Origin of the sequence: Ciceribacter azotifigens, from assembly GCF_048159625.1 — a bacterium.
Taxonomy (GTDB): Bacteria; Pseudomonadota; Alphaproteobacteria; order Rhizobiales; family Rhizobiaceae; genus Allorhizobium; species Allorhizobium azotifigens.
The window spans coordinates 113,515-333,601 of the sequence record NZ_JBLQTA010000003.1 but is presented as its reverse complement, the minus strand read 5'-3'; the positions used below and the strand labels follow the sequence as shown (position 1 = coordinate 333,601).

Genomic DNA, 220,087 nt, shown 5'->3' with positions numbered 1-220,087 from the left:
ACGAGTCAGGCACCTGCGATCGAACTGATCGGGATCGACAAGAAGTTCGGCGCGGTTCATGCCAACAAGAACATCAACCTGACCGTTGCCAAGGGTTCGATCCACGGCATCATCGGTGAAAACGGTGCGGGTAAATCGACGTTGATGTCGATTCTCTACGGCTTCTATCAGGCCGACAGCGGCACGATTCACGTCGATGGAAGGCCGGTGGCCATCCGCGACAGCCAGTCCGCGATCGCGGCCGGAATCGGCATGGTGCATCAGCACTTCATGCTGGTCGAAAATTTCACCGTCCTCGAGAACGTGATGCTGGGCGCGGAAGGCGGTGCGCTTCTCAGAAAGGGAACGGAAGCGGCGCGCAACGCGCTGAAGAGGCTCGAGGAAGATTATGAACTCGAGGTGGAGCCGGATGCCGTCATCGAGGAGTTGCCGGTGGGCCTCCAGCAGCGTGTCGAAATCCTGAAGGCCATGTACCGGGGCGCGGAAATTTTGATCCTCGACGAGCCGACCGGCGTGCTGACGCCTTCCGAAGCCGACCACCTTTTCAAGATTCTCGGCGTCCTGCGCGATCAGGGCAAGACGGTTGTGCTCATCACGCATAAGCTGCGCGAGATCATGGCGATCACCGACACGGTTTCGGTCATGCGGCGCGGAGAAATGGTTGCTACCCGCAAGACGTCGGAAACGACGGTCGAAGAGCTTGCCGAACTGATGGTCGGTCGACGTGTGCTCCTTCATGTCGAAAAGGGAGCCGCCAAGCCTGGCGAGGTCTTCCTCTCGGTACGGAACCTGACCGTCAAAGATAACCGTGGTGTCACCATGGTCGACGATGTCTCGTTCGATGTTCGCTCCGGTGAGATTCTCGGGATCGCGGGCGTGGCGGGAAATGGGCAAAGCGAACTGCTGGAGGCGATAACCGGGATCCGCAAGCCTGCCTCCGGGGAGATCCTGGTTCACGGAGAGCCCGTCACCGGTTTCGATCCGGCGAGACTGCGCGGCCTCGGTCTCGCCCATATTCCCGAAGACCGCCACCACATGGGGCTCGTGCTCCCGTTTGAGGAAAGCCTGAACGCCATCCTCGGCTATCATCGCGACAAGCGCTATGGCAAAGGCCTGTTCCTCGATCCTGATGCCGTGCGCAAGGCGGCTCTCGACGAGATTGAGAGATACGATATTCGGCCGCCGAATCCACGGCTGAAGACGGCCAACTTTTCCGGTGGTAACCAGCAGAAAATCGTTGTCGCCCGCGAGATCGAGCGCGATCCCAAATTGCTGATCGTCGGACAGCCGACGCGTGGTGTCGACATCGGTGCCATTGAATTCATTCATCGTCGCATCGTCGAGACGCGAGATGCCGGCAAGGCGGTGCTTCTGGTCTCGGTCGAACTCGATGAAATCCGTTCGCTCTCCGACCGTATCCTGGTGATGTTTGCCGGCAAGATCGTCGGCGAAAAGACGCCGGACACCGGCGAACAGACGCTCGGCCTGATGATGGCCGGTATTGCCGCTTGAGGTCGAAATGAGCACTGCTTCCGTACCCCTTCCGAACTGGATCAACTACGCGCTGCTGCCGCTGGTTAACCTCATTCTCGCCTTTCTCGTCTCCGGACTCGTCGTCTGGATCATCGGGGAAAATCCCTACGATGCGCTTGTTCTCATGCTGCAAGGCGCACTCGGACGGGGCGAAGGCATCGGCTTCACCTTGTTCTATGCCACCAACTTCATTTTCACGGGCCTGTCGGTCGCGGTCGCCTATCATGCCGGTCTCTTCAACATCGGTTCGGAAGGCCAGGCGTATGTCGGCGGACTGGGTGCGGCTCTGGTGGCGCTTTCCCTCGACCACTATGTGCCGTGGTTTGTGACTATGCCTTTCGCCATCTGTGCCGCAGCCCTGTTCGGGGCGGCCGGAGCGGCGATTCCCGCCTGGCTGCAGGCCAAGCGAAACAGCCACATCGTCATCACCACGATCATGTTCAACTACATCATTTCATCGCTGATGAACTATGTGCTGGTGCACGTGCTGATCGTTCCTGGAAAGATGGCGCCGGAAACCCGGACCTTCCTTGAGGGCGGCAAGCTGCCCAAGCTCGACTGGTTGATGTCGATGTTCGGTCTGGACCTCGGCCCCGCGCCGCTCAACGTTTCCTTCCTTGTCGCGCTGGTCATGTGTGCATTGGTCTGGGTTCTCATCTGGCGAACCAAGCTCGGCTACGAGATGCGCACACTCGGCATCAGCCGTTCGGTTGCCGCCTATGCCGGCATTCCGTATGTGAAGATCGTCATCATCACCATGCTGATCTCCGGCGGCCTTGCCGGCATGATGGCGCTTAACCCGGTCATGGGCGCCTCGGCTCGGCTGCAAGTGGAGTTTGTCGGCGGCGCCGGCTTTGTCGGCATCGCCGTATCGCTGATGGGCCGCAATCATCCCGTCGGCATCGTGCTCGCCGCCATTCTGTTCGGCGTACTCTATCAGGGCGGCGCCGATCTGTCCTTCGAGATGCCGACGATCACTCGCGACATGATTATGGTAATCCAAGGCTTGGTCATTCTTTTCGCCGGCGCGTTGGAATACATGTTCCGGCCGGCGATCGTGCGCATCTACCAGAAAATGACGAGAGACTGAGGACCGCCCGCCATGGACTATTTCGACATTCTCGTCAGCATCCTAGGCTCCACGGTTCGTCTGTCGATACCGCTGATCTTTACCGCACTTGCGGGCCTCTTCTCCGAGCGTGCCGGTGTGTTCGACATCGGGCTCGAGGGCAAGATGCTCGCTGCGGCCTTTGCCTCCGCCACGACGGCCTATCTGACCGGGTCGCCGTGGGCGGGGTTAGCGTCGGGCATCGGGGTCTCCCTGGCATTATCGCTGGTGCATGGTTTCGCGTCGATCACCAATCGCGGCAACCAGATCGTCTCGGGCGTGGCGATCAATTTCGCGGCTGCCGGTCTGACGGCCGTTCTCGGCCATGCCTGGTTCCGCCAGGGGGGCCGCACGCCCGGTCTGCCCGCCGACGCCCGCTTCGGGCCCATCCAGCTGCCGGGAGCCGAGTTGCTGCATGATGTCCCCGTCATTGGGCCGATTTACGTGCAAATCATCTCCGGCAACAACCTGCTCACCTATCTCGCCTTCCTGGCGGTCCCGGTCTCCTGGTGGGTACTCTATCGCACGCGCTTCGGTCTACGGCTGCGCGCCGTCGGCGAGAATCCCGGCGCCGTGGACACGGCCGGTATCTCGGTGACGTGGCTGCGTTATCGTTCCGTGCTCGTCGCCGGCTTCCTCTGTGGCTTTTCCGGCACCTATCTGGCGATCGCGCAATCGGCGGCCTTCATCAACAACATGTCGGCGGGCAAGGGCTATATCGCCCTTGCCGCGCTGATCTTCGCAAAGTGGCGGCCGGTGCCGGTCATGCTGGCCTGCCTGCTCTTCGGTTTCCTCGATGCCCTTGCCAACTTCATGCAGGGAAAATCCGTCCCCGGGATCGGCGAGGTGCCGGTTCAGATCTTCCAGGCGCTGCCCTATATCCTGACCTGCGTCCTGCTTGCCGGTCTTATCGGCTCGGCGAACCCGCCGAAGGCCGGCGGCGTGCCCTATGTAAAGGAGCGTTGAGATGTCCAGGGAGCTTTTTGAGGCCGCACGCGGTGCGATGAAGTACGCCCACGCGCCCTATTCGAAGTTTCCGGTCGGTGCGGCGATCCGCGCCGACGACGGAAAGGTCTACACCGGCGCCAATATCGAGAATCTCTCCTTTCCGCAGGGCTGGTGTGCCGAACCGACGGCGATCGGTTGCATGATCATGGGCGGTGGCAGGAAGATCGTCGAGATGGCGGTCATCGCGGAAAAATTGGCGCTCTGCCCTCCATGCGGCGGTTGCCGCCAGAAGATCGCCGAGTTTGCCGGACCCGAAACGCGCATTTATCTCTGTGACGACGGCGGCGTGCAGACGACCCTCACCATGGACGAGCTCCTGCCTTTCTCCTTCAAGACGGAGAGCCTCGGATGAGGGACGTCATCGATCTCCTTGTCGAAAAACTGAACGGTCTGGTGCCGCAGTACGGCATCGTTCTCGGATCTGGACTCGGTTCGCTGGTCGGCGAAGTGACCGATCCGGTGCGCGTTTCGTATCATGACCTGCCGGGTTTTCCCCTCAGCGGCGTCTCCGGCCATGCAGGCGAACTGGTGGCGGGGTGGCTGGATCGCGTTCCCGTAATTATGCTCGCCGGACGTGTTCATTACTACGAGAAGGGTGACGCGGGCGCGATGCGCTTGCCGATCCAGGTGCTGAAGGGGTTGGGCGTGCGGTCCCTCATCCTGACCAACGCCGCCGGATCGCTGCGCGAAGACTTGCCGCCAGGCTCGGTGATGCAGATCACGGATCACATCAATTTCTCCGGCCGCAATCCATTGATCGGCGAGGAGAACGACGAACGGTTCGTCGGAATGACGTCCGCCTATGATGTGGAACTCGCCACGGCGATGCGCAAAGCGGCGGCCGCGGTCGACGTCCCGCTCGCGAGTGGCGTCTACATGTGGTTTTCAGGCCCGAGCTTCGAAACGCCGGCGGAAATCCGCATGGCGCGGATACTCGGCGCCGATGCCGTCGGTATGTCCACTGTGCCCGAAGTGATCCTTGCTCGCTTTTTCGGCTTGCGTGTCGCTGCAGCGTCGGTGATCACCAACTACGGCGCCGGCATGACGGGTGTCGAACTCAGCCATGAAGAAACCAAGGACATGGCTCCCATCGGTGGCAAACGACTGGCGGCGGTTCTCAAGGCGATGATCAGCGGCGAAGGAGCAGATCTTGGAAATCCATGAACTGAGAGCAAATGCGGCCGTCGCGTTGTCCTTGCTGGACCTGACGAACCTCAAGGATGATTCCACGCCGCAGGCGATCGTGGAGCTCTGCGCAAAGGCGCAGACGATATACGGCCATACCGCTGCGATTTGCATTTGGCCGCGCTTCGTCGCGCAGGCGCGAGCGATTCTCGGTGTGGACAGCCCCGTCAGGATCGCGACCGTCGTCAATTTCCCGTCGGGCGCACTTTCGATTGCCGAGGTGGTGGCCGAAACGCTGGGCGCCATCGACGACGGCGCGGACGAGATTGACCTCGTCATCCCCTATAAGAAACTGATCGCCGGCAACGAGTCGGCGGTGACGGAAATGGTCGAGGCGGTCCGTACCGCCTGCGGCGAGCGGGCGCTTCTCAAGGTGATCCTGGAGACGGGAGAGTTGAAGGACGCGGGCCTCATCCGCCGTGCATCGGAGCTTGCGATTGCCGCAGGCGCCGATTTTATCAAGACGTCGACGGGTAAGGTTGCTGTGAACGCAACGCTAGAGGCCGCCGACATCATGTTGCTTGTCATCCGTGACAGTCGCCGGAAGGTCGGATTCAAGCCGGCCGGCGGGATTTCCAGCGTTGCCGACGCAGCGCTCTATTTGCGGCATGCGCGAACCATCATGGGGGACGACTGGGTCATGCCGTCGACTTTCCGCTTCGGCGCTTCGGGGCTCTTGGACGACATCCTCTCCATCCTCGGCGAGGGCAAGTCCCTTGCCGAAAAAGCGGGGTACTGAGCGATGCTCCCTCAGGAGATTATCCGGCGCAAACGCGACGGCGCGGTGCTGACGAGCGGGGAGATATCGGAATTCATCGCCGCTCTCAGCAATGACACCTTGTCCGAGGGACAGATCGCGGCCTTTGCCATGGCAGTCTTTTTCCGCGGCATGACGGCGGAAGAGGTCGTTGCCCTGACGATTGCGATGCGTGACTCGGGCGAGGTCCTCGCGTGGCCCGGGGTTGGGCGACCGATCGCAGACAAGCACTCAACCGGCGGTGTCGGTGACAATGTATCGCTAATGCTCGCGCCGATCGCAGCCGCCTGCGGACTTGCCGTTCCGATGATTTCGGGACGCGGGCTCGGCCATACGGGCGGCACGCTCGACAAACTGCAGTCGATTCCTGGCTACGAGGTCATGCCGGACGCGGCGACGTTCCACCGTACGGTGGAAGAGGTCGGCTGCGCCATCATCGGTCAGACAGGCGATCTCGCTCCTGCGGACCGGCGGCTTTACGCCATTCGCGACGTCACCGCGACGGTCGAGTCCGTGCCGCTGATTACAGCGTCCATCTTGTCGAAGAAGCTCGCTGCGGGGCTGCAGACGCTGGTGCTCGACGTCAAGGTCGGCAACGGCGCCTTCATGACGAGTCTCGCCGAGGCCGAGGAACTTGCGGGTTCTCTCGTGCGCGTCGCAAATGGCGCCGGCCTTAAAACATCTGCCCTGCTGACAGACATGAACGAGCCGCTCGCCGACTGTGCCGGCAATGCAATCGAGGTTCGTAACTGTGTCGATTTTCTGCTCGGACGGAAGGCAGGTACAAGACTGGAGACGGTGACGCTCGCGCTGGCCGCGGAGATGCTGGTCAACGCGGGTCTTGCGCCCGATACTGCGGTGGCAGAGACGAGTTGCCGAAGTGCGCTTTATTCCGGAAAGGCGGCCGAGATCTTCGGCAGAATGGTGCGCGCGCTGGGTGGCCCCGCCGATTTCATCGAGCGGTCGGATGTCCACCTGCCCGCAGCCGCCATCGAGATCCCCGTTCTGGCTGCCCGGGAAGGGTGGGTATCAGCCTGCGATACCCGTGCGCTCGGCCTAGCGGTCGTCGCGCTCGGTGGCGGCCGCACAAAGCCCTCCGATTCAATTGATCCTCGCGTCGGTGTCAGCGGATTGCTGCCGATCGGCACGCGGGTGTCGAAGGGAGACATGATCGCGACCGTCCACGCCGCTGAGCACGACAGCGGAGAACGCGCTGCCCAGACGGTGCAGGCAGCTTACGCGATAGCGCAGGACGACCCGCCCACCCGGCCCGTCATCCTGAAAAGAATGGCCTAGGCTTTCGGCGTTTCGACCGGCGACTCAACGAACCATGGTCAGTGATTGACGTTCCGCCTTGTAGCTGCTCAGGCGACTGAGAAAGCTCATGCCGATCAACGTGTCGGAGAGTGCCCGGTCCCGCAGCACGAGAGCTTCTACATCTTCGATCTTGATCGAGCCGACCTCGACGCGTTTCAGCCTGACGACCGCGGCCTCGCTGCGGCCATTGGCCGTGTTCACCGAATACCGGAAATCCAGGGCCGCAGCACCGTATCCGAGGCGGCGTGCGGTGCTCTCGTTGATCGCAACGGCCGATGCACCGGTATCGACCATTCCCTCGACTGGTTTCCCGTTGAGTCTGAACTGGCCGCGATAGTGACCTGCGGCATCGGCCTTGAGGACCGATGTACCTGAGGGAAGGGTAGCGTTCGCGACGGGGTCTGCTTTCCCCGCCGCGGGTTCGTCGCCGAGTGTGTTCTGCCAACTTTCGAAGGATGACGACATCTGAAGGGTAACGACACCCGAGAGAAACACGAAGATCAGACCGCGCATCAGCATGCTTGTCACCGCTTTCGTGGTTCCACGACGGAACCGGAACGGCCACAAGTGTTCGTGAAATGGGCTGAAGAACCGACTAACACATCGACGAAAAACGGCCGGCCGAGGAGCCCAGCCAACCGTTTCTTGGTTCGATGGTTAAGTTTTGTCTAATGCTACTTCGTTCCGTACATCCGGTCGCCGGCATCGCCCAACCCTGGCACGATGTAACCCCTTTCGTTGAGATGGCTGTCGATCGCCGCAGTGAAGACAGGCACGTCCGGATGCGCCTCGCGAAAGTTCTTGATTCCTTCGGGTGCTGCGAGCAGGCAGAGGAACCGGATGTTGTGGGCGCCGCGCTCCTTCAGCTTGTCGATCGCGGCGATGGAGGAGTTTCCGGTGGCCAGCATGGGGTCGACGACGATGATCAATCGCTCGGCAATGTCCTCCGGCGCCTTGAAATAGTATTCGACCGGCTGCAGCGTTTCGTGGTCGCGGTAGACGCCGATATGCGAGACACGCGCGGACGGCACGAGTTCGAGCATGCCCTCGAGCAGGCCGTTTCCGGCGCGCAGGATGGAGGCGAACACGAGCTTCTTGCCCTCGAGGATCGGCGATTCCATTTCGGCGAGCGGGGTCTCGATCGTTTCCATCTTCAGTTCGAGGTCGCGCGTGACCTCGTAGCAGAGCAGTGTCGAGATTTCGCGCAGCAGCCGACGGAAACTCCCCGTAGACGTTTCCTTGCGGCGCATGATGGTCAGCTTGTGCTGCACGAGCGGGTGATCGATGACTTTGACGCCGTCCATGGTTGTGCCTTCTCTTATTGTCTTGCGCATCAGCCTGTTTTCCACGTTCCAGGCGCCCGCTGCAAGGGGAGGGCAGCGTTTTGGAAGATCATCCCCAGTTGCGGTCGGGCGATCACGCGGCAACGTGCCGTGGATGCGGCGTGGAGGTCTTCACGTACTACCCACCGACCCGGCTGGGTGGCCTAAAGCTGTGCCAGGAGAACCTTGCGCGTCTCCTCGTCGACGAAGGCAGCCTCGATCGCAGTGCGCGTCATGGCCCCGATCTCGCCATCCGTGAACCCCATTACCGTAGACGCGATCTCGTATTCCCGCGCAAGCGAGGTGTGGAAGAACGGCGGATCATCGGAATTGAGGGTCACACGAACCCCGGCCTCGACGAACTTCCGCAACGGATGGCTCTCGTAGTCAGGGAAGATCTTCAACGCAACGTTCGAACCGGGACAGACCTCCAGGACCGTGCCCAGGTCGGCGAGCCTCTTCACCAGATCTGGTTCCTCGATGGCCCGGACTCCGTGGCCGATGCGAGTCGGTCGGACGAGGTCGAGGGCGTCCGCAACACTGAAGGCCCCGCAGAGTTCGCCGGCATGAATGGTGATTCCGAGCCCCGCCTCTCGCACAATGTCGAAGGCAGGAGCATAATCGGCCACCCTGCCCATTCGTTCCTCGCCGGCCATGTTGAAGCCCGTGACGAGCGGATGATCGAGCTTCGCAGCGAATTTCGCGCGGTTGAGAACATTCTCAGGGCCGAGGTGGCGCTCACCGATGATGATCATCCGACATTCGATACCGGTCTTTTCCTTGGCCGCCCTGATGCCGGCGGCGAGACCCTCGATGTAGTCGAGCGCGGGCAGTCCGACCGCCTCGCCGTGATCCGGGGATATGAAGAGTTCGCTGTAGATCGTGTTGGCGGCCGCGAGTTCCAAAAGATAGGCTTCAGCAAGGCGGGCATAGTCTTCGGCTGTCCGGAAAACGGAGGCAACGGCGTCGTAGCACGCGATGAAGCTGGTGAAATCGTTCCAGACGTAGACGCCGTCACGAATGAAGCCGTCCGTGTCTATGCCATATTTCTCCGCCTGGGCGAGGGCGAGCGAGGGCGGAGCCGCGCCTTCGATATGGCAGTGCAGCTCGGCCTTTTTTACCTGTCGTGTCAAAGAAAACTCCGTCCGTGCCCTCCGGCAGGGATTCCAAGATGAGCGGCGATCGTCTCGCCGATATCCGCGTAAGTGCTGCGCACGCCCACCAAACGGGACTTGATGCCGGGGCCAAAAGCCATGATAGGGACGCGCTCGCGAGTGTGGTCGGTGCCCCGCCAGGTGGGGTCACAGCCATGGTCCGCGGTGAGCACCACCATATCGCCGGGGTGCAGCTTCCGGTGAACTTCCGGCAGCCGTCGGTCGAATGCCTCAAGGGCCGCCGCATATCCGGGCACGTCCCGTCGGTGACCGTACAGCATGTCGAAGTCGACAAAATTGGTGAAGACGAGATCGCCATCGTCGGCGCGATCCATGACGTCGAGCGTTGCGTCCATCAGGGCCATATTGCCGTTTGCCTTCGTGACCTCGCTGACGCCCTGATGGGCGAAGATGTCGCCGATCTTGCCGACGGCATGCACCCTCCCTTCCGCCTCCACAATCCTGTCGAGCAGCGTCGGTTTCGGCGGCAGAACCGAGAAGTCCCTGCGGTTTCCGGTTCTCACGAAGGTCGCCGGTGTTTCACCGACAAAGGGTCGCGCGATCACACGGCCGATATTGAGCGGGTCGACGAGCTTGCGGACAATGCGGCAGAGGTTCAACAGCCGCTCGAGGCCGAAGTGGCTCTCGTGGGCGGCGATCTGGAAGACCGAGTCCGTCGAAGTGTAGCAGATCGGCTTGCCGGAGCGGATGTGTTCTTCCCCGAGGCGCGCGATGATCTCTGTTCCGGACGCGTGACAATTTCCGAGGATGCCGGGAAGTTCTGCCTCCCGGCAGATCGCCTCCACCAGTTCCGGCGAAAAGGCATCGCCCTCGGCCGGAAAGTAGCCCCAGTCGAACATCACCGGCGTTCCGGCGATTTCCCAGTGACCGGAGGGCGTATCCTTGCCGCGGGAAACTTCGCTGGCCGCACCATGCAGGCCAAAGACGCGGTCCGGCATAGGCATGCCGGCCGGGGCCCGTCCACTTGCGAGCCTGGCAATCGTGACCAAGCCGAGAGATGACATGTTGGGAACCGAGAGTGGCCCTGAGCGCAGGCCCTTGCGGTCGCCCGCACCTGCCGCGCAGAACTCGGCGATATGCCCCAGAGTGTTCGCACCATCGTCCCCGTAATCACGGGCATCGGGGGCGCCACCTACGCCGAAGGAATCGAGTACGAAAAGAAAAGCCCGTGCCATTGTCCACCCGATGCTGCCGCGACCGACAGCCGACATGCAGCAAATAAAGCCCAGTATTCAAGCGCATGCATAGCGCTTGAAGGGCAACTTGGCAAACTGCCGGTGGCGTTTCGCTCAACAGTCGGAACAGGTGATCTCGGTACCGACGCGCTGGCGATAGTAAAAGTCTTTGCCGAGGGTGATGCTTCTGATCTCGCTGCCGGACATGTTCGGCAGGTACATGAGGAGTTCGTGAGGGATGGTGAGCTCCGCGTGGACGAGAAACGTGTCTGCAGACAGCATGCTGGACGGCACAGTGATCGTATTCCCGACCGAGTAGGGTGCCGTTCCGTTGTTCTCCCACGACCAGGCGACAGTCGCTTTGCTGCTGCTGTCGATCTTGATGCCGGTGATCTTGAGATCGAGGCCGCTGGTGCCGTAGGGCACGAAGATCGCCTGCGCCACGTCATTCATGGAGGCGAGATAGGTCTTGTCGACCGTTGTCTGGCGCGTCACGAGGTCGGCTACGGCACTTGCAGCGTTGGTCACCTTCTTGTTGACGCTGAGACCGATCGTCAGCTCGAAGGAGACGAGATAGACGAAGATGAGGAGCGGCATCAGGAGAGCGAATTCGACCGCACCCATCCCGCTCTCGTCGGCGGAGAAGCGCCCGAACCTGTGCGACAGGCGTGAGAGTACTTTCTGCGCTCGAAGAAAGAGCGCGGATACGCGCCCTGCGCTCGCGTTGCCGGAAGGTTTCACGGGTAGTCCTCGTTCTGAAAGGCGGTCGTCGCGACGATGAGGAAATAACTCGAACCGTCGGCGGGGCGGACGGTTGTTATATAAGGACGGACGAGGTCGGTGAGAACGGTCCAGCGATAATAGGCCCGCAGCATGTTGATCGATTTTGGTCCGCCGGGATTATAGCCGAAGGACGAGGTGTCGATGTCGGCAAAGGACGCTGTCGAGACGCGCGGAATCGTCGTCGGAATGTTGCTGAACTTGGTGAACGTGCGGGTATCGAGATAGAGGGAGGATGGGGTCGCGACTTCGGTTGCGGAGCACGAAATCATGATCGCGATCTCGTCGCAGAACGCCTGGCGGAACTCCACCGCGGTTTTGTCTGTCGTGCGGCCGAGATTATAGGTGATCTTGCCGGTGCGCAGCTCGCGAGCCAGTGTGTTCACGGCGTTGGTGACCAACTGCTCGGCCGTGAACGCGGCGAAGGTCTCCAGAATGGCGAAGATGATCATGAAGTAGGGGATCGCCAGGATCGCGAATTCGATCGCCGCCGCGCCGTCACGCGACCGCCGGAGCCGCCCCCACAGTCCGCTCTTGCGCGGCCGTTTCGCGGAGCCTTCGCTCATATCACTCACGCTTGCATTCATCGCCTTAGACCAGTGTCCCGATGTCAAGCCGGCATCATCGTCGCGAAACCTTGATTTTCGGTTGCGCGAGCCTCCGGAAATTTAATGAATTCCGTCGGGGATGTTGCTGGTCGGCGGTCTACTGGGCGGCAGCAGAAGAGCCGGCGACCTGAGCGTGGATCTCGCAGTTCGGCGTGCAGGAGAGAACCGTGCGCTCGGTTGCCTTGAAGACACGCACGGTATTGCCTTCGTCAATCGAGACGAGGATACGCTCGTCGACGATCGCGTTTCCGTCCGCGTCGAGCAGAACGAGGTTGGTGGTACCGAAGGCGCGGCCGGTCAGAACGATGGTCTTTGCATCGGCGACCGTCGCATCGGCAACCTCGGCGTTACCGACGATGACCTTGCTGACCGCACGGTCGAGTTTCAGGACCCGCGCCTGATTCATATAGACACGCATCATCTCGTCTGCGGAAAGCGCCGGCGTGGCCAGACCAGCCGCCAGCATGCCGACGACAATCGAAAACGAACCGATACGTGGGATCATACCTGCGGGCCTTCTGTGCACGATGGGTGGTTAAGCGCCTTTCTAAGGATGCTCGGCATTGGTGAACGAACGGTTAAACTGGCGCCCGACGAGAGGTCGTCGCCTGTAACCTCCAAAAAGTCTTGGCTGTTCCTGACTCGAAAGTCGGGATTGTCCGCAAACGGGACAGGTGTCCGACCGCGCTGATACCCTGCTGTTCAGGGCGGCACCGCGTTGCCGAGATACTTTTGTCCAGTTTCCGCGGCACTTCCAGTGCACTTTTCGAATGCGACGAAATATAGCAAGTCGTCGTTTACCAAGCTGTCGGGTTCCCGCAATTCAAGCTTTGGTAACGTAGTTTCTTAAGTCGATGGCAATGGGCCGGCGTTAGTTTGCAGTCATCCGAGCAACGGCGAACAGTTGCAGGAAGTGCTGAACAACCCTCTGTGGAGTTAGGAGAGACCATGTCCAAGATTTTCGCTCGTTTTCTGAAAGACGAATCCGGCGCGACCGCCATCGAATACGGTCTGATCGCCGCCCTCATTTCCGTCGCCCTCATCACCGGCGCCACGACCCTCGGCAACTCGCTGAACACGCAATTCAGCGGTCTCGCTGGAAAGCTGGACAACGCGGGCAAGTAAGCTCCGTTCCAGCCGCCTATTCTCTTCAGAGAAGAATAAGCCGTCTCTTCCGGGAGACGGCTTTTTCGTCTCCGGGTGAGCACATCGGACATTCCACTTCGAACTTTTATTAAGCCTTTTTCGTTAGAGTACTCAGCCTCAAGAGGCGGAGTGAAGCGTACCATGATTCAAGCTGTCATTTTTGTGGTGTTTCCGACCAGTCTCGCATTGGCGGCGTTGACAGATCTCTTCGAGATGACGATCCCGAACCGGATCCCGGCGATCCTTCTCGGCGCATTCCTTGTCGTTGTGCCCTTCACCCACCTTGGTTGGTCCGGGTTCGGTCTACATCTTGCCGCCGCAGCCCTTGTCTTCGCCGGGGGATTCGCTCTCTTCGCCCTGAATGTCATGGGCGGCGGTGACGCCAAGCTTCTGACCGCGGCCGCGGCCTGGTTCGGCCTTACGAAGTCGCTCCTCGTCTTCCTGATTTGCGTGGGATATGCCGGTGGCGCCCTCACGTTGCTGATCCTGCTGTTGCGCGCCCGTGCCAATCTGGTGATCGCCATGGGACTTCCGGTTCCGCATTCCATTCTTTCGGCCAAGAAGATTCCCTACGGCATTGCGATTGCCATCGGCGGACTGGCCTCTTATGCGCAGTCGCCGCTCGTGACGCAGGCCTTGGAAAGTCTTCGTTAACCATCCCTGTAAGTCAGCTGTTAACTATAATTACACCAATTCCTGATCATTCTAAGGGGGAAATATTCTGAGTCCCTCAAGGATCGATCATGAAGCCCGCCCGTGTCATCATTCTCTCTGTCGCCGTCGTGGCCGCCGGCGCTGCCGGTATGCTTGCCATGCGCATGTCAGGACCGAAGGCGGTCATCATGCAGCAGACCGAGGCGGTAATGACCAAGGAAGAGACGGTCAATGTCCTCGTGTCCGCGGCCAATCTTCCGGTCGGCTCCCGGCTGGACGAGAAGTCGATGCACTGGATGGCCTGGCCGGCATCGGGTGTCGTTGAAGGCTTCATAACGGAAAACAACCGCCCGCAGGCTCTTACGGAGCTCGCCGGCGTCATCGTGCGCATGCCGCTCTTCGAAGGCGAGCCCATCCGGCGCGAGAAGATCGCCGACTCCTCCGCCCGCGTCATGTCGTCGCTTCTGCCATCCGGCAAGCGAGCCGTTTCTACCGAGATCTCGGTCGCCACCGGCGCCGGCGGCTTCATCCTCCCGAACGATCGCGTCGACGTCATCATGGTCCGCTCGGACAAGAGCAGCAGCGGCAGCGGCAACTACCTGACGGAGACGGTGCTTTCCAACGTGCGCGTGCTCGCAATCGACCAGCAGGTCGAGGAGAAGGACGACGGCTCGAAGTCGGTGATCGGCACCACGGCGACGCTCGAGCTGACCCCCGATCAGGCGAAGGTCATGACGGTCGCCCAACAGATGGCCGATCGCCTGTCGCTGGCGCTGCGCTCCGTCGCCGACGCACAGGAAGAAGATACGTCTGCCGCCGACTATCTGTTGAGCGGCAGTTCCGGAATGCCGGCGATCCAAGTGATCAAGAACGGCAATGTCGTCAAGGACGCCGAGGTAAAGATGCAATGAACGGGGGCGGCAAGGTGACAAATTTCAAGCACAGGATCCGGAACTCGCTCGCCGGCGGCATCGCTTTCTCCATGGCGTTCTCCGGCATGCCCGGTAACATCGCCTCAGGCCTCTTCGACTTGCCGGCAGCTCTCGCCGCGTCGGAGAGCGTCATATCGATCTCCAAGGTCGGCGCCGGTGCTCGTCGCACCGTCAAGCTCGGCCTCAACAAGGCGCTGGTCGTCGACCTGCCGACCGATGCTCACGACATTCTGGTCGCCGATCCGTCCATGGCTGACGCGGTGACCCGCACGTCGCGGCGCATCTATCTGTTCGGCAAGGCCGTTGGACAGACAAACATCTTCATCTTCGGACCGAACGGTGAGGAGATCGTCAGCCTCGACATCGAAATCGAACGGGACATCGCCGGCCTCGAAACCAACCTTCGCAGGTTCATTCCTGAATCCGACATCAAGGTGGAGATCGTATCCGACAACATCGTGCTGACGGGCACCGTACGAACCCCGCAGGACGCGGAGCGCGCAGAGGGGCTTGCGCGCGCATTCCTGAAAGGCGGTGAGGCGACGACGCGCAACCAGACCGCGACAAGCGACAGCGGCGGCGATGGGGCCGTTGCCATCTTTGCGGAAGATCGGCAGGTCTCTCAGATCGTAAACCTGTTGACCATCGAAGGTGAAGACCAGGTGACGCTCAAGGTCACGGTTGCCGAAGTCAGTCGCCAGGTGCTCAAGCAGCTCGGCTTCAACGGAAGCGTTTCCGACGGCAGCAGTGGGATATCCTTCCAGAACCCGGCCAATCTCGGCAACGCAGTCAGTGTCTCCAACGCGATTGGAGGAGTTCTGCCGACCGCGTTCGGTTCAATCGGCAGCTACACGGTCAGCAGCTATCTCAACGCCATGGAACAGGCGGGCGTGATGCGGACGCTTGCCGAGCCGAGCCTGACGGCCATCTCGGGCGAGCGCGCCAAGTTCTACGTCGGCGGGGAATTCCGCCTTGCAGCAGAACAAGAAGTGTCCTCGGATGCCGACACGGGCCAAACCACCGTTTCCCGCACGACCGACACGGTCGACTACGGCATTGAGCTAAACTTCCGTCCGGTTGTCCTGGCGCCCGGCCGCATCAGCCTGCAGATCGAGACGAACGTTTCGGAACCAACATACGAAGCCTCGGTTGTGACCGGAAACACCTCCCGCGGTATTCCCGGCTCGACCTACCTGTCGATCCGCCGTCGCGAGGCCTCGACATCGGTGGAACTGCCATCCGGCGGCTCGATCGTCATTGCCGGCCTCGTTCAGGACAATATCCGCCAGGCGATGTCCGGTCTTCCGGGGCTGTCAAAGGTGCCGATCCTCGGTACCCTCTTCCGCAGCAAGGATTTCCAGCGCAACGAGACGGAACTGGTCATCATCGCGACGCCCTATCTCGTGCGGCCGGTTGCCCGCAACCAGCTCGCTCGCCCCGACGACAACTTCAACCCGGAAAACGACGGCGCGACGTTCTTCCTGAACCGCGTCAACAAGGTTTACGGCCGCAAGGAAGCGGACGTGACCGGCCGGTATCACGGCACCGTCGGCTTTATTTACAAGTGATCGGAGACGCAAATGTCCGACAACAGCGTTTCTCACGCTTCGACAGAAAGACATAAGACCATGCGCGCATCGACGACAGAAAGGATCGCACCTCGTCTCGGTAAGGCAGCACTCGCTGCCGTGATAGCCGGCGCTACGATCGTCCTTTCCGGCTGTGGCGCCAATCGCGACGGTATGACCACCGGCTCGATCCCCGACGACTACCGGACTCGTCATCCGATCACTGTCACCGAGGTGGAACATACGCTCGACCTGCCGATTGCCTCCGGCGACCGCAATCTGAGCATCAACACGCAGGACACGATTGCTGGCTTTGCTCAGGACTATCGAAGCATGTCCAGCGGAACGATCCAGATCATGGTCCCGCAAGGTTCGCCGAACGCGGCGGCCGCGTCGATCATGCGCAAGCAGATACGTGCCGAACTCGTCAGCCAGGGAATCCCGGCGCCACGCATCATCGAGACGACCTATCAGGCGGCGGCCTCGGGCGATGCCGCACCTGTCCGCCTGAGTTTTGTCGCATCGACCGCCGTGACCGATCAGTGCGGCCAGTGGCCGGAGGATCTCGCGGACAATACGGTCATGAACCGCAACTGGCACAATTTCGGCTGCGCCACCCAGAATAATCTTGCTGCGCAAGTCGCCAATCCCATGGATCTGATTGCACCGCGCGGCATGGCTCCGATCGACGCCGCCCGCCGCTCGAAGGTGATTGGCCTCTATCGAGAAGGCAAGGATACGGCGACCAAGTAGGTAGCGTGCAGGATACGGGCAGGGAAGAGTATGAGCGCGATTGAATACGACATCGAGAGAGGCTCTCTTGGGAACCAGGACGGGGAGCCGGCCGTGATCGCAGGTGATCTGGAGCACCTGCGTCCGCTGCCGCGCATCTCGGTTCACGCCTTCTGCATTGCGGATAGCACGCGCGGCGTCATGGAAAAGTGCGCGCAGGATCGCCGTATGGCCAAAGTGAGCCTCAGGATCACCAGCGGCAATATTGCCGCCGCCGCCGCTATGTTCGCGACAACACCGACACCGAACCTGATCATTCTGGAGACGGACTCGCCGTCGTCCACGCTGCTGGCGGAGCTTGCCCCGCTCGCCGAGGTCTGCGATCCGACCACGCGAGTCGTTATCATCGGTCGCTACAACGATATCCCGCTCTATCGGGAACTGATGCGCAACGGCATATCCGAATACATCGTCGGCCCCGTTTCGATGGCCGAGATCATCTCATCGATCGCGGCGATCTTCGTCGATCCCGATGCAGAGCCGCTCGGACGGACGGTTGCCTTCATCGGGGCCAAGGGTGGCGTGGGCTCCTCGACCATCGCGCACAACTGCGCCTTCGGGATTTCGCACCTCTTCGCCACAGAGACGGTTCTGGCCGACCTTGATTTGCCCTACGGCACGGCGAACATCGACTTCGACCAGGATCCCGCGCAAGGCATTGCCGAGGCCGTCTTTGCTCCCGAGCGTCTCGACGAGGTGTTTCTGGACCGTCTGCTTACGACGTGCTCGCAGCATCTTTCGCTGCTTGCCGCACCGTCTCTCCTCGACAGAGCCTACGACTATTCGCGCGACGCCTTCCAGCCGTTGCTGGAACTCCTGCAGCGGAGCGCTCCCGTCACGGTACTCGATCTGCCGCACGTATGGTCGGACTGGACCCGCACGGTCCTTTCCGAGGCCGATGAGGTGGTTATCACCTGCGCGCCGGACCTCGCCAACCTGCGCAACGCCAAGAACATGTTCGACGCTCTGAAAAAGCTGCGTCCCAACGACAAGTCGCCGCATTTCATTCTGAACCAGGTCGGAATGCCGAAGCGGCCGGAGATCGCGCCGAACGATTTCTTCGAACCGCTGGAGATCGACCCGATCGCAATTATTCCTTTCGACGCGCAGCTCTTCGGCAATGCAGCCAACAGCGGACGGATGATCTCCGAGACCGACGCGAGGTCACCAACGGCCGAAACATTCTCACAGATCGCGCACCTGGTGACGGGACGGGCGACGGTCAAGAAGCAGAAGAAGGCGGGACTCGGGAAAGTCCTGGGACTTCTCGGTCGGAAATGAGTTCAATCCTGGGGATGATGTAAAGTGGCTATGTTCGGCAGACGCGGCGATGGTTTCGGAAAGGCCAGCCCAGGCGCGGGAGTACTCGCGGCGCCGGTCGCGCCTGCCGTGGCTCCCGTGAGCACACCATCAGCCAGCGCCGTCATTGCCGAAACTCCGGTCGCCCCTCAGGATGCGACACGCCGCCAGCAGGTAACGCCGCCTCCGATACAGGTGCCTGCCGCCAGCCGAAAGCGGCCGGCGCGCACCCAGGACTATTACGATACGAAGAGCCAGGTCTTCTCCGCCCTGATCGACACCATCGACCTGTCGCAGCTGGCAAAACTCGACGCCGAAAGCGCGCGAGAGGAAATTCGCGATATCGTCAATGACATCATCACGATCAAGAATTTCGCGATGTCGATCTCCGAGCAGGAGGAACTGCTCGAGGATATCTGCAACGACGTCCTCGGTTACGGACCGCTCGAACCGCTGCTCGCGAGAGACGACATCGCCGATATCATGGTGAACGGCGCGGGCCAGACCTTCATCGAAGTCGGCGGCAAGACGATCGAGTCGGACATCCGGTTCCGGGACAATGCGCAGCTTCTGTCGATCTGCCAGCGCATCGTGAGCCAGGTGGGCCGGCGCGTGGACGAGTCGAGCCCGATCTGCGACGCGCGTCTGCCCGATGGATCCCGCGTCAACGTGATCGCACCACCGCTCGCCATCGACGGCCCCGCGCTCACGATCCGCAAGTTCAAGAAGGACAAGCTCAATCTCGATCAGCTGGTCAAGTTCGGCGCGATTACGCCGGAAGGGGCGGAAGTGCTGCAGATCATTGGGCGCGTTCGCTGCAACGTCGTCATTTCCGGAGGTACCGGCTCCGGCAAGACCACGCTTCTCAACTGCCTGACGGGCTATATCGACACCGACGAACGTGTGATCACCTGTGAGGATACCGCCGAATTGCAGCTCCAGCAGCCGCATGTCGTGCGTCTGGAAACCCGTCCGCCGAACATTGAGGGCGAGGGCGAAATTACCATGCGCGACCTCGTCAAGAACTGCCTGCGCATGCGGCCCGAGCGTATCATCGTCGGCGAGGTTCGTGGACCGGAAGTGTTCGACTTGCTTCAGGCGATGAACACCGGTCACGACGGTTCCATGGGCACGATCCACGCGAATACGCCGCGCGAGTGTCTGAGCCGGATGGAGTCGATGATCGCGATGGGCGGCTTCAGCCTGCCGGCGAAGACAGTTCGCGAAATCATTTCCGGCTCCATTGATGTGGTCATACAGGCAGCACGTTTGCGCGATGGCTCGCGCCGCATCACCCACATTACCGAGGTGATCGGTATGGAAGGCGATGTCATAGTCACTCAGGACCTCGTCCGCTACGAAATCGAGGGCGAAGACGCCAACGGCCGGATCATTGGTCGCCACGTATCGACCGGTATCGGCAAGCCCCATTTCTGGGACCGCGCCCGCTACTATAACGAAGAACGCAGGCTGGCTGCCGCTCTCGATCTTATGGAACAGAAGAGCAAGGGAGTCTGACGCGGATGTTCGGACTCGATCCTTCGGTTCTGCTGATCATAGCGTTGGTGGCGGTTGCCGCCGGTGCACTCGCCTACGGCGTGCTCTATTCCCGGATCGAGGTCGAAAAGAAGACGGAAAGCCGCATCAGCCGCGTCAAGTCGGCCGAAACCGATCTGGTCAAGATCAAGGCGGCGCGTGACCGTGTGCAGGAAATCTCCAAGCGTCGCAAGTCGGTTCAGGACTCTCTGAAGGATCTCGAGCGCAAGCAGCAGGAGCAGAACAAAAAGATGGCGACGGCCGACATAAAGTCGCGCCTTGTGCAGGCCGGGTTGTCCGTTTCACTCACGCAGTTCTATCTGCTGAGTGTGGCCCTCGGTCTCGCCGTCCTTACACTCGCCTTCCTGTCTGGCATGCCGCTGCTCGTTACTTTCGGCTCCGCATTTGTCGCCGCCCTTGGCCTGCCGCGCTGGGTGGTCGGTTTCCTCGTTCGCCGCCGCCAGAAAAAATTTCTTGAGGAGTTCCCCAATTCGCTGGACGTGATGGTTCGGTCGATCCGTTCCGGTCTGCCCCTGAACGACGCGTTGAGGCTGATCGCTTCCGACGGGCAGGAACCGGTGAAGAGCGAATTTCGCCGCGTGGTTGAGTCCCAGCAGGTCGGGCTGAGCGTCCCGGAAGCTTGTCAGCGCATGATCATGACCATGCCGCTGCAGGAGATCAATTTCTTCTCCATCGTCATCGCCATCCAGTCGCAGGCCGGCGGCAACCTTTCCGAGGCGCTCGCCAACCTCTCGCGCGTGTTGCGTGACCGCAAGAAGATGAAGGCCAAGGTGAACGCCCTTTCCATGGAAGCGAAGGCCTCCGCCGCGATCATCGGCGCCCTGCCGTTCATCGTCGCACTGCTCGTCTACCTGACTTCACCCCATTACATCATGATTCTCTTCACAGACCCCCGCGGCCACATGATTCTCGGCGTTTCCGCTGTCTGGATGACGATCGGGATCCTGGTAATGCGCAACATGATCAATTTCGACATCTAGGACGCTCGCAATGACGCAGGATCTCGCCGCCCGACTGACCGACCCTGCACTGGTTATCGCCGTTCTGGTTGCCATCGCCGTCTTTGCAACGCTGTACACGATTGCCATTCCGTATCTCGAGCGCGGCGATCTCGAAAAGCGCATGAAGGCGGTGTCGACGGAACGGGAGCAGATTCGCGCCCGCGAGCGCGCCCGAATGAACGCTGACGGCGGGCGCGGGAAGGCGAGCTTGCGCGCCTCGCATAACCATTCCGTCCGCCAGATCGTCGAAAAGTTCAATCTGCGTCAGGCGCTGGTCGATGACGCAACGATCGACAAGCTGAAGGCGGCAGGCTTCCGCTCGCAGAACGCTCTCAACATCTTTCTTGTCGCTCGATTCCTTCTGCCTTTCCTGACTTTGACGCTGACGGCCATCTGGATCTTCGCGCTCGGCAATCTCGCGGAACGGCCGTTTGCCATTCGCATGCTGGTGACGGTGGTCGGCGGCTATATCGGCTTCTATCTTCCCAACATCTATGTCTCCAACCGGATGAGCAAGCGACAGCTGTCGATCAAGCGCGCCTGGCCGGATGCGCTCGATCTCATGCTGATCTGCGTCGAGTCGGGCATCTCGATCGAGGCCGCGATGCGCCGTGTCTCTGATGAGATGGCCACCCAGTCGCCGGAGCTCGCAGAGGAAATGGTCCTGACCACGGCCGAGCTTTCGTTCCTGCAGGATCGTCGGACGGCGTTGGAGAATCTCGGCAACCGCACGCAGCTCGACGGCGTGAAGAGCGTCACCCAGGCCCTGATCCAGGCTGAGCGCTACGGGACGCCGGTCGCGCAAGCGCTGCGCGTCCTTGCGCAGGAAGGCCGCGACGAACGCATGAACGAGGCGGAAAAGAAGGCCGCAGCCCTGCCGCCCAAACTGACCGTGCCGATGATCCTTTTCTTCCTGCCGGTGCTCGTGGCCGTCATTCTCGGGCCGGCTGGCATACAAGTCTCCGATCGCTTCTGACGCGGCATATTGCGACGGGTAATGAAAAACGCTACCTCTTGTCACCCGCGCAACTGGCGACAGAGATGGAGAACCATCGGGGAGCGCGGGCGAAACGGATGCCGCTCGCCTGGGCACGAACATCCAACATCTGGAGTTGCCCCATGTCGTCTCAAATGATTTTCGTCAGTATACTCGGTGCGATCCTGATCGGTGCAATGAGTCCCGGGCCGAGTTTCATTCTGGTGAGCCGTACAGCGATCGCGCAGGGGCGATCGGCCGGTGTTGCAGCGGCACTCGGCATGGGACTCGGAGGCGCCTGCCTCGGAGGACTCGCGCTTCTAGGACTGAGTACTCTCCTTCTGCGCGCCGAAACGGTCTTCGTACTCGTGAAGATCCTCGGTGGCCTTTATCTCGTCTATATCGGCTTCCGTGTCTTCCGGCATGCATCCACCCCGCTTGCTTTCGAAAGCGGTGGACCGGAGCGTGCGAGGTCGCTCGGCAGCAATCTTGTCACGGGGCTTTTCATCCAGCTCAGCAACCCGAAGACGGTCATCGTCTACGGAAGCATATTTGCCGCACTTCTTCCCGCCGAGCCGGAGCGCTGGTTGATGCTCGCACTGGTGCCGATGCTCTTCGGCATCGAGGCCGGCTGGTATCTGGTCGTCGCGCTTGTCTTTTCCGCGAGCGCGCCGCGCCGCGCGTATGCCCGTGCAAAGAGCTGGATTGACAGAACGGCCGGCGCGGTCATGGCTGGCTTGGGCGCGCGCCTTGCAGCAGAGGGAATCGCCTCACGGGTCTGGTGAGTTCCGCGACGATCCTGTGGTTCCTGCGTCAGTTGGTCTGCGTATCTGCGTCCTTGGCCGCAAGCTGCTTCCACGAATTCTGTTGCGCCAGCATTGAGCGCAGATAGGCGACGTTTGCCTCTGCTTGCTGCGGGTCGAGTTCCTGGCGTGCAATGCGCTCGGCGTCGTCGAAGCGCCCCTGCAGGCCTATCACCAGGGCGAGATTCTGGCGCACGCGGCTGTCGGATGTCGGCTGTTGCGAGGCTGACTTCAGATAGGTTTCCGCAGTCCTGAGGTCGCCGGACAGGACGTAGGACATGCCGAGATTGGAAAGCACGGACGGTTCGTTCGGCTTCAGATCGAGGGCCATGCGATAGCGGCTGCGGGCCTCCGCGGAGCGGCCGAGCTGATCGAGCACCGCCCCTTCGGCCGAATAAAGTCGCCAGTCCGGACGATCGGGCGTCTGCGCTCTGGATATGGTGGACAAGGCCTGTTCCATCTGGCCAGACGCCGCCTGCGCCTTGCCATAGGCCGCGAGCACATCGCGGTCGGCAGGATGGGCGATTGCGACCTGCTGCATCACGGCCAGAGCCTGGGCATCGCGGCCGGTCATCATCAGGATGCTTGCGTAGGTCAGGCCCGTCTGCTTGTCCTTGGGGTTACGATCATAGGCCGAGCCGATCCGCTCGGCCGCCGCGGCGAGTTCGCTTGTCGTCATCGCCTCGACCGGTTTCGTGAGCTTGGGGATCGATCCGGTGACGGTTGGGTCCTTCTTGGCGGTGGTGGAGCAACCGGCCGTGATTGTCGCGAGCGCAAGAATGCAGACTTTGACGGTCATCATCGTGCGACGTGACGTGGTTTTCCTGGCCCCCATGATTCACTACCCCCTGATGCGGCACTTCCGGCGTCGGCGGAACCTGCAGGTGGCATCCGACGCAACCTCGTGACTAGCAATAATCTGTTAACCCTAACGGAGCGTTAATGTCGGCGACCGCGACTGATTCCGCAGAAAGAGCATCCATGGCGCCTTACCAATATATCGATCGAAAAAGCCCCTTCAGCACGAAGAGCGGGAAGACCCTTCCGATCTTCGCCGTGACACCCGCCCACATCGAGACCGGCACAATCGACCCGATCGCGCTCGATTGGGCGCGCAAGGCGGGCTTCACCGCGGAGGCGGGGGCGTTGCTTCTCGTTCCGACGGCCGACGGCCACCTCGGGGGCGCACTCTTTGGTCTCGGCACCAATCCCTCGGCGACGCCCTTTCTCGCCGGCAGGCTTGCCCGCCAGCTTCCTGCCGGTGACTGGCATGTCGAGACTGCACCACTCACGGCAAATCGCCTCGCGCTCGGTTACGGTCTGGGCAGCTATAGCTATGATCGGTATCGCAAGGAGAACCAAACTGGGCCGAAGCTGTTGATCCCGCAGGATGCCGACGCGACCGACATCAAACGGCAGCTTGCCGGTATCTTTCTCGCGCGAGACCTCATCAACACGCCGACCAACGACATGGGGCCGGGCGAGCTCGAACGTGTGTTCCGGTCGGTTGCCGAACACTACAAGGCCGAGGTTTCCGTTATCGTCGGCGACGACCTCCTGAAGGCCAATTTCCCGTTGGTTCATGCCGTGGGTCGGGCGAGCGCTGAGGCGCCGCGTCTGCTCGAGATGCGTTGGGGCAAGGACGGACATCGCCGCGTCACTCTCGTCGGCAAGGGAGTATGCTTCGACACCGGAGGTCTGGACATCAAGCCTGCTTCCTCGATGCTGCTGATGAAGAAGGACATGGGCGGCGCAGCCAACGTCCTGGGCCTGGCGCTGATGATCATGGACGCCAAGCTGAAGGTCGACCTACGTGTTATCATTCCTGTCGTCGAGAATTCCATCGGAGGGAATGCGTTCCGCCCCGGTGACATCTATCGCAGCCGCAAGGGATTGACCGTACAGATTGACAACACGGACGCCGAGGGGCGGCTGATTCTGGCCGATGCGCTCGCCTATGCGGACGAAGAGGAAACCGATCTTCTCATCGACATGGCGACCTTGACCGGTGCGGCGCGTGTGGCGCTCGGGCCGGACCTGCCGCCCGTCTTCACGGACGATGAGGAACTTGCCGCCGAACTCGTCGACGCGAGCCTCGAAACCGACGATCCGCTCTGGCGGATGCCGCTCTATATGGGGTACGACAAGAGCCTGAAGGGCCAGATCGCCGACCTCACCAACGCGCCGGCCGGCGGCATGGCAGGAGCAATCACGGCAGCCCTGTTTCTCAAGCGGTTCGTGAGCCGCGCCAGGAGCTGGGCCCATTTCGACATCTTCGGCTGGGCGCCCTCGGAGCGCCCACACTCGCCGGTCGGCGGCGAGGCCCAGGCGATCCGCGCGCTCTACCGCTATCTGCGCTCCAGTGTTCGCTGACGGCGCGGGCGCTTGCCCGCCGTGAGTCTTGCAAACGGCGGGTGATTGCCGGAAAAGAGGTACGTCGTGAAGCCGGATGACGTCGTATGAGTGTGGAACTGACTGCGACTGAGGCATTGTGCCTCTGGCACAGGGTGACAGTGCAACAGGTTCAGCAGGACAATCGCGATCTGACGCTTCGGCAGATGGCGGTTCTCTTGCAGATCTATCTCGTGCCGCCGCCGCACACCGTTCGCGGGCTCGCGGCGACGCTCCGGGTTACCAAGCCGGTGATCACCCGTGCATTGGATACGATGGGGGAAATGGGCCTGGTCGAGCGCGTCCGGGACGACCACGACCGTCGCAACGTGATTATCAAGCGCACCGTTCTCGGTGCGCTCTACCTTGAGCGTTTCGGTGACCTCGTCATCGAAAAGGGGCGAACGTTGGGGATCTGAGAGGGTCTTATGGCACTGGACAGACGATTGAACGCCTATCGTGAAGACCTGGCCGAGAAGTCGCTGGAGGGGCAGGTCGCCGCTCGCCGCTTCGTTGCCGGAGAACCGGCGCGGATCGATTTTCCGGTTGCCGCCCTTCGTCCCAAACCTGACCTTGCATCCGGCATCGACACGGAAGTTCTCCTTGGAGAAGAGGTGATCGTCTTCGATCGCGCGGACGGCTGGGCGTGGGTGAAGGCGGCGAGCGACGGCTACGTCGGCTACCTGCCAGACGCAGCGCTCGCGCCGCCCGATGCCGCGCCGACCCATTATGTGGTCGTCCCCCGTACCTTTCTGTATCCCGGCGCGGATCTGCGCTTTCCCGCCGCTGCCGCCCTTTCGATGGGAAGTCGCGTTGCGGTCGTGGGCGAGGCCGAGACGCGCGGCACTCGCTACTTCCTGCTCTCCGACGGGCGGGCGATCGTTGCGGGGCATTGTCTGCCGATCGGCGCCTATGCGAGTGACGACTACGTGGCGGTCGCGGCGCGCTTTCTCGAAACGCCCTATCTGTGGGGTGGCCGTTCCGGTTTTGGTATCGATTGTTCCGGGCTCGTCCAGCTCTCCCTGATGATGACGGGCCGTTCGGCGCCTCGCGATACCGATATGCAGGCGGCCGGACTTGGCGCGGAGATCGGACGCGGCGATCTGAAGCGCGGCGATCTCGTCTTCTGGAAAGGTCATGTCGGAATCATGGAAGATGGGGAGACGCTGCTTCACGCCAACGGTCATACGATGACCGTCGCGCGTGAGAATTTCGAGGCCGCGGTTAGGCGTATTGGCTGGCTTTATGACTTGCCGACCGGTTATCGCAGGCCCGTCACATGATCATGCGTGGGATGGCGGTCTTACGCTTTCCGGCTCCCGCACCTATATGGTGCCTGGCGGCCAGCTTTCGGATCAACCGGCGGCGGGGAACCAGAAGGGCAAGTCCATGAAGATTGTTTTGGCATTGCTGAGCTTGCTCCTGGGCATGTCCGCCGTCGTGCTTCCGGCTCATTCGGGCGAAACGCGGTTGATCGACCCTTCCGGCTATTTCAAGGATCTGCCCGGCGTCACCGCCCCGGACGCGTCGCGGAAGGAGCCGGAGTACAGATGCACGACGGCTACCCGCCGTTTCCGCAACCGGGACGATGTCGGTTTTTCCGACACCCTGCCTGTGCTCGTCTACCGCTGCACCCGTGACGGCGTCACCTTCGAGAGCCGCAATCCTCCATTGACCGGCTCCTGGTATCCCGGCGTCAATCCGCGCGATATCGAGAAATAGCGTCGGCATTTGGCCTGCGAGCCTTGTGAGGAGAGCAGGGGTGCCTTTCTCCGCTGGCCTTTCTTCTGCCGAGACAACAGTCTAGTCTGTCGGGATGTTCAAGTTCTCGTCGCTTTCGAGGGGCCTCGCCTGGAGCCTCCTTTTCACGATCTTCCTCGTCACCATAAGCCCGATAGGTCTCCGGCCCCACACGCTAACGACGGTCAATCTCGATCGTGGTGCCGCCTTTGCGGCGATTTCCATGCTCTTCGTGCTCGGCTACCCGGATCGCTGGAAGCGGATAGGCCTGCTCCTGGTCGCCGGCGCCGCGCTCTTCGAGGTCATGCAGATCATTTCGCCGACACGACACGCTCACGTCGAGGATGCGCTGGTGAAGTCGTTGGGCGTTCTGGTCGGGGTGGCTGTCGGCTATGCCACATCACATTTCTCAGCCTCGGTGCGACCGTCGCTTGCCCCTCGTTCGGTGCCCATTCGGAAGGACTGACACGAATTTCTAGGCTCGCCCGTGAGCGACGACCTCGATGTGCAGGTGCCGGGTGATCGCGCCGGCGCCCGAAACGAGAAAAGCCCGGACGAACCGGGCTTTTCTCGTGTTTTCAACGCCGTATCTACGGCTTGAAATCGGAATTTGGTGCCCAGAAGAGGACTCGAACCTCCACACCCTTTCGAGTACCAGCACCTGAAGCTGGCGCGTCTACCAATTCCGCCATCTGGGCGACGGTCACGCATGTAAGGGGGTCGCCTCCTGCTGTCAACAGGCATTTTGAAGTTTTCGTGTCGTCAGTCGAGAAAGCTGTGCGGCGCCTTGCAGTGGCTCGGGATATCGCCCGAACAACAGGCGACTTGTGACCGCGGAGAGACGTGGAGCAGATCCTGAGCCGTCTTCGAAAAGCCATGATCGCACCCAAGATCGGACAGGTTGAGAACAGATCGTTCGGATCGACCTGTCATTACGCCCTCCGACCGGGTGGTGTCGCCGACAGGCAGACGACGGGGAGACGCTCATGCACAAGATCCGGAATTTCCTGCTTGGCGGCCTGCTGGCTGCCGCAAGTACGCTGCCGGCGCCGGCCAACGCCACGATGCCTGCAATACTCGGCGGGCGGGAAGCGGCATCCGCCGATGTCGTACAGGCGGCGGTCGTCTGTGATCAATACGGCTGTTACGACACCTGGCTCCATCCGGCTCCGCCACCGCGTTGGCTGCCACCACCACCGCCGCCGCCGATTTACCGGCCGGCCCCGCCCTATTACCGTCCGGTTCTGCCGCCGCCAGGCTATTGGCGTTATCGTCGTCCCCCTCCGCCACCGCCGATCTACCGTGCGCCGCGCTCCTGGGATAATCACGTGAGGTGGTGCCTTGAGCGCTATCGTTCCTACAATCCGCGGACGAACCGCTATGTCGGCTACGACGGCTACTTCCACGTCTGCCGCTCGCCTTACCGGTGAGATGAACCGAACGTCCAAGAAGGTCGGGTCTGCACCCGGCCTTCTTTAGCCTGCGCTGTCCGGGCTCGGGCCGGGCCGGTCGACATGGCCGAGATCGCGGTCCGGTTCGACGACGTCGCGTATCCGCTGCTTCAGCTCTTTCGGGCCTGGAAAGCCACCGTCCCGCTTGCGCTCCCAGACCAGAGTTCCGTCGACCCGGATTTCGAAATTGCCGCCGGTGCCGGGAATAAGGGCCACCTCGGCGAGACTGTCGGGGAATGTCTGCAGCAGCTCCTGCGCCATCCAGCCGGCGCGCAGCAGCCAGTTGCACTGGGTGCAGTAGAGAATGGTGACGCGCGGTTTTGTCGGCATATTCCTCTCCGTTCGCAACGATGATATCGGTCCAGCCACGGGTGTCCACCGGCTCATCGGCTATGATCCAAGGCTCTTGAACCTGCCGCGCCATCATGGTCATCTGTCGCCGGGTGTATGGGAATCGGAACGGATCGCAAGCATGCGCGTGGCTATCGTCGAAAACATGCCTTCAACCCAACACGGGCTGGTCGGTGTTGCGCTCCGGGAGGCGGGGGCCGGGCTTGACGTGATCCGTGCCTTTGCCGGCGAGCCCCTGCCGGCCGACATCCATTACTACGACGCTCTGGTGGTCTTCGGCGGCGAACAGAATGCCCGCGACGATCACGCCCATCCATATCTGCCGGCGCTCGCCGGCGTGATGAGGAGTTTCGGCGAGGCCGGCAAGGCTGTTCTCGGTATCTGCCTTGGCAGCCAGGTGCTGGCGCGTGCCTACGGCGGCGAGAATCTGATCGGTACCGCGCCTGAATTCGGCTGGAGGGATATCATGCTCACCGACGGCGCGAAGAGCGATCCAGTCCTGGGGCATCTGGGCCGGCAATTCGTTTCGTTCCAGTGGCACGACGACACGTTCACTCTCCCGCAGGGCGCTATCCGCCTCGCTGAGAACGACATTGCCAGGAACCAGGGATTCCGCATCGGCAGGGCAAGCTACGGCATGCAATTTCACTTCGAGGCGGATCAGCCGGTCGTCGAGGAATGGGTTCGTCTTTTCCCTGCGCATGTCGAGCGCAAGGCGCCGGGATGGCTCGCCCGCCATCCGGAGCATGCCGCGAGGCACGCAGCGAAAGCGGACGCTTCCGGCCTCGAGATCGCCCGCGCCTGGGTCCGCCAGATCTGAAACTCAGGCGACCTGTCGTCGGGACGACCGCCGCAATCCGCCTTGCGCGACCGGATATCCAAATGACCAAGGTGCCGCCTAGCGGTGCCGCGCCTTGAGCACCTGGCGGGCGTGATCGTCGCGAACGATCGCACCACGGCGGCGATCCTGCGAAGCGCCACCGGACGTAACCTCGTTAGTACGCACGATGGTGAGGCCTGCCGGCAGGTTTTCGATGTTAGAGGCGCTGGAAGATCCGGTCGTGGCAGTGCCATCCTGCCGATAGGTGTAGCTGTCAGCGCGGCGCCAGGTCTCAATACGATCGGCGCAATCGATCGGATCCAGGTCCTTGATCAAGACGTCCGCGCGCGTCATTTCGGTGACTGTTTCGGACAGATGCGGATAGAGGCACTTGAGCACGAAGACGGTTTCATCCGCTGGCATGGCCACGCCCGTAAGGGTCACGGCGAGCTGGCGGCCGGAAATGTCGAGCATGATGCGTTCGGCAAGCCAGCGGCTTGCGGAAAGTACCTCCGACAGCGTCGAACAAAAGTGATCCGCCTCGCCGTTGCGGGCGAAGCGCACCAGCAACGCCTCCTGCATCGGCGTTATGGTACGCATGCCCAGCCGATCGGAAACAGGGGCGTTGAGATGATTTGCAAGCCGCTTGATGCGCTCGCGCAGTGCTTCGCTGTGGTCGGTCCGAGCTTGCCGCGAGACAGTTTCGCCGCCGCCGGACCGCACAGGCCCCATGCTGTGACGAAGGCCGACAAGCGCATCGATGACGGCCGGCGACAGCGACTGCCGGCGCACGATGGCACGGGCATGCGCCGCGCCTTGCGTTCGGGCAATCATGATGAGGAGATCATCGGAAAGGCACGGCGACGAGGCGAGAAAAGGTGCCGCGACCGCGATCGGCTGCGACGCGATGAAAAGAGCGACGGCGGGCGGGACGTTCGGGTTCTGCGAAAGAGCTGCGACCGCCTGACGCCGGGCGTCGTCAGAGGAAGCCTGGAAGAGGGGTGCGAAGAGTTCCGCGAATTGCCTCAACTCACTCTTTCGCGGATGTCGCACGTTCTCGAAGCTGGTGACGGTCGCCATCAGAACAACGTCCTTCTTCCGCAACCTCTGGGGTTTTTCCAGTTCCCGAAAGCGATCGACCACGACAAGACCTTAACCTTACGCAAGACAGATATGAGCCAAACTAGAACAAATTTGTTAGCAAGCTGTTAACTAAGCTGTGCGTGAATTGGGCTGTAGTCGTGGAACTGCACGCCGATTCGCTTGCAGGCACACGTTGTTAGGCGTGCCCCGTTTGGTGGGCAGTGAGTATCGCCCACCGTCGGTTCGCGCTGGAGAAAGGCGCAGATGACCCGGCCGTGATCCAAGAGGGAAGCTTTGCCGGACTGTGCCGGCCCTTCAAGACGGAGGGCAGGGTGAGATCGATTTCTTCATCCTTCTCGGCCTAGAAACGGAGACGAGCATGGCGGAGATCGTGAAATTGGAAGAACGGCTGGCACGCCAGCCGAAACGGCGGCCGGAGCACCACGAGGCAGTAATCCTGCTCTTCACGGGGGTTCGATACGAGTACCGCGACGGTCACCTCGTCCGCACCGGCGATTTGTTCGATGGGCACCACGTGCCTAAGCCGAAGGGCAAGGACCCCTTGCCCCACTGATCGCTTCCGACCCTTAGCGGCGAACCGTCGCTGCTAATAGTCGGAGAACGGCGCACATACCGCGTCCGCGAGAAAGTCTCTCGCACCTTCCTCGAAACTTGCCTGCGGGGCCATGGTTCGCAGGACGGCGTAGCCGAGCGGGTCCTTGAGCTCGACGGTGATCGTTTGCGACAGGGAGTCCGGCAGCGCCTTTCGGATACGACCGAGTTGCACGCTCGAAGCTGCGAGCACATCGACGCTCCCGTCGACAGAGGTCCGGTCGTTTATACTGAAGACCTCGTCGGAACGGCTGTTATAGACGGCGAGCGACCAGAAGCCGGGACCCTTGTCGGCAAGAAACCTGACCGGCTGGGCCGTGACGTCAAAATGGCAGACCGCCGCTTTCACGTAGGGATCGATATTGGCAAGCCTCTCCCCTTCGCTCACGTCCGGCAGGCTGTAGAAAGCGTTCTCCGGACCTTCAGCCTGCACGCGCGTATAAGCATCCTGTCCGGTAAAGCTCGGAAGCGCCAAGATAATAATGATATGCAGTAGCGCCGCTCCAACGATCCCCGTCGCGGTTGCAAAGATAAGCTTCCTAGCCATTCCGGCACCCGATGCGTTCAAGTTCCGGCATGTTGAGGCCGATCAGGCCGGAACTCCCCGCCGCCGGCGTGTCGAGAAGCGTCAGCACCAGCGAAAAGGACCCCGCTTGCGGCAGCGCCAGCCAATTACCGGGTTGGGGGCCGGTGGAGATCACGATGTCGAAACTGCCGTCTTGGTGGCGCAGCACCGTTCGAGCGTTGAAGGAGGAGGGCAGCGATGCGGCTGCCGGCAGCGGCCGGCCCGCTGCGTTCGCAGCGTAAAGAGTCCAGGTGCGCGCGGTCGGTGTGCGACCATGCAGCCGGTAAGCGCAATTCGTGTTGAGCCGTCGTCCTTGCTCGTCCTCTGTTGCGCTAAAGACCAGTCCCTCTGCCGATCCGTAGAGAAGTCGCCCGGCCTTGGCCCGATGCGACCGCGCGTAGGGATCGGCAGACGCAGTCTGTGCCTCGGGAAACGCTTGCCATACGCCGAGCCTTATCGCTCCGAAGCCGGCTGATGCTTGCAGCGCCCACATTGCGGAGAGAATGCCGCCGCCGAAAGCGATGGTGAGCGCGACGGCAATGAGGAAAGGAACCCGGAACACCTTGTCGACCAATTCCATGTTGTCCGGCTGCAAGCGGTATCATTCAAACCATTGAAGTTCAAACGCAACCGAAGTCCGCGGACTGTTTTCTGCCACCTATCCGGGATCGCGGCCGGCTGCCGAAGCGACCCTGCGGGGAGTGGTGACGGGCTTGGCCTCTTTCAACATGCGCCCGATCTCGCGGATGAGCCGGGTCGAATCCGCGGACAGTGATCGCGGCCGCATGAGTGGCGGGAGCCCCGCCGGTTCGCCCTCGCTCGCCGCCGTGGCGACCTTTGGGGCCGCGGCTTCCGGCGCAGGGTTTTCGACGCCGGGAATGGCGCGAAGCTCGATGCCCTGGTGGGCATAGTCCATCAGCTTCTTGAAGGTCATGGCCGGAACCGAACCACCGGTCATGTTATTGGTCGAGGTATAGTCATCGTTGCCGAACCAGACGGCGGCCGTGTAGTTCCCCGTGAAGCCGCAGAACCATGCGTCTCGATAGGCCTGTGTCGTGCCGGTCTTGCCGCCGGTCAGTATGCCGTCGACCGCAGCTCGGCGCCCCGTTCCGACATAGGGAACACGCGTCAGCATCTGGTTCATGTAGGCAGCGGCGGTCTCGGAGAGCACCCGCTGCGGCGGCGGTTCATCCCGCGAGAAATCGTAGAGCACGTCGCCGTCATAGTTCATGATCTGTGCGATGCCGTGACGGCGAGACTGGTAACCACCGGCGGGAAACACGGCGTAAGCTGTGGCCTGGTCGAGCACAGTGACTTCGGAGGTCCCGATCGGAATCGTCACGTCCTTGCGGATGGGTGTCTCGATACCGAACTTCTCCGCTTCGGCCATGATCTTGTCGATCGCATTCGGTCCAAGTTTCTCCTTGGCGAGACGGACCGGAATAGTGTTGATCGACTTGGCGAGGGCAGTCTTGATGTCGATCCTCCCGGCATAGCTGTTCCCGTAATTATGCGGGCTCCAGTTGCCCCAGGAGATCGGGGCGTCGACGATCGGCGAGTCGGGCGTCAGACCCGATTCCATTGCCAGCGAATAGGTGTAGACCTTGAAGGAAGAGCCGGGCTGACGCAGCGCCTTCGTCGCGCGGTTGAACTGGCTTTCGCCGTAGTCGCGGCCACCAACCATCGCGCGAACAGCGCCGCCGTTCTCGATCAGGGCCAGGGCCGCCTGTTTTGCGTTATAGCTTTCGCCGTATTCGCGCAGGCTGGAGGCAACCGCCGCCTCCGCCGCTTTCTGCAGACCCATGTCTATGGTTGTTCGCACCACCAGCGAATGCTGAGGAAAGCGCGCTGCGAGCCGTTGTACCTCGTCGAAGGCCCAATCGAGGAAATAGTCAGGCGCTTCGGCGTCATCGCGGTCGACGACGGTTGCCGGGTTGCGTCGTGCACCGATGACCTGTCCCTCGGTCATGATGCCGCTCTGCACCATGTTCGACAGCACCTCGTTGGCACGCGCTCGTGCCGCCGGAAGGTTGACGTGCGGCGCGTACTTCGCCGGCGCCTTGAAGAGACCAGCGAGCATGGCGGATTCGGCGAGGTTCACCTCGGTGATGTTCTTTCCGAAGTAGAACTGCGCCGCCGCTGCCGCACCGAATGTCCCGCCACCCATGTAGGCGCGGTCGAGATAGAGGGACAGGATTTCTTTCTTGGTGAGATTGGCCTCCAGCCAAAGCGCCAGAAATGCCTCCTTGATCTTGCGTTCGAGCGAGCGCTCGTTGGTCAGGAAGAGGTTCTTCGCGAGTTGCTGGGTAAGCGTCGATCCGCCTTGCACGACGCTTCCGGCACGCGCATTCTCGTTCATGGCGCGGATGAGACCCAGAAAATCGATGCCGAAGTGGTCAAAGAAGCGGCGGTCTTCGGTCGCCAGGACCGCTTTGATCAGGTGATCCGGCAGGGCATCGATCGGCACCGAGTTTTCGTGGATGATGCCGCGGTGGCCGATCTGGTTGCCGTAGCGGTCGAGGAAGGTGACGGCGAAATTGCCGCGGTTGCGCCAGTCTTTCTTGGTTTCTTCGAAGGCCGGCATCGCAAGCGCCAGCAATAACACCATACCCGCGGTGCCGAGGGTCAGGGCCTCTCCAAGCACCTCGAAAACGGCACGCTTCCATCCATGCACGCGGAAACGGCGGAAGAAGATGGTGATCTCCTCCCAGGCCTCGCCGGCGGCGAATCCCGCATTCCACACGGTCGAGTCGATCCAGGAATCGATCCGCAGAAGAATGTGGCTCTTCCTGCGCGATCTCCTTTTCGGCGGTTCGGGCTCCTGCACCTTAGAACTTTCCCCGTTGACGCGTTGAAAGCTTGACGGGGCTGCCGCCGCACGCCACAGGAGGGCGTCGAGGCATCGAGCCGTCGGCATAGACTTGATACATGGTCCATTCGGGCCCAAAGAACAAGAAGAAAGCGGCGTCACTTAGCCGCTCACGCAAGGTGTGATGATGAACGAGATCCCTTACTGGAAACGCAAGACACTCGCTGAAATGTCGGCAGAGGAATGGGAAGGCCTCTGCGACGGCTGCGGGATTTGCTGTCTCAACAAGCTCGAGGACTGGGATACCGGCGAGGTCGCGTTCACGTCGGTGGCCTGCCGGCTGCTCGACGCGCACAGCTGCCGGTGCAAGGACTACGAGAACCGCCAGGCTACGGTGCCCGACTGCATTCGTCTGACGCTGGACGAGGTGGAGACGATTTCGTGGCTGCCGCCGACCTGCGCCTACCGACTGATTTCCGAGGGCGAGGATCTCTATTGGTGGCACTATCTGGTATCCGGCGACCGGGAAACTGTCCACCAGGCCGGCGTTTCCGTGCGCGGCCGCACGGTGAGCGAGGAGATCGTACCGGTCGAGGACTTCGAGGACTACATTGTCGACTGGCCCCTCAGGGTCGGCGAATCGTGAGCCGGCACCGCGCCAATGCGTGACGTACTGTAGGCGGATGCCACACCGCTACGGCGCCTTTCACCACGCTCGACTTTTCGGATATTCGGAAAAATTCGCTTTTGCCTCTTGACCCTCCCATGATGGGAAGGTCCATCTAGGGTGGCAGAGGTGAAAATCATGAACGAACTGCCGACAAGACTGAACCAGATGTCATCGCGCGCCGCTCCCATCGAGGTGCCTATCGAGGGCATGACTTGCGCGTCCTGCGTCAAACGCGTCGAGAAGGCAGCCGCGGCTGTACCCGGTGTCGCCGAAAGCGCCGTGAATTTCGCGACCGAGACTCTGACGGTGAAGCCGCAAGAGGGTTTTGCGGCGGAGAAACTCCTCGCCGCGATCCATGCCGCGGGTTACGAGGCAAAGTCTGAGACGATCGAGCTCGAAATCGAGGACATGACCTGCGCCTCCTGCGTCGGCCGGGTCGAGAAGGCCCTCAAGGCTGTGCCGGCCGTCGAACGCGCCACGGTCAATCTGGCGACGGGGCAAGCTACTGTCTCCGTTCTTGGGGGCAAGGCCCAGGTGCCGGCCTTGCTCGACGCAGTCCGCAAGGCTGGCTATGGCGCCAAGCTGGTGGCCGACACGGACAAGGGAGATGCCGCGCAGGCAGCGCGAGCGCGAGAGATCGGCAAGCTGACCCGCGATTTCGTTATCGCGTTCATTCTGACCCTGCCGCTCCTCGTCATGGAGATGGGTAGTCATCTCTATCCGCCGCTGCATCACACGCTGATGGAGATCTTTCCTGGAAATCTCCTGAACTATATCCAGTTTGCCCTTGCGACGGCCGTGCTGCTCGGACCGGGTCTCCGCTTCTATCTGAAAGGTTTTCCTGCGCTCCTGCGTGGGGGGCCGGACATGAATTCACTCGTCGCCATCGGAACGTCGGCAGCCTACGGCTACTCTCTTGTGACGACGTTTGCACCCGAACTGTTGCCTTACGAGGCGCGAAACATCTACTACGAGGCGGCGACGGTGATCGTCACGCTCATTCTGCTCGGGCGGTTACTCGAAGCGCGAGCCAAGGGGCGTACCGGTGAGGCGATCCGCAAACTTGCCGGCCTTCAGGCGAAGACGGCTCGTGTCGAACGGGACGGCGTCACGGTCGATGTCGCGACGGAGGCAGTCATCGTCGGCGATGTTGTGGTGATCCGCCCCGGTGAGCGTATTCCGGTCGACGGCACCGTGATCGACGGCGGCTCCTATGTCGATGAGTCCATGATTTCCGGCGAACCCGTACCTGTCGAGAAAAGCGCGGGCGCGACCGTCATCGGCGGCACGATCAACACGAGCGGAAGCTTCCGCTTTCGGGCGGAAAAGGTCGGCGCCGATACCATGCTTTCCCAGATCATCCGTATGGTCGGCGAAGCGCAGGGATCGAAATTGCCGATCCAGATGCTGGTCGACCGGGTGACGGGATGGTTCGTGCCGGTGGTCATGGCGATCGCGGCACTTACCTTTGTCACCTGGGTGCTCGTCGGGCCGGAACCCGCCTACACCTACGGCCTCGTCGCGGCCGTGGCGGTGCTGATCATCGCCTGCCCTTGTGCGATGGGGCTTGCCACGCCGACGTCGATCATGGTTGGCACGGGACGTGCGGCGGAGCTGGGTGTGCTGTTCCGCAAGGGCGAGGCTTTGCAGAACCTGCGTGAGGCCGGCGTCGTCGTCATGGACAAGACCGGAACGATCACGAAGGGCCGGCCGGAGCTTACCGATCTCATTGTAGCGGACGGATTTTCCGAGGATGAGGTGCTGATGCTGGCCGCCAGCCTGGAGGCGCGTTCGGAGCATCCGCTCGCCGAGGCGATCGTCAAGGCGGCGGAAGCGCGAAGGATTGCGTTTGCCGCCGTCGAGAAGGTTGAGGCGGTGCCGGGCTTCGGCATCACCGGCACCGTAGCCGGTCGTGCCGTGGCGGCCGGCGCCGACCGACTGATGGAAAAGCTCGGACTTTCGGTTGCGCCCTTCGCCGACGGGGCTCGCGGGCTGGCCGCCGAGGGAAAGACACCTCTTTACGTGGCTATCGGTGGCGTTCTCGCCGGAGCGGTCGCTATTGCCGATCCCTTGAAGGAGACGAGTCCGGCTGCGGTTTCGGCGCTGAAATCGATGGGCCTGAAAGTGGTGATGGTGACTGGCGACAACCGCGGAACGGCGGAAGCGATCGCCCGCGCTGCCGGCATCGACGAGGTGATCGCCGAAGTGCTGCCGGAAGGCAAGGTGGACGTGATCCGGGAATTGAAATCGAAGGGGTCGACCGTCGCCTTCGTCGGCGACGGCATCAACGATGCGCCGGCACTGGCGAGCGCGGATACCGGCCTCGCCATCGGAACCGGTACGGATGTGGCCATCGAAAGCGCCGACGTCGTGCTCGTCGGCGGCGATCTCGGCTCGGTCGTTCATGCAATCGAACTGAGCCGTGCCGTGATGCGGAACATTCAGCAGAACCTGTTCTGGGCCTTCGGCTATAACGTTCTGCTGATCCCGGTGGCGGCCGGTCTGCTCTATCCCGCCTTCGGTCTCCTACTCTCGCCGATGATCGGGGCCGGCGCGATGGGCTTGTCGAGCGTTTTCGTGGTCACCAATGCGCTGCGTTTGACGCGGGCGCAGGTGACCCGGCTTTCCTGACGAGGAGGAAGAGACATGAATATTGGTGAAGCTTCCGAGGCCTCCGGCGTTTCGGCCAAGATGATCCGGTACTACGAGGAAATCGGCCTCGTGCGGCCGGCGAGCCGTACCGCTTCGAATTATCGTCTTTATGGCGAAGAGGAAGTGCATCGCTTGCGGTTCATTCGCCGCGCACGCTCCCTCGGCTTTTCACTCGAGGAGACGGAGCGGTTGCTGAAGCTCTGGGACGACAAGAGTCGTGCGAGCGCGGAGGTGAAGAAGGTGGCGCTTGCCCACATCGTCGACCTCGAGGAGAAGATCGCGGCCATGAAGTCGATGGTGGCCACGCTGACCGAGCTGGCCGATTGCTGCCAGGGCGACCACCGGCCGAACTGCCCGATCCTTGCCGATCTCGCCGGTCCGGACGCGCAACGCAGGGGGCATTAGCACCGCAAGGGCGGAAAGCGCTGCTATGCCGCCTAGGAATTTCCACTTGACCTTCCCCATGGGGGAAGGTGCATCACTGATGGTATCCGTGCCGAGAGGCATAAGGGAAAAAGGACAGCAAAATGAGCGAACTCAATCTCTTCCGTGTAGAAGACATGACCTGCGGCCACTGCGCCAAGTCCGTGAAGGCTGCACTCGCCGACGCGCTGCCCGGAGCGGAGGTCTCCGTCGACCTCGTCTCTCATGAGGTGCGCGTCGGCGGAGATGCCGCGAAAGCCGAAGCGGCTATCCGCGAGGCCGGCTATACGCCGGAACGGATCGGAGCCTGACGGGGCTCGTGGCTTCTGCAATCTCGTCGGAATTTGATCTTCCTCAAGGCTGAGCCGTTGACCTCCGGTTAAGGCATATGCATATCGCTATGTGTTAACAGGAAAGGCTCTCCCCATGGTCACGAAATACTATCCCGACATCACCAAGGATATCTCCGCCCAGACCAAGACCCTGCGGAAGGACATTCCCGACGTCATGGCAGGCTTTTCCGCCATGGCGTCGGCTGCGACCCGAGACGGAGCGCTCGACAAGAAGACCAAGGAGTTCGTGGCACTGGCGATCGCGATTGCCACGCGCTGCGACGGGTGCATCGGCTTTCACACCGACGCATTGGTGAAGCTCGGCGCAACCAAGGCGGAGTTCGAGGAGACGCTCGGCATGGCCGTCTACATGGGCGGAGGTCCGTCGCTGATGTATGCGGCACATGCGATGAGCGCATGGGAGCAGTTCGGCGGCGCGGCGGAGTAACGTATCCGGAGTATGGTCGTCCGCGGCCGGGAACGCGCAGGGTTCTCCAGTGAATCGCGCGCGAGCGGTGGGGCGGCCGACTTCCGTTTGGAACCATCCGGCCGGATCTGCATTTCCTTCCGAGACCGAGAGGAGGAAGTGCCATGACCTATGATCCCAATCTCAATCGTGATCCGCCCGACGTCGGGAATCCGCCGCCACGCGCGTCGCGCAACGGCACCTGGACCTGGGCGGCCATCGGCGCCGTGATCGTCCTTGGACTGGTCGTGTGGTCGCTGATGAGCGGCGGCCCCGGCGTCGACCAATCCACGACATCGTCGACGACCCCGCCTGCGACTGACACCGCGCCGGCTGTTCAGCCGACCACACCCGCGGCTCCGGCAACGCCGCCGGCCAACGACGCGGCTCCGGCGAACCCGCCTGCAGGCAACTCGCAGCCCTAAGTCGGGTCGACAGAAAGAAAGCCGCCCGTCTCGAAAGAGGCGGACGGCACAGTCGTGTCAACCCTTCGGCGGATGGGGATCGCTGCCGTAGGAGTTGCACTCGCGGATACGACCATTTCTCCGTGGATCAGCATTTCCGTTTCTGGTTTGGGGCGATTACCGCGCGCGATGCCGATGGCTGCCGCTGTGTTTCGCCACCTTGGTGGTCGCCGAGGATGAGTGCATCCAGCAACTGTCGGCCAGCAGGATCACCGCTGCCAATCGACGTCGGTGACGGTATAGTGCTGCATCTCCGCAATCTCGCCGACAAAGGGTCGGATGGCGGCGAGGAAGGGCGGGAAATGCGCTCCCTTGCGAAAACCCCGGAGGTGGTCCTCGGTGGATGTCCACAGAATGCGGAGGGTGAGGCTCGACGGGTCCTCAACGCAATGTGAGAGTTCGAAGCCGTGGCATTCCGGTGCGACCTTGAGGCTCTCCTGTGCCTTGCGATAAGCCGCAACGAGCTCTTCGGGCGTATGCTGCTTGAGTTGATAGCGAATATATTCGACGATCATGGTGGTGCGCTCCCGGGTTTCGGCGGCAGTTTTGCAGAATATCGAAACGAGACAAGCACTTACCTCAAGGTAATCAATATCGCGCCGCAGGCGGGCTATGGTGGCGCCAGTCATGCGGCGGGCGGAAAGCGGCAATGGAGGCATGGGTGGACGTCGACAAAATGCATGATTGCCCGGTCCTGGCGACCATTCAGGTCATCGGCGGAAAATGGAAGCCGCGGATCCTGTGGCGGCTGCGCGACGGTGCGGCAACCTTCGGAGAATTGAGGCGCATTGTCGGGATGTCCGAAAAGGTGCTGCAGGAAAACCTGCTGGCGCTGCGTCGCAACGGCGTCATCTCCCGCACGCCGGTAAAGGGCGGGGACATAGTCTATGTCGAGTATCGATATACCGACTACGGCCTGTCGCTCGTGCCGGTGCTGGATGCCATGGGAAGTTGGGGCATGGCGCATGCCGCAAAGGAGAGAGACGGCGAGCCATCGGCCGCCCGCGCACCCCGCCGCCGAGCCTGAGCATCGCTCAGGAGGCCGCGATCATCAATGCGGCCTTCGCCGATCTATTCGTCGTTCATCTTCAGCGCAGCGATGAAGGCTTCCTGCGGGATCTCGACCTTGCCGAACTGGCGCATGCGCTTCTTGCCTTCCTTCTGCTTGTCGAGCAGCTTGCGCTTGCGGGTGGCGTCGCCGCCGTAGCACTTGGCAGTCACGTCCTTGCGCAGCGCGCGGACGGTTTCGCGCGCGATCACCTTGCCGCCGATCGCCGCCTGGATCGGAATCTGGAACATGTGCGGCGGGATGAGTTCCTTCAGCTTCTCGCACATGCCACGGCCGCGGCGGTCGGCGGCGGAACGGTGGACCAGCATCGAAAGCGCATCAACCGGATCGCCATTGACGAGGATCGACATCTTCACGAGGTCGCCCTCGCGGTAGTCGAGGATGTGGTAGTCGAAGGAGGCATATCCCTTGGAGATCGACTTCAGCCGATCGTAGAAGTCGAAGACCACTTCGTTGAGCGGCAGCTCGTAGGTGATCATCGCGCGGTTGCCGACATAGGTGAGTTCGGTCTGAATGCCGCGCCGGTCCTGGCAAAGCTTCAGGATGCCGCCGAGATATTCGTCCGGCGTCATGATTGTTGCCTTGATCCAGGGCTCGCGGATTTCCTCGATCTTGACCACGTCCGGCATGTCGGCGGGGTTGTGCAGTTCCTTCTCGGTACCGTCCGTCAGCTTCATCTGGTAGACGACCGAAGGTGCGGTGGCGACGAGGTCGAGGTTGAACTCGCGCTCGAGACGCTCCTGAATGATTTCGAGATGGAGCAGGCCGAGGAAGCCGCAGCGGAAGCCGAAGCCGAGGGCGGCGGAGCTCTCCATCTCGAAGGAGAAGGAGGCGTCGTTGAGGCGCAGCTTGCCCATGGCGGCGCGCAGGTCTTCGAAATCGGCGGCATCGACGGGGAAGAGGCCACAGAACACGACCGGCTGGGCCGGCTTGAAGCCGGGCAGGGCCGAGGCCGTGGGCCGACGGTCATCGGTGATGGTATCGCCGACACGGGTATCGGCCACTTCCTTGATCGAGGCGGTGATGAAGCCGATCTCGCCAGGGCCGAGTGAGTCCACGTTGACCATCTTCGGTGTTAGCACGCCGACACGCTCGACCGTGTATTTCGCGCCTGTGCCCATCATCCGGATCTGCTGGCCCTTCACCAACACGCCGTCGATGATGCGCACGAGAACCATGACGCCAAGATAGGTGTCATACCAGCTGTCGACCAGCAGCGCCTTCAGCGGAGCGGTCTCGCCACCGGGGCTCTTCGGCGCCGGCAGGCGGTGGACGATGGCTTCCAGGACCTCCGGGATGCCGAGGCCCGTCTTCGCCGAGATCAGCACGGCGTCCGATGCGTCGATCCCGATGACTTCCTCGATCTGTTCCTTGATCCGGTCCGGTTCGGCCGCCGGCAGGTCGATCTTGTTGAGCACCGTCACCAGCTCGTGGTTGTTGTCGATCGCCTGGTAGACGTTGGCGAGCGTCTGCGCTTCCACGCCCTGGGAGGCGTCGACGACGAGCAGCGATCCCTCGCAAGCCGAGAGCGAGCGCGACACTTCGTAGGCGAAGTCGACGTGGCCGGGGGTGTCGATGAGATTCAGCACATAGGTTTCGCCATCATTGGCCTTGTAGTGCAAGCGCACCGTTTGGGCCTTGATGGTGATGCCACGCTCGCGCTCGATATCCATCGAATCGAGGACCTGCTCCGACATCTCGCGCTCGGCGAGGCCGCCACAAGTCTGAATCAGCCGGTCGGCCAGTGTCGATTTGCCGTGGTCAATATGGGCCACGATCGAAAAATTGCGGATGTGGTCAAGGGGCGTGCGGGATGATGTGCTCATGGGCAGCGCATATAGCAGCGACGGATAGGCCAGACTAGCGGGAAGTTCGACCAAACGCCCACAAATGCGCCCTCAGACCGCAAACTGTTCCGGCCAGTCGCGTCGCGTGGCGACCTGGCCCTCGGTGCGTAGCCGCAACACGTCCGCAAGATCGACCTCCGTTATCAGCCACCGGCTTTCATCGACATTGTCGCTCTCGCTCTCGGCGAAGATGCCCGAAGGGGGCATGCCGTAGTCCGGCGGCACGTACAGCGCCGCGCGTCCCCTGTTTTCATCGACAGCGGGTGACCATGGCGCATTTCCCGTCGTCGGCGAGACCAGTACGGCGATCTGGTTTTCCAGTGCGCGTGCCTGTGCGCCGATGCGCACGCGATAGGCGCCGGCCAGAGTATCAGTGCAGCTCGGCGCGAGAATGAGCTCGACACCCAAGTCCGCGAGCTTGCGGCCCAGCATCGGGAACTCGTTGTCGTAGCAGATGAGGATGCCAAGCGTGCCGAGCGGCGTTTCGAAACTGCGGAGCCCATCCTCGCCTGCGGCAATACCCCACTGCTCTCGCTCGAAGCGGGTCATGATGATCTTGTCCTGATGGCCGATCAGGCCATCGGGACCGAAGAGCCAGGCGCGGTTGCGGTAGTTGCCATCTGGGTCGCGCATCGGCGCCGAGCCTGGCTGGAAGACGATGCCATGGGTCCGGGCGAGATCTTCGCAGAGATCGAGCCAGGTCGGGATCATCGGTTGGATGCCGGCAATTGACCCGTGCAGATGAGAGCGAACCTGCGGGTCGAGCTGGCCGGTCAGCGCGAGACCTGAATACTCCGGAAGCAGCAGGAGTTTCGCCCCCTTGTCGACCGCTGCGCGGACGAGATGGGTAAGATGGAGGACGTAATCCTCCCAGGTCTCGATCAGATCGATCTTGTACTGGCAGCTGGCAAGCGTGATCTTGGTCATGAACGGAGGTCCCGTATCCAGAAAGAGAGAGGCTTCGGACTTTCCTCGGCCTCGTCGAGGTCGCGCCAGGAGAAGGTCGTTCGAAGCTCAGGATGATGGCTGTAGCCGCGCTTGGTCCAGAAAGAATCGAGAGGCACGTAGTCGGTGGGCCTGCGCGGATGGTCTGCAGCGCGCTCGACGGCGCAGAAGGTGGCATAGCGCAGGCCGAGCTTTTTCGCCCGGGCCTCGCGACCTTCAAAGAATTTCACGCCAATGCCTCGTCCGCGATAGCCGGCGAGGAGCACGCTTTCGCCGAAATAGAAATACTGCGCCGGATCGCGTCCGGTAGCTAGAAAGGGCGCTTTCACCTCGTCCGTTTCTCCGATCATCGGCGTTCCGGTGGCCGCGCCGACGACCTGCTGACCATCGATTGCCAGCACGAAGACCGAGCCTTCGGATCGTGAATACGTGGCCAGATAATTCCGCTCATAGGCGAGATCGCCGTCGTACAGGTAGGGGAAATCCCGAAACACCGCGATCCGCAGCCGCGCAAGATCGTCGACGAATGCGGCTACCTCGCCGCCGGAAAAGGATTGGATCGTCAGGGTCATGAAGTGTTTTCAGTCCGTTCGAGAGCGGTTATACCGTCCCGGACCCTTTGATCCAAGCCTTGCGTCATCCTGAGGAGTGCTCATGACCGCTGCCGATACGATCCGCGCCTATTATGAAGCCTTCAACGCCGGCGACATGGAAGCCTTCCTGGCGCTGCTGACCGACGACGTCATTCACGACATCAACCAAGGGGAGCGTCAGATCGGCAAGGCGGCTTTCTCCAGCTTCATGGGACACATGAACCGCTGCTACAGGGAAGAGCTCACCGACATGGTGGTCATGACCAGTGAGGATGGCCGGCGAGGTGCCGCCGAATTTGTCGTCCATGGCGAGTACCTGGCGACCGACGAGGGGTTGCCGGAAGCGAACGGCCAGAAATACGTTCTTCCGGCCGGAGCCTTCTTCGAATTGCGGGACGGCAAGGTCGCGCGGATATCCAACTACTACAACCTTCCGGACTGGATCCGTCAGGTAGGGGGCTGACGCGGTCAGCGCAGGAAGGGCAAGGCCATCCGTATGGCTGGCATGCGCAGCCACAGTCCGCCCCACATGAAGGCGGCGATGTAGAAGCTGAAGAGCACGTGGCTGAAGAGCGGGCTTTGGGCGCGCAACTGTGTCGCGATCGCACCTCCGAGGAGACCGGTCATCAACACGGCGCCGAGCAGGCTTGTACGCGGAAACAGGTAGAGCACCACGCAGGTCAGCTCGATGACGCCGATCATCTTCGCGTAACCGGGCGGCCAGCCGAGGGCGGCCAGCGTTTCTTCCGCAACCGGCATGCCGAGAAGCTTGGGTGCGACGGAAGCCCCGAGCATGAACAGGACGAAGACGAGCGACAGGCCTCGCCCCGCCCAAAGGGCAGTCATTTCCTCTTTCATCAGTCGTTCTCCTCTCTCGATTCCAGGTCCGACCTGCCTTGGTGGTGCATCTTTCTCTTGAGAAGAGCCACGCACCGCGTTATCTTTCTAGAAAGATAATACGGAAGTATCTTTATGGCAAGACAAATTGCTTCGAAGCGGGATGTGCAGGATGATCACGTTGGTGCGCGCAGGCGCCAGTGGTCAAAGGAGCTCCCGGACGTGGACACGGTCGGCATGGCCATTCTCGGTCGAGCGCGGTGGATAACGCTGAAGGTTCGTCCACCTATCGAGGCGGTGTTTGCCGAGCACGGGCTCGATACTGGTGAGTTCGACGTGCTCGCGACGCTGTTGCGGTCGGGCCCCCCCTATCGTCTGCGTCCGACAGAGCTTTTCCAGCAACTGATGATCACCTCAGGCGGCTTGACTCCCCGGCTTGCACGTCTTGAGAAGGCCGGCCTTGTCGAACGTCCACCAAGCGAGGGCGACGGGCGCAGCCTCCCTGTGCAATTGACGGCTCTTGGCCACGAACGGGCGGAGGCAGCCTTTCGCGCCGACATGGCGGTCGAGGCAGACCTGTTGAGGTGCCTGGATGAGCGAGAGACGGAAGACCTCGGACGCCTGCTGGCCAAGCTGGCGATTGCGCTCGACACCTGAAGCGCCTTGTTCCCCTCTTGACTCCAATATGTGACGCTGTAATTCTCATATAATGGAACAGAGAGAAGATGAACTCGCTCGGTCAATTGGGGAGCGCGTTAAAGCGCTGCGTAGTGAGCGTGGGTTAACGCTCGACCAGCTCGCCGAAGTCTCCGGCGTCAGCCGGGCGATGATCTCGCGTATCGAGCGCGCGGAGACGAGCCCGACGGCCGTGTTGCTGGCGAGGCTTTGTTCCTCGCTCGGCCTTTCGCTGTCGGTTTTCTTCGATATCGCCGGCGACGCGTCAGAGCCTTTGGCGCGCCGTGCCGACCAGCCGGTGTGGCGCGATCCGGAAAGCGGCTATCTTCGCCGCGCAGTAAGCCCGCCTGGAACGGGCTCGCGCGTCGACGTCGTCGAGGTCGAGTTTCCACCCGCGGCGGAAGTCCGTTTCGGCAGCCCGCCGGCAAGCCGTAACCAATGGCAGCACGTCTGGCTGTTCGAAGGGGAGATGGAATTAACGGTCGGAGAGCGGATCTACCGCCTGACGGCCGGTGACTGCCTCTACATGAATGTCGGTGAGGTGCATGCCTTTCGAAATCCGACCGACAAACCCTCCCGCTATGCCGTGGTCATCGACCTCGGTTCACGTTGACGCAAACCTTTCCCGGAGCTTTCCATGCCCGCCCTCATTCGCCTGCTGAACAAAGAAGAAGCGCTCACGTGCCTGCCCGACCTTTGCGACGTGCTCTGCGACTGCGTCGACGGCGGCGCTTCGATCGGCTTCATGTCGCCCCTGGCGCCTGCCGACGCAGCGGCCTACTGGCAGGGAGTTGCCGCCGCCGTGGGCCGAAACGAAGCGCTGCTTCTCGTTGCCGAGGACGAGACGCGTCGTGTCGTCGGGACGGTACAGATCGGCTTTGCGCTGAAGCCGAACCAGCCTCACCGGGCAGACCTGATGAAGCTCCTCGTGCATCGTGTCGCCCGCGGTCGCGGTTTGTCGCGACAGCTTGTGGTGGCCGCCGAGCGCGAAGCAATGGCACGTGGGCGCTGGCTGCTCGTCCTCGACACAGCGACCGGGGAACCGGCCGAGGCAATCTACGAGCGTTTCGGCTGGGTACGGTCCGGTGTTATCCCGGACTACGCCCTGTTCCCGGATGGCCGCTATTGCGCGACCACGGTCTTCTACAAACGTCTCGCGCCAGCCGCAGACGCCTGATCGGTCGACACTGCTTTCGCCTTAAGGCTGCGCCAGAATCACAGGTTGTGCCAAAAAAGGGCGCACTCCGGGTCGCCTCGCCCCTCCCTTTAGGTTGACTCGTCATGCTAGCGGTTCGCTGGCATTAACATTCTGGAATCGGGGGATCTCTCATGACGCTTTTCGTTTCGGCAATACGCAGGCCTGCGGGTCTTCTTCTGATGACGTGTGCGGCTGTCGCTGCGGCTCTGCCCGCGCTCGCCGCGGATGTCACATTCGTTATGCGTAACGAACATCCGAACGCGGTGGAAGTCGAACTCTACAGCCAGGACCGCGATTACGTCTGGCCGGGGAATAATCAGGTTTTCTATCTCGACGACGGCGAGACGAAGCAGATTCCGCTTTCCTGCAACGAGGGAGAATCGATCTGCTACGGCGCTTGGGTTTCCGGTGACCGCGGCACCTACTGGGGAACCGGACCGGATAACACCGAGACCTGCAGTGACTGCTGCTATGTCTGCACGGGCGGCGAGACCGAGGAAATCAACCTCGTCGAGTGAGGAGGTTGCCGGGGATTTCATGATCGGGTCTGGACCGCTTCGAGGTTCTCTCGAGCGCGGTCCTGTTCCGGTGAGGCTGAAGCGCCTCGACCCCTTCCGTCCCTTGCCAACTCCTCGGCCGCAAGGGTAGCGTGCGTCCCACATCGACGGAGGGGCGGCGGGAATGCGGGTTTTCTATTCGGAGAAGCACAAGCTTCGAGATGCCAAGACGGAGCTGCACGGCGGTCTGCTGGTCAAGCCTTTCGAGGGACCGTTCCGCGCCGAATGGATCTTGGCAGCGGTGAAAGAGGCCGGATTTTCCGACGTTTCCGCACCTGAAGGGCACGGACTCGAAACAGCGCTCAAAGTCCACGATGCCGGTTATGTCGAGTTTCTCAGTACTTGCTGGGAACGGTGGCAGGCTCAGGGTTTCGAGGGTGAGGCAATAGCGACCTCCTTTCCCTGCCGCCGCAGCCAGACCGGTCGGGTGCCGAAGAACATAGACGGTGCTGTCGGCTATTACGCCAATTCGGCCGAGACGGCGATTTCCGGCGGCACTTACGAGGCAGCGATCGCTTCGATGGATGTAGCGATTTCCGGCGCTGACTGGCTTGCAGAAGGCAATCGGTTCGCCTTTTCGCTCTGCCGCCCACCGGGTCATCATGCCGGCATCGATCTTTTCGGCGGCTACTGCTTCATCAACAATGCCGCCATTGCCGCGCAACGGCTGCTTGATCGGGGAGCAGGAAGGGTCGCGGTCCTCGACGTCGACTTTCACCATGGCAACGGTACCCAGGACATAACCTACCGACGTGACGACATCTTCTTCGCATCGCTCCACGGGGAGCCGCAGGATGCTTTCCCGTTCTTCATGGGATATGCCGACGAGGCAGGCGAGGGTCCCGGTGAAGGACTGAACGCGAACTATCCGATGCCCTCCGGCACGGCGTGGGATGTCTGGTCGTCCGCTCTCGCGGATTCCTTAACGCGCATACGCTCTTGCGGTGCCGAGGCGATCGTCCTTTCACTTGGCGTCGATACCTTTGAGGAGGATCCGATCAGTTTCTTCAAACTGAAGAGCGACGACTATCTTCGCATGGGTGAGATGATCGCCGCCGCCGGCCTGCCGGTCTTGGCGGTCATGGAAGGAGGATACGGCGTTCCGCAGATCGGGCACAACGTCGCAAACGTGCTGAAGGGCCTGGACGGCTGAGAACGCCCGGCGGAAACCGCGAAGGCGCAAGGTGTCGTAGCGGGCGTGGAAACCGAACGTATTCCGGATCGGCGCCGGCCGTATATCCCAGCGATTCGTTGAGCGCGCGGGGCTTCTGGTCTTCGATCTGGTCCCGCGTCACCACCGACAGCCTGCGGAATTTTCGTGATGGCGGTATCGACCTTCGTCCCGATCCGGTCGGCTTTCGCGACATAGCCAGCGTCATTCCGCGCAGTGCGCCTGTTTCGTATCGGTACAGGTCGGGCCGGATCGTTATAGTGCCTTTAATGAGCTCCGTCGAAATAGCGGTGTATTCGCGGCGAAGGGCTAAACGCTGCGCGCGCAACTGATATGGTTCGCTCCAGCCACCCCTGAGGTGGTCAGGAGCCCACGTCCAACCCCCACCCCCCAGCCGGTCGTGGGCTCCGCCTTGGCTGAATCTGCCGGCAGACCTCGAAGGAAATCCAGCATCTCGGCACCTGCACCACTTGGGCTCGATATTACGACAAAGGCCCCGGACAGGTCGTCCGGAGCCTTCTCAGACCGACGTGAATTGGCCGGTGCTGACGTGTGCTGCTTTACAACGTACCGGCGCGTTGTTGAAGCATCATATAGGTATCGAAGCCGTACTCGGCGATCTGCGCCCAAAGATAGGCGTCTTGTTTGAAGGCCTGCTGGCTGTCGTAAAGCGTCTTGAAGTTTTCGTTCTTGGCGCTGAGCTCGGCATAGGTTTCCTTGGCTGCCTTGTGGCAGACGTCGAGGATGTCGGAGCTGAAGGCGCGCAACTGGGCGCCCTCGGCAACGAGCTTGCGCAGGGCCGCGGCATTCGATGCGTCGTAACGTGCAAGCATGTTTGCGTTGGCGCTTGCGCAGGCGTCGGCAAGAATGCGCTGATAGTTCTTCGGCAGTTCGTTGAACTTCTCCCGGTTGAAGAAGGCATGGACCGCCGGTCCGCCTTCCCACCATGCCGGATAATAGTAGTATCTGGCAACCTTGTAGAAGCCGAGCTTGAGGTCGTCATAAGGCCCGACGAACTCGGTCGCATCGATCGTACCCTTCTCGAGTGCTGGGTAGACGTCCGATCCGGCGATCTGTTGAGGTGTGACGCCAACCTTGCTCATGACCTCGCCGGCGAGACCGGCGATGCGCATCTTGAGGCCCTTCAGGTCCTCGATGCCTTTGATTTCCTTTCGGTACCAGCCGCCCATCTGCGCGCCCGTATTGCCGGCCGGCAATGCATAGAGGTTATAGCCCGCGAGGAAGGCGTTGAGGAGGTCGTTGCCACCGCCCGCGGTGAACCATGCATTGGTCATACGGGCGTTAAGACCGAAGGGGATCGCTGTGCCGAGGGCGAAAGCCGGATCCTTGCCAATGTAATAGTAACAGCACGTATGTGCCATCTCGACCGTGCCGGCTGCGACGGCGTCGGCCGTCTGCAGCGGTGGCACGATCTCGCCGGCGGCGAAACTCTGAATGGTGAAGTTGCCGTCGGTTGCTTCCGCGACGCTCTTCGCGATGTCTTCCGCGGCACCGAAGATGATGTCGAGGCTCTTGGGGAAAGACGAGGCGAGACGCCAGGTGAGTTTCGGGTTCTGCTGGGCGATTGCGGGTGCGGCAAGTGCTGCTGTTGCAGCAGCGCCCAGTCCGGCGGCGCCGGCCTGCTTGAAGAACTTGCGACGGTTCATGATGGGAAGCCTTATAGTCGTTATAGGGTAAAATCTTCCTCTCTCCCGGCGCGGGATAAATCACCTCATCACGTTGCATGCAAGACCGTTCGCGCAAATTTCAGTCGGTAAGTCGACTCTTCCTTTTCGAAAATTTCGCAAGCACCCTCCGAAGGGCACGAAATTGTCTCGACGATTCCTACTGCCTCGGGGCGAGCGGTCTATTCGCCGGATCATCCAGCGCAGGATTGTAGAACATCGCCAGCACGAGGCTTCGGGCGATGCGTTCCGCGGTCGCCATGAACCATTGCGCCGCTTCTTCGCTCGGCGCGATGTCGTCGAGCGTCGTGCGGAAGAGTACCAGCCACTCGGCGAACAGGCCCTCATGGACTCCTTCGACGCCGAGGTGAGCCTGGACAGGCTTGCCGCCATAGGTGCCCGTTTTGAATGCGACCGACGACCAGAAACTCTTCATCTTCGTCAGGTGGTCAGGCCAGCGTCCGGCAAGCCGTTGTTCGAAAACGGGTCCAAGGTGTTCGTGGGCACGGATGCGACCATAGAAGGTTTCGACCAGAAGGTCGATGAACGCGGCATCCACGCCGAGACGCTCCATCTCGGCCTGGGCGCGTTCGCGTATACCGGCGACATGGGCTGCGCGCGCGGTCAAATCGACAGACATTTGACGACGTCCCCCCCGATTGGTTTCTCTTCAGTTGGGTTGATATCTGCCAATTTTAAGGCACCTTACGAGACGCACACGAGCACATACGTACTCGGTCTTTCTAGAGTGCGAAACTTCCGCTGCAATGCGGCGATGTGCCCGTCGGGCGATGAGTGTCGCCCCTTGACCCGGCCGCTGGAATGAATAAATTAGAACTATTCTAAATGGAGTTATTTATGCTCGGTCGGTTTTTCCCATCTTCTTCGAAACGTTCCTTCGCGAGCCTGAGCGAGCAGGAGATATTGGCGCTGGCGATCTCCTCGGAGGAGGACGACGCGCGGATTTACCTTGCCTACGCCGATCAGTTGCGCGCCCAATACCCGCAGTCTGCCAAGGTGTTCGAAGACATGGCGGAGGTCGAGCATTCCCACCGCAACATGCTGATCGAGATGCATCGTCAGCGGTTCGGCGAGCGCATTCCTCTCATCCGGCGTGAATATGTCAGCGACTTCTACAGCCGCAAACCGGATTGGCTGCGGGCGAACCAGACGCTCGAGCAGATCCGCGACGAGGCGGAGGCGATGGAGCAGTCGGCTTATCGCTTCTACACCGAGGCTGCAAAACGGACGAGCGATGCTGAAACGCGACGGCTCCTCGGCGATTTGGCGCTGGCCGAGCAGGGGCACGAGGAAACTGCCCGGATGCTGGGCGAAAAGCATGTGCCCGCCGACGTCGCGCACGAAGAGGCTCAAACGGCTCGGCGGCAGTTCATCCTGACCTATGTTCAGCCAGGGCTGGCGGGTCTGATGGACGGCTCGGTCTCCACGCTTGCACCGATTTTCGCCGCGGCGTTCGCCACGGGTGATACCTGGCAGACCTTCCTCGTCGGTCTGTCCGCATCCGTCGGCGCCGGCATCTCGATGGGTTTCACCGAAGCCGCGCACGACGACGGCAAGCTCTCCGGACGTGGTTCGCCGGTGAAACGTGGTCTCGCGTCCGGTATCATGACCGCACTCGGCGGCCTCGGTCATGCACTGCCCTATCTCATTCCGCATTTCTGGACGGCGACGATAACGGCGTCGGTGATCGTCTTCATCGAATTGTGGGCGATCGCCTTCATCCAGAATAAATACATGGAGACGCCGTTCTTGCGCGCGGCCATGCAGGTCGTTCTCGGTGGCTCGCTGGTTCTTGCCGCAGGTATTCTGATCGGCAACGGCTAATCTGGCGGTCGGACGGCACGAGACAGGCGCCGTCCGCTTGCATGCGGTCCTATTCGGCTGTCGGGCACGTTGGTGCCAACCTGTCGTGGCGCGGTTTGCGTGGCGGTGCACCATGAAGCCGTCCCACCTGACCATCGGCCTGGGCGTTTCCATGACCGTCGGCTATGAAGCGCTTCGCGACTCGTTCTCGGCTCTCGCTCCTGCGATCGCACGCGATTTCGGGTGGGAGGCGGCTTCCTGATCTCGGCGGTCAGTGCATTGCTGCTGGTGGTGCTTTCCGCCGTCGCCCCGGTTTCGATCGTCCGGAATCGGCTATTTCAGCGCGCCGACCATGAGATCGGTCGTGCCGTTCTCGATCGTCACCCACCGCCCGCTGTCGAAGCTCGCCTGCCGCTTGAGGTAGGTATAGGGCGTTGCAGTCCAGAGTTTGACCTCGTCGTTCAGGTTGTCGAGGACGTAGTCGCCCTGGGCCGCGCGCACCGTCAGGACTGCGTGACCCTCGCCGTCCGGCTTGCGCACGACGGTGATGAGAAGGTCGGAAGGATCAAAGCCAGCTTCGATCAGCTTCTTGCGTTTCAACAGAACGAAATCTTCGCAATCGCCGACGTCGGTGGGATAGGTCCACATTTCTTCGCGACCGTAGATGTCGGAGTCCGTCATCGGGGTGATCGAGGCATTCACCGCAGTATTTATGTCTCGCAGAACGCTCCAGCCCCGGTCGGTTATCCGGGGGGCCGGGGCATTCGCACGGCCGTGGACGTTGCACTCGTCGCGATGAGTACGGCAGAATTCGTAGTGACCGATCGGCTGTGAGGTGACCGTTCCGACAACCATGGCCTTCGGTGCTGCCGGCGCCGAGAGGCTGCTGTTGATGGGCACAAAAAATGCCGTCGCCGCCAATACCGCGGCGAGCGCGCGCGAACCGTTCCTCATGAACCCGTCCCTTTATATCGTTAACGAAGAGTTAATGCTGGACGGGCGTGTTAGTCAATCATTAGCAACTGCTGAAGACGGGCATTTCGCAGCTATGGTTAAAATGCATCACATTCCTTCGGAAACGCCGAGGATCGCAGCGTTCATCCGCTCGATGTCCTGAGGGCGAGAGAGCCGGTGGTCGCCATCGCGGATCAGCGTCAGGACGACATCGTCGGCGGGCAGGAATTCGACGAGCTTCAGCGCGTGGGTGTAAGGCACGTCGGGATCCTTCATCCCCTGCAGGATGTGCACCGGACAACCGGTCTCGATAATGCCAGTGAGTACCCGATTGTTGCGCCCATCCTCGATCAGCGCCCGGGTGAAGATGTTCGGCTCGGGGCTGTACTGCGACGGCTCTTCGAAATAGCCGCGCGCCTCCAGCGACCGTTGCTCGTCTGCGCTGAGATTGGGCTCCACCAGTTCGGTGGTAAAGTCGGGTGCGGGTGCGATGAGCACCATGCCTTCGAGCCTTGCGCCTGCGCCCCGGCGCTTGAGCTCCTGCGCGAGGCGAAGCGCGATCCAGCCGCCCATGGAAGAACCGACGAGGACGACGCTTTCCGGCGCTAACTCATCGAGGACTGCAAGCGCCTCCTCCAGCCAGCGTGAAATGGTGCCGAGCTTGAAGTCGCCTCCCGAGGCGCCATGACCGGAATAGTCGAAGCGGATCGCCTGACGTCCGGTGCGGGCCGCAAGACGGTCGAGTTCCTCCGCCTTGGTTCCGCTCATATCGGAGCGATAGCCGCCGAGCCACATCAGCGCCGGTCCGGCTGCGCGGTCGGAGGCAGGCCGGACCAGCATCGCGATCTCGCGCCTAGCCTCGCCCGAACCCACGACAAGATGCTGCAGTCGGGGCTCGGTCTTGATGTCTGTCATGAGGAACTCCAAATCTCGCTACGCATTCATAAAACTGATTCGTTCTTGCGAGCACACTAGGTGATTTTCTTTCCGAAGCGTGTTATTAGCCTTGCCGCGGTGGCTGCAAGCGCAACGGAAAGACGAGATTTCGCTCCGGCCGGCAGTGCCGCATTCGGAAACCAATGAGGAGAATACGACCATTCGCAGACCTTTCAAAGCCGACGCCCCCGTAAAGGAAGGGCCGCGCTCAAACCGGGAGATCAGGATCCCCAGAGTTCAGCTTATCAATGAAGAAGGTCAGAACCTCGGTATCGTGCCGACGGACGAAGCCCTTCGAATGGCCGAAGAGGCCGGCCTCGATCTCGTCGAGATCTCGCCGAATGCTGAACCTCCGGTATGCAAGATCCTGGACCTCGGCAAGCTGAAATACGCCAACCAGAAGAAGGCGGCCGAAGCGCGCAAGAAGCAGAAGATTGTCGAGGTCAAGGAAATCAAGATGCGGCCGAACATCGACACCCATGACTATGAGGTGAAGATGAAGGCGATGAGCCGCTTCTTCGAAGAAGGCGACAAGGTCAAGGTGACGCTGAAGTTCCGCGGCCGCGAAATGGCTCACCAGGAGCTCGGCATGAAGCTTCTGCAGCAGGTGAAGGAAGATACCCTGGCTATCGCCAAGGTGGAAGCCGAGCCGAAGCTCGAAGGCCGTCAGATGATGATGGTGCTGGCGCCGAAGTGAGGTGAATGCCTGCACTTTGCGACCGAAGCCGCCGCCTGCCGGCGGCTTTTCACGTCTTTCGGCCGATTCCCCTGGCCGAACCCGTTGCGCTTTTGACCGAGTGCGGTTATAAGCGCGCGTCCGAACGGTCCGGCAGGGCATGCCGTGGCCGTTTCTAATGCTTGAAAGGAGCTTCGTCTGTTCCTTTCGATACAAAAACAATGGAGTAGCAAAATGCCCAAGATGAAGACGAAGTCTGCTGCCAAGAAGCGGTTCAAAGTTACCGGCACCGGCAAGGTGCTGGCAGCTGCTGCTGGCAAGCGCCACGGCATGATCAAGCGGTCCAACAAGTTCATTCGCGATGCGCGCGGAACCATGGTTCTCGCCGACGCTGACGGCAAGAAGGTCGTCAAGAACTACCTGCCGAACGGTCTCTGAGACCCGGCTCTACTGGATTACTAAGGAGATCATGACATGGCACGCGTAAAACGCGGCGTTACCGCCCACGCCAAGCACAAAAAGGTTTTGAAGGCAGCCAAGGGCTTCTACGGCCGCCGCAAGAACACCATCCGCGCCGCAAAGGCCGCGGTTGACCGTTCCAAGCAGTACGCTTACCGCGACCGCAAGGTAAACAAGCGCAACTTCCGCGCTCTGTGGATCCAGCGCATCAATGCCGCCGTCCGCGAATTCGGCCTCACCTACGGCCGCTTCATCGACGGTCTCAACAAGGCCGGCATCGAAGTCGACCGCAAGGTCCTTTCCGACCTCGCCATCCGCGAGCCTGAAGCTTTCGGTGCGCTCGTCGCTGCCTCGAAGAAGGCCCTCGAGTACCTCAAGGAAGACGGCTCGGCCAACGAGTTTGAAAGCGCGGTTCGTTAAGACCAGCGCTTCCCAAGCTTTCTAAAAATTCGATTGGGAAACCCGCGCTGGCAGGGCTGGCGCGGGTTTTTTCTTTCTCGGTGTCATGCCGACCGCGAGACGGTGTCGGCAATCAGAGGCAGGAACAAGAGACATGTCCGATCTCGACAGTTTGAAAGCGGCCCTCCTGGCCGATATCGCCGCCGCTGACGGTGAGGCGGAAATCGAGGCGCTGCGTGTCGCAGCTCTCGGCAAGAAGGGTTCGATTTCCGAGCTGCTGAAGACGCTCGGCTCGATGACGCCGGAGGAACGCCAGACCCGGGGCGCGGCAATCAATGCGCTGAAGAATGAGGTGACCGAACAGATCACCGTGCGCAAGACCGAACTTCGCGATGCGGCGATCGCTGCCCGCCTCGCCGCCGAAACGGTGGACGTTTCGTTGCCTGTCCGCTCCTCGCCGGCCGAGCGCGGTCGCATTCATCCGATCAGCCAGATCGTCGACGAGATTACCGCCATCTTTGCCGATATGGGTTTCTCGATCGCGGAAGGCCCGGACATCGAGACCGATTACTACAATTTCACGGCGCTCAACTTCCCTGAAGGTCATCCGGCCCGTGAGATGCATGATACCTTCTTCCTGCAGCCGGACGCCAACGGCGAGCGCAAGGTGCTGCGCACCCACACCTCGCCGGTGCAGGTCCGCACCATGGAGGCGCAGAAGCCGCCGATCCGCATCGTCATTCCCGGCAAGACCTACCGCCAGGACTCGGATGCCACCCATTCGCCGATGTTCCATCAGGTGGAAGGCCTCGTCATCGACAAAACCGCGAACGTCGCCAACATGCGTTGGGTGCTCGAGGAGTTCTGCAAAGCCTTCTTCGAGGTGGACAACGTCGTGATGCGCTTCCGGCCGTCCTTCTTCCCCTTCACCGAGCCCTCATTCGAGGTCGATATTCAATGCGACCGTTCCTCGGGTCCGATCGTCAAGTTCGGCGAGGGCAAGGACTGGATGGAGATTCTCGGCTGCGGCATGGTGCATCCGAACGTTCTGCGTTCCGGCGGGCTCGATCCCGACGAATATCAGGGCTTTGCGTGGGGCATGGGTCTCGACCGCATCGCCATGCTGAAGTATGGCATGCCGGATCTCCGGGACTTCTTCAATGCCGACGTTCGCTGGATGAGCCATTACGGTTTCCGCCCGCTCGACGTGCCGACGCTGTTCGGCGGCCTGAGCGCGTGAGGAGGATAGAACGATGAAATTCACACTCTCCTGGCTGAAGGAACACCTGGAAACCGACGCCACGCTCGACGAGATCTGCGAGCGTCTGACGGCGATCGGCCTCGAGGTCGAGGACGTCGATGACAAGGCGGCCTACAAGCCGTTCGTTATTGCCAAGGTGTTGACGGCCGAAAAACATCCGGAAGCCGATCGGCTGAAGGTGCTGATGGTGGACGCCGGCGACGGTAAGCCGGTGCAGATCGTCTGTGGTGCGCCGAATGCGCGCGCCGGCCTCGTCGGTGCGCTTGCCCGTCCGGGCACCTATGTCCCCGGCATCGACGTGACGCTCGCCGTCGGCAAGATCCGCGGCGTGGAAAGTCACGGCATGATGTGCTCGGAGAAGGAGTTGAACATCTCCGACAACCATGACGGTATCATCGATCTGCCGGAGGATGCACCCGTCGGTACGTCGTTCGCGACTTACGCCGGCCTGGACGATCCGGTCGTGGAGATCAATCTCACGCCGAACCGTCCGGACTGCACCTCGATCTTCGGCATCGCCCGCGATCTCGCCGCCTCCGGTCTCGGCAAGCTGAGACTGCCGACGGCGCCAAATTTTAAGGTCGAAGGTGAGACCCCGGTCGAGGTCAAGATCGTGCTCGACGATGAGCGGCTTTGCCCCGGCTTCGCTTACCGCCTGGTTCGTGGCGTGACGAACGGCCCGAGCCCCAAATGGATGCAGCAGCGGCTTCTCGCCATTGGTCTTCGTCCGATTTCGGCACTGGTCGACGTCACCAACTACATGACCTTCGACCAGGGTCGGCCGATGCACGTCTTCGATGCCGACAAGGTCAAGGGTGACCTCGTGGTTCGCCGTGCCCGCGAGGGCGAGGAAATCCTCGCGCTCGATACCCGCACCTATAAGCTGAACCCGGCCAACATCATCATCGCCGACGACAACGGGCCGGAATCGATCGGCGGCATCATGGGCGGCGAGCATTCCGGCTGTGACGAAAACACGGTCAACGTGCTGATCGAGTCGGCGCTTTGGGACCCGATCAACATCGCCAAGACCGGCCGCAGCAACGGCATCATCACCGATGCCCGCTACCGTTTCGAACGCGGTGTCGATCCGGAATACATGGTCCCCGGCCTCGAACGCACCACCGAACTGGTGCTCGAAATGTGCGGGGGTACGGCGGCCGCTGCTAAGGTCGCCGGCCACAAGGGCCATGTCCGCAAGATCGTCGACTTCCCGTTCTCGGAAGTGAAGCGTCTCACCGGCCTCACCGTCTCCAACCAGGAATCCCGCGCGATCCTGACCGGCCTCGGCTTCGAGGTCGTCGGGGAAGGCGAGCAGGTCAAGGTTTCGGTGCCGTCCTGGCGGCCGGACATCGACGGCAAGGCCGACTTGGTCGAAGAAATCATGCGGATCCACGGTGTCGACAACATCAAGCCGGAGCCGTTGCCAAGCGCCGGCGCCGTCAATGGTCGGATCCTGACGCCGCTGCAAATCCGCACCCGCACGGCCAAGCGCGCCCTTGCCGCCCGTGGTATGCTGGAGGCCGTCACCTGGTCCTTCATCTCGCACGAGCAGGCGAAGCTCTTTGGCGGCGGGAGCCATGAACTGCGGCTTGCAAACCCGATTGCTGCCGATATGTCGGACATGCGGCCATCGCTATTGCCGGGCCTGCTGAGCGCCGCGCAGCGCAACGCAGACCGCGGCTTCGGTGACGTCGCGATCTTCGAGGTTTCGGGCACGTACGAAAACGATACCCCGGAAGGACAGCGCCGCGTCGCCGCCGGCATCCGCCGCGGAACGGCCTCGCTTTCCGGTGCCGGCCGCATGTGGTCGAACGCGGCCAAGGGTGGCGGTAAGCCGGTGGATGTCTATGACGCGAAGGCCGACGCGCTCGCCGTGCTGGAAGCCTGCGGCCTGCCGATGGGGAACGTGCAGATCGAGCCCGGTGCACCCGCGTGGTACCATCCGGGCCGCTCCGGCACGATCAAGATGGGACCGAAGGTGATCCTCGGTTACTTCGGAGAATTCCATCCGAAGACGCTGGAGGCCCTCGATGTCACCGGCGCCCTCGCCGGCTTCGAGATCTGCGTCGACGCGATCCCGGAACCGAAGAAGAAGGCGACCCGCACCAAGCCGGCACTGGAGCTTTCGCCTTTCCAGATGGTAAAGCGCGACTTCGCCTTCGTTGTCGACAAGACGGTGGAAGCCGGAGCAATCGTCAAGGCGGCCGGCAGTGCCGACCGCAGGCTGATCACCGGCGTGAATGTCTTCGACGTGTTCGAGGGCGCATCGCTTGGCGAAGACCGCAAGTCGGTCGCAATCGAGGTGCTGATCCAGCCAGTCGAGAAGACTCTAACCGACGAGGATTTCGACGCACTGACCAAGAAGATCGTCGCCAACGTCGAAAAGTCGACCGGCGGCATACTTCGCGCCTGAGCGGCAATCGAGGTGAGAAGGGGCGACGTTGCCGCCCCTTCTCCGTTCAGGCTCTGCTCGGCTCAGTGCCGCCGGTCTTCGCCCACCCCGGTAGACGGGCGAACATCACGACGTTGCCGGCAAGGGTCAGAAGAAGGCCGGCGACGCCGATCGCGGTCCAGTGATAATCCTCGTAGATACTCGACAGCGTGAGCGCGACGACCGGGAAGAGAACGGTTGCATAAGCGGCCTTCTGCGAGCCGATCCGTGAGACCAGCATCAGATAGGTCGTGAAGCCGATGACCGAACCGACGACCGAGAGATAGAGCAGCGCGCCGAGATAGGTGATATCCGGCGGTGCGACCATCGGCGTGGCGGTAAGAAGGACGAGACCGAGGAGCGTGAGGGCGCCATAACTCATGCCCCAGGCATTGGCCGTCACCGGACTGATGCCCGCCGCGCTATTGCGGCGCGACGCCATGTTGCCGAGCGAAAAGAACATCGTGCCGAGTGCCGAGAGCCCTATGCCCTTCCAACTCTCCGGATTGAAGGCGACGAACATGTCCGGCCCGAAGAGCAGCACGAGACCGGTGGCACCAAGCATTGCCGCGAGAAGCGTGCGTAGACTGATCCGGTCGCCGAAAAAGATCCGCGCATTGACGGCGTTGAAAATGGTCGCAAGCGAAAAGACGACCGATATCAGGCCGGACGGAACATAGGCGGCAGCGTAATAGAAGCAGAGAAAGTTGCAGCAGAACAGGCAGAGCGCCTGGGCGAGGATGAACGGCTGCTGTCGCAGCGGCGGAACTTTCATCCGGCGGGTCAAGATCAAGGTGCCGACGAGGATCAGCGCGGCGGCGCCGAACCGGTAGAAGACGGATACCAGAACCGGAACGGGCCCGATCTGGCGGGCAATGGCGATCCAGGTCGTGCCCCAGATCAGAACGGTCGAGGAAAAGAGCAGATAGTTGGTCATGGTGGTTCCCTGAATGTAGGGGCATACCTAGGGTCATTCCGGTGTCCGCGCTTGCACGATCTTGCGGTGAATTGCGTCAGGGAGCCGGGCGGCCATCACTTCCGGATGGCCGTTCGTCGAATTTGCGGTAAAAGGGTTCGCTACCACAACAGGCTTTCCATGCAGCAGCGTCCGTCCGTTTACAGTTTGCTCTCTTCTTCACCGCGCGCGCAGCGACTGGCGGGGCTGGACCTTGGTACCGGAAAGGCGACGGCGGTCTGGCGCAACAGCTTCGACCGGATGCACTACGAGCGGCCGGACGGCCACACCTTCAGTCTCTACCTCCGTGGCGGCGAAAGCACATGGCGGCTCGATGCCGGGCGTGCCCACGGCTGGCCGGGCGCGCTCTGCCTGATGCCGCAGGGCGCGTCTTCGGACTGGGAAATCAACGACACCTTCGAATTCGTCCATCTCTACGTCACGGACGACGAATTGCGGCGGCAATTTTCCGAGACGCTCGACCGCGATGCGCGGCTGATGACCGTTCCCGAGGCGACGTTCGACGATGCGCCCCGGCTTGCCGAAGGTCTGCAGCGTCTGGCTGTCGCGACGCAGACCGGGGATACCCTGGGGGCGGAGGAGGCGATCACTGTGGCGATCGCCTGCCTGTTTTCTGACCCGCGTTACGGTGGAGCGCGACCGGTTCCCCTGCGCGGCGGCCTTTCTCCTGCGATCCGGCGGCGGCTGATAGACTACATCGAGGCCCGCCTCGAACATGTGATCATCCTCCAGGAACTGGCAGGTGTCGCCGGGTTGAGTGAATTCCACCTACAGCGCATGTTCCGGCTAAGCTGCGGGGTCTCGCCCTACGGTTTCATCCTCAACCGGCGCATCGACCGAGCCAGAAGGATGCTGGCGGACGGCGATCCCATCGCCGAGATCGCGTCCGCCTGCGGCTTCAGCAGCCAGAGCCACATGACGCGGATGTTCAAGGCGGTAACCGGTACAACGCCCTCCGCCTACCGCCGCAGGGTCGCGTAAGCCGGCATCTCATCGTCCGGACATCTTCGAGCTTATCACCGAGGACCGATACGAGGATCTGGTCGCGAAGGGTTACGACGCCTGTCTGAGACTCGGCGAAAGCCTGGAGCAGGACATGATCGCGGTGAAGGCGAGCGGACCGTTCTCCTGCGCGGTCGTCGCCACGCCGGATTATTTCCGCGCCCATCCGATGCCGACGCATCCGCGCGACCTGCTGCGCCACGCCTGTATCCGGCGTCGCTTCTCGAGCGGCGCGATCTACCGCTGGGAGTTCGAGAAGGAGGGGCGATCACTGATCGTTGACGTCGAGGGCTCGGTGATCCTCTCGGACGACCGGCGGATGCTGCAGGCGTGTCTCGGCGGAGCCGGGATCGCCTATCTCTTCGATCAGCGGATTGCCGAGGAATTGACGCAGGGTCGCCTGGTGCGCGTCCTCAAAGACTGGTGTCCGCCTTTCGACGGCTTCTACATCTACTATCCCTCGCGCCGGCAGATGCGGCCGGCGCTGAGGGCTTTCATCGACTTCTTCCGCTATGGCGCCTGATTATGTGAGCGCGATCCGATAGCGCACATGCCCGCATTCTTGTGCATAGGTGTCGTAGAGCTTCCGGGCACGCACATTGTCACGGTCGGTGTGCCAGTAAAGGCGCGACCAGCCCTTGGTCCTGGCGAGCGTGATCAGGTCATCGATCAGCGCCCGTCCGACGCCCTGGCCGCGGAATTTCTCGTCGACATAAAGATCCTCGAGATAGCAGTCGGGCGTCAGCGCCCAGGTGGAATCGTGGAAGTGGTGGATGGCGAAGCCCGCCATCTCGCGATCGACCAGCGCCACCCGCATGGCGACGCGGGACGACGGGTCGAGGATGCGCGCCCAGGTGTGGCCGGTAACCGCCTCGGGAAGATCGACCTTGTAGAATGTGAGGTAACCGACCCAGAGCCTGTGCCAGGCGGCTTCGTCTGTGGGCTGTGCGTCACGGATTTCGGTTGTCATGGATGGCTTATGCCCCCGCTTCGTTGAGCAGTGCCATCTGCGCGGCGGAGAGTTCGAGCTTGCCGGCTGCAATCATGCTGTCGAGCTGGTTGAGGCTGGTGGCACTCGCGATGGGAGCGGTCAGGCCTGGGCGGGCGGCGACCCAGGCTATGGCGACGGTTGCCGGTGTCGTGCCGGTCTCCGCCGCGACCTTGTCAAGCGCGGCAAGGATGCGGCGCCCCTTGTCATTGAGATAATCACCGACGCGATAGCCGCGCGCGGCCCCCTCGGTGTCCTTCGCCTCGCGATACTTGCCGGACAGGAAACCCGCAGCCAGCGCATAATAGCTGATCACGCCGATCTCCTGCTTCATGCAGAGATCGCGAAGCGGTCCCTCGAACTTGTCGCGCGTATAGAGATTATATTCGGGCTGCACGACATCGTAGCGCGGCAGGCCGGCTTCGGCTGCGGCGTCGAAGGAGGCCTGAAGCTGCGCCGCATCATAATTGGAGCAGCCGATTGCCCGGATCTTGCCTTCCTGCTTCAGCCTGCCAAAGGCTTCGAGCGTCTCCTCATGCGGCACTTCGTCGTCCGGCTTGTGGGCCAGATAGAGGTCGATGTAGTCGGTGCCAAGACGCTTGAGCGAAGCCTCGACCGCCTCGGCGATCCACTTGGCGCTGAGGCCCGTCTTTCTGCCGTTGTTGTCGAAACCGACCTTCGTGACGATCACGGCGCGATCACGCGGTACGTGCCCGCGCTTCAGCCATTTGCCGATGATCGTCTCACTCTCGCCGCCGACATGGCCGTCAACCCAGGCCGAGTAGACGTCCGCCGTATCGATGGCGTTGTAGCCGGCGTCGAAAAAGGCATCGAGCAGCGCGAACGACGTCTTCTCGTCCGCAGTCCACCCGAAAACATTGCCACCGAAGACGACGGGGGCGATGGAAAGGCCGGTGCGGCCGAGTGGACGCTTCTGCATGGAAAAACTCCGTGGCTTCGTGGGGGAGGGGCCTCTTGCGCCCCGGTCGGAGGAGGAAGGTTAGCAATGGTGGCTGTGATCGACCATCGAATTTCTTTGATGGGAGGACAACCGTCCGGGCGCCATTGCCTCGTTCGGCGGCAATCGATAGGTTGCCGCAGCATCGTTACAGGAGGGTCCCCAATGCTGCGTTTTGGAATTCTATCGACCGCAAAGATTGCCCGGGAACTGGTGATTCCTGCGATCCAGGACGCCGAGAACTGCGTTGTTTCCGCGATCGCGAGCCGTGACCTCGTGAAGGCGCGGGCCTTGGCCGATCGCTTTTCCGTGCCCCATGCCTTCGGATCCTACGACGAGATGCTCGCCTCCGACCTGATCGATGCGGTCTATATTCCGCTGCCGACGTCGCAGCACGTCGAGTGGGCGATAAAGGCTGCCACTGCCGGGAAGCACGTGCTGTGCGAGAAGCCGATCGCGTTGAAGGCCGAGGAAATCGATCAGGTGATCGCCGCCCGCGACCGCAACAACGTGATTGTATCCGAGGCCTTCATGGTGACCTATGCACCGGTCTGGCGGAAGGTGAGGGCGCTGCTTTCGGAAGGGGCGATCGGCCGGTTGCGCCACGTGCAGGGTGCGTTTACCTACTTCAATCGTGATCCGGCGAACATGCGCAACATGCCCGAGCTCGGCGGCGGCGGGCTTCCGGACATCGGCGTCTATCCGACGATCACCACCCGCTTCGCGACCGGCAAGGAGCCCTTGCGCGTCCAGGCGGTTACCGAGCGCGACCCGGTCTTCGGCACCGATATCTATTCGAGCGTGAAGGCAGAGTTCGACGGCTTCGAACTGAGCTTCTACGTCTCGACGCAGATGGCGAACCGCCAGATTATGGTCTTTCACGGCACCGACGGCTTCATCGAGGTGCGCTCGCCCTTCAATGCTGACCGCTGGGGTCCGGAAGAGGTTGAGTTGACGAACCAGTCGCATAATCTCTCGCAGGTCTTCCGTTTCCAGGACAGTCGTCAGTACCGTTGCGAGGCGGAGGCTTTCGCCCGTGCCGCTGCCGGCGAACCGGAGGAGATCGTGACTCTGGAGAACTCGCGCGCCAACCAGCGCTTCATCGACGCGATCTATCGTGCGAGCGAAAAGGACGGCTGGGAGACGGTGTAAGGCGGCGAGCGGGAGAGTCCCTTCCCGCTATCGGCGGAACACGAAGCGCGAATAGCCGAAGAAGCTGAAGGCCATTGCCGCGAACGAGGCAAGCACCAGTGCGGCAACCGGTTTCAACAGTGGCGAGGCGATCAGCAGGGCCGAGTAGAGAACGTAGTTCAGGACGGCGGTGGTGATGCCGACCGACCCATACCGGAAACCCTCCACTGCCAGCGAATGGCGCGAGGCGCCGAAGGTGAACGTGCGATTGAGAAGCCATGTGGCGGCGAGCGCGATCACGATCGCGAATGCCCGCGCGATAAAGGGACCGAGCGGCGTTGTGTTGAGCAGAAGCATCAACACAGCCGCATCGATCACGAAGCCGGTGGTGCCGACAATGCCGAAGCGCAGGAGCCTCTTCATGCGGCATCCGCCCTGGCAGGAACCGATTTCGCGTCGGCGGAGAGCCGCTTCTCGGTGCTGGCGCCGCGAAGGACGCGGGTCGATGCAAGACCCGGAAGCGTCATGTAGTGGATTCGCAACTGCTCGGCGCGCGAGCGGGCGACGGAATCGAGGATGATGCCGGCGGTGAAGAAGAGAAGCGACATCATCATCAGCGCGAGTGAGAACACCCAGGTCGGCATGCGTTCCACCAGCCCGGTCTGGAAATAGGCGTAAAGGACCGGCGTCATGAAGACGACGCTTGCTGCCATCAGAGCCGCGGAAAACGCGCCGAAGAAGGCAAAGGGGCGCGTCTCCTTCATCAGCATCGCGAACATCCAGAGGATTTTTGCCCCGTCGCGGAAGGTCGAAAGCTTCGAATGGGAACCTTCCGGTCGCCGGCCGTAATCGAGTTCGAGCTCGCAGACCGGAAGCTTCAGGCGTGAGGCATGGACCGACATTTCCGTTTCGATCTCGAAACCGCCGGAAACGGCAGGGAAGCTCTTGACGTAACGTCTGGAGAAGGCGCGGTAGCCGGAGAGGATATCGGTGAAATCCTGCCCGAAGAGGAAACGATAGAGACGGTTGAAAAGCCGGTTTCCGAAGGCGTGGCCGTTGCGGCCGGCATCCTGGTGCACGCCGCGGCGTATGCCGACAACCATGTCCGCTCGTTCGGTGATCAAGGTTCGGACGAGTTCTTCGGCGTCCTCCGGGGCATAGGTGCCGTCGCCGTCCGCCATGACATAGATGTCGGCTTCGATGTCGGAGAACATGCGGCGCACGACATGGCCCTTGCCCTGACGCCGCTCCCGGAAGACGGTTGCACCGGCAAGCATCGCGTGCAACGCGGTGCCGTCCGTGGAGTTGTTATCGTAGACGTAAATGCGCGCATCGGGCAGGGCCTGCCGGAAGCTGCGGACGACGGTCCCGATCGTTGCGGCCTCGTTGTAGCAAGGCAGCAGAACAGCGATGTCGAGATTTTCCGACCCGGATACGTGCATACTCGTTACTCGCAAAACACAACGGGCGCTCCGGTCTGTCCGAAGCCTGGTTTTACTATTTCTTGAGAAGGTTAAGGCTAGGTTTCGCGCACATGTGACACCTGAAATTTCCGCCGCCCGGTTCCGCCGGTGCGACGGCGAGGGGGCAATTCCGACATGGCGGCCATCGACATCGTGAACGACGAGCGCAGACCGCTTTGGACGCGTTACGGCTTCTCCCTTCTGCTCTACGCAGTGGTGACGGTTTCCGCGCTCTCCTTTCTCAATCTGCCAGGCGCGCAAGATTACGTCGGAACGGACAACGACGACGTCATGCGCCTCGTCGTCGTGCGCGATCTCCTTGCGGGGCAAGGATGGTTTGACAATGTGCAGCATCGCCTCGGTCTCGAGGCGGGCACGTCGATGCACTGGTCGCGACTGATCGACCTTCCGATCGGGGGGCTCATCCTGCTTTTCCGGCAGTTCCTGCCGGAAACCGCGGCCGAGGCCACGGCATTGCTGTTCTGGCCGCTGTCGCTCACGATCCCGTTGCTGGCGACGACAGGGCTTGCTGGCCGAAGGATAGGCGGTCCGCAGGTGATGCAGATCGCCTTTGCGATGACGGTCATTCTGGTCGTTACGTCGAACCGGTTTCTGCCGGGGGCGATCGACCACCACAATGTCCAGTTCGTCCTCATCGCCACAATGGCAGCCATGCTGGTCGATGCCGACTACAAGCCGTGGAGTTTCGCAGTCGCGGGCGCGGCGGCCGCCCTGGCAATCGCCATAGGCGCGGAGACGACGCCCATCATCGCCGTCGTCTGTCTGGTTGTTGCCGTCCTGTGGGCTTGGCACGGGAGAGCATTCGCCGCCGCGGCACAGGCGTTCGCGCTGGCGATTGCCATCGGTGTAACGGTCTTCTTCTTCGCCACGGTTCCGCCGAGCCGCTACGGCGAGGTTACCTGCGACAGCCTCTCCGTAGGCTATTACGGGATCACAGCGGCCGGTGGCGCATTGCTGTTCCTTTCGGCCCTGCTGGCGAGTGAAGCTCGCCGCCAGTTCCGTTTCGCCGTGCTCGCGGTCAGCGGTGTGATCGTGGCTGCGACGGCGCTCATTCTGGCGCCGCAGTGTCTGCGCAATCCCCTTGCCGATCTCGATCCGTTGCTGGTCAAGCTCTGGCTCTCCAATGTGATCGAAGCGCAGTCCGTGCTCAGCGAACTGAGGAGCGAGCCAGGCACTTTCGGTGGCTTTTACGCGGTCGGTTTTTTCGCTCTGATCGTCTGCCTTTCGCGTATCGTGATGCGCGACCGCGTCGAACTGCATGCCATCCTTTTCGCACTGGTGGCGGCCGCCTGGGGGATTGCCCTGATCCAGGTGCGTGGCGCCGTCTTCGCCAATCTTCTGGCGATTCTGCCGCTGGCGCTCCTGATTTCCGAACTCCGCCGTCATGCGCATGCCGACCCCGAGAACATGAGCATCGGCTTCTTCTTTCTCGGAAGTGCCCTCATCGCGGTGCCGAGCGTATGGGCCTTTCTCGGTGTGCTCGCCGCCGAGGGTACGGATGGCGTCGCCAATCGGCTTCGGAGCGGAGCGCCGAAGCAAACCGAGATGGCGGCGTCCGCGGATTGTGAAAGCCAAAGGGCGATAGCGCCAATGGTGAACGTGCCGGCGACGACTGTGGTCGCACCCTCGGACAGCGGTTCCGATATCCTGCGGTTCACTGCCCATCGTGTGCTTTCGGCGCCCTACCACCGCAATCAGGGAGGCATGCTGACTGAATTGCATATCGGGCTTGCGACTCCTCCCGAAGCGGTCGCCTTCCTCCGTGGCGCGAAGGTCGGTCTGATCGCCTATTGTCCCGAGAACGCGCAGACGAAGCGCCTGGCGGCGATGAAGCCGGACGGGCTCTATGCGGCGCTCGGTCGTGGCGAGATTCCGCCTTACCTGATGGCCTTGCCGCAGGCGGAAGGCTCAGGATTCCAGCTCTACCGGGTCGAGCTGCCGGCTGAATGACGCCGGTGCGGTTGATAAACGCTGTTGGAGCTTCAAGGATCGTTTCGAGGCTGATCTTTGCCGTCAATTGGGCTAGTAAGCCTGCATGGCCAATTTTTTCAGTGATGATTCGCCCACCAATCTCACGGAATTCACCGTTTCCGAGCTCTCGGGCTCCATTAAGCGGACAATCGAGAGCGCCTTCGATCATGTTCGGGTACGCGGTGAAATCTCCGGCTATCGCGGGCCCCATTCCTCGGGCCATGCGTATTTTTCGCTGAAGGACGACAAGTCCCGCATCGACGCGGTGATCTGGAAGGGCACCTTCTCGAAACTGAAGTACCGCCCGGAAGAGGGCATGGAAGTCATCGCAACCGGTCGCGTCACGACCTTCCCCGGCTCGTCGAAATACCAGATCGTCATCGAGGCACTGGAACCGGCGGGCGCCGGCGCGCTGATGGCGCTGATCGAGGAACGCAAGCGGCGGCTTGCGGCGGAAGGCCTGTTCGATGCCGCCCGCAAGCAGTTGCTTCCCTACATGCCGAAGGTGATCGGCGTCGTGACCTCGCCAACCGGTGCCGTCATCCGCGATATCCTGCACCGAATCTCCGACCGCTTCCCGGTCCATGTGCTGGTGTGGCCCGTGAAGGTGCAGGGCGAAGGCTGCGGCGAGGAGGTCGCAAACGCCATCCACGGCTTCAACGCGATCGAACCCGGCGGGCCGTTGCCTCGTCCCGACGTTCTGATCGTGGCGCGCGGCGGCGGCAGCCTCGAGGATCTCTGGGGCTTCAATGACGAGATCGTCGTGCGCGCTGCAGCCGAAAGTGCGATCCCGCTGATTTCCGCAGTGGGCCACGAGACGGACTGGACGCTGATCGATTATGCCGCGGATGTGCGGGCGCCGACGCCGACAGGTGCCGCCGAAATGGCAGTACCGGTAAAGGCCGACCTGGAGGCGCAGGTCGCAAACCTCGGTGCGCGGCTTGCGGGTGCGAGCAGTCGTCAGATGGAATCCAGGCGCCAGAATCTCAGGGCGCTCGCTCGCGCCCTTCCGTCACTCGACCAGTTACTGGCGCTGCCGCGCCGCCGCTTCGACGAAGCCGCGGGCAGCCTCGGTCGCAGCCTCGAACTCAACACGATGAACAAACGCCGCAGTTTCGAACGCGCGGCCTCCCGCCTCAACGCCGACATTCTGGCACGGCGGATCGCCGAGCGGCGCCAGCGCCTCAATGAACGCGCGTCGCTTGCCGAGAGGATCGTGGAGCGCATGGTCGATCGGCTGAGATCCCGCCTCGGCCGCTGCGATGCCGCACTCACGGCCATCCCCTCGCGTCTGCAGTCGCAGACAGGACGTGCCCGCGACCGACTGACGGGGCTGGTCGCCCGTGCCGATGCCGCCATGACGGCGGAGACCCGGCAGCGCCGGCATGCGATCACGGCGCACGACCGCATGCTGCAGTCGCTTTCCTACAAGAGCGTCCTGATGCGCGGTTACGCCGTCATACGAGATGCCGGCGATCGCCCGATTTCGCGCGCCGCCGGGCTGGTGACGGGAACCGCGATTGCGATCGAATTCGCCGACGGCCGCGTGTCGGCTGTCACCGGAGAACCGGGGGAAGCTACTGCCGCCTCAGCCAGCGAGGCGAGGACCGCACCTCCGTCGACAAGGTCCTCGAAAAAGGGCGAACCTCCGGCCGGGCAGGGTAGCCTTTTCTAATCAGCAAGAGGCATTTTCCGACTGGTCAGGGACGATCAGACGGGCGTGTGGTGAGATCGGACCTCTCTTCACCACAACCACAACCGTGTGAATATATCTTGCCATAAAGATAAATCGGCGTAAGCATGCCACTTCTCGAACAGGAGGGCAGAGCCGATGGTGAAATCCGCCGACATCACGACAGTTGCCGTTACCGCAATCGCTCCGGCGATCTGGGGAAGCACCTACATCGTGACGACGACCATGCTTCCCGATGGCTACCCCCTGACGGTAGCCATGCTGCGGGCGCTGCCGGCGGGGCTCGTCCTACTTGTGCTCGTCCGTCAGTTTCCAAGCGGGCTCTGGTGGTGGCGCATGCTCGTGCTGGGCGCGCTCAACTTCGCGATCTTTTGGGCGATGCTCTTCGTCTCCGCATACCGGCTTCCCGGTGGCGTCGCTGCGACCGTGGGCGCGGTCCAACCGTTGATCGTGATAGGGCTCTCTCGTCTCGTGCTGACGACGCCGGTGCGCCTGACCGCCGTCGTCGCGGGTCTTGCCGGGCTTGTCGGTGTCGGTCTTCTGGTGTTGACACCGAAGGCGGCACTTGACCCGATCGGTATCGTCGCAGGGCTAGGCGGTGCCGTTTCCATGGCGACGGGCACGGTTCTGACGCGTCACTGGCGCCCGCCGGTATCGAGCCTGACGGCGACGGCCTGGCAACTGACGGCGGGCGGGCTGCTTCTGGTGCCCCTTGCCTTTGCGCTGGAGCCGCCCTTGCCCGCACTCTCGTTCACGAACATCGCCGGCATCACCTATCTCGGATTGATCGGCGCCGCGCTCACGTACATTCTCTGGTTTCGGGGCCTCGTCCGGCTGGAGCCCTCGGCGGTCGCCTCTCTGGGCTTTCTGTCGCCGGTGGTCGCCACCCTGCTCGGCTGGGTGATTCTCGACCAGGGTCTGTCGCCGATGCAGTTCCTCGGGTTCCTGGTCGTGCTGGCGAGCGTGTGGCTCGCCCAGCTGGCAGCGGCGTCGCCGGTACCGACAGTCACGTCTGCTCCGGCGCCTTGAGAGGACAGCAGGGCGAGTGATGCCGGTCTGCACCAGCTTTTGCATCGTCGCCATTTAAACGCCCGCCGGACTTCCTATGTCTATCCGTATCGTCAGCAGACACGAGGGCGTTCGCACGGTTGACACGGCCCGTCGCTCAAGGAGTATGAGATCATGAAACGGATGGCGGGAATAGTTCTCACGGGTCTTTTGCTGGCCGCCGGTACGCCTGCGCTTGCAGGTGATGCCGAACTCGCATCGATCCTGTTCGGCAAGGTCTATAACGACGGCGTGACGGCGGTGCAGGTCGGCGCAGGCTACCGCGGGAGGAATGGGGATGTCCCGCTCTTCGTCCGACATCCTTCTGCGGCGCTTGTGCGTGCCGCTCAGGCGCAAGCGGCAGGCGATCCGACCCTCGGCGAAGCACTGTCGCGGCGCGGCATCGCCCTGCACAACGTCATCTGGGTCCAGACCGCGATGAACGGCGGCCGGATCATCTATCACTACTGAAATCTGGGCTATCGAGGCGGCGAAGTGTATGGCTTCCGCCGCCAGTCGAAAGCGTCCGCAGCCTCAGGCCCACTCCCCCCTGCGCATGACCGGCACCCGGCTTCCGTCAGCTTTCACGCCATCGATATCGACCTTGTCCGAACCGATCATCCAGTCGATGTGGATCAGCGAGGAATTGCCGCCCTGTGCGGCGATCTGATCCTGTGTCAGCGTAGCTCCATTTAGGAAGCATTTGGAGTAGCACTGGCCGAGCGCGATGTGGCAGGAGGCGTTCTCGTCGAACAGCGTGTTGTAGAACAGGATACCGGACGCCGAGATCGGCGAGGAATGCGGCACCAGTGCCACTTCGCCGAGTCGGCGGGCACCTTCGTCGGTATCGAGCACCTTCAGCAGGACCTCCTCGCCCTTCGAGGCCTTCGCCTCGACGATGCGGCCGCCCTCGAAACGAACCTGGATGTCATCGATCAGCGTTCCCTGATGCGAGAGCGGCTTCGTGCTCGACACATGGCCTTCCACCTTCAGCGCGTGCGGCGTGGTGAAGACCTCTTCGGTCGGAATGTTCGGGTTGCAGGTGACGCCGTTCTTGGCGACTGAAGCGCCGCCGTGCCACTCGTGTCCGTCGGCAAGGCCGACCGTCAGGTCTGTGCCTGGACCGGTGAAGTGCAGGGCAGCGAAACGCTCGCCGTTCAGCCAGGCGGAACGCTTGTGGAGCTCGGCATTGTGTTCGGCCCATGCGGCCACCGGATCGTCGCGGTCGACGCGCGAAGCGGCGAAGATCGCATCGGCGAGCTTGCGGACTGCCTCATCGACCGGTAGCCCGGGGAATACCAGCATCGCCCAGGACGGGTTCGGATAGGAGCAGATGTTCCAGTTGATATCGAAATTGGAGATGTGTTCCAGCGCCGGCTTGTAGGCGATCGAGTTCGCCTTGTTGGCGCGCGCCACCTTGGCCGGATCCTGGCCGGAGAGCAGCATCGGGTTGTCACCGGCGATCGCCAGCCGTGCGGCACCCCTCGCATAGGCTTTCGCCATGCCGTCATAGAGCCAGCCCGCGGCCCGGTCGAAGCTTGAGTCGGGCGCGTGCCGATAGCGGGCAAGGGTCGCCTCCTCGTCGGAGTAGAAGGTGGAGACGAGGCTCGCACCCGCCATGTAGGCGTGCTTGGTGATGAGACGAACGAGCGGCATGGCGGCAATGGGCGCCGTGATGACCAGTTCCTGGTCCTTCTGCAGATCCAAGCCCACTTTGACGGCTACTTCGGCCAGCTTTTCGAGCTTTGCCGGATCGACTGCGGTGTTGAAATCGGGCGCGATTGTCATGGAAAACCTGCCATTCTGTTGCGATGAGTCACAAAGACTTAGAGGTCTTTGCGGCGAAATTGAAGTCCATGCCATCGCCGGGACGCCTTCTCGCCTGTCTCGCGGCGTTTGGGCTTTCGTCAGGCGGTCACGGAGGCGGCGATCGCCTTGAGTGCGTTCCGGGCCTCCTTCGGATCGAGGCGAACCTGCACGCCACGCTGGCCGCCGTTGATGTAGACATGCGGCTCTGCGAGCGCAGTCTCCTCGATTGCCGTCGGCACCGCCTTCTTCTGGCCGAAGGGGCTGATGCCGCCGACGTGGTATCCTGTAAGCCGTTCGGCATCTGCCGGCTTCATCATCGCCGCCGACTTGCCGCCGAAGGCGGCCGCGAGCTTCTTCATGCTGACCTCACGATCTGACGGGACGACGACGCAGACCGGTCTGCCGTCGACCTCGGCCATGAGCGTCTTCAAGACCCGGCGGGGCGCCTCGCCAATCGCCTCTGCCGCCTGGAGACCAATACGCTCGGCGTCGGGGTCGTAGTCGTAGAGGTGAACGGAAAAGACGATGCCTGCCTTCGTTAGGGCCTGCGTGGCGCGCGTGGTTTTGGACATCGAAAGCCTCAGCGGGCGAAGAAATGGGCATAGAGGTCCGGCTTGAAGCCGACGAGCACACGCCCCCCGGTCTCCAGGACCGGCCGCTTGATCATCGATGGTTGCTCAAGCATCAGCGCGATTGCCCGCTCTCGGTCAATATTGCCCTTTTCTGTGTCCGGCAAATTGCGGAACGTTGTTCCGGCACGGTTCAGTACAGTTTCCCAGCCGGCTGCGTCGCACCATCGCTCGACGCTGCCACGGTCAATCCCGGAGGACTTGTAATCATGAAAGGCGTAGTCGACGCCGTGCTCCGCCAACCACGTGCGGGCCTTCTTCATGGTGTCGCAGTTCTTGATGCCGTAGATCGTAACCTGCATGGGTGGTCCTGCTGCGCCTCCGGGGCGATCGCCGCCCGATTCTGATATTCAAGGCATAGCAAAACGTCACGGCCTTTCAAACAACCGGAGCAACGGCAATCGGCTTTGACAGCGGTTCCGGTTTGCGCCTCAATACTCCGCAGCGCAAGTGAAGAGAGGACTGCCCACCATGGCGAAGATCATGCTGAAGCGGGTCTATGAGCCCGCAGCCGATGCGGACGGAGCGCGAATACTCGTCGACCGGCTCTGGCCCCGCGGGATCGCCAAGGAAAAGGCTGGCATCGATCTCTGGCTGAAGGATATTGCCCCGAGCGATGCCTTGCGTAAGCGGTTTCACGGTAAACCGGACGACTGGGAAGAATTTCGCGCCTCCTACTTCGCCGAGCTGGCGGCACCTGAGGCGAAGGCCGCCGCGGATGTCCTGCGCAATTATCTGGAAGAAGGGCCGGTTACGCTGCTTTATGCCGCGCGCGACGAGGCGCACAACAATGCCGTCGCCCTGAGGGACTGGCTCTTCGAAAACATCTGACGGAAGAAGCCGCTTAGTCGTTGGCGCGAAATGTCCCATCTTTGTCAGGAAGAGGAATTTTTCTCTGTGTAAATGCGGTTAGAATTTCCGTATGTTCAACACATGGAGATGCATGAAATGTCCGCAAATGATGTTGCCCTGATCGTGATCGATGTCCAGGAGTCCTTCCGGCACCGCCCATATTTCCGCGAGAAGGGGCTTGCCGCCTATATTGCCCGCCAGCAGGCGCTGATTGATGGCGCCAGGGCTGCGGGCGTTCCCGTGGTGCAAATCTTTCATGTCGAAGACGAAGGGCCGTTCTCGCAGGCTTCCGGCAACGTTATGACGTTGAAGCCCCTGCGGATCGAACCGGACGCAATCTTTTGCAAGCGTCGGCACAGTGCCCTCGTGGGTAGCGGGCTCGATGTCTGGCTCATCCGGAACGGCATTCGCAAGGTGATGATTTCCGGCATCCGCACCGAGCAGTGCTGCGAAACGACGGCACGTCACGCTTCCGACCTCGGCTACGCCGTCGACTATGTCAGCGAAGCGACGCTCACGTTTCCGATGACGGATGCCGGCGGCCGCGAATGGAGCGCCGAAGAAATCCGTGCCCGCACCGAACTCGTGCTCGCCGGCCGTTTTGCCCGCATCGTCACTGTCCAGGAAGCGCTTGCCGGTCTTTCCGAGAAGATGGCCGCATGACAATCGAAACGCAGCATCGCAGGGATATTCCGGTCTACATGGTCGTGCCACCCCGTGCGCTGCTGCTCGACATAGCCGGTCCGATGGAAGTTTTGCGCAAGGCGAACCTTGCCCAGGAGGAGGTTTCCTTCTCCGTTCGCTACATCGGCCCGGCCCCGACTGTCGGGAGCTCGATCGGTTTGCAGCTTGCAGCGGTCGAGCCTCTTCCGGAGGAACTGCCGGAAGGTTCGCTGGTGGTTGTCTCGGGCGCTGCCGACAAGCCGCTCGGCCAAGCCTTCAGCAGCCGCACCGAAGACGCACGGCTCGAAACGGCAATCGCTGCCTGGCTGAAACGTGCCGTTCGGCCGGGCCGGAGGCTCGTCTCGATTTGTTCAGGTGCGCTGCTCGCCGCCCGCGCCGGCCTCCTGGATGGGTACGAATGCACGACACATCATGAGACGACCGCCGAGTTGATCCGGCTCGCGCCCGCGGCGCGTGTGAGGGAGAACCGTCTCTATGTCGAAGATGGCGAGCGACTGACGAGTGCCGGGATTACCGCCGGCATTGACCTCATGCTGCACATCGTCGCGAAGGAGGCAGGACACGCAACCGCACTTGCTGTTGCCCGCTATCTGGTCGTTTATCTGCGGCGCGGTGGTGCCGACCCTCAGCTCTCGCCTTGGCTCGAGGGCCGCAATCACATTCATCCGGCGATCCACCGCGCGCAGGATGCCGTCGCCGCCGATCCGGCGCGGGATTGGTCGGTCGAGGCTCTCGCCGCGGTGGCAGTGACGAGCCCTCGCAATCTGTCGCGGCTCTTCAACGAACATACGGGGATGAGCGTCAGCGATTATGTCAACCGGATGCGCATCGCTCTGGCGCATGAACTCGTGGTTACTACGCGCCTTGATATGGAAAGCGTCGCAGAGCGGGCCGGCTTTGCCTCGACACGACAGTTCCGCCGCGCCTGGAACCGGTTGCATTCCGCGCCCCCGAGCCACACCAGAAAACTGCCGCCCGAACACGTGCGTGTGTGACGATCGGTCCCGGAGTCGCTATCCGGCCGCGATCGCCGCAATGAAGAGCGACGATGCGGCGGTGGAGGTAAGCGTTCGAACGTGGTTCCAGCGTGTCCAGACATCAAGATAATTCCGCCAGACGGCGTCCAGATTGCCCGAACCGGCCTTCGATAGCTTGGTGTTGAGCGGCACGTTGAAGACCATCGTCACACCGAACATCCCGACGACATAGAGCAAACCGCCGAGGAACATCGAAAGGCTACTGGGTTCGCCCCAGCGGAGGAGGGCAATCAGGGCGAGAATGGCACTCGACGCGGTGGCGCCGAGGAAGAGCGGCATGAATGCCGACCGGAGAATCTCAACGTTGATCGTGTTCATGGCCGTAGCGCCGGCCTCTGCGCCGGTGCGGCCGAGAGCCCGCATGATGAAGGTGGAGAAGGCAAAGTAGAGCCCGGCCAGCAAGCCGCAGCCGATCGCCGAAAACCAGAGCAGGACTGAGATAGCGACATTGACCATGAGCAGTCCGTCTCCCACGCATCAAGCCCAGGTCCTTTTGAGGCTTGATGCTCTCTCACTGAGCCGCTGATGCTGGCACAGACAAGATCGGATTGGAAGCCGAACGTAAAGCTGGCGCGTGTCCCGATCTTGGCCCGGACCCCGCCGGAGGGTGGTCGCTCACGCCTGCCGCCGGATATCACACGCGCCAGACAAGAGAGCCCCCGGTCATCCCGGCACCGGCCGCGCTCAACAGCAGGGTTTCTCCGCGACGATAAGGGCGCTCGTTATGGCTGATGTGGAGCGAAAGCGGGATGGTGGCGGCCGACGAATTGCCGAATTCGGCAATCGTCTCGACGGTCCGGTCCTTTCCGATCGACAGCTTTTCGCAGAGCGCATCCGTCATGCGCGCATTCGCCTGATGGGGGACGAAGCGGGTCACGTCGCTCGTCTGCAGGTCCGCCTCTGCCAGCGCCCTCATAGCCGTCTCCGACATCATCCTGACGCCCGAGGCAAAGACCGACTTGCCGTCGCGGATGCTCATCCGGCACTGGTCGTTCGGGAGATCCGGTCGGAAAGGGAGCGAACTGCCTCCCGCCGGAATGCCGATCAGATCATACTGGCTACCGTCGCTCACCAGATCGAGCGAAAGCAATCCGCAGTCGCTGTCCTCGGAGGGCGCCACTACGACGGCACCGGCCGCGTCGGCAAAGAGCACGGCAGACGCGCGTTCGTCAGGGTTTACTCGGCGGCTCAGGATGTTTGCCGCGACCACCAGCACCGGTCTGCCATGGCGCGCCACGTGGCTGTCGGCCAGTGCCAGCGCCTGCAGGAACCCGGTGCAGGCCCCGGTAAGATCCACCGCGCCGCAGCGGGTAAGCCCGAGACGGTGCGCGAGCAACGGAGCAGACGGCGGCAGCAGGTGGTCGGGCGTCGAGGTGGCAAGCAGCGTCAGCCCGATATCCTGCCGGTCCACATCGGCGTTCGAGAGCGCATCCTGGGCAGCTCGTGCCGCAAGAGCGGTGAGGCTGTCCTCCGGCTCCGCCCAACGGCGGCGCCTGATCCCGGTGCGCCGTTCGATCCAGCCGGCTTCCAGGCCGAGCCGCTGCTCGATCTCGCGGTTTTCAACAACGCGTTCGGGGGCGCTGTGGCCGAACCCGGCCATCCGGCTCGACCACGTCATTGGCTGGGGCTCCGGATCAGGTCGGCGCATTCGTCGATAGCAGAATATGCGCGGTCGAGCTCTTCGGAAGAGGAGCAATACGGCGGCATAAGGTAGATGACGTTGCCGAGCGGACGAATGAGCAGTCCCCTTTCGCGAAACAGCCGACGCAGTCTCGGTCCGACGTCGGAGAGATACCCGGTCGTCAGCGTTGCGAGATCGAGAGCCGTGATCGTTCCGATCTGCCGCACCTCCGAGAAACGCGGGTCGTTGCGGAAATTTGCGAGCTTCTCGCATTGCATGCTGGTCAGCGTGGCTACCCGCGCGCTCACGGCTTCTTGCCGCCAGACGTCGAGGTTGGCCAATGCGGCGGCGCAGGCGATCGGATTGGCGGTGTAGGAGCTGGAGTGAAAGAATGTCCGGCTGCGATCCGTCGAGCGGTGCGCTTCGAAGATTTCCGGTTTGCTGAGCGTCGCGGCGAGGGGCAGTGCACCGCCCGTAAGGCCCTTGGACGTGCAGAGAATATCCGGAGTAATGCCGGCCTGCTCGCAGGCGAACAGGGTGCCGGTGCGGCCCCAGCCGGTCATTACCTCGTCGGCGATCAGGAGCGCGCCGTAGCGGCTGGCGATGGCTGAGATCTCGGCCAAAACAGAAGGATCGTAGAGCTTCATCCCGCCGGCACCGAGGATCAGGGGCTCGACGAGCACCGCTGCCACGTCGCCACCGCGACAGAGTTGCTCCAGCGCGTTGAGCGTCTGTTGCTCCCGATCGGGTGCGGGAAAGGGGAGCCGGCCGACGTCGAACAGCAGGGGCTGGTAGGGGGCGTTGAACACGCCGCGCTCACCGACCGACATCCCTCCGACTGTATCGCCATGGTAGCTATGCTCTATGACGACGATCCTGCTCTTTCTCTCGCCGCGGTGATGGAAATAACCGAGCGCCATCTTGATGGCGACCTCTACCGCGGTAGAGCCGCTGTCGGAATAGAAGACGTGGGTGAGGCCGGGTGGGGCAAGGTCGATCAGGCCGGCCGCGAGCGCTTCCGCCGGTTCATGGCTGTACTCCGCGAAGATGATTTGGTCGAAGTTTTCGGTCGCGTCGCGGATCGCAGCCATGATCGCTGGGTGGCGATGGCCATGGGTAATCACCCACCAGGAGGAAATCCCGTCGAAAAGCCGCTGCCCATCCTCGTCAATCAGGCTCGAATTTTCGGTCCGAACGATGCGTTTGAAGGGCTGCTCCAGACCGTGTTGCGTAAAGGGATGCCAGACAGGCGACGACGATTGGGCGGCATTCATGGCCTGCTCTCCGGCTGGAAGACTGAAAGGTCGAAGTGGTCGCGAAAGGCGCGTTCGAGCGTCAACGGATTCAGATCAGGAAGGAACGGCAAGCGCCCGAGGCGACGAACCTTTCCGAGGCGCGCGATCGAGGCTTCGACACGTTCTTCCGGATCGCCGATAAACGCGACGCCGAGTACCGGGATATGCCGCGAGCGCAGAGCCTCGATCGACAACAGTGTGTGATTGATAGTCCCGAGACGTGTTCTGGCGCACAGGATGACGGGATACCTCCACCGTGCGAAAACCTCGATGAAGAGCCTGTCAGGGGTCAGCGGAACCATCACGCCGCCTGCACCCTCGATCACCAGCGGTCCGTCGACCGCCGGAGGATCGATCGCGTCCGGATCGATGCTCACGGCATCTATCTCTGCTGCGATGTGCGGCGAAACCGGCGTGCGAAGCCGCCGGAACTCGGGCAGAACCCGGCTGTCGGCGAGCCCACTAAGTCGGGCGACGGTCTCGCTGTCGGTTTCATCTTCGAGGCCCGACTGGACGGGCTTCCAGTAGTAGCCGTCGAGTACGCCCGTCAGCGCCGCGGCGAAGACTGTCTTGCCCATGCCGGTGTCGGTTCCGGTGACGACGTAGCGCGCGCTCACGACGATATCTCCGCAAGTGCGACGGCCAGATGATCGAAGAGGGAGCGGACGTCATCCTCGTCCACATTGCAGGTTATCGAGATGCGCAGTCGCGCCGTTCCGGCCGGAACTGTCGGCGGTCGGATGGCCCGCACATCGAAACCATCTCGCCTCAACCGATCTGCGAGTCTGACGGCCCGTCCATTCGAGCCGACGACGACCGGCTGGATCTGGGACCCGCTCGATGTGCCGAGGAGACCCGCACTCAGCTGGTCGGCGAGGTGAATGAGGCGGTGGAGGCGCTGCCGTCGTTCCGGTTCGTCGCGGAGTATCCTCAGGACCTCGCGGAGCGACGCGGCCTGAAGCGGCGAGGGTGCGGTCGAGTAGATGAAAGGTTTGGCATGGTTGACGAGATAGTCGAGCAAAACGGCGTCTGCGGCGACGAATGCGCCCGACATGCCAAGCGCTTTGCCGCAGGTATGGAGGACGAGGACATTCTCCCGCCCTTCGAGGCCTGCGGCGAAGCCACGACCGTCCAGCCCCCAGACACCGCTCGCATGGGCTTCATCGACGAAGAGAAATCCGTCGTGACGATCTGCGACCGCCAGGAGGTCCTGAAGTGGTGCACGGTCGCCATCCATCGAATAGAGGCTCTCGACTACGATCCAGGGCGTACCGATGCCACCGCCCTGTCGCCAGCGCTGGATCGCCTCCTCGCAGGCCTCGGCATCGTTGTGCCGAACGGCCATGGCTTGCGCCCGTCCGGCCTTGATCCCTGCATGCGCGCTCGCGTGAATGAGAGCATCGTGCAGCACGAGATCGCCGCGTTGCGGCAAGGTCGACAGGACAGCAAGATTGGCGGCGTAACCGCTGCCGAAGTAGAGCACGCGTTCGCTGCCGAAGAACGCTGCCGCCTCGGCCTCCAGCGCCTCGTGTTCCTCATGATTGCCGCGCAGCAGCCGTGATCCGCCCGCGCCCAGAGGTACGCCCCGCTCCAGCGCTGCCATCGTTCCGGCGGCCATCCGCGGACACGAGGCGAGGCCGAGATAGTCATTGGACGAGAAGTCGATGCCGGCGTTGGCGCAGAGCCGGCGGCGGCGATCCTTCTGTTCAAGCTGCCTGAGCTTGGTGTCGTAGCGAGTCAGCTGTTCGAGCATCAGCGGCCGTTCTCGGCAGTGAGGCCCAGCCGGCGGAAGAGGTTTTGGTCCTTGTCCTCCCCCGGATTGGCTGTCGTCAGCAGGGTATCCCCGATGAAGATGGAATTCGCGCCGGCGAAAAAGCAGAGGGCCTGCAGCTCGTCGGACATGGCATTGCGCCCGGCCGACAGGCGCACGTGGGAGCGCGGCATCAGCAGGCGGGCAAGGGCGACGATGCGGACGAAGGCGATCGGATCGACCGGCGCCGCATCCGCCATCTTGGTGCCGGGGACGGGGATCAACATGTTGATCGGCACGCTCTCCGGCGGGGACGGCAGGTTTGCGAGCGTGACCAGCATGTCGATGCGGTCGTCCTCGTTTTCACCGAGCCCCATGATGCCGCCGCTGCAGACCTTTATGCCTGCCTCCCGCACGTGGGCAAGCGTTTCCAGTCGCTCTCCAAATCGACGGGTCGTGATGACCTCGGGATAGAAGCGTTCGGAGGTGTCGACATTGTGGTTGTAGTAGTCCAGTCCCGCTTCGGCGAAGGTTTGAGCTTGCCCCGGGGACAGCATCCCGAGCGTCATGCAGGTTTCGAGGCCAAGTGCCTTGACTCCCTTCACCATGGCGACGATCGTCGCCTCGTCTCGTGCCTTGGGGCTACGCCAGGCGGCCCCCATGCAATAGCGAGTCGCTCCCGCATCCTTCGCCTTCTGCGCCTCGACGAGCACTTGCTCGCATGAGAGCAGCTTCGAGGCCTTCAAGCCTGCCTCGTGATGCGATGACTGGCTGCAGTAGCCACAATCTTCCGGACAGCCGCCCGTCTTGATGTTGATCAGCTTGCTGAACTGCAGCCGGTTCGGATCGAAGTTCTCGCGATGAATGCTGTGGGCCTGAAAAAGCAAATCGTTGAACGGCTGCAGGTAAAGCGCGCGAGCATCCTCCAACATCCAGAGCGGCGGGATGTCGTCGGTTGTTGTCTGTTGCCGGTTCAGGTCGTGCATGGCCGCATCTCCGCGTTTTTTGCTAACGTCGAGGCTTGGCAAATAATAGATTATCTATTAAATCGTCCTCATGGTGTTAGGCTGTCTGCAAATATGTAGATGGTCAACGAGAATTATTATAGATTATCTATGAGGACTCATGGCAGAGACGGTCGCAGAGCGCATTGCAAGAGTGTTGGGCGAGCGGATCGTCGCCGGGGAACTGCTCCCGGGGGCGCCTCTTCGTCAGGACAGAATTGCCGAGGAGTTCGAGGCGAGCCATGTGCCGGCGAGAGAGGCATTCCAACTGCTGAGGTCACGTGGGCTGGTGGTCGCCGAGCCTCGCCGGGGGGTGCGGGTCGCGCCCCTGGACCCGGCAGCGATCCAGGAAACGGTCGAGATCAGGGCGGCTCTGGAAAGTCTCGCACTCACCTTCGCCGCTCCTCGCATGAACGCAACCTGCCTTGAGCGGATTGAGAAGGCGCTCATCGCAGCCGATCAGGCACAGACCATGGTCGAGTGGGAACAAGCCAATCGCATATTTCACCGCGAGCTCGTCGTTCCGTGCCGGATGCCCAAGCTCCTTTCCATGCTCGACGATCTTCAGCTTGCCAATTCGCGAATCATATTCTCGGCGACCCGCTCGGCCGGCTGGCAGCCGGGCTCGAGCCTTGCGCACCGCCAGATAGTCAATGCGCTGAAGAAGAAGGAGTTCGACCGTGCGGCGACCATGCTGCGCAATCACATCCGCGGGCTCGAACGCGCGGCGTGAGGTATTGCACGACACCGCTGAGAATCGGTCGGAAGCGTTGGGCGGCTAACGGCCCGCGCCGTCGAGAGCCTTCTTCGCTCTCTCTGCAGCGGCCTCCGCATCAATGATGGCCTGAACGGCCTCCTCACGACCGGCGGCCGCATGGCTTCGGGCCAACTGGGCGAGTTCTGCGGCCATCTGCGCGGTGTACTGCGCGGTCTCTCGATATCTTGCAGCGGTTTCGTGTTCTCCTCTTGCCTCGGCCTCCTGGCCTTGGCGGATCAGCTTCTCCGTTGCGGCGGCTTGCTGATTGGTCCCTACGGCCTGGACCATGGCGAGAAGGGCCTCATGCAGGCCGGCAAGCGTCGCCGTGCGAGCCGTGTTCATGAATGTGGTGTCCCAGTTCAGCGCCGGGATCAGATCACCGCAGTGAAGCTTCGCGAAGGCAGAGAACTTTGTCGCGTATTGCTGCATCGTCTCAAGATCGGGTTCCGAGGCACGCGCCGCCTTTCCCATTTCGGCACCGTAGCTGACGCCGAGCCTGAAACCCTCCTGGAGGCCCTCGCCGTATCCCAGGCGTTCGTCGGCTGACGTGAGCTCTTCGGGCGTGGGAACCACCCGCAGGACGATCGAGGGATCGTTCACGGCGTTCAGGGACAAATCGTGGTAGCCGTCGACCACGCCGCGCAGCCATCCGGGATAGGATCCCTCGCACGCTCCCCTGTGGAACTGCGGACTGTCCCGATCGGCTAAGGCGACAGCCGTCCCAACGATGCTCGCGCAGAGAAGGACAATCGCCCCAAGAGAAGCGGTCCCCATGCCGCGAATGATTGTCGCCGCTCGCTCGCTCTGCCGTGTCATGCCGGCTGCCCTCGCTCGATGTTCAACTACGCGCAAAGTAACTGAACATTACACGCAGACATTGCGAGGTGCGTTGACCTGGGTCAACTTTAGCGATTGATAGAGAGCCGTTTCATGTACACGCTGTGAAGTGGCGGGCTGGGCACTCTTGAAGACCGAGCGTCCGCAGGAACCTGCTTCGCGCCGGTCTCCCGAGATCTGCCGCTATCTCATTCCCACTCGATCGTGCCCGGCGGCTTCGAGGTCACGTCATAGACCACGCGGTTGATGCCGCGGACCTCGTTGATGATGCGTGTTGCCGCACGGCCGAGGAATTCCATGTCGTAGTGGTAAAAGTCGGCTGTCATGCCGTCGACCGAGGTAACGGCACGGAGCGCGCAGACGAACTCGTAGGTGCGGCCATCGCCCATGACGCCGACGGTCTGCACCGGCAGCAGCACGGCGAAGGCCTGCCAGATGGCATCATAGAGCCCGGCCTTGCGGATTTCGTCGAGATAGATCGCATCGGCTTCGCGCAGGATGTCGAGCTTCTCGCGCGTGACGCCGCCGGGACAACGGATGGCGAGGCCCGGACCCGGGAAAGGATGACGGCCGATGAAGGAATCGGGCAGGCCAAGCTCCTTGCCGAGCACGCGGACCTCGTCCTTGAAGAGTTCGCGCAGCGGTTCCACCAGCCGCATCTTCATCCGCTCCGGCAGGCCGCCGACATTGTGGTGCGACTTGATCGTCACCGAGGGGCCGCCGGTGAAGGAGACGCTCTCGATCACATCGGGATAGAGCGTGCCCTGGCCGAGGAAGTCGGCGCCGCCGAGCTTCTTGGCCTCTTCCTCGAAGGTTTCGATGAACAGCCGTCCGATGATCTTGCGCTTGGTCTCCGGGTCGCTGACACCCTCGAGCTCGCCGACGAAACGGTCGACCGCATCGACGTGAATGAGGTGCAGGTTGTAGTGTTCCTTGAACATGGCAACCACGTCAGCCGCCTCGTTCTTGCGCATCAGCCCGTGGTCGACCAGGATGCAGGTGAGTTGGTCGCCGACGGCTTCGTGGATCAGCAGGGCGGCAACCGAGCTGTCGACGCCGCCCGAAAGGGCGCAGATGACGCGCTTGTCGCCGACCTGGTCGCGGATCGCCTGCACGGCCTTGGCGCGATAGGCCGACATCGTCCAGTCGCCCTGGATGCCGGCAACGTTGTGGATGAAGTTGGCGATCAGCTTGGCACCGTCGGGCGTGTGCACGACTTCCGGATGGAACTGCACGGCGTAATACTTGCGCTTCTCGTCCGCGATGAAGGCGAAGGGCGCGTTGGCCGAAGTCGCGACAACCTCAAAGCCGGGGGGCAACGCGGTTACCCGGTCGCCGTGGGACATCCAGACCTGATGGCGGGAGCCGGTGGGCCAGAGGCCGTCGAACAGTGCACAGTCCTTCTCGATGTCGAGGAAGGCGCGGCCGAATTCCCGATGATGTCCACCCTCGACCTTGCCGCCGAGCTGCATGCAGATCGTCTGCTGCCCGTAGCAGATGCCGAAGATCGGAACGCCGCTGTCGAAGATGACCTGCGGTGCGCGGGGGCTTCCCTCTTCGAGCGTCGAGGCCGGGCTCCCGGAGAGGATCACCGCCTTCGGCTTCAGCCGCGCAAAGCCTTCGTCTGCAGATTGGAACGGAACGATCTCGCAATAGACGCCCGCCTCGCGGACGCGCCGGGCGATGAGCTGCGTCACCTGGCTGCCGAAATCGATGATGAGAACGCTGTCGGGATGAGCTGTCTGGGTCATGTCGAGCCTTTAATGAAAACCGCCTGTTCTGGCAATTGCTGATTTGCCGCAGAACCGGAAAATTTCGCGGTGCACCGCGCCGGGCTTCAGAACCAGAAGAGGCCGTCCTCTAGTGCCGCAAACAGCGCATCGACACTGCCGGCGAGCTTCTGGTCGATGACATGGAGGTATTCCGTCCAGTCGCCGACGTGGCGAAGCTCATCCTTCCCGTCTGAGATGCCTCGAAGGCCGATCAGTGGCAGGCCGAACGTGCTGCACACCCGAAAAACCGCAAAGGTCTCCATGTCGACCATGTCGGCCGCGATTGCGTGATAGGCTTCGCCGGAAACGATGTTGGCGCCTGTCGAGAGGCTGGCTGTCGGTATGCCGGGAATGCGCAAAGGTAGATCGACGACGGCGGGAAGATCGAGAAATGGCGTGCGGCCCTTCTCGAAGCCCAGCGGCGAGGCGTCCATGTCGCGATAGGACACCGATCCGACCTGATAAATCCCGGTCTGTTCGAGGGTATTCGAACCGGCGGAGCCGAGCGAGACGACGAGGTCCGGAAGCGTCTTTGCCGCCTCCAGGGCGGAGACGGCTCGGGTAAGAGCAAGTGTCGCTTCGACCGGACCGACGCCAGTCATCAGCGGGGCGAAGCGCGAGCGCAGGAAAGGACCATATTCCGCCTCTGCGGCCATGACGAAAAGGACCGACTTGCCGCCGACGGATTTCAGCTCGAACGTCACCCGGTGATCCCCTCCCGTCCGCGCACGACCATCAGCGTGCTCGTCATGGAGGCGATCAGCTTGGCCGGACCGTCGCCGACGGCATAGCCGCGACCGTCCGCAACAATGATCGTACTGCCGGGCTTGGTGATTTCGCCACGGAACAGGAACCGGTCACCGCGGCCCGGCGACAGCAGGTTGACCTTGAACTCGATCGTGAGGAGTGAGGCATCCGGTGCAACGACGGTATAGGCGGCGTAGCTGCAGGCGCTGTCGAGAGCCGCCGAGATGACGCCGGCATGGAGGATGCCGTGTTGCTGCGTGAGCTTGACGTCGAAGGGCAGTTCGATCTCGACGACGCCCTGCGAGATGCGGGTGAGTTCGGCACCGAGCGTCTCCATTGCGCCCTGGCGCGCGAAGCTTTGCCGTATGCGTTCGTGCACGTCCTCGCTGTCTATGTCACTCATCTGTCGTCATTCCCCTCGAGAGGCGCGAAATTGGCACGCTCTAGGGAGGCAGGCAAGCCGCTCCCGTCGAGAAAATCAGTTAAGCACGAAGAGCGAGAGATTGAGGAGCGAGGCAAAGCCGACCCAGGCCGCATAGGGAATGAAAAGCAGGCCCGAAGGGCGATCGATGTCCCAGGCCTTGGCGATGAAGGCGACGATCAGACAGAGAAGCGGCAGGATGACGACGAGGCCGAGTGCCGGGCTCTGCAGGCCGAAGAACGAGGGGGACCAGAGAAGGTTGAAAATCATCTGGCCGAACCAGATCTGCATTGCCGCGGAAGCCGGCGCCTTCAGCCAGATGCGGGCGCCGGCGATCGCGATCAGTACGTAAAGCGTGGTCCAGACCGGCCCGAACACGTAGGCCGGCGGGTTGAACGGCGGCTTGTCGAGAGACTGGTACCACTCGTCCGGAAGGTTGGCGAGACCGGAGAGCAGACCGAAACACAGTGTGACGACGATGAAGGCGAGGTGGGTCAGAAGCGCGCGCATGGTGAATGAGATGTAGGGCGTAATCGGCGTCTTCCAAGATCAGAGCGTGCCGAGGCGGCCGACATGTTGGTCCCAGGCGACGGCGCTCTGTGTTCTTCCGAAACGCCCGTCATAGGAGGATACGGCGAATCCCTTCACGCCGGGCGCGATGCCCGCCGCATTCGCAATTCGTGTCTGCTTCACCACCGCGCCGCTGGTTCCGTCGAGGGTAACCGCAAGCCCAGCTTTGGGTGAGGTGATGCCGACGAGACCACTGCGACGGTCGACGGCGATTGCACCGACATAGTTCGCAAGCCCGTCTGTCGTCTCCTCAGGCAGGCCGACAAATCGAAGTTCCTCTCCGTGGCCGAAATAGCCCACGAGTGGTGGCAGGCCGTTGCGCGGGCCTTCGTACTGGCAGGCGAACCAGATGCGGCCGCGTTCGGCGAGTGCGAGATGACGGGTCGAAAGCCGCCGAAGGTTTTCCGGCAGCACATGCTTCTCGACGAGCGCTCCGGTTCTCGCGTCGCTGATGACGAGGCTCGGTTCCATATGATCGAGATTGAGCTTGGTTCGTCCGAAATCGGGATGGGTCTCGATGCCGCCATTGGCGATGATCAGCAGCCTTCCGTCGTCGCTCACGGTCATGTCGTGTGTTCCGACACCATGGGCCGGAACTTCGCCTAGACGGGAAAAGCCGCTCGCGGCGTCATAAATGCCGATGACGCCGCGGTTATTGTCGAAATCGTTCTCGCAGGCATAGAGGAGGCGTCCGTCCGGCGAGAAACCGCCATGACCGAAAAAGTGCCGGTTCTCGCCACAGGCGAAGACTGTCGGTTCCGAGCCGGCGCCGGGGTCGACGGCAATGGCAAAGGTTCCGGGTCTGCGCGCAAAGGCGACCACCTTGCCGGTTGCCGTGCAAGAGGTCAGTCCATGCATCCTCCCGGGAAGATCCACCTGCGTAATGATCTCGCCTTCTTCGCTGAGGAGCGCCAGACCGTAGGTGCCACTGGGTGCACGAAAACCGGAGGCAAAGACGGCGGCGGTGCGCCCGAGCGCGAAGGCGGCTTCGAAGGACAAGCTTGCCAGGAAGGCAGCGCCAGCCGCCTTGACGAAGCCGCGTCGGTCGATGAGCACGCTTCTCCTCACGGTCAGTCTCCGTCCGAGAAGGAGAAGCCGGCGCCGAGGCCGAGTGCTCCGCCGAAATCGTCGTTGAGCCGCAGGATCAGGTCCTTGCTGTTCAGCAGCAGGAAGTCGAGCCGGGCGCGTTCTTCCGGCGACGCGACCGCCGTCTCGACATCGGGGCTGACGGCGCCGGCAGTGCGGATCAGTGATTTAAGCACGAAATCAATAGAGGTAACGATCGAGCGGGAGCCTGGATCCAGCAGTTCCTGCATGTCCGACTGGTCTATCAGCGCGCGCATGCCTTCGAAATTGCCGCGGATGGACGCGAAGGTGAGGCCGGAGCGCCAGAAGATCGCCTGCCGTGGCGATGTCTTGGCATCCTCCCCCTTGTAGAACGTCTCGATGCGCTGGTCGCGGACGGCCTCGGCGCCATGGACGAGAATGCCGAGCAGGGCGGTCATCGCCTCGCGATCGTCCCGGAAGTAGGGGTTGTCGGCGCCCGGATGCTTCCAGCCGTCCTGAACGCCGCTCGGCTCGTCCCATTCTGCGGCAAGTTCGCTTCCGAGATGCTCGAGATTCCCCGCGATCGTCGCGCCGTAGCGGCAACGGAAGCCACCCGCCTCCTGCAACAGGGTGTTGGAACCGGTGCCGTAGAGCACGAATTCCGCGGCTCCGAGACCCTGCATGGCAACGCTCTTCTCCCTGAGCGTCTCGGCCCTCGTGGCGCTCTCATCCGGCTTGGCAAGCAACGCCTGCACCTGCTTCAGGCCGGTGCTCTTGCGATCGGGGTAGAACAGAACGCGCTCGAAACGGTTGGCCTCGATCGCCGGCCCGATACGGACGATCTCGATTTTTGACCAGGCCTCGACGGTCTTGACGAAGGCGCCCCGGGCGGCGGCCAACTGCTCCTGCGAAGGCATGGCGCAAAGCGCCTGCATCGCCTCTTCGAAGTCTCCTGCCCTGTTCCGGAAGTCCCGGTATCCCGGACGGATGAAACGGTCGACAGCCTTTTCCAACACGCCGGATATTGCATCCCTCTGCAGTGTCGGCGTGGAGGTCTCCTGCGCGGTCGCCGGAAGACTGATGACAAGGAGGATGGCTATCGAACGGACGAGCGACTTTATCACAGCGACTCCAGAAATCTGATCAGATGTCGGCGCGCTTCCGGCGCCGCCGAGGCGAATGCATTGCGTGCCCGCTCCGCTTCTCCGCCGTGCCAGAGAATGGCCTCGGTGAGGTTGCGCGCGCGGCCGTCATGGAGAAAGAAGGTGTGCCCGTTGACCTCGTCCGTCAACCCGACGCCCCAGAGCGGCGGGGTGCGCCATTCCCGGCCGGAGTCGTCTCCCACCTGCTGGCCGTCGGCAAGTCCTTCACCCATGTCGTGCAATAGGAAATCCGAATAGGGCCAGATCAGTTGGAAGGCTTGGGCCTTGTTGACGGCATCGCGACGCGTCACGTATTTCGGCGTGTGGCAGGCGATGCAGCCGATGCCGTAAAACAAGGCCTTTCCCCTCAGGACGTCCCGGCTGTCGACGTCACGGCGGGTGGGTACGGCGAGATTTTCCGAATAGAAGGTTACCAGGTCGAGCACCGGGTCGGGGGCTTCCGTGTCGCCGAGCCGCATCTGTACGCCGTTCGGCACATCCCGACATTGCGCTTGCGCGCTCGTGCAGTCACCCCAATGGCGGGGAGCGTCCGGCGTCGAAATGCCGAGATCACCGACAAAGGCGCTGGAGCTCTGGTCGCGCACGGAGGCATTCTGTGCCTTCCAGCCGAAGCGCCCGAGCTTCAGCTCCCCTGTTCTGTGGTCGGGGGCGCGAGCCGCCCGACCGGAGATGCCATCACCGTTGGTGTCCTGTGGGTCCGCGCGGGTCAGAATGTCCACATCGGCGATCGCCTCTATGAGACCCATGCCGATCATCGGGCTGGCGGCGCGCGGCGAGAGCGTCGTGTCGCTGCCGAGAGGCCCGTAGCCGAGGTCTGTGACGCTGTATTGCGGCTTGCGCAGCATGATCGTTTCACCACCCGCGAGCGTCACCCGCTCCTCGGTGTAGGCAATCGTCACCCGACCCTCGGCAGCAAGACCGGGGACGGCCATGTCCTGAAGCTGACTGCCATATGTGTCGTCTGCAAAGCTCGCGACCTTCAGTTCCGCGAGCGCCTGTCGTTCTTTGTCGGAGTGGGCAGGGCGAGCGAGCCTCAGGATCATCGATGAACTGCTGCTCTCGTGACTCTCGGGGGGCCTTCCGCGACCATTGTTCAAGTGACAGCTTTGGCAGGAGCGTGCGTTGAACAGCGGGCCGAGGCCGTCGGAGGCCTGGGTGGAGGAGGGGGAGGAAACCCAGAGTTTTTCAAACAGCGCGTTGCCGAGCTTGAAATTCTCTTCTTCCGAAAAGCCGAGATTGGCTGAGGCGTGGGAGAACGCATCGGTGTCGATGGGCTTGCGCGATGTTGTCGCTCCGCCCGGCATGGCCTCGTATTGTTCCGGCCTGGAAAAGTCATTGGTTGGCCGCGTGACATCCTCGACGCGGGCGATGTCTTCCGCGGACAGATCATTGCGCTTCGCCTCTGTAGCACCAACGAGCGGAGCGAACAGAAGAGAGGCGGCCGTGAGAAAGGCCAGCCGGTACCGGGGTGGCAGGGGTGAGATGCAGGGCGCTTGCATATGCGGGTCGGGCTGCCGGAAGGCCCGGCAGCCCGCTCTCTCGTCTTATTGGAACACAGCTTCAGGATTGTCGAGGCTGTCCGAGCCCTCCAGTTCGACGGTGCCGAGATCCTGCGAGGCAATGATGCGCTCGATGGTCTTGGTCTGGTCGATCAGGCCGTCGATCGCGGCCTGGACGGTGGCGTTGCCTTCCACATTACCCTCGCCGATCATCTGATCGTAGGCCTCGACGGTTTCGGCGCGCTTGGCCATCGCGTTCATCGCGTCCAGTGTCTTTGTGAGCTTCGCCTTCATCTCTGCATCGAGGACTGCATCCTTAGCTGCGACTAGCTCCGACAGTGACGGGCCAGTCATCCTCGTGCCGTCGACGCGGGTGTATTCGCCGGTATAGGCGGATGCGACGCCGATGGCGTCGTTCAGATGCGAGTTGTGGGTGTTGTCGGAGAAGCAATCGTGCTCCTCCTCGGGATCATGCAGCAGCACGCCGAGCTTCATGCGCTCCCCTGCGAGTTCGCCATAGGAAAGCGAGCCCATGCCGGTGAGGATCGTGGCGATCCCTGCCTTCGGGTCCTTTTCCACCTCCTTCGTCGCTTCACCCTCCGGCTGCCAGGCCGCGACCATCTCCTTCAGGTCCGAGATGAGCAATGTGGACGCCGCCTTGAGATACGCGGCCCGACGGTCGCAGTTGCCGTTGGTGCAGTTCTCGGGGTCGTAATCGGTGTAGGGTCGGTTGCCGGCGCCGGGACCGGTGCCGTTGAGGTCCTGCCCCCAGAGGAGAAACTCGATCGCGTGATAGCCAGTGGCGACATTGGCTTCGATATCTCCGGCCTCATGCAGCGTCTCCGCGAGGAATTCGGGCGTGATCTTCGACGCATCCACCTCCTTGCCGCCGATCTTGATCTGCGGGCTGGCTATGACGTTTGCCACATAGAGCGCATTCTCGTCGCTCTCGGTGCCGTAGGCCGCGTCGACATAATCGATCAGGCCCTCGTCGAGAGGCCAGGCGTTCACCTTGCCCTCCCAGGCGTCGACGATCGGATTGCCGAAACGATAGACCTCCGACTGCTGGTAGGGGACGCGAGCCTTGATCCAGGCTGCGCGCGCGGCTTTCAACGTCTCGTCGCTGGGACTGGTGATCAAGGCGTCGATTGCAGCGTCGAGGGCTTCGGCCGTCGACAGGGAATCCTCGTACTTCGCCTGCGCGAGGGCAGCGTAATGTTTCAGCACCTGCGCCGCGTCGGGTGCGGCACGGGCGGGTGCGGCGATCATGGCCGCCGACGCGACCACCAATGCCACGGTGGCACTAAAAATGGATTTCCGGGTCATAAAGTTCTCCTGAGGCGGATTGGGCGCCTGTGGGTGAATTGGGCCCGACCGTCTTGGAGCAAAATTAAACTTGTGTCAAATAGTCTAGAATAAATTCTCGACACTTTGTTAGAGCGCCGGGCGCATAGCAACGCGCTGCAGTCACCCGCGGCGGCGCATACGACAGAAGAAGAAGCCGTCCGTGTCTGTGGCGGCAGGGCTGAGGGTCAGCGTGAGGCCGTCACGGCTGCGCGGACGCGCGTTGGAGGAAGCAAAAAGCCGGTCCCAGGCAGAGAAACCCGAGGCGATCTCGAATTCCGGATGGGCTTCGCAGAAGCCTCGGACTTGATCGTCGTTTTCTTCGGGAAGCAGGGAGCATGTGACGTAGAGCAATTCTCCGCCGGGCTTCACGTAAGCCGACGCTTCTGCGAGTGCTTCTTTCTGCTGTTCGACACGCTCCTGGAGATTGCGCGGCGTAAGCCGCCATTTGGTGTCCGGACGCCGCCGCCACGTGCCGGTTCCGGTGCAAGGTGCATCTACGAGAACGCGATCGAAGCGGCCGGCCAGAGTAGCGATCGCGGAGATGGAATCGTGGACCTGGACATTGTGCGTGCCGGCGCGTTTCAGCCGTTCGATGATCGGCGCGAGCCGCTTGCGGTCGGCGTCATAGGCGTGGACCTGACCCTTGTTATGCATCGCCGCGGCCATGGCGAGCGTCTTGCCGCCGCCGCCGGCGCAGAAATCGAGAACCTGCTCGCCTTCGCGAGGATCGACGAGATCGGCGACGATCTGCGACCCCTCGTCCTGAACTTCGAACCAGCCCTTCTGGAAGGAAAGCTCGGCCGTGACGTTGGGGAGCCGCGAGGGACCTTCGCCTGCAGGAATGCGGATGCCGTTGCGGGCGATCTGGGCGACTTGGGCGCCGGCGCGATCGAGCGCTTTCAGCACCTTGTCACGCGAGGCCTTGAGGGTATTGGCGCGCAGATCGAGCGTGGGGCGCTTCGCGAGTGCCTTGGCCTCGTCGAGCCAGTCGTCGCCGAATGCCGTCTCCAGGGACGGTTGTACCCATTCCGGGATGTCCCCCTGCACATGGAGCGGAGCCTCCTCGATCCGGCGTGATGCAAAAGCGGAAAGCTGCCCTGAACCGAGCGCGGCCGGGGCGAAGCTGTCGCCGTCGAGTTCGTGCGCAAGGCTGTCGGGTGTAAAGCCCCATTGACGCAGGAGTACCGCGTAGCCGAGCGCTGCCGCACTGTCGTCGTCCATCAGCCAAGCATGGGAGAGTTTCATGCGCAGTGCGTCATAGACGACGTTGCCGATCGCCGCGCGGTCACCCGAACCGGCGAAGCGATGCGACAGTCCCCAGTCCTTCAGCGCGTCCGCGACCGGTCGACGACGGGTCTCGATATCGGCCAGAATTTCGATCGCGCCGGCAAGGCGGCCGCCCAAACGCATGTCATGTCTCCTGCAACAGAAGACTGGGTGGTAGCGGCGAAAGACGCCGAGAGCAAGCGCCCGTGCCCATTGAGGGCCGGAACGGACGCCGAGGATGCTCTTTCGTCAGCCGATGACCTCGTAGCAGACCTTGGCGTGGCCGGTCTGAACCATGCCGATGTTCTGTGCGGCTGCCTTTGAGAGGTCCAGCACGCGACCCCGGATGAAGGGTCCGCGGTCGTTGATCCGCACCACGACGCTCCGACCGTTTCTCGCGTTGGTCACCTTGAGCTTGGTACCGAACCGGAACGACTTGTGGGCCGCGGTGAGGAGAGAAGGATTCATCCGTTCACCCGAAGCAGTGCGCGAGTGAAGGGCATACCATGAAGCGCCACCGCAGGACGATTTTGCAGAAGCCTGCGCGGGGGCGAAAGCACCGAATACAGCTATAGCTGCAACGGTCGCAATAGAGCGCCGGATATTCTTCAAGTTCGATTTCCCTAGTCGTTCGTTGTAGCTTTAATTTGCGCGGGAACGCTAAGGCGTAGCAAAAAGTGGCAAAAACGTGCCTCAATGAGCTCACGAAGTGTTACATGTTGTAACATTCGTGATTCCGACTTTGGTAAACAAATTCTGAAGAGAACGAAGAAAAAAGAGAAAAAGCGTTCAAAAACAGCGGAAAATTAGAACAAGGTTCCGGAGCGAGGAGGCGTCATCGCGTTCACAAAAAAAATTTTAGAAAAATTTTGCGGAATGCCCCATTTCTTGCCCGAAATGTGGAGATTCCGGGGCGGAACGAGACGGCGGGCCTAGAGGGCGGCCACGGGTGGAAACGCCGGAGAGGCCTTCTAATTGTTATTCCAGCGGGCGCTGGACCAAAGTTCCGCCAGCGATACCCGGTAATCCGGATAGCGGAAACGAAATCCCAGCCCAGTGATTTTTGCATTCGAAACGCGCTTGTTCTCACCGTAGAAAGAACGGGCCATCGGTGTGAGTTCGGCGGTCTCGAAATCCTGCTCCGCCGGCGGTTCGATCGCCATCAGGCGAGCCGCTTCGGTAACTACGTCCTGCGGCGGGCAGGGCTCGTTGTCCGTGACGTTGAACGTGCCGGCCGTGCGCTTTTCGGCGAGGAACAATGCGGCGGAGGCGATGTCTTCGACACGGATACGGTTGAAGACTTGATCCTTCTTGACGAGTCTTCGGGCATTGCCGCGGGTGAGATTGACGAAGGGATTTCTGCCGGGCCCGTAAATGCCCGAAAGTCGCAGGATCGCCAACGGTACGCCGCTTGCGGCAGCGAGCGACCGCCAGGCTTCCTCCGCCTGCAGACGTTCGGCGGAACGCTGCGACACGGGGCGGCATGGCGTCCTTTCGTCGACCCAGGCTCCACCGTGGTCACCGTAGACGCCGACCGTCGACAGGTAGCCGATCCATTCGAGCCGAGGGAGATGCGTGCGCACCTCGTTACCGAGCAGCGGAAGTAGGGGGTCACCGTTCTCACCGGGAGCGATCGACTGGACGAGGTGGGTGACACTCCACATGGCCTCGATGAGTTCTCCGGAAAACGATGTTCCGTCGAACTGGAAGGGTTCGATTCCCGACGCCTCGAGCGTCCCTTTCCTTTCGATGCTGCGTGTGGTGCCGGCAACGCGGTGCCCCTGGCTGGCGGCAAGCGCGCCGATCGCCTTTCCGGAGTAGCCGGCGCCAAAGATCATCATCCGCATCGCATCATCTCCCGAGATCCCATTCGGCCTGCACGTCCGGATCCTGCTCAAGCGGCCGGCGACTGATCCGCAAGGTCTCGAAGGTGTCCTCGTCGGTCAGTCGTGACAACGCCCAGACAGCCATCCCGCGAACCTCCGGCGCATCGTCATCAAGCAGTCGGCGGCACGGCACCGCAAGTTCGGGATGCGCGGAATTGCCGGCGGCGATCAGGAGGTTGCGGATGAAACGGTTCCGCCCGATCCTTTTCACCGGTGATCCGCTGAAAAGGCTTCGGAAGGCTGCGTCGTCCAGTGACAGCAAGTGTGCGATTTCCGGCTCTCTGAGGTCGTCGCGCGCTTTCAGCTTCATCTCACGCGCGGTCTCGGCAAACTTGTTCCACGGGCAGGCGGCCAGACAGTCGTCGCAACCGTAGACGCGGTTGCCGAAAGCCGGCCGCAATGCTCGATCGATCAACCCTTTGTGTTCGATCGTAAGATAGGAGATGCAACGTCGGGCATCGATCCGGTACGGCGCGGGAAAGGCGGCGGTCGGACAGGCGTCGAGGCAGGCGTGGCAGGAGCCGCAGTGGTCGGTTTCTGGTGGGTCAACGTCGAGCTCGGCCGTCGTGAAGAGGCTTCCAAGGAAGAGCCAGGAGCCGTATTCGCGGCTCACCAGATTGGTGTGTTTGCCCTGCCAGCCGAGCCCCGCGGCGGCGGCCAGCGGCTTCTCCATGACCGGCGCCGTGTCGACGAAGACCTTCACGTCCGCACCCGCACGAGCGGCAAAGCGGCCGGCGATCTCCTTGAGGCGGCCTTTCATAAGGTCGTGATAGTCGCGGTTGCGGGCATAGACGGAGATCGCCGCCCTGTCCTTCTTCTCGAGAACGCTGCGCGGGTCTTCGTCAGGACCATAATTCATGCCGAACATGACGATCGAACGAACGTCGCTCCAGAGCACTTTCGGGTCGGCGCGACGTTCGCGCGTCTCCTCCATCCACCCCATGGTGCCGTGATGGCCGGCCTCGATATAGGCGGCGAGGCGCGCCGGGGCTTCCGGAATGCCGTCTGGTCGCGTAACGCGGCAGAGTTCGAAGCCCTGCGCAGTGGCCTCTTCACGGATGAAGGCGGTCAGGCGATGACGCAGGCGCGCGGCCTTGTCGTCCGTCGGTCTCTCCGGGGCTCCGTCCGCGGACATGGCCGCTCCTCGTCAGAAATCCAGATCAGCGTAGTGCGACACCGGCGTCAGCCCGCGCACGCGCTCGGCGAGCAGCGGGCGGAAGGACGGGCGGGACTTGAGCCGCTGATACCACTCCTTCACGACAGGTGCCTCCGACCAGTCGATCTCGCCGAGGTAGTCGAGAACGGAGACTGCCGCGGCCGCGGCAAGATCGGCATAGCTCAATCGGTCCCCCGCCAGCCAGGGGCGCGAGCCCGAGAGCCAGGCCAGGTATTTCATATGCTGCCGGATGTTGTTGCGTGCCGTGCGCAGTACCTTGCTGTCAGGTGCTCCGCCGCCGAGCCCGTTCGGGATCTGCAGCTTGTGAACGCGCTCCCGCACCAGAGGCCGGGTGACGTCTTGCTCCATCTTCTGCAGGAACCATTCGGTGAGACGGCGGATCTCGGCTCTCTGGAACGGGTCCTCGGCCAAAAGCCGCCGGTCGCGCTTCAGCACACCATGGGTTTCGTCCAGGAATTCGGAGATCACCGCCGGCCCGCAAAGCGCGCGCATATTGTCGTCAACATAGACCGGTAGCGTCCCCGCCGGATTGAGCGCCAGGAATTCTCTGCGTTTTTCCCAGGTCTGCTCTTCCACCAGGTCGGCTGGAAAGCCGTATTCCGAAAGGACCAGCCGGATGAACCGGGACGCGGTCGACATGGGATGATGATACAATGTTGGCATTTTTGTCCGCATTCTCTACTGCTGAGACGCCACGGCGACTGGACGCTTCTTGCCCCGCCTCGCACGGCTGGCCATAGCCACGGTCCCCAAGCTATAGGTTCTCGGCCCCCTCAATACAAGCGAATCAACCCTTCCGCCAGCGGCACCACAAGGACTTTTCATGGAAGACCAATCGATCGTCAGCGCGCTCCTTCTCGGCCTCGTCGAGGGGCTGACGGAATTCATCCCCGTTTCCTCCACCGCTCACGTGCTCCTCGCCGGGCACTTTCTCGGCTTCCGTTCGCCCGGCAACACCTTTGCGGTACTGATCCAGCTCGGCGCCATCCTGGCGATCCTCAGCGTTTATGCACAGAAGCTCGTCGGCATCGCGGTGACGCTGCCGTCCAGCGCCCGCAGCCGTCATTTCGTCTTGTCTATTTTGATTGCCTTCTTGCCGGCGGCGGTCATCGGAGCGCTGGCTCACGATTTCATCAAATCGGTTCTCTTCGAAACGCCGGCGCTGATGTGCACTGTGCTCATCCTCGGCGGTCTCGTGCTGCTCTGGATTGATCGTCAGCCACTCACACCTCGATACACCGACGCGATGCAGTATTCCCTGCCGCTCGCCTTCAAGATCGGCCTTTGCCAGTGCGTAGCGATGATCCCGGGTGTCTCCCGCTCGGGCGCGACGATCGTCGGCGCGCTGCTGCTCGGCGCAGACAAGCGGTCAGCGGCGGAGTTTTCCTTCTTTCTCGCCATGCCGACCATGGTCGGCGCCTTCACGCTCGACCTCTACAAGAACCGCAACGCGCTCAATTTCGATGACACCGCGCTCATCGCGATCGGCTTCGTCGCGGCCTTCATCTCTGCCTTGCTGGTGGTCAAAAGCCTGCTCAACTATGTTTCGAAGCGCGGCTATGCGTTTTTCGCCTGGTGGCGCATTGCCATCGGCGGCCTGGGCCTGGCAGCGCTGGCTCTCGGATTCTGAGGCCGAGACCGGGCGCCCTGCGGGGCGCCCCAAAGATTTCGACGCAGATCAGCGGGTAGTCGGGATCGACGCCGTGCTGCAGGGGTCGACGCCGTAGGCCGGTGCGCAGTTCGATTTGCCCGCTACGCCCGTCGAGGGCGCCATGAACGAGCCTGCCATGATGACCAGTGCCGCACACGCAAAAAAGAGTGCGATAGACTTACCCATAAATCTGCCTCTCGGAATGATGGTCTGCGTCCCGTCAACGCAATAGCGAAGCGCCCGAACGCGGTGGACGATCTACGCATTGCCAGCCGTTTCTTCAATAGAAGATCTTGCTGAACCGTCGGTTAACAAAGGTAATTTGCCACTGCGTCATTTGTGCAACGCAGAGGCAGCGGACACGTCGCGGAGACGGCGTCACGCCTCCTTGCCGGCCCCCGTGAACTGCCCGTGCGGGCGGTACTGCACGAGGTAAGAGGGAAGGATCGATTCCAGTGTAACCGGGGTAATTCCCATCGCTTCGAGCGTACGGCCCTCGGCCTTTGCGGCGTCGGAAACGACGGTGTCCTTCTTCAGAAGCTTCACCTGGTCACCGGTGAGCGGCGGCTTGATGAACGGCACGAGCGAGAGAATGCCAGCGATGAAGGAAGCAACGCCGAACGGCAGGCTCAGGAAGCCACGTCGCCGCTCGACCGCCGCCAGCATGACCTCCATGCATTCGCGGAAAGTGAGGGTCTCGCGCCCGCCGAGCTCGTAAATCTTGCCGCGGGCGAGCCTGCCGTCCACGGAGCGGGCGACCGCTTCTGCCACATCGCCGACGTGCACCGGCTGGAACCTGGTCTTGCCGCCACCGATCAGCGGCAGGAACGGCGCCTTGCGGGCCATGGCGGCGAACTTGTTGAAGAAGCTGTCTTCGGGGCCGAAGACGATCGACGGGCGCATGATGACGGCATCCGGCTTGATCGAGAGGATCGCAGCCTCCGCCTTGCCCTTTGTAACCGCATACTGCGATTCGGAATTCACGTCGGCGCCGATCGCCGAAATATGGGTGAGGCTTGCGCCCGCAGTCCTGGCAGCTTCCGCTACGGCGCGGGCGCCGAAGTCCTGAACGGCGTCGAAGCGGTTGCGCCCGCTCTCGAACAGGATGCCGACGCAGTTGACGACATGGTCGGCGCCCTCGACCGCTTTATCGATCGATGCCCGGTAGCGCAGGTTCGCCTGGACGAGCGAGATTTGGCCGACATTGCCGAGCGGTAGCAGGAAGCCTGCAAGATCCGGCCGGCGGACCGCGACGCGGATGCGGTATCCGCGGCGGGCGAGCGCGCGCACGACGTGCCGGCCGACAAAGCCCGATCCACCAAACACGGTCACGAGCGGCGGAAGATTGGACAGGGTCATTGGCAGGCTCCCTCGAAGAGAATTGGGCAGTTTGGCTTCAAGCTGTCTATTAGACGAATCGTTCTGCGACGTGAAGTGCCATCGCGCCGCAGAGACGCTACGCATACGGGCGTTTCAGACGCCCTCGACGACGACCATTTCGGCGTCCGCCACTTCCTGGCGGATCTTTGCGGCGATCTGGTACTCCGGCGAATTGTAGCAGTCGACGGCGGCCTGATGGGACGGGAACTCGATGACCACATTGCGGGTGCGCGCCTTGCCTTCGAGTTCGGTGAACGCGCCGCCGCGGGCGAGAAAGGTTGCACCGTACTTCTCGAAAGCCGGTTTGGCTGCCGCGACATAGTCCTTGTAGCGCTCCGGATCACGGATATCGACGCGGGCAATCCAATAACCTTTGGGCATCCTGTCCTCCTGTCTGGTCTGTTCAGGCGGTTTTGAGTGAATTCGCGGGAGGGGTCAAGTTTGTTCATTTCGGGCTAAGGTGTGAGCCCGTAGGTTCTCGAATCAGATCACATCCGCAGATGGAGACGACATTGCAGCCATGGTCTCGGTTGGGAGCGTCCGGTCGCACGGCCATTCCTGCTTTCATTATGATTTTAGCCGCAACGATGATTGTCAGTTTGGCATGGTCGACCGACGTGCAGGCGAAGATGTGTGATGCGGCCTTCTACGAAAAGCTGAGAAGTGCTCCCGAAGGCAAGGATGATCGGATCAATGTGAATTGCGACCTCCAACTGAGGCCGGACGACGTAATTACCAGGAAACTGGTGTTCGCCGGTGATGCTGCTTCGGGTGTCAGCCTCGATTGTCGCGGTGCGACACTCGGTAGTGCCAAAATGAAATACGGCGTAAGCGCGCCGACCGTTCTCGTGCGATCTCAGAAGCTGCCCGGCAGTTCCGGCTGGAGCGTCCCGCGAAACATCCGGATCACGAACTGCAAGATCATCGGAAACATACGCCTGACGGGTCTCGGCCCCAACGGGGAAGCCGATGAGGTACGAAAATCGTCGCTCAATCGGGACCACACCGCGAATGCGCAGCGGAACGCTCCCTCCGGCATTGACCTGAAGAACGTTTCGATCGAGGCGGTCGGCACGATTCCCCTGTATTTCGGCCCGGGGGTGACGAAGTCATCGCTGACGAACTCGACCATACGTGGAAAATCGGCGAAGACCGCCATCTACCTGGATGCGGAATCGGCTGAAAACGTCATTGCGGGCAATCGCTTCTCTGTCAAGGCCGACCGCGAAATGATCGCGGTCGACGGTTCAGCGCGAAATGTTATCTCGGGCAACGAGTTCAAGAACCCCGAGAAAGGCGGCATTTTCGTCTATCGCAACTGCGGCGAAGGGGGAACCATCCGCCACCAGGAACCCAGGTCCAACCAGATCATCGACAATCGCTTCGTGTACCGTTCGAGCATCGTTGCTTATCCCGCGATCTGGCTCAATCACCGCGATGTGGGGAAATGGTACTGCAAGGTCGATCCGAGATATCCCTTCGGCAGCAGCCTCGATCCGCGTGACCGGGCGATCGACAACGTTCTCGCCGGAAACCGCTTCGAGGGCGCAATATCCCCCATGGTGCTCAACACAGAGCGGAAATGACGACACTAGGAACGGTGCCGAGGTTCAGAGGACCTCGGCCATTTCGGCGAGGATGGCGCGTGCGGCCTCCTTCGGATCCGGTGCCTTCACGATGGGCCTGGCGACGACGAGATGGCTGGAACCCGCCTTGAGCGCGTCGGCGGGTGTCATGACCCGCTTCTGGTCACCCTTATCGGCACCGGCCGGCCGGATGCCCGGCGTGACCAGCGCCATGTCGGGACCGATGATCTTGCGAACAGCCGCAGCTTCTTCGGCTGAGCAGACAATGCCTCCCATCCCGACTGCACGTGCCTGCTCGGCCCTGCGAAGGACGAGCGTGTGCGGATCGTATTCGTAGCCGGCCTCGATGAGATCGCCTTCGTCCATCGACGTCAGCACGGTCACTCCGAGCAGGCAGAGGCTGGAGCCTTTGGCTGCCTCGACCGCCGCACGCATCGCCTTCGGATAGGCGTGGAGCGTCAGCATCGACATCCCCATCTTCGCAATGTTCTCGACACCTGAGGCGACGGTGTTGTCGATGTCGAGCAGCTTCATGTCCAGGAAGATTTTCTTGCCGGAAGCGGCGAGATCCCGGGCAAATTCCAGTCCGCCGGCGAAGGCCAGCTGGTAACCGATCTTGTAGAAAATGATGTCGTCCGAAAGCTTGTCGACGATCGTTTCGGCTTCACGCAGCGTCGGTACGTCGAGCCCGACGATGAGGCGTTCTCGTGCGATCAAGGGTTCACTCCCGGCCAGTTTTCCATCGCCGTCCAGTCGCACGTGACGCGGCGATCTGCAAGGGAGAAGGCGAACGTTGCCGGCTATGCCCGGCGATAAATCCAGAGCTGCGCCGGCGGGATGTTCCGGACGATGAAGTCGAAGTGCTGGATGTGATAGCTCTGCGGTTTGGCGATGATCGGAGAGACGGGACCGTAGGAAATCTGAACGACGGGGCGACCAGGCGGCAGCCGGTCGAGAAGAGATTCCAGAAGGCGGATTCGATCCTGCATAGGGAAGTTCAGAAGCGGAACGGCGGAGACCACGGAATCGAATTTCTGGCCCGCGAGCGCGCCGAGCGTGTGGTCGAGATCGAAGGCATCGCCGTGGATGAAGTTCACCCCCGGGTAGGTTTCCTTGAGGTGATTGTAGAAGTCTTCGGAATACTCGACGGAGACCAACTTTTCCGCTGGTACGCCACGGGCGAGGATCGCCTTGGTGATGACCCCCGTACCGGGACCGAGTTCCAGGACAGGCAGCCCGGAGTTCGGATTGGCGACGCTCGCCATCTTTCTGGCGGTGATCGAGGAGGTCGGGACGATCGCGCCGACCAGCTTCGGCCCCTGCATCATGCCCTTGAAGAACCGGATCTCCTCGTCGAACTTCTTTTCGAACCGTTCCTTCAGACGTCGTACCATGGCCTAACCCTCACTAGAGACCGATTATGCAAAAATCGCAGCGGTCGCACTGGGGCTATCTTGCGCCGCCTTGTCGCAAAAACAAGACTAAATGGCGCACATGGAGCAGAAATCCAACGGAATCAGGCGATCCGTTCCGTCACACGCGCATCGGCATCAGCACGTAGAGGGCGTCATCGCCGGCCGTGTCGCGAATGAGCGTCGGCGAGCCGGCATCCGCAAGCATGAAGATCGCATCGTCACCGGAAAGCTGCGCGGTAATGTCCAGCAGGTACTTGGCGTTGAAGCCGATTTCCATCGAGTCGTTTTCGTATCCGACGGCCACTTCTTCGGTCGCGCTACCGGAGTCCGGATTGTTGACGGTGAGCATTAGATGACCGTCGGAAAGCGCGAGCTTTACGGCGCGTCCCCGTTCCGAGGAGATGGTCGATACGCGGTCGACTGCCTGGGCGAAGGTTTGGCAATCGACACGCATTTCCTTGTCGTTCGCTGTCGGAATGACCCTCTGATAGTCCGGGAAGGTGCCGTCGATCAGCTTTGAGGTCATGACGATGGAGCCGATGGTGAAGCGGATTTTCGCGTCCGAAACTTCGATGGTGACGACGAGATCCGGATTGTCGACCAGCTTCTGCAGTTCGCCGACCGTCTTGCGAGGAATGATGATCCCCGGCATCCCCTCCGAACCGGACGGGGCCTCGACATCGGCGCGAGCCAGCCGGTGCCCGTCAGTCGCCACGGCCCGAAGCTTCAGCGCGCCGGCACTCTCGATCGTGTGGAGGAAGATGCCGTTCAGGTAGTATCGGGTCTCCTCCGTCGAGATCGCAAACTGCGTGCGATCGATCAACATCTTGAGATCGGAGGCCTTCAGCTTGAAGGCGTGGGTGAAGGTGCCGGCGGTAAGATCCGGGAAGTCCGATTCCGGCAGGCACTGCAGCGAAAACTTGGAGCGGCCGGAGGCGACCGTCATCGAGGCGCCGTCCGGCGTGGTTGCAAGCAGGACCTCGGCGCCGTCCGGCAGCTTGCGGACGATTTCGTAGAGAAGGTGGGCCGGTACGGTCGTCGCTCCGGCCTGCTCGACCATGGCGGGCGTCGCCTCTGTGATCTCGAGATCAAGGTCGGTCGCCTTCATGTCGAGGCTGGCGCCTTCCGCCCGCAGGAGCACGTTAGACAGGATCGGGATGGTGTTGCGACGTTCGACCACGCGATGGACATGGTTCAGCGATTTGAGAAGGTTGGACCGTTCAAGAGTGATACGCATAGACTTTACCGCTTTCGACCTGTCGCCATCCGGGGAAGCTGGAATGGCCGCAATATGACGCCGCGCTGTTCGTCGGCCGGAGAATGTGGACGCGCAAAATGGCAGCAAAAGGCGGTCGATTGCAAGAGCCATCACGCGCGGACAAAGCGAATGGGCATTGTATCTTGTTCAAAGGTCGATGCTGAACCATAAAGGCCCTGTCATCCCCGAAAGGACGCCCATCGTGACAGACATCCGGAAGGACGCCGCGGCTTCCCCGAAGACCTATCGCCTCTATGATGCCGTGATCTCCGCCCGGCCGCTCGAGCCTGCGCTCTATCTCGTCGCGACGCCGATCGGAAACCTCGGCGACATTACGCTGCGGGCGCTCGAGGCGCTCGCCGGAGCCGACGTGCTCGCCTGCGAAGACACGCGCGTGACCCGCGTTCTGCTGGATCGCTACGGTATCCACAACCGGCCGATCGCCTACCATGAGCACAATGCAGAGCTGGCGGGGCCGAAACTGCTTGCGGCTCTTATGGAAGGAAAATCCGTGGCGCTGGTCTCCGATGCCGGCACGCCGCTCGTCTCCGATCCCGGCTATCGACTGGGACGCATGGCGATCGAGGCCGGGTGCCGCGTGGTGCCGATTCCTGGTGCGTCGGCACCGCTCGCCGCTCTCGTCGGTTCCGGCCTGCCGAACGACGCCTTTTTCTTCGCGGGTTTCCTGCCGGCGAAGGACAAGGCGCGCCGGGATCGGCTGGAGGAGGTGCGGGACGTTCCCGGCACGCTGCTGTTCTTCGAGTCGCCGCATCGCATCGGCGACACGCTGGCCTCCGCCGCCGATGTACTCGGTGCTGCGCGTCCAGCTTGCGTGTGCCGCGAATTGACCAAGACCTTTGAGGAATTCCGGCGCGGCACTCTCGCAGAACTCGCGGCCTACTACGATGGCGACCGGGTCGTGAAGGGCGAAATCGTCTTGGTGATCGGCCCGCCCATTCCCCCGGAGGCGCCGGCCCAAAGCGATGTCGACGCGCTCCTGAAACGCCTCGCTGCCGACCTTCCCGCCGGCAAGGCGGCAACCGAGGCGGCAAGGCGGATGGGCCTACCTCGCAAGGATCTCTACCAGCGGATTCTCGAACTCAAGGACGAGAGATGAGAGACGACCGGTCGGAGGAGAAAAAAGCCGACGGCCGGCGGCTCAGGGCGGAACGACGCGGGCGCCTATCCGAGTACGTCGCGGCGCTTTTCCTTCTTCTCAAGGGGTACCGTATCGTCGCCTTGCGCTTTCGTACCCGCGCCGGCGAGATCGACATCATCGCGCGTAAAGGCACGCTCGCCGTTTTCGTGGAAGTGAAGGCCCGCCGCTTGGAGCGCAGTGCCGTCGACGCCGTAAGCTTCCATTCCCAGAAGCGGATACGCGCGGCGAGTGCGATCTGGCTTTCGCGGCAACCGGACGCGGCGGAATTGTCGCTCCGGTATGACATTGTTGCCGTCCGCCCCGCGCGTATTCCGCGACACCTCGAAGACGCTTTCTGATCACGCCTTGCTTGGAGCAAATCCTCCAAATTGTCATGGGAATGACATGGAACTTTTAAGGCGGCGTCACAGAAGCCGAATAATGCAGTCCTCACCCCAATACCGGCGGAGAGGATTTAATCCATGTTCAAGAAGCTTTCACTGGCAGCGCTCGCCCTGTCCATGACCGCAAGCACGTCGCTTGCTGCGACCAACATCACCTGGTGGCATGGCATGGGCGGCCGTAACGGCGAAGTCATCAACGAGGTGGCCCAGAAGTTCAACGAGGCCCAGGCCGAATGCGCGCTGACGCCGGTCTCCAAGGGTTCTTATGAAGAAGCTCTGTCCGCCGGCATCGCCGCTTTCCGTTCCGGCGAGCAGCCGAATATCCTTCAGGTCTTCGACGCAGGCGCCGCCACCATCATCAACGCCAAGGGTGCCGTCATTCCGGCCGAAGACCTGATCAAGGACGCCGGCTATGATTTCAACCGCGACGACTTCATCGAAGGCGTGCGCTACTTCTATGCCGACTCCGAGGGCAAGTTCGTCGGCATGCCGTTCAACTCTTCGGCGCCGATCATGTACGTCAACACCGACGCCCTGAAGAAGGCCGGCGTCGAAGCCCCGAAGACCTGGGAAGAGTTCGAAGCCATCGCGCCGAAGCTCAAGGAAGCCGGGTATACCCCGCTCGTCCAGTCGCAGCTCACCTGGCAGTTCACCGAGAACTTCTTCTCGCGCCATAACCTGCAGTTCGCCTCGAACAACAACGGCTACGACAGCGTCACGGATACGACGATCAACGTCACCGATCCGAACCACGTCATGATGTACGAGAAGCTGAAGGCCTGGTACGATCAGGGCCTCTTCGGCTACTACGGCGCCGGCTGGAACGACAACCAGAAGCCTTTCGAAGAAGGCAAGGTTGCGCTTTGGATCGGTTCGTCCGGCTCGTTCGGCGGCCTGCAGAAGACCGCGACCATGCCGTTCTCGGCAACCTTCCTGCCCTACTGGAAGTCGGTCATTCCGGAAGGCGTTCATACCTTCATCGGCGGTGCTTCGCTGTTCGCGATGGCCGGAAAGCCGGAAGCTGAAAACAAGTGCGTCGCTTCCTTCTTCCATTTCCTGACCTCGCCCGAGATCCAGAAATTCTATCACCAGTCGACCGGCTACGTCGCCATCACCAAGGCAGCTTACGAGCTCGCCAAGTCGGAAGGCTACTACAACGAGAAGCCGGCCGCCGAAGTGGGCATCCAGCAGCTCTCCCTGCCGGGCGCCGAGTGGGATAAGGGCTACCGCCTCGGCTTCTACCCGCAGATCCGCACCGTGATGGAACGCGAATACAATCGCATCTTCTCCGGCGAAACTACGCCGAAGGACGCGATGGAAACCATCAAGAAGGAAGCCGACGAGCTGCTCGCCCGCTTCGCCAAGACCGCCGGCTGATTTCCTCTTCCAACGCATAGAGTTCCCGGGGGCTTCAAGCTCCCGGGATTTTCCGTGAAGGCTGCCTCATGAAGCGCGTCCAGTTTTCCTCGCGATTTCTGCCCTATCTGTTCCTGCTGCCGCAGTTCGCGATCATTGCGATCTTCTTCTACTGGCCGTCGGCGCAGGCAATCCGTTCCTCGTTTTTCATCGAGGATCCGTTCGGCTTCGGTGAGAGCTTCGTCGGCCTCGAAAACTACACCGATGCCCTCATGGCGCCGGAATACCAGAAGATCGCGCGCTTCACGATCGCCTACAGCCTGATCGTGACGTTCCTCACGCTGTCGCTTGGCCTGCTGCTGGCGTTGAAGGCCGATGCCATCATTCGCGGCCAGTCTGCCTACAAGACGCTGCTGATTGTCGTCTATGCCATCGCCCCGCCGGTCGCGGGTCTGATCGGGATGATGTTCTTCGACCTGCATATCGGGCCGTTCGTCAAGTTCGTCTCCCTCTTCGGCTGGGAGATGAAGGTCGGCATCAACTACTTCGATACGGCATTCGCCATGGTGGCGGTCGCCGTCTGGAACCAGATCCCCTACAATTTCATCTTCTTCCTGTCCGGCCTGCAGGGCATTCCCGCCTCCATCCGTGAGGCGGCGGCGATTGACTGCAAGTCCGGTACCCGCCGTTTCTGGACGGTGATCCTTCCGCTCCTGACGCCGACGGCATTCTTTCTGCTCATCATCAACATGACCTACTCGCTGTTCGACACCTTCGGCGTCATCGACGTGATCGTGAAGGACAAGGCGGCCAACAATCCGATCACGCTGGTCTACAAGGTCTATCTCGACGGCTTCCGCGGCAACGACCTCGGCTCCTCCTCGGCCCAGTCGGTCATCCTGATGGTAATCGTGCTCGTCCTGACGCTGATCCAGTTCCGATTCATCGAACGCCGCGTTCATTACGGTTGAGGTCGAGCCATGTATCGCACCAAATTCTTCGACCACCTGATCCTGATCGCCGGCGTCGTCCTGATGCTGGGACCGCTTGTCATCGCCTTCACCACCTCCACGCACAGCGCGGCGGAAATTCATTCGAAGGGCCTGATGCTGACCGTTGGCGACCACTTTGGCGAGACCTACAGTAAGGTACTGTTCCACGGCGGCGGCTTCACCGGAAAGGTCACCGGCCTGACCATGGCGCTGAATTCGCTGATCCTCGGCATAGGCTTCGCCGTCGGCAAGATCGTGCTCTCCATGATGGCGGCCTATGCCATCGTCTATTTCCGCTTCCGCTTTGCCACGCTCGCCTTCTGGCTGATCTTCACCACGCTGCTCCTGCCGCTCGAGGTGCGCATCATGCCGTCCTACAAGGTGATGAGTGACCTTGGCCTGCTGAACACCCATACCGGCCTGATCCTGCCGCTGCTCGCCTCGGCGACCGGCACCTTCTTCTTCCGCCAGTTCTTCAAGTCGGTGCCGGACGAACTGCTGGAGGCCGCCCGGATCGACGGCGCGGGGCCGATCAAATTCTTCTTCGACGTTCTGGTGCCGCTGTCGCGTACCATGATCGCGGCGGTGTTCATCATCATGTTCGTCTATGGCTGGAACCAGTATCTCTGGCCGTTGCTGATGACCACGGACGAGAGCTTCTACACGCTGATGCGCGGCATCAAGCAGATCCTGCAGGTCTGGGTCGGCTCGCAGATCCCCGACTATAACGAGGCATTCGCCATGGCCGTACTCGCCATGCTGCCGCCGGTCGTCGTCGTGGTGATCTTCCAGAGCTGGTTCATCAAGGGCCTGACCGAGAGCGACAAGTAAGAAAGGCTACCCCATGGCGACAATCCACATCGACCAGGTCTCGAAGATCTATGACGGCGGGGTCCATGCCGTGAAGGGCATCGACATCGCCATCGAGGACGGCGAATTCATCGTGCTCGTCGGGCCGTCCGGCTGCGGAAAATCGACGCTGCTGCGTATGGTGGCGGGGCTCGAGGCCATATCCGAGGGCACGGTCAGCATCGGCGGGCGCGCCGTCAATAAGGTCGAGCCGGCCGACCGCGACATCGCTATGGTGTTCCAGAACTACGCGCTCTATCCGCATATGACGGTCTACGACAATCTCGCCTACGGCCTGAAGAATCGCAAGACGCCCAAGGCCGAGATCGAGACGCGCGTGGCAGAAGCCGCCCGCCTGCTGGAGATCGAACCCTATCTGACGCGCAAGCCGCGGGCGCTTTCGGGTGGCCAGCGCCAGCGCGTCGCCATGGGCCGGGCCATCGTGCGAAAGCCCGCGGTCTTCCTGTTCGATGAGCCCCTTTCCAACCTCGACGCCAAGCTGCGCGTGACCATGCGCGGCGAGATCCGCAAGCTGCAGCGGCGTCTCGGAACCACGGCGCTCTATGTGACGCACGACCAGTTGGAAGCAATGACGCTTGCCGATCGCCTCGTGGTGTTGAACGCCGGCCGGATCGAGCAGATTGGCACGCCGTTGGAGGTCTACCATCGGCCAGCTTCCACCTTTGTGGCGAGCTTCATAGGTTCGCCTGCGATGAACCTTTTCAATGGTGTACTGGACGGTGACCGCCTGCGGATCGGCGGAACGGACATTGCGATCGATCAGCCTGCGGCCGCTTCAGGACCGGTGATCGTCGGCGTGCGTGCCGAGGACTTTGTCGTCGCCGCAGAAGGTACGCGATCACTGCCGTTCACCGTCGATTACATCGAGGAGCTCGGCGCGCATCGCCTTGTTCACGGATTTGTCGACGGTCAGGCGTTGACGGTCTCGCTTGCTCTCGAGACGGAAATCGCATCGGATATGCGGGTGGCGGTACTTCCCGAGCGGCTGCATTTTTTCGCAGCCGATACCGGCAGGCGGATCGCGCCTTTCGTTGACGCGCCGGCGATAGTGCCCGCCAATACCGTGCGGCACGGCGTCCTTTCAGCTTGACCCGACGGTCTCGGTCGGGGCAGCTGCCCCGGAACTCCAAAGTCTGCGGTTGCGGAAAATTTGAACAATCGCGCTAACCGTGCTCTCACCCCTGTCTGCTACTTCCTCACGAGACCGGATTTTTGAGGGAGAGACCATGGCCTTGAAGCTTCTTCTCGTCAGCATGGCAGGTGCGCTCGCGACGCTGCCGAAGGAACGGCAGCTCGGAGAGCGTCCGCCGCTGGTAGCCGCAAATAGCGGCATGCTGGTGCTGAAGCCCGCGCCGATCAATCCAGACTGGATTATTCGGGGGGCCCCGATGGCCCGTGTCGGCGATCATTCGACGAGTACGGACGAGGCGAGCTCCACGGCCGTCTGGGATTGCACTGCAGGCGAGTTCCGCTGGTACTTCGGCTGGGACGAGACCGTCGTGATCCAGGAGGGCGAGGTTCATGTCACGACGGAAGACGGCAGCGAAAGAGTGCTGAAGGCCGGCGACATCGCCTATTTCCGCGGCGGCACCTGGGCGACCTGGCGGATCGACGATTATGTTCGCAAGATCGCCTTCCTGCGTAAGCCTTTCCCCGAGCCGCTGGCGACGCTCTACCGTATCCGCAATGCGCTGCGTTCGCCGTCGGCAAAGCGGATTCTCGGCTGAGCCGTGGTTCAGGAGAATTGATGGTCTTCGACGTTGCCTTTCTCAAGGAGCCGGCCTAAATCTCGGAGGCTTTCAACGAGGGGCCGGCCATGGCGAAGATCACCAATATCGCGGTCCAGATGGACCATGTCTCCGGCATCGCAATCGCGGGGGATTCGACCTTCGCGATGAGCCTTGAGGCGCAGGCCCGGGGCTACAAACTCTTCCACTATACGCCCGACCGGCTTTCGATGCGCGACGGCAAGATCATTGCCACCGTCGAGCCGATGGAACTGCGCGACGAAAAGGGCAATCACTTTACTCTCGGCGAGCCGGAGCGTGTCGATCTGTCGACCATGGACGTGGTGCTGCTGCGTCAGGATCCGCCCTTCGACATGGCCTATATCACCTCGACGCATCTGCTGGAGCGCATCCACCCCAAGACGCTCGTCGTCAACGATCCGGCCTGGGTACGCAATTCGCCGGAAAAGATCTTCGTCACCGAGTTTGCCGACTTGATGCCGCCGACCCTGATTACCCGCGACAACGACGAGATCGCGCGCTTCCGCGAGGAAATGGGCGATATCATCCTGAAACCGCTTTACGGCAACGGTGGCGCCGGCGTTTTCCACACCACCCGCGACGACCGCAACTTCTCCTCGCTGCTGGAAATGTTCCACCAGGTCTTCCGGGAGCCCTTCATCGCGCAGGCTTACCTGCCGGATGTCCGCAAGGGCGACAAGCGCATCATCCTCGTCGACGGGGAACCGGTGGGCGCAATCAACCGCGTGCCGGCCGAGACCGACAGCCGTTCCAACATGCATGTCGGCGGGCGTGCCGAGGCGACGGAACTGACGGCGCGGGAGAAGGTAATCTGCGCCCGTATCGGTCCGGCGCTGAGAGAGCGCGGCTTTCTGCTGGTCGGCATCGACGTGATCGGCGATTACATGACGGAAATCAACGTCACGTCGCCGACTGGCCTCCGTGAAGTGAAGCGCTTTGGCGGCGCGGACATTGCCGCCCTGCTTTGGGATGCAATCGAGAGAAAGCGCGCCTGAGACCGCCGGGCACGGCTACGGCCCGCGGCGTACGACATCTGTTCTCGGATACAACCGAGCCGAAACCTGTGCGGGAATATTGCGTGTTTCTGTTCTGCAAATGTTCTTGTCATTACCCGAAATCCGTGTCACTGTTCGATCGGCAGCGCGTGAAAGATGTATTTTCCCGCCACGCCAGGGGGCAGATCGAGGGGGCGGGCGATGGTTGCGCGTGTCAGTACGGTTGCGTTTCAGGGCATCGAAGGGGTACCAGTCGACGTTCAGGTGATGGTCGCGCCGGGCAAGATCGGCATGCAGATCGTCGGCCTGCCAGACAAGGCGGTTGCCGAGAGCCGAGAACGGGTGCAAGCGGCCTTGCATGCTTCGGGGCTCGCTTTGCCGCCGAAGCGCGTCACGGTCAATCTCGCGCCGGCCGACCTGCCGAAGGAAGGCTCGCACTTCGATCTTCCCATTGCGCTCGGCCTTATGGCGGCGCTCGGTGCCATTCCCGGTGATGCGCTTTCGGATTATGTAGTCATCGGCGAACTCAATCTCGATGGAACAATTGCCCCGATTGCCGGCGCGTTGCCGGCGGCGATCGGCGCCAATGCGCTCGGCAAGGGATTGATCTGCCCCGCCGACAGCGGGCCAGAGGCGGCGTGGGCCGGGGCGGAGATCGACATTCTGGCGCCTCGCAGCCTGATTGCGCTCGCCAATCACTTCCGGGGAACCCAGGTCCTCTCGCGGCCGGAGCCGGCAGTTCGTGCGCTTTCCGCCAATCTGCCGGATCTCGCCGACATTCGCGGCCAGGAGAGTGCGAAGCGTGCGCTCGAAGTGGCGGCGGCCGGCGGCCACAACCTTTTGATGGTCGGCCCTCCCGGTTCCGGCAAGTCCATGCTGGCCTCGCGCCTGCCGTCGATCCTGCCGGCGCTCTCTGCGCCCGAACTCCTCGAAGTCTCGATGATCCATTCGATCGCCGGGCAACTGTCCGGCGGCAAGCTCTCCGACCGCCGTCCGTTTCGCACGCCGCATCATTCCGCGACGATGGCGGCGCTCGTCGGCGGCGGGTTGCGGGCGAAGCCCGGCGAGGCCTCACTCGCCCACAAGGGCGTGCTTTTTCTCGACGAGTTGCCGGAATTCGCGCCGCAGGTGCTTGATGCCCTGAGACAGCCGCTTGAGACGGCCGAGTGCGTGATCGCCCGCGCCAACCATCGGGTCACCTATCCCGCCGAGTTCCAGCTGATCGCGGCCATGAACCCGTGCCGCTGCGGGCTCGCGGGTGAGCCCGGACACAACTGCGCAAGAGGGCCGCGCTGCCTTACCGAATACCAGGGGCGCATTTCCGGCCCGCTGATGGATCGAATCGATATCCGCATCGACGTTCCGGCCGTGGCGGCGACTGATCTCATCCGCCCGATGGCGGCCGAGCCGAGCGCGGACGTCGCGCGACGTGTCCGGCGGGCGCGGGATCGCCAGCGGGAGCGTTTCGAAACGGCCGGGATACCGGGAGTCGTCACGAATGCCCGCTGTTCCACGGCGATGATCGAGGCGCTCGCCGAGCCGGATCCCTCCGGCCTCCAGCTCCTGCGCGATGCAGCGGAGAAGTTCCGCTTTTCGGCCCGCGGTTATCATCGTGTTCTGAAAGTCGCTCGCACGCTCGCCGATCTCGATGGTGCCGATCGGCTGGGCCGGATCCATGTCGCCGAGGCGATTTCTTATCGCATACCCTCCGAGCGGTTGTCGGCGGTGGCTTAGACAATCAAGATCCGGTCGCCCAAAGGGACGGCCGGATCAGGGGCAGATGATCCTTGACCGCGGATCGCGAAGGTGCGTGCCTCAGCCTCCGAGCCCTTCGAAGAGTGCGGTCGAGAGATAACGCTCCGCGAAAGAGGGGATCACGACGACGATGGTTTTGCCTGCGTTTTCCTCGCGCTGGCCGATCTTGATTGCCGCCGCGAGCGCCGCGCCGGAGGAGATGCCGACCGGCACACCCTCGAGACGGGCGACCAGACGTGCGTTCTCGAAAGCCTCGTCGTTCGTCACCGTGACGACTTCGTCATAGATCGTGGTGTCGAGGACCTTCGGCGCGAAGCCTGCACCGATGCCCTGGATCTTGTGGGGTCCGGGATTGCCGCCCGAAAGGACCGGGCTGTCCGTCGGCTCCACGGCAACGACTTTCAGCGAGGGCTTGCGGGCTTTCAGCACCTGGCCGACGCCGGTGATGGTGCCGCCGGTACCGATGCCGGAGACGAAGATGTCGACGGCACCAGCGGTGTCGTTCCAGACCTCCTCGGCCGTCGTCTTGCGGTGGATTTCAGGATTGGCCGGATTTTCGAACTGCTGCGGAATGACGGCGTCGGACAGTGTGGAAACAAGCTCCTCTGCCTTGGCGATCGCGCCCTTCATGCCCTTCGGTCCTTCCGTTAGCACCAGTTCGGCACCAAGCAGCGCGAGCATTTTGCGACGCTCGATCGACATGGTTTCCGGCATGGTGAGGATTAGCCGGTATCCCTTGGCGGCGGCTGCAAAGGCAAGTGCAATCCCGGTATTGCCCGAGGTGGGTTCCACCAGCACCGTCTTGCCGGGGGTGATCTTGCCCTGTTGTTCGAGCGACTCGATCATGGCGAGACCGATGCGATCCTTGACCGAGGCGAGGGGATTGAAGAATTCGAGCTTGGCGAGCAGGTTCGCCTTCACGCCCTTTTCTTTCGCCAGCTTATCGAGCCGGACGATCGGCGTATCGCCGATGGTTTCGAGAATGGAGCTGTAAACGCGGCCGCGGCCGGGTTTCTTCGTGTCGGACATGGTGCTCTCCCTCAGGGTGGTTTTGGTGAGCGCACAATAGGATCAAAGTCCGCACCGGGCTAGAACCCTTTGCCTACGGCAAGGCATCCCGAGAGAAAAAACGCGCTGGCCGAGCGGAGGTCCCAAATATTTATTTCAGGCCGCCCGGGCAGCGATGTACGCGGCGGTGCTCGCCAGAACGCTGCCCGCCACGCGATTCAGGACCTTGAGCGCAGAAGGCTGCTTGAGCAGCGTTCGCGCCCGAGCAGCGAGCACGATGTAGGGGATGAGTACGGCCATCAGAACAACGAAGGTGATTCCGGCGAGTGCGGCATAGTCCCCCGGTCCGATCGCCTCTAGTGGGATCAGCGTCGGCACAAGGGCGACGTAGAAAAGCATGGTCTTCGGATTTCCGAGCGTGACGAAGAGGCCGGAGAGGAAGGAAGTGCCAAGGCCGCCGCCCTTGCGTGCCTGGACTTCCTGCGGCAGCAGGCCGGCCGTCCAGAGCTTGTAGGCGATGTAGCCGAGGTAGGCGGCGCCTGCATATTTGATGACGAGGAAGGGCGTCACGAATGTCTGCGCGAGGTAGGAGAGGCCGAGGACGACCGCCGTCAGGTAGCAGAGATCGCCGAGGATCAGCCCCAGTCCCATGAAGAAGGTCGGACGGAAGCCCGAGCCGAGCGCCCGGGCCACAATTGCAGTCATGCCGGGGCCGGGAATGGCCGCCGCGATGAACAATGCGCCGGCGTAGGCGAGCAGCGTGGAGAGGGTCATGATGGGCTCCCCGGTCGGATGAACGAACGTTCGCACCGCTAACTGATCAGCATCAAACTTGCAATGGTGACACGATCATTGTTGCCGGTCTCGTTTCCGTCTGCTTTCCACTTGTGCAGCCCTTCAACGAAGAGACCTGTCATGCCGTCCACCGCCTCGCTTCTCGCCTTTGGCCTCATCTGTCTCGGTATGGTGCTTACTCCGGGGCCGAACATGATTTACCTCGTGTCGCGGTCGATCTGTCAGGGACCCGCGGCGGGCTTGGTCTCGCTCGGGGGCGTGGCCCTCGGCTTCGTTGTCTATATGCTGTCGGCTGCCCTCGGCATCACCGTACTGGTGCTCGCAGTACCTTACGCTTATGACGCACTGCGGCTTGCAGGGGCCGCCTATCTCGCCTGGCTGGCTTGGCAGGCATTGCGACCGGGCGGGCGCTCGCCCTTCCAGGTCCGCGAGCTGCCGAAGGACTCGTCCCGGCGCCTGTTCGCGATGGGGTTCGTCACAAGCCTGCTCAACCCGAAAGTTGCGGTGCTGTACCTGTCGCTGCTGCCGCAGTTCATCGATCCGTCCGCCGGCAGCGTGTTTGGTCAATCGGTGGTTCTCGGATTCACCCAGATCACGATAAGCGTCACCGTCAACGCCATGATTGCGGTGAGCGCCGGCGCAATCGCGCTCTTTCTCGCCGGGCGACCCTTCTGGATGACCATTCAGCGCTGGCTGATGGGCACCGTTCTCGCCGGGCTTGCAGTGCGCATGGCAACGGAAGCCCAGCGCTGAAAGCTCAGAACAGTGGCCGCATGAAGCTCGGTTCGTAGCTGAGGATGAAACGGGTCTCCTCCGCGTAGGCGAAATCCGACTGGCCGTGGAGCGTGCCGCCAGCCGCTCGACCAGCGGTATCCAGAGCCGCGCATAGTGCTCGAACTCCTTCGCCTTGTACGGATCGATCACGTAGCGGAGATAGCAGGTTATCGTCGTTGCGAGACCTTTCTTTTCGGCAGGAAAAGCGCTTTCGGCGGCAGATTGAGCGTGGTCGCCACAGCGGCAAAGAGGATTGCTGCGCCGCCGAGCGCCTGCACGGGCGTCAATACATGTCCGAAGGCGGACATGTCCACGATCACCGCCACCACGGGATAGAGGAAGGATAGGGTGCCGGTCAGCACGACCGGCAGCTTCTGGATCGCCGAATAGAGGAACGCATACATGATCCCGGTGTGAACGATGCCGAGGGTTGCCACCATCGCCCAGTTTTGCGGTGCTGTGGGCAGGTTGTGCCAGTCGGCAAGTGGCGCCAGCAGGACCACGCCTGTGCTGACCTGGATCAGCGCGATCAGATAGGGGGAGGTGCCCTTGAGCCACTTGGTTACAAAGGCCGCCACGGCGTAGCAGAAGGCCGCGACGACCGCGAGCAGGATGCCCAGCAGATAGCTGCCCTGTGCGTTATCTTCCGTCGCCGGCCCCGAAAGGGTCATCGCCAGCATCCCGGCAAAGGCGAGCCCCAGCCAGATGAGCTTGTTGGTGGAAACCTTTTCGCCGAGGAAGAGCACACCGAGACCGACAAGCATGAATGGCTGAACGTTGTAGACGATCGTCGCGGCCGAGATGGAAGCGAGCGGATAGGCGGAGAAGAGGGCGAGCCAGTTGAGAACGAGTGCGACGCCACCGATCATCGCCAGAAGCAGCGTGCGTCCGCGAATAATGGCGAGGACGCCGGCGCGATATGCGAGTAATGCCAGAACCGGGGCGCCGATCAGGCATCTCAGGAAGACGACGTTTGCGGGCGATTGCCCGGACTGCAGGACAAACCAGCCGATCGTGCCGGACAGCACCATGGCGACGGTCATATCGAGGATTCCGCTTTTGATTGTGGGTGACATGGCAACCTCCTTGGGATGGTTGCAGCCTAGCGAAGTAGATGGCATAATTGCTTCATCGAAGTGAGGTGAACGCGCTTAAATTCAGAATAAAGTTAGGCGGATGTCCCATGAACGTGAGTTTTATTCAGGCTCTCGATCTCGTCGACCGGAAGATCGTCGAAGCGCTCGCCGGAGATGCGCGTCTTCCGCTCAAGGAGCTTGCTGCTCGCGCAGGGCTTTCCTCGCCGGCCTGCTCAGAGCGGTTGCGACGGCTCGAAGAGCGCGGCGTGCTGACCGGATACGGCGCGGATGTGGAACTGGAAGCGCTCGGCTACCCCCTGCAGGCGATTGTCCGTGTCCGACCGCTGCCGGGTATGCTGCATGTGGTCGAAAAGCTGATCCAGGAGACGCCGGAAATCACCGAAGCTGACAAGGTGACGGGTGACGACTGCTTCATCTGCCGCATGGCCCTGCGCAGCATGACCGATCTCGACCGTATACTCGACCGGATCGCGGAACGTGCGCAGACGAACACGGCCATGATCAAGTCCACGACCGTCAAGCGCCGGCTGCCGCCGGTCATCTAGAGGCCGGTCGAGCCGAAACCGCCTGCACCGCGCACGGTCGTGGAGGTCTCCGTGACTTCCGTGATGTGCACCTGCGTAACCGGTGCAATCACCATCTGGGCGATCCGCATGCCTCGGACGATCTCGAAAGCCTCCTCGCCGAGATTGATGAGCAGCACCTTCACCTCACCGCGATAGTCACTGTCGATGGTACCCGGCGTGTTGAGGCAAGTGACGCCGTTCTTTAAAGCGAGCCCCGACCGCGGACGTATCTGCGCCTCGAAGCCTTCGGGGATTTCCATGATGAAGCCGGTCGGTACCAGCGCCCGCTGGCCGGGCACAAGCGTCATAGGCGCGCTCTCGGTCACGGCCGCGCGCAGGTCCATGCCGGCGGCCCCCGCCGTCTCGTAGGAGGGCAGCGGGATGTCCTCGCCGTGGGCCAGACGGAGAAGCTTGAGGGTCGGACGAATGTCGTTGTGGATGTTCATGCCTCCATTACTTTGCGCGCGATCTGCCGAGGTCAATTGCAATGCCGGCCTTTAATCGCTAGATACGCGGCAATTCACAGGATTCACATTCATGGCTGAAACGCTTGCAGAGGCGGTATCCCGCCGCCGCACCTTCGCGATCATCGCGCACCCGGACGCCGGTAAGACGACGCTCACCGAAAAGCTGCTGCTGTTCGGCGGGGCGATCCAACTCGCCGGTGAAGTGAAGGCGAAGAAGGACCGCATCCAGACCCGTTCCGACTGGATGAAGATCGAGCGCGAGCGCGGCATCTCGGTCGTGACGTCGGTTATGACGTTCGAATACGACGGCAAGGTCTTCAACATCCTCGATACACCCGGTCACGAAGACTTCGCCGACGACACGTATCGCACCCTGACGGCAGTGGACGCCGCGGTCATGGTGATCGATGCCGCCAAGGGTATCGAGCCGCGGACGCTGAAACTCTTTGAAGTCTGCCGCATGCGCGACATCCCGATCATCACCTTCGTCAACAAGATGGACCGCGAAAGCCGCGATCCCTTCGAAATCCTCGACGAAGTGGAAGAGAAGCTGGCCCTCGACACCGCTCCGGTCACCTGGCCGGTCGGGCGGTCGAAAACGTTTTGCGGCTCCTATAATCTTGCGGACAATACTTTCCGCGGATCGGACACGCAGGTCGAGCCGCTGAAAGTCAACGGTCCGCAGAGCGTCGCCGAACACCTGCCGGAGAATGAACGGCAGGCTTTCATCGAGGAACTGGAACTTGCCCAGGAGGCCTGCCGGCCGTTCGACCGCAAGGCCTTTCTCGAAGGCCACCTGACGCCGGTCTTCTTCGGCTCGGCTCTACGCAATTTCGGTGTGCGCGATCTCATCAACGCGCTCGGCGCGTTCGCGCCGCCGCCGCGCGACCAGGTAGCGGACATCCGCACGGTGCACGCTGCCGAAGACCGGATGACGGCCTTCGTCTTCAAAATCCAGGCGAACATGGACCCGAACCATCGCGACCGCATCGCCTTTGCCCGCATCTGCTCTGGCAAGCTGGAGCGCGGCATGAAGGCGCGGCTGTCTCGCACGGGCAAGCAGATGGGTCTCACGGCGCCCCAGTTCTTCTTCGCCTCCCAGCGGCAGCTTGCCGACACCGCCTATGCAGGCGATGTCGTCGGCATTCCGAACCATGGCACGCTCCGCATCGGCGACACGCTGACCGAAGGGGAGCCTCTGGTCTTCCAGGGCGTGCCGAACTTCTCGCCGGAAATCCTGCGCCGTGTGCGGCTCGAGGACGCGATGAAGGCGAAGAAGCTGAAGGAGGCCCTGCAGCAGATGGCGGAAGAGGGCGTGGTGCAGCTCTTCCAGCCGGAAGACGGGTCGCCTGCAATCGTAGGCGTCGTCGGCGCACTGCAGCTCGACGTCCTGAAGGAGCGCCTTTCTGCGGAGTACGGCCTGCCGGTTTCCTTCGACATGCCGCGTTTCTCCGTCTGCCGCTGGATTTCTGCCGATCAGCCGGGCGAACTCGAAAAGTTCATGACCCAACAGCGCGGCAACATGTGCCGTGACCTCGACGGCGATCCGGTTTTCATGGCGCAGGACGCATTTTCGCTCCGCTACGAGGCGGAGCGGTACCCTGCCATCAAGATGGTCGCCATCAAGGAATATCACGTCGCCAAGGCGGCGTGAGTTCCTAACGGTCGGCGACCGCCAGGCGTAACCCGAGCGCTGCGAAAGCGCCGGCAAACGACCGGCGTAGCCACAACTGCAGCCTTGGTCGTGCGATGACGTGGCGCCGCGTGGCCGCGGAGAAGACGCCGTAGCCTATGAAGACCACGAAGGTCAGTCCCATGAAGACGCCGGCCAGTACCAGCATGTGCAGGGACGCGTTTGGGGTGTTCGCCGGAACGAATTGCGGCAGGAAGGCGAGAAAGAAAAGCGACAGCTTCGGATTGAGGATGTTGAGGAGCAGTCCGTCGAGGATGATCTTGCCTGCTCCGGAAGCCGCGCGGGTCGAGGTGACCTGTAGCACACCCTCGTCCCGCCATATGCCCCATGCCATGAGGAGCAGATAGGCGACGCCGAGATACTTGACGGCCTGGAAGGCGAGGGCGCTTGCGTGAAGGAGTGCGGCAAGGCCGGTGATGCTTGCCGCGACATGGGGGATGATGCCGAGCGTACAGCCGAAAGCGGCGATCACGCTCGCCCGCCAGCCGGCGCCAAGACCATAGGCGATCGTGTAGATGACGCCGGTGCCGGGCAAAAGGATGATGATCAGCGACGTCAGGAGGTATTCTGGGGTCATAGCGGCTCTCCTCTTTTGGGCTGGAGAGCGAAGCAGACACCGGAATGCGGCAGCGGGTCTTGAACAGAATTGCGGCTGGTTCTCAGTGCAGGGCCGCTGCATAGGCGCCGGGTGTTACCCCGTATCGCTGGACGAAGGCGCGGGTCATATGACTCTGATCGGCGAAGCCGCTTGCTGCTGCCGCCTCGGCGAGTGGCATGCTGTCGCCGATGAGGCGCCGTGCGACGTCGATCCGCCGCTGGATCTGATAGGCGTGCGGCGTGAAGCCGGTCTGCCGTACAAAGGCCCGAAGCAACTGAAACTTGCTGAGGCCGGCTTCCTGCGCCAATTCGCCGAGGGTCACCGGACGGGCGGGGTCGTCATCGAGCAGTCTTGCTGCGCGCCGGATGCCGGCACTCTTCGCTGCGACCGCCGTCGCGCGAGGCTGTAACATGGAGGCGACGAGTGCCAGAAATTCTGTCTCGCACGCGAGGTGCGCCCCGTCGTCTGCCGTGGCGGCGGCAAAGAACTGTCGAAAGCGCCCCGCGAGGCGGGCGTCCCGGATGACCGGATGCTCGAACTCGAACATCCCCCCGCCGCCCTCGGTGATCTCCAGTGTCGCGGCCGCTATCGTCTCGGGCAGGAGGTAGAGCATCTGCCAGAAACGACCGTGGTCGCCGATCGGCGCGCCGTCGTGCACCTCTCCGGGATTGACCGTGATGATGTCGCCTGGACCCGCCTCCACCACGCCGCGCCCGCTCAGGGACTTCTGCGCACCACGGCGAATGATCCCGATTCCGAAGGCGTCGTGGGTGTGGCGCAGGAAGCTGTGTCGCGTGTCGGCCATGACCGCGGTCACGCCGAAAAGCGCAGTGTTCGCAATTTCGAATCGGCCCTTACTCATGCGCGCGACGGCTCCGATGTGCTGCCTAGGTGGACTCTGCCAGCATCATGCAGAGTGCCAGCTTCGTCTTCCAGCGGCAACCGCCCTGCGACAGCCTGCGTGACAGCGGCGGCGATCTGTGCGACAGGAAGGCGAGACAGGGGCGTCCACCGGAAGGTTGGGCTGAGAAGAACCCTTTGAACCTGAACCAGATCATGCTGGCGGAGGGAGTCGTCCGGAGCCGAAGGTCGTTGGTGCCTGGTTCCGTGACCTTTCCGCACGGAAAGGCTGATGATGAGTGATCTTCGGAGCGCAGACAATACACCGCGGGCACCGGTGATCGCCAACGCCCTGTCCATTGCCGGTTCCGATCCGTCAGGCGGTGCCGGCATACAGGCGGATCTCAAGACGTTTTCGGCGCTGGGCGTGTACGGTATGGCCGTGGTAACCGCCCTGACGGCACAGAGCACGCGAGGCGTGACCGGCATACACGTCGTGCCGCCGGATTTCGTCGCGGAGCAAATCCGGGCCGTCTTCGCCGACATAAGGGTAAGTGCCGTGAAGATCGGCATGATCGCCGATGCGGCGATTGCAGGAGCCGTGGCCGACGTACTCGCGCGTCATGTCGATGTGCCTGTCGTTCTCGATCCGGTAATGATCGCCAAGGGTGGCGCGTCACTGCTGACGGATGATGCGATGACGGTCCTCAAAACACGGCTCTTGCCGCTGGCAACGATCGTCACGCCGAACCTGCCGGAGGCGGCGGCTCTTCTCGGAGAGCCAGAGGCCAGCAGTCGCGAGGAAATGGCAAATCAGGCGCTGCGGCTCGTGGCGCTTGGCGCGAACATGGCGTTGGTCAAAGGGGGGCACCTTCCTGGGGTGGACAGCCCGGATGTGCTCGCCTCTGCGGCGGGCCTCACCTGGTTCGAGGCGCCGCGCGTTGCGACCCGCAACACGCATGGCACCGGCTGCACGCTGTCGAGTGCGATCGCCGCCGAACTTGCGAAAGGAGTGCTGCCGCAAGACGCCGTCGCGGTGGCCAAGACCTATGTCGCTGGAGCGATCGATGCCGCGGATGTCTTGAACGTCGGCTCCGGGCACGGACCTGTGCACCACTTTCATGCGCTTTGGAAAAGCAAAGGCGCAGCATAATCGGCCAGACGGTCAAGGCATCTGCGAGTCGAGCGTGATTTCCTCGCCGTCGATGGCGAATGTGCCGTAGCCGCGATGGTGAATGGTTCGCGGTGCCGTTTGGGCGGGATCGTACCAGGCCTTCACCACCTCCAGCACGAAGAGATTGTAGCGTGGTACGAAACCCTGATCGACCACGCGGCATTCGAGGTTCGCGAAGCATTCGCCGATGAGCGGCGCACGCACCTCCTCGGCGGGCAGCGGCGTCAGGCCGATCGTCGCAAACTTGTCGGTGTCCCGACCGGAGCAATTCCCGACCGCTACGACCTTCTCGGCAAGCTCGACCGTCGGGATGGCGATCACACATTCGCCGGTCTGCTGGAGCGCATGAAAACTGTGGTCCGCCCCGCTGACGATGCACGCGATCATCGGCGGGGTAAATTCCATCATCATGTGCCAGGACATGGCCATGACGTTCGGGCGCTCGTTTTCCGAGGTCGTCAGGAGGACGACCGGGCCGGGCTCGATGAGCTGGTAGACCTTGGCAAGCGGAAATTCCTTCATAGCGGTCCTTCCCCTTTCAGCGAGTTTGTCCCTTGCCTTCAGTCCCGGTCCGTTCCGGGCAGGGCGCGGAGATCATGGACGAACGGCAATGACGAATGCAGCCAGAACTGTCGGCTCGGCATCAGTTGCCGGCGCTGGCGGATCGTGCCGATGCGAATGCCGATCCGGGCGTCGCTTGCATCGCTACTGGCGCGGTAGATCGGCGAGCCGCATTTCGGGCAGAAGTATTGCACACTAACCGCACCACTGTCGCCGACCTTTGTGTAGGCTTTCGGCGCATTGCTGCGAAGGGAGAAACGGTCGCGAGTTGCCGCAACCGTGACACGGTAGGCGCTTCCTGTCAGCGACTGGCAGTCGGTGCAGTGGCAGATCGAGACCTGGGTGGGGTCGATGTCAGCCTCGTACCGCACGTAACCGCAGTGACATTGTCCATCGATATGCATCGGCGCGCCTCCTTCGGGTTCTTCTATGGAACCTAGGGCGGATCGCAGCAGTGTCGAATGTGTTATCCGACGGCGCCGGGCGTGGAGCCCGGCGCCGTCCTCCGCTGAAGCCTAGTGATCGGCCTTGATGAAGGTGCCGTTCTGCAGGTCACGCATTGCCTGCATCAGTTCCTCGCGCGTGTTCATGACGATCGGTCCGTGCCAGGCGACCGGCTCCCGGATCGGCTTGCCGGTGACGAGAAGGAAGCGGATGCCGTCCTCGCCGGCCTGTACCGTGACCTCGTCTCCGGTGTCGAAGACGACGAGGGTACGATTGCCGGAAAGATCCCGGATGTTGAGTTCCTGGCCTTGGTACTCTTTCTCGACCTTTACGCCGAAAGGCTTGGAGGCTTCGCGGAATGTACCGGAGCCGGCGAAGATATAGGCGAATGCGGACCGATAGGTATCGACCGGGAAGCTCTTCCGTTTGCCCGGCGGAACCGAGATGTCGAGATAGACGGGTTCGGCCGCGATGCCGTCGACGGGACCAGTCTTGCCCCAGAAGTCTCCGGTGATGACGCGGACCGCGGTGCCGTCGTCGTCAATGATCACGGGAATGTCCGCGCTCTTGATGTCCTGATAGCGCGGCGCGGTCATTTTCAGCGACGACGGCAGGTTCGCCCAGAGCTGGAAACCGTGCATTCTGCCGGCGAAATCGCCTTTCGGCATCTCCTGGTGCATGATGCCGCTTCCCGCCGTCATCCACTGCACGTCACCGGCACCGAGCAGGCCCTGATTGCCGAGACTGTCGCCATGCTCGACCGTGCCGGCTAGGACATAGGTGATCGTCTCGATGCCGCGATGAGGGTGCCAGGGAAAGCCGCGGATGTAATCCGACGGATTGTCATTGCGGAAATCGTCCATCATCAGGAAGGGATCGGTCATCGACGGATCGCCGAAGCCGAAGACGCGATGCAATTTGACACCGGCCCCTTCCATCGTGGGCGTGGCGCGACTTTCATGTTTCACAGGTCGAATGGACATTGGATTGCTCCTTCCGAGCGGAATTTCAGTTGCCCCCAATATAGGGAAATACGGCGGGCGGCGAAGGCCGTTCGCCGGAACGCAGTGTTCACAGAACGCAATCCTCCGGCGCAAAATGTGATCGCGCCGGCCAGTCAAAATTCGGCCGCGAATGGGCTATTTAGCTTTCGTTATCCAATTAAGGCAAAAATAGTTAATCCCTTGCCGCCATTGGCGGAACGCATCCGGAGTCTATTGCAGCATGTGTCGCTGGGCAGCCTATCGCGGTCAACCGATCTATCTTGAAGAGCTCGTCACCTCGCCCGCGCATTCCCTCATCGAGCAGTCCCACTGCGCGACCCGCGCGAAAACGGCGACCAATGCGGACGGTTTCGGCATTGCCTGGTACGGAGATCGTCCGGAACCCGGTCGGTTCCGCGATGTCTTGCCGGCCTGGTCGGACTGCAATCTGAAGAGCATGGCACGGCAGATCCGTTCGCGGCTCTTTCTGGCGCATGTCCGCGCGGCGACGCATGGTTCCACGCGTCGGGACAATTGCCATCCCTTCGTCTGTGACACCTGGTCCTTTATGCACAACGGCCAGATCGACCACTTCGATCGTCTGCGTCGGTCGATGGAATCGATGCTGGACGACGAACATTTCAATGCACGCGTCGGCACGACCGACTCCGAACTCCTGTTCCTGCTCGCCCTGCAGTTCGGCATGCGCGAGCGGCCTCTCGCCGCCATGGCCGAGGCAATAGGCTTTGTCGAACAACTGAGCCTCAATCTGACCGGCAGCGTAAAGGTGCGGTTCACCGCGGCCTTTTCCGACGGGCATACGCTTCATGCGGTGCGCTACGCGACCGACGCCTACGCGCCGACCCTGTTCGCCGCGCCGATGGGGGCGGGCGGGCACTGCCTCGTTTCCGAGCCGCTCAACGACGACACCGACGCCTGGATGGAGATTCCGGCCGGCAGTGCAGTGACACTTTCGGAAAAGGGGATCGAGGTCACCCGCTTCCAGCCGTCCGTGGACGGTGCGGCTGTGACGAAGCCGGCGATGGCGAGCTGAGCGGCCGTTCGCTTCTCAGACTGGAATACCGAGATCCGCCCTGAGTTTCTTCGTAAGGCCGGCGGCGACCAGATCGTAGGAGCGCTTTAAATAGTGGCGCACTTCAGCATCCGACAGCGCCGCCGTCGAAGAGGCGGCGACCCACTTGCGCTTGGCGAAATAGGGTGCCTGACCGACGCCGTCGAGGGCGGTCAGGATTTCGAAACTCTCCTCGCTGACCTTGAACGCGATCTTGGCGCCGTCGTCATTGAGGACGGCAAATACCTTGTCGCCGACCTTGGCAACGCGTGACCCCCATTGGTCCACGAGGGTCACGCCGGCCAATCCGGTGGTGAAGGCGTCGAAGTTCGCACGTTCGAAGAAGCTCATCGAAATGCTGCCCGGTTCAGGTGCCCGGCGATCCATTTTGCCAGACGCTCGGCGACCGCATCCTTGTCGAGTTCTGGCCATTCCTCGATCCCCGACTTGGTGATCAGCTTCACCCGGTTGCGTGTGCCGCCCATGACGCCGGTTTCCGGTGAAACGTCATTGGCGACAATCAGGTCGGCACCCTTCTTTTCCAGTTTGAGGCGGCCGTTGGCCTCCACATCTTGCGTCTCGGCAGCGAAACCGACGACAACCGTCGGCCGTTGGCCGTGGTGGCCGACGGTTTTCAGGATGTCGGGGTTTTCGGCGAGTTCGAGCGGCGGCGGCGCCTCGCCTGCGAGCTTCTTGATTTTCTGGCCGGAGGACGAAGCGACCCGCCAGTCAGCGACCGCCGCGACCATGACCGCGATATCTGCTGGCAGGCGCGAAATAACCGCATCCCGCATTTCCTCCGCCCGCTCGACGTGAAGGGTGGTGACTCCGGCGGGATCTGGAATGGTTACGGGGCCGGATATGAGGGTGACCTCTGCGCCGAGCTTCGCCAGCGCCGCTGCAATCGCGTGGCCCTGCCGTCCTGACGAACGGTTGGCGATGTAGCGCACCGGGTCGATCGGCTCGTGGGTAGGGCCAGAGGTAACGATTGCCGTCCTGCCGGCAAGCGGTTTCGGGCCGGTGTCCAGAAGGGCTTCTACTGCCGCAACGATATCGAGCGGCTCGGCCATGCGACCGAGCCCCCGTTCGCCCGCCTCCGCCATTTCGCCTTCTGCAGGACCGACGAAGGTCACGCCGTCCGCCTTCAGGAGCGTAACGTTGCGGCGCGTCGCCGGATTCGACCACATCATGGGATTCATGGCCGGAGCCATCAGCACGGGACGCGAGCGTGCAAGCAGCACGGCAGAGGCAAGGTCGTCAGCAAGACCGTTCGCCGCCTTCGCCATCAGGTCGGCGGTGGCCGGGGCTACGACTATCAGGTCGCACTCCCGCGAAAGGCGGATATGGCCGACGTCCTGTTCGTCTTCCCGGGAAAAGAGATCGGTGTAGACATGGCTCGCGGAGAGCGCGCCGACGGCAAGCGGGGTGACGAATTCCTGCGCGGCTCGCGTCATGACCGGCCGCACCGTCGCGCCGCGTTCGCGCAATCGACGGATAAGGTCGAGGCTCTTGTAGGCGGCGATGCCGCCGGAAATGATAAGCAGGATGCGTTTGGCGGATAAGGTCATTTGGTCGTCCGGTCGCTCTTTTGCGCGAAGCTAGCGCAAGGCGTGGCAAATCGAAATCGATTTTCGCGCACCCGCCCGCCGTCGGTCTCGGTGCCGCGTCAGCTGATCTGAATGGCAATGTAGATGAGCGACGCGGCGATGACCCAGAGCGCCAGTCGACCAAGCCGGCCATGACGCGCCTCGGAGCGCCCGATTGCGTCCGTGGTTTCCCGGTCGAGGCGCAGGCCGTTCTCGCTCATCGCCATCAGTTCGGCATGGAATTTCTCGGTCTTTACCGCGATCTCGGGGATCGCCTCGGCAAGGCGCACGGCCGCGTGCAATCCGTCCTTCAGGTCGGTGACGATCCTCTTCGGGCCGAGATTGTCGCGAATCCAGCCGGAAACGACCGGCTCGGACGCCTTCCACATGTTGAACTGCGGATTAAGCATCCGCGCCACGCCCTCGACCACCACCATGGTCTTCTGCAGCATCACGAGCTCGGGGCGGGTCGCCATGTCGAAGAGCTCGGTCACCTCGAAGAGCAACGTCAGCAACCGTCCCATCGAAATGGTTTCGGCCGGCTGGCCGTGGATCGGCTCGCCGATGGCGCGGATTGCCTGTGCGAAGCTCGCGACATTGTGGTGGGAGGGAACGTAGCCGGCTTCGAAATGCACCTCCGCGACGCGCAGATAGTCGCGGGTGATGAAGCCGTAGAGGATCTCCGCCAGGAAGCGTCGCTCCTTCTTGCCGAGCCGACCGGCGATCCCGAGGTCGACGGCGACGATCATGCCGCTTTCGTCGACGAAGAGATTGCCGGGATGCATGTCGGCGTGGAAGAAGCCGTCGCGCAGCGTGTGGCGCAGGAAAGACTGGATCAGCGTGTCAGCCAGCGCGTTGAGATCGTAGCCGGCAGCCCTGAGTGCATCGACGTCGGACATCTTGATGCCGTCGATCCATTCCATGGTGACGACGTCACGCCCGGTGCGCTCCCAGTCGACGGCAGGGACCCGGAAACCCGGATCGTTCTTCGTATTTTCGGCGAGCTCGGAGAGCGCTGCGGCCTCCAGCCGAAGGTCCATCTCGACCTTGGTCGTCTGCTCGAGCGTCCGCGTCACTTCGACCGGCCTCAGCCGTCGCATGTGCGGAAGAAAGCGCTCCTGCAGGCGCGAGACGATGTACATCGCCTCGAGGTCGGCTGCGAAACGCCGGCGGACCCCGGGGCGAATGACCTTGATCGCAACCTTCCGGCGGCCCTTTCCGGTCTCGACTTCGCCGAGGTGAACCTGGGCAATGGAGGCGGCCGCGATGGGCTCATCGAAAGAGGCGTAGAGCTCGCCAACGGGACGTCCAAGCGACTCGCGGATGGAGAGCTTGGCGGCCTCGGTCGGGAAGAAATCCATGCGGTCCTGGAGGCCGGAAAGGTCTTCCGCGATCTCCGCGCCGACGACGTCGGGACGGGTCGCGAGAAACTGGCCGATCTTCACGTAGGACGGGCCGAGGCGGGCCACCGCCTTCGACAGGCGATCCGAGCGGCGTTCGCGCATGGCGCGCTTGCGCGCAAATAGCCCCGCGGCAGACTGGGCGAAGACGACCATCGGCGGCAGACCCTCGGAGGGCAGGGCGGATATCACGCCCTCGCGCACCAAAACCCAGCCGACCCGCGCCAGGCGGAAATATGCGCCGATCGTGCTCATCGTGCGTTTTCAGCCTCGATGGCCCTCTCGAGGAGGGGCTTCATGGACAATGCCCTCATCGGTCAGAGCTTCCAGCCGGAATGCAGTGCGGCGATGCCACCGGTGTAGTTGGTGAAGGTGACGCGCGAGAAGCCGGCCTTCGAGATCATTGCGGCGAAATCGCGCTGGTTGGGGAACTTGCGGATCGATTCCACCAAATACTGGTAGGGCTCGGCGTCACCGGTGATCATCCGCCCGAAATGCGGGATCGCCTTGAACGACCACTCGTCATAGAACCGGTCGAGCAGCGGCATGTCGACCTCCGAAAACTCGAGCACGAGCAGACGCCCGCCGCGTTTCAGCACGCGATGGGCTTCCTTCAGCGCAACGTCGATATGCGGCACGTTCCGGATGCCGAATGCGATGGTATAGGCGTCGAAGCTATTGTCCTCGAAGGGCAGTTCTTCGGCATTCGCCTCCACGAAGGTGACATTGTCGGAAAGTCCCTTCTTCGCCGCCCGTTCGGCGCCGACGGCGAGCATGGAGCCGTTAATGTCGAGCACGGTCGCATGGGCAAGGCGGCCAGAGGCCTCGATGATGCGGAAGGCGATATCCCCGGTCCCGCCCGCGACATCCAGCACCTTGTAGGCGGGATCCTTTCGCGGGTTGAGCGCTGCCACCATGGCGTTCTTCCAGACCCGGTGGAGGCCGGCGGACATGACATCGTTCATGATGTCGTAGCGCTTGGCCACCTTGTGGAAGACGTCGTTGACGAGGCCCTGCTTTTCGCCCTCCTGCACATCGCGGAAGCCATACGATGTCGCCATGCCGCCTTCGGCGGTCGTGCGGGTTTCAGCCATGTGCTCGCTCCATTGTCCTTTATGGCCGGGTGACCATAGCGAAATCGTCCAAGGCACGCTATCTGTCTCGCCGGTACCGGCTGCGACACCTTCGCGCTGGTCTATAGACCACAAGAAGCGTGGTTGAAACAGAAAGATGGGCCAGCAATGCCGGAATTGCCAGAGGTGGAGACGGTCAGAAGAGGGCTCGCGCCCGCCATGGAAGGCGCGCGGATTGGGCGCCTGGAACTGCGCCGTGCCGATCTTCGCTTTCCGTTTCCTCCGGGTTTTGCCGAGCGGGTTTCGGGAACGCGGATTGTCGGTCTCGGTCGCAGGGCGAAATATCTGCTGATCGACCTCGACAGTCGTGAGACGGTCGTTGCGCATCTCGGCATGTCCGGTTCTTTCAGAGTTGAGCAGGAGACGGCAAGCGCAGTGCCGGGCGCGTTTCATCATGCCCGCTCGAAGGATGAGAAGCACGACCATGTCGTTTTTCATATCGAAGGAGCGGAAGGAGCCTTGCGCGTCATATATAATGATCCGCGACGCTTCGGTTTCATGGATCTCCTGCCGCGCGTCGATCTCGACAATTATCCGGCGTTTCGTCAGCTCGGGCCCGAGCCGGTCGGCAATGCTCTCGACGCGGAAGGCCTGGCCCTGCGTTTTGCCGGGCGCAGCCAGCCGCTAAAGGCGGCGCTTCTCGACCAGAGCAATATCGCGGGGCTCGGCAACATCTACGTCTGTGAGGCGCTCTGGCGCGCCGGGCTTTCGCCTAAGAAGCCAGCCGGTGCAACGGTCACGCCGACCGGACGGCCGAAGACGGAGCTTTTCCGCCTCGTCGATGCCATTCGCACGGTGATTGCCGACGCAATCGCCGCCGGAGGCTCGTCGCTGCGTGAGCACATCCGCACGGATGGAACGCTCGGCTATTTCCAGCATACGTTCCGCGTCTATGACCGCGAAGGTCATGCTTGCGCGAACCCCGAATGCGACGGTACCGTGGCGCGCATCGTTCAGTCCGGCCGCTCGACATTCTTTTGCAGCCGTTGCCAGAAATGACTAAGGGAGAGATTGGAATGACTTATGAGACGCTGCTCGTGGAGGTTCGCGGTCGCGTGGCGATCGTCACGCTCAACCGGCCGCAGGCGCTGAACGCGCTTAATTCGACGGTGATGGAGGAGCTGCGCCAGGTGCTCGCGGGCTTCCAGAGGAACAGTGATATCGGCGCCGTCGTCCTCACCGGCTCGGAGAAGGCCTTTGCGGCCGGCGCCGACATCAAGGAGATGCAGTCTCTCGACTTTGTCGATGCCTATCTCGGCGATTTCATCAGCGGGTGGGATGATGTCGCAGGTTTCCGCAAGCCGATGATCGCCGCGGTCTCCGGCTTCGCCCTCGGTGGTGGTTGCGAGCTTGCAATGATGTGCGACTTTATCATCGCTTCCACGACCGCAAAGTTCGGCCAGCCCGAGATCACGCTCGGCGTCACACCCGGCATGGGCGGTTCGCAGCGCCTGACCCGGGCGGTCGGCAAGGCGAAGGCCATGGATCTCTGCCTGACCGGCCGCATGATGGATGCTGCCGAAGCCGAGCGCTCGGGGCTCGTGGCGCGCATTGTCGAGCCGGAACGGCTGCTGGACGAGGCAATCGCCGCGGCCGAAAAGATCGCGGCTTTTTCCGCGCCTGCCGTGCTGATGGCCAAGGAGAGCGTCAATCGCGCCTTCGAACTGACGTTGGCCGAGGGCCTGCGTTTCGAACGGCGTCTTTTCCATTCGTTGTTTGCAACAGAAGACCAGAAGGAGGGCATGACCGCCTTCGTGGAAAAGCGCAAGGCGGCATTCAGGAACCGTTGAGAGCAAAAGCAGCCGGCACCGGGCGGCCTTGGCGAAATTGCGCGTTGACGCCGCTCCGCTTTCCCGCTATATGCCCGCCCACAGTTAGGAAAGCTTCTGGCTTTTCCGCGATTGCTCCCGAATTGCTGAAAGCGTAGGTCGCAAGGACCCGATGCGGCGATGGCGGAGTTTGGTTAGAATTCGAAGAGAGGCATCCATGGCCAATACCACTTCGGCGAAGAAGGCGACCCGCAAGATCGCTCGCCGTACTGCAGTCAACAAGGCTCGCCGTTCGCGGGTTCGTGGTTTCATTCGTAAGGTCGAAGAGGCCATCGCTTCCGGCGACGTCGCCGTAGCGCGTGAAGCTCTCAAGGCGGCCCAGCCCGAGCTGCATCGTGCGGCGACCAAGGGTGTCGTTCATGCCAATACCGCATCGCGCAAGATCTCGCGTCTTGCCCAGCGGGTTAAGGCACTGGCTGTCTAATTTAAGACACAAAATTGCCACTTTTCGTAAAGCTCGGCTGTCCAGCCGGGCTTTTCGTGTTTTCTTTCATATCGTTGTCATTGGTCTGTCATATTGACAACCTGATGTCACTACGGTGACAAGAAAAAGCGTTTAAAAACAATAAATTAGTGGAGGTGGGGCGGAGCGCCTCCTCTTCACTTAACGGCAGGCGGCACAAGTTTCGAGTCAAGCGAATTTTTATTTTTTTTGCCGCGAGGGGCGACGGCGGACTGCCGTTTTTGAATCCCCTTGATTCAACAGCGATTCTTTTTTCCCTAATTGTGGCGGGCAAAATTCGGGTCAAGAGTCAATGGTTCGAACTTAATTTTGGGTAAAATTCGCTGTTGATCTTGGCTTTTGATCCTGCCTAAATGGCTCCCAACGAGAGGCACAGAGTTGACCTCGGGGACGGTCTGCAACTGCTGGTCAGGTGTTGAAACGTCCGGTGGCTTTCGTAGCGGAATGGTTCTAGTTCCGTTTTTTCATCCAGTGTTTGGCCTTTCATCGTAATCCGTTCGGGTTGCGACGGGGTGAGTTTGCGCACAGTTTCAGGGGCTGGCGAAATTAGTAAGGGGCAGGCGAAGGCGCGGCCGAATGTCCGTTTCGAGGGTGGGCGATCGGCGAGTTTGATGAATGAAAAAGGGGGACTGGCCTTGGGCCGTCACGGCAGGGTGCCTGATCCGCTTGGCATGGGATCCGGCCTCGTTTCGTGAGGTGTGCTGTTTCTTGTGAGAGACACCACGGACAGTCAAAGGCAGCTGGGCGGGAATTGCACTGTTCGGCGACGGTATTTTTTGGAAGGCGGCAAAATGCAAATTAATTCACTGACGGCCGGTGCAGCGGTTGACGGGGACCATGCACGGGAGACGACGAGTATTGTTCGTTCTGAAGCGGCGGAGGACTCGTCTGTGGCGACGCATGATGTGTTGTTCGAGCGCTTCAGCGCCAGGCTGAAGGCTCAGGTCGGGCCGGATGTTTATGCGAGTTGGTTTGGCCGCCTGAAGCTGCATTCAGCTTCGAAGAGCGTCCTGCGCCTGTCGGTTCCCACGACCTTTCTCAAGTCGTGGATCAACAATCGCTATCTGGACCTGATCACGAATATCATCCAGCAGGAAGATGCGAGCATCCTGAAGGTCGAGATCGTCGTGCGCAGTGCGAGTCGCAGCGTGCGCCCGCAGGTGTCGGATGAACAGCACAAGCCGGTTTCCGAAACCATTCCGTCATCCGCCGTTCGCAAGCCCACCACACCCCAGCAGATCGGACAGGTTGCCGCGCATCAGGGTGCTGCGCCCCGTTCGTCGCCGCCCGGACCGCTCTTCGGTTCGCCGTTGGACTCCCGTTTCACCTTCGACGGTTTCATCGAAGGCGCGTCGAACCGTGTTGCGCTCGCAGCGGCCAAGACCATTGCCGAGGCCGGCGCCGGTGCCGTTCGCTTCAATCCGCTCTTCATTCATTCCTCGGTCGGCCTCGGCAAGACCCATCTTCTGCAGGCCGTTGCCAATGCCGCGATCCAGAGCCCGCGGGCGCCGCGTGTCGTTTATCTGACGGCCGAGTATTTCATGTGGCGCTTCGCGACCGCCATCCGCGACAACGACGCGCTGACGTTGAAGGATTCGCTGCGCAACATCGACCTGCTCATTATCGACGATATGCAGTTCCTGCAGGGGAAGATGATCCAGCACGAGTTCTGCCATCTCCTCAACACCTTGCTCGACAGCGCCAAACAGGTTGTCGTGGCCGCCGACCGCGCGCCTTGGGAACTGGAGTCGCTCGACCCGCGTGTCCGCTCGCGCCTGCAGGGCGGCGTTGCGATAGAGATGGAGGCGCCGGACTTCGAGATGCGCTTCTCCATGCTGAAGAAGCGGCTCGAGGCCGCGCAGAAGGACGATGGTTCGCTCGACATTCCGGCCGAAATCCTCGCGCACGTGGCGCGCAGCGTCGCAAGCAGCGGCCGTGATCTAGAAGGCGCCTTCAATCAGCTTATCTTCCGTCGTTCGTTCGAGCCGAACCTGTCGGTCGATCGCGTGGACGAACTGCTCGCCCATCTGGTTGGAGCCGGAGAACAGAAGCGGGTTCGCATCGAGGACATCCAGCGGGTCGTCGCCCGCCACTACAACGTCTCACGTCAGGAACTGGTCTCGAACCGCCGCACGCGGATGATCGTCAAGCCTCGGCAGATCGCCATGTATCTGTCGAAGACGCTGACGCCCCGCTCTTTCCCGGAGATCGGCCGCCGCTTCGGCGGACGCGACCACACCACAGTGCTGCATGCGGTCCGAAAGATCGAGGAATTGATCGGCGCGGACACCAAGCTCAGCCACGAGATCGAGCTTCTCAAGCGGTTGATCAATGAGAACAACGCGTGATGCAGGGCCGGCGGAGACGCCGGCCTTTCGCTTTGCGGACAGACGACCGGAGATGTAATGCACGGCGATCCGTCGCTGGCCTTCTACGAAGCGAATGCAGACGCCTATGCAGGGCGTTCGCGATCTGTGCCGCACGCCAGGCTTGACGCCTTTCTGGGCGGACTGGCGTCCGGCGCGCGTATTCTGGAGCTCGGCTGTGGCGCCGGCGACGACAGCGCAACTATGCTTGCGCGCGGGTTCGACGTGGTGCCGACCGACGGCTCGGCGGCCATGGCGTTCCAAGCCGAGATGCGGCTTCGCCGTCCTGTGCGGGTCATGCGCTTCTCCGAGCTCGATGAGATCAGTCTCTATGACGGCATTTGGGCCAATGCCTGTCTCTTGCACGTGCCGCTGGCGGAGCTGCCGCGGATACTTGGAAAGATCCGCCGTGCCCTGCGTCCGGCCGGACTGTTCTATGCAAGCTTCAAAGCAGGGCAGGGCGAAGGCTACGACCAGTTCGGCCGCTACTACAACCGGCCGGCGCCGGAATGGCTCATCCATCAGTACAGGATGCAAGGATTTGCAGAACCGGTCGTCGAATGCGCACATGGTGGTGGCTACGACGGTGTGGCGACGGAATGGCTTCACGTAGTCGCAAGGCCGGCATGAACCGGCGTTGAGGCTGAGTCTTTCGTGCCTTATCGTTTCCCGCTCGCCGGATCCGCGTTTCGCCAGCGGCGGAAATCGGGTGGTGGGCTACCCCAAGATTTGCGATCTTTTCGGAAAAGGAGAGATTGCTATGGCTCACAGGGAAATGGCGACTACGGAATGGCTGATGCTTCTCGGGCTCTCGCTGCTTTGGGGCGGATCCTTTCTCTTCAACGGAATTCTGGTCAAGGTCTGGCCACCGCTCACCATCGTGACGGCTCGTGTCCTGCTGGCTGCGATTACGCTCTGGATCGTTGTCCGGCTTTCGGGGATTGCCGTGCCGAAAAGCCGTGACGCCTGGCTTTCCTTCTTCGGCATGGGGCTTCTCAACAACGCCGTGCCCTTCACGCTGATCGTCTGGGGGCAGACCCATATCGCAAGCGGGCTCGCGGCGATCCTTAATGCCACCACGCCACTTTTCGGGGTTCTCGTGGCACATCTGTTGACCGAAGACGAGAGGCTGACAGTGAACCGCGTGGCGGGATTGTTGATCGGCCTCGCCGGGGTTGTGATCATGATCGGGCCAGCCGTGCTCGGCGACCTCGGTGGCGATGCCTGGGGCGAACTTGCCGTCCTCGGTGCGGCGCTGAGTTACGCCTTTGCGAGCGTTTACGGCCGCCGTTTCCGCCGCATGGGGCTGCCGCCACTCCTGCCGGCCGCCGGCCAGGTGACGGCCTCGTCCTTGCTGCTTTTGCCGGCAGCGCTCTTCATCGATCGCCCCTTCGCCCTGCCGCTCCCTGGACCAGAGACCTGGATCGCGCTGTTGGGCCTTGCCGTCCTCTCGACGGCGCTCGCCTACATTCTCTTCTTCCGGATTCTTGCGACGGCGGGTGCGACGAATATCATGCTGGTAACAATCCTCATCCCGCCGAGCGCGATCCTCCTGAGTGCGCTGGTGCTCGGCGAGCGCCTCGCCCCGCGGCACTTCGTCGGAATGCTGGCGATCGGGCTCGGCCTTCTCGCGATCGACGGGAGATTGTGGCGCCGGCTGGCGACCCGCGCCTCTCGGGGCTGAGGTCCTCAGCGGCTTACAATGGCGATGATTTCGGGGCTCTGCGGGGTAAGTGGGGAACGCTTCCAATCCCCATACCAGTCGACGGTAAGGAAGCCGGCTTCATCGAGAAGGCGAGCAATGGTGGCCCGGCCCGGAAAGCGCAGAGTACTGGCACTGGTCCGTTGTTCGCCTGTCTCGTTGAGCGTGAAGACCGTGTCGAAGGTGACGTGCTCGGTTTCGACTTGCCGGACCTCGTAGTAGACTTCGACTGCACCAATGCCTGGTATCTCGACCTTTTCGCGCGTAAGTGGCTCGGTCCACCGCTCCCACTCCCGCACGAGTGGATTGCGGCTCTCGAAGGCCAGGCGGCCGCCCGGGGCGAGATGCTTGTACGCGGAGGCGAGCACCGCGCTCGCTTCCGAGTCATCGAGAAAAACCTGGAAGACATGCGCGGTCATGATGATGAGATCGAATTTCCGATCGAGCGTAAAGTCCATGGCACTTCCGGAAACCCAGTCGACGATGCGGTCAGTATCCTTGGCTTTTGCGACCGCTAACATACCCGGAGCGGGGTCCAGCCCGGTCACCGCATGTCCGCGTCGGGCAAGTGCAAGCGTCAGCGAGCCGGTACCGCAGCCGAGATCCAGAATACGGCAGGGTTTGTCTGCAAGTCGGAGATAGAATTCGCGATCGGGACCGTCGCCGTTGAAGCTGTCGTAGAGGATTGCCATGTCGTGCCGCGCAAAGGCGTCGTCGACGGACACTGGCATCCTCCCTTTCTGCTAGCAGGCGAGATCGGCGACGACGGCGTCGAGGATCAGCATCCCCTTCGGCGTGCAACGCAGTCTGGAATTGCCGAGCCGTTCGATGAAGCCGTGTTCCAGTAAAGTCTGTTCGCGCGCCGGGTCCGGGTCGCGGCCGGAAAGCTGCTGCCAGCGGGCAAGGTCCACGCCTTCTCGAAGGCGAAGTCCCATCAGCAGCAGTTCGTCGGCCTGCTCGTCGGTACCGAGGACTTCCTGTTCCACCATACCGTGACCGGCGTGCTCGACGGCGGAAAGCCAGGCTTCCGGGTTACGTTCGGTCGCTGTCGCAAGCTTCTCGCGTCCCCGGGAAAGGCGGCCATGGGCGCCGGGGCCGATCCCCGCGTAGTCGCCGTAGCGCCAGTAGGTGAGGTTATGGCGGCTTTCGGCGCCCGGCCGGGCATGGTTCGAGACCTCATAGGCTGGCAGCCCTGCGCTTTCGGTGATCTCCTGTGTCGCCTCGTAGAGATCGGCGGACAGGTCACCATCCGGCACCACGAGCTTGCCGGCCTTGTGCAGGCCAAAGAAGGGGGTGCCTTCCTCGATCGTCAACTGGTAGAGCGACAGGTGGTCGACCGCATAGGAGATCGCCTGCCGCAATTCCGGCTCCCAGGTTTCCACGGTCTGGCCGGGACGGGCGTAGATCAGGTCGAAGGACATCCGCGGGAAAATCTCGCGGGCGAGTTTGATCGCCTTCAGCGCGTCGGCCACATCGTGCAGCCGCCCGAGAAATCTCAGATCCGTGTCGTTGAGCGCCTGGACACCGAGAGAGACGCGGTTGACCCCGGCCGACCGGTAGCCGCGGAACCGGGTCGCCTCCACGCTCGAAGGATTGGCCTCCATGGTGATTTCGATGCCGTCCGGCACATGCCACAGGCGAGCGATCCCCTCGAGGATTGCCGAGACGGTCGCCGGCTCCATAAGGGAGGGTGTGCCGCCGCCGAGGAAGATGCTGGTGACGGTCTTTGGTCCGCTGAGGCGGCGCATCGTTTCTATTTCCCGCAGGAAGGCCGCGACGAAACGCGGCTGATCCACGGGCTGGTGGCGTACATGGCTGTTGAAGTCGCAGTAAGGGCACTTCGCCGCGCAGAACGGCCAGTGGACATAGACACCGAAGCCGGGCTCGCCCGTGTCGGGAAGAAGGAACGGTGTGGCGTCCGACATGCCGGCGTCAGGCCTCCAGGCAGGTTTCGACGAAGAGCTTGAAGGCGCGGGCGCGATGAGACAGCGCACTTGTCTGTCCGGGTTTCCAGCCGTGCTTCTCCTGCGCCGTCATCTCGCCGAAGGTTCGTTGGTGTCCCTCCGGCTGGAAGACAGGATCGTAGCCGAAGCCGGAAGTGCCACGCGGCGGCCAGACGACAATGCCCTCGACCTCGCCGCGGAAGGTCTCCGTGTGGCCGTCGGGCCAGGCGAGGCAGAGCACGCTGACGAAGCGCGCCGCGCGCTCTTCCGGTGCTGTCGCGCCGCGGTCTTGCAGGGCCTTTTCAACCTTCTCCATCGCCATGGCGAAGTCGCGGCTGCCGTCTTCGCGTTCCGCCCAGTTCGCCGTGTAGACGCCAGGCGCGCCGTCGAGGGCGTCGATCACCAGGCCGGAATCGTCGGAAAGGGCCGGCATACCCGAGGCCTTCGCCGAGGCGAGCGCCTTGATGGCTGCGTTTTCCTCGAAGGTGGTTCCGGTTTCTTCCGGCTCTTCGAACTTGAGGTCAGCCGCCGATCTCGCGGAGAACCCGAGCGGCCCGATGAGATCGGCAATCTCCGCGATTTTGCCCGCGTTGTGACTGGCAACGACGATGGTCTTGGTTTCGAGCTTGCGCATACTTCAGGTCCTATTCGAGATTCCAGAGACGAGGCTCGGCACATTCCAGGCTGTTGCCGGCCGGATCGCGGAAATAGATCGACCGGGCACCGTTCGGCCAGTGGAAATCGGCCTCGATCGCAACGCCGGCGGCCTCAAGACGGGCAAGGACAGAGTCCATCTTGTCGCGCGAGACCCGGAAGCAGGCGTGCCCCGGGCCGGTCGCGCCGTGCGGCGGGAACGGAAGAGCACCGGCCGGTGTCGGTTGGATGGTTGCCGCGGGATCGAAGATCAGCAGGATGCCTGTGCCGCAACGGAAGAAGACGTGCCGTCCTTCTTGCCGGATCACGACGTCGAGGCCGAGCACGTCTCCATAGAACGCCTCGGCGGCCTCGAGATCGGAGGCGTAGAGCGCCGTTTCAAGAATACCTTCGAGCTCGCTCGACACTATCTGCTCCCGCGCCTTGCGGCGGCAATCAGAGGATTGCCTGCTTCTGTAGGGTCACCAGTTCGCCGATGCCAGCGCGAGCAAGCCGCATCAGTGTCAGGAACTCGTCCTCGGTAAAGGGGGTACCTTCCGCCGTGCCCTGGATTTCCACGATCGCGCCGCTTCCCGTCATAACGAAATTGGCGTCGGTCTCCGCCGCCGAGTCTTCGAGATAGTCAAGATCGATGACCGGCTGGGTTGCGAAGACGCCACAGGAGATCGCGGCGACGTGGTCCTTGAGCACCCGGTCGACCTTGACCATGTTGCGCGCTTCCATCCACTTCAGGCAGTCGTGCAGCGCAATCCAGCCGCCGGTGATGGACGCCGTGCGCGTACCGCCGTCCGCTTGGATGACGTCGCAGTCGATGGTGATCTGGCGTTCGCCGAGGGCTTCGAGGTCAACGACGGCGCGCAGCGAGCGGCCGATCAACCGCTGGATTTCTTGGGTTCGTCCGCCCTGTTTGCCGGCCGCCGCCTCCCGCTTCATGCGCTCCCCGGTGGCCCGCGGCAGCATGCCATACTCGGCAGTCACCCAGCCCTTGCCGCTGTTGCGCAGCCACGGCGGCGTCTTGTCCTCGAGGCTCGCCGTGCAGAGCACATGGGTATCCCCGAACTTCACGAGACAGGAACCTTCCGCATGCTTCGAGAAATTGCGCTCGAATGAAATCTTGCGCATCTGGTCGGTTTTTCTGCCTGACGGCCGCATTGGCTTCTCCTTGAAACTTTCTATGGCCTTCTACGGTCGAGCGCAGCGATTTGCAAAGAAAAACCGGCCTTTCGCGTCCCGCAGGACAGGGATTTTCCCGTTTGTGATCGGACTGCAAGTGACTATATTCGCCTAGGGCATTGTTCGAACAGGGTTTGCATCGCAACGGTCATGGCGAATACTCCGGTCAAAGAGATATCTTCCGTGCTGGACGACCGATCACGCGAGATTTTCCGGCGCATCGTCGAAAGCTATCTCGATTCGGGAGAACCGCTCGGCTCGCGCAACCTTTCGCGTCTCCTGCCGATGTCTCTTTCCCCCGCCTCCGTGCGCAATGTCATGAGCGATCTCGAGGACCTCGGCCTCATATACGCGCCGCACATCAGCGCCGGCCGGATGCCGACCCAGCAGGGGCTGCGTTTCTTCGTCGACGCCTTCATGCAGGTCGGCAATTTGTCGGAGAGCGAACGCCAGAGCATCGAGCGGCAGATTCGTCCTCACGATGCCGATCAGCCGCTGGAAAACCTCCTAACCGACGCGAGCCGCATGCTTTCGGGCTTGTCCCGCGGGGCGGGACTGGTGATCGCCGCCAAGAGTGACCAGATCCTGAAGCACGTGGAATTCATCCGGCTGGAGCCGACGAAGGCGCTGGCGGTGCTGGTCGGCGAACACAATCAGATCGAAAACCGCATCATCGACCTGCCCGCAGGCGTGACGGCATCGCAACTGACGGAGGCGGCCAACTTCATCAATGCCAATCTCGCCGGCCAGACGCTACCCGAACTGCGAAGCCAACTCGTCAAGCTCAAGGAGCAGGTCGCAGGCGAGCTTGACGCGCTTTCGCAGGACCTCGTTGAGCGTGGCCTCGCCGTATGGTCCGGCGGGGTGGAGGCGGAGAAGCCGACGCGGCTCATCGTCCGCGGCCGGGCCAACTTGCTCGAGGGGGTGGCGGGCGCCGAGGACATCGACCGGCTGCGTCTCCTTTTCGACGATCTGGAGCGCAAGGAAAGCCTCATCGAAATCCTCAATCTCGCGGAGACCGGCCCCGGTGTCCGGATTTTCATCGGGTCGGAGAACAAGCTGTTCTCGCTTTCCGGTTCGTCGCTGATCGTCGCGCCATACAGGGACAGCGACGAGCGAATCGTTGGCGCTGTCGGCGTCATAGGCCCGACGCGCCTCAACTACTCCCGCATCGTTCCCATGGTCGACTACACGGCGCAGCTCATGGCACGCCTGTCACGCTCCAAGCGTTAGGCGCATCGGCGGATGGGATAGCAATCCGGACGGTGATATCGCACCGCAGCCTTGATTTTTCGACCTCAAACCCTGATATCGGACACGAATTCCAAACGAGATTCAATCGGAGAACGTCATGACCGACGAAACCAAGAAAAACGGACCTGACGCCACCGTCGCTGAAAACCAGATCGACGAGCAGCAGAATGGGGAACCCGAAGCGCCGAAGGCGGAAGTCGATCCCCTGGAGACGTTGAAGGCCGAAAATGCCGAACTGCGCGATCGTTTCCTGCGCCTCGCCGCCGAGATGGACAACCTGCGCCGCCGCACCGAACGCGACGTAAAGGATGCCAAGGCCTATGCGGTGACCGGCTTCGCCCGGGACATGCTGGCTGTCTCCGACAATCTGCGCCGCGCTCTTGATGCCATCTCGGAAGAGGCGCGCGCGTCCGCGGACGCCGGTCTGTCTGCGCTCATCGAGGGCGTTGAAATGACCGAGCGCGGCATGCTCTCGACGCTTGAACGGCACGGAGTCCGCAAGATCGAGCCGCAGGGCCAGAAGTTCGACCCGAATTTCCACCAGGCTATGTTCGAGATTCCCAATCCGGACGTCCCGAACAACACCGTCGTCCAGGTGGTGCAGGCTGGCTTTACGATCGGTGACCGCGTTCTGCGTCCGGCCATGGTCGGCGTTGCGAAGGGCGGCCAGAAGGCCGAAGCCCAGCCGGAAGCCAATGCTGCATCGGCTGGCGAGAAGGGAGCCTGATTCTTATCCGATTTCTTTCGGAAACGCGGGCGTCGGCGAAAGTCGACGCCCTTTCTTTTGGGACGATATCAGGCGGCGTTCGCCTGTTCCTCGTTGAGGAACGCGTAGATGGCCGAGGCGGATTCAGTCGCGCGGAGCTTGGCGACGAGGTCCTGGTCGCGCAGGACGCGCGCGATCCTCGACAGCGCCTTCAGATGGTCCGCACCTGCGCCTTCCGGTGCCAGCAACAGAAACACGAGGTCGACCGGCTGGTCGTCGAGCGCTTCGAAATCGACCGGCGTTTCCAGCCGTGCGAAAATTCCGGTGATATTCCTGATGCTGTTCAGCTTTCCGTGCGGGATGGCGATGCCGTTGCCGACACCGGTGGAACCCAGACGCTCCCGCTGCAGGATGACGTCGAAGATTTCCCGTTCGGGGATGTTCGTGAGTTTTGAGGCTTTCGCGGCGAGCTCCTGAAGCAGCTGCTTCTTGGAGTTTACCCTGAGGGCGGGGACGACTGCGTCTTGTTGCAGCAAATCTGCCAAGGCCATTTCAAAATCCTTCATGCCGCCGAATCAAAGGGGAAGGAAACGGCGGGGACCGCCGCTTCCGGTTTGGCTCAGCCTTTGATGTTGGCGGAGTCGATCCATCCGATATTGCCGTCATTGCGACGGTAGACGATGTTGATCTGCTCGCTGCCCGGGCTGCGGAACAAGAGCACAGGCTCGTCCGTCATGTCGAGGGCCATGACCGCACTTGCAACCGACATGGTACGCAGTTGCTTGGTGCTTTCGGCGACGATGGCGGGCGCGTAATCCTCGGGAACTTCCTCATGCTCATCGAATACGGCATCCATCACGGTGTAGGCGACTTCGGCGGGCGTGCCGGCGCCGCTGTTCGGATGGCGATCCTTGAGCTTCCGCTTATAGCGGCGCAGCCGCTTGTCGATGCGGTCGGTGGCGATGTCGAAGCAAATCAGCGGGTCGTTCGCGGAGCCGGTGGCGTGCAGGTTGACGCCGGAGTCGAGGTGGAGCAGGCAGTCGGCCACGAACGGCGCGGCTGCGGCCGCGGATTTCGTTACCGTGATCTGGCCGGAGTACCCACCGTCGAAATATTTGGTGACCGTCTCCCTAATCCGATCTTCAATCCGTTGCCGGAAGGCATCGCCGATTTCCATATGTTTGCCGGATACGCGCACACTCATGGAGTTTCCCTTCTTATTGTGATTTGCGGGTACCAGTTTACGTCAACCGCCGTCTGCATCCAAGCTCTTCACGCAGCAATGTCGCCCGCCAGGGCTGTCGCTGGGCGGAGACTGGGGATAACCAGGGGGCCGTCTCCTTTGCCAATCGGGGCGGGCTTCTAGACAAGCTTTGCGCGAGAGTCAACGGACCGCTAACCGATTCTTAACAAGCGGCACGCGGCATGTTCACCTTGCGGTCGCCTTTGCGAGTGCACGCTTTTCGCGCCGCCGCTGTACCGACGAAGGTATATTCATCGCCTCGCGGTACTTGGCGACGGTGCGTCGCGCAAGGTCGATGCCGCTGTCCTTCAGTGCGCTGACGATGTCGTCGTCCGAGAGGACCGCGTCCGGGTTCTCCTGCGTGATCAGCGTGCGGATTCTATGCCGTACCGCTTCCGCCGAATGGCTGTCGCCGCCCTCCGCCGACGCAATGGAAACGGTGAAGAAGTATTTCAGTTCGAAAAGGCCTCGCGGGGTCAGCATGTACTTGTTGGAGGTGACGCGGCTGACCGTGGATTCATGCATCTTGATGGCGTCCGCGACCGTGCGCAGGTTCAGCGGACGGAGATGATCGACGCCGTGGCGCAGAAAGGCGTCCTGCTGCCGGACGATCTCGCTGGCGACCTTGAGGATGGTTCGGGCGCGCTGGTCGAGGCTGCGGGTAAGCCAGTTGGCATTCTGCAGGCACTCGGCGAGGAAGGCTTGATCTCCGGCGTTCGCGTCGCGGCTTTTTGTCACCCTGGTGTAATAGCTCTGGTTGACGAGAACTCGCGGCAGGACGTCGGGGTTGAGCTCCACAGTCCAGCCGCCGTCAGGCGCCGGACGAACGATGATGTCGGGGACGACTGCCTCGCTCAAATTCGTCTCGAACCCGCTCGCCGGCTTCGGATTCAGGCCGCGGATCTCCGAAAGCATATCGATCAGGTCTTCTTCGTCGACTCCGCAAAGCTTTTTAAGGGTCGCGAAGTCGCGCTTGGCGAGAAGCTCGAGATTGTCGACCAGCATCGCCATTGCAGGGTCGAGGCGGTCGCGTTGTTTCAGCTGAATTGCGAGGCATTCGCTCAACGAACGGGCAAAGATCCCGGGGGGGTCGAGGGTCTGCAAGACGCCGACGACCTGCTCTACGCGCTCGGGCGTCCCCCCGAAGCGCTCCGCCACCTCCTGAAGATCGGTGCGCAGATAGCCTGCTTCATCGACCTGGTCCATGAGGGCGAGCGCAATCATGCGGTCGGACGCCTCCGGAAATGCGAAGGGAATTTGCTGGCTCAGATGATCGCGTAAGGTTATCTGGCCGGCAACGAAATCGTCGAGGTCGTAACCCTCCCCGGAATCGGAGCTGGCGCCTGGCATTGACTTCCACTGCCCCAGCAACTCGGGAGCGTCGGCGCGGGCCGAGACACCTTCGTCGGCAAACGCAGTGTCGAAATTGGAGTCGAGGCTTTCGTTGAGTGGGACGCCCTTGGCGTTCTCATACCAGTCGCTTTCGGGAGTACCGGCTTCCTCACCAGCCGTCGTTTCCTGCGCGGCAAGTGCTTCCTCGCCTCGCAGGGGTTCCGATCCGCCGTCGCCGCCCTCCGGAGCGAAATCGAGAAGCGGATTCTTTTCGACCTCCTGCGCGATGAACTGGACGAGTTCGAAGTGGGTCATCTGGAGCAGTTGGATGGACTGCATCAGCTGAGGAGTCATGACCAGGGACTGGCTCTGGCGCAAATATAGATTGGCCGACAAAGCCATGATGGACGCGAAACTCCCCGAAATTCACCCGCTCAGACCGCCGCCTGTCGCGAGGAAACTCCAACTGGCCCAAAAATTGCTTTTTTATCCGGTCTGGTCAAGCCGGACGGTGGAGATTCGTGCTGGGCGACTGCGTGGCTCAGAGGCTGAACTTGTCGCCGAGATAAAGCCGCCGAACGTCGGGGTTGTTGACGATGTCGTTGGCGCGGCCGTGGGTCAGGACCTCGCCGGCGTGGATGATATAGGCCCGGTCGATGAGGCCGAGCGTCTCGCGCACGTTATGGTCGGTGATCAGTACCCCGATGCCGCGTGCCGTCAGGTGCCGGACAAGATTCTGAATGTCCGATACCGAGATCGGGTCGACGCCTGCGAATGGCTCGTCGAGCAGCATGAATGTCGGGTCGGTCGCAAGCGCGCGGGCGATTTCAAGGCGACGTCGTTCGCCGCCGGACAGGCCCACTGCTGCAGATTTGCGCAGCTTCTCGATGTGGAATTCATAGAGAAGTTCATCGAGCTTGGCTTCCCGCTTGTCGCGGCTCGGTTCGTGGACCTCGAGCACTGCCCGGATGTTGTCCTCGACGCTCAGCCCCCTGAAGATCGATGCTTCCTGCGGCAGATAACCAACACCCAGGCGCGCGCGCCTGTACATCGGCATGGCGGTCACCTCGTTGCCGTCGATGGCGATCGTACCGGCGTCGACGGGCACCAGTCCCGTGATCATGTAGAAGCAGGTCGTTTTGCCGGCACCGTTGGGGCCGAGCAGCCCGACGGCTTCCCCACGGCGCACGACCAGCGACACCCCGTTGACGACGCGACGGGTATTGTAGCTCTTCGTCAGGCCGTGGGCGATCAGCGTTCCCTGATAGCGCGTCTTATCCAGACGTGCCTCGTCGGGGCTCGGCTGTCGCGTCCGTAGCGCGCCGGACAGTGCTGAGGCGAAAGGAATCTTCACGTGTCGACCGGTCCGGTTATTTCTTCTGGGATTTCGGGTCGAGCTGGATCTGTACCCGGCCGCCGCAACTGTCGAGTTTTGCTTCGCCGGTATTCATCTGGACCGTCAGCTTGCAGCCGACGAAGACGTTCTGGCCTTCCGACAGAACCACCCGGTCGCCCTCGAGCACGAACACCTGACGGTCCATGTCGAAATAGCCGCTTTCCGCGGTGGCCTGCTGCGTGCCGGAGGAGAGGAAGACCTTATTGGTGACGTCGATCTTCTGAATGTCGGCATTGCCGCTGGTCACCGAGGTACTGTCGCCCCGATAATGAACCGTCATGTTGCCCGACTGCAGGACGGTGGTGCCCTGTACGACCTTCACGTTGCCATTGAAGAGCGCGACCTTCTCCTGCTCGCGGATCTGCAGCTCGTCGCTCTCGATCTGGATCGGCTTGTCGTTGGAAAGCTTCAGGCCGTCGAGATTGCTTTTCGTTGCCTGTGCCAGCGCCGGTACCGACCCTGCAACGGACATGCCGAAGGCGATCAGCAGCCCAGCCACCAAAACCGAATTTTGACGTTTGTCTTTCATGACTGGACCGGCTCTCAGTTGTCCGCTTTACGGATGGCGGACGGTTCGATGTGGACGCGAACTTGTCCCGCGAAGGTGATTACTCGCCCCTTATCTGTCATCTTGAGCGACTGCGCAACAATCGACGCTTCCTTCGCGGTGATGGCAACAGGGTCCTTTGTTTCCATGCTGCCGCCCTTGATGTCCAGATGCGCGGACTTAAAGGCAGCCTCGATGCCCGTGCTGAGCTTGATCGTGAAGGGGGCCGTCATGTCCAGCCGGTCGGTGGAGCGGTCGAATACACCGCTTTCGGCGATGACGCGGGCGATGGTTTTGTCGTCGATCGGGACCGCTGCCGCGATCGTCTCGAGCGAGATGATATTCGGGTTCTTGATATCCTGAAGGGCGCGTTCGGCGCGCATTGAATAACTGATGCCGTCGGAGTTGCGTCCCGATATGGCGGGCTTTTCCATCACGACCTTGCCGTTCTCGATCCGCGCAGATTCTATCTTCACGTTTTCGGGAAGATAGGCCCGGATTACCGACACCGCGATGAAGGCGAGCGAGATGACGAGCGCGGCGACGGGGAGCAGAATCTTGAGGCGACGCACGCGTGCGGAATGCGCCACCGCCCTCTGGTAGGCGCGCGCGCCCGGCTGAAGGCCGGCAATTGCGGCACTCTCGTCTACCCTGCTCAACATGAATCAGGCCTGTCCCAGAATAAATATCGAGCGGGAATGGCCCCGCCCGCAGCCTGCCGCAACCGACACGACACATCGCATTAATAAGATCGCATGCCAATATGGAAATTGTTGTCGCGAATGCAAGTCCACCTCGCCCGGGCGGACCAGTGCCGTGCTCGCTAGCCACGCTGCACAGTTCCGGCTAAGTTGTTCCTTGACGGTGCTTTTTTAGTTTGGCACCTTGGCCCCTCTGTTGCTGGAAACCACAATCTCAGGGGGCGAGCGTGATCAAGTCGGAATTGGTGCAGATCGTCGCGGCGCGAAATCCGCATCTTTATCACCGTGATGTCGAGAACATCGTCAATGCCGTCCTGGACGAGATCACCGATGCGCTGGCCGCCGGTAACCGTGTCGAGCTTCGTGGCTTCGGTGCTTTTTCCGTCAAGAACCGCCCGTCGCGGTCGGGACGCAATCCCCGGACCGGCGAGTCGGTTTTCGTTGAGGAGAAGTGGGTGCCGTTCTTCAAGACTGGCAAGGAATTGCGCGAACGCCTGAATCCCGGAATGGGTGACCAAGACGGCGATTGAACGGCGTCATCTGGCCGAGCGCGCGACACCGCATCGAGGGGTGTTCCGCGAATACGTCTGCCGAGGAGAGTGAGCGATGGTGAAGAAGATCGTCAATCTGGTTGTGCTTGTCCCGCTCGGTATCGTGCTCGTCGTGTTGTCCGTCGCCAATCGCCAGGGCGTGACGCTCGCGCTCAATCCCTTCCGCCCGGAAGATGCGGTGCTGTCCCTGACCGCGCCGTTGTTCGTTTTCCTGTTCCTGGCGGTCATGCTCGGAATAGTGATCGGCGGTGCCGTCGTGTGGTTCTCCCAGCGCAAGTATCGCAAGCGCGCCCGCACGGAATCGCGCTCCGCCCAGCAATGGCAGATGGAGGCCGAAAAACACAAGGCGCGGGCCGAGCAGATCGCAGGCCGCGACCTGCCGCAGTTGCAGTCCAAATAGGCTTACTGTCGAAAACCCTGAACGGACCGAAAGCGCTTTCGCATAGGCCGCCGTGATGCTATGGGCTCGCGATCACTGGACGATCGAAAAGACAGGACCAAGGCGTGAAGAACAAAGAACGCCGGCCGGCCCGCAGCAAGCCGGCGGGACCGGGCGGCAAGGGACCGACAGGTGGGAAATCCCCCGCAGTGGCAGCTGCGAAAGCCGGCCACGGCAAGACTCATGAGGTCGTCCGCCGACCGCCTACGAAAGGCGCGTCCGAGAATTTGCCGGCACAGGCTGACGAGCCGGCCCGCAAACTGCAGATTCGCCCGGGTGAGCGTCCGGCCGAGCACGTTCCCCTTATTCTCGAGAGTCTCGGCGCCGGAGATTTTCATCTGATCGACAGCGGCGACGGCTTGAAGCTGGAACAATACGGACCCTATCGTATCATACGCCCCGAGGCGCAGGCTCTATGGCCGAAAGCGCTGCCGTCTCACGTTTGGGACAAGGCGGACGCAGTTTTCACCGGGGACACCGACGAGGACGGCATGGGGCGGTGGCGTTTCACCCGCGAGGCGCTTGGTGAGACGTGGCCGCTTTCGCTTCTCGGTGTCGATTTTCTCGGCCGCTTCACTGCTTTCCGGCACGTCGGGGTATTCCCCGAGCAGATCGCGCACTGGACCTGGATGAAGGAGCGGATCGAAGGTCATGGGCGGCCGCTGAAGGTGTTGAACCTCTTCGGCTATACCGGCGTCGCCTCGCTCGTCGCCGCTGCTGCCGGGGCCGAGGTCACCCATGTGGACGCCTCGAAGAAGGCGATCGGCTGGGCACGCGAGAACCAGGCTTTGAGCCGGCTCGAAAGGGCGCCGATCCGCTGGATCTGCGACGACGCGATGAAGTTCATCCAGCGAGAAGAACGCCGCGGTAGCCGCTACGACATCATCCTGACCGATCCGCCGAAGTTCGGTCGTGGGCCGAACGGCGAGGTCTGGCAGCTCTTCGATCATCTGCCGGCCATGCTCGACATTTGTCGCGAAATCCTTGCCCCGAAGGCGCTCGGCCTGGTGCTGACGGCCTATTCGATCCGGGCGAGCTTCTATTCCATCCACGAACTGATGCGTGAGACGATGCGCGGCAAGGGCGGGATCGTGGAATCCGGCGAACTGGTGATCCGGGAGGCCGGACTCGATGGGAAGACGCCCGGCCGGGCGCTTTCAACCTCACTTTTCAGCCGATGGGTGCCGAAATGAACGACGACTTTCGCGAACAGGGTCCGCGCCGCGTCGGCCAGGTCAAGGAAGTGACGAGCCTTTCGAACCCGATCGTCAAGGATATCAAGGCGCTGTCCCTCAAGAAGGCGCGTGACGAGACGAAGAGCTTCATGGCCGAGGGACTGAAGCTCGTCATCGATGCGCTTGATCTCGGCTGGACCATCAAGGTCCTCGTCTATTCCAAGGCCGGACGAGGCAAGCCGTTGGTCGAGAAGGTTGCCGCACGCACCGTCGCGGCAGGCGGGCTGGTGCTCGAGGTAAGCGACAAGGTGATGTCGGCGATCACGCGCCGTGACAATCCGCAGATGGTTGCGGGCGTCTTCGAGCAGCGGTTCAGGGCGCTGAAGGACGTGCAGCTCGGCAAGGACGAAACCTGGGTTGCGCTCGACCGCGTGCGCGATCCCGGCAATCTCGGAACCATCATCCGCACGGCCGACGCGTCCGGCGCTTCCGGCGTCATCCTGATAGGCGACTGCACCGATCCTTTTTCGCTCGAGACCGTACGCGCCACCATGGGCTCCCTGTTTGCGATGCCGCTGGTCAAGACCTCGGTCGAAGAGTTCGTTCGCTGGAAGGCGAAGTGCGGGGGGCAGGTCGTCGCGACCCACCTTGCCGGTGCGGTCGACTACCGCACGATCGATTATAAGCGTAAGCCGGTTGTCGTTCTGATGGGCAACGAGCAATCCGGGCTTCCGGACGAACTTGCCCGCGAGGCCGATGCGCTGGCGCGCATTCCCCAGGCCGGTCGCGCCGATTCGCTCAATCTTGCCGTCGCGACGGGAGTGATGTTGTTCGAAGCACGCCGCCATCTTCTGGCGCTCGGCGAGGTGAAATGACGAAGCACCCGGCGATCTTCGCGCGTCCGCTCCCGGCGATCTGTTTCATCGTGCTCGCCCTCGTCCTCGATCAGGCGATCAAATATCTCGTCGAGATATCCCTGCCGCTGCAGCAGCCGGTGCCGGTCATGCCGATGCTGGCCCTTTACCGAACCCATAATCTCGGCGTGGCCTTCTCGATGCTTTCCGACGCCCACGGTTGGTTCATCGTCGGGCTGAGGATTGCGATCGTGGCATTTGTCTTCTGGCTCTGGAGGCGGACGAGCCCCGTCCACCACTTCGCTCATCTGGGCTTCGTAATGATCATTGCCGGAGCGATCGGCAACATTATCGACCGTTTCGTCTACGGGCATGTGATTGACTATGTCTTATTTTACACCCAGACATGGTCGTTTGCGGTCTTCAATCTGGCCGATAGTCTGATCACTGTCGGTGCGGCCTTCATCATCCTCGACGAGTTCATGGTCACCAGGGTGCGGAAGCAATAGACTTCATCGATCAGGCGCGACGCAGATTCTGCCGAATTGCGACAGTCGGCCAAAGATGCTAGCGTGACGCCTGTCGCAGATCGTGTCACCTTCCTGTCGCATAGGCGTGGTTTATGACCCTGAAACGAAGTGGTTCCGGACAACTCGCCATGAACACTGAACTTCTCGACATCACGATTGCGGCAGACGGCTCGAACGCCGTCAGTGCCGCAACTGCCACCCCGAATGATCTGCTCGGCAGGATCGGTACCCTCGAAACGCGCCTTACGCGCAGCGATGCCGAGGTCGATGCGGCACAATCCATCCGCTACAAGGTCTTCGTCGAGGAGATGCATGCACAGGTCGCTCCCGAAGGAGCGCGGCGCAAGCGTGACGTCGATAGCTGGGACGCGCTTTGCGATCATCTGGTCGTGGTCGATCGCTCGATCGAGGGCGACCAGGAAGAACAGATTGTCGGCACCTACCGACTGCTGCGGCAGGAAGTTGCCGAAGCCCATGGCGGCTTCTATTCGGCGTCCGAGTTTTCGATCGACCGGTTGATCGCCAATCACCCCGGGAAGCGTTTCATCGAGCTCGGCCGCTCTTGTGTGCTGCCGGAATACCGCAACAAACGCACCATGGAACTGCTGTGGCAGGGCGCATGGGCCTACGCCTTGCGCCATCGCGGGGACGCCATGATCGGCTGCGCCTCCTTCCCCGGCGTGTACCCGGAAGAGCATGCGCTTGCGCTTTCCTTCCTCCACAATCATGCCGTTGCGGGTGGGGAGTGGTCGGTCACAGCCCTTCCGGAACTCTATCGCGAGATGGACCTGATGCCGGCCGAGGCGATCAATGCCCGCAAGGCAATCTCTTCGATGCCGCCGCTGATCAAGGGCTACCTGCGACTCGGCGCGATGTTCGGCGCCGGTGCCGTCGTCGACCACGCTTTCAACACCACCGACGTGTTGATCGTTCTGCCGATCTCCCGCATCTCGGACCGCTATCTCAACTATTACGGAACCGATGCGGGTCGGTTCGCAAGCTGACGCACCGAAGTGCGGCGCCCGGTTCCCTCGGCGACCTGGCGTTTGACGCATCGCATGCCGGGTCGGGCTTGCTGAAAGCGTGCGGCTCGAAAGGCAGATCCGCGATTTGCCGTTGGTCCATCGAGGCAATGACGGGATGGCTTAGCGGGTCCTGCGGATAAGGGTTCTCGTCGGAGCGCCGCGAAGCGCCCCTTCTCCAGAAAAACGTGAACATTGGGTCGTCTCGGGAATTCGCTGCCTTTTGGCACGACGTCGCCGTGGAGGGCAATCGATGCTGGAATTCTGGTCTATCTGTACGAAGACTTTGCCTCTCTTCTCGAGAAGCTTCAATTGAGATTTGGCAGGCTCTGATATAGAAAAACTATATGAAGAACTTGAATCTCGTCCATCTCAACGGTCTGAGGGCGTTGGAGGCGGTTGGTCGCCTCGGGTCGCTGCAAGGGGCGGCCGATGAGCTTGGCGTCTCGGTCGGCGCCGTGAGCCAGCAGGTCATCAAGGCCGAGGGGCAACTCGGTCGCCCGCTCTTCGAACGCAGGCCGAAGGGCCTCGTCCCGACGAAAGCGGCAAACGACATCCTGCCGCGGCTCACCGAAGCCTTCAGCCTGCTTTCCGGCGCGGTTGCTGCGGCCCGGAGACGCGACGACAAGCTGTTGACGATTTCGGTCGCTCCGGTGTTTGCGGCACGCTGGCTTGTGCATCGCCTAGGCGGGTTCTCCGCGCGTCATCCGGAAATCAATCTGCGAATGGATGCGACGACCAGGCTCGCCGACCCTTCGACGTCCGACATCGACCTGTGTATCCGGGTCGGCAAGGGGCGCTGGCCGGGGGTGCGCTCCGAGCTCATTCTCCCGCAACGCGTCTTCCCGGTGTGCTCGCCTACCCTTGCCAGCGATCTCGAGGAACCCGCCGACATCTTGAATTTGCCGGCGGTCATAGACGGCCACGCGTTGTTCGGCTGGGACGTCTGGCTGGAGGCCGCCGGTCTCGGCGGCCGGATGCTCGCCACCCGGCACGTCTTCAATGAGGCATCGCTCTGTCTGGACGCGACGATCGCTGGACAGGGAGTGATGCTTGCCTGGCAGACGCTCGCCTCCCACGCCGTGCAGACGGGTCAGCTTGTGATCCCTTTTGGGCCATGGGTGCCGACCGGCGATGGCCACTATTTCGTGACCGCCCAGACCACCCGGCGCAACCCGGCTGTCGAAGCCTTCAAGGTCTGGCTCCGGGATGAATTAACCGCCGACATGCAAGCGCTCGAATCTGCTTTCGAGCGGTCGATCCGGTCGCGCGCGCGAGGGAGGTCCGGTCAGACGCCGGCGTTGTAGGCCGCGATCGCGGCCATGTTGACGATGTCCGTGTCCTTGGCGCCCATCGAGGCGATCTGCACCGATTTCCCGAGACCGACCAGGATCGGTCCCATGACCGTGGAGCCGCCAAGCTCCTGCAGCATCTTCGTGGAGATCGATGCGGAGTGGATGGCCGGCATCACGAGCACGTTCGCGGTGCCGGAGAGGCGGCAGAACGGATACTGTTCCATACGGTGGGCATTGAGCGCCACATCCGCTCCCATCTCGCCATCGTACTCGAAGTCGACGCGGCGCGTGTCGAGAATTTTCACCGCCTCGCGCAACCGTTCGGAACGTTCTCGCGTCGGATGCCCGAAGGTGGAATAGGCAAGCAGTGCGACCCGGGGCTCGTAGCCGAAGCTGCGGGCGAAGCCGGCTGCCTCCTCGGCGATGTCGGCAAGTTCTTCGGCCGTCGGCATGTCGTGAACGGCGGTATCGGCGACCAGCACCGTCCGTCCGCGGGTCAGTGCGAGCGACACGCCGATCACGCGGTGGCCCGGCTGGGGGTCGATGCAGCGGCGGACATCCTCGAGTGCGGTCGAATAGTTGCGGGTGGTGCCGGTCACCATGGCATCGGCGTCGCCGAGCGCCACCATGCAGGCGGAGAAGTGATTGCGGTCGGTGTTGATGAGGCGCTGGCAGTCGCGCAGCAGGTAGCCTTTGCGCTGCAGCCGCGAGTAGAGATATTCCGTGTAAGCCTCGACCCGGGTCGAAAGCCGTGCATTGACGACTTCGATGCCCGGACGATCGAGGTCGATGCCAGCCCGGGCAGCCGTGGCCTTGAGCGGATCGTCACGACCGACGAGGATCGCCGTGCCGAGACCCTGGTTGGCGAAGGCGATTGCGGCACGCATCACCTGTTCTTCCTCGCCTTCGGCAAAGACGACACGCTTCGGATGGTTGCGTACCCGCTCGTAGAGGTGCTGCGTCGTCGCGGCGATCGGGTCGCGACGCGCCGAGAGCTCGCGCGCATAGGCGTCGAGATCGGTGATCGGCTTGCGAGCGACGCCGGTCTCCATAGCAGCCCTGGCGACGGCGACTGGTATCGCTGAGATCAGTCGCGGATCGAAAGGTACCGGGATGATGTACTCGGCGCCGAAGCGCGGACGGGTCCCCTGATAGGCGGCCGCCACGTCGTCGGGGACATCCTCTCGGGCCAGCGCGGCAAGCGACCGCACGGCCGCAATCTTCATCGCATCGTTGATGGAGGAAGCACGCACGTCGAGCGCGCCGCGGAAGATGTAAGGGAAGCCGAGTACGTTATTGACCTGGTTCGGGTAGTCCGACCGGCCGGTCGCCATGATCGCGTCGCTTCGGATAGCGGCGACCTCTTCCGGAGTGATTTCCGGATCCGGATTGGCCATCGCGAAGATGATCGGGTTCGCGGCCATCGAGCGGATCATGTCGGCCGTGAACGCGCCCTTCTGGGAGAGCCCCAACACGACGTCGGCGCCTTCCATGGCTTCGGCGAGCGTCCGGCGGTCGGTCTTTACGGCGTGGGCCGATTTCCACTGGTTCATGCCTTCCGTCCGGCCCTGGTAGATCACCCCCTTGGTGTCGCAAAGCGTGATGTTCTCCGGATTGAAGCCCATGGCCTTGATGAGCTCGATGCAGGCGATCGCTGCCGCGCCCGCGCCGTTGCAGACGAGCCGGGTGCTCTTGAAATCGCGTCCGGTGAGCTCGAGCGCATTGATCAGCCCGGCGGCGGCGATGATCGCCGTGCCATGCTGGTCGTCGTGGAAGACGGGAATGTCCATGAGCTCGCGCAGGCGTTGCTCGATGATGAAGCAATCCGGCGCCTTGATGTCCTCGAGGTTGATGCCGCCGAAGGACGGCCCCAGATAGCGTACGCAGCTGATGAACTCGTCGACGTTCTCGGTGTCGACTTCGAGGTCGATCGAGTCGACGTCGGCAAATCGCTTGAAGAGCACGGACTTGCCCTCCATGACCGGCTTGGCCGCGAGCGCACCGAGATTGCCGAGGCCGAGGATCGCCGTGCCGTTGGTGATGACGGCCACCATGTTGCCGCGAGTCGTGTAATCGTAGGCCGTGGCCGGATCGGCGGCGATCGCCTTGACCGGAACCGCGACGCCCGGCGAATAGGCGAGCGAGAGATCGCGCTGCGTCGCCATCGGCTTCGTCGGCGCGATTTCGAGCTTGCCCGGTCGGCCCTGGGCGTGAAAATCGAGCGCTTCCTGTTCGGTGACGGATGTCCTGATGCGGTCGGGCTTCTCTGATGCGGGCATGTTCCCCTCGAACCTAGCTGTGGGTGGCCGTTGTCCCGGCCGACCTTTGTTATTGTCTTTGCAGAGCGGAGGTCGTTACTGTTGCACGTCTCTTTTTCGAAGAAAACCGTTTGCCCGTGACAATCAACAGAGCCCCCTCGACCGAGGTCCTGAATGCTGCCGAGCTTGTCTCGGAGGAGAGCCGTGCGTCGGCAACGCCGATGATGGAGCAGTATATCGAGATCAAGGCGAACAATCCCGATTCGCTGCTTTTCTACCGCATGGGCGACTTCTACGAGCTCTTCTTCGAAGACGCGGTGGACGCCTCGCGGGCGCTCGGAATCACGTTGACGAAGCGCGGCCAGCACATGGGCCAGGAAATCCCCATGTGCGGCGTGCCGGTACATGCCGCGGACGATTACCTGCAGAAACTGATTTCTCTCGGCTTCCGCGTCGCCGTCTGCGAACAGGTCGAGGATCCGGCCGAAGCCAAGAAGCGGGGATCGAAGTCGGTCGTCCGTCGCGACGTCGTCCGGCTCGTCACGCCGGGCACGCTGACCGAAGAAAAGCTGCTCTCGCCGTCCGAATCGAACTACCTGATGGCGCTTTCCCGCATCCGTGGCGGCGCGTCGCCGCAACTGGCCTTGGCCTGGATCGACATATCGACCGGCGTTTTCCGGCTCGCGGAAACGGAGGAGGCGCGTCTGCTCGCCGACATCCTCCGGATCGAGCCGCGCGAACTGATCGTGCCCGACGGCATCTTTTTCGATCCCGAACTGAAGCCCGTTTTCGACGTGCTCGGCCGGGTGGCCGTGCCGCAGCCGGCAGTGCTCTTCGACAGTGCGACCGCGGAGAACCGGCTCGCGCGCTTCTTCGGCGTCGGCACGCTCGACGGCTTCGGTTCCTTCACACGCGCCGAGCTGGCCGCCGCCGCCGCCGCCGTCGCCTATGTCGAGAAGACGCAGATTGCGGAGCGGCCGCCGCTTGGATTGCCTGAGCGCCAGAGCGCCGCCTCGACCCTCTTCATCGATCCGGCGACTCGCGCCAACCTGGAACTCGTGAAAACGCTTTCCGGTGACCGCAACGGTTCGCTGCTGAAGGCGATCGACCGGACCGTCACTGGCGGCGGTGCCCGTTTGCTCGCCGAGCGGCTGATGTCGCCGCTCACCGATCCGCAGCAGATCGCCGAGCGACAGGATGCGATCGCCTTTCTGCTTGCCGAGACAACGCTCGCCGACCGCCTGCGCGATGCCTTGAAGCGCGTACCGGACATGCCGCGCGCCCTGTCGCGGCTGGCGCTTGAGCGCGGTGGCCCGCGCGATCTCGGCGCCATCCGCCATGGGCTTGAGGTCGCCCGCGGTGTTGCAGGTCTCCTTTCGAGGCAGGACCTGCCGGCGGAGCTCGAAGGAGCCTACGACGATCTCGTTCTGCTGCCGGCGGCTCTCGAAGACTTGCTTGCGGCAATGCTTTCCGACGACCTGCCGTTGCTGAAACGCGACGGCGGCTTCCTGCGCGAGGGGGCGATTGCCGAGCTCGACGAGGTCCGGGCGTTGCGTGACCAGTCGCGGAGGGTGATCGCCGGGCTGCAACTGCAATATGCCGAGGAAACCGGAATCAGATCGCTGAAGATCAAGCACAACAATGTGCTCGGCTACTTCATCGAGGTTTCCGCCGGCAATGCCGGCGCCATGACCGACAGCGATGCGGCACGGTCGCGCTTCATTCACCGGCAGACGATGGCGAGTGCCATGCGGTTCACCACGACCGAGCTCGCCGACCTTGAAAGCCGGATCGCCAATGCTGCCGGTCAGGCACTGGAAATCGAGCTGCAGGCCTTCGATCGTATGACGGCGGAGGTCGTTGCCGCCGCCGAACCGATCAAGGCTGCGGCGCGGGCACTTGCGGTGCTCGACGTTGCGGCGGGGCTTGCAGCGCTGGCCGAAGAGCAGGGCTATTGCCGCCCGATCGTCGACGACAGCCGCATGTTCGCGATCACCGCGGGCCGCCATCCGGTCGTCGAGCAGGCATTGAGGCGGCAGGCGCTCAGTCCGTTCATCGCCAACAATTGCGATCTATCGCCGAGCGGCAGTGGCGGTAACGGTGCGATCTGGCTGCTCACCGGCCCCAACATGGGCGGTAAGTCGACGTTCCTGCGCCAGAACGCTCTGATCGCCATCATGGCGCAGATGGGGTCGTTCGTGCCGGCGGGTTCCGCCCATATCGGCGTCGTCGACCGTCTGTTCTCCCGCGTCGGCGCCTCGGACGACCTTGCGCGCGGACGCTCGACCTTCATGGTCGAGATGGTCGAGACTGCGGCGATCCTCAACCAGGCCGGCGACCGCTCGCTTGTGATCCTCGATGAGATCGGTCGCGGCACGGCGACCTTCGACGGGCTTTCGATCGCCTGGGCGGCGGTCGAGCATCTGCATGAGGTCAATCGTTGCCGGGCGCTGTTCGCCACCCATTTCCATGAGTTGACGGCACTTTCCGAGAAGCTCGACAGGCTCTCCAACGTCACCATGCGCGTCAAGGAATGGGATGGCGACGTGATCTTTCTGCATGAGGTGGGGCCCGGAGCTGCCGATCGCTCTTACGGCATCCAGGTCGCCCGGCTTGCGGGACTGCCGGCCTCGGTGGTGACGCGCGCCCGCGATGTCCTGACACGTCTCGAGGATGCCGATCGCAAGAACCCGGCGAGCCAGCTCATCGACGATCTGCCGCTGTTCCAAGTGGCGGTGCGGCGGGAAACGGCGCTGAAATCAGGGCCTTCGAAGGTGGAGGAGGCTCTGCGTGCGCTCGACCTCGACGATATGACGCCGCGTGCGGCGCTCGATGCGCTCTACGAACTCAAGAAACAACTTGGCAAGTCTTGATCGTTAAAATGCCTGTGAAGGGTGCCGGAAAAGCGCTATAGCGCTGTTGCGCCCAGCTCACCATCTATTGCCGGAAAGCCTTGCGGCGGACCTGCCGGGGAAAGCCTGACGACTGACATGACCACGTCCGATCTCGATCTCAGCGAAATCCTCGATGTCGCCGCCCTCACGGAAGAATGCGGGAATGCGGTTCGTGCCAATAGCGGGAAACTGCTGGAGATGCGCTCGGCGCTCCTGCCGATCTTGCGGGCGGCAAGCACGCAAGGGCGGGAGAGGGTGAAGGCGCAGCTCTTTGGCGATGGCAGCGGCATCCGTTGCGCACAGCGGCTCTCCTGGCTGCAGGATCGGATCATCACCATCATCTTCGACTGTGCCGCAACTCAGATCTATCGCGATGCGGCAAAGATAGCGGTCTCGGCCGTCGGCGGTTACGGACGTGGCACGCTTGCGCCGGGATCGGATATCGACCTGCTTTTCGTGTTGCCGGCGAAATTCACGCCCGACATGCACAAGGCGGTCGAGTTCGTGCTCTATCTCCTCTGGGACATGGGCTTCAAGGTCGGACATGCGACCCGCACGATCGAGGAATGCATCCGTCTGTCGAAAACGGACATGACGATCCGCACCGCGATCCTCGAGACGCGCTTCGTCTGCGGTCGGGAAGAGCTGGTGCGGGAACTGCACCAGCGTTTCGATCACGACGTGACCCGCGACACGGCTCCGGAATTCATCGCTGCCAAGCTTGCCGAACGCGACGACCGGCATCGGAAGTCAGGCGACAGCCGCTACCTCGTCGAGCCGAACGTCAAGGAGGGCAAGGGAGGCTTGCGCGATCTGCAGACGCTCTTCTGGATCGCCAAGTACAAGTATCACGTCCGTGACGCCGGCGAACTCGTCAAGCTCGGCGTTCTTTCGAGGCAAGAACTACGGCTTTTCCAGAAGGCCGACGACTTCCTCTGGGCGGTGCGCTGCCACATGCACTTCCTGACCGGCAAGCCTGAGGAACGGCTCTCGTTCGACCTGCAGCCGGAGATCGCCCGCAGCCTCGGTTACCGGCCGCGGCCCGGCCTTTCCGCCGTCGAGCGATTCATGAAGCACTACTTCCTGATCGCCAAGGATGTCGGCGACCTGACCCGCATCTTCTGCGCGACGCTCGAGGAGCAGCAGGCGAAAGCTGCACCCGTGTTGACCGCGATGCTCGGTCGCTTCGCCAACCGCCCTCGCAAGATTCCCGGTACCATCGAATTCATCGAGGACAGGGGCCGCATCGCGCTTGCCGACAAGGACGTCTTCAAGCGCGACCCTGTTTCGATCATGCGCTTCTTCCATGTGGCCGATATCAACGGGCTCGAGTTCCATCCGGATGCGCTGAAGATCGTGACCCGGTCGCTGTCGCTGATCGACAACGACTTCCGGGAAAACGAGGAGGCGAACCGGCTGTTCCTCTCGATGCTCACCTCACGGCGCCAGCCAGGGCAGATCCTGCGACGGATGAACGAGTCGGGCGTGCTCGGACGCTTCATTCCGGAGTTCGGCAAGATCGTCTCGATGATGCAGTTCAACATGTATCATCACTATACCGTCGATGAGCACCTGATCCGGTCTGTCGAAGTGCTGTCGGAAATCGACGAAGGGAAGGCCGAGGACATCCATCCGCTCGCCGCAACTCTCATGCCTGGGGTCGAGGATCGCGATTCGCTCTACGTCGCGGTCCTCCTTCACGACATCGCCAAAGGGCGGCAGGAGGATCATTCCGTCGCCGGTGCCCGGGTCGCGCGCAAACTCTGCCCGCGCCTCGGTCTCAGCCCGAAGCAGACGGAGCTCGTGGCTTGGCTCATCGACGAGCATCTCACAATGTCGATGGTCGCGCAGACCCGTGATATGCACGACCGCAAGACGATCAGCGATTTCGCCGAGAAGGTGCAGTCGCTCGACCGGCTCAAGATGCTTCTGATCCTCACGATCTGCGATATTCGTGCAGTCGGCCCCGGTGTGTGGAACGGCTGGAAGGGCCAGTTGCTGCGAACCCTCTACTACGAAACCGAATTGCTCCTGTCCGGCGGGTTCTCGGAGGTATCGCGCAAGGATCGCGCCAAATATGCCGCCGAACAACTCAGCAAGGCGCTCGGCGACTGGAGCGACAAGGATCGCGTGATGTACACCAAGCTGCACTACGAGCCGTATCTGCTCACCGTGCCGCTGGAAGATCAGGTGCGGCACGCCCATTTCATCCGGGAGGCGGACAGCGCTGGCAAGGGGCTTGCGACCATGGTCCGGACCCATTCCTTCCATGCGATCACCGAGATTACGGTGCTCGCCCCCGACCACCCGCGCCTGCTTTCGGTTATCGCAGGCGCATGTGCTGCGGCAGGCGCGAATATCGCCGATGCCCAGATCTATACGACCTCGGACGGCCGCGCTTTGGACACCATTCTGGTCAACCGTGAGTTCCCGATCGACGAGGACGAAATGCGAAGGGGTGCGACGATCAGCAAGATGATCGAGGATGTTCTATCGGGCCGCAAGCGCCTGCCGGAGGTCATTGCCACCCGCAGCAAGGGCAAGAAGGGGAACAAAACCTTCCCCGTGCAGCCGCATGTGACGATCTCGAATACGCTGTCGAACAAGTTTACAGTCGTCGAGGTCGAATGCCTCGACCGTATCGGTCTGCTCGCCGAGGTGACGGCGGTACTCTCCGACCTGTCGCTCGACATCCAGTCGGCACGTATCACCACCTTTGGGGAGAAGGTGATCGATACCTTCTACGTCACCGACCTCATCGGCCAGAAGGTCACCAACGAGAACCGCCAGGCGAGCATTGTTGCGCGCCTGAAGGCGGTGATGGCCGGCCAGGCTGACGAATTCCGTGACAACATGCCGTCCGGCATCATTGCGCCGCAACCGCAGAAGGGCTCGGTCGCACAGAAGAAGGTCAGGGCCTGAGCATGGGGCTCGTCAGGAAGTTTGCCACCGTCGGTGGCGCGACGCTGGGCAGCCGCATCTTCGGCTTCGCACGCGAGACACTGATGGCGGCGGCACTCGGTACGGGGCCGATGGCCGACGTCTTCTATGCCGCGTTCCGCTTTCCGAACCTCTTCCGCCGGCTTTTCGCCGAAGGTGCCTTCAATGCCGCCTTCGTGCCGCTCTTTGCCAAGGAGATCGAGGCGAATGGTGTCGAGGGCGCCAAGCGCTTCTCCGAGGAGGTCTTCGGCGTTCTATTCACCGTCCTGATGATACTCACGATCGGGATGGAATTGGCGATGCCGCTTCTCGTCTCGTGGATCATCGCGCCGGGGTTTGCCGACGATCCGGAGAAATTGTCGATCACCGTCAGGCTCGCGGCGGTGATGTTTCCCTATCTCATGTCGATGTCGCTGACGGCGATGATGAGCGGGATGCTGAATTCGCTGCATCACTTCTTCGCGGCGGCGGTTGCCCCGATTTTCCTCAACGTCGTGATGATCGGTGCGCTGTTCTATGCCCTCTATACGGGCGCGGAGCCGGCTCTGACTGCATGGTATCTCTCCTGGTCGGTGCTCGCCGCCGGCGTCTTGCAGTTGGCGGTCGTCTACGGCGGCGTGCGTCACGCGGGCATTTCCATCGGATTGCGGTTTCCGCGCTTTACGCCCAACGTCAAACGGCTTCTGGTGCTCGCCGTTCCGGCGGCCGTGACAGGCGGTATCACCCAGATCAACCAGATCATCGGCCAGGCGATCGCCTCGGCGAAGGAAGGCGCCATCGCTGCTCTCCAGTATGCAGACCGCATCTACCAGCTTCCGCTGGGCGTTGTCGGCGTGGCGGTCGGCGTCGTCTTGCTTCCCGAGCTCGCCAGGGCACTGAAGGCCGGCCACACGAAAGAGGCGACCTATATCCAGAACCGGTCGATCGAATTCGTGCTGTTCCTCACCCTGCCTGCGGCGGCCGCGCTCTGGGTTCTCTCCGACGAGATCATCCGGGTGCTCTACGAACGCGGTGCCTTCACCGAACAGAACACCGCGGTCGTCGCTTCGATCCTCGCGATCTACGGCCTCGGGCTTCCGGGTTTCGTGCTGATCAAAGCCCTGCAGCCGGGCTTCTACGCGCGGGAGGATACGCGCACGCCCATGCGGTTCACCGGCGTTTCGGTCGTCATCAATTCGGCGCTGGCCATCTCTCTCTTCCCCTTCATCGCCGAGCGCGGGATTGCCACGGCCGAAGCCGCGGCAGGCTGGGTCAATACCTGCCTCCTGTTTACGACGCTTCTGCGCCGCGGCGATTTCGTCTGGGAATGGGCGCTCGCGAAGAGGGCGGCGCGGCTCGTCGTCGCCTCCGCGGCCATGGCCGGCGTGCTCGTCTATCTCTCCGACCGCTGGAGCGGCTGGCTGCAGCCCGAAACACAACTTCTCACACAGGTGTTGGCACTTGGTGCCCTGATCGCTGTCGCGATGGTCGTCTATTTCGGGCTCGCCTTCGCCATAGGCGGGGCCGATCTCGGCATGATACGGCGCAATCTCCAGCGCGGCGGTCGGAATACCTCCCCGGCGCCCGAAAGCCTGCCTTCGGAGGGTGAGCAATGACCGCTTCCGCTCCCCGACGCCGTCTCGCCACGGTCACGCTGGTCGTGGACGAATACGATCGCGCGAAGGCCTTCTATTGCGGTGTTCTGGGCTTCGAATGCGTCGCCGATACCGAACTGGATGAAGGAAAGCGCTGGCTTGTCGTCGCACCGAAAGGAGGAACCGGTGCTGCCCTGCTGCTCGCCAGGGCAGACGGCGAAAGGCAAACGCAGGCGATCGGAAATCAGGTGGGCGGTCGGGTTGCGTTCTTCCTGGAGACCGACGACTTCGCACGTGATCACGCGATATTTCTCGCAAATGGGGTCCGGTTCCTCGAAGAGCCTCGTCGTGAAGTCTACGGGACGGTCGCCGTCTTTGCGGACCTCTACGGAAATCGCTGGGACCTGATCGAACCCGCCCCTTGATTGTCGCTCGGGCCGCGTGCATAAGCGCGAGCGAGTTTCAATAGCGAGGCCGGGCCCTCCACAAGCCTGTGAGGACGATTATGGGTGAATTCAAGCAGCTGGTTTTTTCCGGTGTTCAGCCGACCGGCAACCTCCATCTCGGCAACTATCTGGGTGCGATCCGCAAGTTCGTCGCGCTTCAGGAAAGCCATGACTGTATCTACTGCGTCGTCGATCTTCATGCGATTACCGCCCAGCTCGTCCATGACGACCTGCCGGGTCAGATTCGCTCGATCACGGCGGCCTTCATCGCGGCCGGCATCGACCCCAAGCAACACATCGTCTTCAACCAGTCGCAGGTTCCCCAGCATGCCGAACTTGCCTGGATCTTCAACTGTGTCGCGCGCATCGGCTGGATGAACCGCATGACGCAGTTCAAGGACAAGGCAGGGAAGGACCGCGAAAACGCCTCCCTCGGGCTGCTCGCCTATCCGAGCCTGATGGCGGCCGATATCCTCGTCTATCGCGCGACGCATGTTCCCGTTGGCGACGACCAGAAGCAGCACCTTGAGCTGACGCGCGACATCGCCATGAAGTTCAACATGGACTTCATGCAGAAAATTCGTGCGGCCGGCCTCGGGACCGACATCCTGGTCGGCGACGAGCCGGTCCATGCCTATTTCCCGATGGTGGAGCCGATGATCGAGGGGCCGGCACCGCGCGTCATGAGCCTCAAGGATGGAACCAAGAAGATGTCGAAGTCGGATCCTTCCGACCTTTCGCGCATCAACCTGCTGGATGACGCCGAAACCATTTCCAAGAAGATCCGTAAGGCCAAGACGGATCCCGACGCGCTGCCGAGCGAGGTCGAGGGGTTGAAGGGCCGGCCGGAAGCCGACAATCTCGTCGGCATCTTCGCGGCACTTTCCGACCGCTCGAAGGCGGACGTCCTGAAGGATTTCGGTGGCCAGCAGTTCTCGGTCTTCAAGCCCGCCCTCGTCGATCTTGCCGTCGAGGTGCTCGCACCCGTCAACGGGGAAATGCGTCGCCTCATGGGCGATCCAGGCTATATCGACAGCGTCCTTCGCGACGGCGGTGCCCGCGCAGGCGCCCGGGCCGAAAAGACCATGAAGGAAGTCCGCGACATCATCGGCTTCGTGCAGTAAGGTCGCGAACGAGCCGGACAGGTTGGCCGGAACCTGTCCGCGGGCGGATCAACGCAGTCCGGCGGCGGGGGATGCACATGGTTTCGACGCGCCTGTCACGCCTTGAGGGACACCGGCGAAAATTTCTGGCGGTCATCGACAATACGCCGGAATGCTACCGGGCACTCCATTATGCCGGACGGCGCGCGAAGAATTCGAACGGCGGTCTCGTCCTGCTCTACATCATTCCCGAGGGCGACTTTCAGCAATGGCTGGGCGTCGAGGAAATCATGCGGGCAGAGGCGCGCGAGGAAGCCGAAGCGACAATGGCCAAGGCCGCGCAGACGGTCCGGGAGACCATCGGGACGGAGCCGGAGATCGTCATCCGCGAGGGAAGTCCCGCCGCGCAGATCAATGCGGTGATCGAGGAGGACCGGGACATCGCGATTCTCGTCCTGGCCGCCGGTTCGACCAAGGAAGGGCCTGGACCTCTTGTCTCGATGATCGCCGGTCGCGGCGCTGCCTTCCCGATTCCGGTGACCGTGCTTCCCGATTCCCTGACGAACGAGGAAATCGACGCCCTCTGCTGAACCAGGGATAAATCGCGGCACTACCATTCGTGCTTGAAGCGGAAGCCGATTGGCCCTATTTCATTTTGAAGAATTCTAAAACTCGATGACGGCCCGAGGCCGTTAGGAGGAAACAATGTTCATCCAGACCGAAGCTACGCCGAACCCGGCGACCCTGAAGTTCCTTCCGGGCAAGGTCGTCATGGAAACGGGAACGGCCGAATTCCGCGATGCCGAGAGTGCGGTCGCGTCGCCGCTCGCCGTCCGTCTCTTCGATGTCCCGGGCGTGACCGGCGTCTTTTTCGGCTACGATTTCATCACCGTCACCAAGGACGGCCCCGAATGGCAGCATCTGAAACCGGCGATCCTCGGCACAATCATGGAACACTTCATGAGCGGTGCGAAGGTCATGGCGGCGTCCGCCGCGACGGGCGCCGAAACGGACGGTGAGGAGTTCTTCGATGCCGGCGACGAGACGATCGTGGCGACCATCAAGGAGCTTCTCGAAACGCGGGTTCGTCCGGCTGTCGCCCAGGATGGCGGCGACATTACTTTCCGCGGCTTCAAGAACGGCAAGGTTTACCTGAACATGAAGGGCGCATGCTCGGGATGCCCGTCATCGACCGCGACGCTGAAGCATGGCGTGCAGAACCTCCTCAGGCACTTCATCCCCGAAGTCCAGGAAGTCGAAGCGGTCTGACGCCGCACGGCATTTTGGGGGATGATGCATGATCGTTCTGGCAATCGACACGGCGGGCGTGGATTGCTCGGCCGCCGTCTACGATAGCGACAAGGGTGCGGTGCTCGGCCAGGCGACGGAGACCATCGGTCGCGGGCACGCTGAAAAGCTCATGGAAAAGATCGATGCGGCGCTTGCAGAAGCCGGCCTGCCGCTCGAGGCTGTCGAGCGCGTCGCCGTGACTGTCGGTCCTGGATCCTTCACCGGTATCCGCGTGGGTGTCGCCGCCGCCCGCGGACTGGCGCTCGCGCTCGGAATTCCGGCCGTGGGCGTGTCGACGCTCGCGGTGCTTGCGGCGGCAGAGACGGGCGCGCCCCCCGTTGTAGCGGCGATCGATGCCAAGCGCGACGAAATCTATATCCAAGCCTTCGACCAGACGGGGCCCATTGGTGAGGCGACAATCGGGAACATCAAAGACGCACAAAATCTCATCGGAAGACTTGGCGCACGGGTGACCGGTTCGGCTGCTCCGCTGCTTGCCGGCAACCCCGTCGAGACGCAGCCGGACCACTTCCCGATCGCGATCGTTGCAAAGTTGGGAGCGGCGGGAGACCCGATGGGAAGACCGAAACCACTTTATCTCCGTGGGCCGGATGCCAAGCCGCAGGCCGGATTTGCAATTGCACGAGTGTGACGACCTGATGCGCGAAGCCTATTTTACCCGTAAGCCCGAATTCGAAATCGTCGAGATGACACGCGAGCATTGTGCTGCAGTTTCCGTCCTCCACGGCCAGCGCTTCGCGCGGCCTTGGGGAGATGGCGAATTCCTGAGCCTGCTGTTGCAGCCGCACACGTTCGGCTTCGTGACGTGGCAGACGAATACGTTGATTTTCAAGCCGCCGCTTGCGGGTTTCGTGCTGGCGCGCGAGACTGCGGGAGAAGCAGAAATCCTGACGATCGCCGTCAACGAGAAGCTCGGGCGCCACGGTCTCGGCTGGCGGCTGATGCAGGCGGCAATTCGGGAAGCACGTGCCCGCGGCGGCGAGACGATGTTCCTTGAAGTGGACGACGGCAATGCCGCTGCACTCGGGCTCTACAACAAACTCGGCTTTCAGAAGGCTGGCGAGCGGCCGGCCTATTACGCCGACCAGCAAGGTCGCCGGTCCTCCGCGCTTGTCATGCGGCGTGATCTCCGATAGTTGCCTTGGATTACCGTTGAACGCCGGACTCGCGTGCTGCCATGAGCGAACCCGTAAAATCGCTTCAAGATCTTTGTGTCGAGCGCGGCATGCGCATGACCGAGCAGCGGCGTGTCATCGCCCGGATTCTCGAAGAGTCGGACGACCATCCGGATGTCGAGGAGCTTTACCGGCGTTCGTCCGCGGTGGACTCTCGCATATCGATCTCGACGGTCTATCGTACCGTCAAACTGTTCGAGGATGCGGGCATCATCGCGCGCCATGATTTCCGCGATGGTCGATCCCGTTACGAGACGGTTCCGGAAGAGCATCACGACCACCTGATCGATCTGAAGACCGGCAAGGTGATCGAGTTCCATTCTCCCGAGATCGAGGCGCTCCAGGAACGTATCGCCCGCGAATACGGTTTCCGTCTCGTGGATCATCGCCTCGAACTGTACGGCGTGCCCCTCAAGAAAGACGACAACTGACGCGATGGTTCGGCTTCCGGAGAAGCAGCATTGATCACCTCGCTACGGATCGGTTTCCTCCTCTTCGTGATCATGGTCTCGACTCTTCTGCTTGCTCCGCTCCAGGTGGCAGGTCTCGCTTTTGACTGGAGAATCCGCCGGCGACTGCCGCGTCTGTGGCATCGCATCGCCTGCCGGATGCTTGGCATCCGCATCCATGTCCACGGCCGGCTCGACAGTCGCAGACCCTTGCTGCTGGCGGCGAACCACGCCTCGTGGAAGGACATACTGGTGCTCGGCGCCCTTGCCGATGTCGTCTTCATCGCCAAGAACGAGGTGAAGACCTGGCCTGTCTTCGGTCTGCTCGCGCGGTTGCAGAAAAGCATTTTTGTCGTGCGGGAAGAAAAGCGCCGCACCGGCGACCAGGTCAACGAGATCGCGGAACGCATGGCCGATGGCGAGATCGTCGTGCTGTTTCCCGAGGGTACGACCTCCGACGGAAACCGGCTTCTCGAGGTGAAGAGTTCGCTGTTCGGCGCTGCCGCGGCAGCCCTTCCGCTCGCCCCGCAGGGCGTGGTTTACGTGCAGCCGGTTGCGATCGCCTATACACGTGTCTACGGCCTGCCCATGGGGCGTTTCCATCGTCCGCTTGCGGGATGGCCAGGAGACGTTCCGCTGCTGCCGCATCTGATCGGCGTGCTCAAGGCGGGGGCGCTCGACGTCGATGTAAGCTTCGGCGAAACGGTCGAGTATCGCGAAGGCGACAAGCGCAAGCAGTTGAGTGCAGCTATCGAGGGTCGTATCCGAACGATGCTGCTCGATCACCTGCGCGGACGGCATCCCGGCTGAATGTATTTTAGGGTTTCAACAGGCACAGAAAGCCACTAAATAGCGGCCATGAACCAGGACAGCATAGTATCAACGGAAACTAAACTCGGCGAGCCGGGCACGTCCCGGAAGGTCTTCATCAAGACCTATGGCTGCCAGATGAACGTCTACGACTCCGGCCGTATGTCCGAAGCGCTGGCGGGCGAAGGCTACGTGGCGACCGAGGACATGCAGGAGGCCGATCTTGTCCTCCTCAACACCTGTCATATCCGCGAGAAAGCCGCTGAAAAGGTGTATTCGGCGCTGGGCCGTCTGCGCGACATGAAGAGCGAGAGGCAGGCCGAGGGTCGCGAATTCATGATCGGTGTCACCGGCTGCGTCGCCCAGGCCGAAGGCGAGGAGATCATTCGACGCGCGCCGTCCGTCGACGTCGTGATCGGGCCGCAGACCTATCATCGCCTTCCCGAGGCGCTGAGACGTGCACGTTCCGGCCGGTCGGTCGTCGATACCGAATATGCGGTAGAGGACAAGTTCGAGCATTTGCCGGACCAGTCGAAGGCAATCTCGGCCAGGCGCAACGTCACGGCCTTCCTGACGGTCCAGGAGGGATGCGACAAATTCTGCACCTTCTGTGTCGTACCCTATACGCGCGGGTCCGAGATATCTCGCCCGATGCAGCAGATTGTGCGCGAGGCTGAAAAGCTCGTCTCGGCCGGCGTTCGGGAACTCACCTTGCTCGGGCAGAACGTCAATGCCTGGCATGCCGAGGGAGAGAACGGCGAGCGACTGGGGCTCGGCGACCTTCTTTATCGCCTTTCCGAAATTCCCGCGCTCAAGCGCCTGCGGTATACGACCAGCCATCCACGCGACATGGATGACCGACTGATCGAGGCGCATCGCGACCTCGACATGCTGATGCCTTATCTGCACCTGCCGGTACAGTCCGGGTCGGACCGGATCCTGAAGGCGATGAATCGACGTCACAAGGCCGCCGATTACATCGCCCTCGTCGAGCGTATCCGCGCGGCACGCCCGGACATTGCCCTTTCGGGCGACTTCATCGTCGGCTTCCCTGGTGAGACGGAGGAGGATTTCCAGGCCACCCTCCGGCTCGTGGAAGCCGTGGGATATGCTCAGGCATTTTCCTTCAAGTATTCCTCGCGACCGGGCACCCCGGGCGCCGACATGCCGGACCATGTGCCGGACGATGTAAAGGCCGAACGGCTTGCGCGGCTGCAGGAACTGCTGCTCAGCCAGCAACATGCATTTGCCCGGTCCTGCGTCGGTAAAACGATCGACCTTCTCCTCGAAAAGCCGGGGCGGCTTCCCGGGCAACTCATCGGCAGGTCGCCGTGGCTGCAGTCCGTGAATATTGATGCAAAAGACGTGGAGATCGGTGACACTATAAAGGTACGAATCACCGGAACCGGCCCAAACAGCTTGTTTGCCGAGGTGGTATAGAGTTAAAGTGAGGGCTTGATACTCATCCTCAAGGGAGTCTGACCCGCTTGAACGAACAGGAAATGGTTTCCTCACCCTCGCGCCACTCACCGGCTGCTGCGACCGACGCCAATCATTTCATCTTGACGTTCGAGAACAACCGCTTCGCCAGCGAACTCTTCGGGCAATTCGACCAGAACCTCAAGCTTCTCGAGGAACGATTGCACATCGACGCCAGAGCCCGCGGCAACTCCGTCGCGATTTCCGGTGACGTGCAGGCGACCAATCAGGCACGCCGTGCGCTGGATTTCCTCTATGCGCGGCTCCAGAGTGGCGGAAGTGTCGAGAGTTCCGATGTCGAAGGGGCGATCCGGATGGCGGTCGCGACCGACGACCAGTTGACGCTGCCTACGCTCGAACGCAAGGCGAAACTCACGATGTCGCAGATCGCGACGCGCAAGAAAACGATCGCCGCGCGCACCCCGACGCAGGATGCCTACATGCGGGCGCTCGAACGCTCCGAGCTCGTTTTCGGCGTCGGCCCCGCGGGTACCGGCAAGACCTATCTCGCGGTCGCCCACGCGGCGCAGCTGCTGGAACGCGGCTTGGTGGACCGCATCATTCTTTCGCGCCCCGCGGTCGAAGCGGGCGAGCGGTTGGGCTTTCTGCCGGGTGACATGAAGGAGAAGGTGGATCCCTATCTGCGGCCGCTTTACGATGCGCTTTACGATATGATCCCCGGCGACAAGGTCGAGCGGGCAATCACGGCCGGCGTCATCGAGATCGCGCCGCTCGCCTTCATGCGCGGACGGACGCTGTCGAACGCAGCCGTCATTCTGGACGAGGCTCAGAATACGACCTCGATGCAGATGAAGATGTTCCTGACGCGCCTCGGCGAGAACGCCCGGATGATCATCACGGGCGACCCGAGCCAGGTCGACTTGCCGCGCGGTGTGAAATCGGGTCTCGTCGAAGCCCTGCAGATCCTTCGGAGCGTCGAGGGGATTTCCATCGTCCGCTTCAAGGACGTCGACGTTGTCCGGCATCCGCTTGTGGGCCGGATCGTGCAAGCCTATGACACCCAATACGCGGTGCAGGACGAAAGTGAGCAAACCGACCGCTAGTGTGGGGCTTCTGGCGTTCGCGGCAACATCGGCAATATCGTGCCGCAGCGGACTTCGGGATCACGACACGAGCGCGGCTTAAAGAGAATGCAGGAACTCGACATACAAATTTCCATCGAGGACGATGGCTGGCCGCCGGAGCCTGCGTTGCAGGCTTTATGCAAGAGAGTTCTCGGTGCAGCGGCTGACTATCTCGCCGGCAACGAGGGACAGCCATTCCCCGACATGATCCCGGAAGTGTCGCTGGTCTTCACCGACGATGCGGCGATCCGCGAGATCAACGCGGAGTGGCGAAATCAGGACAAGCCGACCAATGTCCTCTCTTTTCCCGCATTTCCCCTTGTTCCCGGGGGGATGCCAGGGCCTATGCTTGGGGATATCGTGATCGCCAGGCAGACGGTGGCGCGCGAGGCGGATGAACTCTCGAAGACTTTCGAGGAGCACCTGACCCATCTTCTGGTGCATGGCTTCCTGCATCTGTTCGGCTACGATCACATGGATGCGGGCGAGGCCGAGATTATGGAAGGGCTCGAGACTCGCATTTTGGCCTCACTTGGCCTATCTGATCCCTATGCGGGGCAAGACCCGATCTGACAGTATGGAATGATGAGCGATTTTACAGCAAGAACGACCGTCGACACAGCGGACGGAGACGGCGCCTCTGATGAGGGTGGGAGTCCTATAAAGCCCGAGAGTACGGGCAGGGCGCCGACGTCCTTCTGGGCGCGCGCGGCCCGCATTCTCCGGCCACTGCACGCGACGAACCTACGGGAAGATCTCACCGACGCGCTTCTGGCGGATTCCGGTACGAACGAGGCTTTCTCCCCCGAAGAGCGGGCGATGCTCCACAATATCCTGCGTTTCCGCGAGGTGCGCGTGGAAGACGTGATGATCCCCCGCGTTGACATCGAGGCAGTCGATCAGAGGACGACCCTCGGCGAGCTGATGGCGATCTTCGAGGAATCGGGACGCTCGCGCATGCCGGTCTACCACGAGACTCTCGATGACCCGCGCGGAATGGTGCACATCCGCGATCTCCTGTCCTATGTGACCAAGCAGGCAAAGAACGGTGCGGATCGTGCTATGCTCGATCTTGGCTCCGTCGATCTTTCCAAGACCGTGGTCGACGCCGGAATCGTGCGGCCCGTCCTCTTCGTGCCGCCGTCCATGCTCGCCTCCGACCTTCTGAACCGCATGCGGGCCGCGCGCACGCAGATGGCACTCGTCATCGACGAGTACGGCGGTACCGATGGCCTCGTCTCGCACGAGGACATCCTCGAAATGGTGGTCGGCGACATCGAGGACGAGCACGATGACGAGGATGATGCCAAGGTTGTTCGTCTCTCCGAGGATGTCTTCGTCGCCGATGCGCGGGTTGAACTCGAAGAGATCGCGGGCATCATCGGCTCTGATTTCGACGTCCGGGAACAGAGCGAGGATGTCGATACCTTGGGCGGCCTGATTTTCTACGCTCTCGGGCGCATTCCCGCGCGCGGCGAGGTCGTCGAGATACTTGCGGGCTTCACGTTCCACATCCTTGATGCCGATCCGCGACGCATCAAACGCGTGCGCGTCACGCGCAAGCGCCGGCCACAGCAGTCTGCTGCTGCCGGTGCCGACATCGCGTCGGAGGTCCACACGTCATCGTCTATCCGCCCGGCGTCTCCAACCCGGCCGGTCGAGTCCGACCCGGCCGGCTGAACGCTTCCTTCCCGCCCTCCGCGCGACAAATCTGCCGAATTTTGGAAGACTGCGGCGGGTTGATTCGCGACAGGGAAAGGAAAACGCATGGAGCGGCTGGCGGGCAGGATCATGCTGTTCTGGGGAATGAAGAGGGCAGCGCTGGCGGTGTTGGCCGGTGTGATCGGAGCGCTCGCCCTGCCGCCGTACGGCTTCCTTGCGGCTCTCTTCGTTGCATTTACGCTGCTCGTGTGGCTTCTTGACGGGACAGCCAGTCATCCGCAGAACGGCACGTCCTTCAGCTTGCGGTCGGCCTTCCTTGTCGGCTGGCTCTTCGGCTTCGGCTATTTCGTCGCCGGTCTCTGGTGGGTCGGCCACGCGCTGCTCTTGGAGGCCGACGAATTTGCCTGGGCGCTGCCGCTCGCGGTCGTCGGATTGCCCGCGGTGCTTGCCGTCTTCTACGGTTTGGCGACCTTTGTCGCGCGGCTTTTCTGGTCCGACGGTTTCGGGCGGATTCTGGCGCTTGCAGCAGGCTTCGGACTGGCCGAATGGCTGCGCAGTTTCGTCGCAACCGGCTTTCCGTGGAACGCGATCGGCTATGGTGCAATGCCGATCCCGTTGATGATGCAATCCGTACACGTCCTTGGCCTCTTCGGCGTGACGACGCTCGCCGTTCTCGTCTTTTCGGCGCCTGCCTTGCTCGGCACGCGCCAAGGGGCGGTGCCGGGCCTTGCGATCGCCACGGGCCTGTTCCTGCTCCATCTCGGCTACGGAGCCTATCGTCTGTCGATGCCGGAGGTGGGCGATGGCAAGCAACTGACGGTCCGGCTCGTCCAGCCCGCGATCGACCAAGCGAGGAAGCTTGCAAACGACGATCGCGATGCGATCTTCAAGATGCATCTGGAGCTCTCTGCTTTGCCTGTCACCGACGGCCGAAAGCGGCCCGATGTCATCGTCTGGCCGGAAACCTCCATTCCCTTCATCCTGACAGAAAACCCCGACGCCCTCACGAGCATCGCCGATGTGCTGCAGGAAGGACAGGTCCTCGTCACGGGCACGGTCCGGTCGGAGACGCAAGGAGCCGGTCGTCCGCCGCGCTATTATAATTCGATCTACGTGATCGACGACAAAGGGCAGATTGTCGCCGCCTCCGACAAGGTTCACCTCACGCCTTTCGGCGAGTACGTGCCGTTCGAGGATGTTCTCAGGCGTATCGGTTTCGACAATCTGATCAGTCTGCCAGGCGGGTTCTCCGCGGCCGCCGATCGCACGATACTTGCGCTGCCTGGGGGCGTGAAGCTCTATCCGCTGATCTGCTACGAAGTCATTTTTCCCGCGGAGATGACGGGTGACTGGGCGGAGGCGGGCGCCGTTCTCAATGTCACGAATGATGCCTGGTTCGGTCGCACACCCGGTCCGTACCAGCACTTTCAGCAGGCGCGGGTGCGGGCCGTCGAGAACGGCTTGCCCCTGATCCGCAGCGCCAACAACGGAATTTCCGCCGTTATCGATGATCGGGGGCGGACTTTTTCGGGCCTTTCACTCGACGTGCAGGGCGTTGAGGATGCAACTGTAAATATTGATTCAGGCGCCAAATTAGGAAACAACTTCCGAGAGCGCAACTTTTGGATGATATGGGCAGCTGTCGTCATAGGTGCGGTCTTTTCACGCATGGGTTTTATTTTCGGGAAGAATTGACCAAAAACCCCTAAAAATGCATAGTGAAGAAACCATCAATCTGTACGTATGCTTCGAGTTCCGTCTGTTGGCATCACAACGCCTCGTTATGGTCTCTGCAAGCAAACCGGGTTGTCGGTCCTTTGCCAACTTTTGTCAGGATCACATCATGATCGAGAATAAGAAGAAGCCGAACCCGATAGACATTCACGTCGGAAGCCGGATTCGTCTTCGTAGAACCATGCTTGGGATGAGCCAGGAAAAACTGGGCGAGAGCCTCGGCATCACTTTCCAGCAGATCCAGAAGTATGAGAAGGGTACCAACCGCGTAGGTGCCAGCCGTCTGCAGAACATTTCGAGCATTCTCAACGTGCCGGTTTCCTTCTTTTTCGAAGATGCACCGGGCGAGCATGGAAATGTTGCTGCCGGCATGGCGGAAGCGTCGAGCTCCAACTACGTCGTGGATTTCCTGTCCTCGTCGGAGGGCCTGCAGCTCAATCGTGCTTTCGTGAAGATTGCCGACCCGAAGGTCCGCCGCAAGATCGTCGATCTCGTCAAGGCGCTGGCGGCCGAAGCAGACGGCGAATGATCTTTCTCGTCTTGGGGGGCGATGGAAGGCGGCCTTTCGGGGCCGCCTTTTTTCGTCTGACGACGGCTTGGAGTGCACACATAAAGATATATTTATGTCGTTGTGTGCTTGTTTTTCAGTCGCGAACTGAATAACAAGAATGCGGCTTGTTCTTTGAGGGGAATCCCGCATGCGCGCTAATTATCTTTTTACAAGTGAATCCGTGTCAGAAGGTCACCCGGACAAGGTCTGCGACCGAATTTCCGATGAAATTGTTGATCTGGTGTACCGGGAGGCGGCGAAGACCGGTGTAGACCCCTGGGGAGTGCGCATCGCCTGCGAGACCCTTGCGACGACCAATCGTGTCGTGATCGCCGGGGAGGTCCGGCTGCCGCCGAGCCTCATGAAGAAGGACAAGAACGGCAACGAAGTCATTAATCCCTCCAAGTTCAAGTCGGCGGCCCGCAAGGCGATCCGCGACATAGGCTACGAGCAGGATGGCTTCCACTGGAAGACGGCGAAGATCGACGTTCTGCTGCACTTCCAGTCCGCCCATATCGCGCAGGGCGTCGACAAGGCGGCCGACCATGCAAACAGCGAAGGCGCGGGCGACCAGGGCATCATGTTCGGCTATGCCTGCCGCGAGACTCCGGACCTCATGCCGGCGCCGATCTATTATTCCCATCGCATCCTGCAGCTGCTCGCCGCCGCCCGAAAGAAGGGCGAAGGCGAAGCCGCCAAGCTCGGCCCTGACGCCAAGAGCCAGGTCACCGTCCGCTACGTCGACGGTAAGCCCTCCGAGATTGTCTCCATCGTGCTGTCGACGCAGCACCTCGACGAGAGCTGGGACTCCGCCAAGGTTCGCTCTGTCGTGGAACCGTATATCCGTGAAGCGGTCGGCGACCTCGAGATCGCCGACGACTGCAGCTGGTATGTAAACCCCACCGGCAAGTTCGTGATCGGTGGCCCGGACGGGGATGCGGGCCTCACCGGCCGCAAGATCATCGTCGATACCTATGGTGGCGCGGCCCCTCATGGCGGCGGCGCTTTCTCCGGAAAGGACACGACGAAGGTTGACCGCTCGGCTGCCTATGCAGCGCGCTATCTCGCCAAGAACGTCGTGGCCGCCGGGCTCGCCGATCGCTGCACGATCCAGCTTGCCTATGCGATCGGTATCGCCCAGCCGCTTTCGATCTATGTCGACCTGCATGGTACCGGCAACGTGAGCGAGGAGCAGGTCGAGGCGGCGATCCGCAAGGTCATGGACCTTTCTCCCTCGGGTATCCGCCGGCACCTCGACCTCAACAAGCCGATCTATGCGAAAACGGCCGCCTATGGTCACTTCGGGCGCAAGCCGGGCCGCGACGGTTCCTTCTCCTGGGAGCGTCTCGATCTGGTGAAGCCGCTCAAGGATGCCGTGAAAGCCTGATACCGCCGATGACCTCCTCCGAACGCCGCAGCCGGGCGACCGAAGCTTTCTTCGGTCGCCGAAAGGGAAAACCCCTTCGGGAGCAACAGCTCGAACGCATGGGCAATTTGCTCCCCGCGCTGCGCGTCGATCTTTCCGCTCCGTCGCCCGAGAGGCTCGAAGAGCTTTTTCCCGTGCCGGTCGAGAGACTGCGGCTGGAGATCGGCTTCGGCGGCGGGGAGCACCTTGTGCACCGCGCGACCGAAACGCCGTCTACCGGCTTCATCGGCGTCGAACCCTTCGTCAATTCGATGGCGAAACTGCTGGCGGAGGTCGAGGCCAGGGAGCTCCGTAACATTCGCCTCTACGACGACGACGCAACCGCGCTTCTCGACTGGCTACCGGATGCCAGCCTGGACCAGATCGATCTCCTCTATCCCGATCCATGGCCCAAGAAAAAGCACTGGAAGCGGCGGTTTGTCTCGCAAGCCAATCTGGCGCGCTTTCACCGTGTGCTGAAGCCCGGCGGGCTTTTCTGCTTCGCCTCGGACATCGATACCTATGTCAACTGGACGCTTGTGCACTGCCGCGACCACGGCGGCTTCGAGTGGACGGCGAGAAATGCAGCAGACTGGAAGACGCCGTTTACCGGGTGGCCGGGCACGCGTTACGAAGCAAAGGCCCGGCGTGAGGGCCGAGGCTCGGCCTATCTCACATTCCGCAAGATTTGACCGTCAGTGCAGGCTGACGGTCTGGAGCTCGTCCTCGGCAGCCTTGTAGAAGGTGCTGGACCGGTTGTCGGTGAGTAGAATCGGAGTGCCGTCGGCACCGAACAACGCCCAGAGATCGAGTCTCGGATCGACCTCGGGAGCCTCGGGAAAGCAGCGCGAAATCTCTTCGAAGCGCATTTTCCGGATGTAGCCGACTTCGCCTGTGCCAAGATGCGCCAGTTCGGATTGCGTCAGTCGGGCGTTTGCTTCTTTCAGTAACATTCCGATCCTCCACCGATTAGGGAGCAACGGCTCATCAGGCCGTTGCCCCTATTGTGCCGTCGAAATGTTAATTTTCTTCACCACTTGCGCCGGTTCCGGCCGGACGAGATCGATTGACAAAAGTCCATTTTTCAGTGTTGCTCCAAGGACATCCATGCCTTCCGCCAGCAGGAAAACCCGTTGAAACTGGCGGGCGGCGATGCCCCGGAACAGAAAGTCTCCGTCTGCACGCTCGGCTTGCCTGCCCCGCACTGTCAGCCTCTTGGCCTGCAGTGAGACGTCGAGTTCACTTTCGGAAAAGCCTGCGACGGCAAGGGTGATTCGCAGCCGATCGAGGTCGCTGCCGGTCTTGCGCAACCGCGCGATATCATAGGGAGGATACCCGTCATTTGCCCGGGCGATTTGGGCGAGGACCGAGGCGTCCGACTCGAAGCCCAACAGCAAAGGGGTCGCGAGCGGTTTCAGGCGGCTCATCCATCGTCCTCGTCTCGGCGTCGATTCTGCGGCAGGCACAGGTCGGTACTGCCAATCTCCATATGGAGTGAGGCGTTGTCGTCCGCAAGTGTCTCCGCGCTTGACAAGGCTCGCCCGCGCCCGCATCACGCGCTGCGATAACGGAGTCGAGGTGACCGAGGAATGACTGCGCGCAGAAAAATCATAATTGATACGGACCCGGGACAGGATGACGCCGCTGCCCTCATGCTGGCGTTCGGCAGTCCCGAGGAGATCGAGGTGCTCGGGATATGTGTGGTCGCCGGCAACGTGCCACTCAGGCTAACGAGCCGCAACGCCCGCATCGTGTGCGAATTGGCGGGACGCTCCGACATTCCCGTCTACGAAGGGGCAGAGAAGCCGCTTGAACGGCCGCTGGTGACCGCCGAGCACGTCCACGGCAAGACCGGGCTCGACGGAGCCGTGCTCGACGAGCCGACAATGGCCGTTCGCCCGCAGCACGCGGTCGATTTCATTATCGAAACACTGCGTCGCGAGGAAGAGGGGACCGTCACGCTCTGTACCTTGGGACCGCTGACCAATATCGGTCTGGCGTTGCGCAAGGCGCCTGATATCGCGCCCCGCGTCCGCGAGCTCGTGATGATGGGGGGTGGTTTCTCCGAAGGAGGCAACATCACGCCGGCCGCCGAGTTCAATATCTTTGTCGACCCTCAGGCAGCCGACATCGTCTTCCGCTCGGGTATCCCGATCGTGATGATGCCGCTCGACGTGACCCACCAGCTCATGACGACGAAGGCGCGGGTCACGCGGATTGCCGCGATCGGCACCCACCCGGCCAAGGTGATGGTCGACTGGCTCGAATTCTTCGAGCGCTTCGATGTCGAGAAGTACGGTTCGGATGGCGGCCCGCTGCACGACCCGACGGTGATCGCCTACCTGCTGAAGCCGGAACTTTTCACCGGGCGCAACTGCAACGTCGAGATCGAGACAACCTCGGAACTCACGATGGGCATGACCGTGGTCGACTGGTGGCGTGTCTCGGGGCGTACACCAAACGCCCGGGTCATGCGCCACGTGGATTCAGACGGTTTCTTCGATCTTTTGACGGAACGTCTCGCACGGCTCTGAAAATGAAAAGGCCGCGGACCGATCCCGCGGCCTTGTCGTTTCATGTGACGCCAGCGTCAACGTTCAGAATTCCTCCCAGTTTTCCTGGACGGCAACAGCCACTGTACCGCCACGGACCGCCGACCTTGCGACGCGAACCGGCTCGCGTGCCGGGGCTGGCGGGTATGTGACTGGCGCGGCTGCCTCCCGCGCAGTTCCGGAGGTGCGGAAGCGCGTTACCAAGGCGCGCAAGTTCTGCGCCTCGGTCTTCAAGGTCATGCTTGCTGCCGTCGTTTCCTCGACCATGGCTGCGTTCTGCTGGGTGACCTGATCCATCTGGTGGACGGCGGTATTGATCTCTTTGAGGCCGGAGGCCTGTTCTGTCGCCGATGCGGAGATCTCGGCAATGATCGTATTGATCTGCATGACCTGCTCGGCGATCTTGTGGAGGGTGTCGCCCGCCTCGCCGACAAGGGCGACGCCGTCCTTGACCTGGGCGCCCGAGGCCGTGATCAGCGCCTTGATCTCCTTTGCTGCGTTGGCGGAACGCTGGGCGAGTTCCCGCACCTCCTGCGCCACGACCGCAAAGCCCTTGCCGGCTTCTCCGGCGCGCGCAGCCTCTACACCGGCGTTGAGTGCCAGCAAATTGGTCTGGAAGGCGATCTCGTCGATGACCCCGATGATCCGGGAGATTTCGCCCGAGGACTGCTCGATACCATGCATCGAGGTAACCGCCCGCTGGACGACTTCGCCGGAGCGCTCGGCGTCCTGGCAGGCGAGCTGCACGGTCCGTGCCGCGATTGCGGCATTGTCCGCGCTGGAATTCACCTGCTCGGTGAGCTGGTTGAGCGCGGCAGCCGTTTCTTCGAGACTTGCCGCCTGCTGCTCGGTACGCCGCGACAGGTTATCCGCGCTGTCGCTGATCTCGGAGCTGCCGTTGTTGATGGCTCCGACGCTCACGTTGACAGCGTTGATCGCGTTTTCGAGGCTGGCGACGGCGGCGTTGAAGTCGGCCTTCAGCGCGGCGTACTCGCCGGGGAAATCGGCCTGGATGCGATAGTCGAGATTGCCATTCGAAAGCTCTGACAGACCGGTGCCGAGCATGGTGACCACCTTCTGCTGGAGGGCGGCGCTTTCCTCACGTTCCGCTTCGGAGCGGTTGCGCTCGTCTTCTGCTGCCCGCCGCTGCCGTGCTGCCTCGCCCTCGAGCATCTTTCCTTCGGAAAGCCGATGCCGGAAGCCTTCGAGCGCCTTGGCGACGAGCCCGAGCTCGTCGGTACGGTTCTGTCCGTCGACCATCTTCTCGTAGTTGCCGGCGCCGAGACGATCGACATCAGCGACGATGGCGTGCAGTGGTTTCTGGACATAGGTGCGTGCCGCGAGATAGAGTGCAGTCATCACCGCACCGAGAACTACAAGGCCGCCGACGATCATCATGACGGTCTGTGCTTCGACGGGTGCGCTTATTGCACTTTGGGGAATGTCGACAATGACCGCCCAGGTGGTGTTCACGCCAGGAACGGCAAAAGGATAGATCAGTCGGTCGAAAGATTCGGCCCCGTCGGCAGCGACGTTGAGCAGCGTCTCGGGTTTCCCGGAAGATAGTGCCGCCTTGAGCTTGTTGCCGCCTTCGCCTTCATAGGGCTTCATCAACAGATCGGCCGAGGGAGCCACGAGCCATTGGCCCGTATGCCCGACGAGCATGACCCGTCCGGTCTGGAAAGGCTTGAGGGCCTGCAGTTTTTCGGAGAGAGAACTGAGGGAGATGTCGACGCCGGTCACACCGATCATCTTGCCGCCGGAGACCACCGGATAGGCAATCGAACTCATGGTCGTTGGGAGCTCGGTCCCTTCCGCCAGATACGGGGCGGTGATGGCACCTTTGCCGCTTTTGGCGGCGAGTGCGTACCACTCCTGCGTATAATCGTTGTTGAAAGTGGAAAACTGAATGCCACCGTCCTGCGTCTTCGACCAGTACGGCGCGAAGACACCGTTGTCATTGCCGCCGAGTTCGAGATTCTTGACCGTATCTTCCTTGCGTCCGTCGAAGGCTTGCGCGACTTCGCAGAACCAGCTTCCGAAAGCGAACGCATTTTGTTCGACATTGGCCTTCAGGAGATTGATGGCCCCCTTGCGATCGAAGGACTGCGCCTCATGCCCGCGCGCGAGCACGCCCGCCATCGAGCGGGCGGCGCTGGCGAGTTCACCGATATCGCCAGCAACTTCGTTCGCGATCGCGTTCGCCTGGCTCGTTGCCTGATCCATCGTCAGCGACTGGACGCGATCACGGGTCTGCGAAATGAGAACCAGATTGGAGAGGGCAAGCACCAGCGCGATGGCGATGCCGGTGACGAGCTGCAGCTTGAAAGCAATGGATTTGGAGATCAGTTTCAACATGACGGCCTCGAACCCGCACGCCGGCGGGCCGGCGCGTTGAATTGGTCACAGGGAGGGGGATGCTCCCTCATGGAGCGGTGTTTCACTCCATGCAGCCGCGGCGCCGGAGAAAGCAGTGCGAGAATAAGAATGGAAAGTTTAACGCATGTTGAATTTGCAGCGCGTTTCCTGATCTTCACGCGCCAACGCGCGCGGGTGCGATCGCCGGCGCGGTGAAAGAGAGGTGCGACGGGACGTGTCAGAGCCTGGCGGCAACCTCGTCCGACAGCGGGATCGAAGGCTGTGCGCCTGGCTTCAGGCAGGCAAGCGAACCCGCGACTGCCGCCCGACGGAGCGCGTCCTTGAAGGCGAGACCCTGATCCAGTCCGGCGGCGAAATAACCGCAAAAAGTGTCGCCGGCGCCGACCGTATCAACCGGCACGATCTTCAGTCCGTTGACCCGGACCAGTTCGCCCTGATGTACCGCAATGACGCCGTCCGCCCCGAGCGTGACGACAAGGGTCTGCCCGGTTTCTTCGTGCAGGCGCAGCAGCGCCTTTTCGCGTTCGTCCGCTCCCATGCCGTCCCGTGCAGCGAGACGTTCGAACTCTGTCTCATTGGCAACGACGATGTTTGCCATTCGGCCGAGGCGCGCCGCCTCCGCCGTCAAGGGTGCGATATTGATGATCGTTGTGATCCCGCGGTCTCGGGCCCGCGAGAGGGCTTCCTCCACGGCCATGGCCGGTATCTCGAGCTGCAGCATGAGAATGTCATCCTGCGCCATGGCATCGACCGCGGCCTGTGCGTCCGATTTGCCGATCGTCCCGTTTGCGCCGGGAACGACGGCAATCATATTCTCTCCGTCATCACCGACCAGAATGAGCGCGGTCCCCGTCGGCGCCGACGTCTTGTGAACCCCCGAAAGCTCGGTTCCTGCCTGTTCGAGGAGTTCGAGCGCAGGTGCGGCAAAGGCATCAGTGCCGACTGCTCCTACCATCCGTACCCTTGCGCCGGCGCGTGTCGCGGCGAGCGCCTGGTTCGCGCCCTTGCCGCCTGCCGCCGTCGAGAAATCCTTGCCGCCGACCGTTTCTCCGGGCTTCGGAAGCCGTGTCGTCGTGGCAATGAGGTCCATGTTGATGGAACCGAATACGGTGATCATCGAGGTGTTTCCATCCGTTACGTGTATTGGCCGCGAGTTTGGCGCCTGGCCTAGTCCTCGTCAACGACCCGAAGCTTGAGAAGGCCCGTCTTGCTCTCGACGGAGCGCGCCGTTCCGCCTTCGTCACCGTTGCCGGACTGGAATTCGAGCGCTTCTATCTTCGCGCCCCGCTTGGTCAGCTTGTCGGCCGAGGTGAGGATCATATCGACATCCTTCTGGGCCGCGAGAAAATGGCTCTGCAGTTTGCGTGTCCGGTCGTCCAGCCGGGCGAGATCCTCCATCAGGTGGATGACTTCCCCCTGGATGAGGTGCGCCTGTTCGCGCATCCGCTGATCCTTCAGCACGGCCTGGATTACCTGGATCGACAGCATCAGCAGTGACGGCGAGACGATCACCACGCGCATGCGGTGTGCCCTCTGGACGATGCCCTCGAAGTTCTCGTGGACCTCCGCGAAGATCGATTCCGAAGGAACGAAAAGGAAGGCCATGTCCTGGGTCTCGCCGGGAATCAGGTACTTCTCCGCGATGTCCCGCAGATGCACCTCCATGTCGCGGCGAAACTGCTGACCGGCAGTCTTCTTGGCATCCGCTGTCTCGGCGTCACGTATCGCGTTCCACGCTTCCAGCGGAAATTTCGCGTCGACGACCAGCGGCGGAGAGTCGTTCGGCATCCGGATGGTGCAGTCCGGCCGCGAGCCGTTGGAAAGTGTGGATTGAAATGCATAGGCGCCAATCGGCAGCCCGTCGGCGACGATCGTCTCCATCCGAGACTGCCCGAAGGCGCCGCGTGTCTGCTTGTTCGAGAGAATGGCCTGCAGTCCGACGACATCCTTCGCGAGGGACTGGATGTTGTTCTGGGCGGCGTCGATGACCGCGAGGCGTTCCTGCAACCGGCGCAGGTTCTCATGTGTGGTCTTCGTCTGCTCGCTGATCGTCGCCCCGATCCTGTGCGACATGCCGTCGAGGCGCTGGTTGATCGCCTGATTGAACTCCGACTGTTTGGTGCCGAAGACATCGGCCATGGCCGCAAGGCGCCCCTGCATTTCCGCTTGGGCGCGCAGCAGCTCGGCCATCCGCGCTTCGGCTGCAGCCTCCCTTTGGGATGCTTCCATTTCTTTGCGGAGCCGCATTCGGCTGCTTCGCATCACGGCCGCCACCCAGAGGATCAGTCCGGCGAGGATGAGTGCTGCAAGACCGAGGACGAGCAGGGTGGGCGAGACGGCGAAGTCGCCGACCATGAAGACCGGCGCGCCGGATGCGGAAGGACTAGTGTTCATGGCGACCAATCTAGCAGATTCGGCCATCGATGACAGATCAAAACAAGAACGAAGATCGGGCCGTCGACAATCTGGCCAGGCGATCATGCAAGCTACAGGCGAAGCCGATTTTATGGTGCACCATCAGGTATGTGGTTGATCACATTTCGCCCTGGTCATTCACTCTCCGTTTAGGGTTTTGAGCAAAACCTTCGGCCAATTCTTTCACCGTCCGGCGGGCGGCGTGATCACGCCTGAGACTATTGCGAGGCAACATGCAAGAGAGTGGTGACAACAGCCTGAGGCAGCGCCTCGATTTCATCGAGCTCGACGAGAAGGCCTGTCAGACGCTTCATTCGTTGCGTCCGACTCTCTCCGAGATCCTGGGCGGTGCACTCGACAAGTTCTATGCCAAGGTTGCGGCCACGCCGCATCTTGCCCAGTTCTTCCGTGATGGTTCGCACATGGCGGCCGCGAAGAAGGCGCAGGTCGGTCACTGGGACCGTGTTTCGAGTGGAACCTTCACGCAGGAATACGTCAAGGGCGTCACCGCAATCGGCAAGGCCCATGCCCGGATCGGCCTGGAGCCGCGATGGTATATCGGCGGCTATTCGATGCTCATCGGCGAACTGGCCGCGGGTGTACTGAAGAAGCATTGGCCGTTCCCCTTCGGCAAGCATCACGCGACTGCTCTTGCCGACAAGCTGAGCGCCTTGATCAAAGTCTCTATGCTGGACATGGACTATTCGATTTCCGTGTATCTCGATGCGCTCGAAGAGAAGCGCCGGCAGCTTCAGGAGGAGCGCGAGCGCTCCGAGGCCAATCAGCAGATCGCCATGCAGCACTTGCGTCGCGGCCTCGAAGCGCTGGCGCGAGGTGATTTCAAGGCCCGTATGTCCGACGACCTGCCGGACGATTTCAAGCAGATGGCGACGGACTACAACGAGGCCGTGGCACGCCTCAACGAATCCTTCCAGCTCATCCGCCGTTCCTCGGAGGAAATCCTCGCCGGAACGGAAACGATTGCCCGCACATCAGACGAACTGGCGCTGCGCACCTCCAAGCAGGCGGCCGGTGTTCAGGAAAGCTCGACTGCCCTGCAGCAGCTTTCCGTGAGCGTCAGCCAGACGGCCTCCAACGCGGAACGGGCCGCGTCCGTTGTGAAGGAGACGCAGCAACAGGCGCGAACCTCAGGCGAGGTGGTGAACCAGGCCGTGTCGGCAATGGCGGAAATCGAAAGGTCGTCGACAGAGATATCCAAGATCATCGGCGTCATCGACGAAATTGCTTTCCAGACAAACCTTCTGGCGCTCAACGCGGGTGTCGAGGCAGCGCGTGCCGGCGAGGCCGGCAAGGGCTTCGCCGTTGTTGCGCAGGAAGTCCGCCAGCTGGCACAGCGCAGCGCCGACGCGGCCAAGGAAATCAAGCGGCTGATCTCCCAGAGTTCACAGCAGGTGAACGAAGGCGTCGAACTCGTCTCCAATACCGGTACGGCTCTGGCTGACATCATCGGACGGATCGATGCGATCAATACCTTTGTCGGCGAGATCGCGACTGCCGCCAAGGACCAGGCGTCGGGACTGAGTGGAATCAACCAGGCAACCCGCAGCATGGACGGCCTGACCCAGGAAAACTCGACGATGGTGGAGCAGACCTCCGCCGAGACGCGACGGCTGCGCAACGAGGTCGCCGGACTCGTCGATCTGCTGGGCCGTATCAACACGGACAGCAGCGAAGTCTCGGTGTCACTCCCAACGCCACGTCGGCAGGCGCCCGGCCTCGCCGCCTGATTTTCGCTCTGGCGTAGATCCAAGGAACGCGAGGGTTTTTCCCTCGCGTTTTTCGATTCCATCGGCGCGACAGATGCGATATGGGAGGCCCATGACGATAAAGCCCCTCATTATTCTCCCCGATCCTCTGCTCCGTCAGGTTTCCAAGCCCGTCGAACGGGTGGATTCCGACATCCTCAAGCTTGCCGATGACATGCTCGAGACCATGTATGACGCGCCGGGCATCGGGCTTGCCGCCGTCCAGGTCGGCGTGGCGCGACGGTTGCTGGTCATCGATGTCTCCCGCGAGGATGAAGAGAAGCAGCCGCTCGTCTTCATTAATCCCGAGATCCTGACGTCCTCCGACGAGCGCTCGACCTATGAGGAAGGGTGCCTGTCTATACCGGACTACTACGCGGAGGTGGAGCGGCCGGCCAAGGTGACCGTGCGGTCCATCGACCGCGAGGGCAAGGAGCAGACGACCGAAGCCGAGGGCCTGCTCGCGACGTGCCTGCAGCACGAGATCGATCACCTGAACGGCGTCCTGTTCATCGACCATATCTCGCGGCTGAAGCGCGAAATGGTCATCAAGAAGTTCACCAAGGCGGCCAGGGGCAAGGCGATCTAGCGCCGACGCCCGGAGCAGTGGCAGGGCTGGAATCAAGCCGGTTCGGGAGCTGGAGGCGACGACACCATGGCACTTCGCATCATCTTCATGGGAACGCCGGAGTTTTCCGTTCCGACGCTTGCCGCCCTTGCCGGGGCCGGCCATCAGATCGTCGCCGTCTATACCCAGCCCCCGCGTCCCGGCGGCCGGCGGGGTCTGGATCTGCAGAAGTCACCGGTGCATCAGGCGGCCGAAAAGCTCGACATTCCGGTGTTCACGCCGGTCAACTTCAAGGATCCCGCGGAACGTGCGGCCTTTCGAGCCATCGGTGCTGACGTTGCGGTCGTGGTCGCCTACGGCCTTCTGCTGCCGGAAGAAATTCTCGGCGGTACGCGGCTCGGGGCCTATAACGGCCACGCGTCGCTTCTGCCGCGCTGGCGCGGTGCGGCTCCCATTCAGCGCGCGATCATGGCCGGCGACCGCGAGAGCGGCATGATGGTCATGAAGATGGACAAGGGCCTCGATACCGGCCCCGTTGCCCTGACGCGCAAGGTGGAGATCGCACACGACATGACGGCGGGCGAGCTGCACGACCGGTTGAGCCAGATCGGCGCGGAAGCCATGGTCGAGGCGATGGCGAGGCTAGAAGCGGGAGATCTACCGCTCACGCCGCAGGCTTCCGAAGGCGTCCTCTATGCCGCGAAGATCGACAAGGGCGAGACACGTATCAGCTTTACCCGAGATGCCCACGATGTGCACAACCACATCCGTGGACTGGCGCCGTTCCCCGGCGCCTGGTTCGAGGTGGAGATCAACGGCAAGGCCGAACGGGTGAAGGTGCTAGGCTCAACGCTTGCCGAAGGACAGGGCAGGCCGGGCGAAGTGCTGGATGAGCACCTGACAGTCGCCTGCGGCAAGGGGGCAGTGCGGCTCACGCGGCTGCAGCGGGCCGGCGGCAAGCCTCTGGCCACGACCGAATTCCTCCGCGGCACTCCGATCCCGCGCGGCGTGGTCCTCGCCTGATGCCGCGCTTTCGCATGACCGTCGAATACGACGGCACCCATTACGTCGGCTGGCAGCGGCAGGAAAACGGCCATTCCGTCCAGCAGGCATTGGAAAACGCCATCCTCTCCCTGACCGGAGAGGCAGTGTCGATCCGGGGTGCGGGACGAACCGACTCCGGTGTCCACGCGCTCGGCCAAGTCATCCATGCGGACCTCTCACGCTCCTGGGCGCCGTACAAGCTGCGCAACGCCCTCAACGCCCATCTCGGTCTGGCGGGTGAACGCGTCGCTGTCCTTAATGTGCTGGAAGCGGACGAGAGCTTCGACGCTCGTTTTTCCGCCGTGAAGCGGCATTATCTTTACCGTATCATCAGCCGCCCGGCGCCGCTGGCGGTGGAACTGAAGCGCGCCTGGTGGGTGCCGAAGCCGCTTGACCACGAGCGCATGCATGAGGCCGCGCAGCAGCTTGTCGGCCATCATGACTTCACCACCTTCCGGTCCGCGCATTGTCAGGCGACGAGCCCGGTGCGCACCCTGGACCGCCTTGATGTGACGCGTGCCGGCGACCTGATCGAGATCCGGGCCTCGGCCCAGAGCTTCCTTCACAACCAGATCCGCTCCTTCGCCGGGACGCTCAAGCTCGCCGGCGAGGGCAAGATGTCGCCGGCCGACGTCCGGGCGGCGCTGGAGGCGCGGGACCGTGCTGCCTGTGGTCCCGTAGCACCGCCCGAAGGGCTCTACTTCGTGAAGGTGGACTATCCCGACGGGCTATAGGGGCTGCCGTCAGCCCGGGAATACGCCGAGAAAGCGCTCCAGCAACTCGGACAGCAACATGGTTGGCACCAGAAGGACCATGGTCATCGTCGCGACCGTCAACGTATGGTCTCCCAGGATCATGCGCAGGATACGGAAAAGCGCAAAGACGAGCGTTAGCAGCAGTCCGAGCCAGAGAATGGTGAGCAGCCCCTTGAGCGCGGGAAGCAGCACCATCAGGAGGATAAGGACTGCATACGCATAGGAGACGGGAAGAGCGAGCCAGTTGGTGACCGTGACGATCGCGGCGAACCGCGGGCCGATCCCGAGCGCCCAGGCGAGCATCCCGGCGAGGATGACCGGCACCAGCCAGTTCGCCACCTCCACCAGTGCGAGCCGGAAGAAGAAGACAGGTCCGGTTTCCGTTCCGAGGGGCATCACGGCGAGGTAGGCGGCTCGCCACCACAGCCAGGAAACAAGGATCGCAGGTCCGGCCCATGCCATCGCCCAGAAGGAGCGCAGCGCGCCGCGATCGGTAAGATCGAGAAAGCGGAAGCCTTTCGTGTCGCGCTGGAAGAGCAGCCAGAGGCCGGTCAGGTATAGCTTGACTTCCTTAAGCGTCGGCATTCGCAAACCACTGCTCGATGAACGTCTGGTAAATCCGGGTAAGCGTCTCGAGGTCTTCGACGGCTACTCGCTCGTCCACCATGTGCATGGTTTGGCCCACCAGGCCGAATTCAACGACGGGGCAGTAATCCTTGATATAGCGGGCATCCGAGGTGCCGCCCGTTGTGGAAAGCTGCGGCGTCTGTCCCGTCACCTGCTCGACTGCATCCGAAAGCGAAGAAATCAGCGCCTCATTGCGAGTGAGGAACACGTGGCTCGGACGCTCGGACCAGACGAGATCGTAGCTGAGAGGTTGGCGTGCGGGCCGAAGCGCCGTGTCTGCAGCGGCGGCATCGAGGCGCTGGATGATCTCCGCCTGAAGCGCTTCGGCTGACCAAGTATCGTTGAAACGTATGTTGAAGCGCGCGGTGGCCTTTGCCGGAATGACGTTTGTGGCCGGATTGCCGACGTCGATCGTCGTCACCTCGAGGTTCGACGGCTGGAAATTGTCCGTGCCGTGGTCGAAGGGCGGGTTCATCAGCGCTTCGGCGAGACGGATGATGCCGCGAACGGGATTGTCGGCGAGGTGCGGATAGGCGGCATGCCCCTGCACGCCATGGACGGTGATCGTGCCGGACAGGGATCCGCGGCGGCCGATCTTGATCATGTCGCCGAGCTGGTCGGGGTTGGTCGGCTCGCCGACGAGGCAGGCATCCCAGCGTTCACCCTTTTCGGCGGCCCATTTGAGAAGCTTGATCGTGCCGTTGATGGCAGGACCTTCCTCGTCGCCGGTGATCAGCAGCGAGATCGAGCCCTTGGGTGCCCCCTTCTGTTCGATGCTGCGGGCGAGTGCCGCTATGAAGCAGGCGATCCCGCCCTTCATGTCGACGGCACCACGGCCGTAGAGCATGCCGTTGGCGATCTCGGCCGAAAACGGCGGATGGCTCCAGGCCGTTTCATCCCCGACCGGGACCACGTCGGTATGGCCGGCGAACATCAGATGCGGGCCGCTCGTGCCTAGCCGGGCGTAGAGGTTTTCGATGTCGGGCGTGTTTTCCTCGGACGCTGTCACGCGCGAAACGGCGAAGCCCATCGGCTCCAGCATCGCTTGAAGCGCGCTCAGCGCACCGCCTTCGGCTGGCGTGACGGACGGACAACGGATGAGAGCCTGCAGATTTTCAACGGGATTTGTGGCGGTCATGGTTCTGAACGTGGAGGATGGAAGCCGGTCTGGGCGGCGCCGTGCCGCAGGAGGAGTTCGCAAGGTGTAGCCGATCAAACCCCACCTGTCACCATGGCGGGAGATGTGTCATTTCTGGGGCCCGTCGGTCGCCGGACCATAGGCGTTCGGTCCCTTTTCGGAAGGCCAGACACACATCCAGAGCAGTACGATGACCGAGATCACCGGCACGAAGAGGGCGATGGCCAGAAGACCGGTGAAACCCATGTCGTGCAGGCGCTTGACGCCCAGCATGAGCCCGGAGACCACCGAGGTCACAAAGACGCCGAAGAAGAGGAAGCTCCAGAACGGCAGAACACTTTCGTCGTCCTGATGCAGGACCAGCTTCGTGGTCGTATAGCCGTTGGCCATCATCCAGAACAGCCAGGAGAGGATGAAAACCTGCCGCCCGGCGCGACCGGACGGGCTGAAGAACAGCCATCCGATACCGGGCGTGCGAACGACGCGCTGCACTTCAGTCTCTGAGAAGCTCGTTGATGCCCGTCTTCGAGCGCGTCTTGGCGTCCACCCGTTTGACGATGACGGCGCAATAGAGGCTCGGAGCCGGCTGACCGTTTGCCATGACATTGGCCGAAGGCAGGGCACCGGCAACGACCACGGAATAGGGAGGAACTTCACCATACGTGATTTCGCCGGTCGCGCGGTCGACGATCTTGGTCGACTTGCCGATGAAGACGCCCATGCCGAGCACCGAACCCTCACGGACGATGCAGCCCTCGACGACCTCGGAGCGCGCACCGATAAAGCAGTTGTCCTCGATGATGGTCGGACCGGCCTGCATCGGTTCGAGCACGCCGCCGATGCCGACGCCGCCCGAGAGATGGACGTTCTTCCCGATCTGCGCGCAGGAGCCGACCGTCGCCCAGGCGTCGACCATCGTGTTCTCACCGACATAGGCACCGAGATTGACGAAGGACGGCATCAGGACGGCACCGGGGGCGATGTAAGCAGAGCGGCGGACGACGGCATTCGGAACGGCGCGGAAACCCGCACGCTCGAATTCGTTGGCGCTCCAGCCCTCGAATTTCGAAGGCACCTTGTCCCACCACGTCGAGGCGCCCGGGCCGCCTGCGACGATCTCCATGGGATTGAGGCGGAAGGACAGAAGAACCGCCTTCTTGAGCCACTGATGAACCGTCCAGGTGCCGTCTTCGCCGCGCGAGGCGACCCGCAGCTTGCCGCTGTCGAGCAGATTGAGAGCGGTTTCGACCGCGTCGCGAACTTCGCCGCGTGTCGACGTGCTTACCGTGTCACGGTTTTCGAAGGCGGCTTCGACGATGCTCTCGAGCTGGCTGACATCCATGGCGGTCATCTGAATTCCTTAAACTTCGTTGTCTATCGTATAACCCCGGAAATTTCCGGATTCGCGATCGGAAACTGGCGTTCTGCTGTAGCGCATTCGCCGGGGGTTGAAAACAGCCGCCCGCGACCTCCGCGGTCGTTTCCGGCAGAGAAAGGCAGTGAACATGGCGAAGCTAGAAAACGGTCCGAGACAGCGGAGTGGTGGAATCTGGGATCCGCTGAAAGATAGCACGACCGACCGCAAGGTCGCCGCCGGCATCCCGCGGACGCCGCAGTCGGAATCCCCGTCCTATCGCCTCGCCTACATCGATGACGATTTCCTTTGCCGCGACGAACTCCGGCCCGTTCGCCTGCAGCTCGAGCTGCTGAAAGTCGAGATGAATCTCGCCGAGCGTGGCATCAGGTCGACGATCGTCATGTTTGGTGGCGCCCGTATTCCGGCCCCCGGGGCAAGTGCGTGGGCCGCGCGCAACGAAACACAGCGTGCCAATCTGGAGGCGGCTTCCGTCTTCTACGAGGAAGCCCGCAAGTTCGCCCGCCTCTGCGGCGAATACTCGGCAAAACACGACCATCAGGAATATGTCGTGATGACGGGAGGGGGCCCCGGCGTCATGGAGGCGGGCAATCGAGGAGCGGCAGAGGCGGGCGCCCCTTCGATCGGCCTCAATATCGTCCTGCCGCACGAGCAGGCGCCAAACGCTTTCGTGACACCGGAACTCAGCTTCAACTTCCACTATTTCGCGATCCGGAAGATGCACTTCCTGATGCGCGCCAAGGCGATCGCCATCTTCCCCGGCGGCTTCGGGACCATGGACGAGTTCTTCGAGGCGGTGACCCTGATCCAGACCAAACGCATGGCGCCGATCCCCCTCATCTTGTTCGGTGAGGCCTTCTGGCGAAGGATCATCGATTTCGATGCGCTTGCAGAATTCGGCACGATCGCCCCGGAGGACGTTGAATTGCTGAATTTCGTCGAAACGGCGGAGCAGGCCTGGAAGGTCATCGCCGATCACTACGAGCACTGACGCGAGACAAAGCGACCCGCGGCATCGCCGCGGGCCGTTGTTCTTTCCGGCGACTGGTATCCGCCGGGTCAGAAGGAGCCGCGTTTCGGCATGTCGTCGGCGGAGAGTACGCCGTCGCCATTGCTGTCCATGCGGGTGAAGAACTTGTCGCTCGCCGCGGACGCTTCTTCACGGCTGATCTGTCCGTTCTCGTCAGTATCGGCCATGCGCATGCCGCCGAAGCGCCCGCCGTGCCCCATTCCCTGGCGCTGCCCGCCTTCGGCCATGGTGCGTTCGCCATGATGCTTCTTCCAGCCCATCATGCCCATCTGGCGACCGGTCCCGTCTTGCGGTCCCGTGCCCATACCCGCGCCCTTGCCGGCAGGTGCGTTCGCCCGCATGGCTTCGCGATGGGCGCGAAGCTCACCGGGGGTCAGCGTGCCATCCTTGTTGGCGTCGATTTCTCCGAACAGTCTCTCCTGGCCGCTCGTGGCTTCGTCCTTGGAGATCTTGCCGTCCTTGTTCTCGTCGAACTGTTGCAGCATGTGGACGAAGCGGGCTTCTGGGCCGCGTCCCCCCGCCATCTCCTGGCGGGCGAAGGCCGCCGCCGATGTGCCAACGACAAGCGCGGCAGCGAGGGCGGTGAGCGTGATCGTTTTCCTGTTCATGAGCATTCCTTTCAGCGTCTTCTGATGAAGGAAAGCTACGGTTTCCTGCGGCGCCATCCCACTTAAACTTCGGTAAGGCTGCATGAATTTTTGGTAATATACGAAAAAGATCAGTTGCTTGTGTGGAGTAATGTCTGGAGGAAGCCGGCAAGGTCGTCGGTCACGTAATCAATGCAGTCCGGCTCATCGGCGTTTTCGGCCAGTTCCCAAGCCTCCAGCACGGCAGTGCCGAGATTGCGTGGAACGAGCAGAACTGTCTTCATTCCGAGCGCGCGGGGGACCGCAAGATTGCGCGGCAGGTCTTCGAACATTGCCGCGCGTTTGGTGTCGACACGATTTAAGGTCGCGAACTTGTCGTAGGTATTGCCGGCTGGCTTCGGGACGTAATCGGCAGCGACGATATCGAAGATGTCATCGAAATTCTCGAGAATTCCAAGCGCCCGAGCTGCGGCTTCGGCATGCTTCACGGTTCCGTTGGTGAATATGAACTTGCGGCCGGGAAGGGCCTGGATCGCACTGCCGAGCGCAGGGTCCGGCAGGATCGCGGAATAGTCGATCGCATGGGCTCTTTCGAGGAAGTCGTTTGGGTCGACCCCATGATGGAGCATCAGGCCCGCAAGCGTCGTGCCGTGATCGCGATAGTACTGCTTCTGCAGCACTCTTGCGGCGTCCGGTTCGAGTTGCAGCAGTTCCGCGACATAGGCCGTCATGTTGCGGTCGATCTGCGCGAACAGGTTGACGTGGTGCGGATAGAGGGTGTTGTCGAGGTCGAAGACCCAGTCGCGCACATGCGCGAAATCGGCCTTCTCCGGATGTGTGGGGGGTGTAGTCATGGTTTAGCTGTGACACGGATCGCCACAAAAATAAACGCCGGCGTACCGCTTTTCCTTCCGTAGATATGGTGGCCGTTCATGCCCCGTGCTAACGCGTGCGCCATGGAATTCTGGGCCGCCGTCACAATCAGCAGCGCATTCCTTCAGAATGTGCGTTCCGCATTGCAGAAACACCTCAAGGGGCGAATGGGCACGACCGGGGCGACCTTCGTGCGCTTCGGCTTCGGCGTGCCTTTCGCGCTTGTCTACCTCGGCGTCCTGAACCTCGGTCTTGGACGGCCTTTGCCGGTCCCGAATGGTAGCTTCTGGTTCTGGGCGGTCGTCGGAGCCTTCGCGCAGATTGCCGCGACCTTCCTGCTTGTGCATCTTTTCTCCTTTCGGAACTTCGCCGTCGGGACCGCATATTCGCGCACGGAGCCTGCGCAGGCGGCATTGCTCGCACTCGTTTTCTTTGGCGAACGGATCTCGGGGTCGGTGATGATTGCGATCGCCGTCTCCGTGGTCGGTGTCGTGTTGATCTCCGTTGCGCGCACGGAGCTTGCCGCAGGAACGCTCCTGCGTGCGGTTGTCAGCCGGACTGCCTTGGTGGGCCTTCTCTCCGGTCTCTTCTTCGGCGTTTCCGGTATCGCTTATCGTGCCGCCTCGTTGTCGCTCGCTCCCAGCCTGCCGGCTCCGGATTCTCTGATGCAGGCGGGCTATACGCTGGTGATCGTCATCCTGATGCAGGCATTCTCCATGTTCGTCTGGATGGCCTTACGCGACCGCGAAGAGTTGCGTCGAGTCAGGGATGCCGCACCGGTAGCCCTTCTGGTCGGCTTCGTCGGCGCGACCGCCTCCTTCGGTTGGTTTACGGCGATGACGCTCCAGCAGGTGGCGGTGGTCAAGGCGCTGGCGCAGATCGAGATGCTGTTCACCTTCGCCTCCTCGGTGTTCATCTTCCGGGAGCGGATCACGGTTCTCGAATTCGCCGGGTGCCTGTTCGTCGTCCTCGGCGTGCTGATCCTCGTCCTCGGCTGAAGTACCTCCGCCGGTTTCGGGTTGCCGGCCGTTTCCGCCCTTCCTACATTGGGTAGGCAACCCGGAATTGCTTAATGATCGCTACGGAACCGCTTTTTGCCGAATGGTTCGAGACGCCGCTTGGCGACATGGTCGCGGCCGCGGACGACACCCATCTGCGCTTTCTCGAATTTCGGGAGGCGTCGACACGAGAAAAGACGCTCGCCTCGCTGGAGGCGCGGTCACGTCGACCGGTGGTTTGCGGGCGCAATCGGCTGATCGACCAGATCGGCACGGAACTCGAGGATTACTTTTCCGGGAAGTCGGCGTCGTTTCGCACGCCGCTCGCACCCGAAGGCTCGGATTTCGAAAAGAACGTATGGGCCGAACTTCTCAAGGTGCCGCTCGGCGAAACCTGCTCCTACGGAGACATCGCCCGCGTGGTCGGTGGCATTGAGACGGTACGCGCCGTCGGAAAGGCGAACGGAGCCAACCCGATTGCAATCGTCATTCCCTGCCACCGCTGCATAGGCGCCGACGGTTCACTGACAGGCTACGGTGGTGGACTATGGCGCAAGAAGTGGCTCCTGCGCCATGAGGGAGAGATGCGGCCGATCGGCCTCTTCGCCCTGGGCGGTCCTCGATAGGCCGCGGATCAGGGAACGATCAGCGTTCCTGCACCACCTTCAGTGAAGATTTCGAGCAGCACGGAGTGGGCCGTCTTGCCGTTCAGGATGACGACACCTTGCACGCCGGCATTGATCGCATCAATGCAGGTCTCGACCTTCGGGATCATACCGCCGGAAATCGTGCCATCCTTGATGAGTGCGCGCGCTTCGGCGACCGACAATTCCTTGATGAGTTCGCCGTTCCGGTTGAGCACGCCCGGCACATCGGTTAGGAAAAGCAGGCGGGTGGCACGGAGCGCACCGGCAATGGCTCCCGCGAACGTGTCGGCGTTGATATTGTAGGTGTGTCCGTCGCGACCAGGTGCCACCGGTGCGATGACCGGGATCATCTCCGATTTGGCAAGCAGGTCGAGCAGCGTCCGATCGACCTCGACGACTTCTCCGACGAAGCCGAGGTCGAGCACGCGTTCAATGTTGGAGTCCGGATCGGTTACCGTCTTCTTCGCCTTTTCCGCGAAGACCATGTTGCCGTCTTTCCCGCAGAGGCCGATGGCCCATTCGCCGGTCTGGTTTATGAGGGCCACGATCTCCTTGTTGATCGAGCCTGCCAGCACCATTTCGACGATCTCGACGGTCTTCTGGTCGGTGACGCGCAGTCCGCCTTCGAATCGTGATTCGATGCCCATCTTGGTCAGCATCGCGCCGATCTGCGGCCCGCCGCCATGAACCACGATCGGGTTGACGCCCGACTGCTTCAAGAGAGCGATGTCCTCGGCAAAGGCCCTGCCTAGCTCGGGATTACCCATCGCGTGACCACCGTATTTCACGACGATCGTCTTGTTTTCGTAGCGCTGCATGAAGGGCAGCGCCTGGGCGAGGAGGCGTGCCTGGATTTCGCTGTCGGAGGCGGTCATGGGACATCCTTTTTGTTGGATCGCGGCCTTTTAGCGCAAGTTCGGGTCCGAGGGAATAATCGCGCGAAAAACTTGGAGTTGGCAGTCGTTGCCGACATCGGCTCACGCGCCGCCGCAGCGCAAGGTGGCAAACCGATTGACAGTCGTGGCGAAGAATTGGATCCTTCAACCTGCCAGGTAGCGCTCTCGGCCGTGCGTGCTCCGCCTTCGGTCGCATTGGGCGCGGCGCGCGGCTCGTGCCGCAGGCTATGCGAACCCGAGAACCGATGATCGATGACGACCCCTGATCAGAGTAAAGGAGACCGGTCCCGCGACGAGGTTCTCGCCGGGGAGTACGTTCTCGGAGTGCTCGGTGCGAACGAACGCGCGAGGGTCGAGGAGCGCCTGCGCCACGACCGGCCTTTCGCGGCGATGGTTCGCCGCTGGGAGCGTAATCTGTCCAGCATCGATGAGAGTTATGGTGCGGAGAGAAGGCATTCTCCGGTCGCTCTTCCGCTTTTCGACGGACCTGCGGGACTTTCCGCGGACCTTTCGCTTTCAGGGTTCGCCGCCAGTCTCTGGAGCTCCCTGAACTTGTGGCGTTCGCTGGCCTTGGCAGCGTTCGCGATGCTCGCCGCCGTCATTACGGCAGGTGCGGGCTTATGGTCGTTTCGGGTGCCCGAAGACGCCCTGCTTGCGGAGCTGACGTCGCCGAACGAAGCTCTCGGCTTGTCGGCACGCTACGATCGCACGACCGGCAAAATCAGGCTCTCGCCCGCAACGAACAGAGACGGCGCACCGAAATCGCTGGAACTCTGGCTGCTGGAGGGCGGGGATCAGGCGATTTCGCTCGGTGTGTTCCCGGCGGAGGGTGCCGGTGACGTCCTCGTGCCGGCTAATCTGCGTGAGAAGGTCGTCGAAAGGGCCGTGCTCGCCGTCAGTGTGGAACCGTATGGCGGTTCACTCACCGGCAAGATGACTGGGCCCGTGGTTGCGAAGGGCGTAATTCACGGCCGGCCCTGATGGGAGGAGCCGCCGTTTGGCGTCTCAGCCCCGACGGCCGATAGTATTGAGGATGGCCGAACGCAAGTCGTCCAGACCGCTTCCCTTTTCCGAAGACGTTGCCAGCACTTCCGGGTAGGCTGCTGGCCGCTTGCGGATTTTCTCCACGGTTTCGGTGATCAGCCGCGGGACGCCCGCCTGCTTGATCTTGTCGATCTTGGTAAGGACGATTTGATAGGAGACTGCCGCCTTGTCGAGCAGGTCCAGCACCTCGTCGTCGTTCTTCTTGATGCCGTGCCGGGCGTCGATCAGGACATAGACGCGCTTCAGCGTCGAACGACCGCGGAGATAGTCGAAGACGAGCTTGGTCCAGGCGTCGACCTGTTCCTTCGGCGCCTGGGCATAGCCGTAGCCTGGCATGTCGACCAGCGCCATCGGAGGCAGATCACCCGCCTCACCACTATAGCCGTCCGGAACGAAGTAGTTGAGTTCCTGGGTCCGGCCGGGCGTGTTCGACGTTCGCGCCAGTCCCTTCTGCCCGACCAGCGCGTTGATGAGCGACGACTTGCCGACGTTCGAACGCCCGGCGAAGGCGATCTCCAGCGGACCTTCCGGCGGCAGGAACTTCATGGCCGGGACGCCGCGAATGAAGATCCACGGATTGCCGAAGAGCGGCTTTTCGTTTGTCGCGGTGTTCTCGACCATGGCTTCCGTCTTCATCCTTCCGTCGTAGCGAACTGGCTTCCGGGTTTTGATATGGGATGTCAAGAAGAAAGGCTGTCCGGGATCAGCGCCGGTCCGCCTGCTGCCTGCGGAATTCTGCGCCGAGATAGGTGATCAGCGCGGCGAGGATGACCAATCCGCCCCAGATCGCGCGCTCGCTCGGGATCTCGCCGTGAATGACCGCCACCCAGACCGGGGCAAGCATCGTTTCGCCGGTTCCGAGCAATGCGGCGAGCGCCGAGGGGATCAGCCGCGCGCCGGTGACGAAGAGAGCCATGCCGAGCCCGAGGTTGAATGTGCCGAACACGAAGAGCAATGCGAGCTGGTCGAACGGAACAAGCAAGGTGCTCGCCTGCGTCGCCGAGATCACACAGGCAACAAGCGCGCCGAGCGAGGCGGCCGGCGTCATCCGGACTTTGGTGTAGCGGCGGGTGACGACGGTTGTCGTGGCAAAGACGATGGCGATCGTCAGAGCCAGCGCGTCGCCGATCGGGGAAACGGATCCGGAGAAGGAGCCGGAGACCATGATGGCGACGCCGGCGATCACAGCCGCGATCGCACTCCAGGTCAGGGTCGTGATCCGCTCGCCAAAGAAGACCCGGCTCATCAGTGCAGCGAAGAGCGGGACGCCAGCCTGCAGGAGAACGACGTTGGCGACGGTGGTGTAACTGATTGCGATGATGAAGCAGGTGGTCGCGGTCGCAAAGGTGCACGCGACCACAAGCCCCGGCCAGCCCATGTTGCGATAGAGGGCGATGGTGCCGCGCGGTCCGTCGCGTAGCAACATGAAGACAATCAGGAAGACTGCTGCAAAGAAGTTGCGCCAGAAGACGATCGTCCAACTGTCGGTGACGTCGAGAAAGCGGGCAATGGCGCCGCCGAAGCTCCAGAAGAATGCCGATCCGAAGACCAGGAGCGCGCCGACACGCTCCTTGCGAATATCATTGACGGCAGTATCCGGGGAAAGCGTGTTGAGGCTCATGTCGATCTCGGATGCATCTACGAAAAACTCCGGAGGAAGCCTCCGGAGTTTTTTGATGTCTTACTTGCTCGGCTGCGGTTTTCGCCGGAACAACGATCTCAGATTGTCGACGAGTTCGATCTTCACGCCGTGGCGCTTCATGATGATCGACTGCTGAAGGATCGACAGCGTATTGTTCCAGGCCCAGTAGATCACCAGCCCGGCGGGGAAGCTCCCGAGCATGAAGGTGAAGACGAGCGGCATCCAGTTGAACAGCATCGCCTGGGTCGGATCGGGCGGCGTCGGGTTCATGCGCATCTGCAGGAACATCGTGACGCCCATGATGATCGGCCAGATGCCGAGATGCAGGAACGTCGGTGCGTCGAACGGCAGGAGCCCGAAGAGGTTGATGAAGGTCGTCGGATCAGGGGCCGAAAGGTCTTGGATCCAGCCGAAGAAAGGTGCATGCCGCATCTCGATCGTGACGTAGATGACCTTGTAGAGAGCGAAGAAGACCGGAATCTGCAGGAGTACCGGCCAGCAACCGGCCACCGGATTGATCTTTTCCGTCTTGTAGAGCTCCATCATCGCCTGCTGCAGGCCCATGCGGTCGTCGCCGAACTTGGCCTTGAGCTCTTCCATCTTCGGCTGAACGCGCTTCATGTTGGCCATGGAGGCATACTGCTTGCTGGCGAGCGGGAAGAAGAGAAGCTTCACCACGATCGTCGTCAGCAGGATCGCCACACCGAAATTCCCGACCATCCGGAAGAAGAAGTCCATCAGCTGGAACATCGGCTTCGTGAAGAACCAGAACCAGCCCCAGTCGATCAATAGGTCGAATCGGGGGACCTGATAGCTCTGTACATCGGCGGATTCGCCGCCGCGCAGGCTGGAGAAGAGCGTTCCGAACCAGGAATCGTCGAGTGCATAGCCGTTGACGACGCGCACTTCCTTGGCGCCGGCGAAGACCAGCGTCTTGAGGCTGGTTTCCTGCCCGGGGGCGACGGTCACGGCGTCATTCTTGAAGTCGGCCTGATAACGCGGCTGGCCGTCAGAAAAGTGCGAGAAGCGGGAGTCGTATGCGATCGACTGCGGCGGTACGAGAGCCGCTGCCCAGTACTTGTCAGTGATGCCGATCCAGCCGCCGGTTGCCTTGTCGTTCGTGACGCCTTCTTTTTCGATGTCGCCGTACTTCTCCTCGATGAGGCTGCCGTTCGTGCCGATCACGCCGAGGAAACCCTCATGCAGCACGTAGACAGAAGGGGTCGTCGGCTTGTTGTAACGGGTGATGCGGCCGTAGGGCGCTACCGAGGCAGCTGTCGCGCCACCGTTCTTGATCGCGTCTTCGACGGTCAGCATGTAGTGCTTGTCGACGGAGATCTTGCGGGTGAAGGTCAGACCCGCCTCGTTGGTGAACGAGAGCGTGACCGGCGTCGTCTGCGTCAGCTTGTCGCCTTCGGTCAGTGTCCAGACGGTCGACGGTCCCGGAGCCGCGCCGGCGCCTTCGCCTGCAACATAGCCGAGTTCGGCGAAGTAGCCGTCTTTCGTGTCGGATGGGCTGAACAGAGTGATGATCGGGCTCTGCGGATCGACGGTTTCGCGGTATCCCTTGAGCTTGAGGTCGTCAAACCGGGCGCCGGTGAGATTGATCGAGCCGGAAAGTGCAGGTGTGTCGATCGCGACGCGAGCTGTCTTGGCGATGGCTTCCTCGCGGGTAGCAGTCGCGCCAGCCTGGCCGGACGCGGGCAGGGCGCCGGAGACCTGAGCTCCTGCCGATGGCTTCGTTGCCGGGCTTTCACCGCCCGGCGCCGTCTTCGCCTGTTCGGCAATGCGTGCCTGCTCCTGACGCTGCGCCTCGATCTTCGGATTCATATAGAAGAATTGCCAGGCGAGCACGATCAGCACGGACAGGGCAATCGCGATGAAGTAATTGCGTTTGTTTTCCATCACACTTTCCTGGAACGGGTCTGAGAAGACCGCATGTGTTTCGGCCTGGCTGCGATCCGTTCGGCCAGTTCTTCCGTGAGTTCAGCAAAGGACGCAGACAGCACGTCCCGCCGGGCGACAACCACATAGTCATGTCCCGGCTGCATTGCAAACCCCGCCTTCAGGCGCACAGCCTCCTTGAGGCGGCGTCGCATGCGGTTGCGCTCGACGGCATTGCCATGTTTCTTGGTGACTGTGAAGCCGACTCTCGGCTCGCCCTCGGGCTCGTTGCGATCGAGCACTTCGAGGAGAAAGAGGCCGCCGCGGCGTTTTTCGCCTTCGCGGACAGCAAGAAACTGCGGCCGGCTCTTCAGCCGCCCGACAGTTTTGATTGGTTCATCAGACGTCATTCGCCCGTTTCCTGGGATCGGGCACGTCCGGCCTTAAGCCGAAAGACGCTTGCGACCGCGAGCGCGGCGTGCGGCGAGAACCTTGCGGCCGCCGTTGGTGGCCATACGCGCACGGAAACCGTGGCGACGCTTGCGAACAAGCTTGGAAGGTTGGTAGGTACGCTTCATTTATTTAATACCGCGGTGTGCGGCCCTTCTTGGGTTTGCATTTCTGCAAGAGCGTTGGAGTTTCGCACGGCTGGACAGCCGCGTGAGCGGGCATGTGTCTCCGGACGTGCGGGCGGCTTATACGGGCGATGGCCCGGAGAGTCAATCGGCTACGCATATAGGCGAGCCTGGTGTCGAGCGGCTGGTACGAACGTTACGACCGGGATCGACTCCGTCGCTTCGGCGGGCAAGTCCGGTAACCAGATGCAATCTGCCAACCAATACGGATGACTTTTCTGAAAGTCGCAATCCGCACCTCTTTCTCTTGCACCCGGAACAAGTACTTCGTCTTCGCACTTGCAGCATAGCGGCGAAAGGCTTCCTTAATTTCGCGTGGATAAAATCCCCATAATTTGACGGGTATGGCGCCCAATAATCTCAAAGAGGAGTTATACTCGTGAAAATCGGCGGCAAGATTTATTCCCTGGTGGGCGTGCTGGGTTTTGCAGCGGTCGTCATCGGCGTAATGGGCATTTACGTCACCGCCCAATACGCTGGCAGAGCCGAGGCGTTGCGCACGGTGTCGGAACGGGTCTACCTCGGTGAACACATGAACCGAATTGTGACGGCGGTGGTCATGGAAGCGCGTGGTATCTACGCTGCACCAACGACCGAAAAGGCCGCTTCCTTTGCCAAAGGACTCCTCAAGAATCTCGATGAGATCGACAGCGTGATTACTGCGTGGAAGCCGCTCGTGCCGGCCGACCAGCAGGCCGCCTTCGATTCCATGGTCGCCAAGGCGGCGGAATTCCGGGTGTTCCGAACCGAGACGGCGCGTCTAGGCACCGATGTTGATCCCAAGGACGCCAACGAGCAGGGCAATAACGAGGCCAATCGTGCCAACCGGAAGGCGTTCCAGGCAGATATCGATGCCGTGGTCGAGCAGGACAAGGCCGAGCTTCACGCGATCACGGCGTCTCTCAAGTCGTTCCAGACCCTGATGCTTATGCTGATCACGGGCGTCACCTTCGTGGCGGTCGCCGGTGGCGCCGGTTTTGGCATGTACATCGCCGTCAATCAGCTCAGCCGGCCGATCCGCAATGTCACCAGCGCAATGAAGAATATCTCCGACGGGGATTATGGCGTCGACATCCCGTATGCGGGCCGTGCCGATGAAATCGGCGAAATGGCTGCCGCCGTCGAGATCTTCAAGCAGAATGGCCTCGCCGTCCAGCGCCTCAATGCGCAGGAAGCTGCCATGCGGGCGAAGAGCGATGACCTGCAGTCCAGCATGTCGGTTGTGGTCGCCGCTGCGGCCGATGGCGATTTCGGCCGGCGGATCGAAAAGCGCTATGATGACCCCAACCTCGATCGTTTCGCGGCCAATATCAACACGCTTCTGACGGCGGTTGACGCCGGCGTCGCGGAGACGCGCCGCGTGGTGGCGAGCCTGTCGGCGGGAGACCTGACGCAGAGCATGCATGGCGATTTCCGTGGGGCGTTCGCCGAGTTGCAGGTGAACGTCAACGCGACTTTCGGCCGGCTGCGGCAGATGATGGTCGACATTCGCGGCAAGACCGACCTCATCGACGGCAATGCCGACGAGCTCATGTCGGCCACGAACGATCTCGCCAAGCGTACCGAACAGCAGGCGGCCGCTCTTGAGGAAACCTCCGCAGCACTGGATCAGATCACCGTCGTCGTCCGCGGATCGAGCGAAAGAGCCCAGGAAGCGAGCGCGATGGTTACGGAAGCGACCCGCAGCGCCGCCCAGTCGGCGATGGTGGTCGGCGAGGCTGTCGAGGCGATGGGGCGCATTGAACAGGCGTCGCGTGAAATCTCGCAGATCATCAACGTGATCGATGAGATCGCCTTCCAGACGAACCTGCTGGCTCTGAACGCCGGTGTCGAGGCAGCTCGTGCCGGTGAGGCGGGCAAGGGTTTTGCCGTCGTTGCCCAGGAAGTCCGGGAGCTTGCGCAGCGTTCGGCGAACGCCGCCAAGGACATCAAGGCGCTCATCACCAAGTCGGGCGAGGAAGTGTCCGGCGGCGTCAAGCTCGTCCAGAAGACCGGAGAGGCTCTCTCGGAGATCGAAAGCCGGGTGCTGAAGATCAACGACCATATCCATTCGATCGCGACAGCAGCGAAGGAGCAGTCCACCGGCCTGCAGGAGGTCAACACCGCCATCAACCAGATGGACCAGGTTACACAGCAGAACGCCGCCATGGTCGAGGAAACCTCGGCGGCGACCCACAGGCTCTCCGAGGAGGCCGACGGCCTCGCTGCGCTCGTCGCCCATTTCCGGCTCTCCGACGGTGCGAGGGACAGTGCCGTTCCCGGTCCGGCCATCCATGCCGCGGCGTCGACCCGGATGCCGACATCGGCCTCGAGCACCCCCCGCAAGCCTGTCGCCTCTCCGGCACGCCAAATGCAGGGAAGCGTCGCCCGTGCGTTCGGCGGTGGCGCGGCGGCAGTCGCCCAGGACGCCGAGTGGGAAGAGTTCTGATCGCTCCGATCAGACAGGCACACAACATTCGATAGGCCGCGAGCGTCACTCGCGGCCTTTTTCATGCGGAGATGAAGACTCGTGCAGGCTTCGTTCTTTCGACGCCGCTTATCTTTTACTCCTCGCCGGTCTATCCTATGTATGCACTCCGGGGCTTTCTACCCGCGGTCAGATCAGCGGCAAGGAGAAGCCGATGCCAGACGAGATGCGGACGGGACCTGACGAGGGCGCGCCGAGGCCTGCGATCGTTCCTGGTTTCTTTCAGGGACTGTCCGGCAAGCTCCTCTGGCTGACGATTGTCTTCGTATTGATTGCGGAAGTGCTGATCTTCACGCCCTCTATCGCCACGATGCGCCTGCGGTGGCTGGAGGATCGGCTGCGAACCGCGGCTGCCGCGAGCGTAGTGATCGACGGGCTTCAGCCGATCGAATTGCCGCGGGCGCTGCAGGACGAGGCGCTGATGGCGACGGGCACCAAGGCGATCGTGCTGCGCAAGGACGGGACCTCGCGCCTCCTCGTGGTCGACAACATGCCGCCGAAGGTCGACGCCCAGTTCGATCTGGCCAACGTCCATCCGCTCCGCTCGGTGAGCGATGCGTTCTACACGTTGTTCTTCGGCGGTGACCGTATCCTGCGGGTCTATGGACCTGTCGGTGAAAGCGACACCGAAATCGAGCTCGTCCTTTCCGAGGACAGCCTGCGTAAGGCGATGCTCTCCTTTGCGCGGTATCTCGCAACGGTTTCCCTTATCATCTCGGTGATTACCGGCGTCCTCATCTATCTCGCCATCAACCGGATGATGATCCGCCCGGTCCGGCGCCTTACCTGCAGCATGCGGGAGTTCACCGAAGATCCCGAAGACCCTGCCCGTATCCTGGTGCCGGAGAAGGGCAGTGACGAACTCGCCGTCGCCTCCCGGCATCTGTCGATGATGCAGGAACAACTGCACAGGACCCTGAAACAGCAAAAGAACCTCGTCGATCTCGGCCTGGCTGTTTCCAAGATCAACCACGACATGCGCAATATTCTGGCGTCCGCGCAGCTCATGTCGGACCGGCTCGCTGACGTGGACGACCCCATGGTCAAGAGTTTCGCCCCGAAACTCCTTCGGACGATCGATCGGGCAGTCGGCTATACGAGAGAAGTCTTGGCCTATGGTCAGGCGGCAGAGGCCGAGCCGCGTCGGCGCCGGATCCAGCTTGCTGCTCTGTGCCAGGAGGTGCGCGACATCCTTGCCATCGACCCCGAAAGCGGCATCGAATTCATCGACATGGTGGCTGCCGACCTGGAAGTGGACGCCGATAGCGAGCAGTTGTTCCGGGTGATCCATAATCTCTGCCGCAACGCGATGCAGGCGCTGGCCGGTTATGGAGCAGGCGATTCCGACGTCGTTCGCCGGCTGACGCTTACGGCGCAGCGGGTGGGCAGCGTGGTTTCGATCACCATCGACGATACCGGCCCAGGCATGCCGCGCAAGGCGAGGGAGAATCTTTTTGCCGCCTTTCGTGGCGCGGCGCGATCCGGCGGCACAGGGCTCGGCCTGGCGATTGCCCGGGAACTTGTGCTGGCGCACGGTGGCACCATCGCGCTTGTCGAAAAGCCGGGACCCGGCACCCTTTTCAGGATCGAAATTCCCGATCGCCCGGTCGCGCTTGACGACTGGCGTGCCCGCGCGTGAGCTCATATGTGCTGGAAAAACAATTGGATGGGCGGGCCGTCGCACGAAAATGACGGATTTTTTGGAAATTCGCTTGCAATCCTCCGCGCCACGCTTTAGAGGATCGCCACGCAGCCGGTGACACGCCGGCACGGCACGCACCCGTAGCTCAGCTGGATAGAGCACCAGACTACGAATCTGGGGGTCAGGAGTTCGAATCTCTTCGGGTGCGCCATTCTTTTCCCTGAAAAATTTGAAGCTGTTGCAGGCCGCGCGCTTACTGTTGCGTGTTCACGCGGGCCGGCGTCGTCATTGCTTCGTCCGCGGGCGGAAGAGGCGCTGCTTCGCGATTTCCGTGGCCGCCAGATAAGCGGCGATGATCAGGATCGCCGTTCCCATCTGCATTGCCGACAACGGTACGAAGTCGAACACCTCGGCCAGCGTTCCGAGATAGGGGATGGTGAGCGTCGCACTGGAGACGACAATCGTCGACCAGAAAAGCAGAGAGCTCGGCCGGCTTCTCCAGGCAGGCTTGCGGGTGCGCAGCACAAGCACGACGCCCAGCTCGGTGAGTAGCGAGATCATGAACCACGATGTCTGGAAGGTCGTCTCGCTTGCGTGGAAGACGAAAAGCAGGGTGGCGAAGGTCACAATATCGAAACAGGAACTGATCAGCCCGAACACCACCATGAAGCGCTGGATGTCACGGATACTCCATCGCTGCGGCGTGGCGATCTGTTCCGGATCGGCATTGTCGCTCGAAATCGCGATCGACGGCATGTCGGAAAGGAAGTTGTTGAGCAGGATCTGCTTGGCCGAGAGCGGCAAGTAAGGCAGCAGTGGTGTGGCGAGCGCCATGCTGACCATGTTGCCGAAATTTGCACTCGTCGTAATCGAGATGTATTTCAACGTATTGGCAAAGGTCCGCCGGCCTTCCTCGATGCCGGAGCGCAGCACGTCGAGATCGCGGTTGAGAAGGATGATGTCGGCGCTCTCACGGGCAACGTCCACCGCCTGCTCCACCGAAATGCCGACATCGGCGACATGCAGTGCGGGGGCGTCGTTGATCCCGTCGCCGAGATATCCGACGGAGTGACCCGTCCGTTGCAGGGCGCGGATGATCCTCTCCTTCTGCTGGGGGTCAACTTCGACGAAGAGGTCGGTGCGAGCCGCCAGATTGTACAGTGCCTCGTCGTTCAGCTTCGCGATCTCGTCGCCTGTGAGAATTCCGGCCGGGTTCAGACCGACCACCTGCGCGATGTGAGCAGTGACGAAGCGGTTGTCGCCGCTGATGACCTTTATGCCGATGCCGAGAGCCGCGAGATCCGAGATCGTCTTCTTCGCCTCGGCCTTGGGCGGGTCCTCGAAGACCAGGAAGCCGCGCAACGTCATTCCGGCTTCGTCGTCGCGGGTATAATCCGACTTCACGCCCGCCTCGCGGGTGGCGATCGCCAGCACGCGGTACCCCTTTGCTCCACGCGCCATGGGAAATCGGGCCAGTTCCTCTCGTAGGTTCTCATCCAGCTCGACAGTCGCTCCGCCTCGGGACACTGACGTACACGCCATCAGCACGTTGTCGAAGGCTCCCTTGGTGATGATCAGGCGCTGTGACGGATCGCCGGAGACCTCGACGACGATAGTTAGCAGGCGGCGGGTGAAGTCGTAGGGAATCTCGTCGATCTTCGAATATCCGGAGATCGTCAGGTTCGTCGCCTCGCCTTTCGCGATGACTGCGGCGTCAATCGGGTTTTCGATTCCCGTCTCGAAAGAAGCGTTGAGGAAAGCAAATTGCAGAACTTCGTCGGAATGGCGACCATCGGCATCGACGGCGTCATGCAGTACCACCGTTCCCTCCGTGAGCGTACCGGTCTTGTCCGTGCAGAAAACGTCCATGCTGCCGAGGTTCTCGATCGCCTCGAGCCGGCGGACGATGACCCCACGTTCGCTCATGGCCTTGGCGCCGGCAGAAAGCGTGACGGTGATGATCGCGGGCAGGAGTTCCGGGGAGAGGCCGACGGCAAGTGCGACGGCAAAGAGCAGCGATTCCGCCACGGGCCTGTCTAGCAGCAGATTGACGGTCAGCACGAAGAGCACGATCAGCACCATGACGCGGATCAGCAGGTAACCAAACCGGCGCACGCCGCGGGCGAAATCCGTTTCTTCGGGTCTCCCGCGGAGTCTTGCGGCGATGGCGCCGAATTCACTTTGCCTGCCGGTTTTGACCGCAAGCACCCTTGCTGTGCCGCTGCGCACCGAGGCGCCGAGAAAGACGGCGTTCGTTCGCGCGGAAATCGGCGCGTCGGCTGCGACCATTCCGGGTCGTTTCTCGACCGGAAAGGATTCGCCCGTCATTGCTGCCTCGCTGACCAGGAAGTCGGCTGCGTCGAGCACCAGACCGTCTGCCGGAATCAGGTTGCCGGCGGAAAGCAGGACGATGTCGCCCGGAACGACCGAGGCGACCGGCACTACTTGTTCGACGCCTTCGCGCACGACGCGGCAGGTGAGCGCAAGCCGGCGTTTCAGCGCCTCGACAGCCTGAGAGGCGCGATTTTCCTGATAGAAGCCGAGGAGGGAACTTCCGAGCACAATGGCAACGACGATGGCTGCATCGACCCACTGCTGCAGCAGCATCGAAACGGCCGCGGCGAAGACCAGGATCAGAACGAGCGGGCTTTCGAACTGGCGCAACAGCAGCCGGACCGCGCCGGTCCTCGCGGTGTCCTCGATCGAGTTCGCTCCGAGCTGCGCAAGTCTTTCCTTCGCCTGCGCTGCCGTCAGGCCGCCTGCTCCGGAGCCAAACGCATTGATGAGCTCGTCGCTCTCTCTTGTCCAGTAGGGCCTGTCCTGTGCGCTGCTGTCCATCGCCTGCTCCGGCCAGAGCCTTCGTTTGGGAACCAACGGTATTTCGATTCCCTTCTCGTGGAAAATACAAGAGAATTCGGCGGCAGTCTGGACGGCTGATTCGCTTTGATATGCGCGTTGCGCATATCAGATCAGCGTCACATGCGACTGAAGAATGATTGCAACGGCGATGTCGGCGCCTTTAATCCATCCGGAGCCTTACGGGACGAGAGTGCCTGTCCCGCATATGCACGAGGAGAGACCATGCTGCGTGAACGGATCCGACACAGACCCCTGCTCGACCGGGTCGTCAGCGCCGATGAAGCGGCGGCTCTCATCAAGGACGGAATGACCGTTGGCATGAGCGGGTTTACCCGTGCCGGCGAAGCGAAGGCGGTGCCACTTGCTCTCGCCGAACGGGCGCGAAAGGATCCGCTGAAGATCACGCTGATGACCGGCGCCTCGCTCGGAAACGACCTCGACAAGACACTCGCGGAAGCCCATGTGCTCGCCCGGCGCATACCCTTCCAGTCGGATCCGGGCCTGCGCAAGGCCATCAATGCCGGAGAGGTCATGTTCATCGATCAGCATCTCTCCGAAACCGTGGAGCAGTTGCGCACAAATCAGATTCATCCCGTCGACATCGCCGTGATCGAGGCCGTGGCGATCACCGAGCAGGGCGGCATCGTGCCGACGACGTCGGTTGGGAATTCCGCGAGCTTCGCGATCTTGGCCGACAAGGTGATCGTCGAGATCAACCTCTCGCAGCCGGTAACGCTTGAGGGGCTGCACGACATCTATATCCCGACCCGCCGGCCCGCCCGCATGCCGATCCCCGTCGTGACCCCGGAAAGCCGGGTCGGTCTGCCGTTTATTCCGGTACCGCCGGAGAAGATCGTTGCGATCGTAGTTTCGGAAAAGCACGACAGCTCGGCGACCATTCTGCCTCCGGACGACGACACCCGCGCGATCGCCGGCAATCTGACGGACTTCCTGTTGAACGAGGTGAAGCGGGGGCGGATGGGCTACGAGTTGCAGCCGTTGCAGGCGGGGATCGGGACGATCGCCAACGCAGTACTGCACGGCTTCATCGATTCTCCCTTCCATGACCTGAAGATGTATTCGGAGGTTCTGCAGGATTCGACCTTCGAACTGTTCGATGCCGGTAAGCTCGGCTTTGCCTCGGGATCGTCGATCACGCTTTCTGCCGAGATGTATCGCAAGGTCCTACCGCGGCTCGTCGAGTACAAGCATCGCCTGATCCTGCGGCCGCAGGAGATCAGCAACCATCCGGAGGTCATCCGCCGTCTCGGCCTCATCTGCATCAATACGGCGCTTGAATTCGACATCTACGGCAACGTCAATTCCACCCATATCGGCGGCACCCACATGATGAACGGCATCGGTGGTTCGGGCGATTTCGCGCGAAACGGCTACATGTCGATTTTCGTCACCAAGTCGATCGCCAAGAACGGTGCCATTTCAAGCGTGGTACCGATGGTGAGCCATGTTGACCACACGGAGCACGATGTCGACGTGCTGGTGACCGAGGTAGGTCTTGCGGATTTGCGCGGCCTCGCCCCGCGGGAACGCGCGCAGGTCATCATCGCCAACTGCGTGCATCCGGACTATCGCGACGCGCTGCGGGATTATTACGTTCGGGCAAGCAAGCGCGGCGGTCATACGCCGCATATCCTCGAAGAGGCATTCTCCTGGCACGTCGCGTTGCGTGACCGCGGCACCATGCGCTCCGCCTGAGGGTATCGTCGGCGGGTGAGGAAATTCAGACCGAGCAGTAGGTGTTGTAAAGCGCGCCGATGACGTTGCGCGCTGGCTCGCTCTCGATCCGGTACCAGATCGTCTGCCCGTCACGGCGGCCGCTGATGATACGGTCGCGGCGAAGGAGCGCCAGATGCTGCGACACCGTCGAATCGCGGATGCCGAGAAATTCGGCGAGCTGGCCGACCGAGCGCTCGCCGTCTATCAGCTGACAAAGAATAAGAAGCCGATGCCGGTTGGCGAGCGCCTTCAATAACTCGCTGGCGTCGTCTGCTGCGTTTTGCATGGATTCGGGATTAAGCTTCATTCTTGCGTATCTACGTCATTGTGAATATAATGTCAACTATCGGAGGCGCTTCCGAGGGTATCGGGCGCCTCGAAGGAGACATATAGCATGGAAAGAGATCGGCAAATCGTTTGTCCGCATTGTGGCGCCGTCAATCGGATGAAGGCGGAGCGTCCGGCCGCCGAGGCGCGCTGCGGCGCCTGCAAGGAAGCGCTTTTCGAAGGGCATCCGGTCGAGGCGGATCCTGCAATGTTCGAAAAGCAGATCGCCCGCAGCGAAGTGCCGGTTCTCGTGGACGTCTGGGCCCCCTGGTGCGGCCCATGCAAGATGATGGCGCCTCATTTCGCGGAGGCGGCGAGAGTTCTGGAACCCTCCATGCGCCTGATGAAACTCAATTCCGAAGATCATCCGCAGGTTGCTGGGCGGCTCGGCATCCGCGGGATTCCCACCATGTTGCTCTATAGCGGCGGTCGAGAGATCGCCAGAGTCTCGGGTGCGATGTCCGCTCGGCAGATCGTCGACTGGGCAAATGCCCAAATGGCGCAAGGCGCCTGACATGCCTTGATGGCCGGCGCTTTTGGCAAGAAAGCGCTGGCCTCGCTCTATGTTCCGAGGTACGCCTACGAGCCTTGATTGCTCGTAGAGGGACCACGTATTGATCGGAACGCAATTGGAGGAAGGCGGAATTTCCCCTCCAGCGGCTCATTGGAGCGCGCGGATTCGTTCCGGATTCATTGGTTGGCTCGCTGTTTGTCTCGTCACGGCCGGCTGTGCCGGACGAGCGGTCGGCGTCATGGAGCCCGTGGATGCGAGGGCCGACGGCGCAAGCCGGGTGGACCTCATCGCCGCGACCACCCGCGCGCCGTCTGACGACAAGGCGATCCTGTTCACCGGCGAACGGGGAAGCGGCCTGATGATGGACGCGGTCACGATCTCCATTCCGCCAGAGAAGAACCGCAAGGTCGGACAGGTACAGTGGCCGAAACGCCTGCCGCCGGACCCCTCGCGGGAGTTCGCGACCGCTGCCGTCGACCCTCTCGAATCCGACGAGGAAGCCAAAGCCTGGTTCGGCAAGCACAAGGTCGCGAGCCGTCGCGTACTCGTCTTCGTCCACGGCTTCAATAATCTCTACGAGGATTCGGTCTATCGTTTCGCGCAGATCGTCCATGATTCCGGCGCCGAGGTCGTTCCGGTCGTCTTTACCTGGCCGTCGCGTGGCAACATCTTCGATTATGCCTACGATCGGGAAAGCACAAACTATTCCCGTGACGCGCTCGAGGACATGCTCACCCGTATCGCCAGTCATCCCGACGTGGCGGACGTGACGGTGATGGCGCATTCCATGGGCACCTGGCTCGCCGTCGAGTCCCTTCGCCAGATGGCGATCCGCAACGGGCGCGTCCACCCAAAGATCAACAATGTCATTCTCGCTGCGCCGGATCTCGACGTCGACGTTTTCGCGCAACAATTCCGTGCTTTGCAGAAGGATGCGCCGCATTTCACGCTCTTCGTCTCGCGAGATGACCGGGCGCTGACACTCTCCAAACATCTCTCCGGCAATGTCGAACGGCTTGGACGCATCGATCCGAGCAAGGAGCCGTATCGATCGGAGCTGGAGAGCGCCGGAATCACGGTGATCGATCTGACCGAACTCAAGGCCGAGGATCAGCTGAACCACGGCAAGTTTGCCGAAAGCCCGGAAGTGGTGAGGCTGATCGGCCAGAGGCTGGTCGCCGGGCAGACCATCACCGACTCGCAGGTGGGGCTCGGCGAAGGCCTTGCTGCGGTGACCGTCGGCGCAACCAGTACGGTCGGGCAGGCGGCCGGTGCCGTCATCAGTGCTCCGATCTCGATCTTCGATCCACGCACGCGCCGAAGCTACGGGCGCCAACTCATCCTCTTCGGGCAGAGTGCCGAGGGCACAATCGGCTCGGTCGGCAATTCGTTGGGTGCCACGGCCGCAAAGTAAGTCGTTTCCGCTTCCCGTGAGAACGAAGAGTTTTGCCTGATTCCTGCCAATCATGACGGTTGGTCTTGCGCAGCACTCCGGGTGTTTGCTTCGCGAAACCGTGCGTTTGTGTGATGACGAGTCGCACTGCGAGAAAACCGGTGGCATTTTTCCCAAACTGATATATCACATTGTCCGGATTGGTGCGAAATGCGCGCGGCGCATTTCCGGGCGAGGGGACTGAACGGCATGAGCAAGACCACCGTTGTTGTCGGAGCCGGTATTGTCGGCGCGGCGATTGCATTCGAACTTCAGAGGCGTGGTCGCCGGGTGACGCTGATTGATCGCGACCAGCCGGGTCTCGGCGCGTCCTTTGGCAATATGGCCAGCATCGCGGTGTCCGAGTTCATGGCGGTGTCGCGCCCCGCGACCTGGAGGAAGATCCCGCGTTGGTTGCTCGACCCGGAAGGTCCGGTCTGGCTGCGCCCCTCCTACGCACCGAAGATGACGTCGTGGTTCCTCCGCTTCATTCTTGCCGGACGTCCTTCGCGGGTCGCCGCGATCGAGGCGGCCGGTGCCAGCCTCTGCGCCCGCGTACTCGACGATTTGAAGCCGATGCTGGAAGCCATCGGCGCACGGGATATGTTGACCGACGAGGGCTGCCTCGCGATCTACGAGACCGAGGCGGAGTTTGCCGCCGATCGCGATCATATTGCGCTCATGGAAAATTACGGCTTTGCCCATCAGGTACTGACCGGAAAGACGATCCGCGATCTCGAACCCGCTTTGTCGCCGCACATCGCCAAGGCCGTGCTGTTGCCGGCGAATCGTTCGGTCCGCGACCCGTATCGGCTTGTGTTGAAGCTCGTCGAAGCCTTCAGGCAAGCCGGTGGCGTCTTTGTCTCCGGTGAGGTCGAACGGGTGGAGGGGCATAGCGGCGGGGCGGACGTCGTTCTCGCCGGCGGAACCCGGCTTGCCGCCTCCGATGTCATTCTTGCCGCCGGTGTCCGGACTCGCTCTCTTGCGGCCCTGCTTGGTGAACCGATCCCCCTCGAAACGGAACGCGGCTATCACACGCAGATCATGGCGCCGGGGATCGCCATGCGCCATTCGATCATCTGGCCGGAGCGGGCGTTCATGGTGACGCCGACCGCAGGCGGCATTCGTGTCGGCGGTAACGTCGAGCTTGCCGGGCTCGATGCCGCGCCCGACTACCGGCGCGCCCGCGTCCTCGTGCACCACGCGCAGCGCGCGCTGCCGGGCTTGAAAACCGAAGAGGAGAGTGAGTGGATGGGGCATCGCCCTGCCTTCCCCGATACCCTGCCGATCATCTCGGCGTCGTCGCAGGTACCCGGCGTCTGGTACGCGACGGGGCACGGCCATCTCGGCTTGACCTATTCGGCGACCACGGCGAGGCTTGTCGCCGATATGGTGACCGGAGCGCAGCCGCCGGTCGACATGGCGCCTTTCAGCATCACCCGTTTTTGACGGCGAAACCTGCCAGGCTTGATTGGAGCAGAGACGATGAGATGGAAACGCACGATCCAGTTGCTGGATGTCCATTGCGAGGGAGAGATCGGTAGGCTGGCGATCGGAGGCGTGCCGAAAATTCCCGGCGAGACGATCGCCGAGCAATTGCACTGGCTGAACACCGATCCCAAGGGCGAGGAGCTCCGCCGCTTCCTCGTGCTCGAGCCGCGCGGTGCGCCGATTGGCTCGGTCAATCTGTTGCTCCCGGCAAAGCATCCGGAGGCCGACGCCGGGTTCGTGATCCTTCAGCCGGATCAGGCGCATGCGAGCTCCGGCTCCAACTCGATCTGCACGACGACCGCGCTGCTGGAATCGGGCATCGTCGAGATGAAGGAGCCGGAGACGGTCGTCACGCTCGATACCGCGGCGGGCCTGGTCCGAGCGACGGCAACCTGCCGCGACGGGCGCTGCGAGAAGGTAAAGCTCACCATGGTGCCATCCTTCGTGCATGAACTCGATGTGGGGATCGATACGGAGCAGTGGGGGCGCATCACGCTTGACCTCTGCTACGGCGGTATCTTCTACGCACTGGTGGATGTCCGGCAGATCGGCACGACGATCGACAAGGCGAATGCCCGCACACTGGTCGAGGCCGGCATGATCCTGAAAGAGCTGATCAATCGCACCATTCCGGTGGTGCATCCGGAGATCCCGGCGATCTCGGGCGTCGCGTATGTCATGTTCCGTGACATCGATCCGGACGGGGCGATCCGCACCTGCACGACGATGTGGCCCGGTCGGGTCGACCGCTCCCCCTGCGGCACCGGCAATTCGGCAAATCTCGCGACGCTTCACGCTCGCGGCAAGGCGAAGGTCGGCGACGTTTTCAAGTCCCGATCGATCATCGGTTCGGAATTCGAGGTCGGACTGTCGGCGGTTACCGAAGTCGCGGGAAGGCCGGCCATTATCCCGACGATCACCGGGCGCGGTTTCACCTTCGGCCTGACGCAGGTGGCACTCGATCCGTTCGATCCTCTTGCCGAAGGCTTTGCTCTCACGGATGTGTGGGGACCTTCTGCCGGTGAGATCGGCAGGCCGCGCGCGTAAACGGCAAGCGGCGGTCGCTCGGACCGCCGCCTTCTCGTTCAGGGATAGATTACGCCCTTGCGCAGGATCACATTGGCATAGAGGCGTGGCTCTCCCGTCTGAATGATCGCGTGGGCGGCGCGGACGCGATCGTAGAAGGCGCTTCCGACGAGCGGTGTCACGCTCCGCTGCGGTTCGTGCCGACTGCAGCAATCGAGGATCTCGTTGTGCACAGGATCGAGCCGGTCGCGATCGGGGCCGACCGTCGACCGGAAGATCGCCTCCGGAACGAAATCATCGATCGGCAACACGCTGAGGACCGCGTTGAGCACCGGCACCAGTCCGTGCCCGTCGAGGCGGATCAGGCGGCGGGCGTGTTCGACGCCGGGATAGTTGCCGTCGACGATGGCGATCTCGTCGCCATGGCCCATGCCCCGGAGGGTCGCGAGCAGATCGGGTCCGAGAAGCGGATCAAGTCCCTTCAGCATGTTCGATTTCCTTGAATAGTACTGTTTGGTCTGTGAGATAGCGGGCGAAGATCGGCAGGCTTGCTCCGCCGATCGCGCGAGCCTGACTTCCGACGACGCCCTCGACGATCTCGGGCACCTGAATACCCTGGAGATCCAGCCGCCTGAAAGATTCGTTGACGGCCGCCACCAGACGGCGGCGCACCCAGTCGGGAAAGCCGCCGTCGATCACCGCTGCGGAAAAGTCGATGATCGAGGATGCCGCAACCGTGGCTTGGGCAATGGCGTCGGCGCTGTCGCGGATCCAGATTTCCAGCGGCTCGCCGAAGTCGATCCAGTCAGTCGCGGCGTACCACAGCGGCTGCGGATCGATGCCTCGTTCTTGCAGAAGGTTCTCCAGTACGAAGATGGATGCGATCTCCAGCAACTGCTTGGTTTCGCCGTGCTTGTTGCGGACGGGGAGGGGGCCTATTGCGCCTGCCGTTCCCGTTTTCCCGACGAAAACGGTTGAATTCAGAACAATTCCACCGCCGATGAAGGAGCCGATGTAGAAATAGACGAAATCCGGATAGCGGGAACCGAGGCCAAACACGAGCTCGGCGCCACAGGCGCTCGTCGCGTCGTTCTGCAGGAAGACCGGATAGGACACGTGGCCAGCGACCTTCGCCTGCAAGTCAAAGTCACGCCATGCATCCATGGCGCCTCGGGGCGCGCCGACTTCCTCGGCCCAGTTCCAGAGCTCAAACGGTGCGGCGATCCCGATACCGGCGACATTCGTCTTCTGTTCGGAAGACATCCGCGCCTCGAGTTCGGCGATGCCACCGACGATGAACGTGACAATCTCCTTCGGTTCCGGATAGCGGAAGGTACGATGGAGCTGCAGCCTGATCTTTCCGACAAAATCCATCAGGATCAGGTCGGCGCTGCGGCGGCCGATCTTCACCCCGAAGGAGAAGACGGCATCAGGGTTCAGGAACATCGGCACCGACGGCTGGCCCACCTTGCCGCGGATCGGCTTGCCGCGCACGAGTAGCTCGTCCTTTTCGAGCGCCCGCATGATGACGGAAACGGTTTGCGCCGAAAGCCCCGTCTGCCTGGCTATATCCGCCTTCGAGATGCCACCCTGGCGGCGCACGAGCGAAAGCACGAGCCGCTCGTTATAGGCACGTACGCGCACCTGGTTGGCACCGCCGCCCGCACTCACCATCTGAGGAAGGTCGGACCTAGGTGCCGTTTGTTCGGTAGATGACATGGCCGCCCCTCCTTTCCGACTGAGTGCTCTCCCGCTTCTTGCATCATTTGCTCCAGCATGCCACATTCAATTAATAATTCAATTGGATTTATTTATTGACAGGGCCGCGCCTCGGTGTTCTTAATGCCCCCCCCGGAGGAACGTTGCACCGACCCTTCGAGCCACCAACGGGCGCGAAAATCGCGTCCGGATCCATTCGTTCTGTCGCATGGCCGGAGACGGCCGCTGAATAATCTCGGGAGGAAGAAATGAAGAAATCTCTGATCGCAACCGCCGTGTCGGCTCTGGCCCTTGGCGTCGTCTTTGCGGCGCCTGCACGTGCCGAAGACGTCTCGGCATGCCTCATCACCAAGACCGATACCAACCCCTTCTTCGTCAAGATGAAGGAAGGTGCGACCGCCAAGGCTCAGGAACTCGGCGTCACGCTGAAGGCTTACGCCGGCAAGGTCGACGGCGATTCCGAAAGCCAGGTTGCAGCAATCGAATCCTGCATTGCAGACGGCGCCAAGGGCATCCTGGTCACCGCATCCGACACCAAGGGCATCGTTCCGGCAGTCAAGAAGGCCCGTGACGCCGGTCTTCTCGTGATCGCTCTCGACACGCCGCTCGAGCCGCTCGACGCTGCCGACGCCACTTTCGCGACCGACAACCTGCTTGCCGGCAAGCTGATCGGCCAGTGGGCTGCGGCGACCCTCGGCGACAAGGCCAAGGACGCCAAGATTGGCTTCCTCGACCTGACTCCGTCCCAGCCGACCGTCGACGTCCTGCGCGACCAAGGCTTCATGATCGGCTTCGGCATTGATCCCAAGGATCCGAACAAGATCGGTGACGAAGACGATGCGCGCGTCGTCGGCCACGACGTGACGAACGGCAACGAAGAGGGCGGCCGCACCGCCATGGAGAATCTTCTCCAGAAGGATCCGGACATCAACGTCATCCACACGATCAACGAGCCGGCCGCCGTCGGCGCCTACCAGGCGCTCAAGGCTGTCGGTAAGGAAAACGACGTGCTGATCGTCTCGGTCGACGGCGGTTGCCCGGGCGTCAAGGCCGTTGCCGAAGGCCAGATCGGTGCGACCTCCCAGCAGTATCCGCTGCTGATGGCATCGCTCGGCATCGAAGCCATCGCCAAGTTCGCCAAGGACGGCACGAAGCCGCAGCCGACCGAAGGCAAGGACTTCTTCGACACCGGTGTCGCGCTCGTCACCGACAAGCCGGCCGAAGGTGTCCCGTCCATCGACACCAAGGAAGGCCTGAACAAGTGCTGGGGTTGATGCCCTGACCTTTCAGGTCAACAATAAATTGAAGGGCGGTCTCGGCCGCCCTTTTTTAAACCGGAAAGCAATAAGCGCCGGGTCCTACGGGAGGGTTCATATGGCAAGTATCCAGGAATTCGAAAAGGTTCTCGACAAGAGCGACCAATCGATCGCCGCGTTCGAGGACAGGTCCTTCCTTCGGAAGGTACAGCACTTCCTGCACTCGACGCCGGCCGCCGTGCCGTTCATCGTGCTCGTTTCTGCCATCATCATCTTCGGTGTCACGATCGGCGGAAAGTTCTTTTCGAGCTATACGCTGACGCTCATTCTCCAGCAGATCGCCATCGTCGGCATTCTCGGCGCCGGCCAGACGCTTGTCATCCTGACGGCGGGTATCGATCTGTCGATTGGGGTCGTCATGGTCATCTCGGCGGTCATCATGGGCAACTGCGCCGTCACCTACGGACTGCCGGCGCCGATCGCGATCCTCGCTGGCGTCGTCGCGGGCGGGTTGTGCGGCCTTCTGAATGGCTTCCTCGTTGCCAAGGTGAAGCTGCCGCCGTTCATCGTCACGCTCGGCACCTGGTACATCGTCATGTCGACGAACTTCATCTACTCTGCCAACGAGACCATTCGCGAAACCGATGTCGCGGCAAACGCGCCCTTCCTGCACTTCTTCGGAAACAGCTTCAAGATCGGCTCCGCCGTCTTCACGATCGGCGTGGTGACTATGGTCATCCTGGTCCTCGTATTGTGGTATGCCCTCAATCATACTGCCTGGGGCCGGCATCTTTACGCAGTCGGCGATGACCCGGAGGCAGCCAAGCTCTCCGGTATTCGGACGGACAGGGTCCTTCTCGGCGCCTATTCTCTGGCCGGTGTGATTGCAGCGATCGCCGCCTGGGTATCGATCGGCCGAAACGGTTCGATTTCGCCGTCCGCGGCGGTGACTGACTACAACCTTCAGGCCGTGACGGCGGCGGTGATCGGCGGCATTTCGCTCTTCGGCGGACGCGGCTCGATCCTCGGCACGCTCATAGGGGCCATGATCGTGGGTGTCGTCTCCATGGGGCTCAACATGCTCGGTGCCGATCCGCAATGGAAGGTCTTCCTGACCGGCGTTCTCATCATCTCGGCCGTCGCCGTCGACCAGTGGATCAGAAAGGTAGCAAGCTGATGACACAGGAAGCAATTCTCACCGCCCGCGGCCTCGTCAAGCGCTACGGCCGTGTCACCGCCCTCGACAATGCTGACTTCGATCTCTATCCGGGCGAGATTCTCGCGGTCATCGGCGACAACGGCGCCGGCAAGTCCTCGCTGATCAAGGCGATCTCGGGCGCCGTTCGTCCGGACGAGGGTGAAATTCGGCTTGAAGGCAAGCCGGTGCATTTCTCCTCGCCGATGGAGGCGCGCGATGCCGGAATCGAGACGGTCTATCAGAACCTCGCACTTTCGCCGGCCCTATCGATCGCCGACAACATGTTCCTCGGTCGCGAAATCCGCCGGCCGGGACCGCTCGGATCCGTTTTCCGTATGCTCGACCACAAGCGAATGGAAAAGATCGCCCGCGACAAGCTCACCGAACTCGGACTGATGACGATCCAGAACATCAACCAGGCGGTGGAGACGCTGTCCGGCGGCCAGCGCCAGGGGGTAGCTGTGGCGCGTGCCGCGGCCTTCGGCTCGAAGGTCATCATTCTCGACGAGCCGACGGCGGCGCTCGGTGTCAAGGAATCCCGCAAGGTTCTCGAACTGATCCTCGACGTCAAGTCGCGCGGCATGCCGATCGTGCTGATCTCGCACAACATGCCGCACGTGTTCGAGGTGGCCGACCGCATCCACATCCATCGGCTCGGGCGGCGTCTCTGCGTCATCAAGCCCGGCGACTATTCGATGGCGGACGCGGTTGCTTTCATGACCGGTGCGCGCCCGGCGCCCGACGCGGAAATGGCTGCATGACGCCGAGCCTGGCGGACGTCGCAGACGAGGTCAAGAAGCGGGCGGCAGGACATGCCCGCTTCGTCGTAGCGATCGCAGGGCCACCGGGGGCGGGCAAGTCGACGATCGCGGAGACGCTCGCCGAAACGCTCGCGGAAGGCGGTGAAACGGCCGTCGTGTTGCCGATGGACGGTTTTCACATGGACAATGCGGTCCTCGAGGAGAAGGGACTGCTGCAACGCAAGGGCGCGCCGGAGACCTTCGATGTGCGCGGCTTCATCGATATCGTCCGCGCCATCCGTGCGGGCGGTGAGGTGCTCGTCCCGGTCTTCGACCGTAGCCGCGAGATCGCCATCGCCGCCGCACGCGTGATATCACCCGCCCACCGCATCGTGGTCGCGGAGGGCAATTATCTGCTGCTGGACGAGGCGCCATGGCGGGGGCTTGCCGGCCTTTTCGACCTTTCCATCTTTCTCGACGTCCCCGAAGACGTGCTCGCCAAACGCCTCGCCGACCGCTGGAGCGGCTATGGCCTCACGCCTACCGAGATTGCGGCAAAGGTCGGTGAAAACGATCTTCCGAACGGCCGTCGTGTGCTCCGGCGGAGCCGCCCCGCCGATCTCGTGATCGCCAACGTGTGATCTGTTTTCCGGCAACCGAGATTGCTCCCGGTGGCCTGAAGGCTGCACCAAACCGGTCGGGCGCCGGGGCTGATTGCTCTTGCCACCATCAGTGGCGCAAATCGTAAAATTCGACGAATTTGCTTCAGGCAATTTCAGCTCGCGGCTGATACCAACCGGGTATCCGCGCAGGCCGTCCGCTCAGCTGTGTCGCCTTAGGCGATGCGGCGAATGGAACCGCCCGCAACATAGAAGAAAAGGGTGTCAGAGAAACCATGCCCATCTTGATCGTCGAAGACAACGCGACCAACGCGATGATCCTGAAGCATCTGGCCAAGAAGGTCACCGACGACGAAATCGTCCTCGAAAGCGATGCCGGACGGGCGCTTGCACTCTGCCATAACACTTTCTTCTCCATGTTGATCGTCGATCAGATCCTGCCCGGCATGACCGGCCTGGAGGTCGTCCGCAAGATCAGGATGATGGAGCGCTACGACGGCGTGCCGATCGTCATGGTGACGGCCGATCAGGAACCGAAACTGCAGGAGGCGGCTCACGAGGCGGGCGTGACGGCATTCCTGACAAAGCCGGTGGAAGCGGTCGCTTTCCGCAATCTCCTGATTTCCCATCTGGGGCTTCGCTCTTCCATTCCTGCCGCAGCCGGCTGAGGTTGGCTCATGGGAAACCTGGCGAGCGTCGGCAATCGGACTTTGCGGAAGGTCGCCGACACGGCGACCATTCTCCAGGTCCTCTCGGCCATCCTCCTGCTTGTTCTGGTCGGGCTGTTCGTCGACATCTCCCGTCACTTCCAGCTGCTCTATGATGACGCGCGCGAGGATGCTCTCTGGTCCGTTGTCCAGCTCGAGCGCGATGTCCACGCGCTGGCCTATGACGTCAAGGCGCTGAGGAATGGCGTGTCGCCGGCCGTCGGCGCGGACGAGCTGGGTGTTCGCCTCGATGCGCTGAGGCAGGCCGCCCGGACGCTTGGCGAGCCATCCCTCACTCGCGATGCCGCGATGGAGGCTCTTTACCAGTCAATCGTCTACGGTTTGACCGAGGCGGAACGGATCCTTTCGAATCTCAGGAATGGTTCTGGAGGCGGCGAGCCGTTCGCACATCTCGACACGACGCTATCCGCGCTCTCAGGTCAAGTCGAACAGCTGCTGGACCGGGTGCACGCCGGACAGAGTGCTGCGCGCGAGACAAGCCGCGCCGCCGTGCTTGATCTGGGGCGCAGCGCTGCTGCGATGCTCATCCTGTTGCTCGCCTCCGTCATCTTCCTCGTGGTCACGTTGCGCCGACAACTGGGTGCAGTTCGACAGACGGGCAGGGAGCTCAAGGTGGTGACCAGGCAACTGACGGAAGCCTACGAGGCCGCCGACGCCGGCAACCGGGCGAAGTCACAATTCATGGCCACCATGGGGCACGAAATCCGCACGCCGCTCAACGCTATCCTCGGCATGGCGGAACTGCTCGAATATTCCGAGCTTCCGGAGGATGCACTTTCGAGCGTCAAGACGATCCGCTCGTCCGGTGAGGCGTTGCTCGAAGTCATCAACGAGATCCTCGATTACGCAAAGATCGAGCATGGCAAGCTCGAGCTCGAAGAGCGCGCCGTCGATATTTCGGCCCTGGCGGAAACGACCACGAACATCATTCGCGGCCGGGCGGCCGAGCACGGCAATGCCGTTATTCTCGACATCCCCGATGCGCTCGATGCCCATTATGTCCGGACGGATCCCACGCGGTTGCGCCAGGTCTTGCTGAACCTCCTGAGCAATGCCGTGAAGTTCACCAGCAAGGGTACGGTAACGCTTCGGGTCCGGGAGTTGTATCGCGCCGGCAAGCTGATGTTGCGTTTCGAGGTCGAGGACACCGGCATCGGCATCGATGAGGCCGGCCTTGTAAAGCTCTTCCAGCCGTTCTCGC

228 protein-coding genes, 2 tRNA genes, 3 pseudogenes and 2 riboswitches (2 of these 235 running past the window's edge) are annotated in these 220,087 nt (G+C 62.1%); of the genes and pseudogenes, 129 read left to right on the top strand and 104 right to left on the bottom strand.

All coding sequences use genetic code 11. From position 1 onward, the window contains the following. The 7 genes in view from ACM6UT_RS06805 to deoA are tightly spaced (at most 12 nt apart) and all read left to right on the top strand, a layout consistent with a single transcriptional unit that may run on beyond the window. On the top strand, nt 1-1,512 hold the 3' portion of the coding sequence (locus tag ACM6UT_RS06805) for an ABC transporter ATP-binding protein (RefSeq protein WP_416796584.1). The gene continues 9 nt to the left of window position 1, outside the view; the window shows 1,512 of its 1,521 coding nt (coding positions 10-1,521); its start codon lies beyond the left edge, outside the window; it ends in the stop codon at nt 1,510-1,512. Between the two features lie 7 nt (nt 1,513-1,519). Continuing rightward, entirely contained in the window at nt 1,520-2,623 is a 1,104-nt protein-coding gene (locus ACM6UT_RS06800; protein WP_416796583.1) for an ABC transporter permease, read from the top strand. 12 nt (nt 2,624-2,635) lie between these two features. Then, nucleotides 2,636-3,607, top strand: coding sequence for an ABC transporter permease (locus ACM6UT_RS06795; RefSeq protein ID WP_416796582.1), 972 nt, complete (start codon nt 2,636-2,638; stop codon nt 3,605-3,607). Between the two features lies 1 nt (nt 3,608). Next, nucleotides 3,609-4,001, top strand: coding sequence for a cytidine deaminase (locus ACM6UT_RS06790; RefSeq protein WP_416796581.1), 393 nt, complete (start codon nt 3,609-3,611; stop codon nt 3,999-4,001). Further along, nucleotides 3,998-4,813 (top strand): purine-nucleoside phosphorylase, encoded by an 816-nt coding sequence (locus tag ACM6UT_RS06785; protein WP_416796580.1) that lies wholly within the window; start codon nt 3,998-4,000, stop codon nt 4,811-4,813. Before ACM6UT_RS06790 ends, ACM6UT_RS06785 begins: the two co-directional genes overlap by 4 nt. Next, nucleotides 4,800-5,573 (top strand): deoxyribose-phosphate aldolase, encoded by a 774-nt coding sequence (gene deoC / locus ACM6UT_RS06780; RefSeq protein WP_416796579.1) that lies wholly within the window; start codon nt 4,800-4,802, stop codon nt 5,571-5,573. Before ACM6UT_RS06785 ends, deoC begins: the two co-directional genes overlap by 14 nt. 3 nt (nt 5,574-5,576) lie before the next feature. Next, the gene (deoA, locus tag ACM6UT_RS06775; protein WP_416796578.1) at nt 5,577-6,887 is read left to right on the top strand and encodes a thymidine phosphorylase; all 1,311 of its coding nucleotides are present in this window, start codon (nt 5,577-5,579) and stop codon (nt 6,885-6,887) included. 24 nt (nt 6,888-6,911) lie between these two features. Here the strand turns inward: deoA and ACM6UT_RS06770 are convergent, their stop codons facing one another. The 7 genes from ACM6UT_RS06770 to ACM6UT_RS06740 form a co-directional block, all read right to left on the bottom strand. Continuing rightward, the gene (locus ACM6UT_RS06770) at nt 6,912-7,427 is read right to left on the bottom strand and encodes a retropepsin-like aspartic protease family protein (RefSeq protein WP_416796577.1); all 516 of its coding nucleotides are present in this window, start codon (nt 7,425-7,427) and stop codon (nt 6,912-6,914) included. 155 nt (nt 7,428-7,582) lie between these two features. After that, a complete protein-coding gene (upp, locus tag ACM6UT_RS06765) occupies nt 7,583-8,212 on the bottom strand; it encodes a uracil phosphoribosyltransferase (protein WP_416796576.1) in 630 nt (209 codons plus the stop codon). 182 nt (nt 8,213-8,394) lie between these two features. Then, a complete protein-coding gene (locus ACM6UT_RS06760; RefSeq protein ID WP_416796575.1) occupies nt 8,395-9,363 on the bottom strand; it encodes an adenosine deaminase in 969 nt (322 codons plus the stop codon). Beyond that, complete coding sequence (locus ACM6UT_RS06755) at nt 9,360-10,580, bottom strand: phosphopentomutase (RefSeq protein WP_416796574.1); 1,221 nt, start codon at nt 10,578-10,580, stop codon at nt 9,360-9,362. Before ACM6UT_RS06755 ends, ACM6UT_RS06760 begins: the two co-directional genes overlap by 4 nt. Nucleotides 10,581-10,694: 114 nt before the next feature. Continuing rightward, nucleotides 10,695-11,204, bottom strand: a complete 510-nt coding sequence (locus ACM6UT_RS06750) for a TadE/TadG family type IV pilus assembly protein (protein ID WP_416796573.1) — start codon at nt 11,202-11,204, stop codon at nt 10,695-10,697. Between the two features lie 113 nt (nt 11,205-11,317). Beyond that, a complete protein-coding gene (locus tag ACM6UT_RS06745) occupies nt 11,318-11,926 on the bottom strand; it encodes a TadE/TadG family type IV pilus assembly protein (RefSeq protein WP_416796695.1) in 609 nt (202 codons plus the stop codon). A 139-nt stretch (nt 11,927-12,065) separates the two neighbouring features. Then, on the bottom strand, nt 12,066-12,434 hold the full coding sequence (locus ACM6UT_RS06740; RefSeq protein WP_416796694.1) for a pilus assembly protein N-terminal domain-containing protein: 369 nt from the start codon (nt 12,432-12,434) through the stop codon (nt 12,066-12,068). A 482-nt stretch (nt 12,435-12,916) separates the two neighbouring features. Here ACM6UT_RS06740 and ACM6UT_RS06735 point away from each other — a divergent pair, with 482 nt between their 5' ends. The 10 genes from ACM6UT_RS06735 (at nt 12,917) to ACM6UT_RS06690 (ending at nt 22,678) form a co-directional block, all read left to right on the top strand. Beyond that, a complete protein-coding gene (locus ACM6UT_RS06735) occupies nt 12,917-13,093 on the top strand; it encodes a Flp family type IVb pilin (protein ID WP_416796572.1) in 177 nt (58 codons plus the stop codon). Nucleotides 13,094-13,255: 162 nt separating this feature from the next. After that, on the top strand, nt 13,256-13,768 hold the full coding sequence (locus tag ACM6UT_RS06730) for an A24 family peptidase (protein ID WP_416796571.1): 513 nt from the start codon (nt 13,256-13,258) through the stop codon (nt 13,766-13,768). An 89-nt stretch (nt 13,769-13,857) separates the two neighbouring features. Then, nucleotides 13,858-14,679: a Flp pilus assembly protein CpaB gene (cpaB, locus tag ACM6UT_RS06725; RefSeq protein ID WP_416796570.1), complete on the top strand. Its 822-nt coding sequence runs from the start codon at nt 13,858-13,860 to the stop codon at nt 14,677-14,679. Next, nucleotides 14,676-16,268, top strand: a complete 1,593-nt coding sequence (locus tag ACM6UT_RS06720; RefSeq protein ID WP_416796569.1) for a type II and III secretion system protein family protein — start codon at nt 14,676-14,678, stop codon at nt 16,266-16,268. Before cpaB ends, ACM6UT_RS06720 begins: the two co-directional genes overlap by 4 nt. Before the next feature lie 60 nt (nt 16,269-16,328). Beyond that, complete coding sequence (locus ACM6UT_RS06715; protein ID WP_416796693.1) at nt 16,329-17,021, top strand: CpaD family pilus assembly protein; 693 nt, start codon at nt 16,329-16,331, stop codon at nt 17,019-17,021. A 30-nt stretch (nt 17,022-17,051) separates the two neighbouring features. Further along, nucleotides 17,052-18,341: an AAA family ATPase gene (locus tag ACM6UT_RS06710; protein ID WP_416796568.1), complete on the top strand. Its 1,290-nt coding sequence runs from the start codon at nt 17,052-17,054 to the stop codon at nt 18,339-18,341. Nucleotides 18,342-18,371: 30 nt separating this feature from the next. Beyond that, on the top strand, nt 18,372-19,877 hold the full coding sequence (locus ACM6UT_RS06705) for a CpaF family protein (RefSeq protein WP_416796567.1): 1,506 nt from the start codon (nt 18,372-18,374) through the stop codon (nt 19,875-19,877). Between the two features lie 5 nt (nt 19,878-19,882). Continuing rightward, on the top strand, nt 19,883-20,896 hold the full coding sequence (locus ACM6UT_RS06700; protein WP_416796566.1) for a type II secretion system F family protein: 1,014 nt from the start codon (nt 19,883-19,885) through the stop codon (nt 20,894-20,896). 10 nt (nt 20,897-20,906) lie between these two features. Then, on the top strand, nt 20,907-21,893 hold the full coding sequence (locus tag ACM6UT_RS06695) for a type II secretion system F family protein (protein WP_416796565.1): 987 nt from the start codon (nt 20,907-20,909) through the stop codon (nt 21,891-21,893). Between the two features lie 39 nt (nt 21,894-21,932). Beyond that, a riboswitch (ZMP/ZTP riboswitch) is annotated at nt 21,933-22,015 on the top strand. Nucleotides 22,016-22,036: 21 nt separating this feature from the next. Next, nucleotides 22,037-22,678, top strand: coding sequence for a LysE family translocator (locus ACM6UT_RS06690; protein WP_416796564.1), 642 nt, complete (start codon nt 22,037-22,039; stop codon nt 22,676-22,678). 28 nt (nt 22,679-22,706) lie between these two features. Here the strand turns inward: ACM6UT_RS06690 and ACM6UT_RS06685 are convergent, their stop codons facing one another. Beyond that, nucleotides 22,707-23,531 (bottom strand): tetratricopeptide repeat protein, encoded by an 825-nt coding sequence (locus ACM6UT_RS06685; RefSeq protein ID WP_416796563.1) that lies wholly within the window; start codon nt 23,529-23,531, stop codon nt 22,707-22,709. 146 nt (nt 23,532-23,677) lie between these two features. Here ACM6UT_RS06685 and ACM6UT_RS06680 point away from each other — a divergent pair, with 146 nt between their 5' ends. The 5 genes from ACM6UT_RS06680 to ACM6UT_RS06660 all read left to right on the top strand — a co-directional run bounded on the left by ACM6UT_RS06680 (nt 23,678) and on the right by ACM6UT_RS06660 (nt 27,293). Further along, nucleotides 23,678-25,069 (top strand): leucyl aminopeptidase family protein, encoded by a 1,392-nt coding sequence (locus ACM6UT_RS06680; protein WP_416796562.1) that lies wholly within the window; start codon nt 23,678-23,680, stop codon nt 25,067-25,069. A gap of 86 nt (nt 25,070-25,155) precedes the next feature. Next, on the top strand, nt 25,156-25,506 hold the full coding sequence (locus tag ACM6UT_RS06675) for a MarR family winged helix-turn-helix transcriptional regulator (RefSeq protein WP_416796561.1): 351 nt from the start codon (nt 25,156-25,158) through the stop codon (nt 25,504-25,506). Between the two features lie 9 nt (nt 25,507-25,515). Next, on the top strand, nt 25,516-26,370 hold the full coding sequence (locus tag ACM6UT_RS06670; RefSeq protein WP_416796560.1) for a C40 family peptidase: 855 nt from the start codon (nt 25,516-25,518) through the stop codon (nt 26,368-26,370). A 106-nt stretch (nt 26,371-26,476) separates the two neighbouring features. Continuing rightward, entirely contained in the window at nt 26,477-26,809 is a 333-nt protein-coding gene (locus ACM6UT_RS06665) for a hypothetical protein (RefSeq protein ID WP_416796559.1), read from the top strand. A 94-nt stretch (nt 26,810-26,903) separates the two neighbouring features. Beyond that, a complete protein-coding gene (locus ACM6UT_RS06660; RefSeq protein WP_416796558.1) occupies nt 26,904-27,293 on the top strand; it encodes a VanZ family protein in 390 nt (129 codons plus the stop codon). Between the two features lie 145 nt (nt 27,294-27,438). Here ACM6UT_RS06660 and ACM6UT_RS06655 read toward each other — a convergent pair. Continuing rightward, a tRNA-Leu gene (locus ACM6UT_RS06655) sits at nt 27,439-27,525 on the bottom strand. A 288-nt stretch (nt 27,526-27,813) separates the two neighbouring features. On the opposite strand from ACM6UT_RS06655, the gene ACM6UT_RS06650 reads away from it, so the two are divergent. Next, nucleotides 27,814-28,257 (top strand): BA14K family protein, encoded by a 444-nt coding sequence (locus ACM6UT_RS06650; RefSeq protein WP_416796557.1) that lies wholly within the window; start codon nt 27,814-27,816, stop codon nt 28,255-28,257. Between the two features lie 45 nt (nt 28,258-28,302). On the opposite strand, the gene ACM6UT_RS06645 is transcribed toward ACM6UT_RS06650, so the two are convergent. Next, the gene (locus ACM6UT_RS06645) at nt 28,303-28,608 is read right to left on the bottom strand and encodes an Rdx family protein (RefSeq protein WP_416796556.1); all 306 of its coding nucleotides are present in this window, start codon (nt 28,606-28,608) and stop codon (nt 28,303-28,305) included. Between the two features lie 142 nt (nt 28,609-28,750). Here ACM6UT_RS06645 and ACM6UT_RS06640 point away from each other — a divergent pair, with 142 nt between their 5' ends. Beyond that, entirely contained in the window at nt 28,751-29,449 is a 699-nt protein-coding gene (locus ACM6UT_RS06640) for a type 1 glutamine amidotransferase (RefSeq protein ID WP_416796692.1), read from the top strand. Between the two features lie 78 nt (nt 29,450-29,527). Here ACM6UT_RS06640 and ACM6UT_RS06635 read toward each other — a convergent pair whose 3' ends face one another. Continuing rightward, nucleotides 29,528-30,529 carry a DUF2336 domain-containing protein gene (locus tag ACM6UT_RS06635; RefSeq protein ID WP_416796555.1) on the bottom strand — a complete coding sequence of 334 codons (1,002 nt, stop codon included), beginning with the start codon at nt 30,527-30,529 and terminating at the stop codon, nt 29,528-29,530. A gap of 382 nt (nt 30,530-30,911) precedes the next feature. Here ACM6UT_RS06635 and ACM6UT_RS06630 point away from each other — a divergent pair, with 382 nt between their 5' ends. After that, a complete protein-coding gene (locus tag ACM6UT_RS06630) occupies nt 30,912-31,106 on the top strand; it encodes a hypothetical protein (RefSeq protein ID WP_416796554.1) in 195 nt (64 codons plus the stop codon). A gap of 33 nt (nt 31,107-31,139) precedes the next feature. On the opposite strand, the gene ACM6UT_RS06625 is transcribed toward ACM6UT_RS06630, so the two are convergent. The 3 genes from ACM6UT_RS06625 to ACM6UT_RS06615 all read right to left on the bottom strand — a co-directional run bounded on the left by ACM6UT_RS06625 (nt 31,140) and on the right by ACM6UT_RS06615 (nt 34,626). Beyond that, nucleotides 31,140-31,691, bottom strand: a complete 552-nt coding sequence (locus tag ACM6UT_RS06625) for a DUF1254 domain-containing protein (protein ID WP_416796553.1) — start codon at nt 31,689-31,691, stop codon at nt 31,140-31,142. After that, on the bottom strand, nt 31,684-32,271 hold the full coding sequence (locus tag ACM6UT_RS06620; RefSeq protein ID WP_416796691.1) for a DUF1214 domain-containing protein: 588 nt from the start codon (nt 32,269-32,271) through the stop codon (nt 31,684-31,686). The genes ACM6UT_RS06625 and ACM6UT_RS06620 overlap by 8 nt, the downstream gene beginning before the upstream one ends. 96 nt (nt 32,272-32,367) lie before the next feature. Next, nucleotides 32,368-34,626 (bottom strand): transglycosylase domain-containing protein, encoded by a 2,259-nt coding sequence (locus tag ACM6UT_RS06615; protein WP_416796552.1) that lies wholly within the window; start codon nt 34,624-34,626, stop codon nt 32,368-32,370. Between the two features lie 79 nt (nt 34,627-34,705). Between ACM6UT_RS06615 and ACM6UT_RS06610 the strand changes: the two genes are divergently transcribed. From ACM6UT_RS06610 to ACM6UT_RS06585, 6 genes are all read left to right on the top strand, one after another. After that, nucleotides 34,706-35,164 (top strand): YcgN family cysteine cluster protein, encoded by a 459-nt coding sequence (locus ACM6UT_RS06610; RefSeq protein WP_416796551.1) that lies wholly within the window; start codon nt 34,706-34,708, stop codon nt 35,162-35,164. Between the two features lie 159 nt (nt 35,165-35,323). Continuing rightward, a complete protein-coding gene (locus tag ACM6UT_RS06605) occupies nt 35,324-37,819 on the top strand; it encodes a heavy metal translocating P-type ATPase (protein WP_416796550.1) in 2,496 nt (831 codons plus the stop codon). 15 nt (nt 37,820-37,834) lie between these two features. Beyond that, complete coding sequence (gene cueR, locus ACM6UT_RS06600) at nt 37,835-38,245, top strand: Cu(I)-responsive transcriptional regulator (RefSeq protein ID WP_416796549.1); 411 nt, start codon at nt 37,835-37,837, stop codon at nt 38,243-38,245. 122 nt (nt 38,246-38,367) lie between these two features. Continuing rightward, on the top strand, nt 38,368-38,574 hold the full coding sequence (locus tag ACM6UT_RS06595; RefSeq protein ID WP_416796548.1) for a heavy-metal-associated domain-containing protein: 207 nt from the start codon (nt 38,368-38,370) through the stop codon (nt 38,572-38,574). A 115-nt stretch (nt 38,575-38,689) separates the two neighbouring features. Beyond that, nucleotides 38,690-39,043 carry a carboxymuconolactone decarboxylase family protein gene (locus tag ACM6UT_RS06590; RefSeq protein WP_129333198.1) on the top strand — a complete coding sequence of 118 codons (354 nt, stop codon included), beginning with the start codon at nt 38,690-38,692 and terminating at the stop codon, nt 39,041-39,043. A gap of 143 nt (nt 39,044-39,186) precedes the next feature. Next, on the top strand, nt 39,187-39,486 hold the full coding sequence (locus ACM6UT_RS06585) for a hypothetical protein (protein ID WP_416796547.1): 300 nt from the start codon (nt 39,187-39,189) through the stop codon (nt 39,484-39,486). A gap of 248 nt (nt 39,487-39,734) precedes the next feature. On the opposite strand, the gene ACM6UT_RS06580 is transcribed toward ACM6UT_RS06585, so the two are convergent. Next, nucleotides 39,735-40,040, bottom strand: coding sequence for a putative quinol monooxygenase (locus ACM6UT_RS06580; protein WP_416796546.1), 306 nt, complete (start codon nt 40,038-40,040; stop codon nt 39,735-39,737). Nucleotides 40,041-40,186: 146 nt separating this feature from the next. Between ACM6UT_RS06580 and ACM6UT_RS06575 the strand changes: the two genes are divergently transcribed. After that, nucleotides 40,187-40,552: a winged helix-turn-helix transcriptional regulator gene (locus ACM6UT_RS06575; protein ID WP_416796545.1), complete on the top strand. Its 366-nt coding sequence runs from the start codon at nt 40,187-40,189 to the stop codon at nt 40,550-40,552. A gap of 44 nt (nt 40,553-40,596) precedes the next feature. Here the strand turns inward: ACM6UT_RS06575 and lepA are convergent, their stop codons facing one another. From lepA to ACM6UT_RS06560, 3 genes are all read right to left on the bottom strand, one after another. Next, nucleotides 40,597-42,420, bottom strand: a complete 1,824-nt coding sequence (gene lepA, locus ACM6UT_RS06570; RefSeq protein ID WP_416796544.1) for a translation elongation factor 4 — start codon at nt 42,418-42,420, stop codon at nt 40,597-40,599. Between the two features lie 72 nt (nt 42,421-42,492). Continuing rightward, nucleotides 42,493-43,368, bottom strand: coding sequence for a carbon-nitrogen hydrolase family protein (locus ACM6UT_RS06565; protein ID WP_416796543.1), 876 nt, complete (start codon nt 43,366-43,368; stop codon nt 42,493-42,495). After that, nucleotides 43,365-43,958 carry a GNAT family N-acetyltransferase gene (locus ACM6UT_RS06560; RefSeq protein ID WP_416796542.1) on the bottom strand — a complete coding sequence of 198 codons (594 nt, stop codon included), beginning with the start codon at nt 43,956-43,958 and terminating at the stop codon, nt 43,365-43,367. Before ACM6UT_RS06560 ends, ACM6UT_RS06565 begins: the two co-directional genes overlap by 4 nt. Nucleotides 43,959-44,040: 82 nt before the next feature. Here ACM6UT_RS06560 and ACM6UT_RS06555 point away from each other — a divergent pair, with 82 nt between their 5' ends. Further along, entirely contained in the window at nt 44,041-44,442 is a 402-nt protein-coding gene (locus ACM6UT_RS06555; protein ID WP_416796541.1) for a nuclear transport factor 2 family protein, read from the top strand. A 5-nt stretch (nt 44,443-44,447) separates the two neighbouring features. On the opposite strand, the gene ACM6UT_RS06550 is transcribed toward ACM6UT_RS06555, so the two are convergent. Continuing rightward, the gene (locus tag ACM6UT_RS06550) at nt 44,448-44,837 is read right to left on the bottom strand and encodes a DoxX family protein (RefSeq protein WP_416796540.1); all 390 of its coding nucleotides are present in this window, start codon (nt 44,835-44,837) and stop codon (nt 44,448-44,450) included. Nucleotides 44,838-45,038: 201 nt separating this feature from the next. Here ACM6UT_RS06550 and ACM6UT_RS06545 point away from each other — a divergent pair, with 201 nt between their 5' ends. The 5 genes from ACM6UT_RS06545 (at nt 45,039) to ACM6UT_RS06525 (ending at nt 48,399) form a co-directional block, all read left to right on the top strand. Continuing rightward, entirely contained in the window at nt 45,039-45,473 is a 435-nt protein-coding gene (locus tag ACM6UT_RS06545) for a MarR family winged helix-turn-helix transcriptional regulator (RefSeq protein WP_416796539.1), read from the top strand. Nucleotides 45,474-45,525: 52 nt separating this feature from the next. Then, complete coding sequence (locus ACM6UT_RS06540) at nt 45,526-46,104, top strand: helix-turn-helix domain-containing protein (protein WP_416796538.1); 579 nt, start codon at nt 45,526-45,528, stop codon at nt 46,102-46,104. A gap of 24 nt (nt 46,105-46,128) precedes the next feature. Continuing rightward, the gene (locus ACM6UT_RS06535; protein WP_416796537.1) at nt 46,129-46,668 is read left to right on the top strand and encodes a GNAT family N-acetyltransferase; all 540 of its coding nucleotides are present in this window, start codon (nt 46,129-46,131) and stop codon (nt 46,666-46,668) included. A 152-nt stretch (nt 46,669-46,820) separates the two neighbouring features. Continuing rightward, a complete protein-coding gene (locus tag ACM6UT_RS06530) occupies nt 46,821-47,207 on the top strand; it encodes a hypothetical protein (protein ID WP_416796536.1) in 387 nt (128 codons plus the stop codon). 163 nt (nt 47,208-47,370) lie between these two features. Next, the gene (locus tag ACM6UT_RS06525) at nt 47,371-48,399 is read left to right on the top strand and encodes a histone deacetylase family protein (protein ID WP_416796535.1); all 1,029 of its coding nucleotides are present in this window, start codon (nt 47,371-47,373) and stop codon (nt 48,397-48,399) included. A 578-nt stretch (nt 48,400-48,977) separates the two neighbouring features. On the opposite strand, the gene ACM6UT_RS06520 is transcribed toward ACM6UT_RS06525, so the two are convergent. Then, the gene (locus ACM6UT_RS06520) at nt 48,978-50,084 is read right to left on the bottom strand and encodes a TRAP transporter substrate-binding protein (protein WP_416796534.1); all 1,107 of its coding nucleotides are present in this window, start codon (nt 50,082-50,084) and stop codon (nt 48,978-48,980) included. A 178-nt stretch (nt 50,085-50,262) separates the two neighbouring features. Continuing rightward, nucleotides 50,263-50,742: a group III truncated hemoglobin gene (locus tag ACM6UT_RS06515; RefSeq protein ID WP_416796533.1), complete on the bottom strand. Its 480-nt coding sequence runs from the start codon at nt 50,740-50,742 to the stop codon at nt 50,263-50,265. Nucleotides 50,743-50,960: 218 nt separating this feature from the next. Between ACM6UT_RS06515 and mbfA the strand changes: the two genes are divergently transcribed. Together mbfA and ACM6UT_RS06505 are read left to right on the top strand one after the other, a co-directional pair. Beyond that, the gene (gene mbfA / locus ACM6UT_RS06510; protein ID WP_416796532.1) at nt 50,961-51,947 is read left to right on the top strand and encodes an iron exporter MbfA; all 987 of its coding nucleotides are present in this window, start codon (nt 50,961-50,963) and stop codon (nt 51,945-51,947) included. A 112-nt stretch (nt 51,948-52,059) separates the two neighbouring features. Then, nucleotides 52,060-52,188, top strand: a complete 129-nt coding sequence (locus ACM6UT_RS06505; RefSeq protein WP_416796531.1) for a hypothetical protein — start codon at nt 52,060-52,062, stop codon at nt 52,186-52,188. Nucleotides 52,189-52,259: 71 nt separating this feature from the next. Here ACM6UT_RS06505 and ACM6UT_RS06500 read toward each other — a convergent pair whose 3' ends face one another. Then, entirely contained in the window at nt 52,260-52,880 is a 621-nt protein-coding gene (locus ACM6UT_RS06500; protein WP_416796530.1) for a transglutaminase-like cysteine peptidase, read from the bottom strand. Nucleotides 52,881-52,988: 108 nt separating this feature from the next. Further along, on the bottom strand, nt 52,989-53,795 hold the full coding sequence (locus tag ACM6UT_RS06495; RefSeq protein WP_416796529.1) for an alpha/beta hydrolase: 807 nt from the start codon (nt 53,793-53,795) through the stop codon (nt 52,989-52,991). A 181-nt stretch (nt 53,796-53,976) separates the two neighbouring features. Between ACM6UT_RS06495 and infC the strand changes: the two genes are divergently transcribed. The 5 genes from infC (at nt 53,977) to pheT (ending at nt 59,027) form a co-directional block, all read left to right on the top strand. Then, nucleotides 53,977-54,513: a translation initiation factor IF-3 gene (gene infC, locus ACM6UT_RS06490; protein ID WP_129333739.1), complete on the top strand. Its 537-nt coding sequence runs from the start codon at nt 53,977-53,979 to the stop codon at nt 54,511-54,513. Nucleotides 54,514-54,726: 213 nt separating this feature from the next. Further along, complete coding sequence (gene rpmI, locus ACM6UT_RS06485; RefSeq protein ID WP_416796528.1) at nt 54,727-54,930, top strand: 50S ribosomal protein L35; 204 nt, start codon at nt 54,727-54,729, stop codon at nt 54,928-54,930. A 36-nt stretch (nt 54,931-54,966) separates the two neighbouring features. Then, on the top strand, nt 54,967-55,371 hold the full coding sequence (gene rplT / locus ACM6UT_RS06480) for a 50S ribosomal protein L20 (protein ID WP_112685882.1): 405 nt from the start codon (nt 54,967-54,969) through the stop codon (nt 55,369-55,371). 133 nt (nt 55,372-55,504) lie between these two features. Further along, on the top strand, nt 55,505-56,590 hold the full coding sequence (pheS, locus tag ACM6UT_RS06475; RefSeq protein WP_416796527.1) for a phenylalanine--tRNA ligase subunit alpha: 1,086 nt from the start codon (nt 55,505-55,507) through the stop codon (nt 56,588-56,590). Nucleotides 56,591-56,603: 13 nt separating this feature from the next. Continuing rightward, the gene (gene pheT / locus ACM6UT_RS06470; protein WP_416796526.1) at nt 56,604-59,027 is read left to right on the top strand and encodes a phenylalanine--tRNA ligase subunit beta; all 2,424 of its coding nucleotides are present in this window, start codon (nt 56,604-56,606) and stop codon (nt 59,025-59,027) included. Between the two features lie 46 nt (nt 59,028-59,073). On the opposite strand, the gene ACM6UT_RS06465 is transcribed toward pheT, so the two are convergent. Continuing rightward, on the bottom strand, nt 59,074-59,982 hold the full coding sequence (locus ACM6UT_RS06465; protein WP_416796525.1) for a DMT family transporter: 909 nt from the start codon (nt 59,980-59,982) through the stop codon (nt 59,074-59,076). 279 nt (nt 59,983-60,261) lie between these two features. On the opposite strand from ACM6UT_RS06465, the gene ACM6UT_RS06460 reads away from it, so the two are divergent. Then, nucleotides 60,262-61,002, top strand: a complete 741-nt coding sequence (locus tag ACM6UT_RS06460; RefSeq protein ID WP_416796690.1) for a helix-turn-helix domain-containing protein — start codon at nt 60,262-60,264, stop codon at nt 61,000-61,002. A 16-nt stretch (nt 61,003-61,018) separates the two neighbouring features. Further along, nucleotides 61,019-61,546 (top strand): annotated as a pseudogene (locus ACM6UT_RS06455) (LysR substrate-binding domain-containing protein); the annotation flags it as partial. On the opposite strand, the gene ACM6UT_RS06450 reads toward ACM6UT_RS06455, so the two are convergent. Together ACM6UT_RS06450 and ACM6UT_RS06445 are read right to left on the bottom strand one after the other, a co-directional pair. Then, nucleotides 61,547-61,993: a GNAT family N-acetyltransferase gene (locus ACM6UT_RS06450; RefSeq protein ID WP_416796524.1), complete on the bottom strand. Its 447-nt coding sequence runs from the start codon at nt 61,991-61,993 to the stop codon at nt 61,547-61,549. It lies immediately after the preceding pseudogene. A 7-nt stretch (nt 61,994-62,000) separates the two neighbouring features. Next, a complete protein-coding gene (locus ACM6UT_RS06445) occupies nt 62,001-62,951 on the bottom strand; it encodes an aldo/keto reductase (protein ID WP_416796523.1) in 951 nt (316 codons plus the stop codon). 183 nt (nt 62,952-63,134) lie between these two features. Between ACM6UT_RS06445 and ACM6UT_RS06440 the strand changes: the two genes are divergently transcribed. Beyond that, nucleotides 63,135-64,121 carry a Gfo/Idh/MocA family protein gene (locus ACM6UT_RS06440; protein WP_416796522.1) on the top strand — a complete coding sequence of 329 codons (987 nt, stop codon included), beginning with the start codon at nt 63,135-63,137 and terminating at the stop codon, nt 64,119-64,121. A gap of 27 nt (nt 64,122-64,148) precedes the next feature. Here the strand turns inward: ACM6UT_RS06440 and ACM6UT_RS06435 are convergent, their stop codons facing one another. Further along, nucleotides 64,149-64,523, bottom strand: coding sequence for a GtrA family protein (locus ACM6UT_RS06435; RefSeq protein WP_416796521.1), 375 nt, complete (start codon nt 64,521-64,523; stop codon nt 64,149-64,151). Further along, entirely contained in the window at nt 64,520-65,542 is a 1,023-nt protein-coding gene (locus ACM6UT_RS06430) for a glycosyltransferase (protein ID WP_416796520.1), read from the bottom strand. The genes ACM6UT_RS06435 and ACM6UT_RS06430 overlap by 4 nt, the downstream gene beginning before the upstream one ends. Before the next feature lie 156 nt (nt 65,543-65,698). On the opposite strand from ACM6UT_RS06430, the gene ACM6UT_RS06425 reads away from it, so the two are divergent. From ACM6UT_RS06425 to ACM6UT_RS06410, 4 genes are all read left to right on the top strand, one after another. Beyond that, complete coding sequence (locus tag ACM6UT_RS06425; RefSeq protein WP_416796519.1) at nt 65,699-67,534, top strand: hypothetical protein; 1,836 nt, start codon at nt 65,699-65,701, stop codon at nt 67,532-67,534. Between the two features lie 85 nt (nt 67,535-67,619). After that, a complete protein-coding gene (gene xseA, locus ACM6UT_RS06420; RefSeq protein ID WP_416796518.1) occupies nt 67,620-69,230 on the top strand; it encodes an exodeoxyribonuclease VII large subunit in 1,611 nt (536 codons plus the stop codon). Nucleotides 69,231-69,386: 156 nt separating this feature from the next. Continuing rightward, a complete protein-coding gene (locus ACM6UT_RS06415) occupies nt 69,387-70,277 on the top strand; it encodes an EamA family transporter (RefSeq protein ID WP_416796517.1) in 891 nt (296 codons plus the stop codon). A 153-nt stretch (nt 70,278-70,430) separates the two neighbouring features. Continuing rightward, nucleotides 70,431-70,766, top strand: coding sequence for a hypothetical protein (locus ACM6UT_RS06410; RefSeq protein ID WP_416796516.1), 336 nt, complete (start codon nt 70,431-70,433; stop codon nt 70,764-70,766). A 63-nt stretch (nt 70,767-70,829) separates the two neighbouring features. Here ACM6UT_RS06410 and ACM6UT_RS06405 read toward each other — a convergent pair whose 3' ends face one another. From ACM6UT_RS06405 to ACM6UT_RS06395, 3 genes are all read right to left on the bottom strand, one after another. Further along, a complete protein-coding gene (locus ACM6UT_RS06405; protein ID WP_416796515.1) occupies nt 70,830-72,083 on the bottom strand; it encodes an aminopeptidase in 1,254 nt (417 codons plus the stop codon). A 119-nt stretch (nt 72,084-72,202) separates the two neighbouring features. Continuing rightward, on the bottom strand, nt 72,203-72,676 hold the full coding sequence (gene ybaK / locus ACM6UT_RS06400; protein ID WP_416796514.1) for a Cys-tRNA(Pro) deacylase: 474 nt from the start codon (nt 72,674-72,676) through the stop codon (nt 72,203-72,205). Nucleotides 72,677-72,684: 8 nt separating this feature from the next. Next, a complete protein-coding gene (locus ACM6UT_RS06395; protein WP_416796513.1) occupies nt 72,685-73,035 on the bottom strand; it encodes an ArsC family reductase in 351 nt (116 codons plus the stop codon). 169 nt (nt 73,036-73,204) lie between these two features. On the opposite strand from ACM6UT_RS06395, the gene ACM6UT_RS06390 reads away from it, so the two are divergent. The 3 genes from ACM6UT_RS06390 to ACM6UT_RS06380 all read left to right on the top strand — a co-directional run bounded on the left by ACM6UT_RS06390 (nt 73,205) and on the right by ACM6UT_RS06380 (nt 75,264). Continuing rightward, on the top strand, nt 73,205-73,564 hold the full coding sequence (locus ACM6UT_RS06390) for a DUF488 domain-containing protein (protein WP_416796512.1): 360 nt from the start codon (nt 73,205-73,207) through the stop codon (nt 73,562-73,564). Between the two features lie 117 nt (nt 73,565-73,681). Beyond that, entirely contained in the window at nt 73,682-74,248 is a 567-nt protein-coding gene (locus ACM6UT_RS06385; protein ID WP_416796511.1) for an isochorismatase family protein, read from the top strand. Then, the gene (locus tag ACM6UT_RS06380) at nt 74,245-75,264 is read left to right on the top strand and encodes a GlxA family transcriptional regulator (protein ID WP_416796510.1); all 1,020 of its coding nucleotides are present in this window, start codon (nt 74,245-74,247) and stop codon (nt 75,262-75,264) included. Before ACM6UT_RS06385 ends, ACM6UT_RS06380 begins: the two co-directional genes overlap by 4 nt. Nucleotides 75,265-75,282: 18 nt before the next feature. Here ACM6UT_RS06380 and ACM6UT_RS06375 read toward each other — a convergent pair whose 3' ends face one another. The 6 genes from ACM6UT_RS06375 to bioB all read right to left on the bottom strand — a co-directional run bounded on the left by ACM6UT_RS06375 (nt 75,283) and on the right by bioB (nt 80,958). Then, nucleotides 75,283-75,762 carry an anthrone oxygenase family protein gene (locus tag ACM6UT_RS06375; protein WP_416796509.1) on the bottom strand — a complete coding sequence of 160 codons (480 nt, stop codon included), beginning with the start codon at nt 75,760-75,762 and terminating at the stop codon, nt 75,283-75,285. Between the two features lie 178 nt (nt 75,763-75,940). Continuing rightward, nucleotides 75,941-76,924 (bottom strand): beta-ketoacyl-ACP synthase III, encoded by a 984-nt coding sequence (locus tag ACM6UT_RS06370; protein WP_416796508.1) that lies wholly within the window; start codon nt 76,922-76,924, stop codon nt 75,941-75,943. After that, nucleotides 76,921-78,201 carry an adenosylmethionine--8-amino-7-oxononanoate transaminase gene (locus ACM6UT_RS06365; protein ID WP_416796507.1) on the bottom strand — a complete coding sequence of 427 codons (1,281 nt, stop codon included), beginning with the start codon at nt 78,199-78,201 and terminating at the stop codon, nt 76,921-76,923. Before ACM6UT_RS06365 ends, ACM6UT_RS06370 begins: the two co-directional genes overlap by 4 nt. Then, nucleotides 78,198-78,839 (bottom strand): dethiobiotin synthase, encoded by a 642-nt coding sequence (gene bioD / locus ACM6UT_RS06360; protein ID WP_416796506.1) that lies wholly within the window; start codon nt 78,837-78,839, stop codon nt 78,198-78,200. The genes ACM6UT_RS06365 and bioD overlap by 4 nt, the downstream gene beginning before the upstream one ends. Further along, the gene (locus ACM6UT_RS06355) at nt 78,836-79,975 is read right to left on the bottom strand and encodes an 8-amino-7-oxononanoate synthase (protein WP_416796505.1); all 1,140 of its coding nucleotides are present in this window, start codon (nt 79,973-79,975) and stop codon (nt 78,836-78,838) included. The genes bioD and ACM6UT_RS06355 overlap by 4 nt, the downstream gene beginning before the upstream one ends. Beyond that, nucleotides 79,975-80,958: a biotin synthase BioB gene (bioB, locus tag ACM6UT_RS06350; protein WP_416796504.1), complete on the bottom strand. Its 984-nt coding sequence runs from the start codon at nt 80,956-80,958 to the stop codon at nt 79,975-79,977. Before bioB ends, ACM6UT_RS06355 begins: the two co-directional genes overlap by 1 nt. A gap of 139 nt (nt 80,959-81,097) precedes the next feature. On the opposite strand from bioB, the gene ACM6UT_RS06345 reads away from it, so the two are divergent. Then, the gene (locus tag ACM6UT_RS06345; protein WP_416796503.1) at nt 81,098-81,709 is read left to right on the top strand and encodes a GntR family transcriptional regulator; all 612 of its coding nucleotides are present in this window, start codon (nt 81,098-81,100) and stop codon (nt 81,707-81,709) included. 45 nt (nt 81,710-81,754) lie between these two features. On the opposite strand, the gene ACM6UT_RS06340 is transcribed toward ACM6UT_RS06345, so the two are convergent. The 14 genes from ACM6UT_RS06340 to ACM6UT_RS06275 all read right to left on the bottom strand — a co-directional run bounded on the left by ACM6UT_RS06340 (nt 81,755) and on the right by ACM6UT_RS06275 (nt 96,128). Then, entirely contained in the window at nt 81,755-82,549 is a 795-nt protein-coding gene (locus ACM6UT_RS06340) for a hypothetical protein (RefSeq protein WP_416796502.1), read from the bottom strand. Nucleotides 82,550-82,758: 209 nt separating this feature from the next. Further along, nucleotides 82,759-84,321, bottom strand: coding sequence for a glutamine-hydrolyzing GMP synthase (gene guaA / locus ACM6UT_RS06335; RefSeq protein WP_416796501.1), 1,563 nt, complete (start codon nt 84,319-84,321; stop codon nt 82,759-82,761). Between the two features lie 86 nt (nt 84,322-84,407). Next, nucleotides 84,408-85,046 carry a 5'-methylthioadenosine/S-adenosylhomocysteine nucleosidase gene (locus tag ACM6UT_RS06330; RefSeq protein ID WP_416796500.1) on the bottom strand — a complete coding sequence of 213 codons (639 nt, stop codon included), beginning with the start codon at nt 85,044-85,046 and terminating at the stop codon, nt 84,408-84,410. Beyond that, nucleotides 85,043-85,492, bottom strand: a complete 450-nt coding sequence (locus ACM6UT_RS06325) for a PaaI family thioesterase (protein WP_416796499.1) — start codon at nt 85,490-85,492, stop codon at nt 85,043-85,045. Before ACM6UT_RS06325 ends, ACM6UT_RS06330 begins: the two co-directional genes overlap by 4 nt. 75 nt (nt 85,493-85,567) lie before the next feature. Continuing rightward, nucleotides 85,568-86,020: a TspO/MBR family protein gene (locus tag ACM6UT_RS06320; RefSeq protein WP_416796498.1), complete on the bottom strand. Its 453-nt coding sequence runs from the start codon at nt 86,018-86,020 to the stop codon at nt 85,568-85,570. Between the two features lie 39 nt (nt 86,021-86,059). After that, on the bottom strand, nt 86,060-87,148 hold the full coding sequence (locus ACM6UT_RS06315) for a DUF1513 domain-containing protein (protein ID WP_416796497.1): 1,089 nt from the start codon (nt 87,146-87,148) through the stop codon (nt 86,060-86,062). Between the two features lie 2 nt (nt 87,149-87,150). Beyond that, nucleotides 87,151-88,248 carry an imelysin family protein gene (locus ACM6UT_RS06310; RefSeq protein WP_416796689.1) on the bottom strand — a complete coding sequence of 366 codons (1,098 nt, stop codon included), beginning with the start codon at nt 88,246-88,248 and terminating at the stop codon, nt 87,151-87,153. Then, nucleotides 88,248-89,789 carry a di-heme oxidoreductase family protein gene (locus ACM6UT_RS06305; RefSeq protein WP_416796496.1) on the bottom strand — a complete coding sequence of 514 codons (1,542 nt, stop codon included), beginning with the start codon at nt 89,787-89,789 and terminating at the stop codon, nt 88,248-88,250. The genes ACM6UT_RS06310 and ACM6UT_RS06305 overlap by 1 nt, the downstream gene beginning before the upstream one ends. 45 nt (nt 89,790-89,834) lie before the next feature. Further along, complete coding sequence (locus ACM6UT_RS06300) at nt 89,835-91,115, bottom strand: imelysin family protein (RefSeq protein ID WP_416796495.1); 1,281 nt, start codon at nt 91,113-91,115, stop codon at nt 89,835-89,837. A 141-nt stretch (nt 91,116-91,256) separates the two neighbouring features. Next, the gene (locus ACM6UT_RS06295) at nt 91,257-92,546 is read right to left on the bottom strand and encodes an RsmB/NOP family class I SAM-dependent RNA methyltransferase (RefSeq protein WP_416796494.1); all 1,290 of its coding nucleotides are present in this window, start codon (nt 92,544-92,546) and stop codon (nt 91,257-91,259) included. 105 nt (nt 92,547-92,651) lie between these two features. Further along, the gene (locus tag ACM6UT_RS06290) at nt 92,652-93,014 is read right to left on the bottom strand and encodes a septal ring lytic transglycosylase RlpA family protein (protein WP_416796493.1); all 363 of its coding nucleotides are present in this window, start codon (nt 93,012-93,014) and stop codon (nt 92,652-92,654) included. Nucleotides 93,015-93,373: 359 nt separating this feature from the next. Beyond that, complete coding sequence (locus tag ACM6UT_RS06285) at nt 93,374-94,249, bottom strand: SDR family oxidoreductase (RefSeq protein WP_416796492.1); 876 nt, start codon at nt 94,247-94,249, stop codon at nt 93,374-93,376. A 4-nt stretch (nt 94,250-94,253) separates the two neighbouring features. Next, nucleotides 94,254-95,423 (bottom strand): tRNA epoxyqueuosine(34) reductase QueG, encoded by a 1,170-nt coding sequence (queG, locus tag ACM6UT_RS06280; RefSeq protein WP_416796491.1) that lies wholly within the window; start codon nt 95,421-95,423, stop codon nt 94,254-94,256. A 12-nt stretch (nt 95,424-95,435) separates the two neighbouring features. After that, entirely contained in the window at nt 95,436-96,128 is a 693-nt protein-coding gene (locus tag ACM6UT_RS06275; RefSeq protein ID WP_416796490.1) for a glutathione S-transferase family protein, read from the bottom strand. A gap of 160 nt (nt 96,129-96,288) precedes the next feature. Between ACM6UT_RS06275 and ACM6UT_RS06270 the strand changes: the two genes are divergently transcribed. Beyond that, nucleotides 96,289-97,095 (top strand): undecaprenyl-diphosphate phosphatase, encoded by an 807-nt coding sequence (locus ACM6UT_RS06270; protein ID WP_416796489.1) that lies wholly within the window; start codon nt 96,289-96,291, stop codon nt 97,093-97,095. Between the two features lie 48 nt (nt 97,096-97,143). Here ACM6UT_RS06270 and ACM6UT_RS06265 read toward each other — a convergent pair whose 3' ends face one another. The 3 genes from ACM6UT_RS06265 to ACM6UT_RS06255 all read right to left on the bottom strand — a co-directional run bounded on the left by ACM6UT_RS06265 (nt 97,144) and on the right by ACM6UT_RS06255 (nt 98,877). After that, entirely contained in the window at nt 97,144-97,302 is a 159-nt protein-coding gene (locus ACM6UT_RS06265) for a hypothetical protein (RefSeq protein ID WP_416796488.1), read from the bottom strand. Nucleotides 97,303-97,494: 192 nt separating this feature from the next. Next, nucleotides 97,495-98,475: a complex I NDUFA9 subunit family protein gene (locus tag ACM6UT_RS06260; protein WP_416796487.1), complete on the bottom strand. Its 981-nt coding sequence runs from the start codon at nt 98,473-98,475 to the stop codon at nt 97,495-97,497. Between the two features lie 114 nt (nt 98,476-98,589). Then, entirely contained in the window at nt 98,590-98,877 is a 288-nt protein-coding gene (locus tag ACM6UT_RS06255; RefSeq protein ID WP_416796486.1) for a DUF1330 domain-containing protein, read from the bottom strand. A 119-nt stretch (nt 98,878-98,996) separates the two neighbouring features. On the opposite strand from ACM6UT_RS06255, the gene ACM6UT_RS06250 reads away from it, so the two are divergent. Then, a complete protein-coding gene (locus tag ACM6UT_RS06250; RefSeq protein WP_416796485.1) occupies nt 98,997-100,082 on the top strand; it encodes a right-handed parallel beta-helix repeat-containing protein in 1,086 nt (361 codons plus the stop codon). Between the two features lie 24 nt (nt 100,083-100,106). On the opposite strand, the gene pyrF is transcribed toward ACM6UT_RS06250, so the two are convergent. The 3 genes from pyrF to dnaN all read right to left on the bottom strand — a co-directional run bounded on the left by pyrF (nt 100,107) and on the right by dnaN (nt 102,734). Then, entirely contained in the window at nt 100,107-100,799 is a 693-nt protein-coding gene (pyrF, locus tag ACM6UT_RS06245; RefSeq protein WP_416796484.1) for an orotidine-5'-phosphate decarboxylase, read from the bottom strand. An 83-nt stretch (nt 100,800-100,882) separates the two neighbouring features. Continuing rightward, a complete protein-coding gene (gene pmtA / locus ACM6UT_RS06240; protein WP_416796483.1) occupies nt 100,883-101,476 on the bottom strand; it encodes a phospholipid N-methyltransferase PmtA in 594 nt (197 codons plus the stop codon). Nucleotides 101,477-101,615: 139 nt separating this feature from the next. Further along, complete coding sequence (gene dnaN / locus ACM6UT_RS06235) at nt 101,616-102,734, bottom strand: DNA polymerase III subunit beta (RefSeq protein WP_416796482.1); 1,119 nt, start codon at nt 102,732-102,734, stop codon at nt 101,616-101,618. A gap of 232 nt (nt 102,735-102,966) precedes the next feature. Between dnaN and rsmI the strand changes: the two genes are divergently transcribed. The 9 genes from rsmI to ACM6UT_RS06190 all read left to right on the top strand — a co-directional run bounded on the left by rsmI (nt 102,967) and on the right by ACM6UT_RS06190 (nt 112,013). Continuing rightward, entirely contained in the window at nt 102,967-103,872 is a 906-nt protein-coding gene (gene rsmI / locus ACM6UT_RS06230) for a 16S rRNA (cytidine(1402)-2'-O)-methyltransferase (RefSeq protein WP_416796688.1), read from the top strand. After that, a complete protein-coding gene (locus ACM6UT_RS06225; RefSeq protein ID WP_416796481.1) occupies nt 103,869-104,252 on the top strand; it encodes a YraN family protein in 384 nt (127 codons plus the stop codon). Before rsmI ends, ACM6UT_RS06225 begins: the two co-directional genes overlap by 4 nt. 123 nt (nt 104,253-104,375) lie before the next feature. Continuing rightward, nucleotides 104,376-105,674 (top strand): extracellular solute-binding protein, encoded by a 1,299-nt coding sequence (locus tag ACM6UT_RS06220; protein WP_416796480.1) that lies wholly within the window; start codon nt 104,376-104,378, stop codon nt 105,672-105,674. 68 nt (nt 105,675-105,742) lie between these two features. After that, on the top strand, nt 105,743-106,624 hold the full coding sequence (locus tag ACM6UT_RS06215; RefSeq protein ID WP_416796479.1) for an ABC transporter permease subunit: 882 nt from the start codon (nt 105,743-105,745) through the stop codon (nt 106,622-106,624). Between the two features lie 9 nt (nt 106,625-106,633). After that, on the top strand, nt 106,634-107,476 hold the full coding sequence (gene ugpE, locus ACM6UT_RS06210; protein WP_416796478.1) for a sn-glycerol-3-phosphate ABC transporter permease UgpE: 843 nt from the start codon (nt 106,634-106,636) through the stop codon (nt 107,474-107,476). A 13-nt stretch (nt 107,477-107,489) separates the two neighbouring features. Next, a complete protein-coding gene (locus ACM6UT_RS06205; RefSeq protein ID WP_416796477.1) occupies nt 107,490-108,605 on the top strand; it encodes a sn-glycerol-3-phosphate import ATP-binding protein UgpC in 1,116 nt (371 codons plus the stop codon). A 136-nt stretch (nt 108,606-108,741) separates the two neighbouring features. Further along, nucleotides 108,742-109,242, top strand: a complete 501-nt coding sequence (locus ACM6UT_RS06200) for a cupin domain-containing protein (protein WP_416796476.1) — start codon at nt 108,742-108,744, stop codon at nt 109,240-109,242. A gap of 89 nt (nt 109,243-109,331) precedes the next feature. Then, entirely contained in the window at nt 109,332-110,279 is a 948-nt protein-coding gene (gene gshB / locus ACM6UT_RS06195; protein WP_416796475.1) for a glutathione synthase, read from the top strand. Nucleotides 110,280-110,480: 201 nt separating this feature from the next. Further along, a complete protein-coding gene (locus ACM6UT_RS06190) occupies nt 110,481-112,013 on the top strand; it encodes a YifB family Mg chelatase-like AAA ATPase (protein ID WP_416796474.1) in 1,533 nt (510 codons plus the stop codon). Nucleotides 112,014-112,094: 81 nt separating this feature from the next. On the opposite strand, the gene cysK is transcribed toward ACM6UT_RS06190, so the two are convergent. Further along, nucleotides 112,095-113,063 carry a cysteine synthase A gene (gene cysK / locus ACM6UT_RS06185; RefSeq protein ID WP_416796473.1) on the bottom strand — a complete coding sequence of 323 codons (969 nt, stop codon included), beginning with the start codon at nt 113,061-113,063 and terminating at the stop codon, nt 112,095-112,097. A 135-nt stretch (nt 113,064-113,198) separates the two neighbouring features. Next, nucleotides 113,199-113,816: a LysE family translocator gene (locus tag ACM6UT_RS06180; protein WP_416796472.1), complete on the bottom strand. Its 618-nt coding sequence runs from the start codon at nt 113,814-113,816 to the stop codon at nt 113,199-113,201. Between the two features lie 141 nt (nt 113,817-113,957). Here ACM6UT_RS06180 and ACM6UT_RS06175 point away from each other — a divergent pair, with 141 nt between their 5' ends. Next, nucleotides 113,958-114,590, top strand: coding sequence for a LysE family translocator (locus ACM6UT_RS06175; RefSeq protein ID WP_416796471.1), 633 nt, complete (start codon nt 113,958-113,960; stop codon nt 114,588-114,590). A gap of 4 nt (nt 114,591-114,594) precedes the next feature. On the opposite strand, the pseudogene ACM6UT_RS06170 reads toward ACM6UT_RS06175, so the two are convergent. Together ACM6UT_RS06170 and ACM6UT_RS06165 are read right to left on the bottom strand one after the other, a co-directional pair. Further along, nucleotides 114,595-114,782, bottom strand: a pseudogene (locus tag ACM6UT_RS06170) (hypothetical protein). Beyond that, nucleotides 114,779-115,687, bottom strand: a complete 909-nt coding sequence (locus tag ACM6UT_RS06165; RefSeq protein WP_416796470.1) for a DMT family transporter — start codon at nt 115,685-115,687, stop codon at nt 114,779-114,781. Before ACM6UT_RS06165 ends, ACM6UT_RS06170 begins: the two are co-directional and overlap by 4 nt. Nucleotides 115,688-115,794: 107 nt before the next feature. On the opposite strand from ACM6UT_RS06165, the gene ACM6UT_RS06160 reads away from it, so the two are divergent. After that, nucleotides 115,795-116,253 carry an Lrp/AsnC family transcriptional regulator gene (locus tag ACM6UT_RS06160; RefSeq protein WP_416796469.1) on the top strand — a complete coding sequence of 153 codons (459 nt, stop codon included), beginning with the start codon at nt 115,795-115,797 and terminating at the stop codon, nt 116,251-116,253. Here ACM6UT_RS06160 and dut read toward each other — a convergent pair. Further along, nucleotides 116,250-116,720 carry a dUTP diphosphatase gene (gene dut, locus ACM6UT_RS06155; protein WP_416796468.1) on the bottom strand — a complete coding sequence of 157 codons (471 nt, stop codon included), beginning with the start codon at nt 116,718-116,720 and terminating at the stop codon, nt 116,250-116,252. The two genes, ACM6UT_RS06160 and dut, sit on opposite strands and share 4 nt — an antisense overlap. A 91-nt stretch (nt 116,721-116,811) precedes the next feature. Here dut and ACM6UT_RS06150 point away from each other — a divergent pair, with 91 nt between their 5' ends. After that, nucleotides 116,812-118,395 (top strand): peptide chain release factor 3, encoded by a 1,584-nt coding sequence (locus ACM6UT_RS06150; protein WP_416796467.1) that lies wholly within the window; start codon nt 116,812-116,814, stop codon nt 118,393-118,395. A 4-nt stretch (nt 118,396-118,399) separates the two neighbouring features. Here ACM6UT_RS06150 and ACM6UT_RS06145 read toward each other — a convergent pair whose 3' ends face one another. After that, nucleotides 118,400-119,011, bottom strand: a complete 612-nt coding sequence (locus tag ACM6UT_RS06145; protein WP_416796466.1) for a LysE family translocator — start codon at nt 119,009-119,011, stop codon at nt 118,400-118,402. A gap of 82 nt (nt 119,012-119,093) precedes the next feature. After that, complete coding sequence (locus tag ACM6UT_RS06140) at nt 119,094-119,894, bottom strand: AraC family transcriptional regulator (RefSeq protein ID WP_416796465.1); 801 nt, start codon at nt 119,892-119,894, stop codon at nt 119,094-119,096. Nucleotides 119,895-120,022: 128 nt separating this feature from the next. Then, nucleotides 120,023-120,120: riboswitch (TPP riboswitch) on the top strand. A gap of 89 nt (nt 120,121-120,209) precedes the next feature. On the opposite strand from ACM6UT_RS06140, the gene thiD reads away from it, so the two are divergent. Further along, nucleotides 120,210-121,025, top strand: a complete 816-nt coding sequence (gene thiD, locus ACM6UT_RS06135; RefSeq protein WP_416796687.1) for a bifunctional hydroxymethylpyrimidine kinase/phosphomethylpyrimidine kinase — start codon at nt 120,210-120,212, stop codon at nt 121,023-121,025. A 12-nt stretch (nt 121,026-121,037) separates the two neighbouring features. Here thiD and ACM6UT_RS06130 read toward each other — a convergent pair whose 3' ends face one another. The 3 genes from ACM6UT_RS06130 to ACM6UT_RS06120 form a co-directional block, all read right to left on the bottom strand. Continuing rightward, a complete protein-coding gene (locus tag ACM6UT_RS06130) occupies nt 121,038-121,568 on the bottom strand; it encodes a flavin reductase family protein (RefSeq protein WP_416796464.1) in 531 nt (176 codons plus the stop codon). A 38-nt stretch (nt 121,569-121,606) separates the two neighbouring features. Next, nucleotides 121,607-122,011, bottom strand: a complete 405-nt coding sequence (locus tag ACM6UT_RS06125) for a GFA family protein (RefSeq protein ID WP_416796463.1) — start codon at nt 122,009-122,011, stop codon at nt 121,607-121,609. Nucleotides 122,012-122,122: 111 nt separating this feature from the next. After that, nucleotides 122,123-123,034 carry a pirin family protein gene (locus ACM6UT_RS06120; protein ID WP_416796462.1) on the bottom strand — a complete coding sequence of 304 codons (912 nt, stop codon included), beginning with the start codon at nt 123,032-123,034 and terminating at the stop codon, nt 122,123-122,125. 241 nt (nt 123,035-123,275) lie between these two features. On the opposite strand from ACM6UT_RS06120, the gene ACM6UT_RS06115 reads away from it, so the two are divergent. After that, the gene (locus ACM6UT_RS06115; protein WP_416796461.1) at nt 123,276-124,088 is read left to right on the top strand and encodes a class II glutamine amidotransferase; all 813 of its coding nucleotides are present in this window, start codon (nt 123,276-123,278) and stop codon (nt 124,086-124,088) included. 15 nt (nt 124,089-124,103) lie between these two features. On the opposite strand, the gene ACM6UT_RS06110 is transcribed toward ACM6UT_RS06115, so the two are convergent. The 4 genes from ACM6UT_RS06110 to ubiE all read right to left on the bottom strand — a co-directional run bounded on the left by ACM6UT_RS06110 (nt 124,104) and on the right by ubiE (nt 128,186). Next, nucleotides 124,104-124,457 (bottom strand): MmcQ/YjbR family DNA-binding protein, encoded by a 354-nt coding sequence (locus ACM6UT_RS06110; RefSeq protein ID WP_416796460.1) that lies wholly within the window; start codon nt 124,455-124,457, stop codon nt 124,104-124,106. Further along, on the bottom strand, nt 124,454-125,674 hold the full coding sequence (gene coaBC / locus ACM6UT_RS06105; protein ID WP_416796459.1) for a bifunctional phosphopantothenoylcysteine decarboxylase/phosphopantothenate--cysteine ligase CoaBC: 1,221 nt from the start codon (nt 125,672-125,674) through the stop codon (nt 124,454-124,456). Before coaBC ends, ACM6UT_RS06110 begins: the two co-directional genes overlap by 4 nt. Before the next feature lie 98 nt (nt 125,675-125,772). Then, nucleotides 125,773-127,347: a 2-polyprenylphenol 6-hydroxylase gene (gene ubiB, locus ACM6UT_RS06100; RefSeq protein ID WP_416796458.1), complete on the bottom strand. Its 1,575-nt coding sequence runs from the start codon at nt 127,345-127,347 to the stop codon at nt 125,773-125,775. A 62-nt stretch (nt 127,348-127,409) separates the two neighbouring features. Beyond that, nucleotides 127,410-128,186: a bifunctional demethylmenaquinone methyltransferase/2-methoxy-6-polyprenyl-1,4-benzoquinol methylase UbiE gene (ubiE, locus tag ACM6UT_RS06095; protein WP_416796457.1), complete on the bottom strand. Its 777-nt coding sequence runs from the start codon at nt 128,184-128,186 to the stop codon at nt 127,410-127,412. Between the two features lie 147 nt (nt 128,187-128,333). On the opposite strand from ubiE, the gene mutM reads away from it, so the two are divergent. The 6 genes from mutM to ACM6UT_RS06065 all read left to right on the top strand — a co-directional run bounded on the left by mutM (nt 128,334) and on the right by ACM6UT_RS06065 (nt 134,567). Next, entirely contained in the window at nt 128,334-129,224 is an 891-nt protein-coding gene (gene mutM, locus ACM6UT_RS06090; protein WP_416796456.1) for a bifunctional DNA-formamidopyrimidine glycosylase/DNA-(apurinic or apyrimidinic site) lyase, read from the top strand. Nucleotides 129,225-129,241: 17 nt separating this feature from the next. Further along, nucleotides 129,242-130,015, top strand: coding sequence for an enoyl-CoA hydratase (locus ACM6UT_RS06085; RefSeq protein ID WP_416796455.1), 774 nt, complete (start codon nt 129,242-129,244; stop codon nt 130,013-130,015). Nucleotides 130,016-130,211: 196 nt separating this feature from the next. Continuing rightward, nucleotides 130,212-130,478, top strand: a complete 267-nt coding sequence (rpsT, locus tag ACM6UT_RS06080; RefSeq protein WP_416796454.1) for a 30S ribosomal protein S20 — start codon at nt 130,212-130,214, stop codon at nt 130,476-130,478. Between the two features lie 830 nt (nt 130,479-131,308). Continuing rightward, nucleotides 131,309-132,865, top strand: coding sequence for a chromosomal replication initiator protein DnaA (dnaA, locus tag ACM6UT_RS06075; RefSeq protein ID WP_416796453.1), 1,557 nt, complete (start codon nt 131,309-131,311; stop codon nt 132,863-132,865). Between the two features lie 57 nt (nt 132,866-132,922). Then, entirely contained in the window at nt 132,923-133,513 is a 591-nt protein-coding gene (locus ACM6UT_RS06070) for a class I SAM-dependent methyltransferase (protein ID WP_416796452.1), read from the top strand. Nucleotides 133,514-133,643: 130 nt separating this feature from the next. After that, nucleotides 133,644-134,567, top strand: a complete 924-nt coding sequence (locus ACM6UT_RS06065) for a DMT family transporter (RefSeq protein WP_416796451.1) — start codon at nt 133,644-133,646, stop codon at nt 134,565-134,567. Between the two features lie 5 nt (nt 134,568-134,572). On the opposite strand, the gene ACM6UT_RS06060 is transcribed toward ACM6UT_RS06065, so the two are convergent. The 5 genes from ACM6UT_RS06060 to rph are packed head-to-tail and all read right to left on the bottom strand — an operon-like array spanning nt 134,573 to nt 138,334. Beyond that, on the bottom strand, nt 134,573-135,316 hold the full coding sequence (locus tag ACM6UT_RS06060) for a class I SAM-dependent methyltransferase (RefSeq protein WP_416796450.1): 744 nt from the start codon (nt 135,314-135,316) through the stop codon (nt 134,573-134,575). A gap of 12 nt (nt 135,317-135,328) precedes the next feature. Further along, entirely contained in the window at nt 135,329-136,510 is a 1,182-nt protein-coding gene (hemW, locus tag ACM6UT_RS06055) for a radical SAM family heme chaperone HemW (protein WP_416796449.1), read from the bottom strand. Between the two features lie 7 nt (nt 136,511-136,517). After that, nucleotides 136,518-137,162: an RdgB/HAM1 family non-canonical purine NTP pyrophosphatase gene (gene rdgB, locus ACM6UT_RS06050; protein ID WP_416796448.1), complete on the bottom strand. Its 645-nt coding sequence runs from the start codon at nt 137,160-137,162 to the stop codon at nt 136,518-136,520. A gap of 10 nt (nt 137,163-137,172) precedes the next feature. Further along, the gene (locus ACM6UT_RS06045) at nt 137,173-137,589 is read right to left on the bottom strand and encodes a VOC family protein (RefSeq protein ID WP_416796447.1); all 417 of its coding nucleotides are present in this window, start codon (nt 137,587-137,589) and stop codon (nt 137,173-137,175) included. Between the two features lie 28 nt (nt 137,590-137,617). Further along, a complete protein-coding gene (gene rph / locus ACM6UT_RS06040) occupies nt 137,618-138,334 on the bottom strand; it encodes a ribonuclease PH (RefSeq protein ID WP_416796446.1) in 717 nt (238 codons plus the stop codon). A gap of 171 nt (nt 138,335-138,505) precedes the next feature. Between rph and hrcA the strand changes: the two genes are divergently transcribed. Together hrcA and grpE are read left to right on the top strand one after the other, a co-directional pair. Beyond that, nucleotides 138,506-139,588: a heat-inducible transcriptional repressor HrcA gene (hrcA, locus tag ACM6UT_RS06035; RefSeq protein ID WP_416796445.1), complete on the top strand. Its 1,083-nt coding sequence runs from the start codon at nt 138,506-138,508 to the stop codon at nt 139,586-139,588. Nucleotides 139,589-139,706: 118 nt separating this feature from the next. Then, on the top strand, nt 139,707-140,336 hold the full coding sequence (grpE, locus tag ACM6UT_RS06030) for a nucleotide exchange factor GrpE (RefSeq protein ID WP_416796444.1): 630 nt from the start codon (nt 139,707-139,709) through the stop codon (nt 140,334-140,336). Nucleotides 140,337-140,404: 68 nt separating this feature from the next. Here grpE and ptsN read toward each other — a convergent pair whose 3' ends face one another. The 6 genes from ptsN to lptC all read right to left on the bottom strand — a co-directional run bounded on the left by ptsN (nt 140,405) and on the right by lptC (nt 145,495). Continuing rightward, nucleotides 140,405-140,866, bottom strand: coding sequence for a PTS IIA-like nitrogen regulatory protein PtsN (gene ptsN / locus ACM6UT_RS06025; RefSeq protein WP_416796443.1), 462 nt, complete (start codon nt 140,864-140,866; stop codon nt 140,405-140,407). Nucleotides 140,867-140,934: 68 nt separating this feature from the next. Further along, on the bottom strand, nt 140,935-141,519 hold the full coding sequence (gene hpf / locus ACM6UT_RS06020) for a ribosome hibernation-promoting factor, HPF/YfiA family (RefSeq protein ID WP_416796442.1): 585 nt from the start codon (nt 141,517-141,519) through the stop codon (nt 140,935-140,937). Between the two features lie 225 nt (nt 141,520-141,744). Further along, nucleotides 141,745-143,292, bottom strand: coding sequence for an RNA polymerase factor sigma-54 (gene rpoN / locus ACM6UT_RS06015; protein WP_416796441.1), 1,548 nt, complete (start codon nt 143,290-143,292; stop codon nt 141,745-141,747). Between the two features lie 139 nt (nt 143,293-143,431). Beyond that, complete coding sequence (gene lptB, locus ACM6UT_RS06010; protein WP_416796686.1) at nt 143,432-144,220, bottom strand: LPS export ABC transporter ATP-binding protein; 789 nt, start codon at nt 144,218-144,220, stop codon at nt 143,432-143,434. A gap of 40 nt (nt 144,221-144,260) precedes the next feature. Beyond that, complete coding sequence (locus ACM6UT_RS06005) at nt 144,261-144,815, bottom strand: LptA/OstA family protein (RefSeq protein WP_416796440.1); 555 nt, start codon at nt 144,813-144,815, stop codon at nt 144,261-144,263. Nucleotides 144,816-144,829: 14 nt separating this feature from the next. Next, on the bottom strand, nt 144,830-145,495 hold the full coding sequence (gene lptC / locus ACM6UT_RS06000; protein ID WP_416796439.1) for an LPS export ABC transporter periplasmic protein LptC: 666 nt from the start codon (nt 145,493-145,495) through the stop codon (nt 144,830-144,832). A 266-nt stretch (nt 145,496-145,761) separates the two neighbouring features. Here lptC and ACM6UT_RS05995 point away from each other — a divergent pair, with 266 nt between their 5' ends. From ACM6UT_RS05995 to ACM6UT_RS05965, 7 genes are all read left to right on the top strand, one after another. After that, nucleotides 145,762-146,064, top strand: coding sequence for an integration host factor subunit beta (locus tag ACM6UT_RS05995; RefSeq protein ID WP_112685701.1), 303 nt, complete (start codon nt 145,762-145,764; stop codon nt 146,062-146,064). A 76-nt stretch (nt 146,065-146,140) separates the two neighbouring features. Further along, nucleotides 146,141-146,485, top strand: coding sequence for a DUF1049 domain-containing protein (locus tag ACM6UT_RS05990; protein WP_416796438.1), 345 nt, complete (start codon nt 146,141-146,143; stop codon nt 146,483-146,485). Between the two features lie 104 nt (nt 146,486-146,589). Beyond that, nucleotides 146,590-147,717 (top strand): class I SAM-dependent methyltransferase, encoded by a 1,128-nt coding sequence (locus tag ACM6UT_RS05985; protein WP_416796437.1) that lies wholly within the window; start codon nt 146,590-146,592, stop codon nt 147,715-147,717. Further along, entirely contained in the window at nt 147,714-148,574 is an 861-nt protein-coding gene (locus ACM6UT_RS05980; RefSeq protein ID WP_416796436.1) for a TrmH family RNA methyltransferase, read from the top strand. Before ACM6UT_RS05985 ends, ACM6UT_RS05980 begins: the two co-directional genes overlap by 4 nt. Next, nucleotides 148,571-149,062, top strand: a complete 492-nt coding sequence (gene lspA, locus ACM6UT_RS05975; protein ID WP_416796435.1) for a signal peptidase II — start codon at nt 148,571-148,573, stop codon at nt 149,060-149,062. Before ACM6UT_RS05980 ends, lspA begins: the two co-directional genes overlap by 4 nt. A 149-nt stretch (nt 149,063-149,211) precedes the next feature. Next, nucleotides 149,212-150,087, top strand: a complete 876-nt coding sequence (gene olsB, locus ACM6UT_RS05970) for a l-ornithine N(alpha)-acyltransferase (protein ID WP_416796434.1) — start codon at nt 149,212-149,214, stop codon at nt 150,085-150,087. Between the two features lie 365 nt (nt 150,088-150,452). Next, nucleotides 150,453-151,412 (top strand): LysR substrate-binding domain-containing protein, encoded by a 960-nt coding sequence (locus tag ACM6UT_RS05965; protein WP_416796433.1) that lies wholly within the window; start codon nt 150,453-150,455, stop codon nt 151,410-151,412. Here ACM6UT_RS05965 and ACM6UT_RS05960 read toward each other — a convergent pair. After that, on the bottom strand, nt 151,394-153,679 hold the full coding sequence (locus tag ACM6UT_RS05960; protein ID WP_416796432.1) for an NADP-dependent malic enzyme: 2,286 nt from the start codon (nt 153,677-153,679) through the stop codon (nt 151,394-151,396). The genes ACM6UT_RS05965 and ACM6UT_RS05960 overlap by 19 nt on opposite strands. A 200-nt stretch (nt 153,680-153,879) precedes the next feature. Here ACM6UT_RS05960 and mutS point away from each other — a divergent pair, with 200 nt between their 5' ends. The 19 genes from mutS (at nt 153,880) to trmB (ending at nt 174,967) form a co-directional block, all read left to right on the top strand. Further along, nucleotides 153,880-156,531, top strand: coding sequence for a DNA mismatch repair protein MutS (mutS, locus tag ACM6UT_RS05955; protein ID WP_416796685.1), 2,652 nt, complete (start codon nt 153,880-153,882; stop codon nt 156,529-156,531). Nucleotides 156,532-156,648: 117 nt separating this feature from the next. Then, nucleotides 156,649-159,474, top strand: a complete 2,826-nt coding sequence (locus ACM6UT_RS05950) for a [protein-PII] uridylyltransferase (RefSeq protein WP_416796431.1) — start codon at nt 156,649-156,651, stop codon at nt 159,472-159,474. A gap of 2 nt (nt 159,475-159,476) precedes the next feature. Next, nucleotides 159,477-161,087, top strand: coding sequence for a murein biosynthesis integral membrane protein MurJ (gene murJ, locus ACM6UT_RS05945; RefSeq protein ID WP_416796430.1), 1,611 nt, complete (start codon nt 159,477-159,479; stop codon nt 161,085-161,087). Continuing rightward, nucleotides 161,084-161,491 carry a VOC family protein gene (locus ACM6UT_RS05940; protein WP_416796429.1) on the top strand — a complete coding sequence of 136 codons (408 nt, stop codon included), beginning with the start codon at nt 161,084-161,086 and terminating at the stop codon, nt 161,489-161,491. Before murJ ends, ACM6UT_RS05940 begins: the two co-directional genes overlap by 4 nt. Nucleotides 161,492-161,571: 80 nt before the next feature. Further along, a complete protein-coding gene (trpS, locus tag ACM6UT_RS05935) occupies nt 161,572-162,636 on the top strand; it encodes a tryptophan--tRNA ligase (protein WP_129333335.1) in 1,065 nt (354 codons plus the stop codon). A gap of 77 nt (nt 162,637-162,713) precedes the next feature. Beyond that, nucleotides 162,714-163,205: a universal stress protein gene (locus tag ACM6UT_RS05930; protein ID WP_112686214.1), complete on the top strand. Its 492-nt coding sequence runs from the start codon at nt 162,714-162,716 to the stop codon at nt 163,203-163,205. A gap of 115 nt (nt 163,206-163,320) precedes the next feature. Beyond that, entirely contained in the window at nt 163,321-163,884 is a 564-nt protein-coding gene (locus ACM6UT_RS05925) for a NifU family protein (RefSeq protein ID WP_416796428.1), read from the top strand. Between the two features lie 28 nt (nt 163,885-163,912). After that, nucleotides 163,913-164,557 carry a tRNA (adenosine(37)-N6)-threonylcarbamoyltransferase complex dimerization subunit type 1 TsaB gene (tsaB, locus tag ACM6UT_RS05920; protein WP_416796427.1) on the top strand — a complete coding sequence of 215 codons (645 nt, stop codon included), beginning with the start codon at nt 163,913-163,915 and terminating at the stop codon, nt 164,555-164,557. A gap of 7 nt (nt 164,558-164,564) precedes the next feature. Beyond that, nucleotides 164,565-165,062, top strand: a complete 498-nt coding sequence (locus ACM6UT_RS05915; RefSeq protein ID WP_416796426.1) for a GNAT family N-acetyltransferase — start codon at nt 164,565-164,567, stop codon at nt 165,060-165,062. Nucleotides 165,063-165,103: 41 nt separating this feature from the next. Next, nucleotides 165,104-165,532 (top strand): Fur family transcriptional regulator, encoded by a 429-nt coding sequence (locus tag ACM6UT_RS05910; RefSeq protein ID WP_148152877.1) that lies wholly within the window; start codon nt 165,104-165,106, stop codon nt 165,530-165,532. A 30-nt stretch (nt 165,533-165,562) separates the two neighbouring features. Then, nucleotides 165,563-166,360: a lyso-ornithine lipid O-acyltransferase gene (olsA, locus tag ACM6UT_RS05905; protein ID WP_416796425.1), complete on the top strand. Its 798-nt coding sequence runs from the start codon at nt 165,563-165,565 to the stop codon at nt 166,358-166,360. Nucleotides 166,361-166,408: 48 nt separating this feature from the next. Further along, nucleotides 166,409-167,800: a tRNA (N6-isopentenyl adenosine(37)-C2)-methylthiotransferase MiaB gene (gene miaB, locus ACM6UT_RS05900; RefSeq protein ID WP_416796424.1), complete on the top strand. Its 1,392-nt coding sequence runs from the start codon at nt 166,409-166,411 to the stop codon at nt 167,798-167,800. 47 nt (nt 167,801-167,847) lie between these two features. After that, nucleotides 167,848-168,903, top strand: coding sequence for a PhoH family protein (locus ACM6UT_RS05895; RefSeq protein WP_416796423.1), 1,056 nt, complete (start codon nt 167,848-167,850; stop codon nt 168,901-168,903). Nucleotides 168,904-168,990: 87 nt separating this feature from the next. Next, on the top strand, nt 168,991-169,497 hold the full coding sequence (gene ybeY, locus ACM6UT_RS05890; RefSeq protein ID WP_416796422.1) for an rRNA maturation RNase YbeY: 507 nt from the start codon (nt 168,991-168,993) through the stop codon (nt 169,495-169,497). Between the two features lie 12 nt (nt 169,498-169,509). Then, on the top strand, nt 169,510-170,604 hold the full coding sequence (locus ACM6UT_RS05885; RefSeq protein ID WP_416796421.1) for a hemolysin family protein: 1,095 nt from the start codon (nt 169,510-169,512) through the stop codon (nt 170,602-170,604). A gap of 87 nt (nt 170,605-170,691) precedes the next feature. Further along, complete coding sequence (gene lnt, locus ACM6UT_RS05880; protein WP_416796420.1) at nt 170,692-172,281, top strand: apolipoprotein N-acyltransferase; 1,590 nt, start codon at nt 170,692-170,694, stop codon at nt 172,279-172,281. A gap of 148 nt (nt 172,282-172,429) precedes the next feature. Continuing rightward, nucleotides 172,430-172,849, top strand: coding sequence for a helix-turn-helix domain-containing protein (locus ACM6UT_RS05875; protein ID WP_416796684.1), 420 nt, complete (start codon nt 172,430-172,432; stop codon nt 172,847-172,849). Between the two features lie 169 nt (nt 172,850-173,018). Further along, a complete protein-coding gene (metK, locus tag ACM6UT_RS05870) occupies nt 173,019-174,257 on the top strand; it encodes a methionine adenosyltransferase (RefSeq protein WP_416796419.1) in 1,239 nt (412 codons plus the stop codon). Nucleotides 174,258-174,265: 8 nt separating this feature from the next. Next, the gene (gene trmB, locus ACM6UT_RS05865) at nt 174,266-174,967 is read left to right on the top strand and encodes a tRNA (guanosine(46)-N7)-methyltransferase TrmB (RefSeq protein ID WP_416796418.1); all 702 of its coding nucleotides are present in this window, start codon (nt 174,266-174,268) and stop codon (nt 174,965-174,967) included. Nucleotides 174,968-174,970: 3 nt separating this feature from the next. Here the strand turns inward: trmB and ACM6UT_RS05860 are convergent, their stop codons facing one another. Both ACM6UT_RS05860 and ACM6UT_RS05855 read right to left on the bottom strand, forming a co-directional pair. After that, a complete protein-coding gene (locus tag ACM6UT_RS05860; protein ID WP_148152886.1) occupies nt 174,971-175,228 on the bottom strand; it encodes a BQ00720 family protein in 258 nt (85 codons plus the stop codon). A 48-nt stretch (nt 175,229-175,276) separates the two neighbouring features. Further along, on the bottom strand, nt 175,277-175,702 hold the full coding sequence (locus tag ACM6UT_RS05855) for an Hsp20 family protein (RefSeq protein ID WP_416796417.1): 426 nt from the start codon (nt 175,700-175,702) through the stop codon (nt 175,277-175,279). Nucleotides 175,703-175,864: 162 nt separating this feature from the next. Here ACM6UT_RS05855 and ACM6UT_RS05850 point away from each other — a divergent pair, with 162 nt between their 5' ends. Beyond that, nucleotides 175,865-176,809, top strand: coding sequence for a nucleoside hydrolase (locus ACM6UT_RS05850; protein ID WP_416796416.1), 945 nt, complete (start codon nt 175,865-175,867; stop codon nt 176,807-176,809). Between the two features lie 63 nt (nt 176,810-176,872). On the opposite strand, the gene ACM6UT_RS05845 is transcribed toward ACM6UT_RS05850, so the two are convergent. From ACM6UT_RS05845 to ACM6UT_RS05835, 3 genes are all read right to left on the bottom strand, one after another. Next, complete coding sequence (locus ACM6UT_RS05845; RefSeq protein WP_416796415.1) at nt 176,873-179,185, bottom strand: methyl-accepting chemotaxis protein; 2,313 nt, start codon at nt 179,183-179,185, stop codon at nt 176,873-176,875. 238 nt (nt 179,186-179,423) lie between these two features. After that, complete coding sequence (locus tag ACM6UT_RS05840) at nt 179,424-180,323, bottom strand: ribokinase (RefSeq protein ID WP_416796414.1); 900 nt, start codon at nt 180,321-180,323, stop codon at nt 179,424-179,426. A gap of 50 nt (nt 180,324-180,373) precedes the next feature. After that, nucleotides 180,374-181,600, bottom strand: a complete 1,227-nt coding sequence (locus tag ACM6UT_RS05835) for a DNA recombination protein RmuC (protein ID WP_416796413.1) — start codon at nt 181,598-181,600, stop codon at nt 180,374-180,376. Between the two features lie 254 nt (nt 181,601-181,854). On the opposite strand from ACM6UT_RS05835, the gene ACM6UT_RS05830 reads away from it, so the two are divergent. The 4 genes from ACM6UT_RS05830 to truA all read left to right on the top strand — a co-directional run bounded on the left by ACM6UT_RS05830 (nt 181,855) and on the right by truA (nt 185,733). Continuing rightward, entirely contained in the window at nt 181,855-183,369 is a 1,515-nt protein-coding gene (locus ACM6UT_RS05830; protein ID WP_416796412.1) for a methyl-accepting chemotaxis protein, read from the top strand. Nucleotides 183,370-183,460: 91 nt separating this feature from the next. After that, nucleotides 183,461-183,976, top strand: coding sequence for a peptide deformylase (gene def / locus ACM6UT_RS05825; RefSeq protein WP_416796411.1), 516 nt, complete (start codon nt 183,461-183,463; stop codon nt 183,974-183,976). A 66-nt stretch (nt 183,977-184,042) separates the two neighbouring features. Continuing rightward, the gene (gene fmt, locus ACM6UT_RS05820; RefSeq protein WP_416796410.1) at nt 184,043-184,978 is read left to right on the top strand and encodes a methionyl-tRNA formyltransferase; all 936 of its coding nucleotides are present in this window, start codon (nt 184,043-184,045) and stop codon (nt 184,976-184,978) included. Further along, nucleotides 184,978-185,733, top strand: coding sequence for a tRNA pseudouridine(38-40) synthase TruA (gene truA / locus ACM6UT_RS05815; protein WP_416796409.1), 756 nt, complete (start codon nt 184,978-184,980; stop codon nt 185,731-185,733). Before fmt ends, truA begins: the two co-directional genes overlap by 1 nt. A gap of 9 nt (nt 185,734-185,742) precedes the next feature. On the opposite strand, the gene ACM6UT_RS05810 is transcribed toward truA, so the two are convergent. The 4 genes from ACM6UT_RS05810 to dapD form a co-directional block, all read right to left on the bottom strand. Continuing rightward, complete coding sequence (locus tag ACM6UT_RS05810) at nt 185,743-186,339, bottom strand: hypothetical protein (RefSeq protein WP_416796408.1); 597 nt, start codon at nt 186,337-186,339, stop codon at nt 185,743-185,745. Then, a complete protein-coding gene (gene dapE / locus ACM6UT_RS05805) occupies nt 186,326-187,519 on the bottom strand; it encodes a succinyl-diaminopimelate desuccinylase (RefSeq protein ID WP_416796407.1) in 1,194 nt (397 codons plus the stop codon). Before dapE ends, ACM6UT_RS05810 begins: the two co-directional genes overlap by 14 nt. 108 nt (nt 187,520-187,627) lie before the next feature. Further along, complete coding sequence (locus ACM6UT_RS05800; RefSeq protein WP_416796406.1) at nt 187,628-188,011, bottom strand: DUF805 domain-containing protein; 384 nt, start codon at nt 188,009-188,011, stop codon at nt 187,628-187,630. A 1-nt stretch (nt 188,012) separates the two neighbouring features. Further along, a complete protein-coding gene (gene dapD, locus ACM6UT_RS05795; protein WP_416796405.1) occupies nt 188,013-188,870 on the bottom strand; it encodes a 2,3,4,5-tetrahydropyridine-2,6-dicarboxylate N-succinyltransferase in 858 nt (285 codons plus the stop codon). Between the two features lie 154 nt (nt 188,871-189,024). Here dapD and ACM6UT_RS05790 point away from each other — a divergent pair, with 154 nt between their 5' ends. Continuing rightward, nucleotides 189,025-189,885, top strand: coding sequence for an LOG family protein (locus ACM6UT_RS05790; RefSeq protein WP_416796404.1), 861 nt, complete (start codon nt 189,025-189,027; stop codon nt 189,883-189,885). Nucleotides 189,886-189,953: 68 nt separating this feature from the next. Here ACM6UT_RS05790 and ACM6UT_RS05785 read toward each other — a convergent pair whose 3' ends face one another. Continuing rightward, nucleotides 189,954-190,532, bottom strand: a complete 579-nt coding sequence (locus tag ACM6UT_RS05785) for an EF-hand domain-containing protein (protein WP_416796403.1) — start codon at nt 190,530-190,532, stop codon at nt 189,954-189,956. 110 nt (nt 190,533-190,642) lie between these two features. Next, nucleotides 190,643-191,365, bottom strand: coding sequence for a pyrimidine 5'-nucleotidase (locus ACM6UT_RS05780; RefSeq protein WP_416796402.1), 723 nt, complete (start codon nt 191,363-191,365; stop codon nt 190,643-190,645). 102 nt (nt 191,366-191,467) lie between these two features. Between ACM6UT_RS05780 and ACM6UT_RS05775 the strand changes: the two genes are divergently transcribed. Further along, nucleotides 191,468-192,382 (top strand): EamA family transporter, encoded by a 915-nt coding sequence (locus ACM6UT_RS05775; RefSeq protein ID WP_416796683.1) that lies wholly within the window; start codon nt 191,468-191,470, stop codon nt 192,380-192,382. A 92-nt stretch (nt 192,383-192,474) separates the two neighbouring features. After that, nucleotides 192,475-193,008: pseudogene (locus tag ACM6UT_RS05770) on the top strand (methylated-DNA--[protein]-cysteine S-methyltransferase); the annotation flags it as partial. Nucleotides 193,009-193,016: 8 nt separating this feature from the next. Here the strand turns inward: ACM6UT_RS05770 and argB are convergent. Beyond that, nucleotides 193,017-193,904, bottom strand: coding sequence for an acetylglutamate kinase (gene argB / locus ACM6UT_RS05765; protein WP_416796401.1), 888 nt, complete (start codon nt 193,902-193,904; stop codon nt 193,017-193,019). A gap of 273 nt (nt 193,905-194,177) precedes the next feature. Between argB and ACM6UT_RS05760 the strand changes: the two genes are divergently transcribed. After that, on the top strand, nt 194,178-194,906 hold the full coding sequence (locus ACM6UT_RS05760; protein ID WP_416796400.1) for an anti-sigma factor: 729 nt from the start codon (nt 194,178-194,180) through the stop codon (nt 194,904-194,906). A gap of 24 nt (nt 194,907-194,930) precedes the next feature. Here ACM6UT_RS05760 and yihA read toward each other — a convergent pair whose 3' ends face one another. From yihA to rpmH, 5 genes are all read right to left on the bottom strand, one after another. Then, nucleotides 194,931-195,590 (bottom strand): ribosome biogenesis GTP-binding protein YihA/YsxC, encoded by a 660-nt coding sequence (yihA, locus tag ACM6UT_RS05755; RefSeq protein WP_416796682.1) that lies wholly within the window; start codon nt 195,588-195,590, stop codon nt 194,931-194,933. A gap of 82 nt (nt 195,591-195,672) precedes the next feature. Continuing rightward, on the bottom strand, nt 195,673-196,590 hold the full coding sequence (locus ACM6UT_RS05750; protein ID WP_416796399.1) for a DMT family transporter: 918 nt from the start codon (nt 196,588-196,590) through the stop codon (nt 195,673-195,675). Nucleotides 196,591-196,650: 60 nt separating this feature from the next. Beyond that, complete coding sequence (gene yidC / locus ACM6UT_RS05745; protein ID WP_416796398.1) at nt 196,651-198,516, bottom strand: membrane protein insertase YidC; 1,866 nt, start codon at nt 198,514-198,516, stop codon at nt 196,651-196,653. Continuing rightward, complete coding sequence (rnpA, locus tag ACM6UT_RS05740; RefSeq protein ID WP_416796397.1) at nt 198,516-198,905, bottom strand: ribonuclease P protein component; 390 nt, start codon at nt 198,903-198,905, stop codon at nt 198,516-198,518. Before rnpA ends, yidC begins: the two co-directional genes overlap by 1 nt. A 33-nt stretch (nt 198,906-198,938) precedes the next feature. Continuing rightward, entirely contained in the window at nt 198,939-199,073 is a 135-nt protein-coding gene (gene rpmH, locus ACM6UT_RS05735; RefSeq protein ID WP_078070738.1) for a 50S ribosomal protein L34, read from the bottom strand. A gap of 436 nt (nt 199,074-199,509) precedes the next feature. Here rpmH and ACM6UT_RS05730 point away from each other — a divergent pair, with 436 nt between their 5' ends. The 3 genes from ACM6UT_RS05730 to ACM6UT_RS05720 all read left to right on the top strand — a co-directional run bounded on the left by ACM6UT_RS05730 (nt 199,510) and on the right by ACM6UT_RS05720 (nt 203,450). Continuing rightward, the gene (locus tag ACM6UT_RS05730) at nt 199,510-201,558 is read left to right on the top strand and encodes a methyl-accepting chemotaxis protein (protein WP_416796396.1); all 2,049 of its coding nucleotides are present in this window, start codon (nt 199,510-199,512) and stop codon (nt 201,556-201,558) included. 193 nt (nt 201,559-201,751) lie between these two features. Next, nucleotides 201,752-203,236: an ATP-binding protein gene (locus ACM6UT_RS05725; RefSeq protein WP_416796395.1), complete on the top strand. Its 1,485-nt coding sequence runs from the start codon at nt 201,752-201,754 to the stop codon at nt 203,234-203,236. A 137-nt stretch (nt 203,237-203,373) separates the two neighbouring features. Continuing rightward, nucleotides 203,374-203,450 (top strand) — tRNA-Arg (locus tag ACM6UT_RS05720). 74 nt (nt 203,451-203,524) lie between these two features. On the opposite strand, the gene mgtA is transcribed toward ACM6UT_RS05720, so the two are convergent. Next, nucleotides 203,525-206,077, bottom strand: coding sequence for a magnesium-translocating P-type ATPase (gene mgtA / locus ACM6UT_RS05715; protein WP_416796394.1), 2,553 nt, complete (start codon nt 206,075-206,077; stop codon nt 203,525-203,527). Nucleotides 206,078-206,320: 243 nt separating this feature from the next. Between mgtA and ACM6UT_RS05710 the strand changes: the two genes are divergently transcribed. Beyond that, complete coding sequence (locus ACM6UT_RS05710) at nt 206,321-207,814, top strand: acetyl-CoA hydrolase/transferase family protein (protein ID WP_416796393.1); 1,494 nt, start codon at nt 206,321-206,323, stop codon at nt 207,812-207,814. A 25-nt stretch (nt 207,815-207,839) separates the two neighbouring features. Here the strand turns inward: ACM6UT_RS05710 and ACM6UT_RS05705 are convergent, their stop codons facing one another. Then, nucleotides 207,840-208,142 (bottom strand): ArsR/SmtB family transcription factor, encoded by a 303-nt coding sequence (locus ACM6UT_RS05705; protein WP_112685595.1) that lies wholly within the window; start codon nt 208,140-208,142, stop codon nt 207,840-207,842. A gap of 87 nt (nt 208,143-208,229) precedes the next feature. Here ACM6UT_RS05705 and trxC point away from each other — a divergent pair, with 87 nt between their 5' ends. The 4 genes from trxC to ACM6UT_RS05685 all read left to right on the top strand — a co-directional run bounded on the left by trxC (nt 208,230) and on the right by ACM6UT_RS05685 (nt 212,646). Continuing rightward, nucleotides 208,230-208,676: a thioredoxin TrxC gene (trxC, locus tag ACM6UT_RS05700; protein ID WP_416796392.1), complete on the top strand. Its 447-nt coding sequence runs from the start codon at nt 208,230-208,232 to the stop codon at nt 208,674-208,676. 163 nt (nt 208,677-208,839) lie between these two features. Continuing rightward, nucleotides 208,840-210,090: an alpha/beta hydrolase gene (locus tag ACM6UT_RS05695; RefSeq protein WP_416796681.1), complete on the top strand. Its 1,251-nt coding sequence runs from the start codon at nt 208,840-208,842 to the stop codon at nt 210,088-210,090. 228 nt (nt 210,091-210,318) lie between these two features. After that, nucleotides 210,319-211,557: an NAD(P)/FAD-dependent oxidoreductase gene (locus tag ACM6UT_RS05690; RefSeq protein ID WP_416796391.1), complete on the top strand. Its 1,239-nt coding sequence runs from the start codon at nt 210,319-210,321 to the stop codon at nt 211,555-211,557. A gap of 36 nt (nt 211,558-211,593) precedes the next feature. Beyond that, entirely contained in the window at nt 211,594-212,646 is a 1,053-nt protein-coding gene (locus tag ACM6UT_RS05685) for a 4-hydroxyproline epimerase (protein WP_416796390.1), read from the top strand. Between the two features lie 38 nt (nt 212,647-212,684). On the opposite strand, the gene ACM6UT_RS05680 is transcribed toward ACM6UT_RS05685, so the two are convergent. Both ACM6UT_RS05680 and ACM6UT_RS05675 read right to left on the bottom strand, forming a co-directional pair. Continuing rightward, nucleotides 212,685-213,113 (bottom strand): RbsD/FucU family protein, encoded by a 429-nt coding sequence (locus ACM6UT_RS05680; RefSeq protein WP_416796389.1) that lies wholly within the window; start codon nt 213,111-213,113, stop codon nt 212,685-212,687. Next, on the bottom strand, nt 213,097-214,344 hold the full coding sequence (locus ACM6UT_RS05675; RefSeq protein WP_416796388.1) for an ROK family transcriptional regulator: 1,248 nt from the start codon (nt 214,342-214,344) through the stop codon (nt 213,097-213,099). The genes ACM6UT_RS05680 and ACM6UT_RS05675 overlap by 17 nt, the downstream gene beginning before the upstream one ends. A 248-nt stretch (nt 214,345-214,592) precedes the next feature. Here ACM6UT_RS05675 and ACM6UT_RS05670 point away from each other — a divergent pair, with 248 nt between their 5' ends. The 6 genes from ACM6UT_RS05670 to ACM6UT_RS05645 form a co-directional block, all read left to right on the top strand. Then, nucleotides 214,593-215,618, top strand: coding sequence for a sugar ABC transporter substrate-binding protein (locus tag ACM6UT_RS05670; RefSeq protein WP_416796387.1), 1,026 nt, complete (start codon nt 214,593-214,595; stop codon nt 215,616-215,618). A gap of 100 nt (nt 215,619-215,718) precedes the next feature. Next, nucleotides 215,719-216,777, top strand: a complete 1,059-nt coding sequence (locus ACM6UT_RS05665) for an ABC transporter permease (protein WP_416796386.1) — start codon at nt 215,719-215,721, stop codon at nt 216,775-216,777. Continuing rightward, the gene (locus ACM6UT_RS05660) at nt 216,777-217,559 is read left to right on the top strand and encodes an ATP-binding cassette domain-containing protein (protein WP_416796385.1); all 783 of its coding nucleotides are present in this window, start codon (nt 216,777-216,779) and stop codon (nt 217,557-217,559) included. The genes ACM6UT_RS05665 and ACM6UT_RS05660 overlap by 1 nt, the downstream gene beginning before the upstream one ends. Further along, the gene (locus ACM6UT_RS05655; protein ID WP_416796384.1) at nt 217,556-218,179 is read left to right on the top strand and encodes a nucleoside triphosphate hydrolase; all 624 of its coding nucleotides are present in this window, start codon (nt 217,556-217,558) and stop codon (nt 218,177-218,179) included. The genes ACM6UT_RS05660 and ACM6UT_RS05655 overlap by 4 nt, the downstream gene beginning before the upstream one ends. A 254-nt stretch (nt 218,180-218,433) precedes the next feature. Continuing rightward, complete coding sequence (locus ACM6UT_RS05650) at nt 218,434-218,826, top strand: response regulator (protein ID WP_416796383.1); 393 nt, start codon at nt 218,434-218,436, stop codon at nt 218,824-218,826. 9 nt (nt 218,827-218,835) lie between these two features. After that, nucleotides 218,836-220,087, top strand: the 5' portion of a protein-coding gene (locus ACM6UT_RS05645) for an ATP-binding protein (protein WP_416796382.1). 977 nt of this gene lie beyond the right edge of the window; only the first 1,252 of its 2,229 coding nucleotides appear in the window; its start codon is at nt 218,836-218,838; its stop codon lies beyond the right edge, outside the window.

What these genes read in the sequence shown, in the direction of transcription:
- ACM6UT_RS06800 (WP_416796583.1), top strand. Translation starts at nt 1,520, where the DNA reads ATGAGCACTGCTTCCGTACCCCTTCCGAACTGGATCAACTACGCGCTG.
- ACM6UT_RS06795 (WP_416796582.1), top strand. Translation starts at nt 2,636, where the DNA reads ATGGACTATTTCGACATTCTCGTCAGCATCCTAGGCTCCACGGTTCGT.
- ACM6UT_RS06790 (WP_416796581.1), top strand. Translation starts at nt 3,609, where the DNA reads ATGTCCAGGGAGCTTTTTGAGGCCGCACGCGGTGCGATGAAGTACGCC.
- ACM6UT_RS06785 (WP_416796580.1), top strand. Translation starts at nt 3,998, where the DNA reads ATGAGGGACGTCATCGATCTCCTTGTCGAAAAACTGAACGGTCTGGTG.
- deoA (WP_416796578.1), top strand. Translation starts at nt 5,577, where the DNA reads ATGCTCCCTCAGGAGATTATCCGGCGCAAACGCGACGGCGCGGTGCTG.
- ACM6UT_RS06770 (WP_416796577.1), bottom strand. Translation starts at nt 7,427, where the DNA reads ATGCTGATGCGCGGTCTGATCTTCGTGTTTCTCTCGGGTGTCGTTACC.
- upp (WP_416796576.1), bottom strand. Translation starts at nt 8,212, where the DNA reads ATGGACGGCGTCAAAGTCATCGATCACCCGCTCGTGCAGCACAAGCTG.
- ACM6UT_RS06755 (WP_416796574.1), bottom strand. Translation starts at nt 10,580, where the DNA reads ATGGCACGGGCTTTTCTTTTCGTACTCGATTCCTTCGGCGTAGGTGGC.
- ACM6UT_RS06750 (WP_416796573.1), bottom strand. Translation starts at nt 11,204, where the DNA reads ATGGGTGCGGTCGAATTCGCTCTCCTGATGCCGCTCCTCATCTTCGTC.
- ACM6UT_RS06745 (WP_416796695.1), bottom strand. Translation starts at nt 11,926, where the DNA reads ATGAGCGAAGGCTCCGCGAAACGGCCGCGCAAGAGCGGACTGTGGGGG.
- ACM6UT_RS06740 (WP_416796694.1), bottom strand. Translation starts at nt 12,434, where the DNA reads ATGCTGGCGGCTGGTCTGGCCACGCCGGCGCTTTCCGCAGACGAGATG.
- ACM6UT_RS06735 (WP_416796572.1), top strand. Translation starts at nt 12,917, where the DNA reads ATGTCCAAGATTTTCGCTCGTTTTCTGAAAGACGAATCCGGCGCGACC.
- ACM6UT_RS06730 (WP_416796571.1), top strand. Translation starts at nt 13,256, where the DNA reads ATGATTCAAGCTGTCATTTTTGTGGTGTTTCCGACCAGTCTCGCATTG.
- cpaB (WP_416796570.1), top strand. Translation starts at nt 13,858, where the DNA reads ATGAAGCCCGCCCGTGTCATCATTCTCTCTGTCGCCGTCGTGGCCGCC.
- ACM6UT_RS06720 (WP_416796569.1), top strand. Translation starts at nt 14,676, where the DNA reads ATGAACGGGGGCGGCAAGGTGACAAATTTCAAGCACAGGATCCGGAAC.
- ACM6UT_RS06715 (WP_416796693.1), top strand. Translation starts at nt 16,329, where the DNA reads ATGCGCGCATCGACGACAGAAAGGATCGCACCTCGTCTCGGTAAGGCA.
- ACM6UT_RS06710 (WP_416796568.1), top strand. Translation starts at nt 17,052, where the DNA reads ATGAGCGCGATTGAATACGACATCGAGAGAGGCTCTCTTGGGAACCAG.
- ACM6UT_RS06705 (WP_416796567.1), top strand. Translation starts at nt 18,372, where the DNA reads ATGTTCGGCAGACGCGGCGATGGTTTCGGAAAGGCCAGCCCAGGCGCG.
- ACM6UT_RS06700 (WP_416796566.1), top strand. Translation starts at nt 19,883, where the DNA reads ATGTTCGGACTCGATCCTTCGGTTCTGCTGATCATAGCGTTGGTGGCG.
- ACM6UT_RS06695 (WP_416796565.1), top strand. Translation starts at nt 20,907, where the DNA reads ATGACGCAGGATCTCGCCGCCCGACTGACCGACCCTGCACTGGTTATC.
- ACM6UT_RS06690 (WP_416796564.1), top strand. Translation starts at nt 22,037, where the DNA reads ATGTCGTCTCAAATGATTTTCGTCAGTATACTCGGTGCGATCCTGATC.
- ACM6UT_RS06685 (WP_416796563.1), bottom strand. Translation starts at nt 23,531, where the DNA reads ATGGGGGCCAGGAAAACCACGTCACGTCGCACGATGATGACCGTCAAA.
- ACM6UT_RS06680 (WP_416796562.1), top strand. Translation starts at nt 23,678, where the DNA reads ATGGCGCCTTACCAATATATCGATCGAAAAAGCCCCTTCAGCACGAAG.
- ACM6UT_RS06675 (WP_416796561.1), top strand. Translation starts at nt 25,156, where the DNA reads ATGAGTGTGGAACTGACTGCGACTGAGGCATTGTGCCTCTGGCACAGG.
- ACM6UT_RS06670 (WP_416796560.1), top strand. Translation starts at nt 25,516, where the DNA reads ATGGCACTGGACAGACGATTGAACGCCTATCGTGAAGACCTGGCCGAG.
- ACM6UT_RS06665 (WP_416796559.1), top strand. Translation starts at nt 26,477, where the DNA reads ATGAAGATTGTTTTGGCATTGCTGAGCTTGCTCCTGGGCATGTCCGCC.
- ACM6UT_RS06660 (WP_416796558.1), top strand. Translation starts at nt 26,904, where the DNA reads ATGTTCAAGTTCTCGTCGCTTTCGAGGGGCCTCGCCTGGAGCCTCCTT.
- ACM6UT_RS06650 (WP_416796557.1), top strand. Translation starts at nt 27,814, where the DNA reads ATGCACAAGATCCGGAATTTCCTGCTTGGCGGCCTGCTGGCTGCCGCA.
- ACM6UT_RS06645 (WP_416796556.1), bottom strand. Translation starts at nt 28,608, where the DNA reads ATGCCGACAAAACCGCGCGTCACCATTCTCTACTGCACCCAGTGCAAC.
- ACM6UT_RS06640 (WP_416796692.1), top strand. Translation starts at nt 28,751, where the DNA reads ATGCGCGTGGCTATCGTCGAAAACATGCCTTCAACCCAACACGGGCTG.
- ACM6UT_RS06635 (WP_416796555.1), bottom strand. Translation starts at nt 30,529, where the DNA reads ATGGCGACCGTCACCAGCTTCGAGAACGTGCGACATCCGCGAAAGAGT.
- ACM6UT_RS06630 (WP_416796554.1), top strand. Translation starts at nt 30,912, where the DNA reads ATGGCGGAGATCGTGAAATTGGAAGAACGGCTGGCACGCCAGCCGAAA.
- ACM6UT_RS06625 (WP_416796553.1), bottom strand. Translation starts at nt 31,691, where the DNA reads ATGGCTAGGAAGCTTATCTTTGCAACCGCGACGGGGATCGTTGGAGCG.
- ACM6UT_RS06615 (WP_416796552.1), bottom strand. Translation starts at nt 34,626, where the DNA reads ATGCCGACGGCTCGATGCCTCGACGCCCTCCTGTGGCGTGCGGCGGCA.
- ACM6UT_RS06610 (WP_416796551.1), top strand. Translation starts at nt 34,706, where the DNA reads ATGAACGAGATCCCTTACTGGAAACGCAAGACACTCGCTGAAATGTCG.
- ACM6UT_RS06605 (WP_416796550.1), top strand. Translation starts at nt 35,324, where the DNA reads ATGAACGAACTGCCGACAAGACTGAACCAGATGTCATCGCGCGCCGCT.
- cueR (WP_416796549.1), top strand. Translation starts at nt 37,835, where the DNA reads ATGAATATTGGTGAAGCTTCCGAGGCCTCCGGCGTTTCGGCCAAGATG.
- ACM6UT_RS06595 (WP_416796548.1), top strand. Translation starts at nt 38,368, where the DNA reads ATGAGCGAACTCAATCTCTTCCGTGTAGAAGACATGACCTGCGGCCAC.
- ACM6UT_RS06590 (WP_129333198.1), top strand. Translation starts at nt 38,690, where the DNA reads ATGGTCACGAAATACTATCCCGACATCACCAAGGATATCTCCGCCCAG.
- ACM6UT_RS06585 (WP_416796547.1), top strand. Translation starts at nt 39,187, where the DNA reads ATGACCTATGATCCCAATCTCAATCGTGATCCGCCCGACGTCGGGAAT.
- ACM6UT_RS06580 (WP_416796546.1), bottom strand. Translation starts at nt 40,040, where the DNA reads ATGATCGTCGAATATATTCGCTATCAACTCAAGCAGCATACGCCCGAA.
- lepA (WP_416796544.1), bottom strand. Translation starts at nt 42,420, where the DNA reads ATGAGCACATCATCCCGCACGCCCCTTGACCACATCCGCAATTTTTCG.
- ACM6UT_RS06565 (WP_416796543.1), bottom strand. Translation starts at nt 43,368, where the DNA reads ATGACCAAGATCACGCTTGCCAGCTGCCAGTACAAGATCGATCTGATC.
- ACM6UT_RS06560 (WP_416796542.1), bottom strand. Translation starts at nt 43,958, where the DNA reads ATGACCCTGACGATCCAATCCTTTTCCGGCGGCGAGGTAGCCGCATTC.
- ACM6UT_RS06555 (WP_416796541.1), top strand. Translation starts at nt 44,041, where the DNA reads ATGACCGCTGCCGATACGATCCGCGCCTATTATGAAGCCTTCAACGCC.
- ACM6UT_RS06550 (WP_416796540.1), bottom strand. Translation starts at nt 44,837, where the DNA reads ATGAAAGAGGAAATGACTGCCCTTTGGGCGGGGCGAGGCCTGTCGCTC.
- ACM6UT_RS06540 (WP_416796538.1), top strand. Translation starts at nt 45,526, where the DNA reads ATGGAACAGAGAGAAGATGAACTCGCTCGGTCAATTGGGGAGCGCGTT.
- ACM6UT_RS06535 (WP_416796537.1), top strand. Translation starts at nt 46,129, where the DNA reads ATGCCCGCCCTCATTCGCCTGCTGAACAAAGAAGAAGCGCTCACGTGC.
- ACM6UT_RS06530 (WP_416796536.1), top strand. Translation starts at nt 46,821, where the DNA reads ATGACGCTTTTCGTTTCGGCAATACGCAGGCCTGCGGGTCTTCTTCTG.
- ACM6UT_RS06525 (WP_416796535.1), top strand. Translation starts at nt 47,371, where the DNA reads ATGCGGGTTTTCTATTCGGAGAAGCACAAGCTTCGAGATGCCAAGACG.
- ACM6UT_RS06520 (WP_416796534.1), bottom strand. Translation starts at nt 50,084, where the DNA reads ATGAACCGTCGCAAGTTCTTCAAGCAGGCCGGCGCCGCCGGACTGGGC.
- ACM6UT_RS06515 (WP_416796533.1), bottom strand. Translation starts at nt 50,742, where the DNA reads ATGTCTGTCGATTTGACCGCGCGCGCAGCCCATGTCGCCGGTATACGC.
- mbfA (WP_416796532.1), top strand. Translation starts at nt 50,961, where the DNA reads ATGCTCGGTCGGTTTTTCCCATCTTCTTCGAAACGTTCCTTCGCGAGC.
- ACM6UT_RS06505 (WP_416796531.1), top strand. Translation starts at nt 52,060, where the DNA reads ATGAAGCCGTCCCACCTGACCATCGGCCTGGGCGTTTCCATGACCGTC.
- ACM6UT_RS06500 (WP_416796530.1), bottom strand. Translation starts at nt 52,880, where the DNA reads ATGAGGAACGGTTCGCGCGCGCTCGCCGCGGTATTGGCGGCGACGGCA.
- ACM6UT_RS06495 (WP_416796529.1), bottom strand. Translation starts at nt 53,795, where the DNA reads ATGACAGACATCAAGACCGAGCCCCGACTGCAGCATCTTGTCGTGGGT.
- rpmI (WP_416796528.1), top strand. Translation starts at nt 54,727, where the DNA reads ATGCCCAAGATGAAGACGAAGTCTGCTGCCAAGAAGCGGTTCAAAGTT.
- rplT (WP_112685882.1), top strand. Translation starts at nt 54,967, where the DNA reads ATGGCACGCGTAAAACGCGGCGTTACCGCCCACGCCAAGCACAAAAAG.
- pheS (WP_416796527.1), top strand. Translation starts at nt 55,505, where the DNA reads ATGTCCGATCTCGACAGTTTGAAAGCGGCCCTCCTGGCCGATATCGCC.
- pheT (WP_416796526.1), top strand. Translation starts at nt 56,604, where the DNA reads ATGAAATTCACACTCTCCTGGCTGAAGGAACACCTGGAAACCGACGCC.
- ACM6UT_RS06465 (WP_416796525.1), bottom strand. Translation starts at nt 59,982, where the DNA reads ATGACCAACTATCTGCTCTTTTCCTCGACCGTTCTGATCTGGGGCACG.
- ACM6UT_RS06460 (WP_416796690.1), top strand. Translation starts at nt 60,262, where the DNA reads ATGCACTACGAGCGGCCGGACGGCCACACCTTCAGTCTCTACCTCCGT.
- ACM6UT_RS06450 (WP_416796524.1), bottom strand. Translation starts at nt 61,993, where the DNA reads ATGACAACCGAAATCCGTGACGCACAGCCCACAGACGAAGCCGCCTGG.
- ACM6UT_RS06445 (WP_416796523.1), bottom strand. Translation starts at nt 62,951, where the DNA reads ATGCAGAAGCGTCCACTCGGCCGCACCGGCCTTTCCATCGCCCCCGTC.
- ACM6UT_RS06440 (WP_416796522.1), top strand. Translation starts at nt 63,135, where the DNA reads ATGCTGCGTTTTGGAATTCTATCGACCGCAAAGATTGCCCGGGAACTG.
- ACM6UT_RS06435 (WP_416796521.1), bottom strand. Translation starts at nt 64,523, where the DNA reads ATGAAGAGGCTCCTGCGCTTCGGCATTGTCGGCACCACCGGCTTCGTG.
- ACM6UT_RS06430 (WP_416796520.1), bottom strand. Translation starts at nt 65,542, where the DNA reads ATGCACGTATCCGGGTCGGAAAATCTCGACATCGCTGTTCTGCTGCCT.
- ACM6UT_RS06425 (WP_416796519.1), top strand. Translation starts at nt 65,699, where the DNA reads ATGGCGGCCATCGACATCGTGAACGACGAGCGCAGACCGCTTTGGACG.
- xseA (WP_416796518.1), top strand. Translation starts at nt 67,620, where the DNA reads ATGGCCAATTTTTTCAGTGATGATTCGCCCACCAATCTCACGGAATTC.
- ACM6UT_RS06415 (WP_416796517.1), top strand. Translation starts at nt 69,387, where the DNA reads ATGGTGAAATCCGCCGACATCACGACAGTTGCCGTTACCGCAATCGCT.
- ACM6UT_RS06410 (WP_416796516.1), top strand. Translation starts at nt 70,431, where the DNA reads ATGAAACGGATGGCGGGAATAGTTCTCACGGGTCTTTTGCTGGCCGCC.
- ACM6UT_RS06405 (WP_416796515.1), bottom strand. Translation starts at nt 72,083, where the DNA reads ATGACAATCGCGCCCGATTTCAACACCGCAGTCGATCCGGCAAAGCTC.
- ybaK (WP_416796514.1), bottom strand. Translation starts at nt 72,676, where the DNA reads ATGTCCAAAACCACGCGCGCCACGCAGGCCCTAACGAAGGCAGGCATC.
- ACM6UT_RS06395 (WP_416796513.1), bottom strand. Translation starts at nt 73,035, where the DNA reads ATGCAGGTTACGATCTACGGCATCAAGAACTGCGACACCATGAAGAAG.
- ACM6UT_RS06390 (WP_416796512.1), top strand. Translation starts at nt 73,205, where the DNA reads ATGGCGAAGATCATGCTGAAGCGGGTCTATGAGCCCGCAGCCGATGCG.
- ACM6UT_RS06385 (WP_416796511.1), top strand. Translation starts at nt 73,682, where the DNA reads ATGTCCGCAAATGATGTTGCCCTGATCGTGATCGATGTCCAGGAGTCC.
- ACM6UT_RS06380 (WP_416796510.1), top strand. Translation starts at nt 74,245, where the DNA reads ATGACAATCGAAACGCAGCATCGCAGGGATATTCCGGTCTACATGGTC.
- ACM6UT_RS06375 (WP_416796509.1), bottom strand. Translation starts at nt 75,762, where the DNA reads ATGGTCAATGTCGCTATCTCAGTCCTGCTCTGGTTTTCGGCGATCGGC.
- ACM6UT_RS06370 (WP_416796508.1), bottom strand. Translation starts at nt 76,924, where the DNA reads ATGACGTGGTCGAGCCGGATGGCCGGGTTCGGCCACAGCGCCCCCGAA.
- ACM6UT_RS06365 (WP_416796507.1), bottom strand. Translation starts at nt 78,201, where the DNA reads ATGAATGCCGCCCAATCGTCGTCGCCTGTCTGGCATCCCTTTACGCAA.
- ACM6UT_RS06355 (WP_416796505.1), bottom strand. Translation starts at nt 79,975, where the DNA reads ATGCTCGAACAGCTGACTCGCTACGACACCAAGCTCAGGCAGCTTGAA.
- bioB (WP_416796504.1), bottom strand. Translation starts at nt 80,958, where the DNA reads ATGCACGACCTGAACCGGCAACAGACAACAACCGACGACATCCCGCCG.
- ACM6UT_RS06345 (WP_416796503.1), top strand. Translation starts at nt 81,098, where the DNA reads ATGGCAGAGACGGTCGCAGAGCGCATTGCAAGAGTGTTGGGCGAGCGG.
- ACM6UT_RS06340 (WP_416796502.1), bottom strand. Translation starts at nt 82,549, where the DNA reads ATGACACGGCAGAGCGAGCGAGCGGCGACAATCATTCGCGGCATGGGG.
- guaA (WP_416796501.1), bottom strand. Translation starts at nt 84,321, where the DNA reads ATGACCCAGACAGCTCATCCCGACAGCGTTCTCATCATCGATTTCGGC.
- ACM6UT_RS06325 (WP_416796499.1), bottom strand. Translation starts at nt 85,492, where the DNA reads ATGAGTGACATAGACAGCGAGGACGTGCACGAACGCATACGGCAAAGC.
- ACM6UT_RS06320 (WP_416796498.1), bottom strand. Translation starts at nt 86,020, where the DNA reads ATGCGCGCGCTTCTGACCCACCTCGCCTTCATCGTCGTCACACTGTGT.
- ACM6UT_RS06305 (WP_416796496.1), bottom strand. Translation starts at nt 89,789, where the DNA reads ATGCAAGCGCCCTGCATCTCACCCCTGCCACCCCGGTACCGGCTGGCC.
- ACM6UT_RS06300 (WP_416796495.1), bottom strand. Translation starts at nt 91,115, where the DNA reads ATGACCCGGAAATCCATTTTTAGTGCCACCGTGGCATTGGTGGTCGCG.
- ACM6UT_RS06295 (WP_416796494.1), bottom strand. Translation starts at nt 92,546, where the DNA reads ATGCGTTTGGGCGGCCGCCTTGCCGGCGCGATCGAAATTCTGGCCGAT.
- ACM6UT_RS06285 (WP_416796492.1), bottom strand. Translation starts at nt 94,249, where the DNA reads ATGCGGATGATGATCTTTGGCGCCGGCTACTCCGGAAAGGCGATCGGC.
- queG (WP_416796491.1), bottom strand. Translation starts at nt 95,423, where the DNA reads ATGTCCGCGGACGGAGCCCCGGAGAGACCGACGGACGACAAGGCCGCG.
- ACM6UT_RS06275 (WP_416796490.1), bottom strand. Translation starts at nt 96,128, where the DNA reads ATGCCAACATTGTATCATCATCCCATGTCGACCGCGTCCCGGTTCATC.
- ACM6UT_RS06270 (WP_416796489.1), top strand. Translation starts at nt 96,289, where the DNA reads ATGGAAGACCAATCGATCGTCAGCGCGCTCCTTCTCGGCCTCGTCGAG.
- ACM6UT_RS06265 (WP_416796488.1), bottom strand. Translation starts at nt 97,302, where the DNA reads ATGGGTAAGTCTATCGCACTCTTTTTTGCGTGTGCGGCACTGGTCATC.
- ACM6UT_RS06260 (WP_416796487.1), bottom strand. Translation starts at nt 98,475, where the DNA reads ATGACCCTGTCCAATCTTCCGCCGCTCGTGACCGTGTTTGGTGGATCG.
- ACM6UT_RS06255 (WP_416796486.1), bottom strand. Translation starts at nt 98,877, where the DNA reads ATGCCCAAAGGTTATTGGATTGCCCGCGTCGATATCCGTGATCCGGAG.
- ACM6UT_RS06250 (WP_416796485.1), top strand. Translation starts at nt 98,997, where the DNA reads ATGGAGACGACATTGCAGCCATGGTCTCGGTTGGGAGCGTCCGGTCGC.
- pmtA (WP_416796483.1), bottom strand. Translation starts at nt 101,476, where the DNA reads ATGGTACGACGTCTGAAGGAACGGTTCGAAAAGAAGTTCGACGAGGAG.
- dnaN (WP_416796482.1), bottom strand. Translation starts at nt 102,734, where the DNA reads ATGCGTATCACTCTTGAACGGTCCAACCTTCTCAAATCGCTGAACCAT.
- ACM6UT_RS06225 (WP_416796481.1), top strand. Translation starts at nt 103,869, where the DNA reads ATGAGAGACGACCGGTCGGAGGAGAAAAAAGCCGACGGCCGGCGGCTC.
- ACM6UT_RS06220 (WP_416796480.1), top strand. Translation starts at nt 104,376, where the DNA reads ATGTTCAAGAAGCTTTCACTGGCAGCGCTCGCCCTGTCCATGACCGCA.
- ACM6UT_RS06215 (WP_416796479.1), top strand. Translation starts at nt 105,743, where the DNA reads ATGAAGCGCGTCCAGTTTTCCTCGCGATTTCTGCCCTATCTGTTCCTG.
- ugpE (WP_416796478.1), top strand. Translation starts at nt 106,634, where the DNA reads ATGTATCGCACCAAATTCTTCGACCACCTGATCCTGATCGCCGGCGTC.
- ACM6UT_RS06205 (WP_416796477.1), top strand. Translation starts at nt 107,490, where the DNA reads ATGGCGACAATCCACATCGACCAGGTCTCGAAGATCTATGACGGCGGG.
- ACM6UT_RS06200 (WP_416796476.1), top strand. Translation starts at nt 108,742, where the DNA reads ATGGCCTTGAAGCTTCTTCTCGTCAGCATGGCAGGTGCGCTCGCGACG.
- gshB (WP_416796475.1), top strand. Translation starts at nt 109,332, where the DNA reads ATGGCGAAGATCACCAATATCGCGGTCCAGATGGACCATGTCTCCGGC.
- ACM6UT_RS06190 (WP_416796474.1), top strand. Translation starts at nt 110,481, where the DNA reads ATGGTTGCGCGTGTCAGTACGGTTGCGTTTCAGGGCATCGAAGGGGTA.
- cysK (WP_416796473.1), bottom strand. Translation starts at nt 113,063, where the DNA reads ATGTCCGACACGAAGAAACCCGGCCGCGGCCGCGTTTACAGCTCCATT.
- ACM6UT_RS06180 (WP_416796472.1), bottom strand. Translation starts at nt 113,816, where the DNA reads ATGACCCTCTCCACGCTGCTCGCCTACGCCGGCGCATTGTTCATCGCG.
- ACM6UT_RS06175 (WP_416796471.1), top strand. Translation starts at nt 113,958, where the DNA reads ATGCCGTCCACCGCCTCGCTTCTCGCCTTTGGCCTCATCTGTCTCGGT.
- ACM6UT_RS06165 (WP_416796470.1), bottom strand. Translation starts at nt 115,687, where the DNA reads ATGTCACCCACAATCAAAAGCGGAATCCTCGATATGACCGTCGCCATG.
- ACM6UT_RS06160 (WP_416796469.1), top strand. Translation starts at nt 115,795, where the DNA reads ATGAACGTGAGTTTTATTCAGGCTCTCGATCTCGTCGACCGGAAGATC.
- dut (WP_416796468.1), bottom strand. Translation starts at nt 116,720, where the DNA reads ATGAACATCCACAACGACATTCGTCCGACCCTCAAGCTTCTCCGTCTG.
- ACM6UT_RS06150 (WP_416796467.1), top strand. Translation starts at nt 116,812, where the DNA reads ATGGCTGAAACGCTTGCAGAGGCGGTATCCCGCCGCCGCACCTTCGCG.
- ACM6UT_RS06145 (WP_416796466.1), bottom strand. Translation starts at nt 119,011, where the DNA reads ATGACCCCAGAATACCTCCTGACGTCGCTGATCATCATCCTTTTGCCC.
- ACM6UT_RS06140 (WP_416796465.1), bottom strand. Translation starts at nt 119,894, where the DNA reads ATGAGTAAGGGCCGATTCGAAATTGCGAACACTGCGCTTTTCGGCGTG.
- ACM6UT_RS06130 (WP_416796464.1), bottom strand. Translation starts at nt 121,568, where the DNA reads ATGAAGGAATTTCCGCTTGCCAAGGTCTACCAGCTCATCGAGCCCGGC.
- ACM6UT_RS06125 (WP_416796463.1), bottom strand. Translation starts at nt 122,011, where the DNA reads ATGCATATCGATGGACAATGTCACTGCGGTTACGTGCGGTACGAGGCT.
- ACM6UT_RS06120 (WP_416796462.1), bottom strand. Translation starts at nt 123,034, where the DNA reads ATGTCCATTCGACCTGTGAAACATGAAAGTCGCGCCACGCCCACGATG.
- ACM6UT_RS06115 (WP_416796461.1), top strand. Translation starts at nt 123,276, where the DNA reads ATGTGTCGCTGGGCAGCCTATCGCGGTCAACCGATCTATCTTGAAGAG.
- ACM6UT_RS06110 (WP_416796460.1), bottom strand. Translation starts at nt 124,457, where the DNA reads ATGAGCTTCTTCGAACGTGCGAACTTCGACGCCTTCACCACCGGATTG.
- coaBC (WP_416796459.1), bottom strand. Translation starts at nt 125,674, where the DNA reads ATGACCTTATCCGCCAAACGCATCCTGCTTATCATTTCCGGCGGCATC.
- ubiB (WP_416796458.1), bottom strand. Translation starts at nt 127,347, where the DNA reads ATGAGCACGATCGGCGCATATTTCCGCCTGGCGCGGGTCGGCTGGGTT.
- ubiE (WP_416796457.1), bottom strand. Translation starts at nt 128,186, where the DNA reads ATGGCTGAAACCCGCACGACCGCCGAAGGCGGCATGGCGACATCGTAT.
- mutM (WP_416796456.1), top strand. Translation starts at nt 128,334, where the DNA reads ATGCCGGAATTGCCAGAGGTGGAGACGGTCAGAAGAGGGCTCGCGCCC.
- ACM6UT_RS06085 (WP_416796455.1), top strand. Translation starts at nt 129,242, where the DNA reads ATGACTTATGAGACGCTGCTCGTGGAGGTTCGCGGTCGCGTGGCGATC.
- rpsT (WP_416796454.1), top strand. Translation starts at nt 130,212, where the DNA reads ATGGCCAATACCACTTCGGCGAAGAAGGCGACCCGCAAGATCGCTCGC.
- dnaA (WP_416796453.1), top strand. Translation starts at nt 131,309, where the DNA reads ATGCAAATTAATTCACTGACGGCCGGTGCAGCGGTTGACGGGGACCAT.
- ACM6UT_RS06070 (WP_416796452.1), top strand. Translation starts at nt 132,923, where the DNA reads ATGCACGGCGATCCGTCGCTGGCCTTCTACGAAGCGAATGCAGACGCC.
- ACM6UT_RS06065 (WP_416796451.1), top strand. Translation starts at nt 133,644, where the DNA reads ATGGCTCACAGGGAAATGGCGACTACGGAATGGCTGATGCTTCTCGGG.
- ACM6UT_RS06060 (WP_416796450.1), bottom strand. Translation starts at nt 135,316, where the DNA reads ATGCCAGTGTCCGTCGACGACGCCTTTGCGCGGCACGACATGGCAATC.
- hemW (WP_416796449.1), bottom strand. Translation starts at nt 136,510, where the DNA reads ATGTCGGACGCCACACCGTTCCTTCTTCCCGACACGGGCGAGCCCGGC.
- rdgB (WP_416796448.1), bottom strand. Translation starts at nt 137,162, where the DNA reads ATGCGCAAGCTCGAAACCAAGACCATCGTCGTTGCCAGTCACAACGCG.
- rph (WP_416796446.1), bottom strand. Translation starts at nt 138,334, where the DNA reads ATGCGGCCGTCAGGCAGAAAAACCGACCAGATGCGCAAGATTTCATTC.
- hrcA (WP_416796445.1), top strand. Translation starts at nt 138,506, where the DNA reads ATGGCGAATACTCCGGTCAAAGAGATATCTTCCGTGCTGGACGACCGA.
- grpE (WP_416796444.1), top strand. Translation starts at nt 139,707, where the DNA reads ATGACCGACGAAACCAAGAAAAACGGACCTGACGCCACCGTCGCTGAA.
- ptsN (WP_416796443.1), bottom strand. Translation starts at nt 140,866, where the DNA reads ATGGCCTTGGCAGATTTGCTGCAACAAGACGCAGTCGTCCCCGCCCTC.
- hpf (WP_416796442.1), bottom strand. Translation starts at nt 141,519, where the DNA reads ATGAGTGTGCGCGTATCCGGCAAACATATGGAAATCGGCGATGCCTTC.
- rpoN (WP_416796441.1), bottom strand. Translation starts at nt 143,292, where the DNA reads ATGGCTTTGTCGGCCAATCTATATTTGCGCCAGAGCCAGTCCCTGGTC.
- ACM6UT_RS06005 (WP_416796440.1), bottom strand. Translation starts at nt 144,815, where the DNA reads ATGAAAGACAAACGTCAAAATTCGGTTTTGGTGGCTGGGCTGCTGATC.
- lptC (WP_416796439.1), bottom strand. Translation starts at nt 145,495, where the DNA reads ATGTTGAGCAGGGTAGACGAGAGTGCCGCAATTGCCGGCCTTCAGCCG.
- ACM6UT_RS05990 (WP_416796438.1), top strand. Translation starts at nt 146,141, where the DNA reads ATGGTGAAGAAGATCGTCAATCTGGTTGTGCTTGTCCCGCTCGGTATC.
- ACM6UT_RS05980 (WP_416796436.1), top strand. Translation starts at nt 147,714, where the DNA reads ATGAACGACGACTTTCGCGAACAGGGTCCGCGCCGCGTCGGCCAGGTC.
- lspA (WP_416796435.1), top strand. Translation starts at nt 148,571, where the DNA reads ATGACGAAGCACCCGGCGATCTTCGCGCGTCCGCTCCCGGCGATCTGT.
- olsB (WP_416796434.1), top strand. Translation starts at nt 149,212, where the DNA reads ATGAACACTGAACTTCTCGACATCACGATTGCGGCAGACGGCTCGAAC.
- ACM6UT_RS05965 (WP_416796433.1), top strand. Translation starts at nt 150,453, where the DNA reads ATGAAGAACTTGAATCTCGTCCATCTCAACGGTCTGAGGGCGTTGGAG.
- ACM6UT_RS05960 (WP_416796432.1), bottom strand. Translation starts at nt 153,679, where the DNA reads ATGCCCGCATCAGAGAAGCCCGACCGCATCAGGACATCCGTCACCGAA.
- mutS (WP_416796685.1), top strand. Translation starts at nt 153,880, where the DNA reads ATGATGGAGCAGTATATCGAGATCAAGGCGAACAATCCCGATTCGCTG.
- ACM6UT_RS05950 (WP_416796431.1), top strand. Translation starts at nt 156,649, where the DNA reads ATGACCACGTCCGATCTCGATCTCAGCGAAATCCTCGATGTCGCCGCC.
- murJ (WP_416796430.1), top strand. Translation starts at nt 159,477, where the DNA reads ATGGGGCTCGTCAGGAAGTTTGCCACCGTCGGTGGCGCGACGCTGGGC.
- ACM6UT_RS05940 (WP_416796429.1), top strand. Translation starts at nt 161,084, where the DNA reads ATGACCGCTTCCGCTCCCCGACGCCGTCTCGCCACGGTCACGCTGGTC.
- trpS (WP_129333335.1), top strand. Translation starts at nt 161,572, where the DNA reads ATGGGTGAATTCAAGCAGCTGGTTTTTTCCGGTGTTCAGCCGACCGGC.
- ACM6UT_RS05930 (WP_112686214.1), top strand. Translation starts at nt 162,714, where the DNA reads ATGGTTTCGACGCGCCTGTCACGCCTTGAGGGACACCGGCGAAAATTT.
- ACM6UT_RS05925 (WP_416796428.1), top strand. Translation starts at nt 163,321, where the DNA reads ATGTTCATCCAGACCGAAGCTACGCCGAACCCGGCGACCCTGAAGTTC.
- tsaB (WP_416796427.1), top strand. Translation starts at nt 163,913, where the DNA reads ATGATCGTTCTGGCAATCGACACGGCGGGCGTGGATTGCTCGGCCGCC.
- ACM6UT_RS05915 (WP_416796426.1), top strand. Translation starts at nt 164,565, where the DNA reads ATGCGCGAAGCCTATTTTACCCGTAAGCCCGAATTCGAAATCGTCGAG.
- ACM6UT_RS05910 (WP_148152877.1), top strand. Translation starts at nt 165,104, where the DNA reads ATGAGCGAACCCGTAAAATCGCTTCAAGATCTTTGTGTCGAGCGCGGC.
- miaB (WP_416796424.1), top strand. Translation starts at nt 166,409, where the DNA reads ATGAACCAGGACAGCATAGTATCAACGGAAACTAAACTCGGCGAGCCG.
- ybeY (WP_416796422.1), top strand. Translation starts at nt 168,991, where the DNA reads ATGCAGGAACTCGACATACAAATTTCCATCGAGGACGATGGCTGGCCG.
- ACM6UT_RS05885 (WP_416796421.1), top strand. Translation starts at nt 169,510, where the DNA reads ATGAGCGATTTTACAGCAAGAACGACCGTCGACACAGCGGACGGAGAC.
- lnt (WP_416796420.1), top strand. Translation starts at nt 170,692, where the DNA reads ATGGAGCGGCTGGCGGGCAGGATCATGCTGTTCTGGGGAATGAAGAGG.
- ACM6UT_RS05875 (WP_416796684.1), top strand. Translation starts at nt 172,430, where the DNA reads ATGATCGAGAATAAGAAGAAGCCGAACCCGATAGACATTCACGTCGGA.
- metK (WP_416796419.1), top strand. Translation starts at nt 173,019, where the DNA reads ATGCGCGCTAATTATCTTTTTACAAGTGAATCCGTGTCAGAAGGTCAC.
- trmB (WP_416796418.1), top strand. Translation starts at nt 174,266, where the DNA reads ATGACCTCCTCCGAACGCCGCAGCCGGGCGACCGAAGCTTTCTTCGGT.
- ACM6UT_RS05860 (WP_148152886.1), bottom strand. Translation starts at nt 175,228, where the DNA reads ATGTTACTGAAAGAAGCAAACGCCCGACTGACGCAATCCGAACTGGCG.
- ACM6UT_RS05855 (WP_416796417.1), bottom strand. Translation starts at nt 175,702, where the DNA reads ATGAGCCGCCTGAAACCGCTCGCGACCCCTTTGCTGTTGGGCTTCGAG.
- ACM6UT_RS05850 (WP_416796416.1), top strand. Translation starts at nt 175,865, where the DNA reads ATGACTGCGCGCAGAAAAATCATAATTGATACGGACCCGGGACAGGAT.
- ACM6UT_RS05845 (WP_416796415.1), bottom strand. Translation starts at nt 179,185, where the DNA reads ATGTTGAAACTGATCTCCAAATCCATTGCTTTCAAGCTGCAGCTCGTC.
- ACM6UT_RS05840 (WP_416796414.1), bottom strand. Translation starts at nt 180,323, where the DNA reads ATGATCACCGTATTCGGTTCCATCAACATGGACCTCATTGCCACGACG.
- ACM6UT_RS05835 (WP_416796413.1), bottom strand. Translation starts at nt 181,600, where the DNA reads ATGAACACTAGTCCTTCCGCATCCGGCGCGCCGGTCTTCATGGTCGGC.
- ACM6UT_RS05830 (WP_416796412.1), top strand. Translation starts at nt 181,855, where the DNA reads ATGCAAGAGAGTGGTGACAACAGCCTGAGGCAGCGCCTCGATTTCATC.
- def (WP_416796411.1), top strand. Translation starts at nt 183,461, where the DNA reads ATGACGATAAAGCCCCTCATTATTCTCCCCGATCCTCTGCTCCGTCAG.
- fmt (WP_416796410.1), top strand. Translation starts at nt 184,043, where the DNA reads ATGGCACTTCGCATCATCTTCATGGGAACGCCGGAGTTTTCCGTTCCG.
- truA (WP_416796409.1), top strand. Translation starts at nt 184,978, where the DNA reads ATGCCGCGCTTTCGCATGACCGTCGAATACGACGGCACCCATTACGTC.
- ACM6UT_RS05810 (WP_416796408.1), bottom strand. Translation starts at nt 186,339, where the DNA reads ATGCCGACGCTTAAGGAAGTCAAGCTATACCTGACCGGCCTCTGGCTG.
- dapE (WP_416796407.1), bottom strand. Translation starts at nt 187,519, where the DNA reads ATGACCGCCACAAATCCCGTTGAAAATCTGCAGGCTCTCATCCGTTGT.
- dapD (WP_416796405.1), bottom strand. Translation starts at nt 188,870, where the DNA reads ATGACCGCCATGGATGTCAGCCAGCTCGAGAGCATCGTCGAAGCCGCC.
- ACM6UT_RS05790 (WP_416796404.1), top strand. Translation starts at nt 189,025, where the DNA reads ATGGCGAAGCTAGAAAACGGTCCGAGACAGCGGAGTGGTGGAATCTGG.
- ACM6UT_RS05785 (WP_416796403.1), bottom strand. Translation starts at nt 190,532, where the DNA reads ATGAACAGGAAAACGATCACGCTCACCGCCCTCGCTGCCGCGCTTGTC.
- ACM6UT_RS05780 (WP_416796402.1), bottom strand. Translation starts at nt 191,365, where the DNA reads ATGACTACACCCCCCACACATCCGGAGAAGGCCGATTTCGCGCATGTG.
- ACM6UT_RS05775 (WP_416796683.1), top strand. Translation starts at nt 191,468, where the DNA reads ATGGAATTCTGGGCCGCCGTCACAATCAGCAGCGCATTCCTTCAGAAT.
- argB (WP_416796401.1), bottom strand. Translation starts at nt 193,904, where the DNA reads ATGACCGCCTCCGACAGCGAAATCCAGGCACGCCTCCTCGCCCAGGCG.
- ACM6UT_RS05760 (WP_416796400.1), top strand. Translation starts at nt 194,178, where the DNA reads ATGACGACCCCTGATCAGAGTAAAGGAGACCGGTCCCGCGACGAGGTT.
- yihA (WP_416796682.1), bottom strand. Translation starts at nt 195,590, where the DNA reads ATGGTCGAGAACACCGCGACAAACGAAAAGCCGCTCTTCGGCAATCCG.
- ACM6UT_RS05750 (WP_416796399.1), bottom strand. Translation starts at nt 196,590, where the DNA reads ATGAGCCTCAACACGCTTTCCCCGGATACTGCCGTCAATGATATTCGC.
- yidC (WP_416796398.1), bottom strand. Translation starts at nt 198,516, where the DNA reads ATGGAAAACAAACGCAATTACTTCATCGCGATTGCCCTGTCCGTGCTG.
- rnpA (WP_416796397.1), bottom strand. Translation starts at nt 198,905, where the DNA reads ATGACGTCTGATGAACCAATCAAAACTGTCGGGCGGCTGAAGAGCCGG.
- rpmH (WP_078070738.1), bottom strand. Translation starts at nt 199,073, where the DNA reads ATGAAGCGTACCTACCAACCTTCCAAGCTTGTTCGCAAGCGTCGCCAC.
- ACM6UT_RS05725 (WP_416796395.1), top strand. Translation starts at nt 201,752, where the DNA reads ATGCCAGACGAGATGCGGACGGGACCTGACGAGGGCGCGCCGAGGCCT.
- mgtA (WP_416796394.1), bottom strand. Translation starts at nt 206,077, where the DNA reads ATGGACAGCAGCGCACAGGACAGGCCCTACTGGACAAGAGAGAGCGAC.
- ACM6UT_RS05710 (WP_416796393.1), top strand. Translation starts at nt 206,321, where the DNA reads ATGCTGCGTGAACGGATCCGACACAGACCCCTGCTCGACCGGGTCGTC.
- ACM6UT_RS05705 (WP_112685595.1), bottom strand. Translation starts at nt 208,142, where the DNA reads ATGAAGCTTAATCCCGAATCCATGCAAAACGCAGCAGACGACGCCAGC.
- trxC (WP_416796392.1), top strand. Translation starts at nt 208,230, where the DNA reads ATGGAAAGAGATCGGCAAATCGTTTGTCCGCATTGTGGCGCCGTCAAT.
- ACM6UT_RS05690 (WP_416796391.1), top strand. Translation starts at nt 210,319, where the DNA reads ATGAGCAAGACCACCGTTGTTGTCGGAGCCGGTATTGTCGGCGCGGCG.
- ACM6UT_RS05685 (WP_416796390.1), top strand. Translation starts at nt 211,594, where the DNA reads ATGAGATGGAAACGCACGATCCAGTTGCTGGATGTCCATTGCGAGGGA.
- ACM6UT_RS05680 (WP_416796389.1), bottom strand. Translation starts at nt 213,113, where the DNA reads ATGCTGAAGGGACTTGATCCGCTTCTCGGACCCGATCTGCTCGCGACC.
- ACM6UT_RS05675 (WP_416796388.1), bottom strand. Translation starts at nt 214,344, where the DNA reads ATGTCATCTACCGAACAAACGGCACCTAGGTCCGACCTTCCTCAGATG.
- ACM6UT_RS05670 (WP_416796387.1), top strand. Translation starts at nt 214,593, where the DNA reads ATGAAGAAATCTCTGATCGCAACCGCCGTGTCGGCTCTGGCCCTTGGC.
- ACM6UT_RS05665 (WP_416796386.1), top strand. Translation starts at nt 215,719, where the DNA reads ATGGCAAGTATCCAGGAATTCGAAAAGGTTCTCGACAAGAGCGACCAA.
- ACM6UT_RS05660 (WP_416796385.1), top strand. Translation starts at nt 216,777, where the DNA reads ATGACACAGGAAGCAATTCTCACCGCCCGCGGCCTCGTCAAGCGCTAC.
- ACM6UT_RS05655 (WP_416796384.1), top strand. Translation starts at nt 217,556, where the DNA reads ATGACGCCGAGCCTGGCGGACGTCGCAGACGAGGTCAAGAAGCGGGCG.
- ACM6UT_RS05650 (WP_416796383.1), top strand. Translation starts at nt 218,434, where the DNA reads ATGCCCATCTTGATCGTCGAAGACAACGCGACCAACGCGATGATCCTG.